General features: G+C 70.5%; 190 protein-coding genes, 6 tRNA genes and 4 pseudogenes (2 of these 200 only partly in view). 109 read left to right on the top strand and 91 right to left on the bottom strand.

Translation table 11 applies throughout. From position 1 onward, the window contains the following. The 3 genes from ACZ6MZ_RS19940 to ACZ6MZ_RS19930 form a co-directional block, all read right to left on the bottom strand. Positions 1–498: the 5' portion of an ATP-dependent Clp protease proteolytic subunit gene (locus ACZ6MZ_RS19940; protein WP_384188331.1), read on the bottom strand. Its footprint begins 108 nt before the window's first position; only the first 498 of its 606 coding nucleotides appear in the window; it begins with the start codon at positions 496–498; its stop codon lies off the left edge, out of view. Between the two features lie 317 nt (positions 499–815). Beyond that, positions 816–2234, bottom strand: a complete 1419-nt coding sequence (tig, locus tag ACZ6MZ_RS19935; RefSeq protein ID WP_469353311.1) for a trigger factor — start codon at positions 2232–2234, stop codon at positions 816–818. 164 nt (positions 2235–2398) lie between these two features. Then, positions 2399–2475, bottom strand: a tRNA-Pro gene (locus tag ACZ6MZ_RS19930). Between the two features lie 200 nt (positions 2476–2675). Between ACZ6MZ_RS19930 and ACZ6MZ_RS19925 the strand changes: the two genes are divergently transcribed. Continuing rightward, positions 2676–2749, top strand: a tRNA-Gly gene (locus tag ACZ6MZ_RS19925). 106 nt (positions 2750–2855) lie between these two features. Here the strand turns inward: ACZ6MZ_RS19925 and ACZ6MZ_RS19920 are convergent. Further along, positions 2856–3050 (bottom strand): hypothetical protein, encoded by a 195-nt coding sequence (locus ACZ6MZ_RS19920; protein ID WP_384188231.1) that lies wholly within the window; start codon positions 3048–3050, stop codon positions 2856–2858. Between the two features lie 469 nt (positions 3051–3519). Between ACZ6MZ_RS19920 and ACZ6MZ_RS19915 the strand changes: the two genes are divergently transcribed. After that, positions 3520–4833: an acyltransferase family protein gene (locus ACZ6MZ_RS19915; RefSeq protein WP_469353308.1), complete on the top strand. Its 1314-nt coding sequence runs from the start codon at positions 3520–3522 to the stop codon at positions 4831–4833. On the opposite strand, the gene ACZ6MZ_RS19910 is transcribed toward ACZ6MZ_RS19915, so the two are convergent. Then, on the bottom strand, positions 4754–5230 hold the full coding sequence (locus tag ACZ6MZ_RS19910) for an HD domain-containing protein (protein WP_469353306.1): 477 nt from the start codon (positions 5228–5230) through the stop codon (positions 4754–4756). The genes ACZ6MZ_RS19915 and ACZ6MZ_RS19910 overlap by 80 nt on opposite strands. Before the next feature lie 221 nt (positions 5231–5451). Here ACZ6MZ_RS19910 and ACZ6MZ_RS19905 point away from each other — a divergent pair, with 221 nt between their 5' ends. Continuing rightward, positions 5452–6687 (top strand): cation:proton antiporter, encoded by a 1236-nt coding sequence (locus tag ACZ6MZ_RS19905; RefSeq protein ID WP_469353304.1) that lies wholly within the window; start codon positions 5452–5454, stop codon positions 6685–6687. On the opposite strand, the gene ACZ6MZ_RS19900 is transcribed toward ACZ6MZ_RS19905, so the two are convergent. Beyond that, the gene (locus ACZ6MZ_RS19900) at positions 6673–7065 is read right to left on the bottom strand and encodes an ATP-binding protein (RefSeq protein WP_469353302.1); all 393 of its coding nucleotides are present in this window, start codon (positions 7063–7065) and stop codon (positions 6673–6675) included. The genes ACZ6MZ_RS19905 and ACZ6MZ_RS19900 overlap by 15 nt on opposite strands. Positions 7066–7217: 152 nt before the next feature. Between ACZ6MZ_RS19900 and ACZ6MZ_RS19895 the strand changes: the two genes are divergently transcribed. Together ACZ6MZ_RS19895 and ACZ6MZ_RS19890 are read left to right on the top strand one after the other, a co-directional pair. Further along, a complete protein-coding gene (locus ACZ6MZ_RS19895) occupies positions 7218–8066 on the top strand; it encodes a helix-turn-helix domain-containing protein (RefSeq protein WP_469353300.1) in 849 nt (282 codons plus the stop codon). After that, complete coding sequence (locus ACZ6MZ_RS19890; RefSeq protein ID WP_469353298.1) at positions 8026–8322, top strand: DUF397 domain-containing protein; 297 nt, start codon at positions 8026–8028, stop codon at positions 8320–8322. Before ACZ6MZ_RS19895 ends, ACZ6MZ_RS19890 begins: the two co-directional genes overlap by 41 nt. Before the next feature lie 474 nt (positions 8323–8796). On the opposite strand, the gene ACZ6MZ_RS19885 is transcribed toward ACZ6MZ_RS19890, so the two are convergent. Beyond that, a complete protein-coding gene (locus ACZ6MZ_RS19885; RefSeq protein WP_469353297.1) occupies positions 8797–9252 on the bottom strand; it encodes a GNAT family N-acetyltransferase in 456 nt (151 codons plus the stop codon). Between the two features lie 772 nt (positions 9253–10024). Between ACZ6MZ_RS19885 and ACZ6MZ_RS19880 the strand changes: the two genes are divergently transcribed. Together ACZ6MZ_RS19880 and ACZ6MZ_RS19875 are read left to right on the top strand one after the other, a co-directional pair. Continuing rightward, positions 10025–10651, top strand: a complete 627-nt coding sequence (locus tag ACZ6MZ_RS19880) for a DUF642 domain-containing protein (RefSeq protein WP_384332992.1) — start codon at positions 10025–10027, stop codon at positions 10649–10651. A gap of 75 nt (positions 10652–10726) precedes the next feature. Further along, positions 10727–10924 (top strand): annotated as a pseudogene (locus ACZ6MZ_RS19875) (VOC family protein); the annotation flags it as partial. Positions 10925–10929: 5 nt separating this feature from the next. Here the strand turns inward: ACZ6MZ_RS19875 and ACZ6MZ_RS19870 are convergent. Then, positions 10930–12105, bottom strand: coding sequence for a methyltransferase domain-containing protein (locus ACZ6MZ_RS19870; RefSeq protein ID WP_469353295.1), 1176 nt, complete (start codon positions 12103–12105; stop codon positions 10930–10932). 293 nt (positions 12106–12398) lie between these two features. Here ACZ6MZ_RS19870 and ACZ6MZ_RS19865 point away from each other — a divergent pair, with 293 nt between their 5' ends. Both ACZ6MZ_RS19865 and ACZ6MZ_RS19860 read left to right on the top strand, forming a co-directional pair. After that, on the top strand, positions 12399–13601 hold the full coding sequence (locus ACZ6MZ_RS19865; protein WP_469353293.1) for a helix-turn-helix transcriptional regulator: 1203 nt from the start codon (positions 12399–12401) through the stop codon (positions 13599–13601). Between the two features lie 124 nt (positions 13602–13725). Continuing rightward, entirely contained in the window at positions 13726–14160 is a 435-nt protein-coding gene (locus tag ACZ6MZ_RS19860; protein ID WP_469353292.1) for a VOC family protein, read from the top strand. A gap of 38 nt (positions 14161–14198) precedes the next feature. Here the strand turns inward: ACZ6MZ_RS19860 and ACZ6MZ_RS19855 are convergent, their stop codons facing one another. Both ACZ6MZ_RS19855 and ACZ6MZ_RS19850 read right to left on the bottom strand, forming a co-directional pair. Further along, positions 14199–14837, bottom strand: coding sequence for a DUF6518 family protein (locus ACZ6MZ_RS19855; RefSeq protein ID WP_469353291.1), 639 nt, complete (start codon positions 14835–14837; stop codon positions 14199–14201). 141 nt (positions 14838–14978) lie between these two features. Then, a complete protein-coding gene (locus ACZ6MZ_RS19850; RefSeq protein WP_389787906.1) occupies positions 14979–16124 on the bottom strand; it encodes a PP2C family protein-serine/threonine phosphatase in 1146 nt (381 codons plus the stop codon). A 107-nt stretch (positions 16125–16231) separates the two neighbouring features. On the opposite strand from ACZ6MZ_RS19850, the gene ACZ6MZ_RS19845 reads away from it, so the two are divergent. Beyond that, positions 16232–17467: a GNAT family N-acetyltransferase gene (locus ACZ6MZ_RS19845; protein ID WP_469353289.1), complete on the top strand. Its 1236-nt coding sequence runs from the start codon at positions 16232–16234 to the stop codon at positions 17465–17467. On the opposite strand, the gene ACZ6MZ_RS19840 is transcribed toward ACZ6MZ_RS19845, so the two are convergent. From ACZ6MZ_RS19840 to ACZ6MZ_RS19830, 3 genes are read right to left on the bottom strand one after another with little or no spacing between them, the layout of a single operon-like run. Beyond that, a complete protein-coding gene (locus tag ACZ6MZ_RS19840; protein ID WP_469353287.1) occupies positions 17464–18345 on the bottom strand; it encodes a citryl-CoA lyase in 882 nt (293 codons plus the stop codon). The two genes, ACZ6MZ_RS19845 and ACZ6MZ_RS19840, sit on opposite strands and share 4 nt — an antisense overlap. Further along, entirely contained in the window at positions 18342–19553 is a 1212-nt protein-coding gene (locus ACZ6MZ_RS19835; protein ID WP_469353285.1) for a CaiB/BaiF CoA transferase family protein, read from the bottom strand. Before ACZ6MZ_RS19835 ends, ACZ6MZ_RS19840 begins: the two co-directional genes overlap by 4 nt. Then, entirely contained in the window at positions 19550–20311 is a 762-nt protein-coding gene (locus ACZ6MZ_RS19830) for an IclR family transcriptional regulator (RefSeq protein WP_469353283.1), read from the bottom strand. The genes ACZ6MZ_RS19835 and ACZ6MZ_RS19830 overlap by 4 nt, the downstream gene beginning before the upstream one ends. A gap of 157 nt (positions 20312–20468) precedes the next feature. Here ACZ6MZ_RS19830 and ACZ6MZ_RS19825 point away from each other — a divergent pair, with 157 nt between their 5' ends. Continuing rightward, complete coding sequence (locus ACZ6MZ_RS19825) at positions 20469–21848, top strand: MFS transporter (protein ID WP_389787897.1); 1380 nt, start codon at positions 20469–20471, stop codon at positions 21846–21848. A gap of 33 nt (positions 21849–21881) precedes the next feature. Here the strand turns inward: ACZ6MZ_RS19825 and ACZ6MZ_RS19820 are convergent, their stop codons facing one another. Both ACZ6MZ_RS19820 and ACZ6MZ_RS19815 read right to left on the bottom strand, forming a co-directional pair. Further along, positions 21882–22691, bottom strand: a complete 810-nt coding sequence (locus ACZ6MZ_RS19820) for an Fpg/Nei family DNA glycosylase (protein WP_469353281.1) — start codon at positions 22689–22691, stop codon at positions 21882–21884. 73 nt (positions 22692–22764) lie between these two features. After that, a complete protein-coding gene (locus ACZ6MZ_RS19815) occupies positions 22765–23253 on the bottom strand; it encodes a ribose-5-phosphate isomerase (RefSeq protein ID WP_384333010.1) in 489 nt (162 codons plus the stop codon). Positions 23254–23425: 172 nt separating this feature from the next. On the opposite strand from ACZ6MZ_RS19815, the gene ACZ6MZ_RS19810 reads away from it, so the two are divergent. Further along, the gene (locus tag ACZ6MZ_RS19810) at positions 23426–24907 is read left to right on the top strand and encodes an amino acid permease (protein WP_469353279.1); all 1482 of its coding nucleotides are present in this window, start codon (positions 23426–23428) and stop codon (positions 24905–24907) included. Positions 24908–25032: 125 nt separating this feature from the next. Here the strand turns inward: ACZ6MZ_RS19810 and ACZ6MZ_RS19805 are convergent, their stop codons facing one another. After that, complete coding sequence (locus ACZ6MZ_RS19805; RefSeq protein ID WP_469353277.1) at positions 25033–25617, bottom strand: biotin transporter BioY; 585 nt, start codon at positions 25615–25617, stop codon at positions 25033–25035. Between the two features lie 212 nt (positions 25618–25829). Between ACZ6MZ_RS19805 and ACZ6MZ_RS19800 the strand changes: the two genes are divergently transcribed. Further along, positions 25830–26471, top strand: coding sequence for a superoxide dismutase (locus ACZ6MZ_RS19800; RefSeq protein ID WP_384188263.1), 642 nt, complete (start codon positions 25830–25832; stop codon positions 26469–26471). Between the two features lie 160 nt (positions 26472–26631). Here the strand turns inward: ACZ6MZ_RS19800 and ACZ6MZ_RS19795 are convergent, their stop codons facing one another. Continuing rightward, the gene (locus ACZ6MZ_RS19795; protein ID WP_384188264.1) at positions 26632–27264 is read right to left on the bottom strand and encodes a mycothiol-dependent nitroreductase Rv2466c family protein; all 633 of its coding nucleotides are present in this window, start codon (positions 27262–27264) and stop codon (positions 26632–26634) included. A gap of 160 nt (positions 27265–27424) precedes the next feature. Here ACZ6MZ_RS19795 and pepN (ACZ6MZ_RS19790) point away from each other — a divergent pair, with 160 nt between their 5' ends. Next, positions 27425–30001, top strand: coding sequence for an aminopeptidase N (gene pepN, locus ACZ6MZ_RS19790; protein ID WP_469353274.1), 2577 nt, complete (start codon positions 27425–27427; stop codon positions 29999–30001). 134 nt (positions 30002–30135) lie between these two features. Then, positions 30136–31296, top strand: coding sequence for a hypothetical protein (locus ACZ6MZ_RS19785; protein WP_469353272.1), 1161 nt, complete (start codon positions 30136–30138; stop codon positions 31294–31296). A gap of 7 nt (positions 31297–31303) precedes the next feature. Here the strand turns inward: ACZ6MZ_RS19785 and ACZ6MZ_RS19780 are convergent, their stop codons facing one another. Further along, positions 31304–32485, bottom strand: coding sequence for a serine hydrolase domain-containing protein (locus ACZ6MZ_RS19780; RefSeq protein ID WP_469353270.1), 1182 nt, complete (start codon positions 32483–32485; stop codon positions 31304–31306). Positions 32486–32786: 301 nt separating this feature from the next. On the opposite strand from ACZ6MZ_RS19780, the gene ACZ6MZ_RS19775 reads away from it, so the two are divergent. Then, the gene (locus ACZ6MZ_RS19775) at positions 32787–36095 is read left to right on the top strand and encodes a S8 family serine peptidase (RefSeq protein WP_469353269.1); all 3309 of its coding nucleotides are present in this window, start codon (positions 32787–32789) and stop codon (positions 36093–36095) included. A 177-nt stretch (positions 36096–36272) separates the two neighbouring features. Here ACZ6MZ_RS19775 and ACZ6MZ_RS19770 read toward each other — a convergent pair whose 3' ends face one another. Further along, entirely contained in the window at positions 36273–36443 is a 171-nt protein-coding gene (locus tag ACZ6MZ_RS19770) for a hypothetical protein (protein ID WP_389787879.1), read from the bottom strand. On the opposite strand from ACZ6MZ_RS19770, the gene ACZ6MZ_RS19765 reads away from it, so the two are divergent. The 4 genes from ACZ6MZ_RS19765 (at position 36442) to ACZ6MZ_RS19750 (ending at position 39236) form a co-directional block, all read left to right on the top strand. Next, the gene (locus ACZ6MZ_RS19765) at positions 36442–37116 is read left to right on the top strand and encodes a hypothetical protein (protein ID WP_389787876.1); all 675 of its coding nucleotides are present in this window, start codon (positions 36442–36444) and stop codon (positions 37114–37116) included. The genes ACZ6MZ_RS19770 and ACZ6MZ_RS19765 overlap by 2 nt on opposite strands. Next, positions 37106–37684, top strand: a complete 579-nt coding sequence (locus tag ACZ6MZ_RS19760) for a hypothetical protein (RefSeq protein WP_386877561.1) — start codon at positions 37106–37108, stop codon at positions 37682–37684. Before ACZ6MZ_RS19765 ends, ACZ6MZ_RS19760 begins: the two co-directional genes overlap by 11 nt. A gap of 23 nt (positions 37685–37707) precedes the next feature. Beyond that, positions 37708–38064: a hypothetical protein gene (locus ACZ6MZ_RS19755; protein WP_384188277.1), complete on the top strand. Its 357-nt coding sequence runs from the start codon at positions 37708–37710 to the stop codon at positions 38062–38064. A gap of 143 nt (positions 38065–38207) precedes the next feature. Next, the gene (locus ACZ6MZ_RS19750) at positions 38208–39236 is read left to right on the top strand and encodes an aspartate-semialdehyde dehydrogenase (protein ID WP_384333031.1); all 1029 of its coding nucleotides are present in this window, start codon (positions 38208–38210) and stop codon (positions 39234–39236) included. 58 nt (positions 39237–39294) lie between these two features. On the opposite strand, the gene ACZ6MZ_RS19745 is transcribed toward ACZ6MZ_RS19750, so the two are convergent. Beyond that, the gene (locus tag ACZ6MZ_RS19745) at positions 39295–39828 is read right to left on the bottom strand and encodes a DUF1203 domain-containing protein (RefSeq protein WP_469353267.1); all 534 of its coding nucleotides are present in this window, start codon (positions 39826–39828) and stop codon (positions 39295–39297) included. Positions 39829–39975: 147 nt separating this feature from the next. Here ACZ6MZ_RS19745 and pepN (ACZ6MZ_RS19740) point away from each other — a divergent pair, with 147 nt between their 5' ends. Continuing rightward, complete coding sequence (pepN, locus tag ACZ6MZ_RS19740; RefSeq protein ID WP_469353266.1) at positions 39976–42543, top strand: aminopeptidase N; 2568 nt, start codon at positions 39976–39978, stop codon at positions 42541–42543. Between the two features lie 946 nt (positions 42544–43489). Here pepN (ACZ6MZ_RS19740) and ACZ6MZ_RS19735 read toward each other — a convergent pair. From ACZ6MZ_RS19735 to ACZ6MZ_RS19725, 3 genes are read right to left on the bottom strand one after another with little or no spacing between them, the layout of a single operon-like run. Next, positions 43490–43720 carry a hypothetical protein gene (locus ACZ6MZ_RS19735; protein ID WP_469353264.1) on the bottom strand — a complete coding sequence of 77 codons (231 nt, stop codon included), beginning with the start codon at positions 43718–43720 and terminating at the stop codon, positions 43490–43492. 20 nt (positions 43721–43740) lie between these two features. Then, on the bottom strand, positions 43741–45945 hold the full coding sequence (gene malQ / locus ACZ6MZ_RS19730) for a 4-alpha-glucanotransferase (protein ID WP_469353263.1): 2205 nt from the start codon (positions 45943–45945) through the stop codon (positions 43741–43743). Then, entirely contained in the window at positions 45946–46179 is a 234-nt protein-coding gene (locus ACZ6MZ_RS19725; RefSeq protein ID WP_384188286.1) for a hypothetical protein, read from the bottom strand. Between the two features lie 279 nt (positions 46180–46458). Between ACZ6MZ_RS19725 and ACZ6MZ_RS19720 the strand changes: the two genes are divergently transcribed. Continuing rightward, on the top strand, positions 46459–49443 hold the full coding sequence (locus ACZ6MZ_RS19720) for a beta-N-acetylglucosaminidase domain-containing protein (protein ID WP_469353261.1): 2985 nt from the start codon (positions 46459–46461) through the stop codon (positions 49441–49443). An 83-nt stretch (positions 49444–49526) separates the two neighbouring features. On the opposite strand, the gene ACZ6MZ_RS19715 is transcribed toward ACZ6MZ_RS19720, so the two are convergent. Continuing rightward, a complete protein-coding gene (locus ACZ6MZ_RS19715) occupies positions 49527–50063 on the bottom strand; it encodes an HNH endonuclease (protein WP_384188289.1) in 537 nt (178 codons plus the stop codon). A 267-nt stretch (positions 50064–50330) separates the two neighbouring features. On the opposite strand from ACZ6MZ_RS19715, the gene ACZ6MZ_RS19710 reads away from it, so the two are divergent. The 9 genes from ACZ6MZ_RS19710 (at position 50331) to ACZ6MZ_RS19670 (ending at position 61243) form a co-directional block, all read left to right on the top strand. Beyond that, a complete protein-coding gene (locus tag ACZ6MZ_RS19710) occupies positions 50331–51395 on the top strand; it encodes a mechanosensitive ion channel family protein (protein ID WP_469353259.1) in 1065 nt (354 codons plus the stop codon). 286 nt (positions 51396–51681) lie between these two features. Beyond that, positions 51682–52800: an ROK family transcriptional regulator gene (locus ACZ6MZ_RS19705; protein WP_389787865.1), complete on the top strand. Its 1119-nt coding sequence runs from the start codon at positions 51682–51684 to the stop codon at positions 52798–52800. Between the two features lie 148 nt (positions 52801–52948). Further along, on the top strand, positions 52949–54289 hold the full coding sequence (locus ACZ6MZ_RS19700) for an ABC transporter substrate-binding protein (RefSeq protein WP_469353258.1): 1341 nt from the start codon (positions 52949–52951) through the stop codon (positions 54287–54289). Positions 54290–54300: 11 nt separating this feature from the next. Continuing rightward, the gene (locus ACZ6MZ_RS19695) at positions 54301–55299 is read left to right on the top strand and encodes a carbohydrate ABC transporter permease (RefSeq protein ID WP_389787861.1); all 999 of its coding nucleotides are present in this window, start codon (positions 54301–54303) and stop codon (positions 55297–55299) included. Position 55300: 1 nt separating this feature from the next. Next, complete coding sequence (locus ACZ6MZ_RS19690) at positions 55301–56203, top strand: carbohydrate ABC transporter permease (RefSeq protein WP_384333051.1); 903 nt, start codon at positions 55301–55303, stop codon at positions 56201–56203. Between the two features lie 5 nt (positions 56204–56208). Next, positions 56209–57474, top strand: a complete 1266-nt coding sequence (locus ACZ6MZ_RS19685; RefSeq protein WP_469353255.1) for a 6-phospho-beta-glucosidase — start codon at positions 56209–56211, stop codon at positions 57472–57474. Continuing rightward, a complete protein-coding gene (locus ACZ6MZ_RS19680) occupies positions 57465–58475 on the top strand; it encodes an N-acetylglucosamine kinase (protein ID WP_469353252.1) in 1011 nt (336 codons plus the stop codon). The genes ACZ6MZ_RS19685 and ACZ6MZ_RS19680 overlap by 10 nt, the downstream gene beginning before the upstream one ends. Before the next feature lie 297 nt (positions 58476–58772). After that, positions 58773–60176: a hypothetical protein gene (locus tag ACZ6MZ_RS19675; protein ID WP_389787857.1), complete on the top strand. Its 1404-nt coding sequence runs from the start codon at positions 58773–58775 to the stop codon at positions 60174–60176. A gap of 20 nt (positions 60177–60196) precedes the next feature. Beyond that, positions 60197–61243: a glutamate ABC transporter substrate-binding protein gene (locus ACZ6MZ_RS19670; protein ID WP_389787855.1), complete on the top strand. Its 1047-nt coding sequence runs from the start codon at positions 60197–60199 to the stop codon at positions 61241–61243. Here the strand turns inward: ACZ6MZ_RS19670 and ACZ6MZ_RS19665 are convergent. Then, positions 61240–61368, bottom strand: a complete 129-nt coding sequence (locus tag ACZ6MZ_RS19665; protein ID WP_389787853.1) for a hypothetical protein — start codon at positions 61366–61368, stop codon at positions 61240–61242. The genes ACZ6MZ_RS19670 and ACZ6MZ_RS19665 overlap by 4 nt on opposite strands. Between ACZ6MZ_RS19665 and ACZ6MZ_RS19660 the strand changes: the two genes are divergently transcribed. From ACZ6MZ_RS19660 to ACZ6MZ_RS19640, 5 genes are all read left to right on the top strand, one after another. Beyond that, complete coding sequence (locus ACZ6MZ_RS19660; protein ID WP_389787852.1) at positions 61358–62689, top strand: coiled-coil domain-containing protein; 1332 nt, start codon at positions 61358–61360, stop codon at positions 62687–62689. The two genes, ACZ6MZ_RS19665 and ACZ6MZ_RS19660, sit on opposite strands and share 11 nt — an antisense overlap. 52 nt (positions 62690–62741) lie before the next feature. Further along, positions 62742–65489, top strand: a complete 2748-nt coding sequence (locus ACZ6MZ_RS19655; RefSeq protein ID WP_469353250.1) for a serine/threonine-protein kinase — start codon at positions 62742–62744, stop codon at positions 65487–65489. Positions 65490–65492: 3 nt separating this feature from the next. Then, on the top strand, positions 65493–66956 hold the full coding sequence (locus ACZ6MZ_RS19650) for a PP2C family protein-serine/threonine phosphatase (RefSeq protein WP_469353248.1): 1464 nt from the start codon (positions 65493–65495) through the stop codon (positions 66954–66956). A gap of 94 nt (positions 66957–67050) precedes the next feature. After that, complete coding sequence (locus ACZ6MZ_RS19645) at positions 67051–68409, top strand: vWA domain-containing protein (RefSeq protein WP_384188310.1); 1359 nt, start codon at positions 67051–67053, stop codon at positions 68407–68409. Between the two features lie 49 nt (positions 68410–68458). Further along, a complete protein-coding gene (locus ACZ6MZ_RS19640; protein WP_469353246.1) occupies positions 68459–69625 on the top strand; it encodes an FHA domain-containing protein in 1167 nt (388 codons plus the stop codon). On the opposite strand, the gene ACZ6MZ_RS19635 is transcribed toward ACZ6MZ_RS19640, so the two are convergent. Further along, on the bottom strand, positions 69606–70628 hold the full coding sequence (locus ACZ6MZ_RS19635) for a methyltransferase domain-containing protein (protein WP_469353245.1): 1023 nt from the start codon (positions 70626–70628) through the stop codon (positions 69606–69608). The two genes, ACZ6MZ_RS19640 and ACZ6MZ_RS19635, sit on opposite strands and share 20 nt — an antisense overlap. Positions 70629–70776: 148 nt before the next feature. On the opposite strand from ACZ6MZ_RS19635, the gene ACZ6MZ_RS19630 reads away from it, so the two are divergent. Together ACZ6MZ_RS19630 and ACZ6MZ_RS19625 are read left to right on the top strand one after the other, a co-directional pair. Then, positions 70777–71181: a globin gene (locus ACZ6MZ_RS19630; RefSeq protein WP_384188315.1), complete on the top strand. Its 405-nt coding sequence runs from the start codon at positions 70777–70779 to the stop codon at positions 71179–71181. Positions 71182–71426: 245 nt separating this feature from the next. After that, a complete protein-coding gene (locus ACZ6MZ_RS19625) occupies positions 71427–72629 on the top strand; it encodes an IS110 family RNA-guided transposase (RefSeq protein WP_469353243.1) in 1203 nt (400 codons plus the stop codon). 26 nt (positions 72630–72655) lie between these two features. On the opposite strand, the gene ACZ6MZ_RS19620 is transcribed toward ACZ6MZ_RS19625, so the two are convergent. The 4 genes from ACZ6MZ_RS19620 to ettA are packed head-to-tail and all read right to left on the bottom strand — an operon-like array spanning position 72656 to position 75780. Then, entirely contained in the window at positions 72656–72934 is a 279-nt protein-coding gene (locus tag ACZ6MZ_RS19620; protein ID WP_469353242.1) for a hypothetical protein, read from the bottom strand. Positions 72935–72993: 59 nt separating this feature from the next. Continuing rightward, positions 72994–73689 (bottom strand): DUF8010 domain-containing protein, encoded by a 696-nt coding sequence (locus ACZ6MZ_RS19615; RefSeq protein WP_389787843.1) that lies wholly within the window; start codon positions 73687–73689, stop codon positions 72994–72996. Beyond that, positions 73686–74114: an acyl-CoA thioesterase gene (locus ACZ6MZ_RS19610; RefSeq protein ID WP_389787841.1), complete on the bottom strand. Its 429-nt coding sequence runs from the start codon at positions 74112–74114 to the stop codon at positions 73686–73688. Before ACZ6MZ_RS19610 ends, ACZ6MZ_RS19615 begins: the two co-directional genes overlap by 4 nt. A 1-nt stretch (position 74115) precedes the next feature. After that, positions 74116–75780 (bottom strand): energy-dependent translational throttle protein EttA, encoded by a 1665-nt coding sequence (gene ettA, locus ACZ6MZ_RS19605; protein WP_384188320.1) that lies wholly within the window; start codon positions 75778–75780, stop codon positions 74116–74118. A 231-nt stretch (positions 75781–76011) separates the two neighbouring features. Between ettA and ACZ6MZ_RS19600 the strand changes: the two genes are divergently transcribed. Continuing rightward, on the top strand, positions 76012–76434 hold the full coding sequence (locus ACZ6MZ_RS19600; protein WP_469353240.1) for a hypothetical protein: 423 nt from the start codon (positions 76012–76014) through the stop codon (positions 76432–76434). Positions 76435–76545: 111 nt separating this feature from the next. On the opposite strand, the gene ACZ6MZ_RS19595 is transcribed toward ACZ6MZ_RS19600, so the two are convergent. From ACZ6MZ_RS19595 to ACZ6MZ_RS19580, 4 genes are all read right to left on the bottom strand, one after another. Then, on the bottom strand, positions 76546–77961 hold the full coding sequence (locus ACZ6MZ_RS19595) for a Cys-Gln thioester bond-forming surface protein (protein WP_469353238.1): 1416 nt from the start codon (positions 77959–77961) through the stop codon (positions 76546–76548). Positions 77962–78211: 250 nt separating this feature from the next. After that, positions 78212–78766, bottom strand: coding sequence for a single-stranded DNA-binding protein (locus ACZ6MZ_RS19590; protein ID WP_469353237.1), 555 nt, complete (start codon positions 78764–78766; stop codon positions 78212–78214). Between the two features lie 136 nt (positions 78767–78902). Beyond that, positions 78903–80828: a YfjP family GTPase gene (locus ACZ6MZ_RS19585; protein WP_469353235.1), complete on the bottom strand. Its 1926-nt coding sequence runs from the start codon at positions 80826–80828 to the stop codon at positions 78903–78905. A 164-nt stretch (positions 80829–80992) separates the two neighbouring features. After that, the gene (locus tag ACZ6MZ_RS19580; protein ID WP_384188337.1) at positions 80993–82582 is read right to left on the bottom strand and encodes a dynamin family protein; all 1590 of its coding nucleotides are present in this window, start codon (positions 82580–82582) and stop codon (positions 80993–80995) included. Positions 82583–82909: 327 nt separating this feature from the next. Between ACZ6MZ_RS19580 and ACZ6MZ_RS19575 the strand changes: the two genes are divergently transcribed. Together ACZ6MZ_RS19575 and ACZ6MZ_RS19570 are read left to right on the top strand one after the other, a co-directional pair. Next, positions 82910–82982, top strand: a tRNA-Arg gene (locus tag ACZ6MZ_RS19575). A gap of 178 nt (positions 82983–83160) precedes the next feature. Further along, the gene (locus ACZ6MZ_RS19570; RefSeq protein WP_469353233.1) at positions 83161–84966 is read left to right on the top strand and encodes a TerD family protein; all 1806 of its coding nucleotides are present in this window, start codon (positions 83161–83163) and stop codon (positions 84964–84966) included. A gap of 142 nt (positions 84967–85108) precedes the next feature. Here ACZ6MZ_RS19570 and ACZ6MZ_RS19565 read toward each other — a convergent pair whose 3' ends face one another. Then, the gene (locus ACZ6MZ_RS19565) at positions 85109–85855 is read right to left on the bottom strand and encodes an IPT/TIG domain-containing protein (RefSeq protein WP_389790519.1); all 747 of its coding nucleotides are present in this window, start codon (positions 85853–85855) and stop codon (positions 85109–85111) included. Positions 85856–86439: 584 nt separating this feature from the next. Between ACZ6MZ_RS19565 and ACZ6MZ_RS19560 the strand changes: the two genes are divergently transcribed. The 4 genes from ACZ6MZ_RS19560 to ACZ6MZ_RS19545 all read left to right on the top strand — a co-directional run bounded on the left by ACZ6MZ_RS19560 (position 86440) and on the right by ACZ6MZ_RS19545 (position 90007). Beyond that, positions 86440–87240: an ArsR/SmtB family transcription factor gene (locus tag ACZ6MZ_RS19560; protein ID WP_469353348.1), complete on the top strand. Its 801-nt coding sequence runs from the start codon at positions 86440–86442 to the stop codon at positions 87238–87240. Between the two features lie 156 nt (positions 87241–87396). Next, positions 87397–87567 (top strand): hydrophobic protein, encoded by a 171-nt coding sequence (locus tag ACZ6MZ_RS19555; RefSeq protein WP_384188329.1) that lies wholly within the window; start codon positions 87397–87399, stop codon positions 87565–87567. Between the two features lie 674 nt (positions 87568–88241). Next, the gene (locus ACZ6MZ_RS19550; RefSeq protein ID WP_389790518.1) at positions 88242–89141 is read left to right on the top strand and encodes a phosphotransferase enzyme family protein; all 900 of its coding nucleotides are present in this window, start codon (positions 88242–88244) and stop codon (positions 89139–89141) included. Next, positions 89138–90007 carry a nucleotide triphosphate diphosphatase NUDT15 gene (locus ACZ6MZ_RS19545; RefSeq protein WP_389790517.1) on the top strand — a complete coding sequence of 290 codons (870 nt, stop codon included), beginning with the start codon at positions 89138–89140 and terminating at the stop codon, positions 90005–90007. Before ACZ6MZ_RS19550 ends, ACZ6MZ_RS19545 begins: the two co-directional genes overlap by 4 nt. Here the strand turns inward: ACZ6MZ_RS19545 and ACZ6MZ_RS19540 are convergent. The 3 genes from ACZ6MZ_RS19540 to ACZ6MZ_RS19530 all read right to left on the bottom strand — a co-directional run bounded on the left by ACZ6MZ_RS19540 (position 89980) and on the right by ACZ6MZ_RS19530 (position 92037). After that, a complete protein-coding gene (locus ACZ6MZ_RS19540; RefSeq protein ID WP_469353231.1) occupies positions 89980–90798 on the bottom strand; it encodes an SAM-dependent methyltransferase in 819 nt (272 codons plus the stop codon). The genes ACZ6MZ_RS19545 and ACZ6MZ_RS19540 overlap by 28 nt on opposite strands. A gap of 145 nt (positions 90799–90943) precedes the next feature. Then, the gene (locus ACZ6MZ_RS19535; protein WP_384191764.1) at positions 90944–91177 is read right to left on the bottom strand and encodes a DUF397 domain-containing protein; all 234 of its coding nucleotides are present in this window, start codon (positions 91175–91177) and stop codon (positions 90944–90946) included. After that, positions 91177–92037 (bottom strand): helix-turn-helix domain-containing protein, encoded by an 861-nt coding sequence (locus ACZ6MZ_RS19530; RefSeq protein ID WP_469353230.1) that lies wholly within the window; start codon positions 92035–92037, stop codon positions 91177–91179. The genes ACZ6MZ_RS19535 and ACZ6MZ_RS19530 overlap by 1 nt, the downstream gene beginning before the upstream one ends. A 201-nt stretch (positions 92038–92238) precedes the next feature. Between ACZ6MZ_RS19530 and ACZ6MZ_RS19525 the strand changes: the two genes are divergently transcribed. From ACZ6MZ_RS19525 to ACZ6MZ_RS19515, 3 genes are all read left to right on the top strand, one after another. Next, positions 92239–92751: an ATP-binding protein gene (locus ACZ6MZ_RS19525; RefSeq protein WP_469353228.1), complete on the top strand. Its 513-nt coding sequence runs from the start codon at positions 92239–92241 to the stop codon at positions 92749–92751. Between the two features lie 21 nt (positions 92752–92772). Next, positions 92773–93450 carry a DUF6624 domain-containing protein gene (locus ACZ6MZ_RS19520; protein WP_469353227.1) on the top strand — a complete coding sequence of 226 codons (678 nt, stop codon included), beginning with the start codon at positions 92773–92775 and terminating at the stop codon, positions 93448–93450. A gap of 425 nt (positions 93451–93875) precedes the next feature. After that, positions 93876–95330 carry a multicopper oxidase family protein gene (locus ACZ6MZ_RS19515; RefSeq protein ID WP_469353226.1) on the top strand — a complete coding sequence of 485 codons (1455 nt, stop codon included), beginning with the start codon at positions 93876–93878 and terminating at the stop codon, positions 95328–95330. 120 nt (positions 95331–95450) lie between these two features. Here ACZ6MZ_RS19515 and ACZ6MZ_RS19510 read toward each other — a convergent pair whose 3' ends face one another. Next, positions 95451–95912 (bottom strand): anthrone oxygenase family protein, encoded by a 462-nt coding sequence (locus tag ACZ6MZ_RS19510; RefSeq protein ID WP_384191778.1) that lies wholly within the window; start codon positions 95910–95912, stop codon positions 95451–95453. A 140-nt stretch (positions 95913–96052) separates the two neighbouring features. Next, complete coding sequence (locus ACZ6MZ_RS19505; RefSeq protein WP_384191782.1) at positions 96053–96385, bottom strand: hypothetical protein; 333 nt, start codon at positions 96383–96385, stop codon at positions 96053–96055. 215 nt (positions 96386–96600) lie between these two features. Between ACZ6MZ_RS19505 and ACZ6MZ_RS19500 the strand changes: the two genes are divergently transcribed. Continuing rightward, a complete protein-coding gene (locus tag ACZ6MZ_RS19500) occupies positions 96601–97383 on the top strand; it encodes a DNA-binding response regulator (protein ID WP_384191785.1) in 783 nt (260 codons plus the stop codon). Between the two features lie 31 nt (positions 97384–97414). Here the strand turns inward: ACZ6MZ_RS19500 and ACZ6MZ_RS19495 are convergent, their stop codons facing one another. Further along, positions 97415–98272 carry an ABC transporter permease gene (locus ACZ6MZ_RS19495; RefSeq protein WP_384191788.1) on the bottom strand — a complete coding sequence of 286 codons (858 nt, stop codon included), beginning with the start codon at positions 98270–98272 and terminating at the stop codon, positions 97415–97417. Then, positions 98269–100899 (bottom strand): alpha/beta fold hydrolase, encoded by a 2631-nt coding sequence (locus ACZ6MZ_RS19490; RefSeq protein WP_469353225.1) that lies wholly within the window; start codon positions 100897–100899, stop codon positions 98269–98271. The genes ACZ6MZ_RS19495 and ACZ6MZ_RS19490 overlap by 4 nt, the downstream gene beginning before the upstream one ends. A gap of 133 nt (positions 100900–101032) precedes the next feature. On the opposite strand from ACZ6MZ_RS19490, the gene ACZ6MZ_RS19485 reads away from it, so the two are divergent. Together ACZ6MZ_RS19485 and ACZ6MZ_RS19480 are read left to right on the top strand one after the other, a co-directional pair. Beyond that, the gene (locus ACZ6MZ_RS19485; RefSeq protein WP_469353224.1) at positions 101033–101467 is read left to right on the top strand and encodes a GNAT family N-acetyltransferase; all 435 of its coding nucleotides are present in this window, start codon (positions 101033–101035) and stop codon (positions 101465–101467) included. A 623-nt stretch (positions 101468–102090) separates the two neighbouring features. Beyond that, positions 102091–103197 (top strand): hypothetical protein, encoded by a 1107-nt coding sequence (locus tag ACZ6MZ_RS19480; protein WP_469353223.1) that lies wholly within the window; start codon positions 102091–102093, stop codon positions 103195–103197. 402 nt (positions 103198–103599) lie between these two features. Here ACZ6MZ_RS19480 and ACZ6MZ_RS19475 read toward each other — a convergent pair whose 3' ends face one another. Next, positions 103600–104307, bottom strand: a complete 708-nt coding sequence (locus tag ACZ6MZ_RS19475; protein WP_469353222.1) for a hypothetical protein — start codon at positions 104305–104307, stop codon at positions 103600–103602. Between the two features lie 842 nt (positions 104308–105149). On the opposite strand from ACZ6MZ_RS19475, the gene ACZ6MZ_RS19470 reads away from it, so the two are divergent. Further along, on the top strand, positions 105150–106286 hold the full coding sequence (locus ACZ6MZ_RS19470; RefSeq protein WP_469353220.1) for an IS256 family transposase: 1137 nt from the start codon (positions 105150–105152) through the stop codon (positions 106284–106286). A 50-nt stretch (positions 106287–106336) separates the two neighbouring features. Next, positions 106337–106567 carry a DNA-binding protein gene (locus tag ACZ6MZ_RS19465; RefSeq protein WP_469353218.1) on the top strand — a complete coding sequence of 77 codons (231 nt, stop codon included), beginning with the start codon at positions 106337–106339 and terminating at the stop codon, positions 106565–106567. A gap of 921 nt (positions 106568–107488) precedes the next feature. On the opposite strand, the gene ACZ6MZ_RS19460 is transcribed toward ACZ6MZ_RS19465, so the two are convergent. From ACZ6MZ_RS19460 to iolC, 7 genes are all read right to left on the bottom strand, one after another. Then, on the bottom strand, positions 107489–108091 hold the full coding sequence (locus ACZ6MZ_RS19460) for a DUF4291 domain-containing protein (RefSeq protein ID WP_469353216.1): 603 nt from the start codon (positions 108089–108091) through the stop codon (positions 107489–107491). A gap of 42 nt (positions 108092–108133) precedes the next feature. Then, a complete protein-coding gene (gene asnB / locus ACZ6MZ_RS19455) occupies positions 108134–109975 on the bottom strand; it encodes an asparagine synthase (glutamine-hydrolyzing) (RefSeq protein WP_469353215.1) in 1842 nt (613 codons plus the stop codon). 410 nt (positions 109976–110385) lie between these two features. Further along, positions 110386–111885, bottom strand: a complete 1500-nt coding sequence (gene mmsA / locus ACZ6MZ_RS19450; protein WP_469353213.1) for a CoA-acylating methylmalonate-semialdehyde dehydrogenase — start codon at positions 111883–111885, stop codon at positions 110386–110388. 11 nt (positions 111886–111896) lie between these two features. Next, positions 111897–113774: a 3D-(3,5/4)-trihydroxycyclohexane-1,2-dione acylhydrolase (decyclizing) gene (gene iolD, locus ACZ6MZ_RS19445; RefSeq protein ID WP_469353211.1), complete on the bottom strand. Its 1878-nt coding sequence runs from the start codon at positions 113772–113774 to the stop codon at positions 111897–111899. Further along, on the bottom strand, positions 113771–114697 hold the full coding sequence (iolB, locus tag ACZ6MZ_RS19440) for a 5-deoxy-glucuronate isomerase (RefSeq protein WP_469353210.1): 927 nt from the start codon (positions 114695–114697) through the stop codon (positions 113771–113773). Before iolB ends, iolD begins: the two co-directional genes overlap by 4 nt. Before the next feature lie 16 nt (positions 114698–114713). Beyond that, the gene (locus ACZ6MZ_RS19435; RefSeq protein ID WP_469353346.1) at positions 114714–115592 is read right to left on the bottom strand and encodes a Cgl0159 family (beta/alpha)8-fold protein; all 879 of its coding nucleotides are present in this window, start codon (positions 115590–115592) and stop codon (positions 114714–114716) included. Further along, positions 115592–116707, bottom strand: coding sequence for a 5-dehydro-2-deoxygluconokinase (gene iolC, locus ACZ6MZ_RS19430; RefSeq protein ID WP_469353208.1), 1116 nt, complete (start codon positions 116705–116707; stop codon positions 115592–115594). Before iolC ends, ACZ6MZ_RS19435 begins: the two co-directional genes overlap by 1 nt. A gap of 128 nt (positions 116708–116835) precedes the next feature. On the opposite strand from iolC, the gene ACZ6MZ_RS19425 reads away from it, so the two are divergent. Further along, positions 116836–117747: a sugar phosphate isomerase/epimerase family protein gene (locus tag ACZ6MZ_RS19425; protein WP_469353206.1), complete on the top strand. Its 912-nt coding sequence runs from the start codon at positions 116836–116838 to the stop codon at positions 117745–117747. 270 nt (positions 117748–118017) lie between these two features. Then, positions 118018–118215, top strand: coding sequence for a helix-turn-helix transcriptional regulator (locus ACZ6MZ_RS19420; protein ID WP_384191829.1), 198 nt, complete (start codon positions 118018–118020; stop codon positions 118213–118215). A 127-nt stretch (positions 118216–118342) separates the two neighbouring features. On the opposite strand, the gene ACZ6MZ_RS19415 is transcribed toward ACZ6MZ_RS19420, so the two are convergent. Further along, positions 118343–120586, bottom strand: coding sequence for an MMPL family transporter (locus ACZ6MZ_RS19415; protein WP_469353204.1), 2244 nt, complete (start codon positions 120584–120586; stop codon positions 118343–118345). 144 nt (positions 120587–120730) lie between these two features. Between ACZ6MZ_RS19415 and ACZ6MZ_RS19410 the strand changes: the two genes are divergently transcribed. Then, a complete protein-coding gene (locus ACZ6MZ_RS19410; RefSeq protein ID WP_389790492.1) occupies positions 120731–121459 on the top strand; it encodes a TetR family transcriptional regulator in 729 nt (242 codons plus the stop codon). Between the two features lie 148 nt (positions 121460–121607). Continuing rightward, complete coding sequence (locus tag ACZ6MZ_RS19405) at positions 121608–121919, top strand: heavy-metal-associated domain-containing protein (RefSeq protein ID WP_389790491.1); 312 nt, start codon at positions 121608–121610, stop codon at positions 121917–121919. Between the two features lie 502 nt (positions 121920–122421). Here ACZ6MZ_RS19405 and ACZ6MZ_RS19400 read toward each other — a convergent pair. From ACZ6MZ_RS19400 to ACZ6MZ_RS19390, 3 genes and pseudogenes are all read right to left on the bottom strand, one after another. Next, complete coding sequence (locus tag ACZ6MZ_RS19400) at positions 122422–123720, bottom strand: citrate synthase (RefSeq protein ID WP_469353202.1); 1299 nt, start codon at positions 123718–123720, stop codon at positions 122422–122424. Positions 123721–123967: 247 nt separating this feature from the next. Continuing rightward, positions 123968–126175, bottom strand: a complete 2208-nt coding sequence (gene recD2, locus ACZ6MZ_RS19395) for an SF1B family DNA helicase RecD2 (protein ID WP_389790490.1) — start codon at positions 126173–126175, stop codon at positions 123968–123970. A gap of 301 nt (positions 126176–126476) precedes the next feature. Next, positions 126477–126725, bottom strand: a pseudogene (locus tag ACZ6MZ_RS19390) (MFS transporter); the annotation flags it as partial. Between ACZ6MZ_RS19390 and ACZ6MZ_RS19385 the strand changes: the two are divergent. After that, a pseudogene (locus ACZ6MZ_RS19385) lies at positions 126713–126961 on the top strand (helix-turn-helix domain-containing protein); the annotation flags it as partial. The pseudogenes ACZ6MZ_RS19390 and ACZ6MZ_RS19385 sit on opposite strands and share 13 nt — an antisense overlap. A 24-nt stretch (positions 126962–126985) precedes the next feature. Here the strand turns inward: ACZ6MZ_RS19385 and ACZ6MZ_RS19380 are convergent. Genes ACZ6MZ_RS19380 through ACZ6MZ_RS19370 form a run of 3 tightly spaced genes read right to left on the bottom strand, consistent with a single transcriptional unit; the run spans position 126986 to position 130130 of the window. After that, positions 126986–127777, bottom strand: a complete 792-nt coding sequence (locus ACZ6MZ_RS19380) for a sugar phosphate isomerase/epimerase family protein (protein WP_469353343.1) — start codon at positions 127775–127777, stop codon at positions 126986–126988. Positions 127778–127821: 44 nt separating this feature from the next. Next, positions 127822–128982 (bottom strand): dihydrodipicolinate synthase family protein, encoded by a 1161-nt coding sequence (locus tag ACZ6MZ_RS19375; RefSeq protein ID WP_469353200.1) that lies wholly within the window; start codon positions 128980–128982, stop codon positions 127822–127824. Continuing rightward, the gene (locus ACZ6MZ_RS19370) at positions 128979–130130 is read right to left on the bottom strand and encodes a Gfo/Idh/MocA family protein (protein WP_469353199.1); all 1152 of its coding nucleotides are present in this window, start codon (positions 130128–130130) and stop codon (positions 128979–128981) included. The genes ACZ6MZ_RS19375 and ACZ6MZ_RS19370 overlap by 4 nt, the downstream gene beginning before the upstream one ends. 165 nt (positions 130131–130295) lie before the next feature. On the opposite strand from ACZ6MZ_RS19370, the gene ACZ6MZ_RS19365 reads away from it, so the two are divergent. The 3 genes from ACZ6MZ_RS19365 to ACZ6MZ_RS19355 all read left to right on the top strand — a co-directional run bounded on the left by ACZ6MZ_RS19365 (position 130296) and on the right by ACZ6MZ_RS19355 (position 133232). Then, positions 130296–131360: a LacI family DNA-binding transcriptional regulator gene (locus tag ACZ6MZ_RS19365; protein WP_469353197.1), complete on the top strand. Its 1065-nt coding sequence runs from the start codon at positions 130296–130298 to the stop codon at positions 131358–131360. A 70-nt stretch (positions 131361–131430) separates the two neighbouring features. Further along, on the top strand, positions 131431–132444 hold the full coding sequence (locus tag ACZ6MZ_RS19360; RefSeq protein ID WP_469353196.1) for a bifunctional helix-turn-helix transcriptional regulator/GNAT family N-acetyltransferase: 1014 nt from the start codon (positions 131431–131433) through the stop codon (positions 132442–132444). Continuing rightward, on the top strand, positions 132441–133232 hold the full coding sequence (locus ACZ6MZ_RS19355) for a sugar phosphate isomerase/epimerase family protein (protein WP_386877601.1): 792 nt from the start codon (positions 132441–132443) through the stop codon (positions 133230–133232). The genes ACZ6MZ_RS19360 and ACZ6MZ_RS19355 overlap by 4 nt, the downstream gene beginning before the upstream one ends. Positions 133233–133309: 77 nt before the next feature. On the opposite strand, the gene ACZ6MZ_RS19350 is transcribed toward ACZ6MZ_RS19355, so the two are convergent. Beyond that, positions 133310–133864 carry a hypothetical protein gene (locus ACZ6MZ_RS19350; RefSeq protein WP_469353193.1) on the bottom strand — a complete coding sequence of 185 codons (555 nt, stop codon included), beginning with the start codon at positions 133862–133864 and terminating at the stop codon, positions 133310–133312. Between the two features lie 15 nt (positions 133865–133879). Then, positions 133880–134647: a DJ-1/PfpI family protein gene (locus ACZ6MZ_RS19345; RefSeq protein ID WP_469353191.1), complete on the bottom strand. Its 768-nt coding sequence runs from the start codon at positions 134645–134647 to the stop codon at positions 133880–133882. A 225-nt stretch (positions 134648–134872) separates the two neighbouring features. Here ACZ6MZ_RS19345 and ACZ6MZ_RS19340 point away from each other — a divergent pair, with 225 nt between their 5' ends. Then, positions 134873–135901: a GlxA family transcriptional regulator gene (locus tag ACZ6MZ_RS19340; RefSeq protein WP_469353341.1), complete on the top strand. Its 1029-nt coding sequence runs from the start codon at positions 134873–134875 to the stop codon at positions 135899–135901. Between the two features lie 49 nt (positions 135902–135950). Here the strand turns inward: ACZ6MZ_RS19340 and ACZ6MZ_RS19335 are convergent, their stop codons facing one another. The 7 genes from ACZ6MZ_RS19335 to ACZ6MZ_RS19305 all read right to left on the bottom strand — a co-directional run bounded on the left by ACZ6MZ_RS19335 (position 135951) and on the right by ACZ6MZ_RS19305 (position 147164). After that, a complete protein-coding gene (locus tag ACZ6MZ_RS19335; RefSeq protein ID WP_469353189.1) occupies positions 135951–137393 on the bottom strand; it encodes a S28 family serine protease in 1443 nt (480 codons plus the stop codon). A gap of 73 nt (positions 137394–137466) precedes the next feature. Continuing rightward, positions 137467–137832: a hypothetical protein gene (locus ACZ6MZ_RS19330; protein ID WP_469353187.1), complete on the bottom strand. Its 366-nt coding sequence runs from the start codon at positions 137830–137832 to the stop codon at positions 137467–137469. Between the two features lie 176 nt (positions 137833–138008). After that, entirely contained in the window at positions 138009–141845 is a 3837-nt protein-coding gene (locus ACZ6MZ_RS19325) for an ABC transporter ATP-binding protein (protein WP_469353185.1), read from the bottom strand. Positions 141846–141951: 106 nt separating this feature from the next. Next, positions 141952–142821 carry a serine hydrolase gene (locus ACZ6MZ_RS19320; RefSeq protein ID WP_469353183.1) on the bottom strand — a complete coding sequence of 290 codons (870 nt, stop codon included), beginning with the start codon at positions 142819–142821 and terminating at the stop codon, positions 141952–141954. Positions 142822–142960: 139 nt separating this feature from the next. Continuing rightward, on the bottom strand, positions 142961–144634 hold the full coding sequence (locus ACZ6MZ_RS19315; protein ID WP_469353181.1) for a thiamine pyrophosphate-binding protein: 1674 nt from the start codon (positions 144632–144634) through the stop codon (positions 142961–142963). Beyond that, complete coding sequence (gene speB, locus ACZ6MZ_RS19310; RefSeq protein WP_384187239.1) at positions 144631–145629, bottom strand: agmatinase; 999 nt, start codon at positions 145627–145629, stop codon at positions 144631–144633. Before speB ends, ACZ6MZ_RS19315 begins: the two co-directional genes overlap by 4 nt. Further along, positions 145626–147164 carry a sodium:solute symporter family protein gene (locus ACZ6MZ_RS19305; RefSeq protein WP_469353179.1) on the bottom strand — a complete coding sequence of 513 codons (1539 nt, stop codon included), beginning with the start codon at positions 147162–147164 and terminating at the stop codon, positions 145626–145628. The genes speB and ACZ6MZ_RS19305 overlap by 4 nt, the downstream gene beginning before the upstream one ends. Before the next feature lie 133 nt (positions 147165–147297). Between ACZ6MZ_RS19305 and ACZ6MZ_RS19300 the strand changes: the two genes are divergently transcribed. The 3 genes from ACZ6MZ_RS19300 to ACZ6MZ_RS19290 all read left to right on the top strand — a co-directional run bounded on the left by ACZ6MZ_RS19300 (position 147298) and on the right by ACZ6MZ_RS19290 (position 151071). Then, positions 147298–148776, top strand: coding sequence for a PucR family transcriptional regulator ligand-binding domain-containing protein (locus tag ACZ6MZ_RS19300; protein WP_469353178.1), 1479 nt, complete (start codon positions 147298–147300; stop codon positions 148774–148776). 169 nt (positions 148777–148945) lie between these two features. Continuing rightward, complete coding sequence (locus ACZ6MZ_RS19295; RefSeq protein WP_469353176.1) at positions 148946–150103, top strand: acyl-CoA dehydrogenase family protein; 1158 nt, start codon at positions 148946–148948, stop codon at positions 150101–150103. 65 nt (positions 150104–150168) lie between these two features. After that, positions 150169–151071, top strand: a complete 903-nt coding sequence (locus ACZ6MZ_RS19290) for an acyl-CoA thioesterase (protein WP_469353175.1) — start codon at positions 150169–150171, stop codon at positions 151069–151071. A gap of 33 nt (positions 151072–151104) precedes the next feature. Here ACZ6MZ_RS19290 and ACZ6MZ_RS19285 read toward each other — a convergent pair whose 3' ends face one another. Both ACZ6MZ_RS19285 and ACZ6MZ_RS19280 read right to left on the bottom strand, forming a co-directional pair. Continuing rightward, a complete protein-coding gene (locus ACZ6MZ_RS19285) occupies positions 151105–151884 on the bottom strand; it encodes a phosphatase (protein WP_384187226.1) in 780 nt (259 codons plus the stop codon). Positions 151885–151946: 62 nt separating this feature from the next. Further along, entirely contained in the window at positions 151947–152606 is a 660-nt protein-coding gene (locus tag ACZ6MZ_RS19280) for an SACE_7040 family transcriptional regulator (protein ID WP_469353172.1), read from the bottom strand. A 99-nt stretch (positions 152607–152705) separates the two neighbouring features. Between ACZ6MZ_RS19280 and ACZ6MZ_RS19275 the strand changes: the two genes are divergently transcribed. The 15 genes from ACZ6MZ_RS19275 (at position 152706) to ACZ6MZ_RS19205 (ending at position 178321) form a co-directional block, all read left to right on the top strand. Continuing rightward, positions 152706–154322 (top strand): carboxyl transferase domain-containing protein, encoded by a 1617-nt coding sequence (locus ACZ6MZ_RS19275; RefSeq protein ID WP_384332912.1) that lies wholly within the window; start codon positions 152706–152708, stop codon positions 154320–154322. Positions 154323–154330: 8 nt separating this feature from the next. After that, positions 154331–156478 carry an acetyl/propionyl/methylcrotonyl-CoA carboxylase subunit alpha gene (locus ACZ6MZ_RS19270; RefSeq protein ID WP_469353170.1) on the top strand — a complete coding sequence of 716 codons (2148 nt, stop codon included), beginning with the start codon at positions 154331–154333 and terminating at the stop codon, positions 156476–156478. Next, positions 156475–157431, top strand: a complete 957-nt coding sequence (locus ACZ6MZ_RS19265; protein WP_469353168.1) for a hydroxymethylglutaryl-CoA lyase — start codon at positions 156475–156477, stop codon at positions 157429–157431. The genes ACZ6MZ_RS19270 and ACZ6MZ_RS19265 overlap by 4 nt, the downstream gene beginning before the upstream one ends. A 7-nt stretch (positions 157432–157438) precedes the next feature. Continuing rightward, on the top strand, positions 157439–158599 hold the full coding sequence (locus ACZ6MZ_RS19260) for an acyl-CoA dehydrogenase family protein (RefSeq protein ID WP_469353166.1): 1161 nt from the start codon (positions 157439–157441) through the stop codon (positions 158597–158599). A gap of 160 nt (positions 158600–158759) precedes the next feature. Then, on the top strand, positions 158760–160091 hold the full coding sequence (locus ACZ6MZ_RS19255) for a helix-turn-helix domain-containing protein (protein WP_384187210.1): 1332 nt from the start codon (positions 158760–158762) through the stop codon (positions 160089–160091). A gap of 161 nt (positions 160092–160252) precedes the next feature. Beyond that, on the top strand, positions 160253–161542 hold the full coding sequence (locus ACZ6MZ_RS19250; RefSeq protein ID WP_469353163.1) for an MFS transporter: 1290 nt from the start codon (positions 160253–160255) through the stop codon (positions 161540–161542). A gap of 83 nt (positions 161543–161625) precedes the next feature. Continuing rightward, a complete protein-coding gene (locus tag ACZ6MZ_RS19245; RefSeq protein WP_469353161.1) occupies positions 161626–163260 on the top strand; it encodes a condensation domain-containing protein in 1635 nt (544 codons plus the stop codon). Continuing rightward, complete coding sequence (locus tag ACZ6MZ_RS19240; protein WP_469353159.1) at positions 163257–164546, top strand: ATP-grasp domain-containing protein; 1290 nt, start codon at positions 163257–163259, stop codon at positions 164544–164546. The genes ACZ6MZ_RS19245 and ACZ6MZ_RS19240 overlap by 4 nt, the downstream gene beginning before the upstream one ends. A gap of 205 nt (positions 164547–164751) precedes the next feature. Continuing rightward, positions 164752–167169 (top strand): amino acid adenylation domain-containing protein, encoded by a 2418-nt coding sequence (locus ACZ6MZ_RS19235; RefSeq protein ID WP_469353157.1) that lies wholly within the window; start codon positions 164752–164754, stop codon positions 167167–167169. A 40-nt stretch (positions 167170–167209) separates the two neighbouring features. Further along, complete coding sequence (locus ACZ6MZ_RS19230) at positions 167210–171208, top strand: non-ribosomal peptide synthetase (RefSeq protein WP_469353155.1); 3999 nt, start codon at positions 167210–167212, stop codon at positions 171206–171208. 40 nt (positions 171209–171248) lie between these two features. Further along, positions 171249–172664 carry an FAD-binding oxidoreductase gene (locus ACZ6MZ_RS19225; RefSeq protein WP_469353153.1) on the top strand — a complete coding sequence of 472 codons (1416 nt, stop codon included), beginning with the start codon at positions 171249–171251 and terminating at the stop codon, positions 172662–172664. A 15-nt stretch (positions 172665–172679) separates the two neighbouring features. Next, a complete protein-coding gene (locus tag ACZ6MZ_RS19220) occupies positions 172680–173738 on the top strand; it encodes an amino acid--tRNA ligase-related protein (RefSeq protein WP_389783333.1) in 1059 nt (352 codons plus the stop codon). An 88-nt stretch (positions 173739–173826) separates the two neighbouring features. Beyond that, positions 173827–174603, top strand: coding sequence for a thioesterase II family protein (locus ACZ6MZ_RS19215; protein WP_469353150.1), 777 nt, complete (start codon positions 173827–173829; stop codon positions 174601–174603). Further along, the gene (locus tag ACZ6MZ_RS19210) at positions 174594–175418 is read left to right on the top strand and encodes an SDR family oxidoreductase (RefSeq protein WP_469353148.1); all 825 of its coding nucleotides are present in this window, start codon (positions 174594–174596) and stop codon (positions 175416–175418) included. The genes ACZ6MZ_RS19215 and ACZ6MZ_RS19210 overlap by 10 nt, the downstream gene beginning before the upstream one ends. A gap of 29 nt (positions 175419–175447) precedes the next feature. Continuing rightward, positions 175448–178321, top strand: coding sequence for an amino acid adenylation domain-containing protein (locus tag ACZ6MZ_RS19205; protein ID WP_469353146.1), 2874 nt, complete (start codon positions 175448–175450; stop codon positions 178319–178321). Here ACZ6MZ_RS19205 and ACZ6MZ_RS19200 read toward each other — a convergent pair. Next, entirely contained in the window at positions 178276–179103 is an 828-nt protein-coding gene (locus ACZ6MZ_RS19200) for a TIM barrel protein (RefSeq protein ID WP_384187178.1), read from the bottom strand. The genes ACZ6MZ_RS19205 and ACZ6MZ_RS19200 overlap by 46 nt on opposite strands. 178 nt (positions 179104–179281) lie before the next feature. Between ACZ6MZ_RS19200 and ACZ6MZ_RS19195 the strand changes: the two are divergent. After that, positions 179282–179410, top strand: a pseudogene (locus ACZ6MZ_RS19195) (MbtH family protein); the annotation flags it as partial. A 61-nt stretch (positions 179411–179471) separates the two neighbouring features. Then, entirely contained in the window at positions 179472–180497 is a 1026-nt protein-coding gene (locus ACZ6MZ_RS19190) for an ABC transporter substrate-binding protein (RefSeq protein WP_469353143.1), read from the top strand. Between the two features lie 5 nt (positions 180498–180502). Here the strand turns inward: ACZ6MZ_RS19190 and ACZ6MZ_RS19185 are convergent, their stop codons facing one another. Next, positions 180503–180739, bottom strand: coding sequence for a hypothetical protein (locus ACZ6MZ_RS19185; RefSeq protein WP_384187173.1), 237 nt, complete (start codon positions 180737–180739; stop codon positions 180503–180505). A 205-nt stretch (positions 180740–180944) separates the two neighbouring features. Between ACZ6MZ_RS19185 and ACZ6MZ_RS19180 the strand changes: the two genes are divergently transcribed. Then, positions 180945–181484, top strand: a complete 540-nt coding sequence (locus ACZ6MZ_RS19180) for a hypothetical protein (protein ID WP_469353141.1) — start codon at positions 180945–180947, stop codon at positions 181482–181484. A 32-nt stretch (positions 181485–181516) separates the two neighbouring features. On the opposite strand, the gene ACZ6MZ_RS19175 is transcribed toward ACZ6MZ_RS19180, so the two are convergent. Further along, positions 181517–183154 carry a beta-N-acetylhexosaminidase gene (locus ACZ6MZ_RS19175; RefSeq protein ID WP_469353139.1) on the bottom strand — a complete coding sequence of 546 codons (1638 nt, stop codon included), beginning with the start codon at positions 183152–183154 and terminating at the stop codon, positions 181517–181519. A gap of 261 nt (positions 183155–183415) precedes the next feature. Between ACZ6MZ_RS19175 and ACZ6MZ_RS19170 the strand changes: the two genes are divergently transcribed. Together ACZ6MZ_RS19170 and glmS are read left to right on the top strand one after the other, a co-directional pair. After that, positions 183416–183691, top strand: a complete 276-nt coding sequence (locus ACZ6MZ_RS19170) for a hypothetical protein (RefSeq protein WP_384187166.1) — start codon at positions 183416–183418, stop codon at positions 183689–183691. 59 nt (positions 183692–183750) lie between these two features. After that, the gene (glmS, locus tag ACZ6MZ_RS19165; RefSeq protein WP_384187163.1) at positions 183751–185580 is read left to right on the top strand and encodes a glutamine--fructose-6-phosphate transaminase (isomerizing); all 1830 of its coding nucleotides are present in this window, start codon (positions 183751–183753) and stop codon (positions 185578–185580) included. Positions 185581–185836: 256 nt separating this feature from the next. Here glmS and ACZ6MZ_RS19160 read toward each other — a convergent pair whose 3' ends face one another. Both ACZ6MZ_RS19160 and ACZ6MZ_RS19155 read right to left on the bottom strand, forming a co-directional pair. Further along, complete coding sequence (locus ACZ6MZ_RS19160) at positions 185837–186415, bottom strand: acetate uptake transporter (protein WP_469353136.1); 579 nt, start codon at positions 186413–186415, stop codon at positions 185837–185839. 164 nt (positions 186416–186579) lie between these two features. Beyond that, positions 186580–187101 carry a universal stress protein gene (locus tag ACZ6MZ_RS19155; RefSeq protein WP_384187157.1) on the bottom strand — a complete coding sequence of 174 codons (522 nt, stop codon included), beginning with the start codon at positions 187099–187101 and terminating at the stop codon, positions 186580–186582. A gap of 1143 nt (positions 187102–188244) precedes the next feature. Between ACZ6MZ_RS19155 and ACZ6MZ_RS19150 the strand changes: the two genes are divergently transcribed. The 3 genes from ACZ6MZ_RS19150 (at position 188245) to ACZ6MZ_RS19140 (ending at position 190253) form a co-directional block, all read left to right on the top strand. Then, entirely contained in the window at positions 188245–189462 is a 1218-nt protein-coding gene (locus ACZ6MZ_RS19150) for a GlxA family transcriptional regulator (RefSeq protein WP_469353134.1), read from the top strand. A 10-nt stretch (positions 189463–189472) separates the two neighbouring features. Then, positions 189473–190075, top strand: coding sequence for an oligoribonuclease (gene orn / locus ACZ6MZ_RS19145; protein WP_384187152.1), 603 nt, complete (start codon positions 189473–189475; stop codon positions 190073–190075). Between the two features lie 105 nt (positions 190076–190180). Then, a tRNA-His gene (locus ACZ6MZ_RS19140) sits at positions 190181–190253 on the top strand. A gap of 71 nt (positions 190254–190324) precedes the next feature. Here ACZ6MZ_RS19140 and ACZ6MZ_RS19135 read toward each other — a convergent pair. Next, entirely contained in the window at positions 190325–190924 is a 600-nt protein-coding gene (locus ACZ6MZ_RS19135; RefSeq protein ID WP_469353339.1) for a 2'-5' RNA ligase family protein, read from the bottom strand. 161 nt (positions 190925–191085) lie between these two features. Next, positions 191086–191406 (bottom strand): 4a-hydroxytetrahydrobiopterin dehydratase, encoded by a 321-nt coding sequence (locus ACZ6MZ_RS19130; RefSeq protein ID WP_384187147.1) that lies wholly within the window; start codon positions 191404–191406, stop codon positions 191086–191088. A 120-nt stretch (positions 191407–191526) separates the two neighbouring features. Here ACZ6MZ_RS19130 and ACZ6MZ_RS19125 point away from each other — a divergent pair, with 120 nt between their 5' ends. Both ACZ6MZ_RS19125 and ACZ6MZ_RS19120 read left to right on the top strand, forming a co-directional pair. Next, a complete protein-coding gene (locus ACZ6MZ_RS19125; RefSeq protein ID WP_469353131.1) occupies positions 191527–192780 on the top strand; it encodes a helix-turn-helix domain-containing protein in 1254 nt (417 codons plus the stop codon). Positions 192781–192873: 93 nt separating this feature from the next. Then, positions 192874–193281, top strand: a complete 408-nt coding sequence (locus ACZ6MZ_RS19120) for a DUF6415 family natural product biosynthesis protein (RefSeq protein ID WP_469353129.1) — start codon at positions 192874–192876, stop codon at positions 193279–193281. An 89-nt stretch (positions 193282–193370) separates the two neighbouring features. Here ACZ6MZ_RS19120 and ACZ6MZ_RS19115 read toward each other — a convergent pair whose 3' ends face one another. The 5 genes from ACZ6MZ_RS19115 to ACZ6MZ_RS19095 form a co-directional block, all read right to left on the bottom strand. Continuing rightward, the gene (locus ACZ6MZ_RS19115; protein WP_384332856.1) at positions 193371–193769 is read right to left on the bottom strand and encodes a DUF6221 family protein; all 399 of its coding nucleotides are present in this window, start codon (positions 193767–193769) and stop codon (positions 193371–193373) included. 207 nt (positions 193770–193976) lie between these two features. Continuing rightward, a complete protein-coding gene (locus tag ACZ6MZ_RS19110) occupies positions 193977–195161 on the bottom strand; it encodes an HTTM domain-containing protein (RefSeq protein WP_469353126.1) in 1185 nt (394 codons plus the stop codon). Further along, positions 195151–195867, bottom strand: coding sequence for a DUF5819 family protein (locus ACZ6MZ_RS19105; protein WP_469353124.1), 717 nt, complete (start codon positions 195865–195867; stop codon positions 195151–195153). Before ACZ6MZ_RS19105 ends, ACZ6MZ_RS19110 begins: the two co-directional genes overlap by 11 nt. Before the next feature lie 207 nt (positions 195868–196074). Further along, positions 196075–197490 carry a HAMP domain-containing sensor histidine kinase gene (locus tag ACZ6MZ_RS19100; protein ID WP_384332847.1) on the bottom strand — a complete coding sequence of 472 codons (1416 nt, stop codon included), beginning with the start codon at positions 197488–197490 and terminating at the stop codon, positions 196075–196077. Next, complete coding sequence (locus ACZ6MZ_RS19095; RefSeq protein ID WP_469353121.1) at positions 197487–198242, bottom strand: response regulator transcription factor; 756 nt, start codon at positions 198240–198242, stop codon at positions 197487–197489. Before ACZ6MZ_RS19095 ends, ACZ6MZ_RS19100 begins: the two co-directional genes overlap by 4 nt. A 162-nt stretch (positions 198243–198404) precedes the next feature. On the opposite strand from ACZ6MZ_RS19095, the gene ACZ6MZ_RS19090 reads away from it, so the two are divergent. Beyond that, positions 198405–198944 (top strand): hypothetical protein, encoded by a 540-nt coding sequence (locus ACZ6MZ_RS19090; RefSeq protein WP_469353119.1) that lies wholly within the window; start codon positions 198405–198407, stop codon positions 198942–198944. A gap of 57 nt (positions 198945–199001) precedes the next feature. Here the strand turns inward: ACZ6MZ_RS19090 and ACZ6MZ_RS19085 are convergent, their stop codons facing one another. Together ACZ6MZ_RS19085 and ACZ6MZ_RS19080 are read right to left on the bottom strand one after the other, a co-directional pair. Then, positions 199002–199871: a spermidine synthase gene (locus ACZ6MZ_RS19085; protein WP_386877632.1), complete on the bottom strand. Its 870-nt coding sequence runs from the start codon at positions 199869–199871 to the stop codon at positions 199002–199004. 354 nt (positions 199872–200225) lie between these two features. Next, on the bottom strand, positions 200226–200672 hold the full coding sequence (locus ACZ6MZ_RS19080; protein WP_389783303.1) for a hypothetical protein: 447 nt from the start codon (positions 200670–200672) through the stop codon (positions 200226–200228). A gap of 266 nt (positions 200673–200938) precedes the next feature. On the opposite strand from ACZ6MZ_RS19080, the gene ACZ6MZ_RS19075 reads away from it, so the two are divergent. Continuing rightward, the gene (locus tag ACZ6MZ_RS19075) at positions 200939–202399 is read left to right on the top strand and encodes a tetratricopeptide repeat protein (protein WP_469353117.1); all 1461 of its coding nucleotides are present in this window, start codon (positions 200939–200941) and stop codon (positions 202397–202399) included. 54 nt (positions 202400–202453) lie between these two features. Here the strand turns inward: ACZ6MZ_RS19075 and ACZ6MZ_RS19070 are convergent, their stop codons facing one another. Next, positions 202454–203050, bottom strand: a complete 597-nt coding sequence (locus ACZ6MZ_RS19070) for a histidine phosphatase family protein (RefSeq protein WP_469353115.1) — start codon at positions 203048–203050, stop codon at positions 202454–202456. Positions 203051–203269: 219 nt separating this feature from the next. On the opposite strand from ACZ6MZ_RS19070, the gene ACZ6MZ_RS19065 reads away from it, so the two are divergent. The 7 genes from ACZ6MZ_RS19065 (at position 203270) to ACZ6MZ_RS19035 (ending at position 210083) form a co-directional block, all read left to right on the top strand. Continuing rightward, the gene (locus tag ACZ6MZ_RS19065) at positions 203270–204190 is read left to right on the top strand and encodes a phosphatase PAP2 family protein (RefSeq protein ID WP_469353113.1); all 921 of its coding nucleotides are present in this window, start codon (positions 203270–203272) and stop codon (positions 204188–204190) included. Further along, complete coding sequence (locus tag ACZ6MZ_RS19060; protein WP_469353111.1) at positions 204117–205445, top strand: hypothetical protein; 1329 nt, start codon at positions 204117–204119, stop codon at positions 205443–205445. The genes ACZ6MZ_RS19065 and ACZ6MZ_RS19060 overlap by 74 nt, the downstream gene beginning before the upstream one ends. Beyond that, positions 205436–207082: a hypothetical protein gene (locus ACZ6MZ_RS19055; protein WP_469353109.1), complete on the top strand. Its 1647-nt coding sequence runs from the start codon at positions 205436–205438 to the stop codon at positions 207080–207082. Before ACZ6MZ_RS19060 ends, ACZ6MZ_RS19055 begins: the two co-directional genes overlap by 10 nt. Beyond that, entirely contained in the window at positions 207079–208419 is a 1341-nt protein-coding gene (locus ACZ6MZ_RS19050; protein ID WP_389783291.1) for an AAA domain-containing protein, read from the top strand. Before ACZ6MZ_RS19055 ends, ACZ6MZ_RS19050 begins: the two co-directional genes overlap by 4 nt. A gap of 190 nt (positions 208420–208609) precedes the next feature. After that, on the top strand, positions 208610–208957 hold the full coding sequence (locus tag ACZ6MZ_RS19045) for a hypothetical protein (protein WP_384332828.1): 348 nt from the start codon (positions 208610–208612) through the stop codon (positions 208955–208957). Positions 208958–209143: 186 nt separating this feature from the next. After that, positions 209144–209932: a hypothetical protein gene (locus ACZ6MZ_RS19040; protein WP_469353107.1), complete on the top strand. Its 789-nt coding sequence runs from the start codon at positions 209144–209146 to the stop codon at positions 209930–209932. A 77-nt stretch (positions 209933–210009) separates the two neighbouring features. Further along, positions 210010–210083: transfer RNA gene (locus ACZ6MZ_RS19035), tRNA-Lys, on the top strand. A 43-nt stretch (positions 210084–210126) separates the two neighbouring features. On the opposite strand, the gene ACZ6MZ_RS19030 is transcribed toward ACZ6MZ_RS19035, so the two are convergent. After that, positions 210127–211371, bottom strand: coding sequence for a M6 family metalloprotease domain-containing protein (locus tag ACZ6MZ_RS19030; protein WP_384187100.1), 1245 nt, complete (start codon positions 211369–211371; stop codon positions 210127–210129). Between the two features lie 410 nt (positions 211372–211781). On the opposite strand from ACZ6MZ_RS19030, the gene ACZ6MZ_RS19025 reads away from it, so the two are divergent. Next, a complete protein-coding gene (locus ACZ6MZ_RS19025) occupies positions 211782–213704 on the top strand; it encodes a putative bifunctional diguanylate cyclase/phosphodiesterase (RefSeq protein ID WP_469353105.1) in 1923 nt (640 codons plus the stop codon). 316 nt (positions 213705–214020) lie between these two features. Next, on the top strand, positions 214021–215577 hold the full coding sequence (locus ACZ6MZ_RS19020) for an FAD-binding oxidoreductase (RefSeq protein ID WP_469353103.1): 1557 nt from the start codon (positions 214021–214023) through the stop codon (positions 215575–215577). Between the two features lie 54 nt (positions 215578–215631). Here ACZ6MZ_RS19020 and ACZ6MZ_RS19015 read toward each other — a convergent pair whose 3' ends face one another. Continuing rightward, entirely contained in the window at positions 215632–216714 is a 1083-nt protein-coding gene (locus tag ACZ6MZ_RS19015) for an LLM class flavin-dependent oxidoreductase (protein ID WP_384184827.1), read from the bottom strand. 253 nt (positions 216715–216967) lie between these two features. Between ACZ6MZ_RS19015 and ACZ6MZ_RS19010 the strand changes: the two genes are divergently transcribed. Beyond that, the gene (locus ACZ6MZ_RS19010) at positions 216968–217714 is read left to right on the top strand and encodes a hypothetical protein (protein ID WP_469353102.1); all 747 of its coding nucleotides are present in this window, start codon (positions 216968–216970) and stop codon (positions 217712–217714) included. 143 nt (positions 217715–217857) lie between these two features. Here ACZ6MZ_RS19010 and ACZ6MZ_RS19005 read toward each other — a convergent pair whose 3' ends face one another. Together ACZ6MZ_RS19005 and ACZ6MZ_RS19000 are read right to left on the bottom strand one after the other, a co-directional pair. Next, complete coding sequence (locus tag ACZ6MZ_RS19005; RefSeq protein ID WP_384184832.1) at positions 217858–218577, bottom strand: maleate cis-trans isomerase family protein; 720 nt, start codon at positions 218575–218577, stop codon at positions 217858–217860. Then, positions 218574–219503 carry a maleate cis-trans isomerase family protein gene (locus tag ACZ6MZ_RS19000; RefSeq protein WP_469353100.1) on the bottom strand — a complete coding sequence of 310 codons (930 nt, stop codon included), beginning with the start codon at positions 219501–219503 and terminating at the stop codon, positions 218574–218576. Before ACZ6MZ_RS19000 ends, ACZ6MZ_RS19005 begins: the two co-directional genes overlap by 4 nt. 198 nt (positions 219504–219701) lie before the next feature. Here ACZ6MZ_RS19000 and ACZ6MZ_RS18995 point away from each other — a divergent pair, with 198 nt between their 5' ends. Together ACZ6MZ_RS18995 and ACZ6MZ_RS18990 are read left to right on the top strand one after the other, a co-directional pair. Further along, entirely contained in the window at positions 219702–220652 is a 951-nt protein-coding gene (locus ACZ6MZ_RS18995; RefSeq protein WP_389783280.1) for a D-2-hydroxyacid dehydrogenase, read from the top strand. Beyond that, a complete protein-coding gene (locus ACZ6MZ_RS18990) occupies positions 220645–222054 on the top strand; it encodes an amidase (RefSeq protein ID WP_469353097.1) in 1410 nt (469 codons plus the stop codon). Before ACZ6MZ_RS18995 ends, ACZ6MZ_RS18990 begins: the two co-directional genes overlap by 8 nt. A gap of 66 nt (positions 222055–222120) precedes the next feature. On the opposite strand, the gene ACZ6MZ_RS18985 is transcribed toward ACZ6MZ_RS18990, so the two are convergent. Beyond that, positions 222121–222618, bottom strand: a complete 498-nt coding sequence (locus ACZ6MZ_RS18985) for a DUF3830 family protein (protein WP_384184843.1) — start codon at positions 222616–222618, stop codon at positions 222121–222123. Between the two features lie 96 nt (positions 222619–222714). Here ACZ6MZ_RS18985 and ehuB point away from each other — a divergent pair, with 96 nt between their 5' ends. The 5 genes from ehuB to ACZ6MZ_RS18960 all read left to right on the top strand — a co-directional run bounded on the left by ehuB (position 222715) and on the right by ACZ6MZ_RS18960 (position 225875). Further along, positions 222715–223617, top strand: a complete 903-nt coding sequence (gene ehuB, locus ACZ6MZ_RS18980) for an ectoine/hydroxyectoine ABC transporter substrate-binding protein EhuB (RefSeq protein ID WP_469353095.1) — start codon at positions 222715–222717, stop codon at positions 223615–223617. Beyond that, positions 223614–224288 carry an ectoine/hydroxyectoine ABC transporter permease subunit EhuC gene (gene ehuC / locus ACZ6MZ_RS18975; protein ID WP_384184849.1) on the top strand — a complete coding sequence of 225 codons (675 nt, stop codon included), beginning with the start codon at positions 223614–223616 and terminating at the stop codon, positions 224286–224288. The genes ehuB and ehuC overlap by 4 nt, the downstream gene beginning before the upstream one ends. Further along, positions 224285–224938, top strand: a complete 654-nt coding sequence (gene ehuD, locus ACZ6MZ_RS18970; protein ID WP_384184852.1) for an ectoine/hydroxyectoine ABC transporter permease subunit EhuD — start codon at positions 224285–224287, stop codon at positions 224936–224938. Before ehuC ends, ehuD begins: the two co-directional genes overlap by 4 nt. A gap of 25 nt (positions 224939–224963) precedes the next feature. Then, complete coding sequence (gene ehuA / locus ACZ6MZ_RS18965; protein WP_384185063.1) at positions 224964–225731, top strand: ectoine/hydroxyectoine ABC transporter ATP-binding protein EhuA; 768 nt, start codon at positions 224964–224966, stop codon at positions 225729–225731. A gap of 70 nt (positions 225732–225801) precedes the next feature. Then, a tRNA-Lys gene (locus ACZ6MZ_RS18960) sits at positions 225802–225875 on the top strand. Positions 225876–225992: 117 nt separating this feature from the next. Here the strand turns inward: ACZ6MZ_RS18960 and ACZ6MZ_RS18955 are convergent. The 3 genes from ACZ6MZ_RS18955 to ACZ6MZ_RS18945 all read right to left on the bottom strand — a co-directional run. Next, the gene (locus tag ACZ6MZ_RS18955) at positions 225993–226481 is read right to left on the bottom strand and encodes a phospholipase (RefSeq protein WP_384184855.1); all 489 of its coding nucleotides are present in this window, start codon (positions 226479–226481) and stop codon (positions 225993–225995) included. Positions 226482–226936: 455 nt separating this feature from the next. Next, positions 226937–227524: a lytic polysaccharide monooxygenase auxiliary activity family 9 protein gene (locus tag ACZ6MZ_RS18950; protein ID WP_389783272.1), complete on the bottom strand. Its 588-nt coding sequence runs from the start codon at positions 227522–227524 to the stop codon at positions 226937–226939. Positions 227525–227659: 135 nt separating this feature from the next. After that, on the bottom strand, positions 227660–228976 hold the 3' portion of the coding sequence (locus tag ACZ6MZ_RS18945; RefSeq protein WP_469353091.1) for an SPFH domain-containing protein. 945 nt of this gene lie beyond the right edge of the window; only the last 1317 of its 2262 coding nucleotides appear in the window; its start codon lies beyond the right edge, outside the window; its stop codon occupies positions 227660–227662.

Here is a 228976-nt window from a genome sequence, read left to right as displayed (position 1 = left end):
ACCGTCGCGGATGATCGTCTCGACGGTCTGGCCGGAGTGGCGGGCGGTGATCTCCGCCATGCGCTTCTTCGTACGGAGCAGCTGCTCGGCCTGGATCTTGATGTCGGAGGCGGTGCCACCGAGGCCCGCGGACCCCTGGTGCATGAGGATGTCGGTGTGCGGCAGCGCGAAGCGCTTGCCCGCGGTGCCACCGGTCAGCAGGAACTGGCCCATCGAAGCCGCGAGGCCCATACCGATGGTGACCACGTCGTTCGGGATGTACTGCATGGTGTCGTAGACGGCCATGCCGGCCGTCACCGAGCCACCGGGGCTGTTGATGTAGAGGTAGATGTCCTTGTCGGGTTCGGCCGCGAGAAGGAGGAGCTGCGCCGTGATCTTGTTGGCGATGTCATCGTCCACCTGCTGGCCGAGGAAGATGATCCGCTCTCCGAGCAGTCGGCTGTAGACCTGGTCGCCGAGGCCACCACCGAGGGACGGCTCACCGGCGGCGTAAGGCATCAGATTCGTCACGTATACACCTGCTCGTCTCTGACGGCTGCGGCCGTCTCAGCGTCTTCGTACCGGGGACGGGATACTCCCCTGCCCTCGTATTCATGGACCCTAACGCGCTGGTCGGCGGGCGCCATCCCGCTTCCGTGGCTGTTCGCTGGGAGCGCAAGGTAGTTGAGGCTCTGTGCGGGCTCCAGAGGGCCTGTGGGCCCTGTCCCGACCCGGGGGACCGCCGGGGTCTTCCGGCGGGTTCTGCGGGCCGGACGGAACGGGCCCCGGGCGCGTCTCGCACCCGGGGCCCGTCCTCGTGCTCAGAACGAGACCGCTCAGGCCTCGGTCTTTCCGCCCTTGTCCTCGCCCTGCTCGGCGTCGGAGGCCGGAGCGGCGTCGCCGGCGTCGTCCGAGGAGGCCTCGACCGTCTCGGCGGTCTCGTCCTCGTCGTCCAGCTCGACCGGCTCACCGTTGGTGTCGACGACCTTGGCGGCCTCGACGACCACCGCGAGCGCCTTGCCGCGGGCGACCTCGCCGACGAGCATCGGCACCTGGCCGCCTTCGACGACCGCCTGGGCGAACTGGTCGGGGGACATGCCGGAGGACTGCGCGCGACGCATGAGGTGCTCGGTGAGCTCCTCCTGGTTCACGTTCAGCTTCTCCTTGGTCACCAGCTCGTCCAGGATGAACTGGGTCTTGATGCCCTTGACCGCCTGCTCCTTGGTCTCGGCGTCGAACTCTTCCTCGGTCTTGCCCTGGATCTCCAGGTACTTCGCGAGGTCGAGGCCCATCTGGCCGAGCTGGTGGTGCTCAAGGTTGTGCTTGCGGGTGTTGATCTCGTCCGCGAGGAGCTTCTCGGGGATCGGGACCTCGGCCAGCTTCAGCAGCTCGTCGAGGACGCGCTCCTGGGCCTGGGTGGCCTGGTCGTACTGCTTCATGTTCTCGAGGCGCTTGCGGCTGTCGGCCTTCAGCTCGTCGAGCGTGTCGAACTCGCTCGCCATCTGGGCGAACTCGTCGTCCAGCTCGGGGAGCTCGCGGGCGGCGACCTGGGTGACCTTGACGGTGACCTCGGCGGCCTTGCCCTCGGCGGTGCCGCCCTTCAGCTCGGAGGTGAAGGTGGCCTCGCCGCCGGCCTCCAGGCCGGTGACGGCCTCGTCGATGCCGTCGAGCAGCTCGCCGGAGCCGATGGTGTACTGCACGGCGCTGGCGACGCCGTCGGGCAGCACCTCACCGTCGACCTTGGCCTCCAGGTCGATCGTCACGACGTCGCCTTCGACGGCGGCGCGCTCGACCGGGTTGGTGGAGGCGAAGCGGTCACGGAGCTCCTCGACCGACTTCTCGATGTCCTCGTCGGTGACCTCGACGGAGTCGACGGTGACCTCGATACCGGAGTAGTCCGGGATCTCGATGACGGGGCGGATGTCGACCTCGGCGGTGAAGGCCAGCAGCTCGCCGTCCTTCAGCTCGGTGATGTCGACATCGGGCTGGCCGAGGACATTGAGCTCACCCTCGTTGACCGCTTCGGTGTAGAACTTCGGGAGGGCGTCGTTGACGGCCTCCTCCAGCACAGCACCACGCCCGAACCGCTGGTCGATGACTCGGGCCGGGATCTTGCCCTTACGGAAGCCCTTCACCGTGACCTGCTGGTTGATCTTCTTGTACGCCGCGTCGAGGCTGTCCTTGAGCTCCTCGAAGGGCACCTCGACAGTGAGCCGAACCCGAGTCGGGTTCAGGGTCTCCACGGCGCTCTTCACGGTTCGGTCTCCTTGGTGGCTGATTCTGGGGTTCTGCTGTGTCCGCCGCACTGCGGCGGCCCAGCGGATCGGCCCGGTTCTTCAGAGACTCTTCAGACACACGGGCACGCAGCTTGCATAGTAACCGCAAGCAGGAAGCGCCCCACAATGTGATCTTGACTGGCTGGTCGGGGTGGCCGGATTCGAACCGACGACCTTCCGCTCCCAAAGCGGACGCGCTACCAAGCTGCGCCACACCCCGTCGGTGCGACACGTAGGGTACATGCCCCCGGCCGCCGCGTCGGTATCTTCAGCGGGTGTGTGGCGAAGTCTTTGACGAGTGCGCGGCGAACGGTCTCGGCCGGTCTCGCGGGGTGGCGTCCTTACGGGTGTGCGGTGAACCGCCAGGACCCGCTACGATGCTGACCATGCCGCGGTCGCACGATCTGCGGCGCGCACTGTGCGGGCGTAGCTCAATGGTAGAGCCCTAGTCTTCCAAACTAGCTACGCGGGTTCGATTCCCGTCGCCCGCTCCACAGCCTCCGGCCCGATCAGGTGGACATGCCACCGGTCGGGCCGGCGGCGTTCGCGGCGCGGCCGTTCGGAGGCGTCAGACGCTGATCGGCTCAGACGCAGATCGGCTCAGAAGCTGATCTGGCTGACGGTGTCGGCTATCGAGTTGAGGAACCGGTTCACCGACGGAGCCATGTTGGTGGAGGCGAGGAAGAAGCCGAAGAGCACCGCGACGACCGCGGGTCCGGCCTTGAGGGAGCCACCGCGGATCAGCACCACGAGGATGACCGCCAACAGCACCACCACAGACAGTGAAATGGCCACAACTGATCACACCCTTGGTCGGTCCTGCCTTGCCCTGTACCCCTGCCAGGCGGGGGTACACGACGTCGTGCGCCCCGCTCGGACCATCGTGCCATCAACCTCCCTGCGGATGTTGCCGGGTGACGAATCGTCGCCGTAGGGATCACGCCAATCGCACGCCCGGCGCGTCGCGCCGGTACGGCTCCGGCGCGCGGGGGCGTCGGACGAATGCGGACGTGAATTCGAGCCGACCGTTTCATCGCACACACATTCCATTCACAGGCCATTCCCATGATGGGCGTCGCGGTAATTAACCGGGAGTCACGGCCATGGCCACAGCCCGGCCACGACCCGGTCAAGCCCGATGAAACGCACCATTTAACACGATTAATTGGGGCATAGCGCCCGGTTGTCGGTGGTTTCAGATTCGAATGGACTACCTGGGCAGGAGGTTTTACGAATTGCAATACGCGCGGCTAGGGTGCCTCAGATGTTCCAGGCGCCCCATGGATATACGAGGTCCCCGCTCCCCCGGGCAAGGCAGCAGGAGCCCACCCCCAGAACCCCGGCTCCGACGGTGGCCGACACGCCGGGACCGGCCGTTCGGCGGTCCGCCGAGCGGATGCCGAATCAGCACCCGGTGTCCACTGAACGAGACGCGTTCTTCGACAACGCCAAGTACCTGGCGATCGTGCTCGTGGCGGTGGCGCACTCCTGGGAACCGGTCATGGACGGCAGCCGCGCCACCAAGGCGCTCTACCTGCTCGTCTACAGCTTCCACATGCCGGCCTTCATCATCATTTCCGGCTACTTCTCGCGGAGTTTCGCCGCCCGCCCGCACCAGATCAAACGGCTCGTGACCGGCATCGCCGTGCCGTACGTGCTCTTCGAGCTGGCCTACTCGCTCTTCAAGCGGTACGCGGACGACTCCCCCGGCCACCCGATCAGCCTGCTCGACCCCTGGTATCTCACCTGGTTCCTGGCCGCGTTGTTCGTCTGGCGGCTGACCACCCCGATCTGGCGCGCGCTGCGCCACCCGCTGCCGGTCGCACTGGCCGTCGCCGCGCTCGCGTCACTCACCCCGGACATCGGAGACGACCTCAACCTCCAGCGCGTGCTGCAGTTCCTGCCGTACTTCGTCCTGGGACTGTGCCTCAAGGCCGAGCACTTCCAGCTGGTGCGGCGGCGCGAGGTCCGGCTGCTGGCGGTGCCGCTGTTCGTGGGCGCGGCGCTCGTCGCGTACTGGGCCGCGACCCGGATGCGGCCCGGCTGGCTCTACCACGGCTCCAGCGCCCAGCAGTTGGAGGCCCCGTGGTGGTCGGGGCCCGTGATGACCTTCGCGCTCTTCGGCTGCTCGCTGCTGCTCTCGGCCGGATTCCTGGCCTGGGTGCCGCGCCGCCGGATGTGGTTCACGGTGCTGGGTACGGGCACCATCTGCGGCTATCTGCTGCACGGATTCCTGGTCAAGGGCGCGGTGTTCGCGGGGCTCTTCGACACCTACCCGTGGCTGACGAGCGCCACCGGGAAGATCGCGCTGTCCGTCCTGGCCGCCGCGGCGGTGACGGTGCTGTGCACGCCTCCGGTGCGCCGGCTGTTCCGCTTCGCCACCGAGCCGGAGATGGCGTGGGCGTTCGGGCGCGATGGGCGCGACGGGAACGGTTCGCCGGGCGCGGCGGCGGGTCGGGCAACGGCGGCGCCTGCGGCTGGCCCCGCCAAGGCTGCGCCTATGCCTGCGTCTGCGTCCGTGTCTGACCGTCAGTCGGCAGGTCGAGCAGTCGGCGCATCCTCAGGTATTTCTCGGTAAGACGCTCCCGCGTCGGCTCGTCGAGCACGGCGAGCCGCGCGGGATCGGCATTGTGCGCGAGGTCGGACTCCTTGACCAGCAGCGCCCCCGGCGTGGCGAGTATCCGCCGGGCGTACGTACGGACGTCCTCGCCCTTCACCTTGGTGACGGCGAGGACCATCTCTTTCACCGGCTGCGGCAGTGCGGCCGTGTCGAGCCATTCCCTGGACAGCGCGTCGTCCTCGACCGCGTCATGCAGCCACGCCGCGGCGATCTGCTCGTCGGAGCCGCCCCGCGCCCGTACTCCCTCGGCGACCGCCGCCAGGTGCTCGGCGTAGGGACGTCCCGCCTTGTCGGTCTGGGCGGCGTGGGCCGCGCGGGCGAGGGACTCGACCTCGGACAGGGTCAGATACGGCATGGGGCGACTGTACGGGCACGGGCCGGGTGCGCGGCCCTGCTTGTACGAGCCACAGGAGCGCCCGCCGCGAGGCTGACCAGAACGCCGACCGCGACGCTGACCGGGATGCGACAGTTGCCCGATAAACCATTTGGTAAACTAATTACTGACGGTTCCTTGACGCACTCTTGACCTTACGACGGAGGAACGACCCCATCGGACACGCAGAGACCCTCATAGCCATGGGCGGCGCCTTCCTCGCCGCCGCCGTACTCGCCCGCCTCGGCAGCCGCATCGAGCTGCCCACCATTCCGCTGTTCATCCTGGCCGGGATCCTCCTCGGCCCGCACACCCCCGGCATCGTGCTGGTCTCCGACCCGCACGACCTGGAGATGCTCTCCGCTCTCGGCCTGGTCCTGCTGCTCTTCTACCTCGGCCTGGAATTCCATCTGGACGACCTCAAAGCGGGCGGCCGGAAGATGGCCCTCGCCGGCGGTGCGTACCTCGCCCTGAACGTCGGCGCCGGTCTCGGCTTCGGCTTCGCGCTGGGCTGGGGCACGTCCGAGGCGCTGGTGCTCGCGGGGGTCCTCGGCATCTCCTCGTCCGCGATCGTCACCAAGGTCCTGGTCGACCTGGGCCGTATCGGCAATCCGGAGACCAAGCCGATCCTCGGCATCATCGTGGTCGAGGACATCTTCCTGGCCCTCTACCTCGCCGCGCTCCAGCCGATCCTGTCCGGTGCGGACAGCCTCTCGGCGGCCGTGGTGGACGGTGGAAAGGCTTTCGGCTTCCTGCTGCTGCTCGCTCTCGCCGCCCGGTACGGGACGAAGGTCGTCGGACGCTTCATCGCCACCAAGGACGACGAACTGCTCGTCATCTCCTTCCTCGGCATCGCCGTCCTGGTGGCCGGCGTCTCCGAGTGGTTCGGTGTGGCGGACGCCATCGGCGCGTTCATGGTCGGCCTGATGCTCGGCGGTACGACCTCGGGCGACCGGATCCGCAAACTCGTCCACCCGCTGCGCGACGCGTTCGGCGCGATCTTCTTCTTCGCCTTCGGCCTGTCGATCAACCCGGGCGACCTCCCCACCGTGCTGTGGCCGGTGCTCGCCGCCGTCGCCGTGACGCTGGTGATGAACGTCCTCGCGGGACTCTCCGCAGCCAAGATCTTCGGCTTCGGCGCAGGACCGGCGGCGAACATCTCCACAACGCTGCTGGCGCGAGGCGAGTTCGCCCTGATCCTCGCCACGATGGCGGCGGGAGCGAGCCTCGACGCGCGGCTCGCCCCCTTCATCGCGGGCTACGTCCTGGTCCTGGCCGTCCTCGGCCCGCTGGCCGCCGGCCGGTCGCACTGGCTGGCCCGGATTTTGCCGGGTGGCCGGAGCGGGGGCGGCGGTGGTGACGGCGACAGCGGTGGCGGCCATGGCGGCACTCCGAGGGAGGGCGAACCGACACGGGAGCCACAGTCAGTCGTCAGCTGACTGCTGCCGTTTCGCCTCGCACTCGAACCACACGGTCTTGCCACCGCCGGGGCGTGGCGTCACACCCCACCGGTCGGTCACCGCGTCGATGAGAAGCAGGCCCCGGCCGTCCTCGGACAGTTCGCCGGGGTCCTGAAACTCCTTCACCGTGGGCAGCCGCGGCTCCTTGTCCGTCACTTCGACGCGCAGAGAGTCCGGCTGCCACATGAAGAGCACCGAACAGCCACGGCCCGGCACATGGCGCACCACATTGGCGAGCAGCTCGGTGAGGGCCAATTCCGCCGAGTCACACAGGTCTTCCAGGTCCCAGGCACAGAGATACGTATGCACGATGCGTCGCAAGTGCCGGGCGGAGTGCTCACCCACAGTGAAGCTCATGCTGTAACAACTCGGGGGAAACTCTGCGCTCTGCAGCACGCTAACTCCAGCTCGATGGGGTTGGGTTGTCGCATTCACCCCCCAACCGTGCGACGACATGGCTACGCTCGGCTACGGACTAGAAGAAACGCTCCGTAACGTTGGAGGCCGTCGTGTCAACCATCCGTGAGCTGGACCCCAGCGCGTCCCCGCTGGATTACTTCGGCGCCGAGCTGCGACGGCTACGCGAAGCCGCGAATCTCAACCAGAAGCAGCTGGGCGCGATCATCTACTGCACCGGCTCACTGATCGGGCAGATCGAGACGGCGAGGAAGGTTCCAACCAGGCCGTTCGCGGAGAGGGTTGACGCGGCGCTGGGTACGGGAGGGGCGCTGAGCCGACTGGTACCGCTGGTGCTGCGGAGCCAACTTCCGCCGTGGTTCCAGCAGTACGCGGAGATGGAGGCGCGGGCGTCGTACATCAGCACGTTTCAGGCGCAGTTGGTGCACGGACTGCTACAGACGGAGGAGTACGCGCGGGCGGTACTGGGCTCCCTGACGACGGACAAGCTCGACGAGCGAGTCGCAGCCAGGATTGAGCGGCAGCACATCCTCAAGCGGGAGCACCCCCCGCTGACCTGGGTGGTGCTGAGTGAGGCGGCACTGTTCCTGGAGATCGGCGGCCGGGGGGTAATGCGAAAGCAACTTGCCCACTTGTTGTCCTTCCGGAACGTGAAGTGGGTCCAAATCCAGGTGCTGCCGTTCACGGCAGGCGCGCATGCTGGGCTGATGGGCTCTTTCAACGTCATGCGCTTCGAAGACGACCCCGACATCGCCTACACCGAGGGGTACGAAGCTGGCCATCCGACGGCCAATCCAAAGGACGTAAGGAACCGATCGCTCCGTTACGATCATTTGCAGGCCGCCGCACTCTCCGTGGGGGACTCGGCGGAACTGATCGCCCGTCTAATGGAGGAGCGCTATGGAGAGCAGTCTGATCACGACGGGTGCACGCTGGCGTAAGTCGAGCTACAGCGGCGATACCAACGGCGACTGCGTGGAGTGCGCGCCGGTCGGCAACGTCACCTGGCACAAGTCGAGCTACAGCGGCAGCACCGGCGGCGACTGTGTCGAGGTCGCCACCTGCACCACCGCCGTCGCCGTCGCCGTCGCCGTGCGCGACTCGAAGAACCCCGACGGCCCGGTCTTCGCCGTCGCCCCGCACGCCTTCACCACTTTCGTCACCGCCGCCGCAAGCGGCGACCTCAACCGAAGCTGAACCTGTCGTCTGCGACTCAGAAACTGGTAGTCGGGGCGGACCAGGTCGCGTTGAGCACCGGAGGGCCGCCCCTTTCTCCTTGATTGTCGCGGTTCCGGGCCGGGCATCAAGGGCGCTCCTACGTCGCGTCGGCTGCGCCGATTCCGCTGCGCTCCACCCTTGACCCCCGTCCCTCCACCGCAAGTGAAGGCAGTGGGGGGCGGCCGGGGGGAGGGTTCCCGGGAAGCTCAGTTCTGGGCCCGGGCGCTTTGCCGTCCTGGGGTCGGTGGGTGGATTGCGCGGCAGTGGAATGGGGCGGCCCGGCTCGGCTCAGCGACCGACCACCGTCTGTGGCCGAGGCACAAGCTGGTGTCTGAGCTCCGCGACCGCATGACACCCCAGAAACGGGTACGAGAGGCGCTCGACGCCCTGATATGAACTCATTTGCCCGGCTGGTTGGGCTGCCCCTCGGTCGGTCCTGCGTCAGGGGGTGCGCTAGGAGCTTGTGAGACGCATATCCGGCCGTCGGACCATGTAGATGTCGATGGGGTCCTGACTCTCCACGATGAAGCCGTGGCGCTCATACAGTCGGCGGGCGGCGCTGCCCTGCAAGACATTCAGGCGGACGAGCACTCCGTCTGCATCGATTCGGTCCAGCAGTGTGCGCAGGACAGCGGAACCGAGCCCCCGGCCCTGCATGCCTGGAGCAAGGTAGAAATGCTCCAGCTGCTGCCCGTCCTCGGCCGGTCGGACGGTGACGCAGCCCGCGAAGGCGCCATCGGCCACGATGACCGACGTGTGTTGCGGCGAGAAGGAATCCCGCAGCCGTTGCCGGACCCGATGTTCATCGAATCGACCCAACCGCTCCAGGTCCGGGCGCATCACCGTCGCCCGCAGCTCCGCGATCACCTCGACGTCCGCCAGTTCTGCGGTACGCAGCGCCCATTCCATAGGACGGCCTGAACCCTGGCCCGGCCGTATCCCATCCACTCTCGTGCTCGTATCCACGGCGGGAGTATCTCAGTGCCCACCCAGCTCAGACACCTGCTTGTGCCTCGGCCAGCTGATGAGGGTTTGCCGCTGAGCCGGTGCCGGGCCGCCCCATTCCACTGCCGCGCAATCCACCCACGGGCCCGAGGACGGCAAAGCGCATCCGCCGCATCCTGGCTTCCCGGGAACCCCTCCCCCCGGCCGCCCCCCTCAAAGAGTCACTTGCGGTGGAGGGACGGGGGTCAAGGGTGGAGCGCAGCGGAATCGGCGCAGCCGACGCGACGAAGGAGCGCCCTTGATGCCCGGCCCGGAGCCGCGACAATCAAACAGAAAGGGGCGGCCCCACCCGACACCAAACGACCCGGCCCACCCCGAATACCCCTCGGCCCTCACCCGCAGACAACAACACCAGCTTGCACGGCCCACCCCGTGCTCCCCCTGGTGGTCGGAGCGCGCCGACGTTCGGGCGCCCCGGCGCGGACGCCCCCTGCGGCAGCGGGGCCACGGTGGACGGGGTACGCGGCATTCCCCGAGGTCGGGACATCCGTATGCCAGGGGGCGTACGGACGTTGTCCGCGCGCCGCTCGCACCCGAGGGCCGTCTCCAGCCTGCTCGTTCTGCTCCCGTGCGCGGCAGCGGGGCCCTTGGCCGGTTGCGAGGCGGCCCGCAGACTCCGAATGGGTCCTCGGCTGGGGGCCCCGTCGTATGGCGTCGCACCGACCGAAGGGGCCAGATGCGCCCAGTGCACCTGTCCGTCACCGCCCTGTCCGCCGCAGCTCTCCTGCTGTCCGCCACCCCCGCCACCGCCGCGCCGCGTGCGGAGGGCACAACCGACAGGGTGGCGGCCGCCGGCGCGTCCGCCGACGGCTTCGAAACCCCGCTCGTTCCGGCCCCGTACACCTTCACCGACTACCTCGGCGGACAGCCCATGGGCCCCTGGACGGTCGGCGGCGACAGCGTCGACCTCACCAACGACCGTCTGTGGGACGCCGCCGAGGGACACCAGTCCCTCGACCTCAACGGCAGTACGTCCGGCAGCGTCTCGCGGAAGATCTCAACGCTGCCGCTGACCTCGTACATCGTCAGCTTCAAGCTGGCGGGCAACCCGGAGTGGCTCCCCGCCCTCAAAACGGGCGAACTCAGAGTCAACGGCTCGCCTCTGAAGACCTTCAGCTTCGACATCACCGGCCACGGCCGCCGCAGCATGGGCTACGTCCAGCAGACCGCGGTCTTCACCACCCTGCTGAACACCTCCGTCACCCTGACCTTCGTCAGCACCAACCCCGGTTACGGAGGCCCCGTCATCGACGACGTCAAGATCCAGAGCTGCCTGCTCGTCCTCTGCCCACCCCACCACTGACACCACCATCTGACGGACACGGATTGTCAGAGGCGCGCAGTACGGTCCTGTCATGGCAGCCAGAATCGATCTGCGCCGCCCGCCCCCTTCGCGACCCGCGAGGAGTGGCACGCGAGTTTCGACCTGCCGGAGGACGACTCCGTGGACGACGGGGCGTGGCTCTGTGATCCGGACGGGGTCGGCCCCCGGCTCGGCATCCTCAAGGTCGCCGAGCCGAAGACGGCGAAGAACCGGCTTCACATCGACGTCCGGGTGCCGGGCCACGGCAGTCCGCCCTCTCAGACCGGCCAGCAATCCGCTGGGTCGTCCAGCCACGCCTGTTGCCCGTCGGCCGTGACGGAGAGTCCGAAGCGGTCGTGGTCCGGCTTTCCCTTCTCGTTCCACCACTGGTACGCCGCTTCGGCTTCGTCCCAGAGCCGGCGGGGGCCTGATTGCCACACGTCTGCGTCCTGGCCGTCGCGGAACTGCACGCACGCCCATGACCGGTCAGTGAGTCCGTAGAGCCACACAGGCCGCCTGCCCTCGCGCTTCTCGGCCACCACGTGAACGCAATCGCGGACCCGCAGTCCCACGGCGAACCGCTGGGGACTGAATCGCTCCCCCATGAACGCGTCCTCGCTGATCGTGGTGGACGACTTGTCGCGGACGGCCAAGGTGCCGTTGACGTACTCGGAGTGCACGACAGGTGAAAGACGCTGGGCTCGTGCCTTCATGAACTCCACCGGACCCGTGAACGCGCCCGTGGCACTGGCTCGGTCGTCTGCGACGACCAGGCGGGCCACGGCGTCCCCGTTGCCGTAATGCGTCCCCCACGGGACCACTATCACCGCGCCCGGTCGGCTCTGCTCCACCCAAGCGAACGGAATGGACCGGAAGCCGCAGGTGGCGATGATCCGGTCGTACGGCCCCCCTTCCGGGTATCCCGTGGCACCATCCCGGTTGATGACCCGGATGTTCATCCCGAATGCCTCAAGGACCGTACGCGCCTCGGCGGCGACCACGGAGTCCAATTCCAGCGTGACCACGTTCTCCGGCCCCAGCCGGTGAGCCAGTAGAGCGGCGTTCCAGCCGGTTCCCGCCCCGATCTCCATGACACGGTCGCCGGACCGTACGTCCAGGTCGTGGAGCATCCGGAACACGACGGAGGGCATAGAGGCGGAAGAGGTCGCGACTACGCCCGGAGCGGTGCCGTCGTGCCTGCCGTCATCCCACTGAGTGACAACGGGCGTGTCGGCATCCGCGTAGGCGTACCAGGAATCCGGTTCTTCCGAACGCGAGACGGGGACGCTCTGCCCCGACTCCATGTCGAACGGCCAGATGAGATCCGGCAGGAACGAGGACCGGGGAACAGCAGCGAACGAGGGGGCCCAGTCCGAGGAGAGCACGCCCCCGGCCATGAGGACGCGCCCCAGCTCGGTGCGGCCGGGGCGCTCCTGGTGTGCGTCAGAAGTCACTGAGTGAGAGCCTCACTTTTGGGCGGGTTGGGAACACCTGGCCCACCATCCGGGCTCGGCGGCTGGTGCGGTCCCGGGTAAGGCTCCCCGGGCAGGCGGTCTCCGCCGCCACTGGCCTTGTGCATCCTGATCACTCTTCTTCCTTCCGATTCGCCCGGCTGCCGACCGTCAAGCAGGACAACCAAGCCGGTTTTCACCCGACAGCAGGGTGGTGCGCGCTCCACACCCTCCCGCCCGAGGTCGGTCTACGGCTAGCGGCCACGTGTCGGCCAACTGTCGGCCAGACTTGGCCCATGGGGAGCAGCATCGGGGCCAACATCCGACGCGAGCGCGAACAGCGCGGGTGGAGCCAGACACGGCTGGCGCGGGAGGTCTGCCGGGCGGCGGGCATCGCTGGTGAGCCAGTCGGCCGCCAGGAGGTCAGCCGGTGGGAGACGGGGAAACGCACGCCGAGAGAATGGCTGCCTTCGCTCGCTGCTGCCCTCGGGGTTTCTGTGGCGGTACTCAAGGAGCCGCAGGCGGGCACCGCGCCCCCGTTGCCTGCACTGGCCGACTACCTGCCCGAGGGTGACCCGCTGGCGGCTCTCAGCGTCCGTGCAGGACGCCGCATCGGCATGGTCCAGGCGGACGACTTACAACGGCGCGTGCACGGCCTACGGCTGGCCGACGACGTGCTGGCCGGGGGAGACCTCATGCGCCCCGCCCTGCGGGAACTTCGCTCCGCCGTGAAACTGTTCCGGGAATCCACCCACACCGAGAAGGTGGGTCTTCAACTCCTGTTACAAATTGGCGAGTTGGCGCAGATCGTCGGTTGGATTGCCAGCGATGCCGGGCAGCATGAGGAAGCGGAACGCATCTACCGACTAGGGCTGTCAGCAGCACACCGGGCTGGAGATGCGACTTTGGCGGGCAACCTCCTCAGCTCACTGGCCTACCAGCAGACGAACACGGGCGACGTGCCCGGCGGCCTCGACATGGCACGGGCAGCCCTGGCCGGCGCTGAGGAAGCGCCACCACGCGCCCGCGCGTTGTACCTTGATCGCGTGGCGTGGGCACACGCCAAAGCCGGGGAAGTACAACCGGCCATGCGGGCGCTCGGGGAAGCCGCGGAAGCGCTCGGGCGACGAAGCGGGGAGGACGAACCCGCTTACCTGTACTGGGTGGACGTCGGCGAATTACAGGTCATGGAAGCGCGTGTCTACACCGAACTGCGTCGACCACTCCGAGCCGTACCCCTGTTGCGCGACGTCCTCGGCAGGTACGACGCGACTCACACGCGGGAATTGGCGCTGTACCTCTCGTGGCTTGCCGTCGCGCTGGCCGATGCCAATGAACCTGAAGAGGCCACAGCGGTGGCGGATCGCGCGATCTCCATCTCATCGGACGTAGCGTCAGCGAGAACGGCGGAACGGGTGCGGGTTGTCCTGATGCGGCTGCAGGACTACGCAGATACGCCGGAGGTTGCCGCGCTTCTCGCTGAACACCGCGAGGCTTGATGCTCAGCCGAAGCGCAGACGAATTGGCGGGCCGTCTTGTTGGGGCGGTCAGATCTCGTCCATGCCGAACGCGTCGTGGATCCGCCGGACACGGATTGTCAGAGGCGCGCAGTACGGTCCTGTCATGGCAGCCAGAATCGATCTGACCTTTGACTGTACGAACGCGCCGCTCCTCGCCGGGTTCTGGAAGACGGCGCTCGGGTATGTCGACGAGCCGCCGCCTGCTCCCTTCGCGACCCGCGAGGAGTGGCACGCGAGTTTCGATCTGCCGGAGGACGACTCCGTGGACGACGGGGCGTGGCTCTGTGATCCGGACGGGGTCGGCCCCCGGCTCGGCATCCTCAAGGTCGCCGAGCCGAAGACGGCGAAGAACCGGCTTCACATCGACGTCCGGGTGCCGGGCCACGGCAGTCCCGAGGAGCGGTGGGCGCGGATCGCGGCGGAGGCCGAGCGGCTGGTGACGGCGGGCGGGAGCGTCCTCGGGGAGTTCGAGGGGCACCACGTGGTGATGGCCGACCCCGAAGGCAATGAGTTCTGCGTCTGCGCGGCCTCAGCCTGACGGCCGGCGGTCTGTGGGCAGGCGGTCTGTGGGCCGGGTCAGCCCCCGAGTGACCCCAGGGAGCCCATGACCAGCACATACGCGAGGAGCGAGAACGAGAGCGCCGTCAGCAGGGTCAGCGCGCGCTCCCGGTGGGAGCGGGCCATGAGCAGCGGTACGAGCACCAGGACCGCGAGGCAGACCGACGCCTGGGTCATGTAGTGGAGGCTCCAGGCGTAGTGGATGCCTTCCATGCCGAAGACGCCCGCGAGCGCGGCCAGTCCCAGGACGCGTTGGCGGGTTGTCCCGCCCTGTCGCCACCAGCCGCCCGCGATACCGAAGACCGGTCCGGCGATACAGGCCATGGCCACCCAGACGAGCGGCCAGTAGAGGGCGCCCATGCCGTCGCGGCCGAATTCCGCGTAGCCGTAGTAGCCGACGACGAGGGCCAGCTCGGCCGCGAGCCCGGCGACGGCGAGACCCACCCGGGGCACCCGGCCGGCCAGCAGCGCGCCGGCCACGAACGCGGCGACGGACCAGACCGCGCCGGAGTTGGGTATCTGGTTCCAGGAACCGGGCAGCCAACCCTGGGCCAGGTTGGTCAGGACGCCGAAGGCCAGGCCGCCGACGAGCGCCCCCGCCGTCGCGTACGGCCGGCCGGCTCTCTTCGGGGGAACAGCGATCTCAGTGGTGGTCATGACGCTCGTGGCCGCCGCTTCCGTGCAATGGGTCTGATTGGGCGATTAGGTACCGATAACTCCATATGCATCATAAAGACGAACCGCAGCCGGGGAGCACGGCCCTCGGGTGGCGTTCGTCTCGTACCGCTTCGGGCCGCGTCAGGCCTCGCGGCAGATCAGCAACAGCGCCCGGTCGTCGTTGACGTCCTTGGCGATGGCTTCGATCAGGTGCCAGGCGGCGCCCTCGAAGCCCGTGCCGACATAGCGGTCGGCTTCTCCGGTGAGGCGGTCGATGCCTTCCGCGATATCGCGGCCGGGGGCCTCGACCAGGCCGTCGGTGAAGAGCATCAGGACATCCCCGGGGCGCAGATTGCCCTTGACGGGATCGAACTGGGCGCCGTCGTAGACGCCGAGCAGCGGGCCCTCGCCCGACATCTCGTCCCAGCGGCCGGTGCCCGCGTGGAGCTGGAGGGCGGGCAGATGGCCCGCGGAGAGCAGTTCGTAGTCGCCCGAGTCGAGGTCGAGGACGAGGTGGATGGAGGTGGCGAAGCCCTCCTCCCAGTCCTGGCGGAGCAGATAGCCGTTGGCCGCCGGCAGGAAGCCGTGGGGCGGGAGCGAGCCGAGCAGGCCGCCGAAGGCGCCCGACAGCAGCAGGGCGCGGGAGGCCGCGTCCATGCCCTTGCCCGAGACATCGGTGAGGACGACTTCGAGGCTGCGGCCGCCGTTCGTCCGTGCCGCCACCACGAAGTCGCCGGAGAAGGACTGGCCGCCCGCCGGGCGCAGCGCCATCTCGCGGTGCCAGCCCTCGGGCAGGCGGGGCAGGGCGCTCTGCACCCGGATGCGTTCGCGCAGGTCGAAGAGCATCGTCCCGCCGCGCCGCCACGGCACCCCGACCCGGGCCCGGAACTGGGCGATCAGCAGACCGAAGAGTCCGCAGGCCGCCACCACCAGCACCGTGCCGGGCGTGACCCGGCCGGGACCGTCCGTGTACGGGCCGAGGACCATGGACTCGATGATCAGGGCGGCGGCGCCGGCGGCGTACAGGCTGAGCAGGCTCGCGGGCCGCAGCAGCAGTCCGCCGGCCACGATCGGGAGGACGAGGGCGGAGGGCGCGCACCAGACGGGGATCGCCATCGTGGCGATGGCGATGGCCGGGATGGTGAGCAGCAGGCCGGCGAGCGCGATCCAGTCGGAGCCGTCGCCCCGGAAGTAGTCCACCCCGGATTTGCGCACGGCGTTGCGGACCCGGTGCAGCGTCATGCGCATCCGGGCCGAATACGACTCCGCTCCCGCGACACCGGCCATTGTGGTGGACCCTATCGATCCAGCCGCCCACCGTGCAGGGGGGACCCCCGTGACAATGCGTTCGAAATCGGGTCGCTTGCTCGACGCGGCCCTGGTACTCATGGCACATGACGACTGATCTACGGGTGCTGGACGCGTCCGAATGGGACCGCTGGTACGGGGCGTTGGAGCTCGCGTTCGGTGGTGTGGCCCAGTCGGACGGGGCGCACGCGCTGTGGCGGGAGCTGACCGAGTGCGAGCGCTCGGTCGGTGTCTGGGACGGGGACGAGTGCGTCGGCACCGCGGGGGCGTTCAGCTTCCGGCTGTCGGTGCCCGGTGGCGCGCTGGTGCCCACGGCCGGTGTGACGATGGTGAGCGTGGCGGCCACGCACCGGCGGCGCGGGATCCTCACGTCGATGATGCGGCGCCAGCTCGATGAGGTCCGGGCCCTGGGCGAACCGCTCGCCGTGCTGACGGCGTCCGAGCCGGTGATCTACGGACGGTTCGGTTACGGCATCGCGACCCAGCAGCTCTCGGCGGAGATCGACACGAGCCGGGTGCGGATCGCGGTGCCCGAGGGGGCCGACGATGTACGCATACGTCGGGTGACCCCGGATGACCGGGCTGTACGGGACGCGTGCGAGGCGGTGTACGCCAAGGACGTCGCGGGACGGCCGGGGATGGTCGCCCGCCCGCCGGGCTGGGAGCGGCTGCCCGTCGTCGACGCCGACCAGGAGAAGGACGGCATGTCGCCGCTCCAGTGTGTCCTGGCGGAGCGGCATGGCGAGGTCGTGGGATTCGCGCTCTTCCGCAACAAGCCGGAGTGGGACAGTTCGGGCCCCAAGGGCACGATCGAGCTGCTGGACGTGCACGCGCCCGACCCGGTGGCGTACGCGGCGCTCTGGCGTTTTCTCTTCGACATCGATCTGACCTCGACGGTCCGGGCGCGCAACCGGCCCGCCGACGATCCGTTCCAGTATCTGGTCTCCGACGTCCGGCGGTGCGGGATGCGGCTGCGGGACTCGCTGCATCTGCGGCCGGTGGAGGTGGGGGCCGCGCTCGCGGCGCGTACGTACCGGGCGCCGGTGGATGTGGCGTTCGAGGTCGAGGACACCTTCTGCCCCTGGAACGAGGGACGTTGGCGGCTCAGCGGCGACGCCAAGGGCGCGTCCTGCGAGCGCACCCGCGACACGCCCGATCTGGCGCTCTCCGTCAGGGAGTTGGGCGCCGCCTATCTGGGCGGGGTGTCCCTGGCCGCGCTGGCGCGCGCGGGCCGGGTCCGGGAGCTGCGCCCCGGGGCGCTGGCGGAGGCGTCGGTCGCCTTCGCGTCGGACGTCGCACCCTGGCTGCCGCACGGCTTCTAGGCAGGAGAGCCAGGGGAGTCCGGGGAGTCCGGGGACATATGGTCGCGCGCCGGTTTGCCGTGATATCCCGCGAGAAGCGGCTTCGGCAGCGGTCCCTTGATGCGCGCCCCGCCCTCGTACTCCTCCCACGCGTGCGCCAGGATTCCCACGCTCCGGGACAGGACGAACAGGCCCCTGCCCAGCTCGGCCGGGAAACCCAGCTCGGCGTAGACGATCGCGGTGGCGCCGTCGATGTTCATCGGAACCGGTTTCGTACGCCCACGGGCCAGCGATTCCTCCAGTGCGAGGCCGGCCGCCAGGGCGCGGCCGGGGACCTCGCCCGCGTCGACGGCTCCCCGCACCAGCGCCAGCAGGGGATCCCGGCGCGGATCGCGGGGATGGAAGCGGTGTCCGAAGCCGGGGACGTACGCCCCACGGGCTCGGCACCCGGCGACCACCGCGTCCGCGGACTCCCCCTCGACGATCCGGGCCAGTACCTCCATGCACTGCTGGCCCGCTCCCCCGTGGGTGTCGCCGAGCAGCCCCGTACCTGTCGCCACCGCGCTGTTGAGACCGACCCCGCAGGTCGCCGCCATCCGGGCCGCGGCGATGGACGGCGCCTGCGGGCCATGGTCGACGGCAGCGACGAGCGCCGCCTCAAGGAGCCGTCCTTGTCCTGGGGTCGGCAACTCTCCGCGCAGCATCAGCCAGATCTGCTCCGCGAATGTGATTCGCCCGACCAGCTGTTCGACGGGATAGCCGCGCAGCAGGATCTCTCCCGGTCGGATGCGGCTGACGGCCGTGGACCACCAGGCGGTCACCGCGTCCTCCGTCACCGTCGAACTCTCCGTCACCGCTGTACCCGTCCCGCCGTCGGCTGTCGCGTCCTTCAGGCTCATATCGCCCCGCGCTTCCTCAAGTCGTCGATCTCCCTTTTCCCGTAGCCGAGCTCGCCCAGTACCTCGTCGGTGTGCTGGCCGAGCAGCGGCGGTGGCGACGCCGGGCCGACCGCCTCGCCGTCCACCCGGACGGGACTACCCAGTACGGCCAGCGCCCGTTCCCGTCCACCGGGGAACGGCAGTCTGCGGATGAAATCCCGGGCCGCCAGCTGCTCCAGCTCCAGCGCGTCGGGCACCGAGAGCACCCGGGCCGCGGGGACACCCGCGTCGGAAAGGACGTCCTCCCACTCCTTGGCGGTCCGCAGCGCCAGCCCTTCTTCCACCTCGGCACGCAGCTGCTCGCGGTGCGCCTTGCGGTCGGCGGGATGACTGAAGCGCGCGTCCTCGATCAATTCCTCCCGGCCGATCAGACGGCACAGAGTGGCGAACTGCTGCTGCCGGTTGGCCGCGATGTTGAGGTGCCCGTCCGCGGTGCGGAAGGTTCCGGACGGGGCCGCGGTGAAGTTCTCGTTGCCCATCGGCTGCGGACTGCGGCCCGTGATGAGGTAGTTGGAGGTGACCCAGCCCATCGCGGTGAGAGCGGCCTCCAGCATCGACACGTCGAGGAACGCGCCCTCGCCGCTGCGGCCTCGGCGTACCAGCGCGGCCGCGATGGCGTAGGCGGCGGCCATGCCGCCGAGTGTGTCCGCGACCGGGAACCCGGCGCGCAGCGGTGCGGCCTCCGGTGTGCCGGTGACGCTCATCATGCCGCTCAGGCCCTGCACGATCTGGTCGTACGCGGGGCGGGCGCGCATCGGTCCGGTCTGCCCGAAGCCGGAGATGGCGCAGTAGACCAGCCCCGGGTTCTCGGTGCGCAGCACGTCCCAGCCGACGCCGAGGCGGTCCATCACTCCGGGCCGGAAATTCTCGACCAGTACGTCCGACGCGCGTACGGCACGCAACAGCGCCTCGCGGCCGGCCTGGTCCTTCAGATTCAGCGTGAGGGACCGCTTGCCCGCGTTCTGGGCGAGGAAGGACGCTCCGAGGAGGTTGTCACTCAGCTCCCGGTCGGCGCCCAGCTGCCGCGCCAGATCGCCCGATTCGGGTATCTCGATCTTGAGGACGTCCGCGCCCTGGAGGGCGAGTTGATAGCCGGCGAAGGGGCCCGCGAGCACGTTGGTCAGGTCGAGGACGCGTATGCCGTCGAGGAGGGGGCCGGGGGTGCTCAATGGGACGCACCCCCCACGCAGTCGAGCGCGGTGAGCGCGCGGGCCGCCTCGACAAGGGGCCCGGAGAACGCGGCGACAGCCTGCTCGGTGAAGCGGGCGGTGGGGCCGCCCAGCGCGATGGCGGCGGCCACCCGGCCGGCCCTGTCGAATACGGGCGCGGCCACGCCCGATACGCCCGCCTCACGCTCTCCGTGGCTGACGGACCAGCCGTTGACCGCCGCCCGCTGCGCCCGCTCCCAGAGAACGCGCGGCCAGTCCTCGTGCGGGGCCGCGGCCGCGACCGCCTCGACATCGGCGCGTTCGGCACGGGAGAGCAGGACATGGCTCGACGCGCCTGACCACAGGGGCATCTCCTCCCCCACACGCACCACGTGCCGCAGCGTGCGGGTGCCCTCGTGCCGGGCGACGCAGACACGGGCGCCCTGCTGGAGGACGTACAGGTGCACCGCCTCGCCACCGCTCACCACGCTCAGCTCCTTCAGCAGCGCGAGAGCGGACTCGGGCAGTTGCCAGGTGGTGCGGGCCAGTTCCGCCCAGCGGAGCAGGCCGGGCCCCGGGACCGTCCGGCCGTCGCTGCGGCTCCACAGCAGACCGCACTGCTCCAGGGTGTGGACGAGCCGTACGACGGTCGTTTTGGCGAGACCGGTCGCGTCGACCAGCTCGCGAACGGTACGGCTGGGGTGCTCGGCGTCGTACAGCGCGAGCAGCTCCACAGCGCGCTGCACACTGCGGACGCCGCCCGCGTCGGGCTCGGGCATGGGGTCCTCCTGCGGTCGAGAGTCATGAGAAAAGGTCGCCGCCGACCCCTTGCCAGGGGGTGGGCACCTCCATAACATCACCGAACCATTCTGCAGCACAAGAGAACCACCTGATGGTACTGGGTGGTTGGCCCGAAGGTGACGAAGGAGTCCCCCGATGAGTTCCGTGAGCGAAGTGCCAAGCAAAAGACCGCTGTTCCAGCCGAAGGTCGCTCTCGCGGCGGTCTTCGGCACCACCGTGGAGTGGTACGACTTCGCCCTCTACGGCACCGCGGCAGCCCTGGTCTTCAACAAGGTCTACTTCCCCGACAGCGATCCGCTGGTCGGCACGGTCCTGGCGTACGGCACCTTCGCCATCGGCTTTCTCGCACGGCCGCTCGGCGGCGCGTACTTCGGCGAGAAGGGCGACACGAAGGGACGCAAGCATGTCCTGGTCGTGACGCTGCTGCTGATGGGCCTGGCGACGACGGCGATCGGACTGCTGCCGACCTATGGCCAGATAGGTGTGGCCGCCCCCGTCCTGCTCACGGCGCTGCGCTTCGTGCAGGGCTTCGCGGCCGGCGGCGAGAAGACCGGTGCGCTGATCATTCTCTTCGAGAACGCGCCGCCCAAGTGGCGTGGCTTCCTCACGTCGCTGCCCGCGATCGGCACCGGTACGGGAACACTGCTGTCCACCGGGGCCTTCGCTCTCGCCACCGGCCTGCTGTCGGAGGACGCCTTCCTCTCGTGGGGGTGGCGGTTGCCCTTCCTGGCCAGCGCCGTGCTGACCTTCTTCGGACTGTGGGTGCGCCGCTCGCTCGAGGAGACCGCGGAGTTCAAGCGGGCGGGCGTCACGGTGAACGAAGAGCGCCGCTCACCGCGTGAACGGATCGCGCAGAGCCGCGTCGTGGAGGCGTGGCGCCGCTACCCGAAGCAGATGGTGATCGTCATCTGCGCCGGTGCGGGCGAGAACGCCGGGTACTACATCTTCGGCACCTTCTCGGTGACGTACGCCGAGGACCGCGGCCTGCCCACCTCGGCACTGCTCAGCGGCATCGCCCTCGCGGCGGCCGTGAAACTCGTGACGGTGCCGGCTTTCGGCGCCCTCTCCGACCGCGTCGGGCGCCGGCCCGTCTCGATCGGCGGGGCGCTGGTACTCCTCGCCTCCGCCTGGCCGTTCTTCAAACTGATCGACGGCGGACAGACCTGGGAGATCTGGCTGGCCCTGCTGGTCACGCTGGGCATCGGGCAGTCCGCGATCCTCGGCTCACAGCCCGCGTTCTTCGCGGAACTCTTCGACACCACCGTGCGATTCAGCGCGGTGGGCGTCGCGAACAACATCGGCACGGTCCTCACCGGGGGGCTCGCACCGCTCCTCGCCGCGTCACTGCTGCTCTGGTTCGACCACAGCGTCACCGGCGTCGTGGTCTTCATCGCCCTGATGAGCGGGCTCACGGCGGTCACGGTGGCCCTGGCCAAGGAGACTCGTCACATCGAACCCAAACCCGAACCCGCCCCCGCCGATCACATCCGTGTCAAGGAACTGTCGTCGGAGTGATCGTGCGCACCAACTGACCCCCGGGAAAGGGCCTTAGCGGCGCTGGCAGCCGGGGCACCAGAACAGGTTGCGGGCGGCGAGGGGCGCGGTGCGGATCTCGGCGCCGCACAGATGGCAGGGCATGGCGGCCCGGCGGTAGACATAGACCTCGCCGCCGTGGTCGTCGACGCGCGGCGGACGGCCCATCTCCTCGGGGGTGTGCTCGGGACGGACGGTGTCGATGCGGTTGTTCCGTACGCCCTCGCGCATCAGGGCCACCAGATCCGCCCAGATCGCGTCCCACTCGCGGCGGGTGAGGTCCTTGCCCGCGCGGTAGGGATCGATGCCGTGCCGGAAGAGGACTTCGGCGCGGTAGACATTGCCGACGCCCGCGATGACCTTCTGGTCCATGAGCAGCGCGGCGATGGTCGTACGGGAGCGGGAGATCCGCGCCCAGGCCTGCTCGCCGTCGTCCTCGGGGCGCAGCGGGTCCTGGCCCAGGCGCTCGTGTATCGCCTGCTTCTCCGGGTCGGTGATCAGGGCGCAGGTGGTGGGGCCGCGCAGATCCATGTACGCCGTGCCCGAGGCGAGCCGCAGCCGGACCGTGTCCGTGGGCGGCGGGGCCGGTGCGTCGCCGAAGCCGACCTTGCCGAAGAGGCCGAGGTGGATATGGATCCAGCCGGAGTCTCCGAAGCCGAGCAGGAGGTGCTTGCCGTGGGCCTCGGTCTCGGCCAGCACCCGTCCGTCGAGGAGGACGGCGCTGCCGGAGAACTTGCCCTGCGGGCTGCTGACCCGTACCGGCCGGCCGGCGAAGCGGTCGTGGTGGTCCGCGGCGAGGCGGTGGATCGTATGCCCCTCGGGCACGGTGTCTCCCTGAAATCACAGCTGTGCCGCCGGGCGGGCCCGGCGGCACGGACGTGCGGTGCGATCCGGTCGGTCAGTCCTGCTGCGGGTGGTGCGCCGGAATGGGCGGCAGCTCGTGGGTCGCCTCGTAGTCCGTGAGCATCTCGATACGGCGTGAGTGACGCTCCGCGCCGGAGTACGGCGTCTTCAGGAAGACCTCGATGAAGGAGACGGCCTCCTCGCGGGTGTGCATCCGGCCGCCGACGGAGATGACGTTCGCGTTGTTGTGCTCGCGGCCGAGCTCCGCCGTCTCCTCACTCCAGGCGAGGACGGCCCGTACACCCTTGACCTTGTTCGCGGCGATCTGCTCGCCGTTGCCGGAACCGCCGATCACGACGCCGAGGCTGCCGGGGTCCGCGGCCGTCCGCTCAGCGGCGCGGAGGCAGAACGGGGGGTAGTCGTCCTGGGCGTCATAGATGTGGGGCCCGCAGTCGACGGGCTCGTAGCCGTGGGCCGTGAGCCACTCGACCAGATGGTTCTTGAGTTCGAAGCCGGCATGGTCGGAACCGAGATACACGCGCATGGACCGAAGTGTGGCACGCGCGTCGCCGGGTAGCGGTCAGCGGGTCGGGGCTCCGCATCGGGGCCACCGGTGTTTCACCAGTATTCGAAGCAGGCCCTTCCGCCGTGGGCGGCCTGGCGTTTAAATGCGGGGGCTCATCAGCCGAGCTCGTCGCGGATGTAAGGATTCCTGCATGACCTCCCTTCCTACCCCCACTAAGGAAGGCGGAGACCCCGGCGTACCTGGGAATCCGCAGTCCCCCGACGGCCTTCAGGCCGGGCTCAAGAACCGCCATCTGTCCATGATCGCGATCGGTGGTGTGATCGGCGCCGGGCTGTTCGTCGGTTCCGGATCGGGCATCGCCGCCGCGGGCCCCGCCATCCTGCTGTCGTACGCACTGGTCGGCCTGATGGTCGTGCTCGTGATGCGGATGCTGGGCGAGATGGCCGCGGCGCAGCCCACGTCCGGGTCCTTCTCGGCCTACGCGGACCGTGCGCTGGGCCGATGGGCCGGATTCTCGATCGGCTGGCTCTACTGGTTCTTCTGGGTGGTCGTCCTCGCGGTCGAGGCGACCGCGGGCGCGGTGATCCTGGAGGGCTGGGTACCGGCCGTGCCGCAGTGGGCGTGGGCGCTGATCGTGATGGTCGTCCTGACCGCGACGAACCTCGCGTCCGTGGCGTCGTACGGCGAGTTCGAGTTCTGGTTCGCCGGCATCAAGGTGGTGGCCATCGCGGCGTTCGTCGTCATCGGCCTGCTCGCCGTCTTCGGCGTGCTGCCGGGCTCCGACAACCCGGGCGCCGGCTTCGCGCATCTCACCGACTCCGGCGGATTCCTGCCCAAGGGACCGGGCGCGATCCTGACCGGTGTGCTGATGGTTGTCTTCTCCTTCATGGGCAGCGAGATCGTCACGCTCGCCGCCGGGGAGTCCTCGAACCCGCAGCGGGCCGTCGCCAAGGCCACCAACAGTGTGATCTGGCGGATCGCCGTCTTCTACCTGGGCTCGATCTTCATCGTGCTGACGCTGCTCCCCTGGAACGACCCGTCGATCGCCAAGGACGGCTCGTACGTCGCGGCCCTGAACTCGATCGGGATCCCGCACGCCGGACAGATCATGAACGTCATCGTGCTGACGGCCGTCCTGTCCTGTCTGAACTCCGGCCTCTACACCGCGTCGCGGATGGCCTTCTCGCTCGGCCGGCGCGGGGACGCGCCCAGGGCCTTCGCGCGGACGAACGCGCGGGGTGTGCCGCGGGCCGCGATCCTGTCGTCCGTCCTCTTCGGCTTCGTCGCCGTCTTCTTCAACTACAAGTGGCCGGACACGGTCTTCGCGTTCCTGCTGAACTCGTCGGGCGCCGTGGCGCTGTTCGTCTGGCTGGTCATCTGCTTCACGCAGCTGCGGATGCGCGGGATCATCCTGCGCGAGGCGCCGGAGAAGCTGGTCGTACGGATGTGGCTCTTCCCGTATCTGACCTGGGCGACGATCGCGATGATCTCGTTCGTCCTGGTCTACATGCTCACCGATGACACCGGGCGGGAGCAGGTGCTGCTGTCGCTGCTGGTGGCGGCGGTCGTGATCGCCATCGCGCTGGTGCGCGAGGCGCGGCAGCGGCGGACGGCGAGCGACATCCCCGACGAGATCCCCGTAGGGGCGGCACGGGACGAGATCAATACCTGACCGAAGCCGTCAGGTGGCGCCGTGAGGCTCTCCGTACGCACCGGGTGGACCCCCACCGGGCGAAACGGGGAGCCTCACGCATGTCCGGCACGCATGTCCGGACGCTTTCACCAGGGACGACGGCATCAGCCGCGGCGGCCGACGAGCTTCCAGGCGGCGGGCAGTGCGCCCATCGCAAGGGCCGCCTTGAGGGCGTCGCCCAGGAGGAAGGGCACCAGGCCGGCGGTGACCGCGGCGCTCAGCGACATTCCGGTGGCCACCGCCAAGTAGGGGACGCCGACCGCGTAGATGACCACGGAGCCCAGCACCATCGTGCCCGCCGTGCGCGGTACGGAACGGTCGCCGCCGCGGCGGGCCAGCGCGCCCACCACCGTGGCGGCGAGCAGCATGCCGAGGACATAGCCGAAGGAGGCGCCGCCGGGTCCTGAGGATCCCGCGGAGAACCACGGCATCCCGACCATGCCGACCAGGGTGTAGACGGCGAGGGACAGGAAGCCGCGGCGGGCGCCGAGCGCGGTGCCGACGAGCAGCGCGGCGAAGGTCTGGCCGGTGACCGGCACCGGGGAGCCGGGGACGGGTACGGAGAGCTGCGCCGCGAGGCCGGTAAGCACGGCGCCGCCGACGACCAGGGCTATGTCCCGGGTGCGGGTGGCGGGCAGCAGATCGGCGAGGACCGCTCCGGTACGAGGGGCTGCGGCAGCAGTACTCATGGGGTCTCCGCGGGTAGAGAGGGCAATTCGGGACAGCCCGACGTTAGCCCACCACACCGGCCCGGATCACCGTCAGTCGCCCACAAACCGGAGGTCAGGGCGTTGTCGGGGGTGGCACATGGGGCGGGGTGTCATGAGGAGCACGGCCGCCCTCTTGCTGTTAGCGTGCACTTGCATAAGATGTGCAACAAGAGGCCGGAGGGCTCGGACACATGGCCACGTACACGCTTCCTGAACTTCCTTACGACTACGCGGCGCTCGAACCGGTTATCAACCCGCAGATCATCGAGCTGCACCACGACAAGCACCACGCGGCCTACGTCAAGGGCGCCAACGACACCCTCGACCAGCTCGCGGAAGCGCGCGACAAGGAGTCCTGGGGCGCGATCAACGGCCTGGAGAAGAGCCTCGCGTTCCATCTCTCCGGCCACATCCTGCACTCGATCTACTGGCACAACATGACCGGGGACGGGGGCGGCGAGCCGCTGGCTGCGGACGGTGTGGGCGAGCTGGCGGACGCCATCGCCGCGTCCTTCGGCTCCTTCACCGGCTTCAAGTCGCAGCTGACCAAGGCTGCCGCGACCACCCAGGGCTCGGGCTGGGGTGTCCTCGCGTACGAGCCGGTGAGCGCCCGGCTGATCGTCGAGCAGGTCTACGACCACCAGGGCAACGTCGGCCAGGGCTCGGTCCCGATCCTGGTCTTCGACGCCTGGGAGCACGCCTTCTATCTCCAGTACAAGAACCAGAAGGTGGACTTCATCGACGCGATGTGGGAGGTCGTCAACTGGCAGGACGTCGCCAAGCGCTACGCCTCCGCCAAGGAGCGGGCGAACAATCTGCTGCTCGCTCCGTAGGAAGGCACCGCTACAAGGGACCGCCACACGTCCTGCTCGTGATCGTCTTCTCACCCTTCACGTGCGGGCGGAATGACGAAGGACCCCCGCGAGGACATGACTCGCGGGGGTCCTTCTGTCAGCCACTCGAACTGTCAGCCACTCGAAGCCGGAGCCTCGGTCAGTCGAAGATGGGGCCCTGGGTGCGGGTCCGCTTGATCTCGTAGAAACCGGGTATCGACGCGACCATCAGCGTGCCGTCCCAGAGCTTCGCCGCCTCTTCGCCCTTGGGCGCCGGGGTGACGACCGGGCCGAAGAAGGCGATCTGCTCGCCGTCCGCGCCCGGGACGGCGATGACCGGGGTGCCGACCTCCTGGCCGACCTTGTCGATGCCCTCCTTGTGGGAGGCGCGCAGCTCGGTGTCGTACGCGTCGGAGTCGACGTAGTCGATCAGGTCCGCGGGCAGTCCGACCTCGTCCAGGGCGGCGGAGATCGCCTCGCGCGTCGGGCCCTCGCCCTGGTTGTGGAAGTGGGTGCCGAGCGCGGTGTACAGCTTGCCGACGACCTCGTCGCCGTACTTCTGCTGGGCGGCGATGACCACCCGGACCGGGCCCCAGGCCTTGTTCGCGAGCATGTCGCGGTATTCCTCGGGCAGCTCGTCGATCCGGGGCTCATTGAGGACGGCCAGGCTCATCACATGCCAGCGCACCTCGATGTCGCGGACCTTCTCCACTTCGAGGACCCAGCGGGACGTCATCCACGCCCAGGGGCACAGCGGGTCGAACCAGAAGTCGACGGGGGTCTTCTCGGACATGACTCTCCTCATTACGGGCTGCGGACGACGAGCTGCGGACGCACCTGCCCGGAGCAACGTCACGGACCGCCGACGGCATTCCCTGATGCCGTACGTCAGTGGCACATGCGAGGATCGTTCGGGTTTCGAACGAGCCACAAGGCAAGCCGAAGGAGTGACCGTGCCCGGTGAGAATCTGTCCCGTGACGAGGCGGGCGAGCGGGCGGGCCTGCTGTCCGTAGACAGGTACGAGATCGCCCTCGACCTGCGCTCGGCCGTGGGTGAGGCGCCGGACGGGCCGCGGACCTTCCGCTCGCTGACGACGATCCGGTTCCGCGCCACGGAGCCGGGGGCGGCCACCTTCGCCGACCTGATCGCGCCGAGCGTGACCGCGGTGACGCTGAACGGGCGGGAGCTGGACCCCGCCGCGGTGTTCGACGGCTCGCGAATCGCGCTGGACGGCCTCCAGGCGGAGAACGTGCTGGTCGTGGACGCGCAGTGCGCGTACAGCCGTACCGGCGAGGGCATGCACCGCTTCGTCGACCCGGAGGACGGCGAGGTCTACCTCTACACGCAGTACGAGCCGGCCGACGCCCGCCGCGTCTTCGCCAACTTCGAGCAGCCGGACCTCAAGGCCCCGTACACCTTCCAGGTGACCGCGCCGGAGGGCTGGCAGGCCTGGAGCAACGGCGTGGGCACGCTCACCGACGGGGTGTGGCACTTCGCGGAGACGAAGCCGATCTCGACGTACATCACGACCGTCCTGGCGGGGCCGTACCACTACGTGACGGACTCCTACCGCCGTACGTTCGACGACGGCACGGTGCTGGAGATCCCGCTCGGCGCGATGTGCCGCAAGGGGCTCGCCCGGCACTTCGACGCGGACGACGTCTTCCTGATCACCAAGCAGGGCCTGGACTTCTTCCACGACCACTTCGACTACCCGTACCCCTTCGGGAAGTACGACCAGGCCTTCGTGCCCGAGTACAACTTGGGCGCGATGGAGAACCCGGGCCTGGTGACCTTCCGCGAGGAGTACATCTTCCGCGGCAATGTGACGCAGGCGTCGTACGAGCGCCGGGCGAACGTCATCCTGCACGAGATGGCGCACATGTGGTTCGGCGACCTGGTCACCATGCAGTGGTGGGACGACCTGTGGCTGAAGGAGTCTTTCGCGGACTTCATGGGGTGCTTCTCGATGGTGGAGGCCACCCGCTTCACCAACGGCTGGATCACCTTCGCCAACAACCGCAAGGCCTGGGCCTACCGCGCCGACCAGCTGCCGTCCACCCACCCGATCACGGCCGACATCCGTGATTTGGAGGACGCCAAGCTGAACTTCGACGGCATCACGTACGCCAAGGGCGCGTCGGTGCTGAAGCAGCTCGTCGCGTACGTCGGCAGGGACGCCTTCCTGGAGGGCGCCCGGCGCTACTTCAAGCGGCACGCGTACGGGAACACCCGGCTGGGCGATCTGCTCTCCGTACTGGAGGAGACGTCCGGGCGGGACATGACGGGCTGGTCGCGGTCCTGGCTACAGACCGCCGGGGTCAACTCCCTCACCCCGCAGGTCCTCTACGACGCCCAGGACCGGATCACCGAGCTGGCCGTGGTGCAGGACGCGCCCGAGTCCCACCCGGAACTGCGCCCGCACCGGGTGGCCATCGGGCTGTACCGGCGCACGCCCGACGGCGCGCTGGAGCGGTTCGCGCGGGCCGAGACGGACGTCGCCGGGCCGCGTACGGTCGTGACGGAGCTGGCCGGGGCCGAACGGCCGGAGCTCGTACTCGTCAATGATGACGATCTGACGTACTGCAAGATCCGTTTCGACACGGGCTCGCTGGACACCCTGCGCGCGCGTCTCGGTGATCTCACCGACCCGCTCGCGCGCGCCCTGTGCTGGTCGGCGCTGTGGAACCTCACGCGGGACGCGCTCATGCCGGCCAGGGACTTCATCGCTCTGGTGCTCACCCACGCGGGCCGCGAGACGGACATCGGTGTGCTCCAGATGCTGCACGCCTGGGCGCGGTCGGCGCTCACCCACTACGCGGCGCCGCAGTGGCGCGAGGAGGGCGGGCGGCTGCTCGCCGAGGGTGCGCTGCGTGAGCTGCGGACCGCCGAGCCCGGCGGCCAGCACCAGCTGACGTGGGCCCGCTTCTTCGCGGCGGTCGCGTCGAGGGACGCCGACTTCCAGCTGCTGCACGGGCTGCTGGACGGTACGGCGAAGATCGACGGTCTTGAGGTCGACCAGGAGCTGCGCTGGGCCTTCCTGGAGCCGCTGGCCGCGCACGGCATCGCGGACGAGTCCGTGATCGGGGCGGAGCTGGCGCGTGACGACACGGCGTCGGGCAAGCGCCACCAGGTGCGCTGTCTGGCGGCCCGGCCGTCCGCCGCGGTCAAGGCGCAGGCCTGGGCGCAGGTCGTCGAGTCGGACGCGCTGTCGAACGCGCTGGTCGAGGCGACGATCTCGGGCTTCGTCCAGCCGGGTCAGCGGGGACTGCTCGCGCCGTACGCCGCCACCTACTTCGAGGTGATCGAGCGGGTGTGGGCGGACCGTTCGATCCAGATCGGCATGGTTGTGGTGCGGGGCCTGTTCCCGGGGCTCCAGGACGACCGGTCCACCCTGGAGGCGACGGAGTCCTGGCTCGGTACGCACCCGGACGCGGCTCCGGCGCTGCGCAGGCTCGTGCTGGAGGCGGGGGACGATCTGGCGCGGGCGCTGCGCGGGCAGGACTGCGACCGGGCGGCGGCCGGCTGAGCCATCCGGGCGACGGCCGAATGGCTGACTGATCGGCAGCCGAACGCCCATACTTTAGGGCGAGCTTGTCCGCTTTTGTCGACGAACGTGTAACAGAGGTTGAGAGCGGCCGGGGCAGGGGCAGACCCCGGGACATGAACAACAACACCCCGGTGTCCCCCCGCCCCCTCAGTCATCTCTCCGACGATGTGCAGCGCCGGGTGCTCTCGCTCGCGCAGCTGCGGGAGCACGGCGTACCGGCCGGCCGGGCGGCCGCCCAGTGCCGGGCCGGTGGCCCCTGGCAGCAACTGCTGCCGGGGGTCTTTCTGTTGCACGCGGAGCCGCCGACCAGCGAGGAGCGGCTGCACGCGGCGCTGCTGTACGCGGGGCGGCCGAGCGTGGAGGGCGGCGGGGAAATGCCGGAGCAGACCGGCCCTGCCACGTCCCGGTCCGTGCCGGCGCCGCCTGCGCAGCCGACGCCCCCGGCGGCTTCCCCGGCCGCCTCCCCGGCCCCGGTCGCGGGCCCGGTCGCGGCACCGGTCGCGGCCCCGGTCGCGTTCGGCGCGGTGATGATCACCGGTCTGGCGGCGCTGGCGCTGTACGGATTCTCGTCCACTCCCCCGCTGGCCACCCTGGAGCAGATCGATGTGCTCGTGCCGCGCACCCGCCGGCTGCGGTCCACGGGATGCGCCCGGCTGATCCGCGCCCACGCCCTGCCGCGGCCCGAGCAGATCACCGGCCTGCCGGTGGCGCCGGCGGCGCGTGCGGTGGCCGACGCGGTCGCCGAGCTGTCGGACGCGGCGCTCGTACGCGCGCTGCTGACCGAGGCGGTACGCGGCGGGCACTGCGAACCGGCCGCGGTGGTACGGGAGCTGAGCCAGGCCAGACTGCTGACCCGGCCGTTCGTGGTGGACGCGGTGGACGCGCTGCTCGCCGAGGGCCGGACGCTGTCCGAGGGACGGCTGTACGAGATGGTGCGGACGTACGGACTGGCCGAGCCGTTCTGGAACGTCGATCTGCGGCTGCCGGACGGACCGCATCTGGGCGGTGTGGACGCCTACTGGCCGGAGCAGGCGGTCGCCGTCGAGCTGGACACCCGGACGCCCCGGCAGGGCGGCCGGCCCGAGGACGACGAGCTGTGGTCGGAGTGCGCCCGCAAGCGGGAGCACCTGGAGCGGCTGGGCATCACGGTCGTCCACCTGACGCCCAGGAAACTGCGGGAGTCGATGGAGCAGCAGGCAGCGGTGGTCCGTACGGCCCTGATGGCGGCGGACGACCGTGATCCGGCGGCGTATGTGGCCGTCCTGCCCAGATGAGGCGCTGTCAGCCGCAGAACTCGGCTTCGACGACCTTCGCGGTGTCGCCCGCCGCGTCGGAGTTGAAGGTGAAGGTGAGCGAGTGGGCTCCGTCCGCGGTCGTCGCGGCGACCGACGCGGAACCGCGGATGCTGCCGCTGTGGCCCCAGATCTCCGTGCCACAGGGCAGTTTCTGCCACATCAGACCGAGGCCGTAGCCATAGCCGGGCAGCTGCGCGCCCAGCGGGACCGTGGTCATCATCTCCTTGAGCTGGCGCTCGGGCAGCAGCTCACCCGTGAGCAGCGCGCCGTAGAAGCGTTGCAGATCGGCGGAGTTGGAGATCATCGCGCCGGACGCGCCCGCGACCGTCGGATTGATCTCGGTGACGTCATGGAGCGCCGCCGCCGGATCCGGGTCGAGGAGTGTGGAGTAGGCGCGGCCGGAAGGCCGTGGCATCCGGGCATCGGTGCCCGGCACGCTGGTGGCCCGCAGGCGCAGCGGGCGCAGGATGCGGCGCTCGATCTCCGTGGCGTACGAGCGGCCGGTCACCTTCTCCACGATCATCCCGGCGAGCAGGTAGTTGGTGTTGGAGTAGTTCCAGCTCGCGCCGGGGGTGAAGTCGGGCCGGTGGCTCATGGCGAGCGCGACCAGCCGCTGGGGCCGCCAGGTGTCGTACCGGTGCTCGAAGAAGCCGTCGCCGGCGACCTGCTGCCGGAATTCCTGGTCCGCGGTGTAGTTGTAGATCCCGCTGGTGTGGTTCAGCAGTTGGCGGACGGTGACCGTGCGCCCGTCGTGGCCGTTGCCGCGCACCACCCCGGGCAGCCACGCGTCGACGGTGTCGTCCAGGCCGATACGGCCCTCGGCCGACAGCTGGAGGAGCACTGTGGCGACGAAGGTCTTGGTGAGGGAGCCGACGCGGTAGCGGTCCTGGGGCAGGCGCGCGCGGCCGGTGGTCAGGTCCGCGACCCCGGCGGCGCCGGTCCAGCCGCCGTCGCGGTCCCGCACCCGGGCCATCGCCCCGGGCACCCCCTCCTCGACGGCGGCGTCGAGCGCCCGCTGCGTGGCGCGGTGGCCGGTTCTTCCGTCTTCGCCCGCCGGGACGGCCCGGGCGGGGCTGACGAGCGCGGTGCTCGCGACGGCCGCCGCCGCGAGCGCTCCCGTCCACGCGACCAGGGCCGAGCGGGCCGAGCGAGTCGTACGTACTGCCATGTGAACTCCCCTGTCAGCTAATGCGGTCGCCGGACAGACGCCCGTAACGCGTCCGAAGTTCTCTCCCGGACCACACGATGCGGACGGCGTGGGCGGCCGCGTGCCGCTCCGAGAGGGCCCGCACGTGCCGGACTTCGCGGATATCGACCGATTGGTCCTCGGTGGCGCACCGGCCGCGCTGGCGGATGTCCGCCATGACCGAATCCCGACCCTGACAACCCTCCACAAACCCCTGCCACTTAGGCAAAGCTGAGCGGTCATCCGGTACCGAAATCCGGACTGTCTCTTTCACAACTCAGGGATGCTGATGACCTCCGAATCCGAGAGCTCCATATCCGGGCCGAGACGCGTGGCCAGGGTCGCGGCGGCAGCCGGCCTGGTGGCCGCGCTGATCGCCTCCGGTGCGGTGCCCGCGTTCTCCGCGACTGCCGCAGACGACCCGGCCGCCCCCGCCCCCATCAAGGCGTCCTCCGACAAGCTCGGGGCCGCCGATGCCGACCTGCTCACCAAGGCCAAGGCCGAGGGTGAGAAGAGCATCACCATGATGGTCGCCACCGCCCCCGGTGCGACCGAGCAGGTCGCCGGCCAGCTGGACGCCATCGAGGGCGCCACGGTCGGCAAGACGTACGACAAGGTCGGCTACGTACGGGCCACGCTCCCCACCGCCAAGGCGGATGCCGCGATCAACGCGGCCCAGAAACTCTCTTCCGTCCACGGCATCGATCTCAAGCAGGAGATCAAGCTGGACGACCCCACCCCGGCGGCCGACACCGTCGCTCACGCCAAGGGTTCGAAGGGCTCGGCCGCCGAGAAGTACCCGGCGCCGAGCAGCAGGACCCCGGCGAAGAACCCGTACAACCCGTCCTTCGAGACCGGTGCGGTCGACTTCGTCAAGCAGCACCCGAAGGCCGATGGCCGCGGGGTCACCATCGGCATCCTGGACTCGGGGGTCGACCTGGGCCACCCGGCGCTCCAGAAGACCACCACCGGCGAGCGCAAGATCACCGACTGGGTGACGGCCACGGACCCGGTCTCCGACGGCGACGGCACCTGGCTTCAGATGAGCGGCGCCGCGAGCGGCCCGACGTTCACGGCGGCCGGCCGGACCTGGACCGCCCCGGCGGGCGCGTTCAAATTCACCACCTTCGCCGAACGGGTCACCGCCGGCGGTGACATGGCCGGCGACCTGAACCGCGACGGCGACACCACCGACGCCTGGGGCGTGCTCTACGACCCGGCGAGCGGCACCGTCCGGGTCGACCTGAACAGCGACGGCGACTTCACGAACGACACCGCGATGAAGCCGTACAAGGACGGCTATCAGATCGGTTACTTCGGTACGGACAACCCGGCGACCGAGATCGTCGAGCGCATCCCGTTCGTCGTCGAGATCCGCAAGGACGTCGTCTACAACGCGGCCGGTGCGAAGTCCGACTACGTCAGCGTCGGTGTCATCGAGGGCGCGCACGGCACGCACGTCGCCGGCATCACCGCCGCCAACGGCCTCTTCGGCGGCAAGATGAACGGCGCCGCCCCCGGCGCCAAGCTGGTGTCCTCCCGCGCCTGCACCTGGAGCGGCGGCTGCACCAACATCGCGCTGACCGAGGGCATGATCGACCTGGTCGCCAACCGCGGCGTCGACATCGTCAACATGTCCATCGGCGGTCTGCCCGCGCTGAACGACGGCAACAACGCGCGCGCCGAGCTCTACACCCGGCTCATCGACACCTACGGTGTCCAGCTGGTGATCTCCGCGGGCAACGACGGCCCCGGCACCAACACCATCAGCGACCCCGCCGTGGCGGACAAGGTCATCTCCGTCGCCGCCTCCATCTCCAAGGAGACCTGGGCCGCCAACTACGGCTCCGGTGTGACGACGAAGTACGGCCTGCTGCCGTTCTCGGCCCGCGGCCCGCGTGAGGACGGCGGCTTCCAGCCGACCATCACCGCGCCCGGCGCGGCGATCAACAGCACCCAGACCTGGTACCCCGGCGGCCCGGTCGCCGAGGCGGGCTACACGCTGCCGCCCGGCTACTCCATGCTCCAGGGCACCTCGATGGCCTCCCCGCAGGCGACCGGCGCGAGCGCGCTGCTCCTCTCCGCCGCCAAGCAGAAGCGCATCGACCTCACCCCGGCGAATCTGCGGACGGCGCTCGCCAGCAGCGCCGACAAGATCCCCGGTCTCCAGGCACACGAGCAGGGCGCCGGTCTGATCGACGTCGTGGGCGCGTGGAAGGCCATCGAGCACGGCGCCACCGCGCACGAGTACGCGGTCAAGGCCCCGGTCGACACCGCGATCGAGGAGTTCCTGAAGACCCCCGGCTTCGGCACGGGTCTGTACGACCGTGAGGGCGGCCTCCAGGCCGGCAAGAGCAAGACGTACGACGTCACCATCACCCGGACCACCGGCCCCAAGGGCGCGGTGGAGCACCGGCTGGACTGGAAGTACAACGACGGCACGTTCCGGCTGCTCGGCAGTGACAAGGTCAAGCTGCCGCTGAACCAGCCGGTGACCGTCACGGTCCAGGCCAGGCCCCGCACGGCCGGCGTGCACAGCGCCATCCTGGAAGCGGACGACCGTCGTACGGAGGGTGTGGACAAGCAGATCCTCGCCACCGTGGTCGTCTCGAAGGAGCTCGCGAAGCCGTCGTACGCCTTCACGGCGTCCGACTCGGTGCAGCGCAACAGCTCGAAGTCGTACTTCCTCACGGTGCCGCCGGGTGCGAAGACCCTGGAGGTGGCGCTCGGCGGACTCGCCAAGGACAGCCAGACCAGGTTCATCTCCATCCACCCGTACGGTCTGCCGGTCGAGGACAGCTCGACCATCTTCTGCTACCCGAACTACTCGAACCCGAGCAACACCTGCCGCCCGGACCTGCGTTCGTACGTGGACCCGGCTCCCGGCGTCTGGGAGATCGAGGTCGAGTCGCGCCGTACGTCGCCGCTGCTCGACAACAAGTACACGCTGGACGTGTCGCTGCTCGGCGCGACCTTCGACCCGGCGGTCACCACGCTGCCCGAGGCGAAGATCGGTACGCCGACGCCGGTGACCTGGACGGTCACCAACCAGGCCGCCGCCATCGACGGCAAGCTCAGCGGTGGCTCGCTCGGCTCGGCCAAGATCGAACGGCAGACGATCGCCCACCGGCAGAAGCTCGTCTCGACGATCATTGTCGGTGCGGGCGTCGAGCGCCTGGACATCGCCATTGGCAACCCTTCGGACATCAGCGCCGACCTCGACCTCCTGGTCGCCAAGGACGGCGTGACCGTGGGGCAGTCCGCGGACGGTGACTCCGAGGAATCGGTCAGCCTCACCAATCCCGCCGCCGGTACGTACACGGTGACGGTGGACGGCTACTCGGTCCCGGCCGGGACGACGGAGTTCGACTACCGCGACGTCTACTTCTCGGCGTCGCTCGGCTCCATCAAGGTCGACGACACAAAGTCGGTGAAGCTCGCCAGCGGCGCGTCGGCGCAGGTCTCGGCCGATGTCGTGGTGAACAGCGCGGCCCCCGAGGGCCGGCAGTTCTTCGGCGATGTACGCCTGCTGAACGCGCGCGGCACAGCCGCGGGCACCGGCAGCGTCCAGATCAGCAAAACCAGCAACTGAACCAAAGTGATGCCCCGGTCCCCCACTGAGGGGGGCCGGGGCATCACTCTGTCTGGGAAAAAGAATGACACAAACATTACTTGGCCATGACCTACACCACTAACTGAAATGTCATCAGATGGTCGTTTAGTTCACTTTATATTCTTGCTGCGTCTACTCCTTTGATGCCAAAATTACTCAGCATTCACGCCCGCCTTCAAAGGAGAGTTCCTGAATGTCGCGAAGAAAATGGGCCGTCTGGGCCGTCTCGTCGACCGCCGTAATTGCCTTGACAAGCGGGGCGGCCCTGTCGATGGACAGCGAGCCGAGGGGCAGGGACACCCAGCCCGAAGGAATTGCCAATGCCATGGAGACCGTCGCATTCGAAGATGCCGGCCAAATGGCCGTCACTGCCGCCAAAGTGGTTCGCGCCACGGTGACCTCCGTCGCTCCCGGCCGTATCACCGGTGCGGACGAGCCCACGGACCCGGGAGAGGAGCCTCCCACCACTCAGGCCAGAGACGTGACACTGACGGTCACCGACGATCTCAAAAAGCCGGGTTCGCTGGCCGCGTGGCCCAATCCCATTGTCGTAGAAGAGTGGGGATGGGACAGCGAGGGCGAGGGCTACCAGGTCAATAACTACTCCTGGAGCGAAGTCGGTGAGGAGTACATCTTCTTCCTGAATTATGCGGAACCCATAGGCACGAATCGCTGGAGCGTGATCAATACGGAAGGGCGGGCGCACATCGGCCCGAACGAGGAGCTGACGTCTTCCGCCGAGGAGGGATCGGCACTGAGCTACAGCGTGGAGAGCTTTTCCGCCTGGGGACTGACGCAGTACCTGAATCGCCTCTTCGACAAGAACACCCCGCCGGAGGACAGGCCGGACGCGGCCGACATGCCCGTGCCGGCGCCGTCGGGCTACGGGGAAACCCCCGTTCCGGGCATCGATGACAGCCCCATTCCAGGGGTCTCCGAGGGCGTAGACCCGTTCCCCTCCGCCACCAAGCCCGACCTGGGAACCGAAGATGGCTCCTGACCCGCTCCGACCGAAGCCGTTCGCGAAACTGGAGATGATAATGGCAAGAAGACGGTGGGCTGCCGTAGCAGTCGCTTCTGGCGCCCTGCTTGCGTCGTCGTTGTGTTCGCCGGCTTACGCGGGTCACGATGACTCAGGATTTGACCCGGACAACAGGAACCAGGCAGTCAAGGGCTTTTCCCTGACCGCAAAAGGCAAGAGTGCCATGGAGTGGGGAAAGAGCCAGCTTGAACGCAGCGTAATCACCACCTCATGGGGCGGCGGGGACATCGAGGTGCACGACTACGCGACCAGGGGCGTCACCTGGGCAGGCCAGACGAGATGCAAGGACTGGAACGCGCTTTTCACGTCCTGCGACGTGCTCACCATCCAGTTCAACACGGCCAACAGTTACGACAACTGGACCTGGCTGGTCATAGGCTGCCATGAATTCGGCCATACGGGAGACCTGGGCCATCGGAGCGCGTCGAACGACACCGACAACAACTCCTGCATGCGCAGTAACACCGGAAGCGCGTACTACAAATTTGATTCGCATGACATAAGCGCCATTGCGGCAGGCACGTGATGTCCACGCGCACAAGAGTGCGAGTGGGCGTTGCGACGATCATCGTCGCGGCCGTCGTCGGCTTCACGGGCTTCCAGCTGGCAGCAGCGGATGAATTTCAGAACAAGGCCGACCAGGCAAAGTTCTGCGAAGAGGCCATGCCGCTGGACCTGCAGAACTCGCACGACCTGAGCAACGACAAGAAAGGACACATCCTCGAGGAGCTGAGCGAGCTGGCACCCGAAGGTGTCCATGACGAATTCACCTCCCTTCTCGACTGGTACGAGCACTACCGCGCCGAGGACAAAGAAGACGCCCGCGAAGCAAGCTTCGCCATAGGTGAGTTCATCGAAAAATCCTGCGATATCAACATAGGAGGAGTCAGGGCCTCGCGCGACTGAGACTCGTCACCCAGCACAGCCGTCCCGTCCGAACCATCCCGTCCGAACCGTCCCGTCCTTCGGACATCGGATTGGACAAGGCGGGCATGCTGGTACGCATCATGGAGCGGCAAGCGTGCCGCACGTACGTACGGAGGAGTCCCGTGAAGGTCGGAATCGTCGGAGCCACCGGTCAGGTCGGCACAGTCATGCTCAGGATCCTGGCCGAGCGGGACTTCCCCGTCACTGAGCTGCGGCTCTTCGCCTCCGCCCGGTCCGCGGGCTCCTCCATCGAGTGGCAGGGCACCCCGGTCACGGTGGAGGACGCGTCCACGGCCGACTACTCCGGACTCGACATCGCGCTCTTCTCCGCCGGCGGCGCCACCTCGAAGGCGCTCGCCGAGAAGGTCGCCGCGCAGGGCGCCGTCGTGATCGACAACTCCTCCGCCTGGCGTCGTGACCCCGAGGTCCCGCTGGTGGTCTCCGAGGTCAACGCGCACGCGATCAAGAACCGTCCCAAGGGCATCATCGCCAACCCGAACTGCACGACGATGGCCGCCATGCCCGTGCTGCGCCCGCTGCACGAGGAGGCCGGGCTGACCGCGCTGGTCGCCACCACCTACCAGGCCGTCTCGGGCTCGGGTCTCGCCGGCGTCGCCGAGCTGCACGGCCAGACGCAGAAGGTCGTCGCCGAGGCCGACAAGCTCACCCACGACGGCGGGGCCGTCGACTTCCCGGAGCCCGGCGTCTACCAGCGCCCCATCGCCTTCAATGTGGTGCCGCTCGCGGGCAATCTCGTGGACGACGGCTCGTTCGAGACCGACGAGGAGCAGAAGCTCCGCAACGAGTCCCGCAAGATCCTGGAGATCCCGGAGCTCAAGGTCTCCGGGACCTGCGTCCGGGTGCCGGTCTTCTCCGGCCACTCGCTCCAGGTCAACGCCCGTTTCACGCGTCCGATCAGCGTGGCGCGCGCGTACGAGCTACTGAAGGACGCGCCGGGCGTGGAGCTGTCCGAGATCCCGACCCCGCTCCAGGCCGCCGGCAAGGACGCCTCGTACGTGGGCCGGATCCGTAACGACGAGACCGTGGAGAACGGCCTCGCGCTGTTCCTCTCCAACGACAACCTCCGCAAGGGCGCCGCGCTCAACGCCGTCCAGATCGCGGAGCTGGTCGCGGCCGAGCTGAAGGGCTGAGCCGACCGCTCGACCGGCGGGGCGGGTTTCCTTACGGGAGTCCCGCCCCGCTGCCATGTCAGTCGCGGCGTACCTCGAAGTCACGGCGTACCTCGAACTGGAAGCAGCCGTACTCCACCGCCCGTACATGCACCAGCGCGACCCGGGGGTCGGCGAAGGCCTCCGCGAACGCCTCGTCGAAGCCCTGGTCGACGTCCTCCGGAAGCTCCGGGAGCTCCAGAAGCCGGCCGCCGAGGATGTGTCCTTCGGCGTTGTAGCGCCGTACGGTGCGCAGCGCGCCCGGCCTCGCGTACGGATAACCGGCCGCCGTCGCGTCCGGCGCCGGGCCCTCGCACTCCTCGGCGTGGATGAAGACCGGTCCCTGCTCGTCGTACGCGCCCGGCCTGGCCCAGGTCTCGGCGGCCCAGCGCCGCAGCGGGGCGTACGAGACGAGGAGCAGCAGCTCACCCGTGCGGCTCGGCCGCAGACAGCAGCGCAGCGGGGAGCCGCCTTCGGCCTCGGTGAACGGGGTGCGGGTGAAGCCGGCGTCGTCGGTGGCACGCAGCTCCTTGAGCGCGGCGGGGGTGATGGGGCGTGCGATGTGGTGCGTCATGGCTCAAGGCTCCCGCCGCGCCGCCGTCGTGACCGGCGGTTTCCGGACCTCGCGGTGGGGCGGGGCGTCGCCGGTTACTCACGGGCAGCGGGCGGGGTGCGCGTGGAAGGATGGCCCCAAACGTCACGAACCGAGGAGATGACCCGGGTGCCTGGCACTAATCTGACCCGCGAAGAGGCGCAGCAGCGTGCGCGCCTCCTCACCGTTGACTCGTACGGGATCGACCTCGATCTCAGCGGCGCGCAGGAGGGCGGCACCTACCGGTCCGTGACCACGGTGCGCTTCGAGAGCACGGAAGCCGGGGCGGAGACCTTTATCGACCTGGTGGCGCCCGCCGTGCACGAGGTCGTGCTGAACGGCACGTCGCTGGATGTCGCCGCCGTCTTCCGGGACTCGCGGATCGCGCTGCCGCATCTGCTCGAGGGCCCGAACGACCTGACGGTCGTCGCGGACTGCGCGTACACCAACACCGGCGAGGGGCTGCACCGCTTCGTCGACCCGGTCGACCAGCAGGCGTATCTGTACACGCAGTTCGAGGTGCCGGACGCGCGGCGCGTCTTCGCGTCCTTCGAGCAGCCGGACCTGAAGGCGACCTTCCAGTTCACCGTGAGGGCCCCCGAGGGCTGGACCGTCGTCTCCAACTCGCCGACGCCGGAGCCCAAGGACAACATCTGGAGCTTCGACCCGACCCCGCGCATCTCCTCGTACATCACCGCGCTGATCGTCGGCCCGTACCACTCGGTGCACAGCTCGTACGAGAAGGACGGGCAGTCGGTGCCGCTCGGCATCTACTGCCGTCCGTCGCTCGCGGAATACCTCGACTCGGACGCGATCTTCGAGGTCACGCGGCAGGGCTTCGACTGGTTCCAGGAGAAGTTCGACTACGACTACCCGTTCGCCAAGTACGACCAGCTGTTCGTACCGGAGTTCAACGCGGGCGCGATGGAGAACGCGGGCGCGGTGACCATCCGCGACCAGTACGTCTTCCGCTCGAAGGTGACGGACGCGGCGTACGAGACGCGGGCCGAGACGATCCTGCACGAGCTGGCGCACATGTGGTTCGGCGACCTGGTCACCATGGAGTGGTGGAACGACCTGTGGCTGAACGAGTCGTTCGCCACGTACACCTCGGTCGCGTGCCTGGCGTACGCGCCGGGCTCCCGGTGGCCGCACTCCTGGACCACGTTCGCCAACTCCATGAAGACGTGGGCGTACCGCCAGGACCAGCTTCCTTCGACGCACCCGATCATGGCCGAGATCCGTGACCTCGACGATGTGCTGGTCAACTTCGACGGCATCACGTACGCCAAGGGCGCGTCCGTGCTGAAGCAGCTGGTCGCGTATGTCGGGCAGGACGAGTTCTTCCGGGGCGTGCAGGCGTACTTCAAGGCGCACGCGTACGGGAACACGCGGCTGTCGGACCTGCTGGGGGCGCTGGAGGAGACCTCCGGGCGCGATCTGAAGACCTGGTCGAAGGCGTGGCTGGAGACGGCCGGCATCAATATCCTTCGTCCGGAGATCGAGCTGGACGAGTCGGGTCACGTGACCTCGTTCTCCGTACGGCAGGAGGCGCCGGCGCTGCCCGCGGGCGCGAAGGGTGAGCCCCTCCTGCGTCCGCACCGGATCGCGATCGGCTGCTACGACCTGGACGAGAACGGCAAGCTGGTCCGTACGAACCGGATCGAGCTCGACGTGGACGGGGAGAGCACCGAGGTGCCGTTCCCGCCGAACACGCCGCGGCCGGCCGTGATCCTGCTCAACGACGACGACCTGTCGTACGCGAAGGTCCGCCTCGACGGGGAGTCGCTGCGGGTCGTCACCGAGCACCTCGGGGACTTCACGGAGTCGCTGCCGCGCGCGCTGTGCTGGGCGTCGGCGTGGGACATGACGCGGGACGGCGAGCTGGCGACCCGGGACTATCTGGCGCTGGTGCTGTCCGGGATCACGAAGGAGTCGGACATCGGTGTGGTGCAGTCGCTGCACCGCCAGGTGAAGCTGGCGCTCGACCTGTACGCGGCGCCCGAGTGGCGCGAGGCGGGTCTGACCCGTTGGACGGACGCCACGCTGGCGCATCTGCGGGCGGCGGAGCCGGGCAGCGACCATCAGCTGGCGTGGGCGCGGGCCTTCGCCATGACCGCGCGTACGCCGCAACAGCTCGACCTGTTGCAGGGGCTGCTGGACGGTACGGACACGATCGAAGGCCTCGCCGTCGACACGGAGCTGCGCTGGGCGTTCGTCCAGCGGCTGGCCGCGGTCGGTCTGCACGACGAGGAGGAGATCGCGGCGGAGTACGAGCGCGACAAGACGGCGGCGGGCGAACGCCACGCGGGCGCGGCGCGCTCGGCCCGTCCGTCGGCGGAGGCCAAGGCGGAGGCGTGGGCCTCGGTGGTGGAGGGCGACAAGCTCCCGAACGCGCTCCAGGAAGCGGTGATCAGCGGCTTCGTCCAGACCGACCAGCGTGAACTGCTGGCTCCGTACGCGGAGAAGTACTTCGCGGCGGTGGCGGATGTCTGGGAGTCCCGCTCCCACGAGATGGCGCAGCAGGTCGCGATCGGCCTCTACCCGGCGCTCCAGGTCTCCCAGGCGACCCTGGACGCGACGGACGCGTGGCTGGCCTCGGCGGGCCCGAACGCGGCACTGCGCCGCCTGATCTCGGAGTCCCGCTCAGGCGTCGAACGCGCCCTGAAGGCCCAGGCGGCAGACGCGACGGCGTAACGGTCCGGGGGCGGGTGGGGCCCCTGCGGGGCTTGTTCCCCTACCCGCCCCTTCCCGCAACCGGGGACAAGCCCCCGGCCCCCCGCCGGCGCACCGCGCGCTTCGCGGCGCAGAGGGCCGGCCGGCCCGTGACGCACGAGCCGGCCGCTCGGCCCCAGCGGGGCCGAGCCCCCGCGCCCCGGCGGCGTACCTCGTGCTTGCCCGCGCGGTGCGCCGCGCGGCGGCCGGGACACGGGCCCGGCGGAGGCCGATCCCCCGCACCCCGACGGCGCACCCCGCGCTTCGCAGCGCGGGGGCCGGGCGGCCCATGACGCACCAGACAGCCCGTGCAAGCGCGGGCCACACGACCCCAGCGGGGTCGACCCCGCCCCCGTCGGCACACCGCGCACTCCCTGACGCATGGGCCGGCTACACGGCCCCAGCGGGGCCGGTCCCCCCGCACCCCGACGGCGTACCGCGCGCTTGGCAGCGCGGGTGCCAAGTCGGCTCGGTGCGCCGCGCGGCGGCCGGGGCACGCCCCCGGCGGCGTGCCGCGCGCTTCGTGCCGGGCGGCACGTGGCGTGGGGGGTCTGGGGGCCTGCCCCCAGTTACGGGAAGGGGCGGGGTGGGGAACAAGCCCCGCAGGGCACCCACCCCGGCTACACGGCCCCAGCGGGACCGGTCCCCCGCACCCCGGCGGCGTGCCCTGCCCCCGGCAGCACAGGTGTCAAGTCGGCTCGGTACGCCGGGTGGCGGACGGGGTGCGGGCCCGGCGGGGGGTCGATTCCTCGCAGCTTCGGCGGCGCGGCGCCGGGGCGGGGTGTGGGGGCTGGGGGCTTGCCACCAGTTACGGGAAGGGGCGGGGTGGGGAACAAGCCCCGCAGGGACGCCGCCCGCACACACAAGGGCGCCGCCGCGGCACGTCGTGCCGCGGCGGCGCCCTTGGAGCGCGTTCGTTCGGGTCGGGTCAGACCCGCTTGTCAGACTTGTCGAGCGCCATCACCAGGCCCGCGATGATCGCGAAGAGCACCAGCGGCGCCGCCACGTACAGGCCGAGCGTCTCGCCCACACTCAGGCCGGGGCCCGGGTCGTCGCCGTCGTCGCGGGTGAGCGCGAGCGCCGGGGACGTCATGAGCAGCATCATCAGCGTCGTACCGGCCGCCAGGGCGCCGGCGCGCAGAGCGTTCTTCTTGTCCACGGTGCAAACGTAGCGAACGCCTAGGCCGGCCGCGCGCGCGGGGGTGCCGTTCGCGGCCCGGGCGGCTCCATCAGCACCTCCATCAGACCGTGCAGCCGGGGCGACGCGGCCAGTTCCTCCAGCGTCATCGGGCGGCCCTCGGCGTCCGCGACGGGCAGTCGCCAGTTGGGGTACTGGTCCCAGGTGCCCGGCAGGTTCTGCGGCCTGCGGTCGCCCACCGCGTCCGGCAGCCAGACCCCGACCATCCGCGCCGGGGTGCGCAGCAGAAAGCGGTAGACCGCGCGGATCTCCTCCTCCTCGTCACCGTCCCCGCCCGCCAGCAGCCCGAGGCGCGCGAGGCAGTCGAGCCACTCGGCGACCTCCGCGTGCTCCTCCGACTGCTCCTCCTCCAGCGGCCGGGTGAGCAGCCCCAGCCGGTGGCGCAGCTCCACATGCTCACCGGTGAGCCGCGCCGCGGTGGACGGAAGGTCGTGGGTGGTGGCGGTGGCCACGCAGCCCTCGCGCCAGCTCTCCGGCGCCAGCGGCGCCCCCGTCCCCCGCCAGTCGCGCTCGAACCAGAGCACGGACGTACCGAGCACCCCGCGCCGTTCCAGCGTTTCCCGTACGCCGGGCTCGACCGTGCCCAGGTCCTCCCCTATGACGACGGTGTCCGTGCGGTGCGCCTCCAGGGCGAGTACGGCGAGCATCGCCTCCGCGTCGTATCGGACATACGTTCCCCGGGTGGGCGGCTGTCCCTCCGGTACCCACCAGAGCCGGAACAGCCCCATCACATGGTCGATCCGCAGCGCCCCGGCATGCCGCAGCAGCCCCCTGAGCAGTCCGCGGTACGGGGCGTAGCCGGACGCGGCCAGGACATCGGGGCGCCACGGCGGCAGGCCCCAGTCCTGGCCGAGCGCGTTGAAGGCGTCCGGTGGGGCGCCGACCGAGATACCGGCGGCGAAGGCGTCCTGCTGCGCCCAGGCGTCGGCGCCGTCGGGATGCACGCCAACGGCGAGGTCGTGGACGATCCCGACGGGCATTCCGGCGTCATCGGCCGCCCGGGACGCGGCGGCCAGCTGCTCGTCCGTCAGCCAGGCCAGCCGGGAGTGGAAGTCGACGCGGTCGAGCAGCTCACGCCGGGCCGCGGCCGTCTCGGCGGAGCGCGGGTCGCGCAGCCCGGCCGGCCAGTCGCGCCACCGCGGGCCGTACATCTCGGCCAGGGCGTACCAGGTGGCGTGGTCCTCCAGGGCCCGGCCCTGCTCGGCCAGGAAGTCCCAGTACTCGGCGCGGCGGCCGGGGCCGAGCGGAACCGCGTCGAGGATGTCCAGGGCCGCGCGCTTGAGCGCCCATACGGCGTCACGGTCGATCAGCGCGCCCTCCCCGAGGACGGATTCGCGCAGGACCGCGGCCTTCTCCACGAGCGCGTCCAGCCGCGCCCGGTCGGGTCCTGTGACATACGCGTACTCGGGCACCGCCTCGATCCGCAGATGCACCGGGTCGGGGAAGCGGCGCGAGGAGGGGCGGTACGGCGAGGGGTCGGTGGGGGTTCCCGGTACGGCGGCGTGCAACGGGTTGATCTGGACGAAGCCGGCCCCGAGGGACCGCCCCGACCAGGTGGCCAGCTCGGCGAGATCCCCGAGGTCGCCCATGCCCCAGGAGCGGGTGGAGAGCAGGGAGTAGAGCTGTACGAGAAAGCCGTGGGTACGGGCGGGCGGCCGCGGCAGCCGGCCGGGCGCGACGACGAACGTGACCCGGGCGGTGCGCCCGTCGGGGGCGCGGGCGGCCAACTGGTGTACGCCGAGGGGCAGCCGCGCCCACGCGGGGGCATACCTGCCGGGCGGGGCGGCCCCGGGGGGCGGGGTGGGCTCCGCGGGCGCGGACAGCTCGGCGGGCAGGTCGGACCGGTCCTGCACGGCGGGGCCGGCGGCCGGCAGGTCCAACGACTCGCCTTGTTCGGTCTCGACCCGGAGCGTCGTGCCGGGCGGGAGCGCGGCCAGCGGGGCCGGCAGTTCGGGTGCGCCGTCCCCGGCGGTCCACAGCACCACCGTCGGGGGCAGCAGGCGGCTCGCGGCGGCGGACTCGGCGCGGCCCAGCGCGTCGTCCACCGCCGGGGCGGTGGACGCGTCGACACCCAGCGCGGCCAGCACCGAGACGACCGTGTCGTCCGGGACCTGGACGGTGACGTCCGGGGCGGGTGAGTACGACGTCGCGACACCGTGCAGCTCGGCGAGCCTGGCCAGGCCCATTCAGACTCCTGGGGACTCCGTGCCGCCGGCCGTGCCGGGGGCGGTCGGCTCGCTGGTCAGCGGGGCGGTGTCGGCGAGCGGGGGCTCACTGGTCAGGGGGGCGGCGTCGGCGAGCGGCGGTTCGCTGGTCAGGGGGCCCGTACCGAGGTCGGCGAAGGGCGGCTCGCTCGTCAGCGGGGCGAGCTGCGCCTGTTTGGAGAGTGCGGAAAGCAGAAGCTGCGCGGATGCGGCCACGACGGCGCCTCCAAAGGACGGGGGACAGGACACAACAGCCCTACCCAGCGGGCGCGGCCGCAGACGCGTCCGTGCTGTAAACGTGCGTCGAGTCACGATCCGTTCCCCGTGCGGCAGTTGAAGGTCCCTGCCTATCACAACGGGCAAATGCGACACAAAGGCCACGCGCATTGACACCTTCACCACGCGAGTGGTGGGCTCAATGCCGCTCGGTGAGCCCACTTGGCGATAGTGCTTGGCGAGACTCCGCGGGACCAGGAAGCACGAGGGGAGCAAGACGTGCAGCTCGGGCGCAGAAGAGGGACCGCGACCGCCGTCGTCGTCGCCGTGATCGGTGGACTACTCGGCGCCGCACCGGCCGCGCTGGCCGCACCCAATGAGCCCGGTTCTCCCGCGGCCACCACACCGGACCGCGAGGGCGGCACGGCGGTCCCCGCCGTCTGGCCCCGGCCGCACACGATCCGGGCGGCCGGGCGGGCAGTCTCCCTGGGGGACGAGGTGACCGTCGTCGCGGGCGAGGGCGCCGACCCGTACGCCGTACAGGAACTGACGGCCCTGCTGCGCGCGGCCGGAGTCCGTACCGTGCACCCGTCCGCCGCACCCTCCGGAACGGCACCCTCCGGCACCGGGCCGGTCATACTGGCCGGCGGCACCGGCGCGCAGAACGCGCTGCGCGCCCTCGGCGCACCTCAACGCGCCGATCTCCCGCCCGGCGGCTACCGGATCGCCGTGGGCGCCGTCGCCGGCCGTGACACCATCGCCCTGGACGGCATCGGTACCGACGGCCTCTTCCACGCCGCGCAGACCCTGCGCCAGCTGATCGTCACGCCGAAGGACCGGCCCACCGTCCCCGGTGTTGTCGTACGCGACTGGCCCGGCACGGCCGTACGGGGCACGACCGAGGGCTTCTACGGACAGCCCTGGGACCATCAGGAGCGGCTCGCGCAGCTCGACTTCATGGGGCGCACCAAGCAGAACCGCTATCTGTACGCGCCCGGCGACGACCCGTACCGGCAGGCGCGCTGGCGCGACCCGTATCCCGCCGCGCAGCGCGCGGACTTCCGTGAGCTGGCCGAGCGCGCCCGCCGCAACCATGTGACCCTCGCCTGGGCCGTGGCCCCCGCCCAGGCCATGTGCATGACCTCGGACAAGGACCTGAAGGCGCTCACCCACAAGATCGACGCGATGTGGGCGCTGGGCGTGCGCGCCTTCCAGCTCCAGTTCCAGGACGTCAGCTACAGCGAGTGGCACTGCGCGGCGGACGCGGACACCTTCGGTTCAGGACCCGGGGCGGCGGCCGAGGCACAGGCCCGGGTCGCGAACGCGGTGGCGGCCCATCTGGCGGACCGGCACGCCGGCGCCGAGCCCCTCACCGTGATGCCGACCGAGTACTACCAGGACGGCTCGACCGACTACCGCGACGCGCTCGCGGGGGCGCTCGACGGGCGCGTACAGGTGGCGTGGACGGGCGTCGGGGTCGTACCGCGCACCATCACGGGCCGGGAGCTCGCGGGCGCGCGCGCCGCGTTCCGGCACCCGCTGGTCACGATGGACAACTACCCGGTCAACGACTACGAGCAGGGCCGGATCTTCCTCGGCCCGTACACCGGCCGGGAGCCGGCCGTCGCCACCGGCTCCGTCGCGCTGCTCGCCAACGCCATGGAGCAGGCGTCGGCGTCCCGTATCCCGCTGTTCACCGCGGCCGACTACGCCTGGAATCCGCGTGGATACCAGCCGCAGGAGTCCTGGCGGGCCGCCATAAACGATCTCGCGGGCGAGGACACCGCGGCGCGCGAGGCGCTGACCGCGCTGGCGGGCAATGACGCGTCCTCCATCCTCGATTCGTCGGAGTCGGCCTATCTGAAACCGCTGTTCGAGGCGTTCTGGCGGTCCCGTACGACCACGGACGCCAAGGCCAGGAGCGCCGCCGCCGACCGGCTCAGGGCCGCGTTCACGGTGATGCGCGAGGCCCCGCGGCGGCTCGCCGGGGCCGCCGACGGCCGGCTCGACGACGAGGTGCGGCCCTGGCTCGACCAGCTGGCGCGGTACGGCGGGGCGGGCGAGCTGGCCATCGACATGCTGCGGGCCCAGGAACGCGGTGACGGCGCGGCGGCCTGGCAGGCCTCACTGGATCTGGAGCCGCTGCGCGAGGCCGCGGCGGCGAGCCAGGTCACGGTCGGCAAGGGGGTGCTCGATCCCTTCCTCGACCGGGCCGTCACGGAATCGGCGACCTGGACGGGCGCGGACCGCGCCGCGGGCGCGGACGTCACCAAGGACGCGCAGGCGTACACCGTCGGCCTCGGCCGGGCCCGTCCCGTCGAGGCGGTGAACACGATGACCGAGCCCGGCACGGGCGCGGGCGCGACCGTCGAGGCCCATGTCCCCGGCGCGGGCTGGCGCCCCCTGGGCCCGCTCTCGATGTCCGGCTGGACCCAGTCGGACGCGCGGGGGCTGCGGATCGACGCGGTACGGCTCGTCTGGCCCGGCAGCGGCTCGGGGGTCGCGGGTCCTGGCGGGTCGGCGCCGTCTGTACGCCATGTCGTGCCCTGGTTCGCCGACGAACCGCGGGCCCGGCTCGATCTGACGCGGGGCGAGGCGGACGCCCAGATCGGCGGGAAGCCGCAGAAGGTCGAGGCGCGGCTGGCGGCCCAGCGGCCCGGTGAGGTGCGAGGCACACTCACCGCGAAGGCGCCTTCGGGCATCCGGGTGACGGTGCCCAAGGAGACGACCGTGCCGCGCGGTGCTCGTACGAATGTTCCCGTCGAGGTCAGTGTGCCCGCGGGCACCCCGGCCGGGACGTACGAGGTGCCGCTCGCCTTCGCCGGGGAGGAGCGGACCCTGACGGTCCGCGCCTCGCCGCGCACCGGCGGCCCGGACCTCGCCCGTACCGGCGTCGCGTCGTCCTCCGGTGACGAGACCCCCGACTTCCCGGCGTCCGCCGTGGTCGACGGCGATCCGGTCAGCCGGTGGTCCTCGCCGGTCGAGGACGGCGCCTGGTGGCAGCTGGAGCTGGCGCGGCCTGCCCGGGTCGGCCAGGTGGTGCTGCGCTGGCAGGACGCGTACGCGAGCCGCTACCGCATCCAGGTCTCCTCGGACGGGACCACGTGGCGCACGGCGGCGACGGTCAAGGACGGCAGGGGCGGGCGCGAGGCGATCGGGATGGACGCGAAGGACACCCGGTTCGTGCGGATCCAGGGCGAGGCGCGGGGCACGCGGTTCGGCTACTCGCTGTTCTCGGTGGAGGCGTACGCGGTCGCGGAGTGACGCGGGGCCGGGCGTACGGAGCGACACGGCAACCGGGATGCGGAGTGACGCGGGGCCGGGGGTGTGGGCACGCCCCCGCCCCCTCAGGCGGAAATGCCGTCGATCCGGGCCATCGCGTCGTCCGCGCCGTACGGCTGCAGATACGGCAGCCAGCGCGGATCCCGGTGTCCGGTTCCGATGATCCGCCAGGCGAGCCCGGACGGCGGGGCCGGCTGGTGGTTGAGCCGCCACCCCAGCTCCAGCAGATGGCGGTCGGCCTTGACGTGGTTGCAGCGGCGGCAGGCCGCCACCACGTTGTCCCACACGTGCTGTCCGCCGCGGCTGCGCGGAATGACGTGGTCGACGCTGGTTGCGACGCCACCGCAGTACATACAGCGGCCGCCATCTCGGGCGAAGAGCGCACGGCGGGTCAACGGAACGGGCCCCCGGTAGGGGACCCGTACGAAGCGCTTCAGCCGTACGACGCTGGGTGCTGGAACGACACGGGTTGCGCTGTGCATGAAGGCGCCGGATTCCTCGAGGCAGATGGCCTTGTTCTCGAGGACGAGGACGAGCGCGCGGCGGAGCGGTACGACGCCGAGCGGCTCGTACGACGCGTTGAGGACCAGGACATGCGGCACGGATGCCTCCTTGTACGCCGGCGGCGCGTGGCTCGCGCCGGGACGATCTGCTCCAGTCTCTCCTTATGCCTGGTCGAAACGCCACCACGTCCGGGTAACGGGCTCGGAGTGTTTTCAACCACAGAGCGCTCTCCCCCGCGTACAGGCCCCTGTGCGGCCGCCTGGGGCCCACGTGAGGATCGTCTCTCCCCCGAACGGAGCGCCGGAGCGTGCGCACTGCCCCGTTAGTGTGGTTGGTCCGCCCTGCCCTATCCGGAGGTTCCCGTCGTGTCCTGGTCCGCCCTGCCGGCCGCAGGCCCCCCGTCCGACCCCGTCACCCTCGACGAGGCGGCGGACCGGGCGACCGACGCCGCGGGCTGGGTGGAGCAGAACTGGTCCACCTGGCTGAGCGTCGGCCTGCGCATCGTGCTCATCATGGTGATCGCGCTGGTCCTGCGTCATGTGATCCGGCGTGCCCTGACCAAGCTGATCGAGCGGATGAACCGCAGCGTCCAGGCGGTGGAGGGCACCGCGCTCGGCGGTCTGCTGGTGAACGCCGAGCGGCGCCGTCAGCGCTCCGAGGCCATCGGCTCGGTGCTCCGCTCGGTCACGTCGTTCCTGATCCTGGGCACGGCGGCGCTGATGATGCTGGGGGCGCTGAACATCAACCTGGCCCCGCTGCTGGCCTCCGCGGGGGTCGCGGGGGTGGCGCTGGGCTTCGGCGCGCGCAACCTCGTCACCGATTTCCTCTCCGGTGTCTTCATGATCCTGGAGGACCAGTACGGCGTCGGCGACACCATCGACGCGGGGGTGGCCTCCGGCGAGGTGATCGAGGTCGGCCTGCGCGTCACCAAGCTGCGCGGTGACAACGGCGAGATCTGGTACGTGCGCAACGGCGAGGTGAAGCGGATCGGCAACCTCAGCCAGGGCTGGGCCACCGCCGGGGTCGATGTGATGGTCCGGCCGTCCGAGGACCTGGAGAAGGTCCGTGCGGTCATCACGCAGGTCACGGAGAAGCTGGCCAAGGACGACCCCTGGAGCGAGAAGCTGTGGGGCCCGGTCGAGGTGCTCGGCCTGGACTCCGTCCTGCTGGACTCGATGACCGTACGGCTCTCGGCGAAGACGATGCCGGGTCAGGCGCTGAGCGTGGAGCGCGAACTGCGCTGGCGGATCAAGGAGGCGTTCGACGAGGCGGGCATCCGGATCGTCGGCGGCCTCCTGCCCGCGACGGACGGGGCGCCCGTGGCGGACCCGGCGGCGGGCGTCTCAGCGCCGTCGGCCCTGGCGAGCCCCACCTCTCCGCAGTCCCTGGCGGCGTCGCCGCTGGCCCCGCCCCAGAATCTCTCGAAGTAACCGCCGGTACACCCCGGCAGGTACCCGCCGGCCCACCCCGGCAGGTAACAGCCACGGTCCTCTCCGTCGCCCCGCACACCCCCGCAGGTAACGCTTTGGTTGCCTCGGGGGTGTCGTGCGTCGGAGGGTATTGACGGCTTCCTGACGGCGGGCCTACTTTCCTCGAAACCCGATAGGAAACTTTCCTAACAGTGTCATCGGGAGAACGAGCAGTCGAAAGGCAGGCGTCCGAACCGTGACCGGATCATCCACTCCGTCGCCGGGGACACCGCGGGTACTGCGGGCCATGAACGACCGGGCCGCGCTCGATCTGCTCATCGCCCACGGTCCGCTCACCCGCACCAGGATCGGTGAGCTGACCGGCCTTTCCAAGCCCACCGCCTCCCAGCTGCTGACCCGGCTGGAGGCCGCGGGACTGGTCCGTACGACCGGCAGCCAGAGCGGCCGTCCAGGACCCAACGCCGTGCTGTACGAGGTGCACCCGGCCGCCGCCCATGTGGTGGCGCTCTCCGCGGGGCCCACCGGCATCGACGCCGTGGTCGCCGACATCACCGGCACGGTGGTCGGGACCTGCCGGGTCGAGGCGGAAGCCGTCGCGGAGGACGTGCGCCACCGTACCGCCCAGCTCGTCTCGGAAGCCGTGGACGGCGCCCTGCGGGAGGCCGGTCTCGGCCATGAGGACCTGCACTGCGCGGTGATCGGCACACCGGGCGCGATCGACCCGCACACGGGGCAGCTGCGCTACGCGCCGCATCTGCCGGGCTGGCACTCCCGCACCCTCCAGGCCGATCTGGCCCAGGTGCTCGGCACCCGGGTCTTCATCGAGAACGATGTGAACCTCGCCGCCATCGCCGAGCAGTACGAGGGCGCCGCGCAGGACCACGACGATTTCGTGCTCGCCTGGCTCGACGAGGGTGTCGGCGCCGCGATCGTGCTGAACGGCACCCTGCTGCGGGGCGCCACCGGCGGCGCCGGGGAGATCGGCTACATGCCGCTGCCCGGCGCACCGCTCGCCCGCGGCGGCGCGCGGGACTGGGCGGGGCCCGACGCGGGCGGCGGCTTCCAGAGCCAGGTCTCCTCCCCCGCCGTACGGGACCTGGCCGGCGGCCTGCCGCTGGCCAAGGCCCTCGCCGACGAGGCCGTACGCGACCAGGTCGCCCGCATGCTGGCCACCGGCCTCGCCGCCGTGGTCGCCGTGGTCGACCCCGAACTCGTCGTGCTCTCGGGAGCGGTGGCCGAGGCCGGCGGCGAGGCGCTGCGCGAGCGGGTCGAGGCCGAGCTGACCGGGCTCGCGCTGCCCCGGCCGCTGCTGCGGATCAGCGATCTGGACGGCGACCCGATCCTGACCGGAGCGCTGCGGACCGCCCTCACCCACGCCCGTGACGCGGTCTTCGACACCACCTGACCCCCGCACCCCACCCAGCACCTGACTCCCCGCCCGGCCCACAAGCCCACCCCCGACCCACCACCCACCCACTCATGCCCCTTTTATGCCACTTGCTTCCCCTCTCGCGACCCCCTCCCCCGTCCCCTCCCCGTAAAGGAAGTCCGCCATGGCGCGATGGCGTATACGCACCTGCGTGTCCGCGGCACTCGCCGCAGCCGCGCTGCTGTTGGCCGGCTGTGCCAATCCCAGCACCGGCAGCAACACCGACGACCCGACCGCGCCGGTGACGCTGAAGTTCTGGCACGGCTGGTCGGCGGCCGGCGAGGTGAAGGCGATCAACGCGAACATCGCCCGCTTCGAGAAACTCCACCCGAACATCAAGGTCGTCTCCACCGGCAATGTCGGCGACGAGACGATCAACCAGGCACTGCGCGCCGGTGGCAGCGGCGCGCCCGACGTGGTCACCTCCTTCACCACCAACAACGTCGGCCAGTACTGCTCGTCCGGCATGTGGGCCGATCTCGACCCCTTCCTGAAGAAGAGCGGGATCGAGAAGGCGAAGGTCTTCCCGAAGACCCTGCTGGACTACACCCAGTACGAGGGCGTCCAGTGCGCGATGCCGCTGCTCGCCGACGCGTTCGGCATGTACTACAACAAGGACGCCTTCGACGCGGCCGGGATCAGCCGGCCGCCGCGCACCATGTCCGAGATGAAGGCCGACGCGGTCAAGCTGACCGAGCGGAACAAGGACGGCTCGCTCAAGCGCGCCGGATTCATGCCGAACTTCCAGCTCTACCAGAACGCCCCGGACCGGATGTTCGCTCAGTGGGGCCCGAAGTACTTCACCGCCGACGGCAAGGCCCAGCTCGCCGACGAGCCCAAGACCGAGCAGTTCTTCTCGGCGATGAAGGACCTCTCCGACGCGCAGGGCGGCTACGGCGCCATGGAGAAGCTCCGCGGCACCTTCGGTGACGAGATGTCGTCGCAGAACGGCTTCCTGACCGGCAAGCTCGCCATGCATCTGGACGGTGAGTGGCGCGGGCTGATGCTCGACGACGCCAAGGCGAAATTCAACTGGGCCGTGGCGCCGCTGCCGGTCCCCGACGACCAGGCCGACACGTACGGCCGCGGCTATCTGACCGGCACCGTCGCCGGTATCGCGCACAGCAGCAAGCACCAGAACGCGGCGTGGGAGCTGATGAAGTTCCTGACGATCGACACCGGCTCGGTGGTGAGCTTCGCGAACGCGATCCACAACGTGCCGTCCACGTTCGCCGCGCTCGAGTCACCCGACCTGGACTCGGACCCGTCCTTCCGGCAGTTCCTCAAGATCGCGCAGAACCCCTACAGCCAGGCGGTCCCGCCGTCCAACAACGGCGGCCAGTACATCAACTCGTTCGGTGACTTCTCGCAGTCCGTCGAATCGGGCAGGACGCGCGACCTCCACAAGGCCCTGAAGGAACTCGACGACCAGATCGACGCCGACAACCTCCAGTCGGAAAACTGAGGAGCCGAGCCATGGCACTGTCACTCTCCACCTCGGCGGACACCGCCAGGGCCGGGGCCGAACCGGCCCCCGGCAACACCCCGCTGCGCCGCAAGCGCAACCGCCAGCGGCTGCGCACCCTGGGCTTCCTGTCCCCCTGGCTGGTCGGCTTCTCGGTCTTCTTCGCCTATCCGCTGCTCGCCACCGTCTACTTCTCGTTCATGCACTACAACCAGATCAAGGCGCCCACCTTCGTGGGCCTGCGGAACTGGAAGTACGTGCTGGAACAGATGCCGCTGTTCGGCCCCGCGCTGTGGAACACCCTGTGGCTGGTCGTCGTGATGGTCGCGCTGCGCGTGGTCTTCGGCCTCGGCATCGGCCTGCTGGTGACGAAGATCAAGTCGGGCGTCGGACTGTTCCGTACCGCCTTCTACATCCCGTATCTGGCGCCGCCGGTCGCCGCGACCGTCGCCTTCGTCTTCCTCCTCAACCCGTCCACGGGACCGGTCAACGAGGTGCTGGCCTGGATCGGCATCCACGGCCCGAACTGGTTCAACGACCCGAGCTGGTCGAAGCCCTCGCTGGTGCTGCTCTCCCTGTGGGGCATCGGCGACCTGATGGTCATCTTCATGGCCTCGCTGCTGGACGTGTCCAAGGAGCAGTACGAGGCCGCCGATCTGGACGGCGCGGGCGCCTGGTCGAAGTTCCGCTACGTCACCTGGCCGGCGATCACCCCGATCGTGCTGTTCGCCGTCGTCACCGGGGTCGTACAGACGATGCAGTACTACACCCAGGCCCTGGTCGCGGGAAAGCTCGCCTCCGGCGTCTCCATCGGCCCCGGCACGGTGATCCAGCCCGGCTACCCGGACCACTCCACCCTGACGGTCCCGCAGCTCGTCTACTCACTGGGCTTCCAGAACTTCAACACCGGCGCGGCATGCGTGCTCTCGCTCGTGCTCTTCGCCATCGCCATGGCCGTCACCCTGCTGCTGATGCGCAAGAGCGTCGGCCTCATCCCGGCGGAGGACTGAGATGACCACCACCACCCTGAATCCGCCGGCCACCGCGGCGCCGAGCCGCCCGAGCGGCCCCGAGGCCGCCAGACAGCGCCGCAAGCGCGCGCTGAACTGGATCGCCGTCCACTCCGTGGCCCTCGCGCTGGCCCTCTTCTTCGTCCTGCCGTTCGTGTTCGTCTTCCTCACCTCGGTGATGAGTGACGGGCAGGCGCTGAGCGGCGAGCTGTGGCCCTCCTCGTGGCACTGGTCGAACTACTCGACGGTGTTCCACACGCCCGGCTTCCTCACCTGGTGGCGCAACTCGCTGGTGTACGCGCTCCTGGGCACGGTCTTCACGGTGTGCTCGTCAGTGCCGGTGGCCTACGCGCTCGCCAAGTTCCGCTTCCGCGGCCGCCGGACGGCGATGCTCCTCGTCATCTCGACGATGATGCTGCCGCCGCAGGTCATCATCATCCCGATGTACCTGGTCTGGGCCCAGCAGTTCCACCTGTCGGGCTCGCTGTGGCCGCTGATCATCCCGATGGCGTTCGGCGACGCGTACTCGATCTTCCTGCTGCGGCAGTTCCTGCTCACCATTCCCTCGGAGTACATCGAGTCGGCGAAGGTCGACGGCTGTGGTGAGCTGCGCACCCTGCTCAAGATCGTGGTCCCGATGGCCAAGCCCGGCATCGCCGCCGTCGCGCTCTTCCAGTTCTTCTACTGCTGGAACGACTACTTCGGACCGCAGATCTACGCCGCGCAGAACCCCGGCGCCTGGACCCTGAGCTACGGCCTGGAATCCTTCAAGAGCGCGCACGCGGTCAACTGGAACCTGACCATGGCCGCGACGCTGCTGGTCATGGCGCCGGTCATCATCGTCTTCTTCTTCGCACAAAAGGCCTTCGTAGAAGGCGTCACGCTCACCGGAGTAAAGGGCTGAGAACCATGAAGCTCGCTGTCGTAGGCGGAGGATCCACCTACACACCCGAACTCATCGACGGATTCGCACGGTTGAGGGACACTCTGCCGATCGAGGAACTCGTACTGATCGACCCCGCGGCCGACCGGCTGGACCTGGTCGGCGGGCTGGCCCGGCGGATCTTCGCCAAGCAGGGACACCCCGGTCGTATCACCACCACCTCCGACGTGGACGCGGGCGTCGCGGGCGCCTCGGCGGTGCTGCTCCAGCTGCGGGTCGGCGGACAGGCCGCGCGCAACCAGGACGAGACCTGGCCGCTGGAGTGCGGCTGCGTCGGACAGGAGACGACGGGCGCCGGCGGCCTCGCCAAGGCGCTGCGTACGGTCCCGGTCGTCCTCGACATCGCGGAGCGGGTCCGGCGGGCCAACCCGGACGCCTGGATCATCGACTTCACCAACCCGGTGGGCATCGTGACCCGGGCGCTGCTGCAGGCCGGCCACAAGGCCGTCGGCCTGTGCAATGTGGCGATCGGCTTCCAGCGCAAGTTCGCGAAACTGCTGGAGGTCGCGCCCTCCGAGGTGTACCTGGAGCATGTGGGGCTGAACCACCTGACCTGGGAGCGCGGGGTGCGCCTCGGTGGTCCCGACGGCGCCGACGTGCTGCCCAAGCTGCTGGCCGAGCACGGCAACGCGCTCGCGGACGAGCTGCGTCTGCCGCGTTCGGTGCTCGACCGGCTCGGGGTCGTGCCCTCGTACTACCTGCGCTACTTCTACGCGCACGACGAGGTCGTACGGGAGCTGGGCACCAAGCCGTCCCGGGCCGCCGAGGTGGCCGAGATGGAGAAGCAGCTGCTGGCGATGTACGGCGACCCGGCGCTGGACGAGAAGCCGGAGCTGCTGTCCAAGCGCGGCGGCGCCTTCTACTCGGAGGCCGCGGTGGATCTGGCGGCGTCGCTGCTGCGCGGTGGCGGCAGCCCGGTCCAGGTCGTCAACACGTACAACAACGGCACCCTGCCGTTCCTGGCGGACGACGCGGTGATCGAGGTCCAGGCCCGGGTGGGCACGGAGGGTGCGGTGCCGCTCGCGGTGGACGCGCTGGACCCGCTGTACGCGGGCCTGATCGCGCATGTCACGGCGTACGAGGACCTGGCGCTGGAGGCCGCGCTGCACGGCGGCCGCGACCGCGTCTTCAAGGCGCTGCTGGCGCACCCGCTGATCGGCCAGCACGCGGACGCGGACGCGCTCACCGACCGGCTGATCTCGCACAACCGGGAGCATCTCGCGTGGGTGTGAGCACTGCCGGTACGGCGGCGGGGCGCGCGAGCGTCCTCGCCGTCGACGCCGGGAACAGCAAGACCGATGTGGCCGTGATCGGCGCCGACGGTTCGGTGCTCGGCACGGCCCGCGGGGGCGGCTTCCAGCCGCCGGTCGTAGGGATCGAGGCGGCGATCGACTCGCTGGCGCTGGCGGTCGCCGAGGCCGTCTCGGCCGCGGGGCTGCCGGAGCGGGACTTCGCGGATCATGTGTCGGCCTGTCTCGCCAACGCCGACCTCCCGGTGGAGGAGCGGGAGCTGGCCGAGGCCGTGCAGGCGCGCGGCTGGGGCCGTACCACCGAGGTACGCAACGACACCTTCGCGGTCCTGCGGGCCGGTCTGCCGAGCGGCGCGGAGCCGCGGGGCGTCGCCGTCGTCTGCGGCGCGGGGATCAACTGTGTGGGCATGCTGCCGGACGGCCGTACCGCCCGTTTCCCCGCGATCGGCCGGATCTCCGGTGACTGGGGCGGCGGTTCGGGTCTCGCGGAGGAGGCGCTGTGGTTCGCGGCGCGGGCGGAGGACGGCCGCGGTGAGCCGACGGAGCTGGTGCGGACCCTGCCGGGGCACTTCGGTCTCGCGTCGATGTACGAGCTGATAGAGGCGCTGCATCTGGGGCACATCCCGTTCCTCCGCCGGCACGAGCTGACGCCGGTGCTGTTCGCGACGAGTGCGGCGGGCGACGCGGTGGCCGGGTCGCTGGTGGACCGGCTGGCCGAGGAGGTCGTCGCGCTGGCGACGGTCGCGCTCGGCAAGCTGGATCTGCTCGACGAGGAGGCGCCGGTGCTGCTGGGCGGCAGTGTGCTGGCGGCCCGTCATCCGCGGCTCGACGACCGGATCGGGGAACTGCTCGCGGCCAGGGCGCCCAAGGCGGTCGCCAGGGTCGTGACGGCGCCGCCGGTGCTGGGCGCGGCTCTGCTGGGGCTGGACCGGGTACGGGCGAGCGCCGAGGCGCACGCCCGGCTGGGGGCGTCCTACGCCTGATCCGACCCCGGTGCCTCCAACACCGGTGCGTTCGCCCCCGGTGCCTCCGACCTTGGTGCCTCCCGCCGTCTGACGGCTCATCCGAACGCGTACGAAGACCCGTGATCGGGAACCGATCACGGGTCAGTGGCGTATTCATGGTGGGGAGAGCGGACGGCCGCGGCGGGCGCGACAGGAGGAAGATCCAGTCAAGCCTTGTGCAGTTGTCGGTCCCTGCGGCCATACTGCTGGCCTGGGACTCGTCCCCCACCCGCCGGGGGCGGGCCGCCGTCGTCAAATGACCGAGGGGGAGGTCACGTGACTTACCCGCCGAATGTGCGCCCCGCGCCACCATCGGCGCCCACGCACGCGCCGGCGCAACCGCCCGTACAGCCACCGGCTCCGCCGCCCGCGCGCCACAGCGCGTGGACCGAGACCACGGAGCGGCTGCGCGCGGCGGCGATGACCGAGCCCGGCCGGCTGAGGATCATCGGGGCCGCACTGGCGCTGCTGGTCGTGGCGTTCGGGGCGGTGACGGCATGGGAGGCCGCCGACCGGTTCTCCGCCGCCGACGACGTGGTGAGCCACAGTCAGCCGCTGAGCGCGGACGCGGCGGACATCTACCGCTCGCTGGCCGACGCCGACACGGCCGCGGCGAGCGGCTTCCTGGCGGGCGCGCAGGAGCCGCCGAAGGTGCAGCAGCGCTATCGGGACGACATCGAGAAGGCGTCCGGGCTGCTGGTCAAGGCCGCGGCCAACACGGACAGTTCCAGCGACTCGGCCCGGCAGATCGCCACGCTCAACGAGGGGCTCCCCCGCTACACCGGTCTGATCGAGCGCGCCCGTGCCAACAACCGGCAGGGACTGCCGCTGGGCGGCGCCTATCTGCGGTACGCGAACCAGCAGATGGCCAACGAACTGCTGCCCGCGGCCGAGAAGCTGTACGCGGCGGAGACGGACCGGCTCGCCCGGGACAACGACGACGCGCGGCTCTGGCCGTTCGTCTCCCTGGTGATGGGGGTGCTGGCGTTCGGCGGCCTCTTCTGGGCCCAGCGGCGCAACTACCTCCGGACGAACCGGGTGTTCAACCAGGGCCTGCTGGCCGCGACCGCCTCGGCCACGGTCCTGCTGCTGTGGCTGGCCGTCGGGCAGACCGTCGCGCGGGCCGAGCTGAATACCGCTCAGGTACACGGGCAGGAATCACTGAAGGTCCTCAACGACGCCCGGATCAACTCCCTCAAGGCCCGTGCCAACGAGAACCTGACACTGGTGGCGCGGGGCGCCGTCCTCACGGCGGACGGTAAGAACGACAAGTACGAGACGGACTACAACACGGGCATGGACAAGCTCAGCACCGCGCTCGGCGAGGCGAAGAAGCTCGCCGACGACAGCGCGGGCGGCAAGCCGGTGGACGACGCGATCTCCTCGGTCGCCCAGTGGCGGGAGCGCCACACGTCGGCCAGCAAGACCGACAAGGCCGGTGACTACGAGGGCGCGCTGAAGAAGGTCATCGGCAGCGAGGAATCCACCGGGCAGTCGTTCGACCAGGTGGACACGGCGCTGCGCAAGGCGCTCGTCCAGGAGCAGCGGGAGTTCACCCGGGCCGCCTCGGACGGCCGGGGTGCGCTGACCGGACTGGCGGTCGGAGCCGGGGTGCTGGCCCTGGTCGGTGCGGTGGGCGCCATCCTGGGCATCGGCCGCAGGCTTTCGGAGTACCGGTGAGAGGCGGAGGGATGACTTCCATGGACAGGCCCCGCCGGTCCCGCGGGCTCCGCCCGTTCGACAGGCTCCGGGGCTGGGGCGGTGTCTCCGCCATGGCCGCCGCCTGCGTGCTGACGGCGTCCCTCACCCTGCTGCCGCTGTCCCACTCGGTCGCCGAAGGGCCGGGGGAGTCAGGACAGCGGATCGCCACGGCCATGCCCGCCAAGGCCGACGAGTGCACGGAACCGGAGGCCAGCCTCCCGGCCTCCGGCGAGGACGGCGCCACCATAGAGAAGATCAAGGCCCGTACGAACAGGAAGCTGATCGTCGGTGTCGACCAGAACAGCTACCGCTGGGGTTACCGCGACCCGGCCACCGGCAGTCTGGAAGGCTTCGACATCGATCTGGCCCGGGCCATAGCGAAGGACATACTCGGCGATCCGGACGCCATCATCTTCCGCGCCATCCCCACCAATCAGCGGGTCGGGGCGCTGGAGAACGGCACGGTGGATCTCGTCGTCAGGACGATGACGATCAACTGCGCCCGGATCAAGCAGGTCGCCTTCTCCACCGCCTACTTCCAGGCGGGCCAGCAGGTGCTGGCCCCCAGGGACTCGACGGTCACCGGCTACGACCGGTCGCTCGCCGGGAAGCGGGTCTGCTCCGCCGAGGGCTCGACGGCGTACGAAGCCCTGGAGAAGCAGTCGTACGGCGCGGAGTTCAAGGACGAGCACGACGGACAGCCGGCCGACGAGGACCGGCTGACGGTGCCCAACCAGCTCGACTGTCTGGTCCGGCTCCAGCTGGGCGAGGTGGACGCGGTGGTGACGGACAACGCCCTCGCGGCAGGTCAGGCGGCCCAGGACCCGGCGGTCGAGCTGCAAGGAGAGCCGTTCACCGTCGAGTACTACGGCGTCGCCGCCAAGCTCGGCAACGACGACCTGATACGCCGGGTGAACAAGGTGCTGGAGGGGTATCGCGCAGGCGGGGCGAACAGTCCCTGGATGACGTCGTACCGGAAGTGGCTGGAGGCGGGCCTGCCCGGAATAACCGCACCGCCGGGCGCCAAGTACAAGGAGAACAGCTAGTTCCGCCGGACCTTCCGGTCCTGCGAGAGCTGCCGAAGCTTCCAGTGCTGCGGGACCTTCCAGTGCTTCCAGTCAGTCGTACGCGTCGTACGGACAAGAGCGGAGAGGTGATCGATGGGCGCCACGGGCTCCTTCCCCGACTCGACGGGGAGTCCGCCGGGACCGGTGATGGACCGGGACGAGGTGGACCGGGCTCTGGCACGCCTCGAAGCGGAGCACGAGGCGATCGAGACCTCGCTGCTCGCCCTGCAGGACCACGCGGGCCGCAGACTCCTCGAAGGGGCCGCGCTCACCGGGGTCACCAAGGACCGCTGGGCCGACGCCGAGCAGTCGATCACCCTGCTGTGGACGTACTTCGACCACTACGCCGCGGCGCTGAGCGGCGCCCGTGAGGCGCGCGCCAGACGGCGCTGGCCGAACCGCGACGATCTGGTGGAGCTGACCGAGACGCTGCGCGGCCGCGGTGTGACCATCGCGGGCACCGCCGAGCACCAGCCGCCGTCCCTCACCGGTCCTGCCAAGCTCTCCGAGCACTTCACGCTCGCGGAGCTGGTGTCCCGGATGAACGGGCTGTACGCGCGCTCGCTGGACATGGTCGTGGCCGCGGACTCGGTGTGGTCCGCGCTGCCCGCCCGGATCGATCTGCTCTCCGCGGAGCTGCAGCGCACGCGCTCGCTGGCGCACTCCGTCGGCGTACGGCCCGGGGAGCACCCGGCCGGCGACGACCTGGAGTCGATCACCCATGAGCTGAGCGCCCTGCGCGCCCAGGTGGTCTCCGATCCGCTGGCCTTCTGGCGTCCCGCGCCCGGCAGTTCGGCCCCGGGCGGCGGCCGTCCCGACACCGAGCGCTACGACCGGGCGGCCCGCGCCCTGGAGGACGTACGACGGGAGATCGAAGCGGTCCTCGCGGTGCGCCAGGACTCGGAGGAGCGGCTGATGCGGCTGCGCGACGTGCTGTCGCGCGCGGACCGTACCCTCGCCGAGGCGCGGTCGGCCCGCGGTGAGGTGCTGGCGAAGATCGCGGCGTCCGAGGTACCGGCCGTCAGCGGTCCGCCGACCGTGCTCCACGAGCGGCTCTCGACCGCGGCGGAGCACCGCAGGCATGCCCAGTGGCACCGGCTCTCACCGCTGCTGGAGTCGCTGGAGCGCGACGCCGAGGACGAACTGCTGCGTGCCCGCGAGTCCTTGACGGCGGTCACGGCGCCGCTCGCGGTCCGCGCGGAGCTGCGCGGCCGGCTGGACGCGTACAAGGCGAAGATCGCCCGGCACGGCATGGCCGAGGACCCGGTGCTGATCGAGCGGTACGACGCGGCCCGCAGGATGCTGTGGAGCGCGCCGTGCGATCTGCGCGTCGCCGAGCAGGCGGTGCTGCGCTACCAGCAGGCCGCGGCGGAGATCCTGGTCCCGCGCCGGCCGGAGCCCACCGACCGCAGGGGGGACGCGTGAGAGCGGCGACGGGACGTGCGGCGAAGAGAACAGAAGGCGAACGGGGGGACCGATGAGCGCGACGAACACATGCCAGCGCCCCGGCTGTGAGGGCTCGTACGAAGACATGGGCGGCGGTGAGCTGTACTGCGACACCTGCGGTCTGGCCCCCGTCGTCTCGCCCAACGGCGTGCTGTCGTCACCGCCCACCGGCATCACCGGCGGCGGCAGGGGCAGCGGCGGCTCGGGCAGGAGCGACTCCGCGCGCTCCTCCTCCCGGGCTTCCTCCCGGGCCTCCTCACGCTCGTCGACCTCACGGCGTTCGGTCTCCGGCCGGCTGTCGCGCGCACTGTCCGGGCGGCTGACCTCCCGGTCGGTGTCGGTGCGCAGCTCCGGTTCGTCCACGGCCGCGTCGGGGCGCAACCGGCTGGGCGCGGGACTGGTCTCCGTACCGGACGTGCCGCGTCCCGACCCGCGCTCCGCGGTGATGGCGAACCCGGAGGTGCCCGAGCGCAAGCGGTACTGCTCGCGTTCCGACTGCGGGGCGCCGGTGGGCCGTGCCCGCGGCGACCGGCCCGGCCGTACGGAAGGGTTCTGCACCAAGTGCGGGCACCCGTACTCCTTCGTGCCGAAGCTGCACGACGGCGACATCGTGCACGGGCAGTACGAAGTCGTGGGCTGTCTCGCCCACGGCGGGCTCGGCTGGGTCTATCTCGCCATCGACCGCGCCGTCTCGGACCGCTGGGTGGTCCTCAAGGGCCTGCTCGACACGGGCGACCAGGACGCCATGGAGGCGGCGATCTCCGAGCGCCGCTTCCTCGCGGAGATCGAGCACTCCAACATCGTCCGTATCTACAACTTCGTGGAACATCTCGACCAGCGCACCGGCTCCATGGACGGCTACATAGTCATGGAGTACGTCGGCGGGAAGTCGCTGAAGGAGATCGCCAACGAGCGGCGCACCGGTGCGGGAAAGCGTGATCCGCTGCCGGTCGAGCAGGCCTGCGCGTACGGCATCGAGGCGCTGGAGGCGCTCGGTCATCTGCACAGCCGGAATCTGCTCTACTGCGACTTCAAGGTCGACAACGCGATCCAGACCGAGGATCAGCTCAAGCTCATCGACATGGGCGCGGTCCGCAGGATGGACGACGACGAGTCGGCGATCTACGGAACCGTCGGGTACCAGGCGCCGGAGGTCGCGGAGACCGGTCCTTCCGTGGCCTCCGATCTGTACACGGTGGCCCGCACCCTGGCGGTGATGACCTTCGACTTCCAGGGCTATACGAATGTGTTCGTGGACTCGCTCCCGGACCCCGACAACATCGATGTCTTCCGGACGTACGAATCCTTCTACCGGCTGCTGGTGCGGGCGACGGACCCGGATCCGGCGCGGCGGTTCTCCTCGGCCCAGGAGATGGCTGAGCAGCTGACGGGCGTGTTGCGGGAGGTCGTCGCGCTGCAGACGGGCCGGCCGCGGCCCGCGCTGTCGACGCTGTTCGGCCCCGAGCTGCGGGTCACGGACACGGAGCTGTTCGCGGAGCTGATGGAGGACGTCTCGCGGCTGGGCGCGCGCGTGGAGCCGGCGCCGGGCGGCGGGAGGTTCGGCCGTCGTACGAAGGCGGTGGCCGCGGCCCCCCACGGCCTTCCTCCGGTGCCCGCCCTGCCGCCGGGCGTCGGCGCGGGCGCTCTGCCGGCGCCGGGAGCACGGCCCGGCGTTCCGGGGGCCGGCGGCCTCGACCCGGCGGCCCCTGCCCCTTCCCCGGGCGCGGCAGCGGTGCCGTACGCGCACGCGCAGCCCTTTGTCCCCGCTCCCCGCGCCGGAGGCACCACGGGTACGGCCGCACCGGTGAACGGCACGGGCGCGCCCCTGCTCGCGTCCCTCGACGCGCGGGCGACCGCGCTGGCGCTGCCCGTACCGCGCGTCGATCCGAACGATCCGAACGCCGGGTTCCTGGCCGGTCTGATGGCCTCGGCACCCGCCGAACTGATCTCCGCACTGGCCGCCGCCCCCACCGACTCGGTGGAGCGCAGACTGCGCGAGCTGCGGGCCCGGCTGGAGATGGGTGAACCGGCCACGGCCGCCGAGGCGCTGAGCGCCCTGGAGGCACGCCGCCCTGACGACTGGCGGGTCGTCTGGTACCGCGGCATCGCCTCGCTCGCCGCGGGCGACGACGAGATCGCGGCGCTCTCCTTCGACGCGATCTACGACGCGTTCCCCGGCGAGCCGGCCCCGAAGCTGGCGCTGGGCGTCTGCGCCGAGGTGCTCGGCCAGCTGGACAACGCCGCAGAGTATTACCGCCTCGTCTGGACGACCGACCCGAGCTATGTCAGCGCCGCGTTCGGCCTGGCCCGGGTGCAGCTGGCCGCCGGTGACCGGGTCGGTGCCGTACGGACGCTGGAGTCGGTGCCCGAGGCGTCGATCCATTACACGGCGGCGCGGGTCGCGGCCGTACGGGCCCGGCTGCGCCAGCGAGGCCCGCACGCGCCGGCCCCCGGCTCCGGCGCGCAGCCGCCGCTGATCGACGATCTGACAGCGGCTGCCCAACAGGTGTCCGCGCTGCAGCAGTTCGGTCTGGACGCGGTACGGCGTGAACAGTTGTCGACAGAGGTACTGGGCACGGCCCTGGACTGGGTACTCTCCGGTAGTCCCGGGTCCAGTCCCGTACAGGCCGTGCTGCTCGGCAGCGAACTGGACGAGCGCGGCCTGCGTTTCGGACTGGAACGCTCGTACCGGGTGCTCGCCCGGCTCGCTCAGCGCGGCGAGGAGAGGATCGAACTGGTGGAACGGGCCAACCGTTTCCGCCCCCGGACGTGGGTGTGATTGATGTCCCAGATGCCCCAGTCGGCCGGTCGGCCGACATGCCCCGGCTGCACGGAGCCGCTGGAGTCCGGCGACCTGTTCTGCGGCGCGTGCGGATACGACCTGTCGGCCGTACCTCCACGACCGGACGACCATCCCACCATCGTCATGACCGGCGCCGGGCAGACGCTGCCCGGCACCCCGGTCGCCGGTGTGGAGTGGCCCCCCGCCACCGGAAGGGACGGCTCGGACGCCCACGCGCCGGTGCATCTGCCCGGTGAGCTGCCGGGGGTGGACTCGGGCGGCTCAGAACTGCCTTCTCAGTCGGGCGACTTCGAGCTGCCCGCGCCAGGGACGCCGGTGCCGGAGACGTCCACCCCTGGGGCACCCGCTCCGGCGACGTCCGCTCCCGGGAACGCCGCTAACGCGTCGGGTTCCGTGGTCCGGGACGCCTCGGCCCGGGACACCGCTGGCCCGGTCCCGGCCGATCCGGCCTCGGCCGGCCCCTGCGCCGATCCGCGCACCGCGGATCCCGCCCACGCGTCCCACGCGGGCAGCAAGCTCTGTGTGGCCTGCCGCGCGGGCCGGGTCGACACGGACGGCTACTGCGAGAACTGCGGCCATGCCCAGCCGCGTGAGCGTGACCATGTGGAGCAGGAGCTCGGGGCGGTGGCCGCGGTCAGCGACCGCGGACTGCGCCACCACCGCAACGAGGACGCGTTCGCCGTGTCCTCCGCCGCCCTCCAGGACGGTTCACCCGCCGTGGTCGCGATCGTCTGCGACGGCGTGTCCTCGGCGACCCGGCCCGACGAGGCCTCGGCCGCGGCGGCCGCCTCGGCGAACGAGTCCCTGCTCGAAGCGCTGCCGCGCGGAACGCATCCGCAGCAGGCGATGCACGAGGCGATCGTCGTGGCCGCCGAGGCGGTCAACTGCCTCGCCACCCACCCGGGCGGCGCGACGGCGCGCGATCCGCACCCCCATCAGAACGCCCCCGCGTGCACGATCGTCGGCGCGGTGGTGGCGAGCGGCCTGCTGGTCGTCGGCTGGATCGGCGACAGCCGGGCGTACTGGGTGCCCGACGACCGCGGCGGCCCGCCCGCCCGGCTCACCGAGGACGACTCCTGGGCCGCGCAGATGGTCGCGGCCGGCCTGATGAACGAGGCGGAGGCGTACGCGGACGAGCGCGCCCACGCCATCACGGGCTGGCTCGGCGCCGACGCGTACGAACTGGAGCCGCACACGGCGTCCTTCAAGCCGGACCGCCCCGGTGTGGTGGTGGTCTGCACGGACGGTCTGTGGAACTACGCGGAGGGTGCGGACGAGATGGCCAGGGCGCTGCCGGCCGACGCCGCGGAACGCCCGCTGCACGCGGCTCAGGTGCTGGTCGGGCACGCGCTGGACGGCGGGGGCCACGACAACGTAACAGTGGCCGTACTGCCGTTCGCCGTGCCGCCGCAAGGGGCAGGATCCGCCTACAACACGGCGTGAGCACCACTCTGTCCGACCTCGACCCCCCATGCCCGTTTCGCTGACCCCTTTTTCACTTGTCTCTGCTGTGTGGAGCGTCAAGGAGCCGATACAGATGGCGAACTTCTCCAAGTCGAACGTGCCGCAGTTCTCCGTCGACGTGTACCAGAACGAATACCTGCCCGAGGGCGGGCGCGAGGTCAACGCGATCGTCACGGTCACGTCCACCGGGGGCGGCACCACCGGCGGAGTGCCACTGGCGGGATCCTCGTCCACTCCCTCGGCGCTGCCCGGCCACAGCCCGAACGCGGCCGTGGTGATCATGGTCGACTGTTCGGGCTCGATGGACTACCCGCCGACGAAGATGCGCAACGCGCGCGATGCCACGGCGGCGGCCGTCGACACCCTGCGCGACGGCGTCGCCTTCGCGATCGTCGGCGGTACGCATGTGGCGAAGGAGGTCTTCCCGGGCAACGGGAGGCTCGCCGTCGCCGACACGCAGACCAGGGCCCAGGCCAAGGAGGCGCTGCGCCGGCTCAGTGCGGGCGGTGGCACGGCGATCGGCACCTGGCTGCGGCTGGCCGACCGGCTGCTGGCCACGGCCGATGTCCCCATCCGGCACGGCATCCTGCTCACCGACGGCCGTAACGAGCACGAGTCCCCGGAGGACCTGAAGGCCGCGCTCGACACCTGCGCGGGCCGCTTCACCTGTGACGCCAGGGGCGTCGGTACGGACTGGGAGGTCAAGGAGGTCACCGGCATCGCCTCCGCACTGCTCGGGACCGCCGATATCGTCGCCGATCCGGCGGGCCTCGCCGCGGACTTCACCCAGATGATGGAGAACGCGATGGGCAAGGAGGTCGCGGATGTGGCGCTGCGGCTCTGGACGCCCGTCGGGGTGGAGATCGGCTTCGTCAAGCAAGTGGCGCCCACGGTCGAGGAGCTGACCGGCCGGCGCACCGAGGCGGGGCCGCGGGCCGGGGATTATCCGACCGGTTCCTGGGGCGACGAATCCCGCGACTACCACGTATGCGTGAAGGTCCCGGAGGCCGGCATCGGTCAGGAGATGCTGGCCGCGCGGGTCTCGCTGATACTTCCCGCGCCGGGCGGCGGCGCTCCCCAGGTGCTGTCACAGGGGCTGGTCCGCGCGGTGTGGACGGACGACATGGCGGCCTCCACCTCCATCAACCCCCAGGTCGCGCATTACACGGGCCAGGCCGAACTGGCACACGTCATCCAACAGGGCCTGGATGCCCGTAAGTCGGGTGATTTCGACGGCGCGACCGCGAAACTGGGGCGCGCGGTGCAGCTCGCCGCCTCGTCAGGGAACGCCGATACGGCGAAACTGCTTTCGAAGGTGGTGGACGTGGTCGACGCGGCGACAGGTACTGTGCGACTGAAAGCGAAGGTCGCCGATGCGGACGAGATGACCCTCGAAACGCGCTCGACCAAGACCGTACGCGTCAAGAAGTAGCAGCGAGCAGCGGCCTGCGGGCCGGACGAGGAGAGGGGGAAGCGCCGACATGCCGACCTGCCCGAACGGACACCAGTCGGGTTCCGACGACTGGTGCGAGGTCTGCGGCCATCGCATGGCCGGTCCTGGCGCTCCCACGGGCGCCGTGCCGCCCCCGCCGCCGCCCGCGCTCGGCTACGGCTATCCCCAGGGCCAGGGCCCTGACGCCACCGCCCAGGCCGAGCTGTGCCCGCAGTGCCGCACCCCGCGCGAGCCGATGGCTCCGTTCTGCGAGGAGTGCCGCTGGAACTTCCTGACGAACACGGCGACGTCGTACACCCCGCTGGCTCCGCAGCAGCCCGGTCCCGGCGGTCCCGGCGGCGGCCCTGGTCCGGGTATGGGCAGTCCCGTCCCCGGGCTGAATCTGCCGCCGGGCTTCCAGGCCCAGCAGCCGCCCCGGCCGCACGACCCGTACGAGTACCAGAGCTCGCGGCCCTCGCAGCTGAACCGGCCCGCCGAGCCGCTGACGCCCGACCGGCCCTCGCAGCAGGACCCGCACCGGCCCGACGCGCACCGGCAGGGCCCGCATCAGCAGGGCCCGCCGCCTCCGCCGCCGTACGTGCAGCAGGGTCCGCCGGCGCCGCCCGCCTTCCCGCAGCAGTCCTCCGCCCCGCCGGCCCCGCCGCAGCCCCGGCGGACCGGCGACGACGACTGGATGCTGCCGCCGCCCTCGTCGCACCAGACACCGCAGTTCCCGGCCCCGCAGACACCGCAGCACCAGACACCCCAGCACCAGACCGCGCAGCCCCCGGCGCCGCAGCCCCAGACCCCGGTGAGCTGGACGGCGGTCGTCGGCCCGGACCGTGAGTACTTCATGGCGATGATGCAGCGCAGCGGCCCCGAGGCCACCGGGCTGAATCTGCCGGCTTACTCCCCCGAGCAGCGCCTCCCGCTGGGCGGGAACCAGGTCACCATCGGCCGCCGCCGCCACTCCACCGGCGAGTCCCCCGACATCGACCTGTCCGTGCCGCCGGAGGACCCGGGCGTCTCGCACCAGCACGCGGTCCTGGTCCACCAGCCGGACGGCAGCTGGGCCGTGGTCGACCAGAACTCCACCAACGGCACCACGCTCAACGGCGCCGAGGACCCGATACAGCCCTATGTCCCCGTCCCGCTCAAGGACGGCGACCGGGTGCATGTCGGCGCCTGGACGACGATCACGATCCGCCGAGGCTGAACCCGCCGGGGCCCAGGGGCCAGAGGTACGGCCCCGAGGGGTCGTCCAGCCAGGCCCACTGGCGGTCTCCGGCGACGGTGACGCCGAACCGCTCGCGCTCCGGGCGCCGCTCGCGCTCCCACAGGGAGAGCGCCTCGTGCGGATCCAGGCTGCCCGAGGTCAGCGCGAGCAGGAAACGGAAGAGGTCGTTCTCGGCCGTGCGCCTCGGCAGTCCGCCGAGGGGCCGCCGCGCCGTAGGACCGCCCCCGGGGACGCCTCGTAGCGGTACGAAGAACGCCGGGGTGTGCAGAAAGCGTCCCTCCGCGCAGCGGCCGTCTGCGCCGTCGCCGACCCGTAGCGCGATCAGTCCGGTGGCGAGCGGCGCCAGGATCCGTGCCCCCGGCCGGCACTGCGCCAGCCAGCCGGCCGGCACCGACGGCAGGGTGCAGGTCGCGATGATCCGGTCGAACGGCGCGCGCTCCGGGACGCCGCGCGCTCCGTCGCCGGTGAAGACGGCGGGGCGGTAGCCGGCCGCCGCGAGATGTGTGCGGGCGGACTCCGTGATCTCCGGGTCCAGATCGATGGTGGTGACGAGCTTGTCGCCCAGCCGGTGGGCGAGCAGGGCCGCGTTGTAGCCGGATCCCGCGCCGATCTCCAGGACGCGGTCCCCGTCCCGTACATCCAGCTCCACCAGCATGCGGGCCATCAGGGAGGGCTGGCTGCTGGACGAGATCAGCTCACCGTCGCGGACCCGGGTCGCGAGCGGCCCGTCCGCGTACGCCCCCCTCAGCCAGCGCTGCCGCCGCGCCGCGTCGGGGTCGCCGCTCCACAGCCGGTCGTAGCCGCCGGGACGGCTGACGAAGTAGTACGGCACGAAGACATGGCGCGGCACCTCCTCGAACGCGGCCCGCCAGGCCGGATCGTCCAGCGCCCCGGATGCCGCGATCTCCTCCACCAGCACGGCGCGCGCCCGCGCCGCGGCCGCGTCGTCCGGCCCGTACGCCTCGTCACGGTGTGCGCCCATCCCTCCACTGTCCTGGGTGAGCGGTCCGGAAGCGAGTGGGCCCGGCGGGTGGCCCTGATGCACAGACCCGGCGCACGGGCACCCGGTCCTGGGTCGGACAGGACCTAGGACCGAGGTCCTCGGCCGGTGCGTCTGAGACCATGGACGGGTGAAAGAGATTCCGCACGGCACGCTTCAGGAGCAGACCTTCTACGAGCAGGTCGGCGGCGAGGAAACCTTCCGGCGCCTGGTTCACCGCTTCTACCAGGGGGTCGCGGAGGACCCGCTGCTGCGGGCGATGTACCCGGAAGAGGACCTGGGCCCCGCGGAGGAGCGCTTCACGCTCTTCCTGATGCAGTACTGGGGCGGTCCCCGCACCTACAGCGACAACCGCGGCCACCCCCGGCTGCGGATGCGCCATGTCCCGTTCGCCGTCGACAAGGCCGCGCACGACGCCTGGCTGAAGCACATGCGGGTGGCGGTCGACGAGCTGGGACTGTCCGAGGCGCACGAGCGGCAGTTGTGGGACTACCTCACCTATGCCGCCGCCTCGATGGTGAACACCCCGGGCTGAGCTGCCCCCCCATTACCTTTTTGGTGGCCCCGCAACGGGGCTCCCGGCCTCCGGGTCCGGCATGACTTCCCCCCTTGTTGACCATGATCCGGGGGGTGGTGTCACCGGGTCCGGAGGCACTGACTGACCGCTGATTAGGGGCATGACCACCGGCCTGTCCGGCAGGCCGGGAGGCTCTTCGTAACGTGGATGTGGCGGATCGGTGCCGTGGGTGAGGCCGGGCAGGGCACGACCAAAGGACGCACGTGATCGAAACCGGCGACATCGACGTCTATCTCGGCCTAGACGTCGGCAAGGGCGAACACCACGCCACCGCCGTCACTCCGGCCGGGAAGAAGGCGTTCGACAAACGCCTGCCCAACACCGAGCCGAAGCTGCGTGAGCTGTTCGCGAAACTCCAGGCCAAGCACGGAACGGTGTTGGTCGTGGTCGACCAGCCGGCCTCGATCGGCGCCCTGCCTCTGGCAGTGGCCCGGGACATGGGCTGCCCCGTCGCCTACCTGCCCGGCCTGACGATGCGGCGGATCGCTGACCTCTACCCCGGCGAGGTCAAGACCGACGCGAAGGACGCGTTCATCATCGCCGACGCCGCCCGCGCGATGCCCCACACCCTGCGCTCGGTCGACCTCGAAGACGAGACGATCGCCGAGCTGGAGATGATCGTCGGCTTCGACGACGACCTGACGGGCGAGGCCACCCGGGTCGCGAACCGGCTCCACGGTCTGCTGACCCAGATCCACCCGTCCCTGGAACGGGTCTTGGGGCCGCGGTTGCAGCACCCGGCCGTCCTGGCCCTGCTGGAACGGTTCGGGTCACCGGCCCAGATCCGCAAGGCAGGCCGGCGCCGGCTGGTCACGCTGCTGCCGCCGAAGGCACCAAGGATGGCCGAGCGACTGGCCGACGACATATTCACCGCGCTGGACGAGCAGACCGTGGTGGTGCCCGGCACCGAGGCGGCCGCGCTGATCGTCCCGAGCCTGGCCGCCTCACTCACCGCCGTCCTCGACCAGCGCAAGCTCCTGGCCGGGCGGATCGAGGAACTGCTGGAAGCCCACCCTCTTTCCAAGGTCCTGATCTCGATGCCGGGCGTCGGTATCAGGACCGGAGCAAGGATCCTCATCGAAGTCGGCGACGGCAGCAGCTTCCCCTCCGCCGCCCACCTCGCCGCCTACGCCGGCCTCGCCCCGGCGACCCGCAACTCGGGCTCCTCAATCCGCGGCGAGCAACCCTCCCGCAGAGGGAACAAGCAGCTCAAACGGGCCTTCTTCCTCTCCGCGTTCGCCGCCCTCGGCCACCCGGCATCCCGGGCCTACTACGACAAGAAAATCGCCCAGGGCAAGCACCACACCCAAGCACTCCTCTGCCTCGCGAGACGACGAGCCGACGTCCTCTTCGCCATGCTCCGCGACGGCACCTTCTACGAAGCCCGGCCAGCCACAGCGACATGAGCCATCTACGGATCCTCGCCAGTCGCTCAGGGCCGGGCCAGACCGACCACGACGTTCACGCCCGAAGCGGTGGCCAGAACACCACAGGTGAACCTGACCATCGCCGGTGTCAGGAGCCGATTGATCCCCACTGTGTTCGCCATGAAGCCGTGGATCCGCCACGCAACATCGCGATAGTTGAACGCCACCATCAAAGTGGCGACACCAAAGACCACACCCCACGCAACCTCTGCCCACGCATACATCGGTTCCCCCACAGAGACAGTCGATGCCCAGTATCGGTCCTGGCGCTTGACCAAACCCATAGGGGCACCCCCCCGGACCCGGGCGCGCGGGCGCGCGCTCAGGCCGGGGTGGGTGTGTCTCAGGCCGGGGTGACCGTGAGGCTGCCGAGTCCCGCGCGGCGTACCGCGATCGAGCCGTACCGCGTACGGAGCCGGAGCCAGCCGCCGGACGCCAGCAGCGCCAACGGCTCCTCGGGCGCCGGGCCGGCCGCCACCATGACCCGGACCGGGCGCAGGAAGCCCAGCGACTGGGCGGCGTGCACGGCCCGCAGCGGGAGACGGGTGTCGCCGAGCGTCCTGGACCATATCTCGCGGCCGATCCGGTCGCGTTCGGCGCGGGTCCGGCTGTCGGGCGTCAACTGCTCGTCCCGGGAGCGGAATTCGGCGACCGCGGCGGTCAGCGCGGCCCGGATCGCGTCCTCGTCCGGCAGTCCTGGCACCTGTTGCCAGCCGCCGCGCGGCGGCAGCACTCCGGCCCACGGCGGACCGGTGACAGCTGCGGGGACGGCCGCGGCGCTCTCGGTCTCGTCGATGGATTCGAGGAGTTCACCGGCGGAGACGGTGACATCCAGTTCGTACGGTGCGGCCAGCCTGGCGGTACGGATGGCCAGCACCTCGAAGGACGCCGGTCGGCCGAACACGGCGAGCGCGCCGCCGCCGGCCTGGAGCCGGACAGCGGCGGCGCGGTCGTAGTGGATCAGCCGGGCGAGGAAGGCGCCGAGATCGGCCGCCTCCCGCGCGTCGGCGAACTCCAGTGCCGTCACGGGCGTGGTCATGCCGCGAGAGCACCCTCGTCCGCGTCCAGGTACTTCAGGAGGTGGGACTTCTCCTCCTCGGTGATCCGTCGCGGCCGCCCGGCCGCCAGGTCGTACGGCACGACGACCGTCGAGGCCCGTACGTACACCTGGTCCGCGTCCTTGATCTCGTACGCGATCGTCAGCGACGCGGCGTTGATCTTCGTCACCCAGGACTCGATGGTCACCGGCTCGTGCCGGTGGACCAGCGGCCGCTTGTAGTCGATCTCGTGGCGGGCCACGACGGACCCGCCGGAGAAGGACGGGGAGCCGTCGCCCGGCGCGAGCCGGAACATGAAGTCGATGCGGGCCTCTTCGAGATAGCTGATGAAGACCGCGTTGTTGACGTGCCCGAAGGCGTCCATGTCCGACCAGCGCAGGGGGCAGCTGTAGATGTGGCGGCCCATGTCAGCCCCGCGTGAGCTTCTTGTAGGTGGCGCGGTGCGGGCGGGCGGCGTCCGCGCCGAGCCGCTCGACCTTGTTCTTCTCGTACGAGTCGAAGTTGCCCTCGAACCAGAACCACCTGGAGTCGCCCTCGTACGCCAGGATGTGCGTGGCGACGCGGTCCAGGAACCACCGGTCGTGGGAGACGACCACGGCCGCGCCGGGGAACTCCAGCAGCGCGTTCTCCAGCGACGACAGGGTCTCGACGTCGAGGTCGTTGGTCGGCTCGTCGAGGAGCAGCAGGTTGCCGCCCTGCTTGAGGGTCAGCGCCAGGTTGAGGCGGTTGCGCTCACCACCGGAGAGCACCCCGGCCGGCTTCTGCTGGTCCGGGCCCTTGAAGCCGAAGGCGGAGACGTAGGCCCGCGAGGGCACCTCGACCTGGCCGACGTTGATGTAGTCCAGCTCGTCGGAGACGACGGCCCACAGCGTCTTCTTCGGGTCGATGTTCCCGCGGGTCTGGTCGACATAGCTGATCTTGACGGTGTCGCCGACCTTGATGATGCCGGAGTCCGGCTCCTCGAAGCCCTGGATCATCTTGAACAGCGTGGTCTTGCCCGCACCGTTCGGGCCGATGACACCGACGATGCCGTTGCGCGGGAGGCTGAACGACAGGTCGTCGATCAGGACCTTGTCGCCGAAGGCCTTGGTGAGGTGCTCGACCTCGACGACGACACTGCCGAGCCGCGGGCCCGGCGGGATCTGGATCTCCTCGAAGTCCAGCTTCCGCATCTTGTCGGCCTCGGCGGCCATCTCCTCGTAACGGGCCAGGCGGGCCTTGGACTTGGCCTGCCGCCCCTTCGCGTTGGAGCGGACCCACTCGAGCTCTTCCTTGAGCCGCTTGGCGCGCTTGGCGTCCTTCTGGCCCTCGACCTTCAGACGCGACTGCTTGCTCTCCAGGTACGTGGAGTAGTTGCCCTCGTAGCCGATGGCGCGGCCGCGGTCGAGCTCCAGGATCCAGCCGGCGACATTGTCGAGGAAGTACCGGTCGTGGGTGACGGCGACGACGGTGCCGGGGTACTTGGCGAGGTGCTGCTCCAGCCACTGCACGGACTCGGCGTCCAGGTGGTTGGTGGGCTCGTCGAGGAGCAGCAGGTCGGGGGCTTCGAGCAGCAGCTTGCAGAGCGCGACGCGACGGCGCTCGCCACCGGAGAGGTTGGTGACGGGCCAGTCGCCGGGCGGGCAGCCGAGCGCGTCCATGGCCTGTTCGAGCTGGGTGTCCAGGTCCCACGCGTTGGCGTGGTCGAGGTCCTCCTGGAGCTTGCCCATCTCCTCCATGAGCGCGTCGGAGTAGTCCGTCGCCATCAGCTCGGCCACTTCGTTGAAGCGGTTGAGCTTGCCCATGATCTCGGACGCGCCGTCCTGGACGTTCTGCAGGACGGTCTTGGACTCGTCGAGCGGCGGCTCCTGGAGGAGCATGCCGACGGTGTAGCCCGGGGACAGGAACGCGTCGCCGTTGGAGGGCTGCTCCAGGCCGGCCATGATCTTCAGCACGGTGGACTTACCGGCGCCGTTCGGACCCACCACACCGATCTTCGCGCCCGGCAGGAAGCTCAGCGTCACATCATCGAGGATGACCTTGTCGCCGTGCGCCTTACGCGTCTTGCGCATCGTGTAGATGTACTCAGCCAAGAGAAACCGTCCGGCAATCGAGAAGGGCCAATGTGCGGCTCCGCCGCGTGAGGGCAGATACACCCCATCTTGCCTGACGTCCATCCCCCGGGGGAAACCAGTACCGCTCCGTGGTCCCTGACCTGGACATCGGCCGACCGCTTACGTCAGTGATCTGTCACCGGTGCGGCGCGCACGCGGGCGGAACCGGTTTGTTCGGGGTCGCGTCCCACGGCCAGGGAGGGGTGTGACGTGATACGTCAGAGCAGGGCCCGTGTTTCGGGCCGCGTGCGGTTCTTCGCGTTAGTGGCCACGGTCTTGGTGGCCGCCGGTTGCGGCGGGCTGAACGATCCGGTGAAGGAACGCTGGGAGTCCAGAGCCGAGTCTCCACGGTGTGGCGCGGTGAGCCTGGATCAGGGTGAGGAGATGCGGAAGAAGGGGGTGCGGGAGATCGGCTGCCTCCAGCGAGCCCTGAAGAGCGGCGAGAGCGCGGAACTGAAGGTGACCCGGCCCACCGTGGAGGGTGACCCGATTCGTGAGTACTACCGCTTGACGCCGCAAGGCGGGCTCGAGGTGTACACCGACAGCACGGACGACCGCTACTCGGACCAGAAGTGGTCGTTCGACGAGTGCTACGCCCCGGAATGGCTGGCTGAGATCTCCTGCGGTCAGTGACCGGGCCGACGGCGCCGTGTCCGGCCCGTCGCCGCACACCAGTGGCCCCCGGCACGCTGTCGCGTACCGGGGGCCACGGTCGGCGCCGAATCACTCAGCGCCAGGGGTCATTTACTCTCCGGTGGCTGCCGCGTTCTTCTTGCGGAGGAAGAAGACCGCTCCGCCGCCGAGCACGACGAGCGCGATGGCGATGCCCGCGATCATCGGGGTGGCGCTGGAGGAGCCGGTCTCGGCCAGGTCGCCCGTGCTGCCCGCGGTGGAGCCGCCGGCCGAGGCCGCGCTGGGCTGCGAGGAGGGCTGCTCGGGCGCCGGGCCCTCGCTGCCGGTGGTCTTGCAGTCCAGGACGCCCTTGAAGGTCTGCGTGAACCCGCCGGGCCCGGTGATGGTGAAGTCGTACGCCTCGTCCTCGCCGACCGGAACGGTGATGGTCTGGGACTCACCGGCGGCGACCGAGTGCTCGGTGCCCTTCAGATCGAAGGTGAACGGCTCGTCACCGCTGTTGGTGGCGGTGACGTCGATGCCGCCCTTGGCGCAGTTCTTCTCCGCCGTGAGCGCCGGGATCGCACCCTGCTTGGCCCAGTTCGCGGTGGCCGTCGCGGCGACGGTGGAGTCGCTGGAGCCGGCCAGGATCTGCGTCTGGCTCTTGGTCACACCGGCGAAGGCGCGGCCGACCGGCACGGAGGTGGTGGCCTGCACACCGAGCGACGCGGTGCCGTCCGAGGCACCGGCCGGCACGTCGAAGTACAGCTCCGTGCCGTTGACGGCGGTGGTGACGGCCTTGCCGTCCTTGTCGGTGACCTTGACACCGCTGGCGGCGGCGTCGGCGGGCGGCGTCACCGTGACGCTCGCGGCGTCGGTACGGACGGTGACGGGACCGAGCTTCTCGCCTGCCTTGCCGGAGACCGCGCCGGGCTCCAGGGTGAGCGAGGCCTTGGGCTCCGCGGCGTCCTGCGCGTTCTGCTGCAGCCAGTCGGCGAGCTTCTCGGCCTGCGGGTCACTCGCGTCGACGTCGGCGTTGTCCGAGTAGCGCCAGATCGCGACCTGGGTGCCGGCCGCCGCGGTCTTCTCGGTGAGCGGTCCGGTGCCCGCGGTGCCCGCCAGCGCGGCGAGGTCGTCGATCTGCGGGTAGGAGTGCTCCAGGATCCAGCGGATCTTGCCCGCGTTCTGGTTGGCACCCAGCGAGGTCTGGTCCCAGGGGGTCTCCAGGTACTTCGCCTGGTCCTGCGTCGGGTTGTGGATGTCGATGCAGTACGTCTTGAGCTTGCCGCCACCGTCGACGGTCATCTCGAACAGCCCGGCGGGCAGCTGCTGGTCCTTGCCGTCCGTGTGGAGGACGGCGCCGTCGTAGGTCTTCAGCCCGTCCAGGGTGGCGGCCGCGCCGCCCTGGTGCTGAGGCGCCTCATCGGCGGTGGCCGCGCCGGCGCCGGCCAGGGAGCCCATCGCCACCAGGCCCGAGACCAGGACCGCGGCGGCGAGACGGGCGGCGCCTCGACTCCGTACGGATGACGCAGATATCGCAGAAAACACAGAATTCCCTTCGGGCGAGGTTCTTCCGCGTGTGAACGCGTGGGGGGTATGCCTCGCCGGCAGACTCAAGTGCCCCGTGAGTACTGGGGAATCCTATGGACGACGGGAAGCCCCGGTGCCCGCCCAAGGATCAGATAACCGTTCCGAATCGGAATCGTTATCGAGTACCCGGCGCACTCGCGGAATACGGCTGGGTATATCGACAAATCTCCACAGTCGACGGCCGGTCCGCCGCCGTTGGCGCCGCCGCTCACACCGTGGTCCCCACCGGCGCCGGATCCGGACGCTCGAACGGAATCGTGCCCTGACCCGGCGCCCGGACCGGTACTTGACCCGGCGTCTGCCCCGGTGTCCGACCCGGCACGTGACCCGCTGCCTGCCCCGGCGTCCGGCGTGGCATCTGGCCCTGAGTCGCGTCCTCGTGACGTTCCGTCAGGGAAGGAACCGCCCTGACCACGCGTCTGAACGCCGAGGTCCCGCGCGTCAGATCGTGTCCCACCGCCACCGCGTCGATGTCCACGAACGTCCTGCGCTGTCCCTCCCCTTCCTCGTCCCGCACCCGCAGCCTGCCGTGCACCACGAGCGGCTCACCGACGGAGACCGACGCGGCCAGATTCGCTCCCAGCGTCCGCCACGCCCACACCGTGTAGAAGCTCGTCGGCCCGTCCGCCCAGACCTCCTTCTGCCGGTCCCAGCGGCGCCCGGTGACCGCGAATCTGAACCGCGCCACCCCGCCCGTGGCCGACTCCCTGAATTCCACACCTGTTGCGACATTCCCCACCACCGTCACCACGGTGTCGTTCATAACGGCCCCTCCCATCCGGCTGCATTGACTGATCCCATGCTGGACCGGACGGAAAGAATGCGCTGGAGCCTGTGGATTACCTGTCAGTTGTGGAAAACCGGGTCACCCGCCCGCCCGGGTGCCCGCCATTACTCCGTCACCGCGAGACAGTCACGTACTGCTCCCGCACCTCCCGGTACCGCATCAGCTCCGCCGAGACCGGGTCCAGCACCCTCGCCCGTCCGCAGCCCGCCGCCGCCTCGCGCAGCCGCCGCTCGGCGTCCTGCCCGTACCGCCGCGCCGGCCCCTTGGCCGCCGCCCCGCAGGCCCACTCCACGAGCGGACCGCCGATGATCCCGGCGAGCATGACCAGCACGGGCGGGAGCAGCCCCGGTTCCAGTACGCCGATGATCTGGCCCACCAGCCAGAGCGCCCCGTAGATCTGAAGCAGCGTCATCGCGGCCTGCGCCAGCACGGCGGCGGGCCACCAGGCCGGCCGCGGCGGCCGGCCGCTCGGCGTCCCCGCCGTCACCGCCAGCTCGTCCAGCGCCTCGGGGAGCCCCTCCGCGCCCCGTACCGCCGCCTCGCGTACGGCGTGCGCCCACGGCGCGGGCAGTCCGGCGGACGCCTCCTCCCCCACCGTACGTACGGCCTGTTCCACCCGCTGTCTGGCCGTCAGCTCCTCCTCCACGACTGCCGGGGCCTGCGGGGTGCCGCCGCCTGGCGTCCGGGTGCTCTCGTACCACCGCCAGAGCCGCAGCCACGGCGTCCCGCAGGCCCGCCCGGCGTTCCTTCGCCACTCGCGCTCCGCCGCCTCGCCCGCCGCCACCGCGCCGACCGCCCAGGCCAGCCGGTCCGCGAACTGCTCGCGGGAGCGCTCACCGAGTCCCGTACGCCCCTCCGCGACATACGCCGACCGCAGCCGCCGGGCCGCCGCGTCGACATCGGCCGACAGCCGGCGCGCCGGCGCGTTCCGCTCCCGTACGAACCGTCCGAGCAGCTCGCGCAACTCACCCACGCCCTGCCCACTGAGCGCGGAGAGCGCGAGCACGGTGGCGCCCGGCTCGCCGTGTTCGCCCAGGGCCATGCCGTCCTCGTCGAGCAGCCGGCGCAGATCGTCGAGCACTTGGTGGGCGGCCTCGCCGGGCAGCCGGTCGATCTGGTTGAGCACTACGAAGGTGACCTCCGCGTGCCCGGCGAGTGGCCGCAGATAGCGCTCGTGGAGCGCGGCGTCCGCGTACTTCTCGGGATCGACGACCCAGATCACCGCGTCCACGAGTGCGATGACCCGGTCCACCTGGTCGCGGTGGCGGATGACGGCCGAGTCGTGATCGGGGAGATCGACGAGGACGAGGCCGTGCAGCTCGTCGTCGCCGTCGCCGCCCGCCAGCGGCCTGCGCCGCAGCCGCCCCGGGATGGCGAGCCGGTCGAGCAGCCCCGCCGCGCCGTCCGACCACATGCACGCGATGGGGGCGGAGGTGGTGGGCCTGCGCAGCCCGGTCTCCGAGATCGGTACCCCGGCCAGGGCGTTGAACAGGGTCGACTTGCCGCTGCCCGTCGCTCCCGCGATGGCGACGACGGTGTGGCGCGAGGACAGCCGCTGGCGTGCGGACGCCTCGTCCAGTACGCGTCCCGCCTCGGCGAGGATGGACCCTTCGAGCCGGGCCCGCGACAGCCCGACCAGCTCGCCCAGGGCGTCGAGACGTACCCGCAGCGCGCCTCCGAACGGGCCGCCGATGGGCGTGTGCGCGTCGGTCTCGTCCTGGGCGGCCGCCGAGCGGTCCCGCGCGCCGGTGAGGCCCTCGACGCCGTTGAGGTCGTCCGCCCGGCTGAGCCCGCCGGTCCCGGTCCCGGTCCCGTCCGGCCGTTCCGGATAGGCAGGACGCTCCTTGGCGCCCCTCTCGTCGGCCTTGGCTCCCCTCTCGTCGGCCTTGGCTCCCCTCTCGTCGGCCTTGGCTCCCCTCTCGTCGGCGCGCCGGGCGATCAGCCCGTCGTCCCAGCCGGCGCCGGACTCGCCGGAACCCTGCGACGTGCCTGTCCTCTCCGCCGTGCCTGTCCTCTCCGCCGCGCCTGCCCTCTCCACCGTGTCGCGCCTGGTTCCTGTCTTCTCTCCCGCTCCTGACTTCTCCGCCGCTCCTGACTTCTTTCTCCTGCCGGTTCTTCTGGACTGTCCGGCGGCTGCGGCCGCTCCTGGCTTCTCAGCCTTCGCGGACTCCCCGGATTCATCCGTCACAGCGGTCACCTCGGTCACCTTTCCCTCTGCAGTACGGACAGCGCGGCGATCAGCTCGGCCTGCGGCTCCGGGGTCACCCCGAGGGCGTCGAGTGGCGCCAGCCGCCGGTCGCGCTCCCCGTGCAGTACGCGATCGATGTACGTCGTCACGAGCGCGCCGCCCCGGTCACGCAGCCGCAGCGCGCCCTGCGCCCCGATCCGCTCCGCGAGCCGCTCCCCCGCGATCCGGGCCCGCCGCCCGCCGAGCAGGGCCGCGGCGAGCAGCGCCGCCACGGTCTCGGCGTCGGGCGCGGCGCTCCGGTCCAGCTTCCGCACCTCTTCCTCGGCCAGTTCCTCCAGGACCCGTTGCCAGCGGCGTACGGCCATCCCGACCCGTTCCGTCACTTCCCTGTCCGGGCCCGGCACAGGGAGGGCGCCGGCCGCCGGTTCGCGCTGCCAGGCCTCCTGCACCCGCTCGTCGGCGGCGGCCACGGCGCACTGGAGCAGCGCGCCGAGGCTCTCCGTCAGCGAATCGAGCAGCTCCCGGGCCGAGCTGTACCGCGGATAGCCGCGCCAGCGGGTCCGCGCGTCCCCGGCGAGTACGGCGCCGCGCTGGAGCTGCCTGCGCACCCGTTCCCCCTCGGCCCCGTAGGCGTCCTCCACCGCGCTCGTCAGCCGTACGGCGGCGGCGTACTGCGTGGCCACCGCTCCGGCCAGCTCCGGCATCCGCACGTTCAGCGAGTTGATGACGCCCGCCGCGGTGCGGACCACGGCCTGCTGGCGGGCGGCGGGGTCCTGCACCCGGTGCGCGAGCCAGGCGAGCAGCGGCGCGACGGCGGTGGTGGGCAGCAGCCCGCTCCCGCCACCGGCCGACTCGGGCAGTTCGGGGATGGTGAACCGGGGTACGTCACCGAGTCCCGCCTTGGTCATCAGCGCGCCGTACTGCCGTGACACCTCGTCGAGCACCTGATGCGGCACCCGGTCGAGCACGGTCACCAGCGAGGCGTCGTACTGCTTGGCGGTACGCAGCAGATGCCACGGCACGGCGTCCGCGTAACGGGAGGCGGTGGTCACCATCACCCACACATCGGCGGCGCAGATCAACTCGGCGGCCAGCAGCCGGTTGACCACCACGAGTGAATCGATGTCGGGGGCGTCGAGCAGCGCGAGTCCACGGGGCAGGGAGGCGGCGGTGTCGATACGGAGCGCGTTCTCCTCCATGGCCCCGGCGCCCGTCCTGCCGTCCTCCTCCTGCTGCGGCAGCCACACGCGGGTGAGGTGCGGCAGCACCCGCATCCCGGCGAACCAGTGGTGGTCCTCGGGATGGCACACCAGTACGGGGGTCCGTGTGGTGGGCCGCAACACCCCTGCCTCACTGACCCGCCGCCCCACAAGGGAGTTGACGAGCGTGGACTTCCCGGCACCGGTGGATCCGCCGACGACCGCGAGCAGCGGTGCTTCAGGATCCCGGAGCCTGGGAAGCAGATAGTCGTCGAGCTGCGCGAGCAGCTCGGCCCTCGTCTGCCGGGCGCGCGGCGCCCCGGGAAGAGGCAGTGGAAGACGCACGGAAGCGACACGGTCGCGCAGTGCGGAAAGTGCGTCGATCAGCTGGGGCCGTACGTCCAAGGTCACCACATGCGAAGAATGCCCAATTTTGGAGCCTTTTTGAAGCGTATAGCCCCCTCTGCGCGCCGATAAAACAGTCGGGGCAGACTTAGGACAGACGGGACGAGTGGGGCAACGGCATAACGAGTGCACAACACCCGGGGCGCGGGGGGTGAAAAGCGATGCACGAATCGCACCTGCCTGCGATTATCGGTTCGCTTCACTGAACCTCCACATCGTGCCACGCACGTGAAGCAACCGGGTCAAGGCGATCGGAGCCCTATCCTTGTCCCGGCAAGGCCGCGGAACCACCCAAGCGGGGCTCCAGGTCACCGAGGCCACCAACCGGCCCCCGTAGCTCAGTGGATAGAGCAGGTGCCTTCTAAGCACTTGGCCGCAGGTTCGAGTCCTGCCGGGGGCACTCTTCTACGCGCGGTGCGAAGCCCTCCGTGAAGGAGGGCTTTTCCGCTGGTCAGGGACATCGCACCAGGCTCGGCGCCACAGGCTCGGCTGATCGGGTATGGTCTCTCGCCGGTTGATCACAGGACATATCGGCATTCAGGTTGAAGATGGGCGATTGTCGGATCATCCTTGCCGTCATGACTCTTGCCCCCACCGCTCCGGATGTGTCGGACCCGCGCGATGACGCCTTCGACTGGGCGCTGGTCGACGTGGAGACCTCTGGGCTCATACCCCGTCAGCACCGGGTGTTATCGATCGCGGTGGTGACCCTCGGCCCGGACGGGGAGCAGACCGGGGAGTTCTCGACCCTGCTGAACCCGGGCTGCGATCCGGGCCCCGTGCACATACACGGCCTGACTCCGGAACGGTTGCGCGGGGCACCGACCTTCGAGCAGGTCGCGGGGCAGATCGCGGCGCTGCTGCGGGACCGCGTTCTGGTGGCCCACAACGCCCAGTTCGACTACGACTTCCTGACGCACGAGTTCGCGCGGGCGGGGCTGCGGCTGCCGGTGTCGCGGCGGCTGTGCACCCTGGCGCTGAACCGTCGGGTGGACCCGCCGACCGCGGACCTGCGTCTGGGGACGCTGGCCGCCCACTACGGCGTAGCGCAGTCGAAGGCGCACGACGCACTGGACGACACCCGCGTCCTGGCCGGGATCCTGCGCGCCACCCTGAGGGAGGCCGCCCTCCTCGACCTGCCGCTGCCGCTGGTGGCCTGTCCGCCGCGGCAGGACCCGCGGTTCGCGCCGAAACCGCCCAAGACGCCGTGCGCGTTCCGCAATCCCGGGAGGCTCGCACCGGGCGGTCCACTCACGCAGGGTATGAAGATCGCCATCACAGGTGACACCGAGACGGTGCGAACGGAGTTGGTCGCACGGTCCGCCGCCGCCGGGCTGAACATGGTGAGCTCGGTCAGCCGGCACACCAGCGCTCTGGTCACCAACGACTCCGCCTCGGGGTCGTCGAAGGCCCGTCGGGCTGTCGCCGAGGGCGTTCCGGTCCTCGACGAACAAGCCTTCCTCAAGCTGCTGGACGACGTGAGTCCCGGCACGCCGCACGAGAACCCGACGACGACGGAGCCGGCGGAGCCGGTTGCCGTGACGGTGCCCGTCCCGGCCGCGCGCCGGCATGAGCCCGCCGCCGAGGGCACGTCGCTGGCCGGGCGACGCGTCCTCGTAGTGGGCGGTGTCCACCAGGACGCGGCCGAAGCTCGCACCCGTGTCGTCGAACTGGGCGGATCCGCGGCCGTCAACCTCTCCGCGAGCGTCACGGACGTCGTGCTCCTCCCCGGCGGCGAGCGCGACAGGCGTCTGCCCCGGATCACTTCCCTCCGCCTTCCGACCCACGACGCCGACTGGCTCACCGCGCCCACCTCGGCGGCACCTTCGTACGGGAGCGAGCGCGCACGGTTCCCGCACGTCCTGCCCCGAGGCGGGGTGATCGATCTTCCCGGTACGGCCGCGGAGACCCGCTGGGACGTGAGCGCCTCCTGGGCACAGCGGACAAGCTGCGAGATCGACGTCGTGGCCTTCATCGTCGACGAGGACGAACAGGTCTCCTGCGACGAGGACTTCGTCTTCTACAGCGCCCCGGAAAGCCCCAACGGCTCCGTACGGCTCCTCAGCGACGGGCCGACCGAGCAGACGATCACCGTCGACCTCACCGCGATGCCGCCGGCAGCCCGCAAGGTGGTCGTCTGCGCTGCCATCGACGGCGTGCCCACCTTCGGTGATGTCGGCGCGGTGCAGATCGCCACGGCACCGGGCAGCAGTGCGACGCCACTGGCGCAGGTGACCGTGGACGCCGCGACCACCGAGCGCACCATGCTCCTCGCCGAGATCTACCGCCGCGGCCCGCTCTGGCGCTTCCGCGCCGTCGGCCAGGGCTACGACCACGGCCTGGCCGCGCTCGCCCGTACCTACGGCGTCAACATCACGGACTGAGCGATGCGGCAAGCAGTCCGCCTCTGCGAGCCGCCTTACAAATGGGCCCTCCTTTCGGAGGGCCCATTTGTGGACCGGCGGCTAGGGGGCCGCGCGGAGGGTTGAGGGGGGCCGGGCGATGGTGCCCGGCCCCCCGGTGGGATCAGATGCCGGGGCCGTTGACGTAGGTGAAGTCGCCCGTGGCGGTGCCGCCAGTGGTGGTCACGACCACCTCCGCGGGGCCCGGAGAGCCGTCGCCCGTGGGCGGGGTGACGACGGAAAGGGTGGTGTCGTTGATGACCGTGAACGGCGCGGGAATGCCGTCGAAGGTGACCGACTGGGTGGTGGTGAGCCCGGTGCCGGGGATGGTCACCGCGGTTCCGCCGGTGGGCGGGCCGGAGTCGGGAGTCAGCGTGCCGATGGTGGGTCCGTCCACGTAGGTGTAGGTGAAGCCGTTGTTCGTGCCGCCCGCGGTGGTGACGCTGACGCTGACCGGTCCTGCCGTGCCTGCCGGTACGACGGCGGTCAGTTGACTGTCGCTGACCACAGTCGGGGTCACCGTGCCCGCGCCGAAGTGCACGGCGGTGGCGGTGGACAGGCCGGTGCCGTTGATGGTGACGGTGTCACCGCCCGCGGTGACACCGGAGGTGGGGCTCAGGCTGGACTTGAACGGCGCGCCGACGTAGAAGAACGAAATCGGGTTGCTGGTTCCGCCCGGGGTGGCCACCGTCACGCCGACCGTGCCGGAGCCCGACGGGGAGACGGCGGTGACCTGCGTCGGCGAGACGTTGGTGACGGCGGTGGCCGGCTTGGAGCCGAACTTCACCGCGGTGGTACCGCTGAGGTTGGTACCGGTGATGGTGACCGTGGTCCCGCCGCCGGACGATCCCTGGTTGGGGGAAATAGGCATGACTGCTCCTTCATTGAAACGCTGTTGGCTGAGGAATGAAGAGCTGATGCCGGAGGGCAGTCAGCGCAGCCGGGCCAGCTGCTCGACGAGGCGTTGTTGTCCGGACACACCACTGGCATCTGGGTATGCGTGGTAGCCGGGACAGGGGCCATCCCTGCGGAAATGGCACAGACGTCGAACATGGACCGAAGAGCGCGGACCGTTCACGTCGTTACCGGAGGAGCCCCACTGGGGCTGCGCGGCCGCCTGGCCGGCTGTGCGTCCAGGCGGGTCGGCGGAGAAGCCGACTGTTCATCCCCCGGGGGAAGGGCGCCCACCGATTGGATGTGGCCAGTAACACATCGGGGTGAATCAGCCCGCAATGGCGTTGACGCCGGTTCACCCGAATGGCAGAGCGTGGGAGTGATTGCGGTGCGGCACGTACCACCGCGCCACGCCCCCACCAAGCCGCACGCTCCCGGCGCACCGGACTCGACCGGGACTGGACCCGGACTCGACCCGGACTCGCGCTGGAGTCGTGCCGGGCTCGACAGGCAACCGTTTGGTTGCCTATCTTGGGTCGGAGCGTGAGGCCAGAGATGACGATGGACGCGGTGTTCAAGGCGCTCGCCGATCCGAGCCGCAGACAGCTGCTCGACCGGCTCAACGCGCGCAACGGACAGACCCTGCGGGAGCTGAGCGAGGGGCTGGCCATGAGCAGACAGGCGGTGAGCAAGCACCTGGCCGTACTGGAGTCGGCCCTGCTGGTGGCCGTCGTGCGGCAGGGCCGGGAGAAGCTGCATTACCTCAATCCCGTGCCCATCCACGAGATCGCGGACCGCTGGATCGGCCGGTACGAACGCGGCCGGCTGACCGCGCTGTCCCATCTGAAACAGACCCTGGAAGGACCACCCATGAGCAAGCCCGAGTTCGTGTACGTCACCTATATCCAGACCACCGCGGAAAAGCTCTATCAGGCCCTGACCGACCCGCAGTTCATCAAGATCTATATGGGCGGCACCGGGCCGGAGTCGACCTGGGAGGTGGGCGCTCCCGTTCGCTGGAAGATGGACCCGAGCGGGGAGTTCGAGGAGCTCGGCCAGCGAGTCCTGGAGGCGGAGCCCGGCAAGCGGCTCTCGTACTCCTGGCACACGCTGCAGCCCATGCACCGCGCCCTGTTCGATTCGGACGAGGAGTTCGCGAAGGCTTGCGAGGAACGCTCCAGGGTCACCTTCGACATCGAGCCCGCCGAGGTGCCCATGCTGGGCATCAAGCTGACCATCACCCACGACGAGTTCGACGCCCCGGACAGCAAGATGATGGAAGGCACCAGCGGCGGCTGGATCATGATCCTTTCCGCGCTCAAGACCGTGCTGGAGGGCGGAAAGTTCGTCTCCGAGCAGTAGGGCGGCAGGGCGGTTCCGAGCAGTGCGGCGGGGCAACCGCCGGGGCAACCTCTCGACGTGCCCCGAAAAGGGCCGGAGAAACGAACAAAAACACATGTGTTTCTCGCGCATAGCCGGAATTACCGGGGGCACACGGCTGCTCGGAGGTTGATAACTATGGTTCCCCTGATACTCGTTCTTCTGCTCGCCCTGATCCTCTTCGGTGCCGGTTTCGCACTCAAGGCACTGTGGTGGATCGCCATTATCGTGCTGGTCGTCTGGCTGCTCGGATTCGTGGTACGTCCGGCCGCCAGCGGTGGCAAGCGTGGCCGCTGGTACCGGTGGTAGACCCACAGCACAGCGCTGAACAGCAGTGATGTGGGCGGGGCCCGGACGATGTCGTCCGGGCCCCGCCCATGTGTGCGACGGCCCGATATCCCGTTAGTTTCCATAGGGAAATAGATCTCGGTACGACAACGGCGGGGTTACGGAATGGCCGCCCCGGGATTCTTTCTCGGCCGCCGGGGCCGGACCGCAGGCGGGCAGCGGGCACGGTCGGCGATGTGATGCATATCGAGCTGAATCTCGCCGAGATCCAGCCAGACCGGCCGCCGGACCGGTATCGCCGACAGGAGCCCGTACCCTCGCCTCACCGCCCCCTTCGTCGCCCCCGCGCAATCCCCCGATCGAGTGGCCACCCACCTCACGGGTGATTCGAACGGAGCACGAAGGCCGGTCGTGCCCACCCCGCACGGCCCTCGCTCCAGGCTCGAACATCTGTTCTATGATTCCCCCCGCGTGCCCCGTTACAGGCCCTTGATCAGGTCCGTTGTCCGGGCGCCCACCCCAACCGCAGTGCACTCCGGAGGAATCATGCGACCTGTTCCCGCTCCCGTTGGCGTCGCCGCCGGACATCCCGCGTTCGAGAACGGTGCGGTGCCCCTCCAGCCCGCCGCGCACCGGGTTGACGCCGCCTGCCGCCGCGCCGACCTGTCATCTCGACCGTCACCGAGGTGGGACGCATGAGTCACACCAAAACCAGTCACGCCGCCATCCTCCCGCCGTTGCTGCGGGCCTGGGCCGAGCGCCTCCTCGGGCCCCTCTCCGCCGTACACGACGCGTCACAGCCACGCGAGAACTCGCGGGTGTGGGAGGTCACCGGCAGCCACGGCCGGCGCTTCTTCCTCAAGCAGTCGCCGAGTCCGAAGTCCTACGAACGCGAGACCTTCGGGTACCAGTCCGCCGTCCCCGCCCTGGGATTCGGACGCGCCCCGCAGCTCGTGGAGAGCGACGCCAGGCACCTGACGCTGCTGCTGACCGCCGTACCCGGCACGCCCCTGTCGCAGCTCGCCCTCACCCCCTCGGAACACCGCGCCGCGCATCGGCAGTTCGGCGCGTTGCTGCGCCGCCTGCACGGCGCGGACAAAATGCCCGCACAGGGCCGCAGGGAAGCCGAAGCGGCCGCCGAGCGCGCGGCCGCCGACGTCGAGGAACACCTCGCGCGCGCCGGTGACCTGCTGACCGAGGACCGGCGCACGCTCGTCCGCCGCTCGGCCGACCACGTACGCGGCCTCACCGAACGGCTCACGCCGGCGCACATCCACGGCGACGCCCAGGAGCGCAACGCCCTGTGGTCCGGGCAGCTGGCCGTCATCGACTTCGAGCGGTCCCGGTACGCCCCCGCCGTGCAGGATTTCGTCCGGCTGGCCTGCGGCCCGTGGCAGGACCGCGGCGAACTGCGCACCGCGTTCTTCCAGGGGTACGGCCGCCCGCTGACCGAGGCGGAGCGTTACGCGCTGCCGTGCCTGGCGGCGCTCGATGCCGCGAGCTGTCTGGCCTACGGCCCGGCCCATGGCGACGACGAGGTCACCGACCGCGGGCTGCGCACGATGGCCCGGCTGGAGAGGGGGGCCTTCGTATGAGCGAGCACTGCACGTACGCCGCCGAGAGCGACACCGCGAACGTCACCGAGGGGCCCGGCGACAGCGCTGCGCCCCGCGCCCTGGACCTCAGGAGCCCGACCGGCCACCGCGCCGCCGACGCCGGCCCGCACCGCCTGCTGGCCGCCCTCGCTCAGGAGGTGCGGCCGGGCGAGCGGCTCGAACTCACCGTAGGGATGGGGGATCTCACCCCGGAGCTGTGGGAGGACCTGCTCGTGGAGGCGGGTTTCACCGTCGACGAGATCGTTCCTCTCGGCGGCCCGACCGTTCCCCTCGGCGGCCGGGACGCGGAAGGGCCGCTTCCCGGCCGGCTGATCCGGGCCCGGCGACGCGAGAGCCCCTCGTACCCTCGCGTCACCAGCCGCCCGCGCGCCGCCGCGCCGCCCACCGCTCACGCCACGCTCGGCGTCGGCGTGATCGTGCGGGACCGGGCGGGACGTGTCCTGCTCGGCCTGCACCACGGCGGGACCTGGGAGCTGCCCGGCGGCAAGGTCGAACCGGACGAGTCCGTCGCCACCGCGGCCGTACGCGAACTCCGCGAGGAGACCGGCCTTCGCGCCCACGAGCAGGACGTGACCGTGTTCGCGATGCTGCACGACGAGATCGCCGGTTTCGCGCGCGTGACCATGGCCGCCGTCCTCACCGTGTACGAGGGCGACCCCGTGGCGGCGGAGCCGCAGCTGATCAGCCATTGGCGCTGGGCACGCACCGAGGAACTGCCGAGTCCGCTGTTCGTGCCCTCCGCGCAGGTGCTGACCGCCTGGCGGCCGGGTCTCGACATCGCCCATCCACCGGCGCACCGCCTGCCCATCGCCGGGAGTCACGGCTTGCGGGCGACCCCCGCGTAGATGGAGACCGCCGCATCGGTGACGCCGTCGAGCGGTTCGCCGTCCGGGCGCCAGCGGTGCGGCACCGCGAGCCCGGGATCGACGAACTCCAGTCCGTCGAAGAAACGGAGGACGTCGTCCCGCGACCGCACCTGGGCCGGGATGCCACCACGGTGGTAGACGTCGATGACCCCCTCCCACATCTCCGGCGCGAAGTCCTGCGTGCAGTGGGAGAGGACCAGGTAGCTGCCGGAGGGCAGGGCGTCGAGGAGGTACTGAACGGTCTCGTACGGGCGGAACTCGTCCGGGACGAAGTGCAGCAGCGCGTTGAGCGACAGCGCGACCGGGCGGGTCAGGTCGATCGTCTGGTGCAGTTGCTCCGACGCGATGATGGTCTTCGGTTCCCGGACGTCCGCCTGTATGTACGCGGTACGGCCCTCGGGTGAGCTGCGCATCAGGGCCTCGGCGTGGCGCAGGACGATCGGGTCGTTGTCGACGTAGACGACATGGGACTCCGGGGCGGCCCCCTGGGCGACCTGGTGGAGGTTGGGGCGCGTGGGGATGCCCGTACCGATGTCCAGGAACTGGCGGACACCGGCTTCGGCCGCGAGCCAGCGGGTCGCCCGGTGCATGAAGAGCCGGTTGGTCCGCGCGCAGGTCTTGGCGGTCGGGAAGACCGACTCGACCTTGGCTGCGGCCTCCTTGTCGACTTCGTAGTAGTCCTTGCCCTGAAGGTAGAAGTCGTACATGCGCGCGGGGTGGGGCTTGCTGGTATCGATCTCGTGGATCGACGGCTGGTCGAGGTCCGTCATACTGATCCGTCCATTTCTGGGTGTGGGGGGGTGGGTGCCGACACCACAGCGCCCGGCACCACAACAGCTGGCACCACAACAGCTGGCGCCACAGCGGCCAGCGCCACAGCGCCCGGCGCCACAGCAGCCAGCCACTTGCCGCCGACTACAGCAGGAAGTCGGCGAGGCCGTTCTTCGCGCCTTCGACGAAGCCCGCCATGGCCTCCGTGGTGCAGATGAGGGCCGGACCCGACGGGTCCGCGGACTGACGGACCGCGATGTGCTCGCCGTCCACCTTCTTGGTCTCGACGCAGCTGCCGCCGTTGGGGCCGCTCCACGGCTTTACCCAGCCGTCGGCTCCCAGCTCGTCGGCCGGCATTCCGTTGAATATGTCCCGCATTAGAGCTCCTTGCGTATTTCTCGGAGAAAAGCTCTCGATCCGTCAACGAGCGCCGCCCGGGCGGACATGTTGTCCAGGACTTCCAGGTAGGCAGCGACATCGGGGCGCTGATCCATATAGACGGCGCCGGTGAGGTTCTCGGTGTAGACGACGTCCGGCAGTTCGGTGAGGTCGAACCGGAAAAGATGGAAGGGTCCGAACGCCCCGAGATGCGGGCCGACCGCGAACGGCATGATCTGCAAGGTCACGTTCGGCATGGCCGTGGCTTCGAGCAGCCGGTCGATCTGCGCCCGCATGACCTCCGCGTCACCGATGGGTCTGCGCAGAACCGCCTCCTCCAGGAGGATCCACAGAATCGGCGCGTCCGGCTTCAAGAGCAATTGCTGCCGCTTGATCCGCAGCGCGACGCGCCGCTCCAGCTCGTCCGCGTTGCGGTGGGCGCCCGCGCGCAGCACCCCGCGGGCATAGTCCTCGGTCTGCAACAGGCCGGGGACATAGTGGGGTTCGTACGTCCTGATCAGGGCGGCCTCGTCCTCAAGGCTGACATAGGCGCTGAACCACCCCGGCAGGGCGTCGCGGTAACGGTGCCACCAGCCGGGCTTGTTGGCCGCCTTGGCCAGCTGGACGAATTCGTCGGCCTCGCTCCCCGCGACTCCATATGCCTGAAGAAGAAGCCGGACATAGGGGAGTTTGAGGCTGACTTCGGAATTCTCCATCCGCCGAATCGTCAGCGGGGTCACATCCAGGACTTTGGCGGCCGCCTCGCGGGACACGCGCGCCTTCGCACGCAGTGCGCCGAGCCGCTTGCCGAGGACTATTCGCAGGACTGTGGGTGCGGTTCCCGTACGGGCCTCACTCACGTGGTACCTCCTGACACCTACTCATTCCGCGCAGTCTGACAGCTGGTTGACGACCCAGCCAGAGAGCATGTGTGGACATTCTGAAATTATCAGATCGATCAGTTGCGACCTGAGAGCGCCAGCCCGCATAGTGAACGCGTGGCTCATATCACGGATCACCGTGCACACCAGCAACCCCCGTCGGCTGCCAAGGAGTTACAGGTGCGCGCCCGGCACCCCTGGGGTGTCTGGTGCGCCTCGGTCCGCAGAACGGGCGAGGGAAACAGCTCCGGCCTCCGTGTCCGTACATACGGGCACGAGGCACGCAAACACCAGGCGCACGGGCACGAGTGTTTCTTCACTCTCCCCGGCAGGCGGGATTCCGTCGCCCGGGCGCGGCACCGGGTACGGGCCGAGCTTCAGCGGCGAAGACTGCCCGCGGATCTGTGCGATGTCGCCGTCCTGGTGATCTCCGAACTGGTCACCAACGCCGTGCTCCACACGGGCGGCGCGCTGGTCGGCTGTGAGGTGCGCGTCATGACCGACCATGTACGCCTCGACGTGCACGACCAGGGCATCCAGGACGGGGCACTCGGCCCCCGATGCCCCGACTCCGACGCGGAGAGCGGGCGCGGACTGCTCCTGGTCGACAGCCTGGCCGACTCCTGGGGTGTCGTGTCCCGCGAGGGCGGCATCGGCCGCACCGTATGGGCGACGCTCCCCTTCCCCGCTTGAGAGACACGCGAGACGTACGAGGTGAGCGCCGCGCTTCCCCCCACAGACAACGCCCCCACTGAGAAAACCCTCACGGACAACACCCTCACGGACAACACCCCCACCGAGAACACCCGCAGCGGGAACACCCTGGCCGGGAACGCCTCAGCGGAAGCCGAGGAAGCCGAAGAGGCTGAGGAACACGACAGCGGCGATCTGGCGCGGGACCTGCTGCGCCGGATCGCCGAGGACAGCAGGCTGACGGCGGCGGCGCAGCGACTGCCCGCGAGTCATCTGCGCCGGCTCCTGACGAGATGCCACGCCGAGAACGCCGAGGCGCTGCGGCACATCGTCACCGCGCACGGCTGGCCGACGGCCGCCCTGGTCGGCGAGGACGCGTCAACGGCCGCTCTGATGATCCTGCTGCACTCGGACGACCTCGGTTTCCAGCTGGCATGCCGGGACCTGATCGCCGCGGCGGTCGCCCTGGGCGACTGCCCGCCGATCCACGGCGCCTATGTCACGGACCGCTGCGCGGTGTCGATGGGACGCCCGCAGGTGTACGGAACCCGCTACACGCCCTTGGGCCGTCCCTACCCGGTCGTCGACCCCGAGGGTGTCGACGACCGGCGGCGGGCGGTCGGCCTGCGCACCATGGCCGACGAGCAACAGGCACTGCGGGAACTGCGGTTGCGCCGGATGAACCGCGCCTCGGCGTAAGAGCCCCGGCGTAAGAGACGACGGGTTCCGGCCGGCAGTACAGGGGTCTGCCGGTCAACGGGCCCGGTCGGGGGAGGCTGCGGGGGGCCGGGAAGGACACAGGGGTGCGGGCCGGTCACGGCGGCTCCGGTGCCCATTCCGGCGCCCCGGCCGCCGCGCCGGGCTCGCAGCCGCGGCGGCCGAACTGCCCGGGACCGGCGCTTCGCACGGGGCTTCATAAAAAGCTTTACCAAGAAACAGAAAGGGATTACTAGAGGCCCCATTGAGGAACGCTAGATTCCGAATCGACGCCAGACGGCATAAATGTCATGACCGATGACAGTGCGGATCCAATTTCCTCTTGCGTGTGCCCCGGGTGGATAGCATGCCCGCGATCGGAACAGGGACAGACTCCCTTTTCCCTGGCATCCCGGAAAGGAATCCCAGTGCTTTCTCGTCGTCATGCGATACAGCTCGGGCTCACCGCAGGAGCCCTCGGCGTCACCGGTGCCACCGGCTATACGGCACAGGCACTCGGCGCCCGCGACAAGCCGGGTCCTGCCACCAGACCCGCCGGGCCCGTGACAAAGTTCAGTGTGCCCCTCACCCGGCCCCCGGTGCTCGCGCCGGTGCGCAGAACGGCGGCCGCGGACTACTACTCGGTCGTGATGACCAGGTCGCGCCGCGAGATCCTGCCGGGCACCAGCACCGAGGTACTGACGTACAACGGCTCCTTCCCAGGACCGACGATCCGGGCCCGTTCGGGGCGGACCGTGGTGGTCAAGCAGGTCAACGCGCTGGACATGCCGACGTCGGTGCATCTGCACGGCGGCGCCAACCCCGTCGCCGACGACGGCGGCATGATGGACACGATCGCGCCGCGCGGCACCAGGACGTACACCTACGCCAACGCCCAGCCGGCCGCCACGCTGTGGATGCACGACCACGCGCACCACATGGAGTCCGAGCACGTGTACCGCGGGCTGTCCAACCTCTATCTGCTGGGTGACGACAGGGAGGATGCCCTCGGGCTGCCCTCCAGTGAGTTCGAGGTGCCGCTCGTCCTGCGGGACGCGCGGTTCGACGCGAACGCGCAGATGGTCTACGAGATGGACGACGCCTTCAACCGGACGACCATCCTGGTGAACGGCAGGCCGTGGCCGTACCTGAAGGTCAAGGCGCGCAAGTACCGCTTCCGGCTGGTCAATTCATCCAATCTGCGGATCTTCGTGCTACAGCTGTCCGACGGCAGTGAGATGACGCAGATAGGCTCCGACGGCGGCTTGCTGGAGAAGCCGGCCACGTCGCCGACGCTGACGCTCTCCCCCGGCGAACGCGCCGACGTCGTCATCGACTTCTCGCAGTACAAGCCCGGCACGCAGCTGGTGCTGAAGAACCTGCTCGGCCCGGGGCCTGTCGAGGAGGTCGGCCAGATAATACGGTTCGACGTCGGCGAGCGGGTGCGCGACACGAGCAGGGTGCCCGGCACGCTCACCACGCTGGCGGCGCTGCGTACGCCGACCGTCCAGCGGAGCTTCGAGCTGAACATGGACGAGCCGGGGACCGGCGAGCAGGGGTACATCAACGGGAAGTCCTTCGACCCGAACCGGATCGACACGACCGTCAACTGGGGCACCACCGAGGTGTGGACCGTCACCAACGCCAGCACGCTCATCCCGCACAACTTCCATATGCACCTGGTGCAGTTCCGCGTCCTCGAACGCGACGGGGAGCCGGTGAGCGCGTCGGAGGCGGGGCGCAAGGACACCGTGCTGCTCCTGCCCGGTCAGAGCGTGAAACTGCAGGTCACCTTCGACAGCCATCGCGGGGTCTTCCCCTACCACTGCCATCTGATCGACCACGGCGGGATGGGCATGATGGCCAACCTGAAGATCGTGTGATCCGGACGCACCCGGTATGACGCGTGTGACGCGCGTCGTGACGCATATCAGGGCACGTCGGGCTGCGGGCCGGCCAGAACGAAAGACTCCGACCCGCTGCCCCGGCCGGGGCCGACGCCGTCAGGACAGGGTGGCGCTGACCACCAGGACGAACGCGGCCACCGAGAACAGGGTGCGGACCCGGTGGCAGGCGTTCCAGCGGGACTCGAAGGCCGCGCGCGCCACACTGTCGGGAGAGGACGTGGACGCGGCCAGCGCGTTGTTGAGAGGGACATTGCCCCCGATGGTGACCAGATGGTTGATGATCGCGCAGACCAGTCCGGCCACCAGGAGCAGCCGCTGAGTCTCCGAGCGGCCGTCGACCGGAACGGCGAGGGCAGCGGACGGGAACCCCACGATGGCGAAGAAGGTCAGCAGGAAGACCGGGCGCGGCACGAGCTCATTTATCCGGCGCATGGCCGGGACGAACTGCGCGTCCGTGAGCCGCGCCAGGGCGGGCATGATGCCGGTCTGGAAGATCAGGAAGAACCCCGCGTACAGACCCGTGGAGATCGCGGCGAGAGCGAGCAGCAAAGTGGCCATGACGACCATCATGGCGCACGAAAAGGCCAGCGTGGCACCGTTCTTGAGCGTATTTCGATCACGTCGCCGGTTCATGGTCACGCGCCCGGGGAGTTACCCGGCATGACGGGGCAACTCCCCTACTGCGAAGGGCCCGCGGGTCAGCCTTCCTGCCATCCCACACTGCCGACGCCGGAGCCGCCGCCACAGGTCGCCGAGGACCATCCGGAGGCGCCCGGCCGCAGCGTGATCCAGGCGCCGTAGGCGTCCGGCCACCATCCGCAGACGACGACCGCACGGAAGGCGACCACCTGACTGCTGTAGTTGGTGCAATCCGCCCTGCCGGTCCAGCCGTCGGTGCTGGTCGAGCAGTTGAGGAGCGCGGCGGGGCCCGCCCGGTCCGCCGCCTGGACGGATCCCACGGCGGGGGACAGTACGACCAGGGGCAGTGCCGCCGCGGCGGCCAGGAGCTTGCCGGTCAATCGCTGGGACATCGTGGTCTTCCCTTCGTCTCGCGTTGGTTCGCGTTGTCTCGCGGTGCCTCGGCTCGTCTCATGCCGAGCGATCACCAGCGTGCGGGAGAAAAGACCGATTACTGAGCCACTGGCATGGAGTCGCCACACTCCGAACTGGCACTTGTCACGGTGTGCAGTCATATGCGTACATGGAGTGGCGTACGGCTCCGAGGGGATGGCGGGGGTGGTCAGCCGTGGCGGATGTTCCAGGTTCTGTGCTCAACAGGTCGGCGCTGTCGATGGGCGTGGTGCGGGAGGACGTGGTGGACTCGCTCCATCCGCCCGGCCGGCCCATCCGCGGGGTGCGGCAGGTGATGGCGACGCTGACCGCCCTGGTCCGCTCGGCCCGCCGTGAGCTGCTCGTCTTCGACGACCCCGGCAGCTGTCTGGGCCAGGGCATTCCGGAGCAGTTCCTTGAGTTCGCGGGCTCCTGCGTGCGCGCGGCGGGTGAGCGGGCCGGGCCGGACGGCGAGGGCGCCGGCGGCAGGGCGCGGGGGCGCCCGCCCGTGGTCAGCGTCCGCAGGATCGTGCCCCGGCACGGGCTGGCCGGGCTTCCGTACCCACTGCCCCGCCGGCTCCCCGGCCGGGCGAGACAGACGGACTCCATCCCGTTCAAGATGATCCTGGTGGACCGCGCGGTCGCCGCGGTCCCGCTCGATCTCCAACTCCACTACCACGGGGTGCTGCTGATCCGTGATCCGGTGGCCGTCCAGGCCCTGGTCCGTACCCACCAGATGTGGTGGGAGACGGGCGAGGAGCTGCCCACGGCCGCCGTCCCCTCCCCCGGAGTCCTGCCGGGGCAGCTGCGGCCCGTGCTGGAGGCCCTGTTGGCCGGGCTCACCGACGAGACGGCAGCGACGCGACTGGGCATGTCCAGCAGGACGTACAGCCGCCGGGTGGGTGACCTGCTCACCGCCCTCGGCACGACGAGCCGCTTCCGGGCGGGTGCGGAAGCGGCTCGACGGGGGTGGGTCTGAGGGCTGCCCGGCGGATCTTCGCGGGCCCGCCCTACGAAACGATGTCCTTGCGGGAGAAGCCCCGGAAGGCCAGGGCGAACAGCACCACGGCATACGTCACCGAGACCGCCGCGCCCTTCACCATGCCACCCCACTCCAGCTGCGGCTGGAGCGCGTCCGCCCAGGCGAACTGCCAGTGCGCGGGCAGGAACTCCCGCCATGAGCCGAGCGCCGTCACGGCGTCCAGCACATTGCCGATGATCGTCAGTCCGACCGCGCCACCGACCGCGCCCAGCGGGGCGTCCGTCTTGGTCGACAACCAGAAAGCGAGGCCGGCCGTGACCAGTTGGGAGACAAAGATGAACGCGACGATCAGCGCGAGCCGCGGCACGGTGTCGGCGGCGGCCAGAGAGCCGCCCGTCGGTAGTTCGAGCGGTCCCCAGCCATAGGCCGCCGTGCCCGCCGTCAGCGCGACCAGCGGCAGCAGCACCATCGCCGCCGCGCTCATCCCGAGCGCCACCGCCAGCTTGCTCCAGAGCAGCCTGACCCGTGGCACGGGCGCGGCGAGAAGGTAGCGCAGCGAGGACCAGCTCGCCTCGGAGGCCACCGTGTCCCCGCAGAACAGCGCGACGGGCACCACCAGCAGGAAACCCGCCGAGACAAAGAGACAGGTGGCGGCGAAGTTGGCGCCGGAGGCGGTCGCGGTGTCCATGAGGCTCAGCCGGTCGTCCGGCTCACCCCCTGGCGTTCCACCGATCGCGAAGGCCACGATCAGCACGAAGGGCAGGATGCCCAGCACGGCGCCCATCGCCACCGTCCGCCTGCGCTTCAGCTGCCGCATCGCCTCGACCCGCAGGGGCAGGGTGTGCCGTGCCCGGTAGCCGGGCGCCGAATCGATCAGCGCGCTCATGCGGAGCCTCCTGAGATCAGAGTGAGGAACGCGTCCTCCAGGCGGCGGTGCGGTCCGACACCCGTCAGCGGAACGTCGAGCCGGACCAACTCGGTGATCAGGGTGCTGGTGCTCGCACCGTCGAGCTGGACGAGCAGTCCGTTGTCCGTACGGACGGCGGAACCGATCCCCGCCAGCGCGGCGATCTTCTCGACGACGGGCTCGGGCACCTCCTCGGCGCTGGTGATGAGCAGGGTGTCGCCCGAGCCGGTGATCTCCGCGACCGGTCCTGCCTGGACGAGCTGCCCGCGGTGCATGACCACCAGATGCGTACAGGACTGCTCGACCTCGGAGAGAAGATGGCTGGAGACGATGACGGTCCTGCCGCCGGCCGCGTACCTGATCATCACGTCCCGCATCTCGCGGATCTGTGGCGGGTCGAGGCCGTTCGTCGGTTCGTCGAGGATCAACAGATCCGGCATACCGAGCATGGCCTGGGCGATGGCGAGCCGCTGCCGCATGCCCTGCGAGTAGGTGCGTACGGCCCGCGCGAGCGCGTCACCGAGCCCGGCGATCTCCAAGGCCTCCTCGATATGGGAGTCCTCGGCGGGTCGGCCGGTGGCCTGCCAGTACAGCTCCAGGTTGGCGCGTCCCGACAGATGCGGCAGGAAGCCCGCTCCCTCGACGAACGAACCGACCCGGGAGAGCACCGGCGCGCCCGGCCGGATCGCGTGCCCGAAGACCCGGATCTCACCGGCGTCGGGGCTGATCAGCCCCATCAGCATGCGCAGGGTGGTGGTCTTGCCTGCGCCGTTCGGGCCGAGCAGACCGAGCACCTGCCCCTTCTCGACCCGGAAGGAGAGATCGCGGACGGCATAGCGGTCGGCGGACTTGCTGTAGCGCTTCGACAGATCGGTGATCTGCAGCGGTACGTCGGCGAGCGCGGGGTCCGGGGCCGGTGCGATGGTGCGGCGCCGGGCGGTGAGCAGCAGCGCGGCCGCGATCAGCACGCCGGCGGCCGGAAGCCCCCAGGTCCACCAGGGCAGCCCGGTGGTCCCGGCGGTGAGCACGGGCACGGTGGGTACGGTCAGCGCGCCGTCCACGGCGACCCGGTAGGTGGCCGGGGCGAGCGGCGACGCGTAGGCGAGATCGGTGGCGGCGAGGACGACCCGGAGCCGGTGCCCGGCCTCCACCTGATGGTCCACGGCGGGCATGGTCAGCTCGACGGTCCTGCCCTGCCGTGCGTCCTCGACCCGGACGGGCGCGACAAGCTGGGAGGGCAGCACCTGCTGGCGGCCATCGGGGCCGACGTCGTACACCTTGCCGAAGAGCACCGCGTCACCGCTGCTGGACGTGACCGTGACCCGGACGGTCGGCGAGCCGGTGATCCGCAGCGACCGGTCGAGCGGCCGGGAGTCGAAGCGCGCGTTCTGCCCCGGGAAGTCGAGGGAGAGTCCGACGCCGAGCGTCGACAGCTGGGAGAGCCCGCCGCCGAGGCCGGGTACGGCGGAGATCCCGGGCGGGCTGGCACCCGCGGGGTTGCCGAAGGTCTGCGTGCCGCCGCTGAGCGGGACGGTGGTGGAGCCGCTCTCCAGCCCCGGGTAGCGGTCGCTGCTCGCGCCGCGCAGCAGGGGCCGGCCGTCGGTGGAGTCCACGCCTCCGGTCCGGCTGACGCGGAACGCCGGACCGGTGTCCGCGCCCTTGTCGTCCTTGAGATAGCGGTCGAACCAGGACGAGATCCTGCTCTCGACCCGGCCGGTCTCCTGGTTTCCGCCGTCGTGCCCGCCGGCCATCCAGTCGACGTCGACGGGTGCGCCGTTGCCGCTGATCGCCTTCGCCATGGCGTCGGCCTGGCCGAGCGGGAAGAGCGAGTCGGACTGGCCCTGGACGATCAGCGCCGGCACATCGATCCGGTCGCCGACGGCGGCGGGACTGCGCTGTTCCAGTAGCTCACGGGCTGCCGCGTCGGGTTTCCCGGCGACGGCAACCCGCTGGTACATCTCGCACAGCTGCTTCTCGAAGGTCGTGCAGCCACCACCGGTGGAGAAGAAGATCCCGGCCCAGAGCTTCTTGAAGACTCCGTTGGGAAAGAGCGCGTCGGCGAGGTTCCAGTACGTGATCTGAGGGGCGATGGCGTCGACCCGCTTGTCGTATCCGGCGGCGAGCAGCGAGACGGCCCCGCCGTACGAGGCGCCGGTGACGCCCACGCGCGGATCGCCGTCCGCGTCGAGCCGTACCTCGGGCCGCTTCGCCAGCCAGTCGATGATCCGGGACACGTCCTTGACCTCGTGATCCGGGTCGTTCAGCCCGATCTCACCGGTGGACTTCCCGAAGCCGCGCGCCGACCAGGTCAGCACCGCGTATCCGTCGCGCGCGAGCTTCTCGGCCTGGGCCCGTACATCGTTCTTACTGCCGCCGAAGCCGTGCCCGATCAGCACGGCGGGCCTGCGTCCGCTGCCCGCGGTGAAGTACGAGGTGTCGATCCGGGCGCCCGGCATCTCCAGCACCTGGTCCTCGCGGTGCACGGTGGGCGCGCCGTCCGAGGCGACGGCGGTCCATGTACCGGCTCCTACGAGCACCAGCGCCGCGGCCGCGCCCGCGAGCCATCGCGCGCGCGGCCGCAACCGGCGGGGGGTTCGGGTCTCCATGATTGAACCCTAAACGGCCCCGGAACCCGGCAGCGCTGACACCGGTCGGAACTCGGGGGCCTCCTCGAGTAGTACGGGGTAGCGTCGCCGTACACCAGACGCGGTACGCACGCCCTGCTCAGGAGGCACCCCCATGGAGATCCGCCGGGCGACGACCGTCGCCGAACTGACCGCCGCGGAGCACCTCTACGACGGCCCGGCCCGCCCCGAATGGGCGGAGCGCTTCCTCGCCGCTCCCGGCCACCTGATGCTGATCGCCTACCTCGACGGCGCCCCCGCCGGAATGATCTCCGGCATCGAGATGCTCCACCCCGACAAGGGCACCGAAATGTGCCTGTACGAGCTCTCGGTGCACGAGCCACACCGCCGACGCGGCATCGGCCGCGCACTGACCGACGCACTGGCGACGGTCGCACGCGAGCGCGGCTGCTACGACATGTGGGTCGGCGTAGACACGGACAACGCCCCGGCCCTGTCCACCTACCGCGCGGCCGGAGCCCTGAACGACGGCGAATTCACCACGCTGACCTGGAACTTCACCACCCCAGCCACCCCCGCCCTCGCATAACGAGCCGGCTTCAGTTGTGAGGCGGTGGCCATAGCGGCCGCATCTGGCACGTTTGGGCGGGCGTTGGCGGCTGGTGCGAGGGTGTTGTCAGTGGCGGATGTTAGCTTCCGGACCAGGTATGAGCCGGTTCGTCGTTCTCGCTGAGAACGCGGCGGCCAAGGGGGGTGGCCGGATAGGGATCCCCGGATCTGTGTGGTCCCGGGACACCGAATGGCTCCGCACCCACCCCCTCTCCACCTTCCGATCCGTAGCTCTACACAGATCGGTCATTGAAGGTCATTCAGGCTGCCGGGAAGCTCATGAGGGCCGGTGCTAGGCGCTGCCGACTGCTGAGGTTGCTGTTGGAGGACGATGCCGAGCTCATCGGTGCCGAGGTCACCTGGCTATGTTCAGGAGAATGGTCAGCAGATGTTCGCCACTTCGAGAGGCGCCGCAGCACGCCGAGAATTCGAACACTGAGTAAACCGCTTGCCGCCGTCAGAGACGGCGGCGGCTGGCGCTCGCCCGCGCTGCGTTGACGCTCCACGACGATGGCAGGTCCCGTTCCCACACGGACGAGAAAACACGTTGGCCGACGGCCCCCGAGCTGCGACGATGCAGCTGTTTCCCATGCGGAGGGGCCTTTGTTCGTTTTCGTTTGCGCGAGGTGCAATGCCGAGCTGACCGTCCCCTTGTCCCAGGTCTCCCTTCCGGCCCACGCCCGTCAGACTTACGGGAACGGCGTCCAGCTTCCGGTGCTCATGGAGTCAGAGACGTTTGCCGTGGACCCGGACCCCTGGGGAGGGCCGTGGCGGATGTGGGACGAGATCGATCCGGGCGAGGCGGAGGCACGCGGCATCTACGCGCCGGTCTACGCCCTGTCCGACAGCCCGCCCGGGGCGATCGTCATCGCGCCCGGTGATATCCGCGGAACCAGGCTGATCCCCGAGAAGCGAGGCGATGCCTGCTGTGGCCTCGACGGGGCCGACGGGCCCAACATGGCCTGCGAAGCGTGCGACCTGCCCGTAGCCACCAGGGTCGACGACTGCTCGCTCTGGCAGGCAGTGCGGCTCAGCTCAGACGCCGTGCGCCGCGTCCTCGTCGACGATGTCTACGCTGCGCCGCTCTCCTGGGCGGAGCTGGCAGAGAAGGGGGAGAGCACGCCCCCGTTCGAGCCGATCGCCACGTGGGGAGGACGGTTTGGGTCGAGCCACTACTGGTCGTGGAGTCCGCAATGGGAGGCGGCAGCGGGCCAGGCGCTCGCCCACCTGCTGGTGGCCTCCAATGGGCAGCCGGTGAAGGTCCCCGACGGTCTGACCGCGGATGTGTTCCAACGTGCGCTCGACGCCCTGCTGCCCGCGGGCAGGCCAACGCGGCGCGCCGTCCTGGCTGGACCGGGACGGCCCTCCCCCGATGCGAACGTCGACATCCTCCTCGTACCGGTCCATCCCCAGACGGGTCAGACCTGGGCCCCCGCCGGCCCGGCTGCGTCGGCATACCTGGTGCCCCTGCCGCTGGGGGTGTGGCTGTGGCTGGTCTCTCCCTCGCCGTACTTGCCGCTTCCCGCGTCGGGCGGCCTACCCCAGGACGTCCTCCGCGACGACCCGCTCCCGCCGCGCCCCAACTACCTGTTCCGGGCCGACCGGGGAACGTTCCAGCACACCCTGGTCCGGCTACCAGCCGTGCGCAGCCCGTGGCTCCGCACGATCCTCGAGAACCTCACGCACGACAGGTCGGCCGGCCCCTTCTAGCCGTCCGGCAATCGAACAGCGCCAGACTCTCGTGCCTCCCGAAGTGGCGAACATCTGCTGTCCATTCTCGTGAACATAGCCAGTCACCGTACTGCGAGCACCTGATGGCTCCGTCCAATCCCCGCGCGCTCACGTAGTCGCCGAACTGGTCAGTCAGCTTCGAGGGGACCTACCCCACGAGACGCAGCGCGCTCAAGGTGACCTGGAGGCCCTGACGGGCCTCGATGGCAACGCAGGCGAGGTTTCCAGATGCTGAGAAGTAGGTCGCCAGCGCTTGACCATGGCCGCTGAAAGATGGAACACCGCCCACTTGCCAATCACTTCCGCGCTGGGAAGATCACCGTCCAGCGCGGCAACCACTTGGTCTCCGTGCTTGGCTGCTGGCGACCATGTCGACAGGAATCAGCTGCCGTCGGCTGGGTCTTGCCAGTGCCAGGGCACATTTGGTGGCAGCCAGGCGGTGCTGTCGTTTCGCTCAAGTGCAGGAGGTTCGCAGCCATCCGGCATGGGGCTGGCATCGATCACGGCTTCCAGACTGAGTTGGACGTAGCGCAGGTACCCGCTTACGTCCCGAATCTGACGCTCCCGGTTCTGCTGACCGATGCTCCGCCACGCGACGTCGTAACACAGTCGCACCAGAATCCTGAAGCGCGCACGGACTCGATCGTCCGCTATGGAGAGAAGGTCTGTTTGCATGCCATGGCGGATCGACTCGAGTGCCGACGCGCAACGCTCGCGGGCCTGCACGCTCAAGCGAGGCTCGTCCAACGCCACATCCGGCAATGAGGGAAGCCATGCGTAAAGCGTTGCGAGGTGCTCTAAGAGTCGTTGGGCAGCCTCGGCGGAGCGCTGTCGGGTCCACTGATTACGTGCGAGCGCCACGTTGGCAGCCTCTTGTGAGGCAGCAAGTTGGGATTGAGCCTCGATCGTCCTTGTCGTTTGCCAGCGCGCCACGTGCACAGTGATGGCCCCGCCGGCCAATGTCCCCACCAGCGCGCTAGCTGCTTGGCTCGCCAGATCTCCCCAGCTGCTCATGCACTGATCCTGGCGCGCAACACCAAAATAAAACCCGGTACGAAAACTGGCCGAGAATTGATCAATCACCACCATCCCACCAGGAGAGCCCTGAGCTTGGGAAGCACCGCGCTTCCACAACCCAACCAGGCCTCTGAGCGGGTTCAATGGGCACTGGAGCACTGCCTGGAGGCGTCGCCCCGGACTCACCATTGACCGTGGCACGGCAGCCTGCCGACCTATAGCACTAGCTGGTATGGGGCGGCGAAGCTGACCTCTCCCCGCATCATCTTGGGTCCGAGCATCCGACCGATGGCGATCCAGTTGCCGAACTGGACAAGATCATCCATGACCTCGCCGGTTGCGGGACGGCCACTGCGCCACCGCTGGATGAGGGTGCGTGGTCGCGTCTGCGTGACAATCCCACAACCGCCGCGCAAGTAAGCGGCCCCTGACCAGGCAAATCGGCGGGGGTCGTTCTCATCTGCGCTGTCCGCCAATCACCGTGGTTTCCCGCTAGTTGCCCGCCGATCGCACATCAGGGGCACGCACTTCCGACCCGTAGTCGCAGCGGGAACTCACAGCGCTGTGAGAGTTTCGGCCAACTGAGCATGCAGCGGACGCGCATAAGGCACGCTTATGTTCGGTTGCTGGCTCTCTTTGCAGGCGGATTCCTTCGGTGAAGCTACAAGAGATTGTCCCCATATTCGTAGCGTTCATCACGCTGGCTGGAGTCCTTGCCCAGCTGAGGCGTAGACGCCCCAAAATGAGGGAGAGCGTAAGGCAAGACGCGTAACTGCTTGCGAGCAATGCTCAAGACCTGTGGATCGGCCTCGGGAGGGGTGCCTCGCGGAACGTGGAGGGCGTACCTTCCCGAGTGATCGATTGATGGTCACCGAGTAGACCCGCGTTGCACCGCGGGTCGGCAAGGCATGCCCGTGCTCAGCGTAGTCAACGACGAGGGAACCACCGAGACCGGATCCCTGATGGACGACATTGTCCGTGAGGGTGCCCGGCGGATGCTCGCCGCGGCCCTGGAGGCCGAAGTCAACCAGTACATAGCCGAGTTGGCCGGTGGGCGGGACGAGGCCGGTCGCCGTCTGGTGGTCCGTAACCGTCATCATCCCGAACGGAAGGTGACCACCGCTGCCGGGTCGGTCGCGGTGAAGGTGCCTCGCGTGAATGACAAGCGTGTCGACGTGGAGACGGGTGAGCGCAAGCGGTTCTCGTCGAAGATCCTTGCGCCGTGGTGCCGGAAGTCTCCGAAGGTCAACGAGGTCCTGCCCCTGCTCTACCTTCACGGACTGTCCTCCGGGGATTTCGTGCCCGCGATGGAGCAGTTCCTGGGCTCCTCGACCGGCCTCACGCCGGCGACGGTGACCCGGCTGACGAAGCAGTGGGTCGAGGACCACACCGCCTTCCAGGCCCGCGACCTGTCGGATTCCGACTACGTCTACGTGTGGGCCGACGGCGTTCACCCCAAGGTCCGCCTCGGCCAGGCCCACTCCTGCGTCCTGGTCCTGATGAGCGTGCGCCCCAACGGCCGCAAGGAACTCGTCGCGCTGGCCGAGGGGCTGCGTGAATCGACCGAGTCGTGGGCGGATCTGCTGCGCGACTGCCGCCGACGCGGCATGCGCGATCCCGAACTCGTCGTCGGGGATGGTGCTATGGGCCCATGGCGGGCGCTGGCGGAGGTATTTCCGCAGGCCAGGCACCAGAGGTGCTGGGTTCACAAGGTCCGCAATGTCATGAACGCGCTGCCGAAGTCGGCCAAGAAGGTCACCGACGAGACCGACGAGCTCCTCGCGTTCTACGACTTCCCCGCCGAGCATTGGGTGCACCTGCGCACGACAAACCCCATCGAAAGCACTTTCAGCACCGTGAAGCTGCGGACCAAGGTCACCCGCGGGGCCGGCAGCCCGGTCGCGGCCCTGGCGATGGTGTTCAAGTTCGTCGAGTCCGCCCAGGCCCGCTGGCGCGCGATCACCGCACCTCACCTCGTTGCCCTCGTCCGCAACGGCGCCCGCTTCAAGAACGGTCACCTCGTCGAACGCTCCGAAGCGGGGGCCGCCTGATGACACCGCCAGACGAGCACCGCTACCCCAAACTCCTGCGGGTTCCCCAGGTGGCAGACGATGTCTGGCTGTCCCAGCCCGAGGCCGCCCGCCAACTGGGCATCGCTCTCTTTCGCATCGGCGCACTCATCGCCTGCGGCCACCTGACGCCCGCGGAGAACTCGGCCGGGAGGGCGGGCGTCACGATCACAAGCGTGCAGGCAGAGAAGACCTGGCGCGACAGCGCCACATACCGCGCAAAAGCCCTTCGCCTTCTCAAGCACACGATCGGCTTCTTCTAACTAACCAGTCCACAGGTCTTGACGATTGCTCACTGCTTGCCCTTCTTCCTGAAGAGGGAAAAGAAGGCGGCTCCTCCAGGGGCACATCGACAGCGCGATCCGGGTAATGGTCCAGGCCGAGGATCACAAGACCACTAACTCCGGTGGAGCCATTGGGAGTGCGTTTCTGGCCACGATCGGTACCGGGGCTTTGGTTGCCCTGTACCTCTGGACACCCTTCGATGCTTGGTGGTGGTGGGTGATCGTTTGGCAGTCCGGTGGGGCTGTCATCTTTGTCGTCGTAGAGTGCGTTGGCGATTTGACCCCGAAGTACCGTGACGTCAGGGGTCGCCGCTAGTAACTCTGGGACTGTGAGCAACAACCACTCACCCCAGCTCCCATCCCGTCTGCCGTCGACCCACACACCGTGGAGCAGGCGTGGTCCATGTCGTCCAGATAGAGCGCACCACTGTACAAACGGCCTGGACGCCAGGGGCCGCGTTTGCTCGGCTCTGCCTGGGTCGAGGGCGGACGGGATGGGAGCTCCCGCGCACGCCCCAACATGCCCGCAGTCGGGAACGGCGCCCCTCCATCCCAGTGCCGACCAATCCCCCGCCGGAGGCATTGCCTTGACCCGCTCGCGCTCGACGGTGATCGACTCACACCGACCGGCGCTTCCCGCATATGGGCGCGCGTCGGCACAGCGCGGGCGGAGCGGGGCGCAGCCAGTACGCGGGTCGGAGAGCAGCCTGTCGACTGTGAACAGTGCTGCGCCTTGGGCGAGTCGGTAGCCAGGCGGGGCCTCGGCCTGGCTCCGCTCATGGTGGCCGGTACGGAGGGTTTGGCGCTGCGAGTGACGGTCCGCGATACGCAGGAAGAACCGGTCATCGTGGTTCTCAAGACGTGCGGTTGACGCATGCCATGCTCCGTGATGCGTTGGCTTTATGGGCCTGCGGGTCGTAGGTGGGCGAGCAGGGGGTCTTCCGGCGGGTAGGGGGGTTCTTCTGGGAGTAGTTGGGTGGCGGTGGTTAGGTCGCCCTGACGCACCAGGGCGTGGATTCGGTGCGCTAGGGGCGTTACGTCGGTGACGGAGACTGTCCACTCGTCCGCGTACTGCCGCGACGCCTCTCCTGAAAGGCCGAGCTGGAGGGAGCGGTAGGGCAGCGGCCTCAGGTGCAAGTCCCGCTCCGGATCCCACTGGACCCGGGTCGGGGACCGTTTCAGCTCGCGTTTCCAGGAGGGCTGGTCGGGGTGTAGGGCACGGTCGTAGTGCGACAAACAGGCGTTCCGCAGCGCCCAGTCAAAGCCGTGCCTGGTGATCTCCACGGCAAGGATGGTCTCCTGCCCTTCCTTGCCGGCCCAGCCGGAGCGGTACATCATCCAGCGGAACGATGGCTTGATCCAGGTCATCCGGTCGCGTTTCCAGGTGGAGGGGAAGCGGCCGTCGCGGGCTGTGGGGAGGCCTATGGGTGGGGGGTAGGCCTGGTAGACGGTGATCGTGGTCGGTGTGTGCAGGGCGCGGATGCGGTGCTTCGGTTCTGGCATGGGACCAGGGTGGTGTGGCTCGTGGCGGCCGGCCACCGGTTATCAGGGAAGTGTGATCTCCGGGTTGTAGAGGTCGAGCCAGAGCGCGAGGTCCAGGGTGCGTTCCAGGCCGCGGCGTGAGGCCATGGTGATCTGCGGGGTGTCGTGCTCCGCCGCGCGGCGGACCGTGGCCGGGTCGACCAGGTCGAAGACGCGGTGGGCGGGGTCGGCGAGCAGGTCCTTGGCCTGTTCCTGGAGGGCGATGGCGTACTTGGGGTCCTGGGTGGAGGGGTAGGGGCTCTTCACCCGGTCGTAGACGGACTTCGGGAGCACGTCGGCCGTCGCCTCCCTCAGCAGGCTCTTCTCCCTGCCGTCGAAGGACTTCAGGGACCAGGGGGTGTTGTAGACGTACTCGACGAGCCGGTGGTCGCAGAAGGGCACCCGGACCTCCAGGCCGACCGCCATGCTCGTGCGGTCCTTGCGGTCGAGCAGCAGCCGGACGAAGCGGGTCAGGTGCAGGTAGCAGATCCTGCGCATCCGGTACTCGAAGTCGCTTTCGCCAGGGAGGCGTTCGATGTCGGCCACGGCCGTGGCGTAGCTGTCCTGGAGGAATCCGGGGATGTTCAGGGCCGTGTGCACCTCGGGCCGCAGCACATCGGCGTCGTCGCCGAAGTGCCGGGCGAACTGCACCAGCCAGGGGAACATGTCGGACCGCCTGGCCTCCTCGTCGAAGAACTGGAGGTAGCCGCCGAAGACCTCGTCGGCCGACTCGCCGGAGAGCGCGACGGTCGAGTGGTCCCGGATGGACTTGAAGAGCAGATACAGCGAGGCGTCCATGTCGCCGAGACCCATGGGCAGGTCACGGGCCCTGATCACCCGGGCCCGCACCGCGGGGTCGGCGAGTGCGTGGGTGTCGAGCACGATGTCCTGGTGGACGGTGCCCGAGGCGCGCGCGACGTCGTGCACGAAGGGGGTGTCCGGGGTGGCGCGGAGTTCGTCGGCGACGAAGTTCTCCGTCTGGCCGACGAAGTCGACGGCGAAGCTGCGGACCTTCTCGCCGGACTCGGCCAGCTGCTGGGCGGCCAGCGCGGTCATGGCGGAGGAGTCGAGGCCCCCGGAGAGCAGGGTGCAGAGCGGCACGTCAGAGATGAGCTGGCGCCGGACGATGTCGTCGAGGAGCGTGCGCACCTTCGCCACGGAGGTCGCCTGGTTGTCGGTGTGGGGCCGCGTCTTCAGGGACCAGTAGACGTGCCGGCGCAGACCGCTCCGGTCCACGGTCACGACGGTGCCGGGCTCGACCTCGTGCATGCCGTCCCATACCGCGTGGCCGGGCGTTTTGACGAAGGCGAACAGTTCGCGCAGCCCGTCGAGACCGACGCGGGCACGGGCGAGCGGGTTGGCGAGGATCGCCTTGGGCTCGGAACCGAACAGCACCCCGTCGGGGGTCGGGTAGTAGTAGAAGGGCTTGATGCCCATCCGGTCGCGGATCATCACGAGCTTCTGGTGCCGGCCGTCCCAGAGAGCGAAGGCGTACATCCCGTTGAGGCGTTCCGCCACGGCCTCGCCCCACTCCAGATATCCGCGCAGGACGACTTCCGTGTCGGATTCGGTGGTGAACCGGTGGCCGCGGCCGGTCAGCTCCCGGCGCAGCTCGGTGAAGTTGTAGGTCTCGCCCGAGTAGACGAGTGCGAGGGGGCCCTGCGGTGTCTCGACAGTCATCGGCTGCCGCCCGCCGGGCAGGTCGATGATCGCCAGTCGGCGGTGTCCGAGGCCCGCGGGGCCGCTGATCCAGGTGCCTCGGTCGTCGGGGCCCCGGCAGGCCATCGTCTCCGTCATCGCATCCAATGTCGTGGACGCGTCCCGCAGATCACGGTCGAAGGAGACCCAGCCGGTGATTCCACACATGTGTGTCCTCCTGCTTCCGATCGGTCCGGTGCGCAGGTCAGAGTGGAGATGACCAGAGAGTCCACAGCACGACAGCAGGCCGGGCCGGATCAGTTGTATCCAGCACCTATATTACGAGCGTGTGTCATACGACTCGCTCGGTCAACGCTGCCGTCACACCGCCGGTCGCCCGACCCCGGTGAATTCAGCCGTCCGCCGTACGCGATGGCCGCCCACGACCGGCCCCGGTCCCGGGCGCCCCAAGGCCGGTGGATCCGTTGGACACGGCCGGGCGTCACGATCAGGCCATGGGCAAAGACTTCCCCAATCCGCACCGGGCCGGAACAGGCCGTGGCCCGTACGGACGCGGGACGCCGTACGGGCCACGGTCGGCCGGGGGCCGGAGAGGGGTTAGTGGATCCGTAGAGGGGTCAGTGGTTACGGGGGAACCCGAGGTCCACGCCCGCCGGGGCGTCCGACGGGTCCGGCCAGCGGGTGGTGACCACCTTGCCGCGCGTGTAGAAGTGCACGCCGTCGTTGCCGTAGATGTGGTGGTCGCCGAAGAGCGAGTCCTTCCAGCCGCCGAAGGAGTGGTAGCCCACCGGCACCGGGATCGGCACGTTCACCCCGACCATGCCGGCCTCGATCTCCAGCTGGAAGCGGCGGGCGGCGCCGCCGTCGCGGGTGAAGATGGCCGTGCCGTTGCCGTACGGCGAGGCGTTGATCAGGTCGACGCCCTCCTCGTACGTCTCCGTACGCAGCACGCACAGCACCGGGCCGAAGATCTCGTCCCGGTACGCGTCGGAGTCGGTGGAGACCTTGTCGAGGAGGGACAGGCCGATCCAGTGCCCGTCCTCGAAGCCGTCGACGCTGTAGCCCGTGCCGTCCAGGACGACCTCGGCGCCCTGGGCCGCCGCGCCCGTGACATACGTGGCGACCTTGTCGCGGTGGGCCTTGGTGATCAGCGGGCCCATCTCGGAGGCCGGGTCCTGGCCGGGGCCGATCTTGATCTTCTCGGCGCGCTCGCGGATCTTGGCGACCAGCTCGTCGCCGATCGCGCCCACCGCCACGACCGCCGAGATCGCCATGCAGCGCTCACCGGCGGAGCCGTACGCCGCCGAGACCGCCGCGTCCGCGGCGGCGTCGAGGTCGGCGTCCGGCAGGACGAGCATGTGGTTCTTGGCGCCGCCGAGCGCCTGGACACGCTTGCCGTTGGCGGAGGCCGTCGTGTGGATGTAGCGGGCGATCGGGGTGGAGCCGACGAAGGAGACCGCCGCCACGTCCGGGTGCGCGAGGAGGGCGTCCACCGCGACCTTGTCGCCGTGCACGACGTTCAGCACGCCGTCGGGCAGGCCGGCCTCGGCGGCCAGCTCGGCCAGGAGATTCGCGGCCGACGGGTCCTTCTCGCTGGGCTTGAGTACGAAGGTGTTGCCGCAGGCCACCGCCAGCGGGAACATCCACATCGGCACCATCGCCGGGAAGTTGAAGGGCGTGATGCCCGCGACGACCCCCAGCGACTGGCGGATCGCGGCCACATCCACCCGCTGGGAGACCTGGGTGGACAGCTCGCCCTTGAGCTGTGTGGTGATCCCGCAGGCCAGCTCGACGATCTCCAGCCCGCGCGCGACCTCGCCGAGCGCGTCCGTGTGCACCTTGCCGTGCTCGGCGGTGATCAGCGCGGCGATGTCGTCACGGCGCGCGTCGAGCAGCGCCCGGTAGCGGAAGAGGATGCCGGTGCGCTGGGCGAGGGACGAGGTGCCCCACGTGGCGTACGCGGCCTTCGCGGCGGCGACCGCCGTGTCCACCTCTTCGGCGGAGGCCAGCGCGACCTGCGTGGTGACGGCGCCGGTCGCGGGGTCCGTGACCGGTCCCCAGTTGCCCGACGCGCCCTCGACGGTCTTGCCACCGATCCAGTGGTTGACGGTCTTCATTGCGTGCTCCTTCACAGATGGCGGCGGCGGGCTGCTGCGTGGCGGTCGTACTCCTCGCGTGCCGTGACCGCGGACGCACGGGTCGCGGTCTCCGCCACGGGCACATCCCACCATGCCTGGGCCGGGGGCACGCCGGACACAGTGTCTGCCGTTCCGGTCTCCACGTAGACACATGTGGGGGTGTCGGCGGCGCGCGCCTCGGCCAGGGCTTCGTGCAGGTCACGAATGGTCTTGGGGCGGATCACCCGCAGACCGAGCGAGGCCGCGTTGGCGGCGAGGTCGACCGGCAGCGGGGCTCCGGTGTACGTGCCGTCGGCGGCCCGGAAGCGGTAGGCCGTACCGAACCGCTCCGCGCCGACCGACTCGGAGAGTCCGCCGATGGAGGCATAGCCGTGGTTCTGGAGGATCACGACCTTGAGGGGCAGCCGCTCCTGGACCGCCGTGACGATTTCGGTGGGGTTCATCAGATACGTACCGTCGCCGACGAGCGCCCAGACGGGTTGTCCGGGGGCCGCGAGCATGACACCGATGGCGGCGGGGATCTCGTAGCCCATGCAGGAGTAGCCGTACTCGACGTGGTACTGGTGGCGCGAGCGGGCCCGCCACAGCTTGTGCAGATCGCCGGGGAGCGAGCCGGCCGCGTTGATGACGATGTCCTCGTCGGTGACGAGCGCGTCGAGCACGCCGAGGACCTGCGCCTGGGTGGGCCGTACGAGATCGTCGTCGTCACCCGTGAACGCGGCGTCGACGCGGTACTCCCAGCGCTCCTTGTCCTCGCCGTACTCGGCCGCGTAGGCGGGCTCGACCCGATGGCCGTCGAGCCCCGCGGTGAGTCCTTTCAACGCGGTACGGGCGTCCGCCACCAGCGGGCGGGCCGCGAGCTTGTGGGCGTCGAAGCCGGTGACATTGAGATTGAGGAAGCGGACGGCCGGATTGGAGAAGAGCGTGGCGGACGCGGTGGAGAAGTCCGACCAGCGGGTGCCGACGCCGATGACCAGATCGGCGGTCCTGGCCAGTTCATCGGCGGTGGCGGTGCCGGTATGGCCGATGCCGCCGACATCGCACGGGTGGTCGTACCGCAGCGAGCCCTTGCCGGCCTGCGTGGAGGCGACCGGGATGCCGGTGGCGTCCGCGAGCGCGGCGAGCGCCTCCTCGGCCGCGCTGTGGTGGACACCGCCGCCCGCCACGATCAGGGGGCGGCGGGCTTCCCGCACCAGCCGGACCGCCTCGGTGAGTTCATCCGGATCCGGCGCCTGACGGCGGACACGCCAGACGCGCTCGGCGAAGAACTCCTCCGGCCAGTCGTACGCCTCCGCCTGCACATCCTGCGGCAGCGCGAGGGTGACGGCTCCGGTCTCGGCCGGGTCGGTGAGCACCCGCATCGCGGCGAGCGCGGCCGGAATCAGCGCCTCGGGGCGGGTGACGCGGTCGAAGTACTTCGAGACGGGCCGCAGGGCGTCGTTGACGGAGACATCGCCCGCGGAGGGGACTTCGAGTTGTTGGAGGACGGGGTCGGCGGGACGGGTGGCGAAGGTGTCCCCGGGCAGCAGCAGTACGGGCAGGCGGTTGATGGTGGCGAGAGCCGCGCCGGTGACGAGATTGGTGGCGCCGGGGCCGATGGAGCTGGTCACGGCGTGGGCGGAGAGGCGGTTGCTCTGGCGGGCGTAGCCGACGGCGGCATGCACCATGGCTTGTTCGTTGCGTCCCTGCAAGTACCTCATCTCGCCGCCGGACTCGACAAGGGCCTGGCCGATGCCCGCCACATTGCCATGGCCGAAGATGCCCCAGGTGGCGTCGATCAGCCGCTGCCTGCGGCCGTCCCGCTCGGTGTACTGCCGGGACAGGAAGGTGATCAGTGCCTGGGCGACGGTGAGGCGGCGCGTGGTCATCGGGGGCCCTCCTCGGTTCCGGACCGGGTTCCGTACAGCGGCAGTCGGGGGTCGACGGCGAGCGCCGGCCAGGTGTCCCGGATCCAGCCGTGGTCGGGGTGGTCGCGGATCAGCCACTCCCGGGACTCACCGGGTCCTGCCATCACATTGAGGTAGTACATGTCGCGTCCGGGCGCGGCGATGGACGGGCCGTGCCAGCCGTCGGGGATCAGGACGGTGTCGCCGGTACGGACCTCGGCGAGGACGTCCGTACCGCCGGGGCGGGAGGGCGAGACCCGGTGGTAGCCGAGGCCGTCGCCGTCGATCTCGAAGTAGTAGATCTCTTCGAGCTCGGACTCGACGCCCGGATGGTGCTCGTCGTGTTTGTGCGGGGGGTACGACGACCAGTTGCCGCCGGGGGTGAGCACTTCGACCGCGATGAGCCGGTCGCACTCGAAGACGCCGGCCGCGGCGAAGTTGTTGACCTGGCGGGAGCAGTTGCCCGCGCCGCGCAGCTCGACCGGAACCTCCGGCGCGGGGCCGTAGCGAGCGGGGAGTCGTCGCTCGCACTTCGCTCCTGCCAGGGCGAAGCGGCCTCCCGCACCGGAGGCGATCTGTGCATGGGCGTCGCGCGGTAGGTACGCGAAGTCGGTGACCCCGCTGAACACGCTTTCCCTGCCCAGCAGTTCGAAAAACTCGCCGTGCGTGTGCACCGTACAACCGCCGGTGAGCGGGAGCACGATCCACTCACTGTCCCCGGTGGCCAGCGTGTGCGAGCCGCCGGGTGGGAGCTCCAGGACGCGCAGAGCGGAATGGGACCAGCCGGCCCGCCGGGGGTCGATGTCGAGGGCGTACGGTCCGGCCGCGGCGCTGCCCGCGGGCACATGACGCTCGTACGGCTCGTCCGGGCCGTAGGGCTCACGCGGCTCACTATCGATTGTCATGAAATCTCCCTACCCTCTACAGCAGACCCACGGCGGTATCGACGGCCCCCGCCACATCGCCGTCGACCGGATAGAGCAGCGAGCGGCCCACCACCAGGCCCTGGACGGTGGGCAGTTGCAGCGCCTTGCGCCATTTCTCGTACGCGCCCTCCTGGTCACCGCCGATCTCGCCGCCCAGCAGGACGGCCGGCAGCGTCGAGGTCTCCATCACCCTGGCCATATCGTCGGGGTCCTGGGTAACGGGAACCTTCAGCCAGGTGTACGCCGAGGTACCGGCCAGCCCCGAGGCGATGGCGATCGAGCGGGTCACGGCTTCCGCGCTCAGATCCGTACGGAGCCGTCCCTCGTCGCGGTGGCATATGAACGGCTCGACGAAGACCGGGAGCCGGTGCTCGGCCATGGCGTCGATGGCGCGGGCGGCGGAGTACAGGGTGTCGAGGGAGCCCGGGTCCTCGTAGTCGATACGGAGCAGCAGCTTGCCGGCGTCGAAGCCGCGGCGGGCGAGGTCCTCGGGGCGGAGTCCGGTGAAGCGGTCGTCGAGTTCGAAGGCGGCGCCCGCCAGTCCGCCGCGGTTCATCGAGCCCATGACGACGCGGTCCTCCAGGGCGCCGAGGAGCAGCAGGTCGTCGAGGATGTCGGCGGTGGCCAGGACGCCGTCCACGCCGGGGCGCGAGAGGGCCAGACAGAGCCGCTTCAGCAGATCGAGGCGGTTGGCCATGGCGAGTCGGCGGTCCCCGACGGCGAGGGCGCCGCGGGCCGGATGGTCGGCGGCGATGATCATCAGCCGTCCGGTGGACCTCAGCAGGGGCCTGCGGACGCGGCGCGCGGCGGCCTCGGCGATGGCCTCGGGGTGGTGCGCGCGCAGCCGGACCAGCTCGGACACATCGACGGGGATCACGAGACGGCCCCGGCGGGCGGCACGGGAGCGGGCGAGGCGGGGTCCTGCGCGGGGAAGGAGCCGCCCGCGAGGACCTGGCCGACCTCGGTGTCGTACGGCATCGCGGAGGAGCAGGCGAGGCGTCCCGCGACGATGGCGCCCGCGGCGTTGGCGTACCGCATGACGCGCTCCAGGTCCCAGCCGGCGAGCAGTCCGTGACAGAGGGCGCCGCCGAACGCGTCCCCGGCGCCGAGGCCGTTGACGACCTCGACGGGCACGGGCGGCACTTCGGCCCGGGTGCCGTCGCGATGGACGGCGAGCACGCCCTTGGGGCCTTGTTTGACCACGGCCAGTTCGACGCCGGCGGCGAGCAGGGCCCGCGCGGCGGCCTCGGGCTCACGCTCCCCGACGGCCACCTCGCACTCGTCGAGATTGCCGACGGCGACGGTGGCCTGGCGCAGGGCGCGCGCGTACAGCTCGCGCGGGTCGTCGGTGGACGGAGGAGAGCCGGTGGACGGGGTGGCGGTGGCGGGGGTGGCGGCGGACGGGGCATGGGTGGCAGGGGCGTCGATGGCGGGGGTGTCGGTGGCGGTGCCGTAGGGCGTCGGCCAGAACATCGGCCGCCAGTCGAGGTCGAAGACGGTGATTCCGGAGCGGCCGCGCGCCTCCAGCGCCGTCAGCGTCGCCGAGCGGCTGGGCTCCGCGCAGAGGCCCGTACCGGTCATCCAGAAGATCCGGGCCGACCGGATCGCGTCCAGGTCCAGTTCGTGTCCGTGGATCTCCAGGTCGGGTGCCTTCGGAAGCCGGTAGAAGTAGAGCGGGAAGTCGTCCGGCGGGAAGATCTCGCAGAAGGTGACCGGGGTCGGATAGCGCTCGACCGCCGTCACCCAGCGGTCGTCGACCTCGAACTCGCGCAGCGCCTGGTGAAGATAGTCGCCGAAGGCATCCCGGCCGGTACGGGTGATGACCGCGGCGCGGCGGCCCAGCCTGGCCGCCGCCACCGCGACATTGGTCGCGGAGCCGCCGAGGAACTTCCCGAAGGCGTCGACCTGTGCCAGCGGAACCCCGGTCCGCAGCGGATAGAGGTCCACTCCGATCCGGCCCATGGTGATCACGTCGTACGGCGCAGGCATACATGTCCCCCTTCGGTTCGACGGCCATGCCCAGGTTTAATGCTCCTCCTGGAGCCCTGTCAACGTTTTGTCCTGACATTCGGACGAAGTCTTGACACTCTTTCCCGGCGGCCGGAAAGCTGACCGGTATGAGCTCTTCCGTACCCACACTGAACCGCATCCGGGTCGGGTCGGCCCCTGACTCCTGGGGGGTGTGGTTTCCCGACGACCCGCGACAGGTCCCTTGGCGGCGCTTCCTCGACGAGGTCACCGAGGCCGGCTACGAGTGGATCGAACTCGGCCCCTACGGCTACCTCCCGACCGATCCCGAACGGCTGGCCGAGGAGACCGCGCGGCGCGGGCTGAAGGTCTCGGCCGGGACCGTCTTCACCGGGCTGCACCACGGGCCCGCCGTCTGGGAGAAGACCTGGGCGCATGTCGCGGACATCGCCGCCCTCACGCGGGCGATGGGCGCGGACCATCTGGTCGTCATCCCGTCCTTCTGGCGCGACGACAAGACCGGCGAGGTGCTGGAGGACCGCACGCTCACCGCCGCCCAGTGGCGCGATCTGACCGCCCAGACCGAGCGGCTGGGCCGGGAGGTGCGGGACCGTTACGGACTGCGGATCGTCGTACACCCGCACGCCGACACGCATATCGACAGCGAGGAGAACGTCAGCCGCTTCCTCGACGCCACCGACCCGGCGCTGGTCTCGCTCTGCCTGGACACCGGGCACTACGCCTACTGCGGCGGCGACAGCGTCCAGCTGATCGAGACCTACGGCGAACGGATCGGCTATCTCCATCTCAAGCAGGTGGACCCGGAGATCCTCGCCGAGGTCGTCGCGGCCGAGGTGCCGTTCGGACCGGCCGTCGCGCGCGGGGTGATGTGCGAGCCGCCGGCCGGGGTGCCCGCGCTGGAACCGGTCCTGGCGGCGGCGCAGCGGCTGGACGTCGATCTCTTCGCCATCGTCGAGCAGGACATGTACCCGTGTCCCCCCGACAAGCCGTTCCCGATCGCCACGCGCACCCGTCGTTTCCTGCGGAGCTGCGGAGCCTGACGCGCGGGCCGTTCGACCAGGTGGGTGCGGCCAGAACCGGCCCGACTTGATGTACATGCGTCACATGTGCCGCTTGTGTCACAGAGATCCCTCTACTGTCACACATGTCTTTATTACGCGGGTCTTCCGTCACGGGGAGGCGACAACCCCGCTCTCTCCATCACTCTCCGTCGCCCGACGGGCACAGGCTGGGTGATCACCAGCGCTTTGCCGCAGCTCCCTCGACGGCCCACCGGCCGCTCCTGCGGCGGGCGCAGGGAGGTGCTACTGATGACGGACAAAAGGCTCTGGTCGTACAAGGAGATCGCCGCGCACATCCGGGTGCAGCCGGACACCGTCCGCTCGTACCGCAAGCACGGTCTGCTCCCACCCCCGGACCATGTGGAGAACGGCAAGCCCTACTGGTACGCGGACACCGTCCGCGCGTGGGTGGCCAAGCGCCCCGGCAACAGAGGCAACAGAGGCTGATCGCCGGGCGATGAAGGGAAGTTGACGCAGGGACCATGAGCGGGGCCCCGTACCGATCCGGGTACGGGGCCCCGCCGTGTTTACCGTGTTCGGCCGTGCCCGCCGTGCCCGTCGTGCTTGCCGACCGTCAGACGCCCACCGTGTCCCGGTCCCGGGCAGGGGGCTCCGCGTGGCCAGCGGCGGCCGGCTTCGACTCGCCCTCGCTCAGCCCGAACCGTTCGTGGAAGCGGCGCAGCGGAGCCGGGGCCCACCAGGTCGCCTTCCCCGTCAGCTTCATCACCGCGGGGACCAGCAGACTGCGCACCACCATCGCGTCCATGATCACGGCGAGCGCGATACCGAGGCCCAGCATCTTGGTGTTGGTCACCCGCGAGGTGCCGATGCCCACCATGACCACCGCCAGGATCACGGCGGCGGCGGTGATCAGCCCTCCCGTGCGCCGCAGACCGAATGCCACCGCCTGCTCATGGTCACCGCCGCGGTCGTACTCCTCCTTGATCCGGGAGAGCAGAAAGACGCCGTAGTCCATGGAGAGCCCGAAGGCGACACAGAACATCAGGACCGGCAGGGTCGTCTCGATATCGCCGGTGGCCGTGAAGGAGAGCAGTCCGGAGAGATGGCCGTCCTGGAAGACCCAGACCACCGCACCGAACATCGCCGTGAGACTCAGCGCGTTGAGCACGACCGCCTGGACCGGTATCAGCACGCTCCCGGTGAGCAGGAAGACCAGCAGCAGGGTCACCACCACAATGATGGCCGCCGCCCAGGGCAGCCGGTCCGCGATGGAGTCCTTGGAGTCGACCAGCACGGCTGCGGCGCCGGTCACCGACGTGTCGAACGAGGCCGGTTCCGCGCGGATCTCCCGGACGACCCGCTGGGCGTCCTCTCCGACCGCCTCTCCCTTGGCCAGCACGGTGAAGTAGGCGTGCTCTCCGGAGGTGACAGGGCCGTCGACCCTCAGCACCCCGGGAAGGCCGGATATCCGGCTGCGGTAGTCGGCGTACTCGGCGGGCGTGGCGGCAGTCTCCGCGAACACCTCGAGGCCGCCGCTGGGGCTGCCGGGGAAGCTGTCCCGTATGTTCTCCTGGACCACGCGGGACTCAGCGCTCGACGGCAGCTGGCGGTGGTCGGCCGTGCCGAACTGGGCCCCCAGGAACGGCAGCCCGAGCAGCACGAGCCCGGCTGTCGTGGCGAACGCGAAGAGCGGGGCCCGGCGCATTACCAGCGCCGCCGTCCGCCCCCAGCCGGCCCCCTGCTCCGCGGACGCGCCGGCCGCCGTGGACCGGTCCGCCCCACCGGACGTACGCCGCCGGCGCAGCAGGCGCCGCAGGTCCAGCGCGTTGACCCGGTGGCCCAGCAGCATCAGCGCGGCCGGCAGCAGAATCAGTGCGGCGGCCGCGGCCAGCAGCACCACCGCGATCCCGGCATAGGCGAAGGACCGCAGGAAGTACTGCGGGAAGACCAGCATCGCGGCCAGCGACACCGCCACGGTCAGCGCGGAGAACAGCACCGTCCGCCCGGCGGTGCGCAGCGTGACTCCCACGGCGTCCCGCACCTCGGCGCCTTCGGCCAGCTCCTCGCGGAATCTGCGCACGATGAACAGGGCGTAGTCGACGGCCAGTCCGAGCCCGAGCGCCGTGGTGAGGTTCTGCGCGAAGACCGAGACATCGGTGAGCTCGGTGATCCCGCGCAACACGGCGTTGGTCCCCAGGATGGCGACGATCCCTAGGCCCAGGGGCAGCAGGGCGGCGACCGCACTGCCGAACACCATCACCAGCAGCACCAGCGTCACCGGCAGGGCGATCAGCTCGGCCCGCAGCAGGTCCTCCTGGATGATGCTCTGCATCTCGTGCCGCACGGCGATGGGCCCGCCGACCGAGACCTCCACCGGCCCCTGGGCTCCGCGGAATTCGGGCGCTATCCGGTCCAGGACCTCGGCGGCGGTCTTCTCGTCGCCCTCGATCCTCGCCGCGATCAGCGCCTCGCGTCCGTCCTCGGCGCGCAGCGCGGGCGCCTTCGTCTGCCAGTACGACCCGACGCCCGTGACCCCCTTCTCGGCCATGAGCCGGTCGCTGAGCCGCCCGGCCTCGGCGGCCACGGCCGGGTCGTCCACGCTCAGCCGCCCGCTGTCGACGAGCAGCAGCAGATTCGGCTGGGAGGCGGGGAACTCCCGCTCCAGGGCCTTCGTCGCATACGTCGACTCGGCGTCCGGATCCTCCCAGCCACCGCTGCCCATGCGGTCGGCGACACCGCTCCCCGCGAACACGGCGAGCGCCGTGATCACCAGTGCGACCAGCAGAGAAAGCCTCGGGCGCGCGGTGACGAACCGGGTCCATCCCCCGACGCGCGGTCCAGTATTGACTTCGGACATGGTGCGGTGTCCCCTTCACCGAGACCCGTGGCATGGGTCGGCCATCGCCATAGAATGGCAAACGCGAGTCATCGCTCGCATAACTCAAGAATGCGAGCGACCTCTCGCATTTGTCAACCGATCCAGGAAAGCCGGGGGATTCATATGCCGGACGCGAAGCGCGACAGCGGCGAGGTCACGGAGAGCGGCACCCCGGTCTCCGCCCCCGCCCCGGCGCCGGCGGCGCCGAAGCCGCGCCGCCGCCAGGCCCGCGGCGAGCGCCGCATCGCCCAGCTCCTCGAAGCGGCGGCCCATGTCTTCTGCACCACCGGCTACACCGGCGCGAGCACCAACTCCATCGCCAAGGAGGCCGGCGTCTCCCCCGGCACGCTCTACCAGTTCTTCCCGAACAAGGAGGCCATCGCCGTCGAGCTGGGCGACCAGCTCCTGCGGCGCTGGCGCGACACCTACGGCCAGGCATTCCTGCCGACCCATCTCGCACTGCCGCTGGACCAGCTGCTGGACGCCGTCCTCGACCCGCTGATCGAGTTCAACTGCGAGAATCCGGCCTTCGCCGTCCTGATGCACGGCTCCGAGATCCCCGGCCAGGTCACCCAGGAGCATGACGCCCTGTACTCCTCCATGCTCACCCGCGTGGAGGACATACTCGGCAGCTACCTCCCCGCGGCGCCGCAGGCCGATCTCACCCGGATCGCCAGCACGGTCTTCACCGTGTTCAAGGCCGGCCTGGACCTCATCCTCACCCGCGAGGGCGCCGAGCAGGCCGCGTACACCGCCGAGCTGAAGACCGTCATCTACCGCTATCTGCAGCCCCTCGTCGGGGACACGGAACGGTGCGCCGACCACACCGGCGCGGACAGTCCGGCCGGCTGAGCGACGCGCGGCCCGGGACGCGCGGCCCGGGACGTTCTTTTCATACCCCCTAGGGGTATAATCTGAAGCTGTCAGGCGGTCGCGGCGTCCTCGCGACCCCTGGCGCATCGTGGATTCTTATGCCGAAGCGCCCGAAGAGGAGAACGCCATGACCACCGAGACGAAGACCCAGCCCGCCGAGGCCACCGGCTCCTGCTGCTCACCCACCGGCTCCTGCCACGATGGCGCGAGCGACGTCCAGGTGGGCCAGGTCACCACCGTCTACCAGGTCACCGGCATGACCTGTGGGCACTGCGAGGGCGCCGTCTCCAGCGAGATCTCCGGGATCGAGGGCGTCACCTCGGTACAGGCCGTGGCCGCCACCGGACAGGTGACCGTCGTCTCCCGGGCCCCGCTGGACGAGACCGCCGTACGCGCCGCCGTCGACGAGGCGGGGTACGAACTGACCGGCCAGGCCTGACCGAGCCGATCCGCAGCGGTCCGGGCGATCCCGAGGCAGGTCAGAGGCGGTCCGGCGGCCGTTACCAATTCTTTGCGCCCGCGGTCCTTCACATGAGCCACAAGTCCTTCACAAAGAGATCTAGATCACATAGATTGAGGGGTAACCATCCGGGCAGCTCGCGTGTCTAAGAGGACGATGCCAGAGAACGTCTTGGGGGACGTTCATGAGATGTCTTGGGGGACATCTCAGGCAAGCGATTGGCCGGGGCACGTGCACCGGGGAGCTTTGAGCGGCCCTCCCGTACGTACCCCGGTCAGACCGCGCGAGGAGCTTCTGCTGGTAACGGCAGGTGCCCGCCCAGACGCCCGGCCCGGATCCCGTGGGGGGAATCCGCTCCGGGGATATGGAAAGCGCCCCGTTCGTCAACCCGTGGGGGGATTGGCGGCGGGGCGCTTTTCGGCTCTGTACGGGCGTTGTGCGAGCCGTACAAGCAGTCCTGCGGGCGCGGATGCGCGAAGGGTCAGCGGGACTCGACCGGGACGAAGTCGCGCAGGACCTCGCCGGTGTAGATCTGGCGCGGACGGCCGATGCGGGAACCGGGCTCCTTGATCATCTCGTGCCACTGCGCGATCCAGCCGGGCAGCCGGCCGATGGCGAACAGCACGGTGAACATCTCGGTCGGGAAGCCCATGGCCCGGTAGATCAGACCGGTGTAGAAGTCCACGTTCGGGTAGAGCTTGCGCTCGACGAAGTAGTCGTCGGCCAGCGCGTGCTCTTCGAGCTTGAGCGCGATGTCGAGCAGCTCGTCGGACTTGCCGAGCGCCGAGAGGACGTCGTGCGCCGCCGCCTTGATGATCTTCGCCCGGGGGTCGAAGTTCTTGTAGACGCGGTGCCCGAAGCCCATGAGCTTCACGCCGTCTTCCTTGTTCTTCACCTTGCGGATGAAGGTGTCGACATCGCCGCTGGAGGCCTGGATGCCTTCGAGCATCTCCAGCACCGACTGGTTGGCGCCACCGTGCAGCGGGCCCCACAGGGCGCTGATGCCGGCGGAGATCGAGGCGAACATGTTCGCCTGCGAGGAGCCGACCAGACGCACGGTGGAGGTCGAGCAGTTCTGCTCGTGGTCCGCGTGCAGGATCAGCAGCTTGTCGAGCGCGGAGACCACGACCGGGTCCGGCACGTACTCCTGCGCCGGCACCGAGAAGGTCATGCGCAGGAAGTTCTCGACGTACCCGAGGTCGTTGCGCGGGTAGACGAAGGGGTGGCCGATCGACTTCTTGTAGGCGTACGCCGCGATCGTCGGCAGCTTGGCGAGCAGCCGGATCGTGGAGAGATGGCGCTGCTTCTCGTCGAACGGGTTGTGGCTGTCCTGGTAGAACGTGGACAGCGCGCTCACCACGGAGGACAGCATCGCCATCGGGTGCGCGTCGCGCGGGAAGCCGTCATAGAAGCGCTTGACGTCCTCGTGCAGCAGCGTGTGCTGCGTGATCTCGTTCTTGAACGAGGCGAGTTCGTCGACCGTCGGCAGCTCGCCGTTGATCAGCAGATACGCCACCTCGACAAAGCTGGACCGCTCGGCCAGCTGTTCGATCGGATAGCCGCGGTAGCGCAGGATGCCCTGCTCGCCGTCGAGGTAGGTGATCGCGGACTTGTAGGCGGCGGTATTGCCGTAGCCACTGTCCAGGGTCACCAGACCGGTCTGAGAACGGAGCTTCCCGATGTCGAAGCCCGTATCGCCGACGGTGCTGTCGATCACCGGGTAGGTGTACTCGCCGTCGCCGTACCGCAGTACTACCGCGTTGTCGCGTTTCTCGCTCACGTCATCCCTCACCGACGTAGTGCCTCTTCTTCGAGGTGCCCTGACTGTCTCTACCATCCCCCATTTGGCTCAGGAGAGTGCACTCGGGGTCGGCCATTAGGCCGATTCGCGGCACTCAGTGCCGCCAACCTGCTCATCCTGCCCCCTTCGCCCCGGTTAAGAAAGTCCCCGGCGCCGTTTCGCGGCCGTCCCCGGGTCCAGCACCGCGCTCCCCCGCGCCCTCATCCGCCGCCCTCACCTGTCACCCTCACCCTCCGGATGTGAGCCGGTGGTCGACGGCGGTGAAGCGTCTGCCGGCGGAAACCGTACGGACCGCCTGGCCTATGGCCTTGCGGGAGCCGACCAGCACCACAAGCTTCTTGGCGCGCGTGACGGCCGTGTACAGCAGATTCCGCTGGAGCATCATCCAGGCACCGGTGGTGACCGGAATGACCACGGCCGGATACTCACTGCCCTGGGAGCGGTGGATGGTCACGGCGTACGCGTGCGCCAGCTCGTCCAGCTCGTCGAAGTCGTACGGCACTTCTTCGTCCTCGTCCGTCAGCACCGTCAGCCGTTGGTCGTCCAGGTTGAGCGAGGTGACCACCCCGACCGTGCCGTTGAAGACTCCATTCTCCCCCTTCTCGTAGTTGTTGCGGATCTGGGTGACCTTGTCCCCCACCCGGAAGACCCGGCCGCCGAGCCGCTTCTCGGGAAGCTCGGGCCTGGCGGGCGTGATGGCCTCCTGGAGCAGGCCGTTCAGCGCGCCCGCGCCCGCCGGGCCGCGGTGCATCGGTGCCAGGACCTGCACGTCCCGCCGCGGGTCCAGACCGAATCTGGCGGGAATCCGCCGGGCCGCGACATCGACCGTGACCCGGCCGGCGTCCTCCGTCTCCTCCTCGACGAAGAGAAAGAAGTCGGCGAGGCCCTGCGTAATGGGCTGCACCCCGGAGTTGATGCGGTGGGCGTTGGTGACCACACCCGACTGCTGGGCCTGCCGGAAGATCCGGGTGAGCCGGACCCTCGGCACGGGACCGCCCTCGGCGAGCAGATCACGCAGCACCTCGCCCGCCCCGACCGAGGGGAGCTGGTCCACATCCCCCACCAGCAGCAGATGCGCGCCCGGCGCGACCGCCTTCACCAGCTTGTTGGCCAGCAGCAGATCCAGCATCGACGCCTCGTCCACCACCACCAGATCGGCGTCCAGCGGCCGGTCCCGGTCGTACGCCGCGTCCCCGCCCGGTCTCAGCTCCAGCAGCCGGTGCACGGTGGACGCCTCGGCGCCGGTCAGCTCGGCGAGCCGCTTGGCCGCCCGCCCGGTGGGGGCCGCCAGCACCACCTTGGCCTTCTTGGCCCGCGCCAGCTCCACGATCGAGCGGACCGTGAAGGACTTTCCACAGCCGGGGCCGCCGGTCAGGACGGCGACCTTCTCGGTGAGCGCGAGCCGGACCGCCTGCTGCTGCTCGGGGGCCAGCTCGGCGCCCGTACGCCCGGCCAGCCAGGTCAGCGCCTTGTCCCAGGCCACGTCCCGGAAGGCCGGCATCCGGTCCTCCCCCGTGCGCAGCAGCCGCAGGAGCTGGGCGGAGAGGGACAGCTCGGCGCGGTGGAAGGGCACCAGATAGACCGCGGTGACCGGCTCGCCGCCGTCCGGTCCTGGCACCTTCTCCCGGACGACCCCTTCGTCGTCGCCGGCCAACTCGGCGAGGCACTCGATGACCAGCCCCGTGTCGACCTGGAGCAGCTTCACGGCGTCCGCGATGAGCTGCTCCTCGGGCAGGTAGCAATGGCCCTGGTCGGTGGACTGGGACAGGGCGTACTGGATTCCCGCCTTGACCCGCTCAGGGCTGTCGTGCGGGATGCCGACGGCCTGGGCGATGCGGTCGGCGGTGAGAAAGCCGATGCCCCAGACGTCGGCCGCCAGGCGGTACGGCTCGTTCCTGACGACCGAGATCGAGGCGTCCCCGTACTTCTTGTAGATGCGGACGGCGATGGAGGTGGAGACGCCCACGCCCTGCAGGAAGACCATGACCTCCTTGATGGCCTTCTGCTCCTCCCAGGCGGCGGCGATGAGCTTCGTCCGCTTGGGGCCGAGGCCCGGGACCTCGACCAGTCTCTTGGGCTCCTCCTCGATGACGTCGAGGGTGTCGAGGCCGAAGTGCTCGACGATCCGGTCGGCGATCCTGGGGCCGATGCCCTTGATCAGTCCGGAGCCGAGATAGCGGCGGATGCCCTGGATCGTGGCCGGCAGGACCGTGGTGTAGTTCTCCACCGTGAACTGCTTGCCGTACTGGGGGTGCGAGGCCCAGCGGCCCTCCATGCGCAGTGACTCGCCCGGCTGCGCGCCGAGCAACGAGCCGACCACGGTGAGGAGATCGGCGCCGCGGCCGGTGTCAACCCGGGCGACCGTGTAGCCGTTCTCCTCGTTGGCGTACGTGATCCGCTCGAGAACGGCTTCGAGCACTGCTGGATTGGACATGCCCCGACGCTACCGCCGGGCTCGGACATCACGGCGCCCCTGTGGACAACTCCGGCTTCGCGCTGAGCCCGACGCCACTTTCGCCGACCCACCGACGGCGCACCACCGACGCACCGACGGCGCCGTCGGAAAGCCGTCGGCGGTGCGCCGGAAACGACATAGGGGCCCGGTCCGATGGACCGGGCCCCGCGCGCTCCCCCCTCCAGCAGAGCCTTCCGAATCCCCCCGGATCGTTCCCCCGAAGGCCCTGGTGACGTATACGACTCGCGTCACCGCGGAAGGGTTGCACGCTTCCGCTGAGTTATTTTCTCGCGGCCCCGGACGGACGCCCCCGGACGACCAGAGCCATCAGCGCGGCCGTCGCGCAGAGCGCGCCGGAGGCCACCCAGACCGGGTCGTACGTCCCGAAGGTGTCCCGTACGGCGCCGCCCAGACCGGCCATCAACCCGGCGCCCAGCTGGTGGCCGGCGTTGACCCAGCCGAAGACGATCGCGCCGTCCGCGCCGTGGAACTCCCGGCAGAGCGCGATCACCGGCGGCACGGTCGCCACGTCCAGCAGCGCGCCGCTTCCGTGAGGAGGTCGGGCTCTCCCCCAATGGCTGATCCGCTGGCGCGTCGAGCGTGCCTGCCAGCTGCTGGAGGAGAGCGACCTTCCGGTCGACCGGGTGGCGGCCAACGCGGGTTTCGCTGCGGCACCACCTCCAGGCGGCCACGGGGGTGACGCCGACCGCGTACCGCAGGACGTTCCGCGGCCCCGCCCCCGGTGCCGGGGCCGCTCAGCCGTAAGTCGTACGAGCGGCCCCCGGCCTCCTAGAGCGCGTGCCTCACATACCGTTCCGCGACCTCCGCGAGCAGTTCCACGCCGTCCCTCGCCCACAGTTCGTCGTTGAACAGCTCCACCTCGATCGGGCCCGGGTAGCCCGCCGCGTCCACCCGTTCCCGCCAGGCACGCAGGTCGATCGCGCCGTCCCCGAGCTGGCCCCGGCCGTTCAGTACCCCGGCCGGCAGGGGTGTCGTCCAGTCGGCCAGCTGGAAGGAGAAGATCCTTCCGGCCGCGCGGGCCGCGGCGGCGGGCGCGCGGTCGTCCCACCAGATGTGGTACGTGTCGACGACCACCCCGACCTGCTCGGCGGGGAAGCGTTCCGCCAGTTCGAGGGCCTGGTCGAGGGTGGAGACCACACAGCGGTCCGCCGCGAACATCGGGTGCAGCGGCTCGATCGCCAGGCGTACGCCCCGCTCCGCCGCGTACGGCGCGAGGTCGGCCAGCGCGTCGGCGACGCGTTCGCGTGCGGCGTGCAGATCCCGGCTGCCCGGCGGGAGTCCGCCGGACACCAGAACCAGGGTGTCCGTGCCCAGCGCCGCCGCCTCGTCGATCGCCGCGCGGTTGTCGGCCAGTGCCTCGGCCCGCGCGCCGGGGTCGACGGCGGTGAGGAAGCCGCCGCGGCAGAGCGTGGTGACGGCGAGCCCGGCGTCCCGTACGAGCTTGGCCGCGGCCTCTACTCCGTACGCCTGGACGGGTTCGCGCCACAGGCCCACGCCCCGGACCCCGAGACGTACGCAGGCCTCGGTCAGCTCGGGCAGGGTCAGCTGCTTGACCGTCATCTGGTTGATGCTGAAGCGCGCCAGATCGGTCGCGGATCGGTCGGTCACTGGTCGACTCCGTACACGCTGAGCAGGGATGCCATCCGGGCCTCGGCCACCGCCGGGTCGGGGAACAGACCGAGGCCGTCGGCCAGTTCGTACGCCTTCGCCAGATGCGGCAGTGAGCGGGCCGACTGGAGCCCGCCGACCATCGTGAAGTGGTCCTGGTGACCGGCCAGCCAGGCGAGGAGGACCACGCCTGTCTTGTAGAAGCGGGTGGGCGCCTGGAAGAGATGGCGGGAGAGTTCGACGGTGGGGTCGAGCAGTTCCCTGAAGCCCTTCACATCACCGGTGTCCAGGACGCGTACGGCGTTCGCCGCCGACGGCCCCAGCGGGTCGAAGATGCCGAGCAGCGCGTGGCTGAAGCCCTGTTCGTCGCCCGCGATCAGCTCGGGGTAGTTGAAGTCGTCGCCGGTGTAGCAGCGCACGCCGTCCGGCAGCCGGCGGCGCAGCTCGATCTCGCGCCGGGCGTCGAGCAGGGAGACCTTGATCCCGTCGACCTTGTCCGGGTGTGCGGAGATGACCTGGAGGAAGGTCTCGGTGGCCGCGTCGAGATCCGTACTGCCCCAGTAGCCGTCCAGCGCGGGGTCGAACATCGGGCCGAGCCAGTGCAGCACGACCGGTCCCGCTGCCTGCCGCAGGAGGTGGCCGTAGACGCCGAGGTAGTCGTCGGGGGTCGTGGCGGCCGCCACGAGGGCGCGGGAGGCCATCAGGATGGCCTGCGAGCCGGTCTCCTCGACGAGCGCCAGCTGTTCTTCATAGGCCGCGCGGACCTCGGCCAGGGAGTGCGTGCCCGCCGCGAGTTGGTCGGTGCCCACCCCGCACGCGATCCGTCCGCCGACCGCTTTCGCCTCGGCGCCGGAGCGGCGGATCAGCTCGGCCGCGCCCGCCCAGTCCAGGCCCATGCCACGCTGCGCGGTGTCCATGGCCTCCGCGACGCCGAGGCCGTGCGACCACAGGTGCCGGCGGAAGGCGAGGGTGGCGTCCCAGTCGACGGCGGCCGGCGCGTCGGGGCTGGTGTCGGCGTACGGGTCGGCGACGACATGGGCGGCGGAGAAGACCGTACGGGAGACCAGGGGAGGTCCTCCCTCGCCGAAGCCGACGGGCTCGGAGCGGGGCGTGTACGGACGCACTCCGCCGCCCGGGGAAGGGAGCCGGAGCGTCACAGCGTCAGCTCCGGTACGTCGAAGCGGCGGCCCTCCGCCGAGGACCGCAGACCCAGCTCGGCCAGCTGCACACCGCGCGCGCCCGCGAGCAGATCCCACTGGTACGGCTCGTCCAGCGCGACATGGCGCAGGAACAGCTCCCACTGCGCCTTGAAGCCGTTCTCGAACTCGGTGTTGTCCGGCACCTCCTGCCACTGGTCGCGGAAGGACTCGGTGGCGGGCAGATCGGGGTTCCAGACCGGCTTGGGCGTGGCGCTGCGGTGCTGCACCCGGCAGCGGCGCAGGCCCGCGACGGCCGAGCCGTGCGTGCCGTCGACCTGGAATTCGACCAGCTCGTCGCGGTTGACCCGGACCGTCCAGGAGGAGTTGATCTGGGCGACCGTGCCGCCGGCCAGCTCGAAGATGCCGTACGCGGCGTCGTCCGCGGTCGCGGCGTACGGCTTGCCCTGCTCGTCCCAGCGCTGCGGGACGTGGGTGGTGATGTGCGCCTGGACGCTGGTGACCCGCCCGAACAGCTCGTGCAGGACGTACTCCCAGTGCGGGAACATGTCGACGGTGATGCCGCCGCCGTCCTCGGCGCGGTAGTTCCAGGAGGGGCGCTGCGGCTCCTGCCAGTCGCCCTCGAAGACCCAGTAGCCGAACTCTCCCCGTACGGAGAGGATCTCGCCGAAGAAGCCGCCGTCGATGAGGCGCTTCAGCTTCAGCAGGCCCGGCAGGAAGATCTTGTCCTGGACGACGCCGTGCTTGATCCCGGCGCTCGTGGCGAGGCGGGCCAGGTCGAGGGCGCCGTCGAGATCGGTCGCGGTCGGCTTCTCCGTGTAGATGTGCTTGCCGGCGGCGATGGCCTTCTTGATGGCTTCGACGCGGGCGGAGGTCACCTGGGCGTCGAAGTAGATGTCGACCGTGTCGTCCGCCAGCACGGCGTCGAGGTCGGTCGACCACTCGGTGAGGTCGTGCCGTTCCGCGATCGACCTGAGGGCGTGGTCGCGGCGGCCGACGAGAACGGGCTCGGGCCACAGCACCTCGCCGTCCCCGAGATCCAGTCCGCCCTGTTCGCGGATCGCGAGGACGGAACGCAGCAGATGCTGCCGGTACCCCATCCGCCCCGTGACGCCGTTCATGGCGATCCGCACTGTCCTGCGTGTCACGAAGTTCCCTCCATACAGCCGTAGCAAGCGCTTTCTATGCGGTATGAAGCTAGCCTGCGAACAGCGGCCCGGACAAGAGCCCCGGACAAGAGCCCGGACAAGAGCAGGGGCCGCGATCCCGCGATCTCCCTCGCAGATCCCCCTCGTACTCCTCGGAGGAAAGCGATGACAGTCACCCTGGCGGATGTGGCGGCCCGCGCCCGGGTGTCACCCGCCACCGTCTCCCGCGTGCTGAACGGCAACTACCCGGTCGCCACCTCCACCCGGGAACGTGTGCTGCGGGCGGTGGACGAGCTGGACTACGTACTGAACGGGCCCGCCAGCTCACTCGCCGCTGCCACCTCGGATCTGGTCGGCATCCTTGTCAACGACATCGCGGACCCGTTCTTCGGGATCATGGCCGGGGCGGCGCAGACCGAGATCGGCGGGCAGGAGGGCAGCGGCCGGGCGGGCGGCGAGAAGCTCGCCGTCGTCTGCAACACGGGCGGCTCGCCCGAGCGGGAGCTGACCTACCTCACCCTGCTCCAGCGCCAGCGGGCGGCGGCGGTCGTGCTGACCGGCGGGGCGCTCGAAGACCCGGCCCATATCGCCGCGATGGGCGCCAAGCTGGCGAAACTCGCGGACGCGGGAACCCGGGTGGTGCTGTGCGGGCGTCCGCCGCTGCCGGACAGTGAGGCGATCGTGGCCGCGCTGGCCTTCGACAACCGCGGTGGGGCGCGGCGGCTGACGGAGCATCTGCTCGCGCTCGGACACCGCGGGATCGGCTATGTCGCGGGGCCGGTGGAGCGGACGACGACCCGGCACCGGCTGGAGGGGCACCGGGCGGCGCTGAAGGCCGCCGGGCTGTCCAAGGGCCAGGAGCTGCTGACGGTGCACGGCCCGTACACCCGCCGCTCCGGGTACGAGGCGACGCTGGAGCTGCTGCGCCGCGCGCCGGATCTGACGGCCGTGGTCGCCGCCAACGACACGGTGGCGCTGGGGGCCTGCGCCGCGGTACGCGACCAGGGGCTGCGCATTCCGCAGGACATCTCGGTGGCGGGCTTCGACGATCTGCCGTTCTCGGTGGACGCGGTGCCGGCGCTGACGACCGTACGGCTGCCGCTGTACGAGGCGGGGGCGCGGGCGGGCCGGCTGGCGATGGGCACGGAGGCGCCGCCGCCGGGCGGGATCGCCACGATCGCGGCGGAACTGATGGCGCGGGCGTCGACGGCGCCGCCGCGGGCGGATTGACCCTTGCCCGATGTCAGTACCCCGACGTACCGTTGACTCAGTCAAAGGAAAGCCCGGGGGGTGGGTCGTCATGGCTGTTCAGGAAATCCGTGCGTTCAACCGCTTCTACACGAATCTCATCGGGGCGCTCGACTACAGCAAGCACCTCTACACGCCGTACACCCTGACCGAGTCGCGGGTGCTGTACGAACTGGCCCACGCGCCGCGCACCGACGCCGCCGATCTGCGGGTCGAGCTGTCCCTCGACGCCGGATATCTGAGCAGGCTGCTGACCAGGTTCGAGCGTGACGGACTGGTCGGCCGCGCGCCGTCGGAGCGGGATGCGCGACGCCAGCGGATAACGCTCACGCCGCTCGGCCGCGAGGCGGCCGCGCTGCTCGACGAGCGGTCGCGGGAGGCCGTGGGCTCGCTGCTCGCCGGGGTCGAGCCGGAGCGGCAGCCGCAGCTCACGGACGCGATGCGGACGGTCAGGGAGATCCTCGGCGCCGGGCGTCCCGGGACGGCGCACCGCGACGGGCCCGTCCTGCGCGATCCCGTCCCCGGCGAGCTGGGCTGGATCGTGCAGCGCCACGGCGCCGTGTACGCGGCGGAGTACGGGTGGAACAGCGAGTTCGAGGGGCTGGTGGCCCGGATCGTCGCGGACTTCGCCCAGCGCCACGACCCCCGGCTGGAGCGGGTCTGGATAGCCGAGCTGGACGGCAGACCGGTGGGCACGGTGATGTGTGTGCGGGACGCCGAGGGGGACGCGGGGGGCGCAGAAGGGACGGCGGGGGACGACGGAGGGACGGCGGGGGGCGTACGGGACGGGGCGCCGGGTACGGCCCGGCTGCGGCTGCTGCTGGTCGAGCCCGGGGCCCGGGGGCACGGCCTCGGGGAGCGGCTGATCGGCGAGGTGGTGGATTTCGCGCGCGAGGCGGGGTACCGGGAACTGGTGTTGTGGACCAACGACGTCCTCGCCGCCGCCCGCACCCTCTACCTACGCACCGGATTCACCCTCGTCGCAGAAAAGCCGCACCGCTCCTACGGAGCGGACCTGGTCGGCCAGGACTGGCGGCTCCCCCTTCAGGAAGGATCAGCCATATGAAGTTCGCCTTCTCGACCCTCGGAGTGCCGGGCATGCCCATCTCCGAGGTGGTCACACTCGCCTCCGCGACGGGCTACCAGGGGGTGGAGCTGCGCGCCCACCCGGAGGAGCCCGTACACCCCGGGATCAATACGGCCGAACGGGCCGAGGTGGTCGACGACTTCAAGCGCGCCGGCATCGAGCTCCTGACGGTCGCCGGGTACGCGCGCGTGGCGAGCGCGGAGGTGGACGAGGACGAGCTGCGGCAGGAGCTGGACGGACTGCTCTGGCTGGCCCGGGATCTGGGCGCGTCGTTCGTCCGTGTCTTCCCTGGCGGCGGCGACCAGGACCCGGCCGACGCCGACGCGACGGCGGCGCGACGGCTGGGCGCGGCGGCGGAGCTCGCGGCGGACTTCGGCGTACGGATCCTGCTGGAGACGCACGACTCGCACCGCACGGGCGCGGACGCGGCCCGGGTGCTGGGCCCGGTGGGGCACCCGCAGGTGGGAGCGCTGTGGGATGTGATGCACACCTGGCTGGGCGGCGAGGACCCGGCGACCAGCCACGCGGTGCTCGCCCCGCAGCTCGGCTACGTCCAGGTGAAGGACATCGCCTCGGCGCAGGACACGACCCCGCTGGCGCTGGGGGCGGGGGTGCTGCCGCTGGGCGAGTGCCTGGCGCTGCTCGACGACGACAGCTGGGTCTGCTGGGAGTACGAGAAGCGCTGGTACCCGCAGGCGGACGAACTGCCGGGGCTGCTGGAGGCGGGACGGGGCTATCTGGAGGGGCTGATCGCGAGGGGCCGCTGAGGAGAACGGCGAACCCCCGGTGCGGTGGGGGCGCGAGCCAGTGGGGCACGACCGGTGTCCGAACCGGGGGCGGCGGGTCAGGCGCCGGTCGTCGAGCCCGGGCGCACGATCATCAGGACGGTGACGGTGGCCCAGAGGATGTTGAAGAGGCCGGTGTACATGGCGAGTTGAGCCGTCGCCGCACGCTCCACCGCGCTCGGCACCGCGCCGGACGCCGCGGCCGCGCCCGCGGTCTCGATCAGGGCGTTCTGGCGTGGCAGGACCAGCGCCGCCAGTATCGCCGCCGCTGCCGCTGTCAGGGCGATGGAGACGATCAGCCAGGGGTCGCCCAGGACCCCCATGTTGCTCGCCGTGGCGAAGCCGAAGACCGGGACCGATACGCCGACCACGGCGTAGACCCGGCAGATGCGATGCAGGAGACCGACGCTCGCCCAGGCGCCCGCGCCCGCGTCGACGTCTGCGCCCGCGTCGACGTCTGCGCCCGCGTCGGCGTCCGCGCCCGCGTCGGCGTGCTCCGGCGCGGCGGCGGAGGCGCGGCGGACCGCCGCCGGGAACATGCTGGCCGCCACCGTCACCGGGCCGATGGCGATGATGGCCGCGATGACATGAACGGCGAGAAGGAACTTCGTCATGGCAGTAGCCGCCCGTCAGACGTGGGACGCCGGCGCCAGGCCGGTGTGGTGCCAGACGGTTCCCCTGCGTTCGTGCGCGAAGAGCCGTTCGATGCCGAGCGCGATACGGGGGCCGAGCTCGCGCTCCAGCAGATACAGGCCCAGATCCAGCCCCGATGTGACGCCCGCGCCGGTGACCAGGTTGCCGTCGTCGACCACGCGCGCGTCCACCGCGACGGCCCCGGCAGCGGTCAGTCCGTCCAGCCCCAGGTGGTGGGTGGTGGCGTGCCGGCCGGCCAGCAGCCCGGCCATCGCGAGGATCATGGACCCGCCACAGACGGTGGACACGGTCAGCCCGGGCCTCGCGCAGGCCTCCTTCAGCAGCGACGGCAGCCCCGTCTCCAACGTGCGGGCGAGGATGGCCGGAATGGTGTCGGAGGAAGCGGGGTCGCGCAAGGCCGAGTCGACACCGAAGGCCGAGTCGACGCCCAAGGCTGAGTCGACGCCCAAGGCTGAGTCGACACCGGTGCTCGCGCCGTCACCGGTGCCCGCGCCGTCCCATGCGCCCAGCCGCCCCGACGCTCCCGGCACCACGATCAGGTCCGCCCTGGCCGGGTCCAGCACCCCCGTGGCCCGTAGCGACAGCGGACCCGTGCCGCTGGGCACGTCGCGTGCTCCCTCGGCCGAGACCAGTTCGACGGTGAGCGCTCCGTCCGTCAGCACACCGCCGGCGAACAGCACCTCGTACGGGGCGACAACGTCCAGCGGGTCGAAGCCGTCGAACAACACGATCTGGGCGAGCACGCGGCACCAGTCCTTCACTGCGCGGGGGGCGAGTGCGCCCGGTCGGGGCGCCGGACCCGACGCTAGTAAGCCCCTGAGGCCCGGAGCAGTGGCTGAACTGCCACACCCCAACGGATTCCCGCCACCCGGCTCCCCATCGCTCCGACCTGCACGGTCGAACCCGCCCACGACTTCACGCGCACCCGCTCCCCCTGGCGGAAATCCGTGGACCGCTACCTTGTCGCCATGCACACCCTCGCCGTCCTCGCCCTCGACGGAGTCATCCCCTTCGACCTCTCCACCCCCATCGAGGTGTTCTCCCGCACCCGTCTCCCCGACGGCCGCACCCCCTACCGGGTCCGGATCTGCGCCCCGACCGAGGAGGTCGACGCCGGGGCGTTCGTCCTGCGGGCGCCCTGGGGTCTTGAGGCGCTCGCCGAGGCCGACACGATCGTGCTCCCCGGCCTCGCGGATCCGGCCGTCCCCGTCCCTGCCGATGTCCTCGACGCGCTGCGCCGGGCCGCCGCCGACGGCACCCGTATCGCCTCGATCTGCTCCGGAGCCTTCACCTTCGCCGCCACGGGCCTGCTGGACGGCCTGCGGGCCACCACGCACTGGGTCGCCGCCCAGGCGCTGGCCGAGATGTACCCGGCCGTCGAGGTGGACCCCGATGTGCTCTACGTGGACAACGGACAGTTCCTGACCTCCGCCGGAGCCGCCGCCGGGCTCGATCTCTGTCTGCACATGATCCGGCGCGATCATGGCTCCGCGGTGGCCGCCGACGCGGCCCGGCTGTCCGTGATGCCGCTCGAACGCGAGGGCGGACAGGCCCAGTTCATCGTCCATCAGCAGCCGCCCGCGCCCCGAGGGTCACTCATGGAGCCCCTGCTGCGCTGGCTGGAGGACAACGCCGCCCGCGATCTGACGCTGGACGACATCGCGGGACGCGCCGGCATGAGCACCCGTACCCTCAACCGCCGCTTCCGCGAGCAGACCGGCACCACACCCCTCCAGTGGCTGCACCGGGCCCGGATCCGCCAGGCGCAGCATCTGCTGGAGACCACCGCGCACCCCGTCGAGCGGATCGCCGCGCGGGTCGGTTTCGGCTCCCCCACCGCTTTCCGCGACCGCTTCAAGCGGCTCGTGGGGACCAGCCCGCACGCCTACCGGCACGCGTTCCGGGGGAAGTCGGCGGCGGTGACGGACCCCGTCCCGCGCGTACACGCGCGCGCCCAAGACCCTCCACACGCCGTGGGCCGGTCCCGCCGTTCATGAACGGCGGGACCGGCCCACGGTGCCTGTCAGAGCGGTATGGCTGAGGACATTACGGCCTCAGCGCCTGCTCCCGCTCCACCTTCTTCTGGTCGAGCTCGGCGTCGAACTTCGCCAGCGGCTTCGCCTTCGCCGCGTCCTGCTGGACGGCGGCCGGGGCGACGCCCGCCCAGGCCAGGATCCGGGCCGTGGCCTTCGCCGACTGCTCCGGGGTCAGACCCGCGACATTGGCGCCGTGGTTGGCGCCCGGCGCGACGTACACATAGCTGTCGCGCGCGCCGTGGCCGAGCCGGAAGGGCTCCGCACCCCACGGGTCGTTCTGCCCGTACACGAACAGCATCTGGTTCGCGTTCTCACGGACCCAGCTGTCGACGTCCGGCATCTTCGAGGGGTTGAACGTCATGGGGATGGCACGCGGCACGAAGTTCCGCGGCGGCTGGTAGCCGTAGCGGCTCAGGTTGCCCAGGTGCGGCTGCTTGATGTCGGGAGAGCCCAGCTCGGTGCCCGCCTGGTAGTAGTACGGGGTGTAGGTCTCCAGGCCCTGGTCCGTGTAGGCCGAGAAGCCGGAGATCGCGTCGACCGTGTCGTAGATCTCCTGGTCGGTGGCGGTGGCCGCCACCGGGAGGAACTCGCAGTCCGACACCAGGCTGTACTGCCAGAACGCCCAGACGAAGTCCATCACCACGGCCTCGTACGCCTTGTCGAGCGTGCCGACCGTCGTGAAGGTCGCGCCGTTGGCGTCGGCCCACTCCTGGTACGTCTTCTCCAGCGGCTCGCGCCGGATCAACGCCTCGCGCTGCACACCGTTGAGCTTGTCGCGGCACTCCTTGGTGCCGACGCGCTCGAAGAACCGGTCGTAGGCCGAGTCTTCCTTGTTCACCACGTCGTTGGGGGCGACGTACGCGACGACGCCGTCCATGTCACGCGGGTAGAAACGCTCGAAGTACGTGGCGGTCATGCCGCCCTTCGAACCGCCCGTGGAGAGCCACTTCTTGGCGTAGATCTTCTTCAGCGCGGTGAAGATCCGGTGCTGGTCGCTGGCCGCCTGCCAGATGTCCAGCTTCGACCAGTCGGCCGGGTCGGGACGCGACGGGTTGAAGAAGCGGTACTCCATCGAGACCTGGTTGCCGTCGATGATCCGGGTCGGCTCACTGCGGCTCGGGTTGGTGGAGACGTTGTAGCCGCCCGTGAAGAAGACCGTGGGCCGGCTGGTGTCCTTGTGCAGCAGCGTGATGCGCTGCTGGAAGGTGCCCTTCGACGGATGCCGGTGATCGACCGGCTGCGTGTAGTTGAGGACGAAGTAGCGGTATCCCTCGTACGGCTTCTCCTGGATCAGGCTCATCCCGGGGATCGCGAGGATACGGTCCTTGATGTCGGTGGTCCCGGTCGCGGTCTTGTGGTCCGCACTCCGGTCGGCGGCGGTGGCCGCACCGGCTGTGGCTACGGTGCCTATGACCAGCACGAGCGACAACAGCCATCTAAGCGCCTTGCGCATTCACACTCCCTGCGTTCATGACAGACGCCGTGAACCTAGCGGGGCAACACCCGCACCGCCAGACCCGGTTCCGTCAGCAGAGAATCCAACCGGTCGACACCGTCTCTCCGGAGAGGGTGCCGGAGGCCCGTACACAGCGGTTGAGGGCATGGACCGTGACCGGGCCCGCCTGCCCCGTGAAGGTTCGCCCGTCCACCACCGGATGCCCGCCGCGCGGCTGGAGGCTGACGGACATGGCACGCCACGCCCCGGGAATCCTGACGACGGTGAGCGCGCAGGCGTAGTCGCGGGTCTTGTAGATCCGCAGCTCGCCGGCGGCCAGGCTCACCGTCTTCTGCGGACGTCCGGAGCAGACGGACGCCGCCTCCGCCCTCGGCGCGGCGGGACCGGTCAGGATGAGGGCGCCCGCGGTGGTCAGCACCGCGAGACCGTGCAGCACCGTTCTTCCGACGCCGGTACCGGTCCCGGTCCCGGGCCCCGTAGTCCCTGTGCCGAACCCGGTGCCGGTCCAACCGAACACATGCGCCCCCTATGGCCACTCGGGTGTACATGCGTACGACGCGCGGAGCACCGGGGACGGTTGCGCTGCTGCCGCTGCCCCGCGCCGTCGGCCCCTCACACCGTGGCGGGTTCCTCCTCGCCGATGAAGCTCCGCCACAGCCGGGTGTACCGGCCGTCCAGCGCCAGCAGTTCGTCGTGCGTGCCGTCCTCCACGACCCGGCCGTGGTCCATCACGATCACCCGGTCCGCGCGCGCCGCGGTGGTCAGCCGGTGCGCGACCACGAGGGTCGTACGGCGGCCCGCGAGCCGGTCGGTGGCCTGGTTCACCAGTGCCTCGCTCGCCAGGTCCAGGGCCGCGGTCGCCTCGTCGAGCAACAGGATGTCCGGGTCGACCAGTTCGGCACGGGCCAGGGCGATCAGCTGGCGCTGGCCCGCGGAGAGATTACGGCCGCGCTCGGCGACCTCGTGCAGATAGCCGCCGTCCAGGGTGGCGATCATCTCGTGCGCGCCGACCGTCCGCGCCGCGGCCTCGACCTCCGCGTCGCTCGCCTCGGGACGCCCGTACGCGATGGCGTCACGGACCGTACCGGCGAAGAGATACGCCTCCTGCGGTACGACTCCGAGCCGGTGCCGGTACGCCGTCAGATCCAGCTCCCGCAGATCCGTGCCGTCCGCGGTGACCCGGCCGCCGGTCGGGTCGTAGAACCGCGCGACCAGCTTGACCAGGGTGGACTTGCCCGCTCCCGTCTCGCCGACGAAGGCGACGGTCTGGCCGGCCGGGATCCGCAGGTCGACGCCGGTGAGGGCGGATTCCTCCGCGCCGGCGCCGTCGCCGCCGTACGCGAAGTGCACGTCCTCGAAGGCGATCTCCCCGCGCAGCGACAGCACGTCCAGCGGCTCCTTCGGGGCGGCCGTCGAGGTCGGCTCCCGCAGCAGCTCCTGGATCCGGCCGAGCGAGACGGTCGCCTGCTGGTAGCCGTCGAAGACCTGGGAGAGCTGCTGCACGGGCGCGAAGAACAGGTCGATGTAGAGGAGATACGCGACCAGCGCGCCGGTCGTCAGTGTCCCGGCCTCCACCCGCCCGGCGCCGACGATCAGCACGGCCGCGGCCGCCACCGAGGACAACAGCTGGACGAAGGGGAAGTAGACCGAGATCAACCACTGGCCGCGCACCCGCGCCGACCGGTAGTGGTCACTGCGGGCGGCGAAGCGCGCGGCGCCGTCCTTCTCCCGCCGGAACGCCTGGACGATCCGCAGCCCGGACACGGACTCCTGGAGGTCGGCGTTGACGACGCTGATGCGCTCGCGGGCCAGCTCGTAGGCCCGCACGCTCTTCCGGCGGAAGAAGAACGTACCGATGATCAGCACGGGCAGGGTCGCGAAGACCACCAGCGCCAGCTGGACGTCGATCACCACGAGCACGACGAGGATGCCGAAGAAGGTGACGACGGAGACGAACGCGGTGACGAGCCCGGTCTGCAGGAAGGTCGACAACGCGTCGACGTCGGTCGTCATCCGGGTCATGATGCGGCCGGTCAGCTCACGCTCGTAGTAGTCGAGCCCGAGCCGCTGGAGCTGCGCGAAGATCTTCAGCCGCAGTGCGTAGAGGATGCGTTCGCCGGTACGTCCGGTCTTCCGGGTCTCGCCGATCTGCGCCGCCCACTGGACGACCACGACGAGCAGTCCCAGCGCGGCGGCCACCCAGACCGCGCCGAGCGCCAGCCGCTCGACGCCGTTGTCGATGCCGTGCCGGATGAGGACCGGCAGCAGCAGGCCCATACCCGCGTCGACGGCCACGAGCGCCAGGCTGACCAGCAGCGGCAGCCCGAAGCCGCGCAGCAGCCGGCGCAGTCCGTACGACTCCTCGGCGGCGACGGCGCGCGCCTCGTCCACCTCGGGGAGGTCGGTGGCCGGCGGGAGCGCCTCCACCTGGGCGAGCAGTTCGGCGGTGGCGCCGGGTGCGGCGGAGTCGTCGGTGACCGCCTCGTCACGTATCCACAGGGCGGGGGTGATGCCGCGCTCGGCGTCGAACTCGGCGTCGATCTCCTCCTGGACGGTACGGTCGTCCGCCAGGGCCAGCGATTCGGTGGACGATTCGGCCGGCGAGTCGGTCAGCGACTCAGCAGGCGGCCCACCCGGCGAGTCGGCGACGGCCGACGCGGCGACCGGGGCGCCGGCCGGGGTGTGGCCGGCGGCGACGGCGTCCGGTCCCGGCGAGCCGCCGCCCAGTTCGTCCGGGTCGGTGAGCAGCCGCCGGTAGAGGGCGGAGCGCCGCTGAAGCTCCTCGTGGGTGCCGATGTCGGCGAGCCGTCCGCCGTCCAGTACGGCGATACGGTCGGCCAGCCCGAGGGTGGAGCGGCGGTGGGCGATGAGCAGGGTCGTACGCCCGGCCATCACCCCGCGCAGCGCCTCATGGATCTCGTGCTCCACGCGTGCGTCGACGGCCGAGGTGGCGTCGTCGAGGAGGAGCAGCCGGGGGTCGGTGAGGATCGCCCGGGCCAGCGCGATGCGCTGGCGCTGGCCGCCGGAGAGGGTGAGGCCCTGCTCGCCCACGGTGGTGTCGTAGCCGGCGGGCAGTTCGCTGATGAAGCCGTGCGCCTGGGCGGCGCGGGTGGCCCGGAGGATCTCCTCCTCGGTGGCGTCCGGCTTTCCGTAGGCGATATTGGCGCGGACGGTGTCGGAGAAGAGGAAGCTGTCTTCCGGTACGAGCCCGATGGCGGCCCGCAGCGAGTCGAGGGTCAGCTCGCGGACGTCATGGCCGCCGACAAGGACCGCGCCGTGCGACACGTCGTAGAAGCGGGGCAGCAGGAGCGAGAGAGTGGACTTGCCGCTGCCGGAGGAGCCGACGACGGCGACGGTCTCGCCGGGGCGCATCTCCAGTGAGAAGCGGTCGAGGACGGTCCGCCCGTCGTCGTACGCGAAGGACACGTCGTCGAACTCGACCGACGCCTCGGCGTCCGCCGGCAGCTCCTTCGTACCGTCCTGCAAGGTCGGTTCGGTGTCGATCAGCTCCAGCACCCGTTCGACACCGGCCCGCGCCTGCTGCCCGATGGTCAGCACCATGGCGAGCATCCTGACCGGTCCGACGAGCTGGGCGAGATAGGTGGAGAAGGCGACGAACGTGCCGAGGGTGATCTGACCGCGGGTGGCCAGCCAGCCGCCGAGCGCCAGCATCGCGACCTGCCCGAGCGCGGGGACGGCCTGGAGCGCGGGGGTGTAGCGGGCATTGAGCCTGATGGTGCGCAGCCGCCCGGCGAACAGCTTCCTGCCGACCTCCCGGAGCTTTCCGGTCTCCTGGTCCTCCTGCCCGAAGCCCTTGACGACGCGGACGCCGGACACGGCTCCGTCGACCACCCCGGCGACGGCGGCGGCCTGCGACTGGGCGTACCAGGTGGCCGGGTGCAGCCGGGTGCGGCTGCGGCGGGCGATGAACCAGACGGCGGGGGCGACGGCCAGGGCGACAAGGGTCAGGGGCGGCGACAGCCACGCCATGATCCCCAGGGAGATCAGGAACAGCAGGATGTTGCCGATGGTCATCGGCAGCATGAAGAGCAGGCCCTGTATGAGCTGGAGGTCGCTGGTGGCGCGGCCGATGACCTGTCCGGTGGACAGGGTGTCCTGGCGCCGCCCGTCGAGGCGCGCGATGGTGCCGTACATCTCGGTACGGAGGTCGTGCTGGACGTCGAGGGCGAGCCGCCCGCCGTAGTAGCGGCGGATGAACGTCATGACGTAGACGGCGAGCGCCGCGAGGAGCAGCAGGCCGGTCCAGACGGTGAGGGAGCGGTCGCCGCCCCCTATGACGTCGTCGATGACGACCTTGGTGATCAGCGGAACGAGAGCCATGACCGCCATACCGGCGAGCGAGGACCCGAGCGCGAGCAGCACATTGCGCCGGTACCGCCACGCGTACCCGGACAGCCGTCGTGCCCAGCCCTGTTCTGCCGCCGCCACGTGATGCCTCCCGATCGTCCTGATCTGCCGGAAGGCACCAACGCGGGCCGTCGCGGATTTCATCCCTCCGCAACAAAGACCGGTCTCTGGACCTAGGTCCCGCGCCTCAGGTGGTGGCGGCGGTCCGGGTCAGGTTCTTGTGGACGGCCTCGGCGACCGCCTGGATGGTGTTGACGCCGTCGGCCATCGTCTTGTTGTCGTGGGTGAGCACGGTGATCAGATAGTCGTGGCCCTTGCCGGTGAACGCGCCGATGCTGTGCACGCGCCAGCCGTGGGTGGACCGCTCCAGCCAGCCGTTCTTGAGCTGGACGGTGGCGGTGGCCGGGGCGCCGGCCGGCACACCCCAGCGCTGGGACGGTACGACCTTGCTCATCCGGTCCAGGATGAAGGCCCGCGCGTTGTCGCTGAGCACGGTGTTCCTGGCGGTCACCAGGGCCAGCAGCTGCTTCTCGTCCTGGGCGGTGACCTGGGTGAGCCCCCAGGCGCCCGCCGGGCCCGGAACGGTCCGTGTCATGCCCGCGGCCCTGAGGAAGCCCTTGATCTTCGCCGGGCCGAGCTGCTTCCACAGCGCGTTGGTGGCCTCATTGTCCGATTTGGTGATCATCGACGTGGAGAGGTCGGTCTCGCGCTGGGTGAGCTTGCGGTCCGCCCTCTTCAGGTCCCAGAGGAGGGTCGCGAGGACGGTGACCTTGACCACGCTGGCGGAGTCGAAGTACTGGGTGGCGTGCAGGGTGCAGCGCGTGTCGGTCGTGCGGTCGTGGACGGCCAGGGCGGTGGTGGACTTCCTGCCCTTGAGCGCCGCGGTGATGTCCTTGGACAGCTTGGCGGCGAGACCCGCCCGGCCCGAGGTGCAGACGACGGCAGGAGCCGCGGCCACGGCCGGCGCCGCGGCCGCGCCCACCGGCAGGAGTACGCCGCCGATCAGGGCGACGGAGAGCGCGCCCCGGGCACGCCGGGATATTCGCTGGTGAGTCATGAAGCTTTCCCGCCCCTGGAGCGTCAGCGAGCACGCCCTCTGCGGCGTGCCCGCTGACATGATGCACAGATCCGGCCATATGGGCGTATGGCCTGCGCCACAGTCCCGCCCGCCCGCCGAGTGAGGGGGCGGACAGGACCTAGAGATGCGTCGGGGCGAACATCCGGAGCAGGGCCGGGAGCACGACGACCGACGGGCCCGGGGCGGCCAGGGCCTTCGACAGGTCCTCACGCAGGGACTCCGGGGTCGTACGGACCGCCGGGACGCCGAAGGATTCGGCGAGGGCCACGAAGTCCGGCCGGGCCAGCTCCGTACCGGTGGCCTCGCCGAAGGCGTCCGTCATGTACTCGCGCAGGATGCCGTAGCCGCCGTCGTCGACGATCAGCCAGGTGACCGAAAGGCCGTACTGCCGGGCGGTGGCCAGCTCCGCGATCGAGTACATCGCGCCGCCGTCGCCCGAGACGGCCAGGACGGGCTTCGTACGATCGGCGGCCGCGGCGCCGATCGCGGCGGGGAAGCCGTAGCCGAGCCCGCCCGCCCCCTGGCCCGAGTGCATCGGGCCCGGCCAGGCCGACCAGGCCCAGTAGGCGAGGATCGTCATGTCCCAGAAGCTGGGGGACGAGGCGGGCAGGGCCTCGCGGACGGAGGCCAGCACCCGCTGTTCCAGGGTGAGGTCCTGGGCCGCGATCCTGGCCCGTACCTTCTCCAGCACCGTACGGACCGACTCGGCCGCCGCCGGGTCCTGACGCGCGCTCACCGACTCCAGCAGCGCGGACAGCGCGTTCCTGGCGTCGGCGTGGATGCCCAGCGCGGGGTGGTTGGACTCCAGCTTGCCGAGGTCCGCCTCGATCTGGATCACCCGGCCACGGGGCCGGAACGTGTGGTAGTTCGAGGAGAGTTCACCGAGCCCCGAGCCGACCACCAGCAGGACGTCCGCGTCCTCCAGGAAGTCGGTGGTGTGCCGGTCCTCCAGCCAGGACTGGAGCGACAGCCGGTGGTCCCAGGGGAAGGCGCCCTTGCCGCCGAAGGTGGTGACGACCGGCGCGTCCAGCTTCTCGGCGAGCGCGCGCAGCTTGCCGGACGCGTCCGCCCGTACGACCCCGCCGCCCGCGATGATCGCCGGGCGGGAGGCGTGCGACAGCGCGTGCGCCGCCACGGCGGTCAGTTCGGGGCGCGGCAGCAGCTCGCGCGGGGTCGCGTCCATCGCCGTGACGACCGGCAGGGAGGTCTCCGCGAGCAGCACGTCCTGCGGGATCTCCACCCAGACCGGGCCGTGCGGGGCGGTGAGCGCGGACTCCCAGGCGGCGGCGATGGCGGACGGGATCTGCGAGGCGGTACGCACGGGGTGCACGGACTTCACGATGTCGCGGAACGACGCCTGCTGGTCGCGCAGTTCGTGCAGAAAGCCGTGCCGCCCGCCGCCGAGGCCCGCCGTCGGCACCTGGCTGGAGACGGCCAGCACCGGCGCGGACGCCGCGGCGGCCTCCTGGAGCGCGGCGAGGGAGGTGAGCGCGCCGGGCCCGGTGGAGAGCAGCAGCGGGGCGACCTCGCCGGTGACCCGGCCGTACGCGTCGGCGGCGAACCCGGCGTTGTTCTCGACGCGCAGCCCGATGTAGGTCAGGCCGGACCGGCGCAGGGCGTCGAACATGCCGAGCGCGTGCTGTCCCGGCAGCCCGAAGACCGTCGTGGCGCCGAGGCCGTGCAGCGTCTCGACGACGAGATCACCTCCGCTCCGCCCGGCGGGCGGAGCGAGGGCGGCCGCGGTCTGCTCCGCCGTGAACGGCGGCGTCTCGTGGTGGTGCTCGTGCGTCACTTGGCCCTGGCCTCCGCGATCTGGCGGGACATGATCGTCGTCAGCTCGTACGCCGTGTGGGAGGCGGCGACCGAGGTGATCTCCGCGTGGTCGTACGCGGGCGCGACCTCGACGACATCCGCCGAGACCAGCCGGCAGGAGGCCAGTCCCCGCACTATTTCGAGGAGTTCGCGGGAGGTCAGGCCGCCGGCCTCGGGGGTGCCGGTGCCGGGCGCGTGCGCCGGGTCGAGCACATCGATGTCGATGGAGATGTACAGCGGGCGGTCCCCGATGCGCTGCCGCAGCTGGTCGGTGATCTCGTCCACACCCCGGCGCATCACATCGGCGGAGGTGACGATGCCGAAGCCCATCTTGGCGTCGTCGTCCAGGTCCCGCTTGCCGTACAGCGGGCCGCGGGTACCGACGTGGGAGAGCGCCTCCGTGTCGAGGATGCCCTCCTCGACGGCCCGGCGGAACGGCGTGCCATGGGTGTACGCGGCGCCGAAGTAGGTGTCCCAGGTGTCCAGATGGGCGTCGAAGTGGAGCAGCGCCACCGGCCCGTGCCGCTTCGCCACGGACCGCAGCAGCGGCAGCGCGATCGTGTGGTCGCCGCCGAGGGTCATCAGACGGGCGCCGGTCCCGAGCAGCTCGTCGGCCGCGGCCTCGATCGTGTCGACGGCCTCGTCGATGTTGAACGGGTTGGCGGCGATGTCCCCCGCGTCGGCGACCTGCGCCAGCGCGAACGGCGAGGCGTCCTGGGCCGGGTTGTAGGGTCGCAGCAGGCGCGACGCCTCGCGGATCGCGTTGCCGCCGAAGCGGGCGCCCGGCCGGTAGGAGACCCCGGCATCGAAGGGGACGCCGACGACAGCGACATCGGTGGTGCCCACTTCGTCGAGCCGGGGCAGCCGGGCGAACGTGGCCGGCCCCGCGTACCGCGGGACGCGGGACGAGTCGACGGGGCCGCGCGGGCCGCCGCCCTGGCCGGTGACCGGTGCTTCGTGTCCGTTGCCGCTCATCGTCGGGCCTCTCCGGTAATGGATCCGCGGCTCGGCGTCGCGCCGGCCGGTTCTGTCATGCCACTCTGCCCGGCTTCCCCGGTCGCCTCCTGGGTCTCCCCGGTCTCCTCGGTCGCCTCCCCGGCGAGGCGAAGGCGCCACGCGGCGAGCACCGCCTCGTCCGTGGGCTTCGTCAGCAGGCTGACGATCAGATAGACCGCGAGCGAGGCGAGCAGCCCGTAGAAGATCGGCTCGTTGGCGAGGATGCCGTACTTCCCCATCAGTCCGATGACCGCCAGGCCGCCCACGATCACCGAGGCCAGCGCGCCGTACACCGTGCCGCGCTTCCACAGCAGACCGCCGAGGATCGGTACGAGCAGTCCGCCGACGAGCAGGTTGTACGCGACCGTCAGCGCCTCGACGACATTGTTCAGCGCGATGGCGATGGCGATGACGCCGACCCCCATGATCAGGATGAACAGGCGGTTGCCCCTGACCTCGTCGTGGTCCTCGCCGCTCCGGCCGCTCGCCCCCCGCAGCCGCGCCCAGATGTCGTTGTTGGCGACGGTCGCGCAGGCGATCAGCGCGCCGGACGAGGTCGACATCACGGCCGCGAGGGCGGCGGCCAGGACAAGCCCCCGTACGCCCATGGGCAGTTCGTCCTTGACGATCGTCGCGAACGCGTCGTCCGCGCTCGACAGATCCGGGTAGAGCACCTTGGCCGCCGTCCCGATGACCGCGCCGGCCAGGGCGTACACCAGACAGTACGTACCGGCGACGGTGCCGCCCCAGCGCGCCACCTTGTCACCGCGCGCGGTGAACACCCGCTGCCAGATGTCCTGCCCGATCAGCATGCCGAAGGTGTAGATCAGCACATAGGTGAAGATCGTCTCGCCGCCGATGCCGAGCGGCGCGAAGTAGTCGTTCGGCAGCTGCGCCTTCATCTCGCTGAAGCCACCCGCCTTGACCACCGCGATCGGCAGCAGGAGCAGCAGCACGCCGATGGTCTTGACGACGAACTGCACCATGTCCGTGAGCGTGATCGACCACATGCCGCCGAGCGTCGAGTAGGCGACGACGATCGCCCCGCCCAGGATGATCGCGACCGTGCGGTGCAGATCGAAGAGGACATCGAAGATCGTGGCGTACGCGATGGTCGAGGTGACCGCGAGCATCAGCGTGTACGCCCACATCACGATGCCCGAGATGACCCCGGCCCGGCCGCCGTACCGCAGATCGAGCATCTCGGAGACGGTGTAGACCTTCAGCCTGGCGATGCGCGCGGAGAAGAAGACCGAGAGCGCGAGCAGCCCGAGGCCGATGGTGAAGACCATCCAGGCGCCGGACAGTCCGTGCGTGTAGCCGAGGCCGACACCGCCGATGGTGGAGGCGCCGCCGAGGACGATGGCGGCCATCGTGCCGGAGTACATCCAGGGGCCGAGCCTCCGGCCCGCGACCAGGAACTCGCTCTTGGACTTGGCGCGGCGCATGCCCCACCAGCCCATGGCGAGCATGCCGGCCAGATAGACAACGATCACCGCGTAGTCCACAGCCATGGGCTTCCTCCGTCTCGTCTCGTATCCCGCGCCGTGTGCCGGGCCCGTGTGGGAGTCGACGGTAGGTGGCTGGAAAGCAACGCTGAAGTGTACGTTTCATCCATTCTTCTCGCCGCAGATGGATGGATCGTCCATGCCGGACCCCGCCGCTTCCCCCTCCCCGCCCACTCCGCCGATCCCGCTGGCCGCGCTGCTCGCGGACCGGAATCTCGGTCTGCGCCGGATCGCCGGGCCGCCGGACGACGGATCCAGGGTGGTCCACTGGGTGCACACCTCGGAGATGGCGGACCCGTATCCGTATCTGCTCGGCGGCGAACTGCTGCTGACCGCAGGCGTCCAGCTCACCGCCGCGTACGCGGACGACTACGCGGCGCGGGTGGTCGAGGCGGGCGCGGCGGCGCTCGGGTTCGGGGTGACGCCGGTGTACGACACCGTGCCGCGCGCCCTGGTCGAGGCGTGCGACCGGCACGGTCTGCCACTGCTGGAGGTACCGCCGCGCACGCCGTTCACGGCGGTGGCGCGCGGGGTGTGGCGGCTGATGGCGGAGGCACGCCACCGCGAGCTGCGCCGGGTGACGCAGGCCCAGCAGGGGCTGGCCGCAGCCGCGGCCCGGCAGGATCCGGTCCCCGCGGTGCTGCACCAGCTGGCGGCGCGGCTGGGCGGCCGCGCGGTCCTGTTCGCCCCGGACGGCACGGAACTCCACACGACGGGCCGCGCGCCGTCCCCGGCGGCGCGCACGGCGCTCGCGCGCCTGGCCCGGGTGGTGAACCCGGCGCTAGGGGCGCCGAATGTCCCACCGAAGACCGCGCCCGCCCCCTCCTCCGCGACCGACACGGCCGACGGCACCCGTCTCGCCGCCTACGCGCTCGGCGGCGGCCAGGGCCTGGTCCTCGGGGTCGCCGCCGAGGGGCGGGAGGCCGGGGACCACACCATCACCGGCGTCGCCGTCGTCCTCCTGTCCCTGCTGACCGCGCCCCACCAGGGCGCGGCCGAGGCGGGCCGCTCGGCCGCGCTCGTACGGCTGCTGCTCGGGGCCTCACCCGCCGAGGCCGCGCCGCTGCTCGGTCCAGGGCCCTGGACCGTGGTCCACGCGCGCGGCGGTGACACCCCCTTCGCCGCCGGCGCGCTCGGGGTGGCGCTGGGCAGCGCGCTGGTCGAGACGGACGGCGCGGCCGTCCGCGTCCTGACCGACCGCGAGGTCTCCGCCCAGCCCGGCTGGACCCTGGGCGTCAGCGGACCGGTCGGCCCGGCGGACCTGGCCGCCGCCGACACCCGCGCGGAGCGGGCGCTGCGCCGCGCGGAGGCCACCCGCGCCGCCCTCGTACAGCACCGCGAGCCGGCGGGGACGGGGTTCACCGGCCTGCTCGACCCGGAGGAGGCGGCTTCCCACGCCCGGGCCAGGCTGGCGCCCCTCGCCGACTCCCCGGACCTGGTCGAGACGTTGCGCGCCTGGCTCTCGCTGCACGGCGGCTGGGACCGTACGGCGGTGGCGCTGACCGTCCACCGCAATACGGTCCGCCAGCGGATCGCCCGCTGCGCGGCCCTGCTGGACACCGACCTGGACGACGCCGACGTACGGATGGAGCTGTGGTTCGCCCTGCGCTGGATGTGACGCGCGCCGGAGGTGACATGCACCGGATGCGATCCGCGCCGGATGTGACGCGCGCGACCGTTCCGCGCGCGACCGGCCCCTGGACACCCTTGTGACCGCCGGGTAACTTTGACCTGAGCAAGCGCTTAATCGAATGCTCCAGCCCGCCCGCAAAGAGGAGGCCTCCGCCGTGCGCCGTACCGTTTACAACGAGGACCACGAGGCGTTCCGGGAGACCATCCGCGCCTTCATCGAGGCCGAGGTCGTCCCCGTCTACGACGAGTGGTACGCGGCGGGCCAGGCACCCCGCGAGTTCTACCACACCCTTGGTGAGCTGGGCATATTCGGGATCGAGGTCCCGGAGGAGTACGGCGGCGCGGGCGAGGAGTCGTTCAAGTTCCAGGCGATCATCTCCGAGGAGTCCGCCCGCGCGGGCGTCTCCTTCGGCGGCTCCGGCGTGCATGTCGCGCTCTGCCTGCCGTATCTGAAGGCGTACGCCACCGACGAGCAGAAGAAGCGCTGGCTGCCGGACTTCGTCAGCGGGCAGACCATGTACGCCATCGCCATGACCGAGCCGGGCACCGGCTCCGACCTGGCCGGCATGAAGACCACCGCCAAGCTCTCCGAGGACGGCACGCACTACGTCCTCAACGGCGCCAAGACCTTCATCACCGGCGGCGTCCACGCGGACCGGGTCATCGTCTGCGCCCGCACCGCCGCCCCGACCGCCGAGGACCGCCGCTTCGGCATCTCCCTGCTGGTCGTGGACACGAAGGCGGAGGGGTACGCGGTCGGCCGCAAGCTCGACAAGCTGGGCCTGAAGACCTCCGACACCGCCGAGCTGTCCTTCAGCGACGTCAAGGTCCCGGTCGAGGACCTGCTCGGCGAGGAGAACAAGGGCTTCTCCTACCTCGGCCAGAATCTGCCGCAGGAGCGCCTGGGCATCGCGGTCGGCGCCTACGCGCAGGCCGCCGCCGCGGTCCGGTTCGCGCAGAACTACGTCCAGGAGCGGACCGTCTTCGGCAAGACCGTCGCGTCCTTCCAGAACACCAAGTTCGAACTGGCCGCGTGCAAGGCCGAGGTGGACGCGGCGCAGGCCGTCGTCGACCGCGCGCTGGAGGCCCACGACCTGGGCGAGCTGTCCGCCGCCGAGGCCGCCTCGGCGAAGCTCTTCACCACCGAGGTCGCGCACCGCGTCATCGACACCTGCCTCCAGCTGCACGGCGGCTACGGCTATATGAACGAGTACCCGATCGCCCGGCTGTACGCCGACAACCGGGTCAACCGGATCTACGGCGGCACCAGCGAGGTCATGAAGATGATCATCGCCAAGTCGATGGGCCTGTAGGAGGCCCCGGCGCGTACGGGACCTACAGGACCTACAGGATCAACGGGACCGACGGGACCTCAGCGATGACCGACGCCCTCGACGCCCTGCTCGGTCTGCTCGACCTGGAGCGGATCGAGCAGGACATCTTCCGGGGCCGGAGCCGCTCCTCGGTCGTTCCGCGCGTCTTCGGCGGCCAGGTCGCGGCGCAGGCCCTGATGGCCGCGGGCCGTACGGTCCCCGAGGACCGCGCGGCGCACTCCCTGCACGCGTACTTCCTGCGTCCGGGCGACCCCGGGGCGCCGATCGTCTTCACCGTCGACCGCATCCGCGACGGGCGCTCGTTCACCACGCGCCGGGTCGTCGCGGTCCAGCACGGCCGGCCGATCTTCCATCTCTCGGCCTCCTTCCAGACGTACGAGGAGGGCCTGGAGCACCAGACAGAGATGCCGTCGGCGCCGGCGCCCGAGACGCTCCCGACGGCCGCGGAGATGCTGCCGCGCCATGCCGGCCGGTTCGTCGACCCGGGCGTCGTGGACCGGCTGCTGGAGGCACGGGCCGCGGTCGATCTGCGCTATGTGGACGCCCCGCCGTATGCCACCGCGGGGGAACCGCGCGAGCCGCGCTCCCAGGTGTGGTTCCGCACCGCGGGCAAGCTGGCGGACGACCCTCCCCCGGACTCGGTCTGGGGTGACCCGCTGCTGCACGTCTGCCTGGCCACGTACGTCTCCGACATGACACTGCTCGACTCGGTGCTGCTGGCGCACGGGCGGGGCGGCTGGACGGTGGGCGATGTGGTGGGCGCGAGCCTGGACCACGCGATGTGGTTCCACCGGCCGTTCCGCGTGGACGAGTGGCTGCTGTACGACCAGCGGTCCCCGTCGTCGTCCGGCGGCCGCGGCCTCGGCCAGGCGCGCATCTACACCCAGGACGGCCGGCTGGCGATCTCGGTGATCCAGGAGGGCCTGATCCGCGTACCGCGCGACTGAATCCCTCGTGGCCGGCCGATGGCCGGCGCGGGGTCAGAACAGACCGGCCTCGTTCAGCAGATACGCCGTCATCGGGTCGTAGAAGCGCGGGTCCGTGACATGGTCGTCCAGCGGGACCGTGACCTGTAGCGTGCCCTCCGCCTCGGCGAGGAACAGCGCGGGGTCGTTGGAGTCCGCGTACCCCACGGAGTCCAGTCCGCGCTGGCCGGCGCAGCCCGCCCAGCCGTGGTCCGCGACCACCAGATCGGGCTGCGGCCTGCCCTCGCGCTCCAGACCGTCCAGGATCGCCCGCATCGGCTCGGGCGAGTGCGTGTGCCAGAGGGTCGCGTGCCGCTCCAGCATCGCGACGTCGGCGAACTGGAAGACCATGCCCTCGTCCGCGGTGAGCCCGCCGGGAATCCGTACGATCTCGCAGCCCGCGGCCCGCAGGGCGTCCGCGGTCTGCCGGTGGACGTCCAGCAGCCCGCCGGGGTGACCGGTCGCGAACAGCACGCGCTCGCGCCCCGAGGCGGCCTTGCGCAGCCGGGCGGCCAGCCGCTCCAGGCCGGCGACGGTCAGCTCGGGGTCGATGGTGTCCTGACCGGCCCGGTGCTGGGGATCGTCGCTGACGCCGCACCGCTCGGCCATGACGGCGAGCACGTCCTGCTCGTCGGTCCAGCGGTCGCCCAGCTCCAGGCCCAGCCAGTAGTGGCGGTCACCGTTGGCGAGACTGCGGTAGTGGGAGAGGTTGTTGTCGCGGGGGGTGGCGACGTCTCCGGCGATCCGCGTACGGACGAGATGGTCGACAAGAGCGGCGCGGCTGGGTATCGGCATAAGCCCATTGTGCCGTCAGGAGCACACGCTGTGCCGCTCATCCCACGCTCCGAGCGGTCCGGCTACGCGTGGGCCGCGCCGTCGGCCCGCTCGTCCGTCTCGCCTGCCCCATCCGTCCCGTCCGTCTCGCCCAGCGAGGCGAAGGCGCCGTGCGCCAGCCTGCGGAGCAGGGACTCCGTCGCCGCGCGCCCCGGCAGGCCACTGCCGTACGAGCCGAGGTGCGGCGTCGAGTTCAGCAGGCCGAAGACGGCGTGGACGGCGCCGCGCACCTGTGACTCCGGTACGTCCGGGTACAGCTCCCGTACGACCCCGACCCACAGCTCCACGTACTGCCGCTGGAGCTGGCGCACCAGCTTGCGGTCGCTCTCCCTGAGACGGTCCAGCTCCCGGTCGTGGAGCGTGATCAGCGGGCGGTCGTCGAGGGCGAAGTCGATATGCCCGTCGATCAGCGAGGCGAGCACGGCCGCCGGGTCGCCGGCCGTCCCGGCGCCCCGTACCCGCAGCTTCCCGCCGTCCAGCAGCCGGCCGCTGATGCCGACCAGCAACTCGGCGAGCATCGCGTCCTTGCCCGCGAAGTGGCGGTACAGACCGGGCCCGCTGATACCGACGGCGGCCCCTATCTCATCGACGCCGACCCCATGGAAACCGCGCTCGGCGAAGAGGCGCGCGGCCTCGCTGAGGATCTGCTCGCGGCGGGTCGGGGCCGCGGTCCTGGTGCTCATGGGAAATCATTCTAGACAGGGCCGTTAGCGATCGTTAACCTTGGAGCGACAACGTTAACGGCCATTAACCCGGCAGGCCCGGCGAAGGAGCTACGAGCGATGCAGCAGGCACCCGTGCTGGCGAGCGCCGCTGATCCGGCGTCCGAGGCCTGGCGGGCCAACGAGACGGCCCATGAGCAGCTCGCCGACGGCCTGCGCGCCCGGCTGGCCGCGGCCCGTCTCGGCGGCGGCGAGAAGGCCCGCGCCCGGCACACGGCGCGCGGCAAGCTGCTGCCCCGCGACCGGGTGGACACCCTCCTGGATCCCGGCTCGCCCTTCCTGGAGCTGGCACCGCTGGCGGCCGAGGGGATGTACGGAGGGGCGGCCCCCGCCGCCGGGGTGATCGCCGGGATCGGCCGGGTCAGCGGCCGCGAGGTGGTGATCGTCGCCAATGACGCCACGGTCAAGGGCGGCACGTATTACCCGATGACGGTGAAGAAACACCTCCGCGCCCAGGAAGTGGCCCTGGAGAACCGGCTGCCCTGTCTGTATCTCGTGGACTCCGGCGGCGCCTTCCTGCCGATGCAGGACGAGGTCTTCCCCGACCGGGAGCACTTCGGGCGGATCTTCTACAACCAGGCCCGCATGTCCGGCGCCGGCATCCCCCAGATCGCGGCGGTGCTCGGATCCTGCACGGCGGGCGGGGCCTATGTCCCGGCGATGAGCGACGAGGCCGTGATCGTCCGCGGTCAGGGCACGATCTTCCTGGGCGGACCGCCGCTGGTGAAGGCCGCGACCGGCGAGGTCGTCACGGCCGAGGAGCTGGGCGGCGGCGAGGTCCATTCCCGTACGTCGGGGGTCACCGACCATCTCGCGGAGGACGACGCGCACGCGCTGCGGATCGTCAGGACCATCGTCTCCACCCTCCCCGGGCGGGGCGCGCTCCCCTGGTCCGTCGAGCCGGCCGAGGAGCCCAAGGTCGATCCCGCCGGGCTGTACGGCGCGGTGCCGGTGGATTCCCGCACCCCGTACGACGTCCGCGAGGTCATCGCGCGGGTGGTCGACGGCTCCCGGTTCGCGGAGTTCAAGGCCGAGTTCGGTACGACCTTGGTCACCGGCTTCGCCCGGATCCACGGCCATCCGGTCGGGATCATCGCCAACAACGGCATCCTGTTCTCCGAATCCGCCCAGAAGGGCGCGCACTTCATCGAGCTGTGCGACCAGCGCGGCATCCCGCTGCTCTTCCTGCAGAACATCTCCGGCTTCATGGTCGGCCGGGACTACGAGGCGGGCGGGATCGCCAAGCACGGCGCCAAGATGGTGACGGCCGTGGCGTGCGCCCGGGTGCCGAAGCTGACGGTGGTGGTCGGCGGCTCGTACGGCGCGGGCAACTACTCGATGTGCGGCCGGGCCTACTCCCCCCGCTTCCTGTGGATGTGGCCCAACGCCAAGATCTCGGTGATGGGCGGCGAGCAGGCCGCCTCCGTACTGGCGACCGTCAAGCGCGACCAGATCGAGGGGCGCGGCGAGGAGTGGGCGGCCGAGGACGAGGAGTCCTTCAAGGACCCGATCCGCGCCCAGTACGAGACCCAGGGCAGCGCCTACTACGCGACCGCGCGGCTGTGGGACGACGGCGTGATCGACCCGCTGGAGACCCGCCAGGTGGTGGGTCTGGCCCTGACCGCGTGTGCCAACGCCCCGCTGGGTGACCCCGGCTTCGGCGTCTTCCGGATGTGAGGGTGGGAATGTTCGACACGGTTCTGATCGCCAACCGCGGCGAGATCGCGGTGCGCGTCATCCGCACGCTGCGCGGTCTCGGGGTGCGCTCGGTCGCGGTCTTCAGCGACGCGGACGCGGACGCCCGGCATGTACGGGAAGCCGACACCGCGGTACGGATCGGGCCCGCGGCGGCCGCGGAGAGCTATCTCTCCGTCGACCGGCTGCTGGAGGCGGCCGCCCGCACCGGCGCGCAGGCCGTGCACCCGGGCTACGGCTTCCTCGCGGAGAACGCGCGCTTCGCGCGTGCCTGCGCGGACGCCGGGCTGGTCTTCATCGGCCCGCCCGCCGCCGCCATCGATCTGATGGGCGACAAGATCCGCGCCAAGGAGACGGTGCGGGCGGCGGGCGTTCCGGTCGTCCCCGGCTCCTCGGGCAGCGGACTGAGCGACGCCCAACTGGCCGACGCGGCAAGGGGGATCGGGATGCCGGTGCTGCTGAAGCCCTCGGCGGGCGGCGGCGGCAAGGGCATGCGGCTGGTGCGGTCGGAGGCGGTGCTGGCCGAGGAGATCGCGGCGGCGCGGCGCGAGGCGCGGTCCTCCTTCGGGGACGACACCCTGCTGGTCGAGCGGTGGGTGGACCGCCCCCGCCATATCGAGATCCAGATCCTGGCGGACGGCCACGGGAACGTGGTGCATCTGGGCGAGCGCGAGTGCTCGCTCCAGCGCCGCCACCAGAAGATCATCGAGGAGGCCCCCTCGGTCCTGCTGGACGAGGCGACCCGCGCGGCGATGGGCGAGGCCGCGGTCCAGGCGGCGCGCTCCTGCGACTACGCGGGCGCGGGGACGGTCGAGTTCATCGTCCCGGGCCGCGACCCCGCGTCGTACTTCTTCATGGAGATGAACACCCGGCTCCAGGTCGAGCACCCGGTGACCGAGCTGGCCGTGTCGGTCGCGGGGACGGGCGGCCTGGACCTGGTGGAGTGGCAGCTGCGGGTGGCCTCCGGCGAGAAACTCCCCTTCGGCCAGGACGACATCACGCTCACCGGACACGCGGTGGAGGCCCGGATCTGCGCGGAGGACCCGAGCCGCGGCTTCCTGCCCTCCGGCGGTACGGTGCTGGCGCTGAGCGAGCCGCAGGGCGACGGCGTACGGACCGACTCGGGCCTCTCCGAGGGCACGGAGATCGGCAGCGCGTACGACCCGATGCTCTCCAAGGTCATCGCCTACGGCCCCGACCGCGCCACGGCCCTGCGCAAGCTCCGCGCGGCCCTGTCGGAGACGGTCACGCTGGGCGTCCCGACGAACGCCGGCTTCCTGCGCCGTCTCCTGGCCCACCCGGCGGTGGCGTCGGGCGACCTGGACACGGGCCTGGTCGAACGCGAGGCGGCGGGGCTGGTGGACGACGGCGTCCCGCCCGAGGTCTACGCGGCGGCGGCGCTGCTGCGCCACGACGCGCTGGCACCCGAACCGCTCCGAGCGGGGACGACGGGCGGCGCGGGCTCGGGCTCGGCGCCGGGTGCGGGCGCGGGTGCGGGCGGGGAAACCTCCGCCCACCGCTGGACCGATCCGTTCTCCGTGCCCAGCGGCTGGCGCCTCGGCGGCGAGGCCGCCTGGGCCGTCCACCAGGTGCGCGTACCGGGCCAGGACCCGATGGCCGTCCGCGTCCGGGGAACGGCCGCCGGGGCGGAGCTGCTGCTCGGCGACGGCGCCCCGGTCCGCGCCCGGCTGCTCGACGTGACCGCGACGCGCCTCTCCGTCGAGTGCGACGGCCTCATCCACACCTTCGCCCACGCCTCGGGACCGGAGGGCAGCTGGCTCGGCAGGGACGGGGACAGCTGGCACGCCCAGGTCCACGACCCCGTCGAGGCCGCGTTGCTCGGGGCCGGGCGGGCGGGCGGGGTGGACTCGCTGACCGCGCCCATGCCCGGGACCGTCACCGTCGTGAAGGTGGCCGTCGGGGACGAGGTCGTGGCGGGGCAGAGTCTGCTCGTCGTCGAGGCGATGAAGATGGAGCACGTCATCTCCGCGCCGCACGACGGCACCGTCACCGAGCTGGATGTGACCCCGGGCTCCACGGTCGCCATGGACCAGGTGCTGGCCGTCGTCGCCCCGGCCCCCACCCCGCAGGAGACCCGGCAGGGGACCTCGCCGGAGACCCCGCAGGAGGAGTCATGACCGAAGGACTGCCCATGGCGGTCGCCTCGCAGGGCCTGCCGCCCCGGGTCCGTATCCATGAGGTGGGCGCGCGCGACGGCCTGCAGAACGAGAAGGCCGTCGTACCGACCGAGGTCAAGGCGGAGTTCATCCACCGGCTCGCCGGGGCCGGACTGACCACCATCGAGGCGACCAGCTTCGTGCACCCCAAGTGGGTGCCCCAACTGGCCGACGCCGAGCAGCTGTTCCCGATGCTCGACGACCTCCGCGGCTCCGGCGCCGGCGCCCCGGTCGCGCTCCCCGTCCTCGTGCCGAACGCGCGCGGACTCGACCGCGCGCTCGCCCTCGGCGCCCGCGACATCGCCGTGTTCGCCAGCGCCACCGAGTCGTTCGCCAAGGCCAACCTCAACCGGACCGTGGACGAGTCGCTGGCCATGTTCGCGCCGGTCGTCGCCCGGGCCCGCGAGGACAAGATGCGGGTCCGCGGCTATCTCTCCATGTGCTTCGGCGACCCCTGGGAGGGCCCGGTCCCGGTCCATCAGGTCGTCCGGGTCGCCAAGGCCCTCATGGACCTGGGCTGTGACGAGCTGAGCCTCGGCGACACGATCGGCGTCGCCACCCCCGGCCATGTGCAGACCCTGCTCGCCGAGCTGAACGAGGAGGGCGTGCCGACCAATGCCATCGGTGTGCATTTCCACGACACCTACGGCCAGGCCCTCGCCAACACCTTCGCCGCGCTCCAGCACGGTGTGACCACCGTGGACGCCTCGGCGGGCGGCCTCGGCGGCTGCCCGTACGCGAAGAGCGCCACCGGAAACCTCGCCACCGAAGACCTCGTGTGGATGCTCAACGGCCTCGGTGTCGAAACCGGCGTCGATCTCGGCCTGCTCACCGCCACCAGCGTCTGGCTGGCCGAACGGCTGGGCCGCCCCAGCCCCTCCCGTACCGTCCGAGCCCTCTCCCACAAGGAGTGACCGCACGATGTCCCTGGACCACAGGCTGTCCGCCGAGCACGAAGAACTGCGCCGCACCGTCGAGGAGTTCGCCCGCGAGGTCGTCGCGCCCAAGATCGGCGACTTCTACGAGCGGCACGAGTTCCCGTACGAGATCGTCCGCGAGATGGGCCGGATGGGCCTGTTCGGGCTGCCCTTCCCCGAGGAGTACGGCGGCATGGGCGGCGACTATCTCGCCCTCGGTATCGCCCTTGAGGAGCTGGCCCGCGTCGACTCCTCCGTCGCGATCACCCTGGAGGCGGGCGTCTCCCTGGGCGCCATGCCGGTCTACCGCTTCGGTACGGAGGAGCAGAAGCAGGAGTGGCTCCCCCGCCTCTGCTCGGGCGAACTGCTCGGCGCGTTCGGCCTGACCGAGCCGGACTGCGGCTCCGACGCCGGCGGCACCCGCACCACCGCCGTGCGGGACGGCGACGCGTGGGTGATCAACGGCTCCAAGTGCTTCATCACCAACTCGGGTACGGACATCACGGGCCTGGTCACGGTCACCGCGGTGACCGGCCGCAAGGAGAACGGCCGCCCGGAGATCTCCTCGATCATCGTGCCGTCCGGCACCCCCGGCTTCACGGTCGCCGCCCCGTACTCGAAGGTCGGCTGGAACGCCTCGGACACCCGTGAGCTGTCCTTCTCCGACGTACGGGTGCCGCTGGCGAACCTGCTCGGCCAGGAGGGCCGCGGCTACGCCCAGTTCCTGCGCATCCTCGACGAGGGCCGGATCGCGATCTCCGCACTGGCGACGGGCCTCGCCCAGGGCTGTGTGGACGAGTCGGTGACGTACGCCAAGGAGCGGCACGCCTTCGGCCGGCCGATCGGCGACAACCAGGCCATCCAGTTCAAGATCGCCGACATGGAGATGCGCGCGCACATGGCGCGGATCGGCTGGCGCGACGCGGCCTCCCGCCTCACCCACGGCGAGCCGTTCAAGAAGGAAGCCGCGCTGGCGAAGCTGTACTCCTCGACGGTCGCCGTCGACAACGCCCGCGAGGCCACCCAGATCCACGGCGGCTACGGCTTCATGAACGAGTACCCGGTGGCCAGGATGTGGCGCGACTCCAAGATCCTGGAGATCGGCGAGGGCACCAGCGAGGTCCAGCGCATGCTGATCGCCCGCGAGCTGGGCCTGACGGGCTGACGCCCGCCGACCGGATCCGCCGGCGGCCGTACGCGGGGTGCGTCCGCCGGCGCAGCATCAACGCCTCGCAAGAGGGGTAGCAACTTTAGATTCCCGAGCCCGCCGCACAACCAGGTCGGCGGGCTCGCACCTATGAGCTACCACTCATGGAGCTATCGCAGTGATTGTTGCAGCCAACAGTGAAGACTTCGCCCAGCAGTTACGCAAGTACCGGGAACGCGGTCGGCTGACGCAGACCGAACTGGCCGGCCTCGCCACGATGAGCGTGCGGGCCGTCCGCAATCTGGAACAGGGGCAGGTGGCGGTCCCGCGCCGCGACACGGTGCGCCTGCTCGCGGACGCGTTACAGCTGTCCGCGCGGGAGCGGGTCTCCTTCGAACTGGCTTCGGGACGCGAAGCGGGGGACGCGCTGTTCGACACGCTCACCATGTCGCCCACCGAGGTGGGCCAGCCGCTGCGGGGACGCGAGCGGGAGCTCGACGCGATACTCAAGCGCGTACTGGGCGAACACGGACGGATCACGGCCATCACGGGCTTCGGGGGCGTGGGCAAGACCCGGCTGGCCCACGCGGTGGCGCAAGAGCTCGCCGCACTGCACGGCATGCCCACCCTGTGGGTGTCCCTGCGGCAGGGGACCGGAGACGGCGGGCCGGACGCCGAGGGGTATTTCCGGCCCGACAGGAACCAGAAGGCCTGGTATCACAGCGTGGACGAGCTGGTGGCGTTCAGCGACGACGGTATCGACCAGCTGGTCCGGCTGATCGGGGACCGGGCCGTGCTCCTTGTCCTGGACGGCAATGACCCGGGTCAGGTGCAGCACGCCGCCAAGTGGAAAATGATCAGGAACTGCCGAAACTTACGCATACTCGAAACGGCCCGCACACCGGAGGGGCTACCCGAGGAACACCGGCTGGCCCTGGCCCCGCTCCCCGTCGCCGCGAGGTCCGCCGGCCGGGACGAGGTGACCGCGTCGCCGGCCGTGGCTCTGCTGCTCGCGCTGATCACGGACGCGCAGTCGGATTTCGAGCCGGACGAGACCGTGCTGACGGTCTGCGCGGAGGTCTGCCGGCGGCTCGACGGCCTGCCGGGCGCCCTGGAGGCGGCCGCCTCCTGGTTCATGATCGTTTCAGCGGAGGAGATCGGGCGGATGGCCCGTGACGAACCGCATCTGCTGGCCACCCACCCCGGCGACCGGGTCGACCTCGCGACGACGGTGCACGAGGCAATCGCCGCGCAGCCACCGCGCTATCGCGAGCTGCTGCTCCGGCTCGCGGACTGGTCCGGCTCCTGGACCGTGGCCATGGTCGTGGCGCGTATCGGTATCCCGTGGGCGCAGGTCGCCCGCGCCGTGCATGTCTTCCTCCAGTGCGGTCTCATAGCGAAGGTCACGCCGGGTGGCGACAACCTTGTCAAATTCACCGTCCTCAACGTCATTCGCGCCTATCTGACCAGGGCCCCCGAAGCCGTTGCCTCCTTGAGACCTGTCCCGTGACCGCTCACCGCCGACCCGGGGGGCGGGGCGGCGGAAGGGGCAATCGGATCGGCAGTTGATCGGTAGTTCCCCCTGCCTCTCTGTGGCAGGCTGCGGTTGCTGGGCACTATGGGACGCACGGGCGAGGCGACTGCCCCGCCGACCGGGGGAGGACGAACCGCATGACGCAGACGGCGTCGAAGCAGGACGCCGCGGCAGGTGAGGAGAGCTCGCTCTGGCGCAACCGGAACTTCATGCTGCTGTGGTTCGGGCAGGGGGCGGGGACGCTCGGTCCGCGCATCGCGCTGATCGCCCTGCCGATCCTCGCCCTCGACATCCTGCACGCCAGCGCGTTGCAGGTATCCCTGCTGACCTCCCTCAGCTGGCTTCCCTACCTGCTGTTCTCACTGCCGGCGGGCGTGCTCGCCGATCGGCTGGACCAGCAGAAGATCATGGTCTTCTGCGACGCGGCCCGCATGCTGCTGATCCTCTCGGTTCCGCTGGTCGCGCTGGGCGGCCATCTGAGCCTGTGGTACCTGTACGTGATCGTCGGTGTCTCCGGTGTGCTCACGGTGCTGTTCACGGTCGCCTACCGGAGCCAGCTGCCGAAACTGGTGCGCACCGCCCAACTGGTCGACGGCAACGGCAAACTCGCCATGAGCGAATCGCTCGCGGAGCTGAGCGGGCCGGGCCTGGGCGGCGCGCTGATCGGGCTGGCGGGCGCCTCCCGCACGCTGTACGCCAACGTGCTCACGTACGCGCTCAGCGCCGTGACCCTGGGCCTGATGCGCGTACCCAAGTCCGAACAGGGTGAACCTGCCGGTTCGAACCGGGTGTCCTTCAAGGCCGCCATCGGGGAAGGGCTCACGTTCGTGCGCCGTCACCCCATCCTGCGCCATCTGCTCGTGTGCACCAGTGTGTCCAACTTCTTCGTGACGGCCGCCAATTCGATCGCGGTCACCTTCATGCTCCGCGATCTGCATGCCAGTGCGGGGGCCGTCGGGGTGGTGTTCACGCTGGGTTCCGTGGGCGGCCTGATCACCGGAGCCTTCGCCCGTCGTATCTCCGCCCGGGTGGGCAGCGCCCGGATCATCTGGGTCTCCATGCTGGTGCCCGGCCCGCTGTATTTCCTGATGCCGCTGTCGCTGCCGGGCTGGGGCATCGCCCTGTACGCCATCGGCCTGGCCGCCCTGTCGGCCAACAGCACCATGTTCAACACCGCCTCCCTCTCCTACCGGCAGCTCGTCTGCCCGCCCGAGGTGCTCAGCCGGGTGAGCGCGGTCTACCTCTGGATCGCCTACGGCGTCATCCCGCTCGGTTCCCTGTTCGGTGGCCTGCTCGCCACCTATGCCGGACTGAGGCCGGCGCTCTGGGTCTGCGCGGCGGGCATGTGGAGTGCCTCGCTGTTCGTCGTGTTCTCGCCTCTTCGGAAGACACGTGACATCCCGGCTGCGGAAATGTCGCTCAGCTAGCGGACGTCCGGAAAAAACGCCCCGGTCACACTTCTTCTTCGTGTCGCCGATTCACTGTCACACAATGAAGGGAACAGCTGGGCATGGAGGAATTACGGAAAGACCCGGCCGACGTTCTCCTGGCCGTCCTCCGGGAAAATCTGTCGGTCCAGGACATCGACATGGACAGCAAGTTCTATGCGCTCGGCGGAGACTCACTGACCGCGGTACGCGTCGTCAATGACGCGCGCGCGAAGGGTATTCCGATCACCCTCCGCGATCTGATGGTGCGGCAATCGGTGCGCGGCATGATGGGCGTTCCCTCGGTCCTCGAAGCGCTGGCCGGCGACGGATCAGGGGCGCCGGGCGGCGGGACACCGGAAGCCGCCGCCTTCTCCCTCCTCGATCCGCGGGACCGCGCCCTGGTCCCCGAGGGAGTGGCGGACGCGCTGCCCGCGTCGGCGCTACAGATCGGCATGCTCTACCTCTGCGAGACCAGCCAGGACCCGCTGCTCTACCACAGCATGGACGGCTGGGAGGTGTGCGCGCCTTTCGACGAGAAGGGTTTCCGCTCCGCCCTGACCGCGCTCTGCCGTCGCCATCCCGCCCTGCGCACCGCCTTCGACTTCGGCGGTCTCTCGGTTCCCGCGCAGCTGGTCTGGGCCGACATCGAGCCCGAGCTGAGCGTCGACCGGGCGGCCGGCGCCGACGAGGCCGAGGAGTTGGTACGGGACTGGTGCGACCGCCGGCTCGCCTCGCCGATCGACTGGCGGACCCCGTCCCTGGTCCGCTGCCATGTGGTGGTGCTGCCGGACTCCTTCCATCTGGTGCTGGCCGCCCACCATGCCGTGCTCGACGGCTGGAGCCTGAGCAGGCTGGCCGTGGAACTGATGACTCTCTATTCCGCCGAGTGCGGTGGCCAGGAGGCCGGACTCCCCGCGCTGTCCGCCTCCGTACAGAACGACTTCATCGCCGCCGAGCAGTCGGCCGCGGCCTCACCCGCCGCGGCCGAGCACTGGTTCGGCCAGGCGGACGTGGAGCCCCTGCTCTTCGACGGTTCGAAGCACGACGAGATCCCCAACGCCGACCAGCGCTGCGAACTCGGCCTCGACGCCGGCCTCGTACGGTCCCTGAACGGCGTGGCCCGCATGCTCGGCGTCTCCGTGAAGTCCATCGCGCTCGCCGCGCATGTGCGGGCCCTGGGCACCTGGACCCGGCGCGAGCAGGACATCGTCACCGGCGTCGTGTTCAACACCCGCCCGGTGAGCGCCGGTTCCGACCTCGCGACCGGACTCTTCCTGAACACGCTGCCGGTGCGCTTCCCGACGGTGAACGACACCTGGGCGGGTCTCATCAGGGCGGCGGCGGACGCCGAGAGCAAGAGCGCCCCCCATCAGGCCTTCCCGCAGGCGCTGGTCGTCGAGCGGCTCGGCCGGCCGGCGTTCGACGTCACCTTCAACTTCATGAACTTCCACGCCTACGAGGAGCTGGACCGGCTGACGTCGGTGCCCACCCGGGGCCGGTGGCGCAGGGGCAAGCCCAGCTTCCCGTTCCACGTCAATGTCGAGATCTCCGGCACCGAGGGCCAGATCCGCATCGGCTTCGACTCGGCCTATGTGGCCCGCCCCACCGTGGAGGCCCACGCCAGTTCGCTGCGGCAGGCGCTGGTGGCGCTGGTGGCGAATCCGGTCAGCCCGGCCGGGCGGTCCACTCAGGACGAACGGGGAATCCGCTCATGACCGACCGTTCCCGGCCGCTGTTCGCCGTCCTGTACGACGCGGGCGCGGCGCCCGCCGGCGAGATCGGAGCGGGCCTCGCCGACCTGGGTGACATCGTCTTCCTCGTCCCGCGCGCATCCGCGCATGTGGACCAGCTGCTGCCGGTCATGGAACTGCTCGGCGAGATCCGGACGCTCACCGGGCACGCCGACGCGGACGCGGAGCTCATCCGGGAGATCGCACCCGACGGCGTCCTCACCTTCTGCGAGGACATGATCCGTCCGGCCGCCGAACTCGCGGCCGCGGCGGGCCTTCCCGGCCTGTCCCCGCACACGGCCCGGCTCTACACCGACAAGGGCATGCAGCGCCGCGTGCTGCGCGAGGCGGGCGTCGACCGGACGCGCACCCGCGTGCTGGACTCGCTGAGCGACTGGGACGAGGCACTGCGGACGGTGGGCCTGCCCTCGGTCGTCAAGCCGGTGACGGGGTCGCGCAGCAAGGACGCCTACGCCATGCGGTCCGAGGCGGACGCCCGCGCCGTCCACGCGCGGCTCGACGCCATCGCCGCGGCCGGCGCCTGGGCCCCCTTCATCCTGGAGGAGTTCCTCGAGGGCCGGCCGAGCGAACCGTTCGGCGACTATGTCTCCGTCGAGAGCGCCTGCACGCCGTCGGGCATCACGCACTTGGTGCTCACCGGCAAATCCCCGGTCATGCCCCCGTTCCGGGGGACAGGGCGGATCTGGCCCAGCCATCTGCCGCGCGACGAGGAGCAGGAGATCTTCGACCTCGTCACCCGGGCCCTGGAAGCGGTGGGCGCCGACAGCGGATACGCCCACACCGAGCTGAAGCTCACCCCCGAAGGACCGCGCCTCATCGAGCTCAACGGAAGACTCTCCGGCCATGTGAACATGATGGCCCGTGAGGCGTGCGGCCTGGATCTTGTGCGTGTCGCCGGTCTCATGGCCCTGGGCGAGCAGCCTTATCTGCCGACGTTCGACTTCGGCGGAAAAGTCCACTTCCAGTACAACAACCTCGCGCCGCTGGCCCCCTCCACCCTGCTGGCCGTCCAGGGGGCCGAGGCAGTCCGCGAGATACCGGGCGTGACCGCCTACCGGAATTTCGTCCGCGCGGGCGACCCGCTTCCCGGCGGTACCACCACCTTGACCCTGGACACCATTTCCGGGGTGTGCGAGGGCCATGAAGCGGTTATGCGCACCATTGACGAGGCGCGCGCCGCACTCACCTTCGAGTTCCGCTTCCAGGACGGCGTCCGGAGCGTCAACGGGCTGAAACTGCCGCAGCACTGACAGGCGAATCCGTCCAGGATTCGCTTTCGTTTCCGCCGGCTATGGCTTCCGCTAACTGCCGGTCTCCTGCCGAAACATCTGCCGCTGGGACTCGGCGGCAGAACCTAGCATTGATCCCACGGCTTCTCGCGTGCGCTTTTCCGGGCGGATGCGCGTCATTTTCCGCGTGGAACGATAAAGGGATCGGAAGTGGTGACAGATGATCGTGGGAGACGTTCCCCCCGAAGAAGCCGATGTCCCGTCCTGGCTCCCGTTCGGCGGCTCGTGCTCGCTCGCCGGACCCTGCGGGACGGTGCGGCGGTCGACGCCGCTCCCCACCGAGGTGGTCAGGGAACTCGGCGGTAGCGGAGACGAGTTCGTCCTCTCGGCCGCTCTGATCCTCTTCCGCAAGTACAGCAACGGACTCGCGTTCCGCATCGGGGTCCGCCGGGCGTCCTGGCCGGCGGCCGGGGCCGCCGCGTCGGTCGTCAGCCACATGCCGTCCGCCCTGACCGCGGCGGAGCACCGCCACGCCGTGGCCGCCGGCCTGGCCGGGATCGCCGAAGCGCCGCGCACGGCGGACGCCGTACCGCCGAAGGTGATCTGTGTCGTGGACGGGTCCGCCGCCGGCGGGCCCGGCGCCGAACTCGTCCTCTCCACCGAGGCCACGGCCGACGACGGCGTCACGCTCCACCTGGACTGCCACGAGCATGTCCTTCCTTCGGTGTTCGCCGATCGCATGCTGGGCCATCTGGTCACCCTCCTGCGCCGGATCGCCGAGCACCCGGACCTGCCCATAGGCGAACTCCAGCTGCTGACCGACGCCGAGTACGAGCGACTGCGCGGGTTCACCGACACCCAGCGGCCCTATCCGCGCGACGCCTCGATCTACCAGCTCTTCGCCGGCCAGGCGGCGAGCCGTCCCGATCAGGAAGCCGTCCGTGACCGGGACACCTCCCTGACGTACGGGCAACTGGAGCGAGAAGCACTGCGGTTGGCGGACGTCCTGCACGCCAGGGGGGTCCGTCGGCACAGCCGGGTCGCGTTCATGCTGGAGCGCTCGCCCCGCCTGATCGCCGCCGTACTCGCCATTCTCCGCCTCGGCGCCGCGTATGTGCCCGTCGACTCAGCCCTTCCGGCGGGCCGCAGGGACTTCGTGCTCTCCGACAGCGGCGCGGAACTGCTCCTGACGGACAGCCCGGCGGTCACCGCGGACCTCCCCGTTCTCGACCTCACCCAGCCGTACCCCGCTCCGGCCGGCGTCCCGCTGCCGGAGCTCGCCGTCGGGCCGCAGGACGCCGCGTACGTGATGTACACCTCGGGCACCACGAGCGGGCCGAAGGGCGTCCTGGTCAGCCAGCGCGCCGTCGTCCGGCTGGTCCGGGACACCGACTACGTACACCTCTCCGACACCACGAGGATCCTGCAGACCGGCGCAATCGCCTTCGACGCCACCACGTTCGAGTTCTGGGGCGCGCTGCTCAACGGCGGCGCCCTCGTGCTCGTGCCGAACGACACCGTCCTGAACCCGGTGGACCTCGGCGCCGCGATCTCGCGGCACGGGGTGAACACGATCTGGCTCACCTCCACCCTGTTCAACCAGCTCGTCGAAGAGGACCCTTCGGTGCTGGCCGGCTGTCAGGTCCTGGTCGGCGGTGAGGCGGTGTCGGCGCGGCACATCGCCGAGGCGATGAGCGCCTGCCCGGACAGCGTGTTCATCAACGGCTACGGCCCCACCGAGAACACCACCTTCTCCGTCACGCACCGCGTCACCCGGCGCTACCACGGCAGGGTTCCGATCGGCCGCCCCGTCGCCAACTCCACCGCCTGGGTGCTCGACCGGGACGGAAACCCCCAGCCCATCGGTGTACCCGGCGAGCTGCATGTGGGCGGCGACGGACTCAGCGACGGCTATGTCAACCGGCCGGAGCTGGAGGCCGCCGCGTTCGTCAGCGGTGGCGCGAGCGTCCCCGGGCGGCTGTACCGCACCGGCGACATCGCGCTCTGGACCGACGACGGGCTCCTCGACTGTCTCGGCCGCGCGGACAACCAGGTCAAGATCCGTGGTTTCCGGGTGGAACTCGGCGAGATCGAGGGCCGGCTGTCCCAGCTGCCCGCCGTGCGCGACGCCGTGGTGCTGCTGCTCCCGCGCGCTGCCGGCCTGTCCGTCCTGTGCGCCTACTTCACGTCCGAGACCCCGCTCGACCCGGACAACCTGCGGGCCGCGCTGGCCGGGGAACTCCCCGACTACATGGTCCCGTCCGCGTTCCTGCGGCTCGACGAGATGCCGCGGAACCACAACCACAAGATCGACCGAGCGGCGCTCGCCGCCCTCGATCCCGTGACGGCCACGGCGCCCGCAGGGCAGGGGCGGGCTCCGGACACCCCGCTGGAAATCACCGTGGCGGGCATCTTCGCTGAGGTCCTGGGGCTGCCCTCGGTCTCCATGGACGACGACTTCTTCCGGCTCGGCGGGCACTCGCTGCGCCTGATGCGGCTGTGGAACCAGATCCGGTCGGCCACCGGCCGGGGAATCGAACTGAAGCAGATCCTCGACCACCCGACGGTGCACGGCGTCGTGGCCGCCCTGGAGCACAGCCCGGCGTCCACGGCCCCCCGTCCCAAACTGACCCGCCGGTCGTGACGGCGGCCGTGGTCCGTCCGCCGGCCCGGTACGGGGAGGAATGAACGTGTTTCCGTTGTCGTTCGCGCAGCAGGGCCTGTGGTTCCTGAACCGGCTCGAAGGGCCGAGTTCGACGTACAACGTGCCTGTGATCGTACGGCTGCGCGGCGCCCTGGACGTCCCGGCGCTCGACGCGGCCCTCGGCGATGTGGTGGAGCGGCACGAGAGCCTGCGGACGGTGTTCGGCGAGAGCGACGGCGAGCCGTACCAGCGGGTGCTTCCCCTGCGGGAGACCGGTTTCGCCCTCCAGGTGGCCGACAGCGGCCCGGAGCGGCTCGACGCCGACCTGCTCGCGGCGGTGCGGCGTCCGTTCGACCTGACCGCCGACCTGCCGACCCGGGCCTGGCTGCTGCGGGTCGCGGCCGACGACCACGTACTCGCCCTGGTCCTGCACCACGTCGTCTGCGACGGCTGGTCCCTGACACCGCTGCTGCGTGACGTCAGCGCCGCCTACGGCGCCCGGTACGAGGGCCGGGCGCCGGCCTGGGAGCCGCTGCCGGTGCAGTACAGCGACTACACGCTGTGGCAGCGCGAGCTGCTCGGCAGTGACGAGGATCCCGGCAGCCTGCTCACCACGCAGCTGCGGCACTGGCGTGACGCTCTCGCGGGGCTGCCGGAGGAACTGCCGCTGCCCTGCGACCGGGTGCGGCTGCCGGCGCGGGACGGCGCGGCAGGGGCCGGCGCCTTTCGGGGCGAGACCGTCGAGCTCACGGTCGGACCCGAGCTGCACGGCCGGCTGCTCGACGTGGCACACCAGCACGGCTGCACCCTGTTCATGCTGCTCCAGGCGGCCGTCGCGGTGCTCCTGACCCGTTCCGGCGCCGGTACGGACATCCCGTTCGGCACCCCGGTGGCCGGCCGCGCCGACGACGCGCTGGACGACCTGGTCGGCTTCTTCGTCAATACGGTCGTGCTGCGCACCGACACCTCGGGCAACCCCTCCTTCGGGGAGCTGCTGCGCCGCGTCCGCACGACGGACCTCGACGCCTACGCCCACCAGGAGGTGCCGTTCGACCGGCTCGTCGAGGCCCTCAATCCGCCGCGTTCACCGGACCGGCATCCGCTGTTCCAGGTCATGCTGGCGCTCAACGAAGGGCGGCCGGGCGACGCTCTGAGCCTGCCCGGTCTCGAGAGCACGGTGCTGCGCCGGACCACCGACACCGCGAAGTTCAGCCTCTCCGTCGACTTCGACGACCGGCGTGACGAGCACGGCGGCCCGGCCGGGCTGCGCGCCTCCCTCGAATACGCCACCGACCTCTTCGACGAAGCGACCGTGCGCACCATGGGCGAGCGCCTGGTGCGGCTGCTGTCGGCGGTCGCCGACGGTCCGGCGGTGCGCATCCGCGAGGTGTCCGTCCTGTCGGAGGCCGAGCGGCACCGGCAACTGACCCGGTGGAACGGCCCCGTCAGGACCGAGACCGCCGTCGATCTCGGCCGGCGGATCCGCGAGTGGGCCGAGCGGCGGCCGGACGCCGTCGCCGTCTCCGACGCGAGCGTTCGCTACACCTACCGGGAGCTGGCCGACGCGGCCGACCGGGTCTCCCGCGCCCTGGCGCGAGCAGGCGCGGGCCCCGACGCCCTCACCGCGATCCTCTCCGACCGCAGCGCCTGGTTCGTCGCCACCGCGCTCGGGGTGCTCGGCTCGGGCGGCGGCTACCTGGCACTGGACGGCACACTGCCGACGGAGCGGGCCCGGCAGATGATCGCGGACAGCTCCTCCCGCTATCTGGTGGCGGCGTCCGGGCTGCGTGAGCGGGCCGGGCCGCTGACCGCCGGGGGGCTCGACGGCGTGACGGTGGTCGAGGTGGACGGCGTACCGGACGAGACGCGGGACTGGCGGCGGCCGGACCTCGGCGCGTCCCCCGGCCTGCTCGCGTACGCCGTGTTCACCTCGGGCTCCACCGGCCGGCCCAAGGGCGTACTGGTCCCGCACCGGGGCCTGTCGAACCATCTGCACGCGGTGGCCGAGCTCTATCGCCTCGACGAACGCGACACGATGGCCTTCAACGCGCCCCTGACCTTCGACGTCTCGGTGTGGCAGGCGCTGACCATGCCGTTCACCGGCGGACGGGTGCATGTCCTGGACGAGGACACCACCCGCGATCCGCTGGCGCTGGCCCGGTGCATCGCCGACGAGTCCATCACGGTGGTGCAGATCGTGCCGCAGGTGCTGCGGGCGGTCCTGGACATGTGGGATCTCGACGACGCGTCCGTCGGCCTGCTCAAAGGGCTGCGGTGGATGCTGGTACACGGCGAGGAACTCCCGCCCGACCTCGTCGACCGCTGGTTCGCCCGGCACCCCGGGATCCCGCTCGCCAATGTGTACGGCCCCGCCGAGTGCTCCGACGACGTGTCGATCTCGGTGATCGACGCGAGCGAGGACTTCCGCGCCGACCGGGCGCCGATCGGCCGGCTCCTGCGCAATATGCAGGCGTACGTACTGGACGAGTATCTGCAGCTGCTTCCGGCCGGCGCGGTGGGCGAGCTGTATGTCGGCGGAGCCGGGCTCGCGCGGGGTTACGCGGGCCGCCCCGAGCTCACCGCGCAGCGGTTCGTGGCCAGTCCGTTCGGCGCTCCCGGTGAGCGGATGTACCGCACCGGCGACCTGGTGCGCTGGAACGCCGGCGGCGAACTGGAGTTCATGGGCCGCGTCGACCACCAGGTGAAGATCCGCGGCTTCCGGATCGAACCGGGAGAGGTCCAGGCCGTCGTAGAACGGGATCCGCGGGTGCGCCAGGCCATGGTCCTCGCCCGCGAGGACCGGCCCGGCGACAAGCGCCTGGTGGCCTATGTCGTGCCGGCGGACGGCGCGGCGCTCGATGTCGCCTCGGTACGGCGGCACACGGCGCGGGCGCTGCCCGAGTACATGGTGCCGACGTTCTTCGTGGCGCTGGACGAACTGCCGGTGACCCCCAACGGCAAGCTGGACCGGCACGCCCTGCCGGTCCCCGAGGCGCCGTCGACGGCCGAGGGCGTTCCGCCGCGCACCCCGCAGGAGACCATCCTGTGCACGCTGTTCGCCGAGGCGCTCGGTCTGCCCCGGGTCGGCGTGGAGGACAGCTTCTTCGACCTCGGCGGGCACTCGATGCTCGCGATGCGGATGCTCAGCCGTATCCGGTCGGTGCTGGGCCTGCGGGTGACGGTCCGCACGCTGTTCGAGGCCCCCACCGTCGCCGGCCTGCTCGCGGCCGTCGGGTCGGGCGAGCCGCAGGACGACCACGAGGTGCTGCTGCCGCTGCGCGCCGGCAGCGATCCGCGCCCGCTGTTCTGCGTCCACCCCGCGACCGGACTCGCCTGGAGCTACGCGGGACTCGCCGCCCATCTGCCCAAGGACTGCGCGCTGTACGGCCTGCAGGCGCCCGGCCTGGTGGCGGGCAGTGCGCTGCCCGCCGGCCTGGACGAGATGCTCGACCGGATGCTGGCGGAGATACGCCGCGTCCAGCCCGAGGGGCCGTACCGGCTGCTCGGCTGGTCGCTCGGCGGCAATATCGCCCACGCGCTGGCCGGACGGCTGCAGGACGACGGCTCCCGCGTCGACCTGCTCGCCCTCGTCGACGCGTATCCGGGCGAGGTCTGGCCCTACCCGCCCTGGGCGACGGCGGCGCAATGGGACGAGTACGGCCTGCTGGCCACCCTCGTACCGGCGACCGCCGCCGAGGACATACCGGCCGTCGGCATCGAGTCGGTGCTGACCGGCCTCCGGGCCACCGCACGGGAGCGGCTCGGCATGGACGCCGGCACGTTCGAACGACTGCTCACCGTCGGCGTCAACAGCAGCCGGCTGGTGGCCGGTCACCGGCCCGCCCGGGTCCGCGGCCGGACCCTCTACTTCACCGCGACGCACAGCAGGGGCGCGGCCCGTCCCGACCCGGCGGCCTGGGCGCCCTATGTGGAGACGCTCGTCGGCCACGACCTGGCGTGCCGCCACGAAGAGGCCATGGACGCCGAGCCGCGCAAGTTCATCGCCGAGATTGTCACAACCGAACTGCTCGGCCACTGACGGCCACTGCACCTGATGAACCGGAAGGCGGCAAACCCCGATGACCGACGTGCTGGAACCGGTGTCCCCAGTGAACGCCGAACCGTTCCTGCGGAACCACTTCAAGGGCTCTCTCCTGGGCCCCGGCGACGCGGCGTATGACGAGGTACGCGCCGTGTGGAACGGCATGCACGACCGCCGGCCGAGCCTGATCGCCCGCTGTACCGGCGCCGCCGATGTCAGCGTCGCGCTGCGCTACGCCACCGCGGCCGGCCGCGCCGTCACCGTGCGCGGCGGCGGCCACAATGTCGCCGGCACCTCCGTCGCCGACGACGCCGTCATGATCGATCTGTCGCTGATGAACGGGGTCGACGTCGACCCCGGGACGGAGACCGCCCGGGCGCAGGGCGGCTGTCTGCTGCGGGACGTCGACGCCGCCACGCTCGCGCACGGCCTGGCGTGCCCGGCGGGCGTCGTCTCGCACACCGGCCTGGGCGGCCTCGCCCTCGGTGGCGGATACGGCTGGCTGGCCCGCAAGTGGGGCCTGACCTGTGATCACCTCCTGGCCGCCGAAGTGGTGCTGGCCGACGGCACGGTCGTCGAGGCCACCGAGGACGACCATGCCGACCTGCTGTGGGGGCTGCGGGGCGGCGGCGGAAACCTCGGGGTCGTCACCCGTTTCACCCTGCGGCTGAGGCCGGTCGGTCCCGTACACCACCACACGGGCGTCTTCCCCCTCGACACGGCGGTGGCCGCGCTGGCCGGCTACCGGGAGTTCGCCGAGAAACAGGGCCTCGACCTGCACGCCGTCGCCACGCTGAAGCGAGCCGGCCACCATGACTGGATCCCGCGGCGGCTGCGCGGTCTCCCCGCGCTGTTCCTGACCGCCACCTGGTTCGGCGACCCCGCCGAGGGGCCGGCCAGGACCGCTCCGCTGTTCGCCGCGGCGGCGCCCGATGCCACCGTGAGCCGGGTGATGTCGTTCGCCGAACTGCAGGCCCTGGGGGACCACGGGGAGCCGCACGGCAACCGCTACTACACCAAGTCCTGCTACCTCACCGACCTGACCGAGGGTCCGATCGCCCAACTCCTCGATTCCACCCGGGAGATCGAGTCGCCCCTGTCGGCGATCGACTTCGAGTACCTGCGCGGCGCCATCAGCGACGTCGCCGACGAGGACTCCGCGTTCCCCCGGCGGGACGCCCCGTACATCTGCACCGTCTCGGCCCAGTGGACCGATCCGGCCGAGGACCCGGCGCACGCCGACTGGAGCCGGCGGGGCGTCGCGCGGCTCGCCGAGTGGCACTACGGCGGCGCCTATGTGAACTACCTGCAGGACGAGCGGCCCGGCAAGGTCGCCGAGGTGTACGGCACGGCCCGCTACGAGCGGCTCGCGGCTCTCAAGCACCGCTACGACCCGGACAACGTCCTGGCCGGCAATCAGAACATCCCGCCCGCAGCTCATCCGCACGGCTAGGAGAGAAAGTCCATCATGTCGCTACCCCTGACCCCCCGGCCGCGCGTCGTCCCGCCGGCCACCTTCGACAGCAACGACCCCGCCGCCTTCGCGACAGCCCTGCGCTCCCCGTGGTACACGCTCATCGCCGATCTGCAGGACACCGTGCAGTGGGCCACCATGGACTACGCCCGTTCCCAAGGGCTGAAAAGCCTGTGGCTTCCGCAGACCACTCGCACCATCACCTGCCCCACCGGATTCGGCAGTGACACCGAAGCGGTGAAGGTCCAGGTCAACGGGGTGGACACCTACTTACAGGACTCGATGCAGTTCCTGCTGGAATACGGCTGCCGCCTCGCGCCGGGCGGCTGCTACACCATCATGCCGTCGTTCCGTGTCGAGACCCCCGACGCGACGCACCTCAACCAGTTCACCCACAGCGAGGGCGAGATACCCGGCGGTCTCGACGACCTCATCCGGTACGTCAACGGCTATGTGAAGGCCCTGGCCCGCGCCCTTCTCGACCGGCACGGCGACCAGCTGGCCGAGGCCCGCGGCGACGTCTCCCACCTGGAGCGCATGGCCGGGCACAGCGCGCCGTTCGCGCGGGTCACCTTCGACGAGGCGGTGACCATCCTCGGCGATGTCGAGGGCTGTGTGCGCGACGAGGGCGACTGGCGGACGCTGACCCGCAAGGGCGAGCGCCTGCTGATGTCCCGGGTGAGCGAGTTCGTGTGGATGACCCACTTCGACACCCTGTCGGTGCCGTTCTACCAGGCCTTCGGAAACGACGAGGCGCACACGGCCCTCGCGGCCGACCTGCTCTTCGGCATGGGCGAGGTCGTCGGCTCCGGCGAGCGGCACGACGACCCGGACCAGCTGCGCAAGTCGATCGCCCTGCACAACGTCCGCGAGGAGGAGTACGACTGGTACGTCCGGATGCGCCAGGAGGCGCCGATGCGGACCTCCGGTTTCGGCATGGGCATCGAGCGGTTCCTCATGTGGGTGCTCGACCACGACGACATCCGTGACCTCCCGCTGGTGTCCCGGGTCAACGAACCCGGCGCGTGGCCCGACGCCATCGTCCGCCCGTAAGACGCCATCCGTCCGCCCGTCACCCGGTGCCGCACCCCGGCCGCGCTCCCGCCGGGCCGGGGTGCGGCCCGACACGAATTGAGGTGCCATGAGCTCAGAACCCGTACCAGAACCCGTACCTGTCCTGTGCCTTCCGTACGCCGGTGCGGGCGCCGGCCTGTTCTGGAAGTGGCAGCGGCTGACGCCGGCCGGTCTCCGGTTGGCGCCCCTGCAGCTGCCCGGCCGTGAGGAGCGCACCGACGAGGAGCCGCACCGCGATGTGGCCCGTGCGCTGCACACCCTGCTGCCCGAGGCGCTCGACGCCGTGCGGGGGCACTCCCGGGTCGCCGTGTTCGGCCACAGCCTCGGCGCTGTCCTCGCCTACGAGCTGGCCCGCGCCCTCGAAGAGCGTACGGAGCTGCCCGTCGCGCATGTCTTCGTGAGCGGATCCCCCGCGCCGGACCGGGGGCGCGTTCAGCAGGAGGCCGACCTGACCGACGACGAGTTCGTCGCGCGGGTGGAGGAGCTCGCCGGCTACCGCCACCCCGCCTTCGACTCCCCCGAGTTCAGGGAGCTGATGCTGCCCACGCTGCGCGCGGACGTGGCGATGCACGAGGCGTACCGCCCCGCGTCGGACTGCCCCATCCAGGCACCGGTCACCAGCCTGCGCGGCAGCGACGACGCCCTGGTGACCGAGGAGGACGCACAGCGGTGGCGGACGGCCACCAGCGGCTCCTTCAGCTACGCCGAGCTGCCGGGGGGCCATATGTACTTGGCCGACTCCGCCGCTCAGGTGATCGGTCTCATGGAAGCGACGCTGGACAAAGCCGCCCGGCGGACCGTGCTCGCGGACCGCCCGTCGGGTTCCGGTGCGGCATGCGGCTAGCGGGCAGGACGGCCGTGGTGACCGGCGCCGGCCGGGGTCTCGGCCGGATGTGCGCGGTGCGTTTCGCCGAGGAGGGCGCGGATCTGGTCCTCGTCGACGCCGGCGGGGACATCGGGGGCGTGCCCTACCCGCTGGCCACCGAATCCCAGCTGGAGCGCACCGCGCACCTGTGCCGGAAGGCCGGTGCGACCACGCTGAGCGTGCTCGCCGATGTGCGCGACACCGAGGCCGTGACCGTGGCGGTGGACACCGCGCTGCGGCGCTTCGACCGGATCGACGTCCTGGTCAACAACGCCGGGATCGCCGCGCCTTCGGGCACACCCGTGCACGAGATCACGGACGACGCATGGCAGTTGATGCTGGACGTCGACCTGTCCGGCGCGTGGCGCATGATCAGGGCGGTCGCCCCCGACATGCTGCGCCGGCGCGAGGGCAGCATCATCAACATCGCGTCCACCGCCGGGCTGGTGGGCTACCGGAACTTCGCGGCCTATGTCGCCGCCAAGCACGCCCTGGTCGGCCTCACGAAAGCGGCGGCGCTGGACTTCGCCCCGCTGCGGGTCCGGGTCAACGCCGTCTGCCCCGGCTCGGTGCGCGACGCCTCGCACGTCGAGGGCCGGATGCTGTCGGAGATCGCCCGCAGCCTCGATGTCGGCGCCGACGAGTACGAACAGGCCTTCGTCACCGCGCAGCCCATGAACACGCTGGTGGAGCCGGAGGACGTGGCGGGCGCCGTCCTGTGGCTGGCCGGCGACGACTCCCGTCAGGTGACGGGCACCACGGTCACCGTCGACGGCGGATTCACCGCGCGATGAGCGACACCCGGACACGACGAGGAGGAGACATGACCGACAGGCCCCGCCCCCGGTCCGGGGGTTCCACCGTCCTCGGCGACAGCGCCGAACACGGCATCGCCGTACGGCTCACCGACGCGGCCCTGATCCGTACCGCGCGGGCGAACATCGAGCGGGCCGCGGCGTCGGCCGACGCCACCCGGGTGGGCAGCTTCTGGGTCCAGGACGCCGGGACACCGGCCGGGGCGGCGCACGCCGTCCGGGCGCGGCAGCGGGAGGTGCGGCGCCCGCTGAGCCACGGCGGCCTCGGGCTGCGCGTGGTCCTCACCCGGTACCCCGACGGGGCCGCCGATGTCGTGGCGGTCGCCCGCCGCGGCGCTCTCGATCACGCCGGGCTGCGCGCCCTTGTCCATGGGCTGGCGGCGGCGGAGTGCGACGCGGCGGCGCTCGTACGCGAGCCTGCCCCGTCCGCGCGCGGCGGCGCCGGATGGTCGCCGGCGACGGCGCCGCGGTGGGGCCTCGCGGACGACGACCCGCTGCCGCCTCTCCAGGCGCTGCCCGCGGGTGAGTTCACCCCCGAGGTGGCAACGGCCGCCGCGGCCGTGGCGCTCTCCCGGTACGAACGCGGCGGCGCGGTACGGCTCGCCGTCGTCACCACGGAACCGGCCGGTCCGGCGGCGGGCGTCAGGGAGATCCGGCTGTCCGCCGGGGACGACCTGCCGCTCAGCGACCTTCTCGTACAGGTCCGGGCGGCGCTGACCGGCCCGTGCGGCCCGGTGGCGGACGACGTCCCCGCGCTGTGCCTCGTACTGACCCGGCAGGAACCCAGCGAGGAGTACGTCCCCCTCCCGCCGGACGCCGTGCCCCTCGTGCTGACCTGGCGGAACGTGGCGGGGCGGGACGGGAAGGTGTCCCTGGCGGAGCACGCCCACGACGCGGCCGCCGTCCATCCCTCCGTCGCGCGGGACTTCGCGCGGCACACGGTGCACCTGGCGGCGCAGCTGGCCGAGGACCCGGCCGGCCGGACCGTCGGTGACCTCGCCCTGCTGGACGGCGCCGACACCGCCGCAGCCGTCGGTACGGGACGTACCCCGCGCACCGCCCCGCCCCGCGCCACCGCGCTCCACGAGGTGGTGGCCCGGCTGGCCGCCGAACAGCCCGACGCCGTCGCGGTCTGCGACGCGACCCGGCGGCTGACCTACCGCGAACTCGACGAGCGGGCGACCGCGTGGGCGCGGGTGCTCGTGGACCGGGGCGCCGCGCCAGGACGGTTCGTCGGGGTGTGTCTGAAGCGCACGGTCGACCTGGTGGCGGCGCTGCTGGCGGTCCTCAAGACGGGGGCGGCGTATGTCCCGCTGGACCCGCAGGCCCCCGACGAGCGGCTCCGCCACATCGCCGAGGACGCGGACCTCGCCGTCGTCGTCACGTCCCTGTCGGGCTTTCCGGCCGGCCGGGGCGCCGTGGTGCTCAGGCCGGAGGCGCTCACGGCGGCCGCCGATGACTCAGCGGGCGCCAAGCTTCCGGTGGTCGGTCCCGACGACGCGGCGTACGTCATCTACACCTCGGGGACGACCGGCCGCCCGAAGGGGGTGGTCGTCGCCCACGGCAATGTCCTCGCGCTGCTGGACGCGACCACCGACGACATGGCCCTCGGCCCGGATGACGTATGGACGTTCTTCCACTCGGCCGCCTTCGACTTCTCGGTGTGGGAGATCTGGGGCTGTCTGCTCACCGGCGGGCGGCTGGCCGTGGTGCCGTATCTGGTGACCCGGTCCCCCGAGGACTTTCACGCGCTGCTGGTCCGCGAAGGTGTCACGGTGCTCAGCCAGACGCCGTCGGCCTTCGCGGGGCTGCTCGAAATGGACGCGCGGACGCAGGACGCCCGGACGCAGACGGCGTACGCCCCCCGGCTGATCGTCCTCGGCGGCGAGGCGTTCGATCCCCGTACGGTCGGCGGTTGGTTCAGCCGCCACCCGGACGGCGAGTGCCGCCTGGTCAACATGTACGGGATCACGGAGACGACCGTCCATGTGACGGCCCAGGACGTGCGGTCGTGGGACGCGCACCGGCGGATCCACGGCATCGGCCGCCCGATCCCCGGCTGGTCCCTGTCGGTACGCGACAGCCGGGGGCGGCCGCTGCCGCCGGGCGCCGTGGGCGAGATGTATGTCGGCGGCGCGGGGCTCGCCCTCGGCTATCTCAACCGGCCGGAACTGAGCGCGGAACGCTTCGTGTCCGACCCCTTCAGCGGCGAACGGCTGTACCGCAGCGGTGACCTGGCGCGGCTCCGGCTCGACGGGACGCTGGACTATGTGGGCCGGCTCGACGAACAGGTGAAGATCCGGGGCTTCCGCATCGAGCTGGGTGAGGTGCGGTCAGTGCTGCTCAACGACCCCGGAACGGCGGACGCCGCCGTCCTGGTCGCGGGGCAGGAGGCCGGTCCCGCGCACGCCCGCCTGGTCGGTTACGTGGTGCTCAAGGAGGGCTCGACCACCGCCGACGTACGCCGCAGGATCGCGACGGTCCTGCCGGACTACATGGTCCCGGCGGACCTGGTCGACCTCCCGGCACTGCCCCTCACCCTCAATGGAAAACTGGACCAAGCGGCTCTGCCGTCCCGTCGGCGCCCGCCGGCCGCGGCGATCGACCGGCCGCCGCGGCCGGCCGTGGACCGTACGGACCCGGTCTCGGCGATGCTGGAGGTCTGGCGTGCGGTGATCGCCGCCGACATGGGCCCGGAGGATCACTTCTTCGAGCTGGGCGGCAACTCGCTGCTGGCCGTACGGCTGCTGGCCGCGCTGCGTAAAGCCGGCTTCGGTGCGGTGAGCATGCGCGACTTGTACAGCCGTCCCACGCCGAGGGGGCTGGCGGAGGGACTTCAGGCGGCGGATCCGGGAGCGGACTCCCAGATCCCGGTGAGGTAGTCGATGCCGGCCTCGACGCTCTGGTTGCGGGTCTCGAAGGCGATGATTCCCCGCCACTCCTGTGCCCGGATGGCGTGGGTGATGTCCCGGATCGAGAGGGTGCCGTCGTCGAGGGCGAGATGCGCGTCCTGGTCACCGGCGTTGTTGCTCAGCGACAGGGCCGCGATCGACGACGAGAACTTCTCGAACACGGGCGCGGCGGCCGACTGGTTCACGTTGGCGTGACCGACATCCAGAATGAACTTGATATCCGGAATCGCGTCCATCGCCGCCGCGAAGTCCATGTCCCGCGTGAAGACATACGAGAAGGGCCGGTACTTCGGGTAGTAGGAGAGGTTCTCCAGCCAGACGTCGACCCCCTTCTCGGTCGCTTCCCGTACCACCTCGGAAAGGACGGAGAAGAATCTTTCGAGCGCCGCGTCCCGGTGCGCCTTCGTCGGCCGGGGCTCGACGAAGGCACCGCCGTGTATGACGAGCGAGGTGGCTTCGATACGGGCGGCCAACTCGATCTCGCTGCGCACGTATTGCAGGGACGCCGCCCGGACCTCCGGTATCTCGGAGGCCAGCGGCGCCCGGAAGTTGCCGTGCAGGATGGGGGAAAGTCCCTGGTCAGCGGCGGCTGCCGCGAGGCTGCGACGGCGCTCCGCGGACCAGCAGTGCGGCATGTCCGACATCAGGCTCGCATCGACGTACCAGTGGCTGCACCCCTCCGCCCTGGCTGCGGTCAGCCCCTCTTCCGCGCTCAGGTATCGCTGGACGGCGACACCGGTAGCAAATGACAAGGACCGGGTGTAATGCGAACTGTTCAAAGCCCACCTACTTCGCCGAATACCTGATCGCCGTACGCATCCATTGATGCGCACAGAATAGGAAAATCTGTCGGCAGTCTATGGGCGCCGGTCTTCGGGTATGCGGCAGAAGTAGCGGTAGATGAGGGGCAGTTAAGGCGCTCGTTTTGTCGTCCTCAGCAGCGTAGAGAATCAGCATTCGCTGTGGCCGCACATGATCGAAGTCCCGGGCTGCCGGGAGGTGGCGTACGAGGAGAGGCACGGGGCCGACGGGCCGGGATCAGTCGCCAAGCAAGGTTAGGCTAACCTTCCTTTGGATTGCCCACCGGCCGGACCCCGGCTCGTACGAAAGCGGACATGCCATGCCCCTCCCCCGAGTTTCCCCTCTCACCCGCCGCGGTCTGCTCGCCGCCGGTGGCGCCGTCGGACTGGGCGCCGCGCTCGCCGCCTGCGGGGGCGGCGACGCGAAGGACAGCTCGGGTACGGGCGCCGGCACACCGGGTCCGTGGTCCTTCAGGGACGACCGCGGCCAGACCGTGAAGGCCGACAGCACCCCCAAGAACATCGTCGCCTTCACCGGCACGGCCGCCGCGCTGCACGACTACGGCATCGAGGTGAAGGGCGTCTTCGGGCCGACGAAGACGAAGGACGGCACGCCCGACGTCCAGGCGGGCGATCTCGACATCGGCAAGGTCGAGATACTCGGCAATGTCTGGGGCGAGTTCAACGTCGAGAAGTACGCGGCGCTCAGCCCGGATCTGCTGATCACCGCGCAGTGGCTGAAGGGCGAACTCTGGTACGTGCCGGACCAGTCCAAGGACAAGATCCTCAAGCTGGCCCCGAGCGTGGCCCTGTGGGCGGCGGAGACCACCATCCCCCAGGCGATCCAGCGCCACGCGGAGCTGGCCGAGTCGCTCGGCGCCGACCTCAAGGCCCCGAAGGTCACGGACGCCAAGGCCCGTTTCGAGAAGGCCGCCGAGCGGCTGCGCCAGGCCGCCAAGTCGAAGCCGGACCTCACGGTGCTGGTCGGCTCGGCCAGCCAGGACCTCTTCTATGTCTCGCGCGCGAAGATGTCCGCCGACACGCTCTACTTCCAGCAGCTGGGCGTGAAGTTCGTCGAGCCGAAGGTGAACGCGCAGGGCTTCTTCGAGGAGCTGAGCTGGGAGAACGTCGGCAAGTACGACGCCGACATCATCATGATGGACAACCGCTCCTCGGCCCTCCAGCCATCGGCGCTGACGTCCAAGCCGACCTGGGCGCAGCTGCCGGCCGTCAAGGCGGGCCAGGTCGTTCCGCGGGTCACCGAGCCCATCTTCTCGTACGACAAGTGCGCCCCGATCCTGGACGGCCTGGCCGAGGCCATCGAGAACGCGAAGAAGGCCGGCTGACCCGCTCACGAATGGGGCTGGATCGACCCGTCGCCGTGCACGCTCTCCCAGGCCGAAGGGCTGTAGACGATCTCGGTGGCCGTTTCCTCGTCACGGTGCGTCCGCCGCACGACCAGAGCTCCGCTGTCGTGCAGGAGGTACCGGTAGCACGCCCCGTCCCGGTCCTCGTACGAGACGATGCGGCTGGACGGCTCAAGGCCCGGGGGGATGGCTGTCGGCAGCAAGGCGACGTGGACTGTCATATATCGACTGTACGTCCGGCATCCGCTCACGATCCGTATGTGAGCCCCTCGGGAGCCGGCGTCGGCCGCCGCGGTCCGCCGTCCGGGCTGCGGCGGCCGACGCGTGGTGGGAAAATTTCTGGTGGGGCAGGGAGGACGCGGCGCTGGAGGAGCAGGGGGACACGGCGGCGGAGACGAGGAGACCCACGCAGACGAGGAGATTCCCATGTCAGACGTCCGGTCCGATCTGGTCCTGTCCCAGTCGGTCCACAGCCACGTTATCAACGCCCCCCTCGGGAAGGTCGACCTCGCGAAGTGGCTGCTCAGCCTGCCCGACGCCGAGTACCAGCGCTGCGCCCCGCCGGACCATGTCGCCGCCGGGGCCACCACGACCGACGACGGCCGGCCGATGTCGATCAATGTCGAGATGATCGGCACCGGCCTCATGATCCAGCATTACGTGGGCGACATCACCGGGCGGGACCACTGCCGGATGGTGTCCCTGTCCGATGTCTTCACCCCCACCGGGCGCACCAGAGTGCAGGTGATCTGGGAGCTCAGCGCGAAGCGGATCGACGACGATCACTGTGAGTACACCAACTCCGTGACCGCGCATCCGACGGAGGAGTTCCTCGCCTTCCTCAAGGAACACGACACCTCGTTCGAGCAGGCCGCCCAGGACCGGCAGGCCGCGTCCTCGGACCACAACAGCCGTGAGACCCCTCTCTTCGCGGGAAGCATCGAACGCGCGGCACTCGCGGCATGACGCGCGGCACTCGCGGGGTGACCGGACACGGCCTACTCGGTCGGCCAGGGCACCAGCGGTGAGCGGTAGTAGTCGATTCCGAGCGCCGCCATCCGCGGCCCCTGCGCCGCGAGCCGCGTCTTGTAGGTGTCCCAGTCGTGCGTGGCCGCCGGTGACCAGCCGAGTTCCGCGACACCGGGCAGCCGCGGGAAGGCCATGACTTCGAGCTGGTCGTTGGTCGCGAGGGTCTCGGTCCAGAGCGGCGCCTCGACGCCGAGCACCGCGTCCTCGGGCACCCCGGCGGCGGCGAGATAGGTCGCCGGGTTCCAGTCGTACGAGCGGTCCACCTCGGTGTAGCCGGCCCAGGACTGGCCCAGCGCGGTGTTCTTGTCGTACTTCATATCGAGGTAGACCCGGTCCGCCGGGGAGAGGATCAGCCGGGTGCCCTTCCGCGCCGCGGCCGCGACCTGCGCGCGCTCGGCCGCGCCGGTGGCGTCGTAGCCCCAATACTGGGCGACGGCTCCCGGCACGGGCGTGGCCCCGGTCAGCTGATGCCAGCCGACCACGGTCTTCCCGTACTTCTGGACGGCGGCCTGCGCCCGGTCCATGAAGGCCACGTAGTCGGCATGGCTGGTGGAGTGCGCCTCGTCACCGCCGATGTGGAGGTACTTCCCGGGGGTGAGCGCGGCCAGCTCACGGACCACGTCGTCCACGAAGTCGTACGTGATCTCCTTCGGCGCGCACAGCGAGCTGAAGCCGACGCTCGTGCCGGTGTAGAGCGGGGGCGCGACGCCGTCGCAGTTCAGCTCGGCGTACGAGGCGAGGGCGGCGTTGGTGTGGCCCGGCATGTCGATCTCCGGGATGACCTCCAGCTGCCGCGAGGCGGCGTAGCTCACGAGGTCGCGGTACTGGGCCTTGGTGTAGTAGCCACCCGGTCCGCCGCCGACCTGGGTGGAGCCGCCGTAGCCGGCCAGCCGCGGCCAGGAGTCGATGGCGATCCGCCATCCCTGGTCGTCGGAGAGGTGCAGATGCAGCTTGTTGATCTTGTAGAGCGCCAACTGATCGATATAGAGCTTGACCTGATCCGGCGTCAGGAAGTGCCGCGAGACATCGAGCATCGCGCCCCGGTAGGCGTAGCGCGGGGTGTCGGTGATGGTGCCGCCCGCGATCGTCCACGGACCGCGCTGTCTGCTGTCCTTCTCCACCGAGACGGGCAGCAGCTGGCGCAGGGTCTGGACGCCGTGGAAGAGCCCGGCCGGCTTATGGGCGGTGAGGGTGATGCCGCCGCGCCCGGACTCCAGCCGGTAGCCCTCCTCGCCCAGGCTCCGGTCGCCCGCACCGAGCCGCAGCAGGATGCCGGCCGCGCCGCGATCGTCGGTGACCGGCAGGGCGTAGCCGGTGGCGGGCCTCAGCAGCCCGGCCAGATAGGAGCCGATCCGCCGCGCCTCGCGCGCGTCCCGGCGCGGTCCTTCGTCGACCAGGATGCGGGTCCTCGCGGTGATGGCGTACGGCGATCCGCCCGGCCTCACCCGCGCCGGCGCCGGCACGACCTGCCCGAGCGGGGTGGTGACGGGGGTGCGGGCGGGGGCCGGACCGCCACGCTCCGGCGCTGCCGCGACGCTGGAGATACCGGCCGCCACGACGAGCAGCAGCGAACCGAACAGACGGGGTAACGTCCCGCGCTCTCGCACAGGCCGCCTCACAGGGTTTCTCACAAGGGTGTCCCTTCGACGGGGTGCTCACTTGTGGTGCCACGCGACCGAACACCCCCATGGGAACCGCGCGCCCCACTCGCGTCAAGGTGTAGACCAATTTCCGGCCCTTCTGACGGAAGAATCCCCGAACGGCTCCGAACGGAACCGTTCCCCCTTTCAGACCCCGATCAGGGTGAGTCCTGCCCGATTCCGGGCAGATTTGTTGCGAAGAGTCGCGCGCACACGCAATATCAACGAGTGCTCGAACGCCGCTCTTCGTACGACGACCTCATCGATCATCTGGTCCGCAGCACCGCGCTCCAGCGCGGCGAGGCGGCCCGGGTGGTACTCGACGTGCTGGCGTACTTCGACGAGACGACGGAGGAATTCGTACGCCGCCGCCACCGCGAGATGCAGTCGGGTGGCAGCACGAACGCGGAGATCTTCGAGCGGATCGCGGCCGAGCTGCCGCACCGCGCGGTGGCACCTCCGGAGCTCTCGCTCCGGCAGCTGCGCCGCATCGTCTACGGCTGACATCGTTCACGGCCGCACCCGGCCGGCACACACCGTAAAACAGGAGGGTCGGAGACCGTATGTGCGGAATCGTGGGATATATCGGAAAGCGTGATGTAGCTCCACTGCTGCTGGAGGGCTTGCAGCGGCTGGAGTATCGGGGGTACGACTCCGCCGGTCTGGTCATCACCGGCAAGCCGGCCGCGGGCAAGGCGGCCACGCTGAAGATGGTCAAGGCCAAGGGCCGGGTCCGCGAGCTGGAGGCCCGTGTCCCCAAGCGCTTCGCCGGCACCACCGGCATCGCGCACACCCGCTGGGCCACCCACGGCGCCCCGAGCGACGAGAACGCGCACCCTCACATGGACCCCGAGGGCAAGGTCGCGATCGTCCACAACGGCATCATCGACAACGCCTCCGAGCTGCGCGTCAAGCTGGAGGCGGACGGCGTGGTGTTCCTCTCCGAGACCGACACGGAGGTGGTGACCCATCTGATCGCCCGCTCCCAGGCCTCGACCCTGGAGGAGAAGGTCCGCCAGGCGCTCCAGCTGATCGAGGGCACGTACGGCATCGCCGTCCTGCACGCCGACTTCGCGGACCGTATCGTCGTCGCCCGCAACGGCTCGCCGGTCGTCCTCGGCATCGGCGAGAAGGAGATGTTCGTCGCCTCCGACGTCGCCGCGCTGGTCTCCCACACCCGCCAGGTCGTCACGCTCGAAGACGGCGAGATGGCCACGCTCAAGGCCGACGACTTCCGTACGTACACCACCGAGGGCTCCCGCACCTCGGCCACGCCGACCACCGTGGAGTGGGAGGCCGAGTCGTACGACATGGGCGGCCACGACACGTACATGCACAAGGAGATCTCGGAGCAGCCCGACGCGGTGGACCGGGTGCTGCGCGGCCGGATCGACGACCGGTTCTCCACCGTGCACCTGGGCGGCCTCAACCTGGACGCCCGCGAGGCGCGCGGGGTGCGCCGGATCAAGATCCTCGGCTGTGGCACCTCGTACCACGCGGGCATGATCGGCGCGCAGCTGATCGAGGAGCTGGCGCGGATCCCCGCGGACGCGGAGCCCGCCTCCGAGTTCCGCTACCGCAATCCGGTCGTGGACCCCGACACCCTCTATGTCGCGGTGTCCCAGTCCGGCGAGACGTACGACGTACTGGCCGCCGTGCAGGAGCTGAAGCGCAAGGGCGCGCGCGTGCTGGGCGTGGTGAACGTCGTCGGCTCGGCCATCGCCAGGGAGACCGACGGCGGGGTGTACGTGCACGCGGGCCCGGAGGTCTGTGTCGTCTCCACCAAGTGCTTCACCAACACCGTGGTCTCCTTCGCACTGCTCGCGCTGCATCTGGGCCGGATCCGCGATCTGTCCGTCGCCGACGGCAAGCGGATCATCGGCGGGCTGCGCAAGCTGCCCGCCCAGATCGCCGAGATCCTGGCGACCGAGGACGACATCGCGAAGCTGGCCGCGGAGTACGCGCAGGCCAAGTCGATGATGTTCATCGGCCGGGTGCGCGGCTATCCGGTCGCCCGCGAGGCGTCGCTGAAGCTCAAGGAGGTCTCGTACATCCATGCCGAGGCCTATCCGGCCTCCGAGCTCAAGCACGGCCCGCTCGCGCTGATCGAGCCCGCGATGCCGACGGTCGCGATCGTCCCCGACGACGATCTGCTGGAGAAGAACCGCGCCGCGCTGGAGGAGATCAAGGCCCGCAGCGGACCGATCCTGGCGGTGGCGCACCAGCCGCAGGAGAAGGCCGACCACACCATCGTCGTACCGAAGAACGAGACCGAGCTGGACGCGATCCTGCTGGGCATCCCGCTCCAGCTGCTGGCGTACCACACGGCGCTGGCGCTGGGCCGGGACATCGACAAGCCCCGGAACCTCGCGAAGTCCGTCACGGTCGAGTAGTCGGCGGACCGGACCCGCGTGCGCCGGGCGGGGCCGTCGAGCCGGCCCGCGTACGTCGAGCCGGCCCGCGTACGTCGGGCTGTCCCCCGTACGCCGGGCCCGGCCCCTGACGTACGGCGAGAGCGCCCCCAGTGCGTGCCACCCATCGCACTGGAGGCGCTCTCCGGAGGGGCCGGCGCTGCCCGGGCGCCGGCCCGCAGCTGCCTCAGAGCCTGTCGGGCGACCTCTGATCGGGCGAAGGTCACCCGGCACACTCTCAGCCGGTGGCCGTCACTCCCCGGCCGGCAGCACGGCGGCGCGGCAGTGCGGTCGGCCATTTGGCGAGCGCGGCCGTCGCTCCGTACCAGGAGGCGAGGCCGGCGAGGGCGGCGATCCAGCCGCCGGTCTTGGCGATGCCCGCGCTGTCGGCGAACTGGCCGACGGCGAGCAGCAGCAGCGCGACGAAGAACAGCCCGTAGGTGCCCTGGACGATCGGCCCCGAGCCCGCCGCACCGATGGTCAGGCTGAGCGCCAGCAGCGCCCACAGGATCAGGAAGAGTCCGGCCGCGTCCGCGGAGACAGGGTGGCCGGCTCCGGTCCCCCAGGTGAACCAGAAGGCGCCGAGGCCCGCGAAGGCCGTACCGGTGAACGAGTTGCCCGCGCGGAATTCGAGCAGGCCCGCGACGAAGAGCGCGACGCCGCCGACGTACAGCGCGAGGGTGACGGCATCGGCCGCCGTCACCCCGTCGATGACGCCGGTGCTGCCGACGCCGAAGGCCAACAGGGTGAGTCCGAGGGCGAGATGACCGAGAACCGAAGTTGAGGTAACGCTTCCCGCAGAGACGTCGTTGTCCACGGCGGGCTCCCTTCACGATGGGCGTTTATGCTGTGTCCCAGCGACCGTTATGTACCCTTCACAAGCGCGCAATCCACCTCTACGCGTGAGTAAATTCACGCTGGGTGCAAGGAAGTTGACACCGGCTCAACTGAGTGGCGGTGGAATGCGGGTGGCTCGCGGGGCTACGGAATCACCACGACGGGCCGCTGCGCGCGCCGCGCCAGCCGCCCCGCCACCGAGCCGAAGATCCGCCCGACGATGCCGTGCGTGGACCCGACGACGATCGCGTCGGCGGAGTACTCCTGGCCGACCTCTTCGAGTTCGTGACAGATGTCGCCGCCGCGCTCGACCAGGATCCACGGCACCTCGGCGAGGTAGTCCGCGCAGGCCAGTTCGAGACCGAGCACCTCGGTGCGGTGGTCGGGCACGTCCACGAAGACCGGGGGCTCACAGCCCGCCCAGACCGTGGTGGGCAGCCGGTTGGCGACATGGACGATGATCAGGCCGGAGCCCAGCCGCCTGGCCATGCCGATGGCGTACGCGAGCGCCCGCTCACTGGAGGTGGAGCCGTCGAAGCCGACCACCACTCCGTGCCGGAAGACCGGATCGCAGGAGGCGCGCGTCTGTTCCGCCGCTTGCAGGTCCGACAGCGGGTCGGCTACCTGCTTGCGGTCAGCGGGTTCGGGAATTTCGTGACCGGCCATTGGCGTCTCGGCGAAGGAGATCCTCTTGGGAAGGAACAACAATGGGCAGGGCGGGCGGAGCTGAGCTGTGTCCGGGAATCATCTTCCCAACCCCATACCCCCAAGGGTACGGCCACACTCCTCTCATTCCCAGAGTTGGCCGCCCCACACGCGGGGGTTCCAGGGAGCATGCACGAGGCCGCCCAGGATCGCAACGCCGGATGGCCTCTACAGCCGTCCTGGGCGTGGCCGGACAACTCCGCTCCCCCCGACGCCCCTCGCCCGCTCCGCGGCCTCCTGGAGCGCTCCCACGCCCGCGCCGTCGAGCACGCGGACCTCTGTCGCCACTTCGCGACGAGGGCGGCCGGGAGGCGGCTGGGGAGCGACCGGGCCGCGTCTCGCTGGCTTTCCTGGGCGTCCGACGCGCCCGCCGTGCGGCCGCCGGCGGAGTCGGCGGGGACGACGGCCGCGCGGGCCACGGCCGACCGTCCGCTGGTCCGTGCGGTTCTCCCGGCGTACGGCGGGCCCTTCGGCGGCCGGGTCGCGGCCACCCTCGGTCCGCCCGCCACGACCCGTCCCGCCGGCCGCCGTCGCGTCGGTCCGAGCGCGTCGCCGCACCACCGCGTCCGGGGGAGGCTTCGGGGGAGCTTCGGGGGAGGCTTCCGAGGAGGCGATGATGTGCGGAACGTACCGAACGTCCGGAAGCCGGCGTTCCCGAAGGCGCCGGGGGCGCTCCGCGGCGCACGCGCGCGTGAAGGTAGTGCGCCGGGAGATTTGCGCTCTTCGCACAGACGCACCCATCGCTTTTCAGCCAACTTCACAGTTGGATGGCATCCTTGCCGAAATGGCCTGCCAACCCCCTTGCCACCAGGGAAGAAAGGACCGCACCTGTCCTCCGCACCCTACGGGGACGGGCCATGCACGCGAGGCCCACTTCCACTCGCGGCCCGTGAGTGGAACGCTTCGTGATCGAATGCTTCGCGCCAAGTTGCCTTGTCGACATAACGCCGGATGGAGAACTTGTCACGCCGGCACCACGGGACACAGTAGATTCGATCATGAGTATCGAAGGCTGGGGACCCGTGCAAAACCGAGGGGAATCGTGCAGGAGCGAGAGGCCCGACAAGAACGGGGAGACGCGAACACCGAGGGGGGCTTAGCACCATGAGCCAGGACTCCACTGCCGCACCGGAGTCAGCACGGAAGCTTTCCGGGCGCCGACGCCGGGAAGTCGTCGCCGTGCTGCTGTTCAGCGGCGGCCCCATCTTCGAGAGCTCCATCCCGCTCTCCGTGTTCGGAATCGACCGCCAGGACGCCGGGGTTCCCCGCTATCGCCTGCTCGTCTGCGGTGGGGAGGACGGACCGCTGCGCACCACCGGCGGGCTCGAACTCAGCGCGCCGTACGGCCTGGAGGCGATCAGCAGGGCCGGCACGGTGGTCGTACCGGCCTGGCGGTCGATCACCTCGCCGCCACCACCGGAGGCACTGGACGCGCTGCGCCGCGCCCACGAGGAGGGCGCGAGAATCGTCGGTCTGTGCACCGGCGCGTTCGTGCTCGCCGCGGCGGGTCTGCTGGACGGCCGCCCGGCGACCACGCACTGGATGTACGCGCCGACGCTCGCCAAGCGCTATCCGTCCGTCCATGTGGACCCGCGGGAGCTGTTCGTCGACGACGGCGACGTGCTCACCTCCGCGGGCACGGCGGCCGGAATCGACCTGTGCCTGCACATAGTCCGGACCGACCACGGTGCGGAGGCCGCCGGGGCGCTCGCCCGCAGGCTGGTCGTACCGCCGCGGCGCAGTGGCGGCCAGGAGCGCTATCTGGACAGGTCTTTACCAGAAGAAATCGGCTCCGACCCGCTCGCCGAGGTCGTCGCCTGGGCGCTGGAGCATCTGCACGAGCAGTTCGACGTGGAGACGCTCGCGGCCCGTGCGTACATGAGCCGCCGCACCTTTGACCGGCGGTTCCGCTCGCTCACCGGGAGCGCTCCGCTGCAGTGGCTGATCACCCAGCGGGTGCTGCAGGCGCAGCGGCTGCTGGAGACCTCCGACTATTCGGTGGACGAGGTCGCGGGCCGCTGCGGCTTCCGCTCCCCGGTGGCGCTGCGCGGCCACTTCCGGCGTCAGCTGGGCTCCTCCCCCGCGGCCTACCGGTCCGCCTACCGGGCCCGGCGCCCGCAGGGCGAGTCCATGCAGTCGGGGGCCATGGAGCCGGTCGTACCGGCCCAGGCGTCCCCGCAGTCCCGGCGGACGGCGGCGGCCGGCACCCACGGTCAGGCGTCGGCCTCGTCGGCGATGCCCGAGCACCTCAAGCCCGGTTCCGACGTGTACGCAACAGGTCCGGGCCGTCCGAGTCTGCCCGGCCAGCGGAGCGCCCCGTAGGGTAAGGCGCATGAACGATCGCATGGTGTGGATCGACTGCGAGATGACCGGGCTCTCGTTGGCGGACGACGCACTCATCGAGGTGGCCGCGCTGGTCACCGACTCGGAACTGAACGTGCTCGGCGACGGGGTGGACATCGTGATCCGCCCGCCGGACGCGGCGCTGGAGACCATGCCCGAGGTGGTGCGGCAGATGCACACCGCCTCGGGTCTCCTCGACGAGCTGGCGGGCGGCACCACGATGGCCGCCGCCGAGGAACAGGTCCTGGCGTACGTACGCCAGCACGTCAAGGAGCCCGGCAAGGCGCCGCTGTGCGGGAACTCGGTCGGCACCGACCGCGGCTTCCTGTTCCGCGACATGCCGACGCTGGAGGGATACCTCCACTACCGCATCGTCGACGTCTCCTCGGTCAAGGAACTGGCCCGCCGCTGGTACCCGCGGGCCTACTTCAACAGCCCGGAGAAGAGCGGCAACCACCGCGCGCTCGCCGACATCCGCGAATCCATCGCGGAGCTGCGCTACTACCGTGAGGCGGTCTTCGTCCCCCAGCCGGGCCCGGACTCCGACACGGCCAAACAGATCGCCGCGAAGCACGTGCTCAAGGCGGAATGAGACCAGTACAGGGCCGCTGTCGCCCCCCGCACAAATACGGGCGCGAGCACCCTCGCGGACCCTGTACACTTTTTCTCGGCTGGTCGGGAAGATGACCGGCACATGGTGGGTATAGCTCAGCTGGCAGAGCACCTGGTTGTGGTCCAGGATGTCGCGGGTTCAAGTCCCGTTACTCACCCTTAGCGATCAAGGGCTGACCCTGCGGTATCGGGTCGGCCCTTTTTCATGCCCCGGTCCCTGTCCATGGAGTCAGCCGAGCGGCACCCTGGCGTACGGCTGCCACTCGTACATGCGGTTGTCCCTGTGCAGCACGATGAGCTCGGCCGACTCGATCCGCGCGACGGCCGGTGCGACGTCGACCGCCTCCAGCGCCCCGGCCAAGGGCGCGACCGGCCCGTCTCCGCTGCTGTACGCCACCGACACGTGCGGCCGGAACCCCGCGGCGTCCTCCGGCACGTCCGGAAGCACATCACCGATGGCCGCCCGGATCGCATCACGGACCGCACGCACCGGCTCGTCGGGCTTCACGGGCACGAGGACGGCCTCAAGGTCGATGACCGGCGCGAAGAGCGTGACATCGAAGGCCGGCACCGCCGCGAGCCGACTGCGGGCCGCCTCGACGATCGCGTCCACGTCCGCCTGCTCGACCTCGTCGACGAAGTCGATGCCCTGCATGGTCAGGTGCAGCCACTGATCAGGAATCGGATCCAGCCCACCGACCCCGGCCAGCGCGGCACGGTACTGCCCGGCAAAGCGATGCACGTCCGCCTGCCCACCGAACGTGAGATGCCAGGTAGAGAAGCGCCGCCCCACACTCCATCCGGGCCGCCACCACCAGTGGTTACGCATGTGCACGGGTCGAGTCGTCATAACGCGAGATCCAACCAGCGCGAAGGCCAGCCTGACGAGAGGGCAAGGTGCTCACCGGACGCGCGAGCGGCCCGGATCCCGCATCCGTTCGCTCCGACTGCCGCAGCTGGATCCAAGCGGCTGCCCCAGCGGACAATCCCCTAGCCCTCGCGGAGCGGCTCCGCCCCGTGCGCCTGCGCAATCGCGTCGATGCGCCGCGCGAGATCGAAGTCCGCGGCCGTCAGCTTGTGGCCGGCATCGTGCGTGGTGATCCCGAACCTCACCCGATCCCAGCGGAGATCGATGTCCGCGTGATGGCCGATCAGCCGCTCCACGTCGGCGACGTGCACGATCATCGCCACGCCACCGTGATACCGGATCCCGAACGTCCGGGTGATCTCGTCGCCCGACCTCACCCATCCCGGCGCGGTCCCCAACGCCGCGGCGATCTCTTCCTCCGACAGCGGTCCCGGACTCGGCATCGTCAGCTCCCCTCGGTCACGGGCGCCAGCACCTCCGCGAGGTCGTGCGCCGTGGCTCACGTGAGAATCGTCCTGCCCCATACCCTGAACGTGACGAGCTGTTCAGAGAGGGGCAAAGCCGTGCCATCTGACGCTACCCCGGACCCCTATGTCGATCCGCTGGTGTTCGGCCAGCGTCTGCAACTGCTGCGCACCCGAAAGGGCCTGACCCGAGATCAACTTGGCGGCCTGATGGGCCGCACCGGGTCCTGGGTGAAGGCCGTCGAAACCGGCCGGTTGAAGACGCCCAAGCTCCAAGTGATCCTGGGCTTCGCCGAATTGCTCCGGGTCGGAAACCTGTCAGAGCTCACCGGAGACCGGTCCGCGCACATCGATCTTTTCACCGGCCCCGGCCACCCCCGGCTCGGCGCTGTGCGGGCCGCCGTCAACAGCTTCCCGCTCACCACCACCGCCCGCCAGGCGCCGCCGACGGCTCACCTCCGGGCTCGTCTCGCCCGCGCGTGGTCGGCCCGGCACAGCGCTCCGAATCACCGGGAGGTCGTCGGCGAACTCCTGCCCGACCTGATCCACGACGCCCAGCTCGCCGCCCGGGAGGCGGACTCCGCACCTGACCGTCGTGCCGCCCAGGCCGCGCTGTCCGAGGTGTACAGCCTCAGCCAGTTCTTCATCGCCTACCAGCCCGACGCACCCCTTCTCTGGCGCGTCGCCGAGCGCGGCATGATCGCAGCGCAGGAGTCCGAGGACCCGCACACCATCGGCGTCGCCGCCTGGCTGACAGCCCAGGCGCACCGGGACTCCGGCCCCGGGCACTACGACGCGGCCGACGAGGTCACCGTGTCAGCCATCGAGTTCCTTGAGCCGCTGCTGCCTGACGCGTCGGACGACGTCCGCGCCATCGCCGGGGCGCTGACGTTCGAGGCGGGGTACACGGCGGCTCGCCGGGCGGAGACCGGCACCGCGTGGCGGTACTGGGACCGGGCTCACACCATGGCGATGAAGCTGCCTGCTGACTACTACCATCCGGTCACCTCGTTCTCCCGCGCCATCATGGGCGCGCACGCCGTGACCGTGGCCGTGGAGCTTCACGCCGGCGGCGAGTCGGTCCGGCAGTCCGCCGCCTCGGACGCCCTGACGATTCCGTCCCGGCCGCGCCGCGCTCGGCATCGGATCGAGGAAGCACGCGGCTACCAGTTGGACGGGCAGCCGGACGTGGCCCTCGACACCCTGTCGCGGGCTCACGAGTCCGCCCCGGAGACGATCAAGTACAACGGGTACGCCAAGCGCATCGTCCTTGAGGAAGCGGAGTCGAAGAACCCCGCTCGGCGTCAGCGCGCGTCCGCGCTGGCCGTCAAGCTCGGGCTGTTGGCCGCGTGAACGAGGGGGCACAAACTGTGCCCCCTCCGTCGAGCAGGCGCCCCTACGGTCGGCATCAGTGAACGATTACTGACTGCGACAGGAGCGTCACCCGTGACGACCAAGGGGCAACCGGCCGGCCCGGCGCCCAGAGCGCCCGAGCCCGCCGCAACCGCCGCGCCTGCCGGGGCCGACACCATCCAGGCCGTCATCGACCAGGCCCACTCGGTCGGCCGGGGCATCGGCGACCGCGCCGATCTGGCCGACCTGGCCGGGCGGCTCCGTACCCACATCACCGCCCTGCTCCCCGCCGCACAGGCACACGCCGATCAGCTGTGGCGCGGCGGGACCGCCTGGTACACCCTCGTCTCGCGCCTCGACAGCATCCGGCACGACACCGCGGAGAGTCTCGCCGCGGCGCCGCTGGCCGCGCACGTCCAGGTACGGCAGCTCAGCCTCGACTGCGAGTGGCTGCTGACACGCTACGGAGCGGATCTCGCCAGAGCGGAGCCGACGCCATGAGGAGCGGCGACTACGTCACGTACGAGCCGTACGGGTACGGCACGGGGATCACCCCTGAACAGGTTCGCGCGCGGGTCGGCCGCGGTTGGTTACTGGGCGAAGCGGGGTAGCCATTTCACCTGGTAGTCGGGGTGGCCGGCGTGTTCTGCGGCTAGTTGGCGGACGACGAATCCCAGGCCGACCGCGCGGCCGGCCGGGAAGTCGTGGGCCGGGCGGTCGGTGTCCATGGGGGCCACTTCCGCGTACTCGTCCAGGAGGACCCGGCTCGTCTCGATGCGGCGGAGGGTGTGCGCCGGGTCCTGGCGGGCGATGTGCTGGTCGTAGCCCTCCGTCTTGACGCTGTACGAGATGCCGCCGGTGCGGTCGTGGACCTCGCCCGGCAGCTCGGGCGGGCAGCGCCAGGTGTCGCCGCCGGCCGCCTTCGCGATCTGTTCCTCCTCGTCGAGGCGTGCCCGGACGAACGCCACCAGGGCGTTGTGGTCTGTCATGAGGTTTCGGTCCTTTGCTCTCACGGGTGCGGGCCGGGGCGCGCCATCGTCCCGGGCCGTCTGCTCGTCCAGCAGAGGATGCCCGACAATCGGACCCGGCATGGCCGCGCGGCGTCCTCCGGCCACATCGGATCGACACAGTGATCCCCTGACCTGGGACAACGGGTCAGGGGATCATTCCTTTCCGGGACGGTGCGTCAGGTCCTGTCAGGTCCTGGTCGCGAGTCTGCCGGGCTGGGCCTGTGGGGGCACCGCCACGGCCTCAGGACCTTGCCGCGGCTCCGGCCGCCAGATACCCGTACGCCGCGCCGCGCGCCGCCACAGGCGGGCCAGGGCCCGGAAGAAGCGGTCCGGGAGGAACACCGCGTCGGCAACGATCATCGCGCCGGAGAAGAGCGGCAGGCCCAGCATCACCGCGATACCCAGGTGCATGCCGAACAGCAGGGTGAGGACCGGGTATTTGAGCTTGCCGAACAGGACGAACGGGAAGGCGACCTGAATCAGCACCGTCAGATAGCCGACGACCGCGAGCAGCACCGCGTGCTCGTCCGCCAGGAGGGAGAGCGCGGGCCAGGGCCGGAACAGGTCGAGGTTCAGGACGTAGTGGAGAGCTGTCCCGTTGCCCCAGGTGCCGCCCTGGACCTTGAACAGCCCGGCGGATCCGTAGAGGAAGCAGACCTGGGCCGCGATGACAAACATGGCGCAGTTGTGCATCACCGCGGTCAGCACGGTCCGGGCGTCCCGGAGTTGGGCCACCAGGCCCACCAGGCCCCCCGGGCCCGCCACGCCCACCAGGCCCACCGGCGTGGCCGCGCCCTGCCCCGCAGGCGAAGACGCCGCCCGGAGCCGGGCCCTGCGCGCGTCGAGGGACCAGCGCCGCCCGCACGCGGTGAAGACGAGGTAGAGGGCCATCAGAAGGATGAGGTTGTCTCCCCCGTCCGTCATGAAGATCGACCTGGCGTGGAACGACGCCACCATGACGGCGAAGAGGACGGACACGGCCCTGGTCCGCCAGCCCACCATGAACAGCGCGGCCACCACGAGAGCCAGGACGTAACAGAGTTCGAAGTACGCGCGGCTCTCGGACAGCGTGAGAAGGCTGGCCCAGCCCGTCTGGTCGAAGAGCTGCTTCGCCAGCTCGGGTGTCCACGCCGAACCGGGGCCCCAGATCTCGTCGCGGTACGGGAACTCCCGCAGCAGGAAGCCGAGATAGAGAAGTCCGTAGCCGATGCGCAGTACGGCCGCGGCGTACAGGGACACCGGCCGTTCGGTCAGGGTGGCGAGGAACCCGCTGATCCGGGCGAGCGCTCGCCGCGCTGTGCTCGCGTACGTCCGCCGGCCGGTGGGTCGTCGCGATGCGGGTGCCTCGATCGGCGCCTGCTCAGTTCCCATGGGAGGTCACCTTCCACCAGGGCAGATAGCGGGTATCGACCGGCGCGGGAGCGGCCGTGGCCGGGCCGGCGCCGGGCGGGGCGATGGGCAGCGTGAGCACCCGGAGCTGGATGGACTCGAAGGGGCCGGTGCGATGGGCGGCGACGCGGTTCACCGCGATATTGCGCAGATACCGCTGGAGCATCAGGGCGCGCGCCGACCGTGGCTGGTCCTCGCCGCCGTGCAATTCGAGGTAGGAGGTCCAGGCCCGCCGCAGCATGTTCTGCGACGTATGACTCGGGAACACGTCGTGCTCGACCGCGGAATCGTCCACGGCGGTCAGATCGAACCAGCTGCTCACCTGTTCATCGCCGTCCGGCGTGATGTGCAGGGTTCTCGCCGAAATCTGCCGGTTGACCGACTCAGGATCCGGGGCGAAGAGCCGCCAATTCTGCTCGAACAGCGGATAGACCCACGCACTGATCTGTTGGCTGTACCGCTGCGAGACGGCATTCGAGGGGGCCACGTGCAGAAAGACCAGAATCACATGGACCAGGGACGTTGCCAGACACAGGACCACGGCGACCGCCAGTCCCGCCCGCAGCGGTCCCGACAGTCCGGAAAGCCCGCCGGGCGCGCGCGATTCCTCATACCGTTCCCGCGCGGCCGGCTCATCTCCGGCGCGCTCCCATTCCTTCACATCCGTCGACTCAACGCCGCTCGGCACAGCCCCACCCGGCCTTTCCCGTCACAACTGCTCGCATCCGCTTTTCTCGTTCCCGCACGGCGGTACCGCCGATTCCGTGCTGGCATATTACGCATAAAAGCGCGCCGGAGCGGCAATGCATTCAGGTGAATGAGAGGGGCTCTGTATTCAATTGCAGAATATAAATTCAAATACTTTCATCGAGCCCGACGGTGGGTTCGGACGCGTTCAGACCTCCGCGGCTCTGCGGCCGGCCGCCCCGCGCTTGCGGCGGCGGGGCCGGTGGCCCCGCGAGGTGCCCGGAGAGCGCCACCCGTCGAGCCCGATCCAGATCCGCACCTCGGTGCCGCCGAGCACCGAGCGCCCGATCCGTACATCCCCGCCCGTCGACTCCGCGACCCTCCGCACGATGTCGAGGCCCAGCCCGGTCGAGCCTTCGGTGCCCCCGCTGTTGCCCCGGGCGAGCGCGGCCCGCGGGTCCGCGATACCGGGGCCCGCGTCGGAGACCAGGACGATCACCGCGTCCTCGCCGTTGTGCACATCGACGGAGAAGGCCGTGCCCTCCGTGGTGTGGCGGAAGACATTGCCGAGCAAGGCGTCGAGCGCGGCCACCATTTCGGTCCTGGCCACCGGGATGCGTACCGGCCGTCCTACGCCCGCGAGCCGTACCGTACGGCCCTCGTCCTCGGCCAGCGCGGACCAGAAGTCCATGCGCTCCCTGACGACTTCCGAGACGTCGCAGCCCCCGGCCGCTCCCGCCGCCGTCGTCGGCGGCTTGGCCTCGCGTGCGGTACGGATGATCGTGTCGACCTCCCGTTCCAGCTGGGCGACCGCGGCCCTGGTCTGGTCGGCGGCCGGTCCTTCCCCGAGCGAGGCGGCGTTGAGGCGCAGCACGGTGAGCGGGGTGCGCAGCCGGTGCGAGAGGTCGGCCGCCAACTCCCGTTCGTTGGACAGGAGCTGGACGACCTGGTCGGCCATGGAGTTGAAGGCGACCGCGGCGGAGCGCAGCTCGGGCGGCCCCTCCTCCGGGACGCGCACCCCGAGCTTTCCCTCGCCCAGGGCCTGCGCGGCGCCCGCGAGCCGCTGCGCGGGCTCGACCATCCGCAGCCCGAGCCGGTCGGCGACGGCGACCGAGCCGACGATCAGCGCGACGCCCACAGCGGCGAGCATCAGCCAGGCGGTGGTGACCCCGTTGGAGACCTCCTTCTCGGGGACGTACACCTCGACGATCGCGATCGGCGCCGAGCCGAGGGAAGAGCCGATGGCGGTCGGCTGGAGCAGCGCGGAGCCGCCGGCTACCTCGGTGATGGAGGCGCGGCCGAGCCGCCGTACGGTCCGCAGGTCCTTCTCGGCGGCCCGGCGCGTACCGATCTCCAGCGGCAGGCTGCCCGGCTCCTCGGTGGCCGGGACATGCACGGCCATCCGCCCGTCGGCACCGGCCTGGGTGGAGGCGACGGCCCGTTCAAGATTGTCGCGGTCGGTGGTGATGGAGAGGGTGGGGCCGATGGCGGCGGCCTGCCGCTCGGCGTTGGAGAAGGCCCGGTCGCCGGCCATCTCCTTGATGACCAGGCCCAGGGGTACGGCGAAGGCCACGACGACCATGACCGTGACGGCCACGGCGACCTTGACCAGGGCCCATCTCATACGGGCGGCTCCGGCACGGGCGGATGCGGGGGCGGCTCCGGTACGAGTGGCTGTACGGGCGGCTGTACGGGCGGCTCCAGCTTCACCCCGACGCCGCGCAGGGTGTGCAGATAGCGCGGCCTGGCCGCCGTCTCCCCCAACTTGCGCCGCAGCCAGGACAGATGGACGTCGATGGTCTGGTCGTCGCCGTACGACTGCTGCCACACCTCGGCGAGCAGCTCCTTGCGCGGTACGACCACCCCGGGGCGCCCGGCGAGGAACGTCAGCAGGTCGAACTCCCGCCGGGTCAGGTCCAGCTGCGTCCCGTTCAGCTCGGCCTGGCGGCGCAGCGGATCGATGGACAGCCCGCCCACCCGGATCACGCGCGGCGGCGGGGCCTCGCCCGTGGTGGCGCGCGAGCGGCGCAGGACGGCCGCCATCCTGGCCGACAGGTGTTCCACGGAGAACGGCTTGGTGAGGTAGTCGTCCGCGCCATCGTTGAGCAGCCGGACGATCTCCGTCTCGTCGTCCCGCGCGGTAGCGATGATCACCGGTACGTCGGTGATGCCACGCAGCATCTTCAGCGCCTCGGAACCGTCGAGATCGGGCAGACCGAGGTCGAGGATGACCACGTCGAACCGGAAGTGGGCCACCTCGCGCAGCGCCTCCAGGGCCGTACCGACGCTCCGTACGGTGTGGGAAGCCTCGGTCAAGTGCCTGATGAGGGCGGAGCGCACGAACTGGTCGTCCTCGACCACGAGCACACTGGGCATGGGCGGCACCGTACGCCATTCGGGGGACGGGGGAAGGCGACTCCGTACGGTCCGTGGAGAACGCCGCGCGCCGAACTCCCAGCCCCCGGATGCCGGACCCCGAAAGCCGGACTCGCGGGACAGCGGAGGCGCGGGTCGTGCACTATGGCCAGGATGCTCCGGATGCGCAGAGGACTCCTGCACGCCCTGGCGTGGCTGCTCTCCACCGGCGCGGCGGTCACGCTGTCGTGGTGGGGCGTCCACACGGTCATGGCCGGGACGGCGTACGACCCGCCGCGCGCGCTCCCGCTCCCCGCGGGCAGCGCGGCGGAGCAGCGCGCCAGTCCCGTCGCCGCCTCGACCCGGCGGCCCGCGAGCCCGTCCGCGAAGCCGACGCGGCCGGTGACGGCGACGCCGGGCAGGAGCCACCGGCCCTCGACGAGCCCGCCCGCCGCGAAACCGGAGCAGAGCCCGGCCCGGAGCGCGGAACCGCCGCCATCCGGCCAGGTGAAGAGCTATACGGTCGACGGCGGCCGGGTCGTCTTCGACATCGGCGCGGAAACGGCGGAGTTGGTCTCGGCGACGCCGGCCGCGGGCTGGCAGATGCAGGTCTGGACGCAACCGGCCTGGATCCGCGTGACGTTCACCCGGAACGGCCGGGAGGTCTCGGTGTTCTGCACCTGGAACGACCATCCGCCGATGGTGGAGTTCGACGACCGCTGAGGTGCGCGTCGGATCGCTCAGCCGCGCCGGCCCGACCGCTCACAGCGGCGCCGGCCGTCAGACCTCGTGGAACGCACCGGCCGGGGGCGGCGGTGAGGGCCTGGCACTCTCGTCGGTGACCGAAGGCGCCCCGCCGGTGAAGTCGGCCAGCGCCCGGCCGTGTTCCACCCGCCCCGGATGCGGATCGCTCGCGACGCGGCGGGTCAGCTCGGCGATGGGCAGTTCACGGTCCGAGGCGAGCAGTACGGCGTTGCCGAAGCGGCGGCCGCGCAGCACGGTCGGATCGGCGGCGAGGGCGAGCTGCCCGAAGACCCCGGCGGCGGTGGCGATCTGGCCGCGCAGATGGCTGAGCGGCGGGCCGTCGGCGAGGTTGGCGGCGTAGCAGCCGTCCGGCTTCAGCACGCGCCGTACGTCCATCAGGAACTCGGAGCTGGTGAGATGCGCGGGGGTGCGGGCACCGGCGAACACATCGGCGATCACCAGATCCGCCCAGCCCTCCGGCACCTTGCCGAGCCCGCTGCGGGCATCGGTGGAGCGGACCCGTATCCGCGCGTTGGGATCCAACGGGAGCTGTTTGCGGACGAATTGGACGAGGGCCGCGTCCAACTCGACGATCTGCTGGGTGGAGCGGGGCCGGGTGGCGGCGACATAGCGGGCGAGGGTGAAGGCCCCGCCGCCGAGATGGACGACGTGCAGGGGCTGGTTCGCGGGGGCTACGAGATCGGCGACATGGCCGAGTCTGCGCTGGTACTCGAAGGACAGATACGTGGGGTCGTCGAGATCGACATGCGACTGGGGGGCGCGGTCGATCAGCAGCGTCCAGGCGCGGGACCGCTCACGGTCGGGTATCAGCTCGGCGATCCCGCCGTCGACGGTCTCGACCACGGGCTCTGCCGTGGGCCGCGCACGGCCTTTGTTCTTTGCCACCCCTCCAGTATCGGGGTGTTTTTTAAGGGCTCGGTTCGCCTCCGGGCGCTTTATGCCACTGTCGACAGTCGATCGTGCTCGGTTCGCTCGTTCCTCACGAACCTGTGCGCGTTCTCCCTTTCGACAGCGGCGCGCCCCTTCGGCTCACTCGCCGGCAGTCGTGGAGACGGGCGGCCGGGCGCTCCCACGGTCACTCGCCAGGGGCACGCTGCTAGCTGCAGCGGTCGGCCGCCTCGATAGGCTCACTCGCCGGCAGTCGTGGAGACGGGGCGCCGACGCCCCTTCGGCTCGCTCGCCGGCGGTCGTGGGGACGGGCGGCCGGGCGCTCATACGGTCACTCGCCGGGGGCGTCCGCTAGCTGCAGCGGTCGGCGGCCTCGATCAGTCTTGCCGCCTCGCCCAGCGCCTCCCGCAGTACCTCCGGGTCCGTGACCGGGCCCGTCGCGTCGGGGGGCAGGAGCCAGCCCGAGCCGGTGACCGGCGGCTCGGCGGGAATGCGCAGGCCGCGGCCGTTCGTCCGGGTACAGGCGCTGCCCGGCATGTCCCAGGCCGCCGCCGTACCCGGCGGCACCAGAAAGCCGAGGGTGTCGCAGGGCCCGTCGTGCAGTACAGGCCCCACCACCGGCGTGGCCCCGCGCCGCAGGATGTCGACCGCTTCGAGCCCTTGCCGGGCCGGAACGGTCACCAGATCACAGGCTTCCCCGGTATCACCGGGAGGCGAGTCGTCCCCCTGGCCGGTCGTGTGCTGAGCAGTCGTCCGTGCGCCATCGCTGGCCTCCACACCGACCTCCGACTCCACCACGGGAACCCCTCCTCACCGAGCGCAGACGCGTTGGGCGTCTCCACATGGTTCAACGCGGCGCGGCGTCAACAGCTACGGCGGCGCACCGCCGCAAAGGGTGGCAGTTCATGGCAGATCGTGGGTGAGATATCCCCTTTGTAGGCAAACCCTGTGTATGCGACCCGTCACAGCGGGTACCTTCTTGCCCGCCGGAAGAACCGGAGTTGGCCACCACCGTGCGCCGGGCGGCCGGCAGCACCACCGGCTGTACCAGGAGAGGGCTCGGCATGGCGTCGTCTCGGGCAGTTCCCAACCTCGCCTTCCGCCGGCTGCGCGCCCAGCGCTCGCCGGGGGAGTTCGCCGCCGCCGTACGCAGGGCGGCGCGGGAGATCGGTGAACAGGTCGCCTGCGACGCGCGTTATATCGGACGGGTGGAGGCGGGCGAGATCCGCTGCCCCAACTACGCGTACGAACGGGTCTTCCTGCATATGTTCCCCGGGCTGACCCTGACGGACCTGGGCTTCTCGGCACGTGAACAGGTACGCGGCCGGGCGGCGCGGCCCCTCCCCGGCGCACCCCCCACCCCGATCTCGAATCCGACTCCGATTTCCCTCCCGGCCCCGATGTCCATTCCGACCCCGATCTCCGTCCCGACCCCGGCTCCCACTCCGACTCCGACTCACTTCACGGACGTCAGCGACGTCAGCGACATCAGCGAGGAGAGCGACGTGCTGCGTCGCGCATTCATGACCGGCGGCCCCCTCACGATGGCGGCCGCGTCCCTCGGTCTCGGCGGCACGCCCGCCGCGGCCGTACCCCGACCGCGGCGGGTCGGCGAGGCCGAGGTGAGCGCCGTCGAAGAGGCGGTCCGGCGGATCAGACTCCTCGACGACCGGCACGGCGCCGACGGGCTCTACCGGCGGGCCGCCCAGCCGCTGCGTGCCGCGCACGCGCTGCTCGACGCGGGGACGGCGACCCACCGCTCCACCGCGGACCGGCTGCACTCCGGCGCCGGCGAGCTGTCGATCTCGGTGGGCTGGCTCGCGCACGACTCCGGCCGTTACGACGACGCGCGCTCCCACTACGCGGAGGCGCTGGCGACCGCGCGGGTGGCGGGCGATCCCGCGCTGGAGGCGCACGCCTTCTGTAATACATCGTTCCTGGCCGGGGATTCCGGCCGGCACCGGGAAGCGGTGCGCGCCGCGCAGGCGGGCCGGCGCGCGGCCCGGCATCTGTCGTCGCCGCGGCTGCTGTCGCTGCTCGCCCTGCGGGAGGCGGGCGGCTGGGCCGGGCTCGGCGACCGTACGAACTGCGAGCAGGCCCTGTCCCAGGCCCAGGGCCTCTTCGACCAAGGACCCTCGGACGCCGACCCCGAGTGGATGTCCTTCTTCGGCGAACCCGAGCTCGAAGCGCTGGAGTCGCTGTGCCACGCGGCGCTCGGCGACTGGTCGCGGGCGGCCCGCCACGCCTACCGCGCGACGGTCCTCCAGGATCCGCACTTCACCCGCAATCTCGCCCTCTACCGCGCTGAGCTGGCCACCGACCTGGCCCACGCGGGCTCACCCGACGAGGCCGCGGCGGCCGGCCATCAGGTGCTCGACCTGCTGGACCAGGTCCAGTCGTCCCGTATCCACGCGCGGCTCGCGGCCACGGTCCGGGTCCTGCTGCCCCAGCGGCGGCAGCCGGACGTGCGCGCGTTCCTGGACCGCCACGCCTCGACGAACCCCCGGACGAACCCCGGTAAGTGAGCGCCGGTCCCCGCCCGCGAACCGCCGGAGCCAGGTCAGGGACCGTGAGCCCGGTCAGGACGCCAGGTGCGCCGTGTCGTTCCAGACCTGGATCGCCGGGAGGTCGTACGCCCAGCTGAGCACCGAGACCGACGTCGGGTCGAGCCGGATACGGGCCGCGAAGGAGATGTCCTCGCCCAGCCAGCGCGCCCCGATCGCGCGCAGGATGTGGCCGTGCGCGAAGACCAGTACGTCACGGTCGGCCGAGCGCGCCCACGCGACGACCTCGTCGGCCCGCGCGGAGACCTGCGCCAGGCTCTCGCCCTCCGGGACGCCGTCGCGCCAGATGAACCAGTCGGGGCGCGCCGCCTTGATCTCGGCCGGGGTCATGCCCTCGTACGCGCCGTAGTCGAACTCCATGAGCGCGTCCCACGGCTCGGCCCTGTCGCCGAAGCCCGCCAGTTCGCAGGTCTCGCTCGCGCGGGCCAGCGGGCTGGTGCGTATCTCCGCGCCGGCCAGCCCCGACCAGGGCGCGCGATGCAGCCGCTCGCCCAGCAGCTTGGCGCCGCGACGGCCCTCGTCGAGCAGGGGGATGTCCGTCCTGCCGGTGTGCTGACCGGACAGCGACCAGGCCGTCTGGCCATGCCGGGCGAGGAGCATGCGCGGTGCCATGGAGGCTCTCCCTGAAGTTCACAACGGGTGCCGTCCCATCATCGCTCACCTGAACGAAGGGCAACCCCCAGGGGGATCTCGGCGTCCCACTCTCCGTCAGGGGGGTGAGGTTGTCGAACGTGACTTCGGGGGTACACCCGGCCGAAGGATCCGACCGCGAACACCGTACGGTTGAACGTCGGCCGAAAGCCGCATGAAAACATGATGGAGATCGTCCGAATGCCGAACAGCGCCAGCGAGACGTACCGGCCGCGACCCCGGCCTCGCTGGTGGGCTGAGCTGATAGTCATAGTGGCGGTCTACGCCGCCTATTCGGCGGGCCGGCTGCTGGCCCGCGGCGATGTGTCGACGGCCGTCGACCACGGACTGGCGATCCTGCGCATAGAGAAGGCGCTCTTCCTCAACGCCGAGCACCCGCTCAACCGGCTCTTCACCAGCACCCCGGCCCTCGGCATACCCGCCGACTTCGCCTATGCCTCGCTCCACTATCTCGTCACCCCGGCCATTCTCGTCTGGATCTTCCGCCGCCGCTCCGTCCAGTACCGGGCCGCCCGCACCTGGCTGATGCTCTCCACCCTCCTCGGTCTGGTCGGCTTCACGCTTCTGCCCACCTGCCCGCCCCGGCTGCTGGACGCCGGGCAGGGCTTCGTCGACACGATGGCGCAGTACAGCATGTACGGCTGGTGGGGCACGGAGGCGAGCGCGCCGCGCGGTCTGGGCGGGATGACCAACCAGTACGCGGCGATGCCGAGCCTGCATGTCGGCTGGGCCCTGTGGTGCGGGGTGCTGCTGTGGCGGCACGCCCGTACCCCGCTGGTGAGGTGGCTGGGCGTCGCCTATCCGCTGGTGATCACCGTGGTGGTGATGGGGACCGCGAACCACTACTTCCTCGACGCGGTCGCGGGCGCCGCGGTGATGGCCGCCGGGGCGCTGCTGACCGGGCCCACGATGCGGGCCGCCGACCGGATACGGGCCGCGGCCCGCTTCCAGGCCGAGCGCGTGCCCGGTACGTCCCCGTCACCCCGCACATCCCCGATTGTCAGCAGCGGATGCGAGACTTCCGCGGGTGAGCGATTCCCTGGGCAGCGGACCCGCACCAGCACCTCCTCCGCAGACGACACTCCGGCGACGGCTCGCTGAGCTGCGCGGCCCGGCCGTCGCGCCGCATCCGCTCGATGCCCGCGCGCTGGCCGCCCTCGCGGCGAACCCCGGCTGCCGACGGCGCGCTCTGCTGGACGGCGCCGGGGTCGACAAGGCGGCGCTCGCGACGGCGCTCGGCTCGCCCGCCCCGTTCGGCCAGTCGCAGTTCGCGTTCATGCGGGGGAACGCGTTCGAGGTCAAGGTCAAGGCCGACGGCGGTACGGAGCTGATGCGGCTGGTCTCCGAGCGGCTCGGCGGGCAGGCACCGGCGCCCGCCCCCGGTGAGGTCCTCGTCCCCGATCTGTCGGCGGCCGGCCCCGAGGGACGCACGGCGCGTACGGCGCTGGCCCTGCGCGAGGCCACCGAGGCGGGGGCCTGGGCGCTGCTGGACCATCCGTTGCTCGCCCTTGAGGTGGCGGGCTCGCCCGCCTATCTGGAGCCGGACGCGGTGGTGGTGCACCCGGACGGCCGGTGGACGGTCGTGGAGATCAAGTCCTTCCCGATGATCGACGGTTCCGCGGACGCGGCGAAGGTGGGCGCGGCGGCGCGGCAGGCCGCGGTGTATGTGCTGGCGCTGGAGCGGGTCGCCGTCCGCACGGCGGGCGCGGAGGTGGGCCATCGCGTCCTGCTGGTCTGCCCCAAGGACTTCTCCAATCTGCCGGCCGCCTCGGTCGTCGACGTACGCAAGCAGCTGTCGGTGACGCGCCGTCAGCTGACCAGGCTGACCCGGATCGAGGACATCGCGGCGGCGCTGCCCGAGGGCACGACCTTCGATGTGGACCACTGCTCGGGCGAGCAGCTGACGGCCGCCGTGGAGTCGGTCTCCGCGGCCTACGCCCCCGAGTGCCTGGCCGCCTGCGAGCTGGCGTTCCACTGCCGCGCCCGGGCCCGCACCGCGGAGGCGGTGGAGGCGCTGGGCCGGAGCGTACGGGGCGAACTGGGCGGGCTGACCACGGTCACCGCCGTCCTGGCGGCGGCCCACGGCGAAGCGGGTGACCCGGCGGACCCGACGGTCGCGGCCCTGCGGAGGGCGGCGGAGCTGCGGGCGGAGGCACTGGCGAGCGCGCGGCCGCCCGACGGCGAACGGGTGCTGGGCGGCGAGCGGGTGCCGGACGGAGCGCGGGTGCCTGACGGCGAGCGGGTGCACGTGCCTGACGGCGAGCGGGGCATGGGGAGCGCGGGGGCGGCCGGTGCTTCGGCGCGGGGCGGCGTGCCGGGACAGGTCCGGACGGAGGGCGGGGGCGTATGTCGCTGATCAGTACGCTCGCGCGGCTGGAGGCCGTGGCGAGCGGGCAGGCCCAGCCGCTGGCCACCGTCAGGCACCGGCGGATCTCCGACCAGCCGCTCGTGCTCGTCCCGCTCACCACCGCGGGCGAGGCCGGCGCCCCGCTCGGCGCGCTCGTCGGCACGGACCGGGACGCGCCCCGGCTGCTGACCGTCGCGCAGCCGCGCGACCGCGATCTGCGGTTCGCGTTCCTCGGCGAGCTGGCCGAGGCCGTGCTGCCGTATCTGGACGCGTACGCCGACGTGATCGAACCGGCCGAGCGCAACGAGACCGACCCGGAGACCGGAAAGCGGGTCAAGGTCGAGGTCGAGCTGTGTGTGGACGCGCCGCAGCTGATCGTGCCGAGCCGGCCCGGCATCGAGTTCGTCCGGCTGCTGGGGCGGTCGATGCGGTTCCGGCGTACCGCCGAGGAAGACCCGGACACGCCCTATCCGGCGCCCCCGCGCGTGCCGTTGCTCGGCCGCTGGCTGACGCACTACGGCGAGCGCGCCCGGGTGCCCGGCTCCTCGCTGCTGCTCGCGACGACCGATCTGCTGAATCGTCACTGGGCGACGGGGCAGTCCAGCCTGGAGGACCAGCACCTCGGCGCGCTGCTCGCCTGGACCGATCCGCCGGACAGCCTCTCCGGCGCCGAGGCCGCGCTCCGGGCGGAGCTGGAGCGCGACCGGGGCGGGCAGCTGGTGTGCCCGCCGGCCGGTCCCGCCACGGACCCGGCGTTCGACAACAGGCTGCTGGCGCCCGCGATCGAGCGGTACGACCGGGCCCGCCAGGCGCTCGCGGCGGCCGAGGACGGTCCGGGCGCGGAGGAGCAGCTGGCCAGGCTGACCGCCGCCGAGCGGGAGATCCGCCGGCTGCTCGCGGGCGTCATGCGGCCGACCTGGGACGCGGTGTGGCGCGGCCTGGATCTGCTGCGGGAGCTGCCGGAGGGGGCGCGGGTCACCGACCGCTGGACGCGCGACCGCTGGTCGTTCACCGGCCATCGCGACCGGGTGCGCGCCGGGGAGCCGCCGCAGCCGCGCAGGGACGACGCGGTAACCGCCGCGCAGAAGCTCGCCTCGCGCGAGACGGCGCAGGCGCAGCTGGAGGCGCAGGAGGCGCTGGACGACCCGCTGGTGCTCGCCGGGCGCAGGCTGTCCGGGGAGGCATTCCTGAGTGAGGTGACGGAGGTGGTGATGGCGTACAGCGAGAGCAAGCGCCCGTCGCCGCGTCCGCTGGTCACCGTCCGCACCGACGACCTGCCGCATCTGGGCGAGCGCACGAAGGTGTACCGCTCGCTGGACGGCAAGCCACAGTCGGCGGAGTTCGTGCGGTACGAGGAGTCGGGCGACGGCGCCGTGCTGGTGCTGCGGCTGACCGACCGCATGGGCAGGAGCAAGGAGCCCGCGCCCGGCTCCGTGCCGGAGAAGGGTGAGCGGATCGCCTGGACGCTCTTCGAGCACGACCAGCGCGGCGGCCCGAAACTGCCCGACCCGGAAGAGACGCCCTGGACCCACGGCGGGCCCCCGGGTGCGGAAGGTGCGGTTCCGGATGCGCTTCCGGGCCCGTACGCCACCGGCGAGAACGCGGGCACCGGCCCGGACCCCGTGACCGAGGAGGACTTCCTGTGACCGCGCCCGCCGTCTTCGATCCCGGCGCCGCCGCCACCCGCGCCACCGACGCGATCCTGCGCGACACCCTGCACGGCGCGCACCGCGGTGTCGTCGTCGACTCGCCGCCCGGGGCGGGCAAGTCGACCCTCGTCGTGCGGGCCGCCCGGGAACTGGCCGCGGCGGGGCGGCCGCTGATGGTCGTCGCGCAGACCAACGCCCAGGTGGACGACCTGGTCGCGCGGCTCGCGGAGAAGGATCCCGGGCTGCCGGTCGGCCGGCTGCACAGCAACGACCCCGACCCGTACGACAAGGCGCTGGACGACCTGCCGAACGTCCGCAAGTCCGCGAAGGCGGCGGACCTGGCGGGCCTCGACGTCGTCATCTCGACGGCCGCGAAATGGGCGCATGTGCAGGGCGTCGAGCCCTGGCGGCACGCCATCGTGGACGAGGCCTACCAGATGCGCTCCGACGCGCTGCTCGCCGTCGCGGGCCTCTTCGAACACGCGCTGTTCGTCGGTGACCCCGGCCAGCTGGACCCGTTCAGCGTGGTGGGCGCGGACCAGTGGGCGGGGCTGTCGTACGACCCGTCCGCGAGCGCGGTCTCCACGCTCCTCGCGCACAACCCCGAGCTGCCCCAGCACCGGCTGCCCGTCTCCTGGCGGCTGCCGGCGTCCGCCGCGCCTCTCGTGTCGGACGCGTTCTACCCGTACACCCCGTTCCGCAGCGGTACGGGCCCCGGCGACCGGCGGCTCACATTCGGGGTCGCGTCCGACGGCTCGGGCCCCGACCGGGTGCTCGACGAAGCGGCCGAGTCGGGCTGGGGGCTGCTGGAGCTGCCCGCCCGCCGTACGCCGCGTACGGACCCCGAGGCGGTACGGGCCGTGGCCCTGGTGGTCCGCAGGCTGCTGGACCGCGGGGGCGTGGCGACGAGCGAGCGCTCCCCCGACCCGGCGCCGGTGACCGCCGACCGGGTCGCGGTCGGCACGGCCCACCGGGACCAGGCGGCGGCGGTCCGCGCGGCCCTCGCGGAGCTGGGCGTGAGCGGGGTCGCCGTGGACACGGCGAACCGGCTTCAGGGCCGTGAGTTCGATGTCACCGTGGTGCTGCACCCGCTCTCCGGCCGGCCCGACGCGACGGCGTTCCATCTGGAGACGGGCCGGCTGTGCGTGCTCGCCTCCCGCCATCGGCACGCCTGTGTCGTGGTGTGCCGCGCGGGTGTGGCGGAGCTGCTCGACGAGCACCCGTCGACGGAGCCGGTCCAGCTGGGGGTCACGGTGAAGTTCCCGGACGGCTGGGAGGCGAACCACGCGGTCCTGGCGCGGCTGTCGGAGCACCGGGTGAGCTGGCGGCCATGAGCAACGGGTGGTGAGCTTGCAGCCGTGAGCGGCGGGGGCCGCACGCGGGGCAGCTGGACGCCGGGGTTCCCGCCCCGCGTGCGGCCCCCGCGCACGCGGGGCGTCGCACGCCCCCGGAGGCCCACTTGCGGTGGGCGGGACAATGGACGGTGGCCCAGGGGCCTGTACACGCACGAGCAGGAGGAATCAGATGCCGGATCCCGAGCGGAGCGAGCGGCGGCTTCGGCCCGCACCGCTGCTCTTCGAGCCCTCGGAGGCGGTCGCCGACCCCGAGCACTTCTTCGACCTCGAATCCCTCGACGACCCCGCGGAGCTGCTGGCCAGAGCCACCGAGCTGACGCTCGCGTTCCGTGCCGCGACCGACCGGGCCGTCGAGTTCCAAGCGGTCGCCGCCGCCCAGCTCGCCGATCCGCGCCGCTTCGACCGGCTCACGGTCGCGGACATCGCGCGGCGCGCGGAGTGGACCGAGGACTATGCCAAGAAGATGGTCGAGTTCGGACGGGACCTGCTGCGCGGCGACGGCCTGTCCGGGAAGTAATGCCTCATCAGGGGGTGGCCGGTCCCGGCCCGAGCGCCGGGACTGCTCCCGAATATCCCGCTGAGGGGTAGAGCGCCAGGCATATGGCATATGCCGGGGCGAAGGTTACGCCTCTCCGCCCTGCCCTGTCCCGGTTTCTGCGAACTCTCCGAAACAGAACCGTTACTGCCAGTAGACCTGAGTGTCATGAGCGTATGGCTACGAGATGAATCCCCGCTGACCCCCGGCACGAGCGACGACGAGCGCCGCACCGACATCTTCAGCCTCCTCCGTGACGAGGGGCGCCATCACACCGCGCAGGTCACCGCGGCCGGCGCCGACTGGCTCGCCTCCGCAGGACCGTATCCCCGTTCCACGCTCTCCCTCTGGGCCGCGCACCCGACCGCTCCCGGCGTACTCCCCTGCGGCTCCACCTTCGACGTGGTGAACGTCCCGGCGATCTTCGGCCGCCGCATGCTGAACCGGCTGTGGTCCGAAGGACCGGGCTCCGGGCCGGTCGCCGCGCACCACGGCCGCATGCTGCTCTTCGCCGCGCCCGGCACCGCCCAGCGGTTACCGGCCCTGCTCTCCTGGGAGGAGTGGGGCACCCCGGGGGCCGATGGCTCAGGGCCCGGTGGCTCAGAACCCGGCGACTCAGGGCCCGGCGACTCAGGGCCCGCTGCCTCCGGACCTGTCGATTCGGGGCCCGGCGACTCAGGACCTGTCGACTCAGGACCCGGCGGGCGGGCCGGCGCCGTACCGCCCCTGCTCTGTCACGGCACCGGCGACGCGGTGACCGTACCGGCGCTCGCCGCCGGCGCCTCGTCGGGGCCGCGCTGGGTGGTCGCCCCCGACACCCGCCATCCGTGGCTGCCGGGGCCCGACGTGCTGCTCTGGGCCTGTGTGCGGGTGGCCCGCGCGACGGCACGTACCCCCCGCCCCCGGGCCGGAGCCGTACCCCGCGCCAGGGCCGCGGTCACGCTCCTGACCACCTGAAACGGCCCCGGACCCGGCCTCCGTATATCGATTTTTCCTCGCGCCGATCCGGGTGCTAAGGTCTACGACGTCAGCAGGCGCCGCTAGCTCAGTTGGTTAGAGCAGCTGACTCTTAATCAGCGGGTCCGGGGTTCGAGTCCCTGGCGGCGCACAGACGGGAAAAGCCCCTCGCTCTCGCGAGGGGCTTTTTCGTGTCACGCCCCCGGGGTGATCTTGACCGTCCAGGCGCCCGCGGGTGTGCGGTCCGCCACCTCCACCCTCGTCCGCTCCCCCGGGACCGTAAAGGTCTCGCCGACCTCCAGCGGCGCGTCCGCCAGCGGCGGGTACACCGACTGGTCCCAGCAGGCCTCACTGCGCGGATGGGCGTCCACCACCTCGACCGGCCCGCCACCCGACGCCGTCCGGCTCCGCACCCGGTAGATCAGCACGCCCTCGGTGCAGGTGTGGGCGTCATTGCCGGTCGCGGCGCGCGCCTCGATGGCGAGGGCGGTGTCCTCGCCGGTCCTGACGACCGCCAGCCTCGTCCCGCTGCTCCCGCCCACGGCCGGTGCGGCGGCGATCGGCTCCAGGGTGAGCAGACTCGTACCCGACGGGTCCACACAGCGCACCTGCCGCCGGTCCAGCCACCCCAGCTTCCACTTGTGCCAGCCGAAGAGATCGGGCGCGAGACCGAACTGGCTGCCCATCACGTCCCAGTCCCCGACATAGGTGTCCCAGTCGCCCTTGCCGTCCGCCGGCCGGTGGTAGAGGTCCGGCAGGTCGAAGACATGCCCGCTCTCGTGGGCCAGGACATTGCGGTCCGGCGGATGCCGCTCGAAGACGGTGACGATGCGCTTGATGTCCGTCCCGTCGGCTCTCATCGGCCGTTCGAAATTCACCACCTTCGTGGCGTCGGAGTCGACGCCCGGCGCGTCCGGGTCGGCGACCAGATAGACGACGTCGTAGCGGGAGAAGTCGACCAGCGGATCGGCGGCCTTCACCGCGTCACGCAGATAGGCGGTGCGCCGCTTGGGGTTCCAGTCACGCCGCATCCCGTACGAGGTGGAGGTGCGCGGCATCCGCAGCCACTGGAGCTCGGGGTGCGCCCGCAGCGTGAACTTCCCGTACGAGGCCCGCTCGTAGAAGCGGCTGGTGGCCGGGAAGTGATCGGCCGCCAGCTCCCGCGGATCGGTCAGCGGCTTGGAGTCCGGGAAGGAGAGAAAGACCATGACCGCGTCGAGGTCACGGTCCGGGCGCGGGTAGGCGGTGTTCCAGGTGTCGAGGCCGAGCGAGTGATGGGCGGGGGTACGGGGCAGGGCGCAGGGTCCTTCGGAGGCCGTGGCCAGCGTGGGCCCCGCGACCAGGGACGTGGCGGCGAGCGCCACGAGGGAGGTGAGGGCGGCGGCGCCGCTGCGCAGGCGCGGCCGGTCCACTCCCCCGGGTGGCTGCTGACGCTCCACATGGACCTCCGGCTGCGGTTGGGGGACACCTCACCCACCTTGTGCTGGTTTGTGGTGAGACGCCCTGTTCCGCTGCCCCACACGGGTGAGGAGCCCGGATATCCCCGAGAAGCCCGGCACCCGCCCGTCACCCGCCGGTCACCCGCGACATCCCCGGCCCGCGGTGACCGCGTCCGCCGCGCTGCGACACCCCGGTGGATCACGGAAAGTCACAACCGATCACGAGGGGCTCGCCCAGGGCCACAGGCAGGCATAAACGATCGTCCGGCGACATTCCCGCGGCTTTTCGCGGTCCCGTTCCGTGCGCGGAGCTGGAATGGCCGCCCGGCCTCCCTCTATGATCGGCACACTTTCCCTGGCCGACCGTTCCGACCACCCTGTACGACAACACTGCACCGCGGGAGCGAGCCGTGAGCGGAACCCCCGAAGGGCCGCACTCCGCGACAGTCGCGGCGCCAGGCACCGTACGGCCACCGGTCACGGAGCGTCATACCCTCGGCAGAACCGCCGCCGAGCTGCGCGACTACGGCGCCGCGTTCCGGGCCGCCCATCTGGCGATGGCCGTTCTCGACCGCGAGGGCCTGGTCATCAGCGCCAACGACGCGCTCGCCGCGCTCCTCGGCATCGAGCCCGCCGCGCTCTCCGCACAGGCCGCGGCCGATCTCGTCGACCTCGAATCCGACCCCCGCACCTGGCACGCCTACCGCGAGGTGCTGGACAGCCGGCGCTCCCGGTTCCGCTGCACCCGCCGCCTCAAGCACTCCAGCGGGCACGCCCTTTGGGCCGAGATCACCGTCTCGCCCGTGCCGGAGAGCCCGACCGTGCTGTTGTCGATCGCGGACATCAGCGACCGGCGCGAGCTGCAGGCACGGCTGCGCCATCTCCAGATGCACGATCCGGTGACCCGGCTGCCGAACCGCACGCTGTTCTTCGAGCGGCTCGCCTCGGCGCTGGAGGCTTCGGCGCAGGTCAAGGGTGCCTCGTACGTGGAGGGCGGACTGTACGTGGAAGGCGCGTCCCACCGCGACGACACCGGCACCGGCGACAGCCCCGGCACCGGCGATGGCAATGGCGATGGCGGAACAGGGCGGATCGGCCTGTGCTACCTCGACCTCGACGGGTTCAAGGCCGTCAACGACACCCTCGGCCACCGCACCGGCGACCGGCTGCTGGCCGCCGTCGCGAGCCGGCTCACCGAATGCGCCGACCACGACGGGTACACGCGCAGCGGCGGCCATCTGGTCGCCCGGCTCGGCGGTGACGAGTTCGCGATCCTCGTCGAGGACTCCACCGGTACGGAGCAACTCGCCGACCTCGCCCGCTCCGTGCTCAGCGCGCTCCAGCGCCCCTTCGATCTGGGCGGGCAGCGGCTCTCGGTCTCGGCGTCGATCGGGGTCGTGGAGCGGAGCACGGCGGGCACCACCCCGACCGGTCTGATGCAGGCCGCCGACACCACGCTGTACTGGGCGAAGGCCGACGGCAAGGCCCGCTGGACCCTCTTCGACCCGGAGCGCAACGCGCACCGGATGACCCGGCAGGCGCTCACCTCGTCACTGCGCCCGGCCATCGAACGCGACGAGTTCGTGCTCCAGTACCAGCCGCTGGTGGGGATGGCCGACGGGATCGTGGGGGGCGTGGAGGCGCTGGTCCGCTGGAACCACCCGCAGTTCGGCACCCTCGCGCCGAATCGGTTCATCGGGATCGCCGAGGAGGACGGCTCGATCGTGCAGCTCGGCCGGTGGGTGCTGCGTACGGCCTGCCGCCAGGCCCGGCAGTGGCAGAAGGACCATCCGCGCGTCCGGCCGCTCTTCGTCAGCGTCAATGTCGCCGTACGCCAGGTCTGGGACTCCGATCTGGTCGCGGATGTGGCCGAGATCCTCGCGGAGACCGGTCTCGCGCCGCAGCTGCTGCAACTGGAGCTGACGGAGTCCGCGGTGATGGGCTCGGCGGGCCGGCCCCTCCAGGCGCTCCAGGCCCTGAGCGACATGGGCGTACGGATCGCGATCGACGACTTCGGGACCGGCTACTCGAACCTCGCGTATCTCAGCAGACTGCCCGTCTCGGTCCTCAAGCTGGACGGCTCGTTCGTCCGCGGCTTCCGGTACGACGAAGGGGTCCATCCGAGCCCGGCCGACGAGACGATCGTCGAGGCCATGGTCCAGCTCGCGCACCGGCTGGGGCTGACGGTCACCGCGGAGTGCGTGGAGACCTCGGGCCAGGCGGCGCGGCTTCAGCGGATCGGCTGCGACACCGGGCAGGGCTGGCTGTTCTCGCGCCCGGTGGCACCGGAGCGGATCGCGGAGATGATCGCCGTCAGCCCGCTGGAAGCCTGAGAGCCTGTCGGATGACCTCTGATCGGGCGGCCACGCCCTGGCACGCACGCTTCCCGCGTTGCCGAAATGCCCTAGTAGCTCCGCTACGAGGACATCCCGGCGCCTTGGAATCGCACGCACCAGACCGCGTCCGCTCTCCGATCGAAGGCCACCCGACAGGCTCTGAGCCGACGGATCCGCACCGGCCCGGTGTGCCGGTGACCTTGTGTCACCCGAATTCGCCATGATGGTCACGCTGCGTAGCAGATTCCTGGCTGACGTGGTACTCCCGGAGAAGACCCCGGACGTACGGGTGACTCAAGAAAGGCTTCCGACTGTGACCAGTCGACGTGATGTGCTGCGCCTGGGTACGCGAGCGACAGCGACGGGACTGACGGCCGGGCTGGTGGCCGCGCCCGCCACGGCCCAGGCCGCACCCCCCTTCACACCCCCCGCCTCACCCCCCTTCTCCCCTCCCGCTGCCGGTTCCGCTGTCGCCGCGCGGGGGCCGGAGCGGGCCGCCTGGCGCGAACTGCGCCGGCTCCTCAGCCCGGCGGCCGGTCTCTACCGGCCGGGCGAGGGCGAGTACGGACGGCTGGCCCCGCCCGACAATCTGCGGTACGCGGACATCCGGCCCGCCGGAATCGTGGCCTGCGTCACCGAGCGGGACGTACAGACCGCGGTCCGCTGGGCGGCCGCGCACGGCATCCCGCTGGTGCCCCGTTCGGGCGGCCACAACTACGCGGGCTACTCCACGACCCGGGGCCTGCTGATCGAGCTGCGCCGGATGCGTCAGGTACAGGTGACCGGCAGCCGCACGCTCCGGGTGGGCGGCGGGGCCACCAACTCGGACGTGTACGCGGCCAGAGCCGCGAACCTGTACTTCCCCGGGGGCCGCTGCCCAGGGGTGGGGGTGGCCGGGCTCACGCTCGGCGGCGGCTTGGGCTTCAACGACCGCAAATGGGGCCTGACCTGCGACCGGCTGCAGGCTACCGATGTGGTGCTGGCCAACGGTGAGCTGGTGCGGGCGAGCGCCGAGGAAAACGCCGATCTGTTCTGGGCCTGCCGGGGCGGCGCGGGCGGCAACTTCGGTATCAACACCGGCTTCGTCTTCCACGCCGTCCCCATCGGCGGCCGGCGGGCCACGGTCTTCGACCTGACCTTCCGTCTCGACGCCGGCGTCCGCGTGATGGCGGCGCTTCAGGAGACCCTCGACCACGACCGGGCAGGCGACTTCGACGTCCGGGTCGGCTTCTCCCGCCCCGGAAGCGGACAGGGCACCCTCAATGTCCTGGGACAGCGACTGGGCACGGCGGACCAGCTGAGGAAGTCCCTGGCCGGTGTGCTGGAGCTGAAAGCCGTCAAGAAGTTCATCGAGCAGCGCCAGTTCTGGGCGGCCCAGGACTATCTGATGTCCGCGGCCGAAGTGGGCGCCATGGCGTCGAAGTCGCTGGTCCCCAACCGGTGGCTGCCGAGGCACTCGGTCGAGAGCATCGTCGAGTGGGTACGGAACTGGTGTCCCGGCCCGGCCCGCGGCACCGGCTACGTCACCCTGTTCGCCATGGGCGCGCACAACGACAGCCCGGGCCCGCGCGAGACCGCCTACCCCCACCGGGACGCCACGTATGTCATCGACATCGGCGCCCGCTGGACGGCGGACACCCCGGCCGCCGAGTCGAACGAGCTGGTGAACCAGACACGCGCGATCCACCACACCCTGAGCCGCCAGCTGCAGACCTCGGCCGCCTACGTGAACTTCCCCGACCCCGACCTGCGGCGCTGGCAGAACGCCTACTACGGCGCCAACTACACCCGCCTGACCGACATCAAACGCCGCTACGACCCGACCGCCCTCTTCCACTACCCCCAGGCCATCCCCACCACCCACCCCTGACACCCCCCGGCCCGCCCACCCCGGGCGGGCCGGCGGCCGTACGCGTCGGACGCGTCAGGCCGGGAAGCCGTAGGCGTCGGCGATCAGGTCGTAGCTGTGGAGGCGGGCCTCGCCGCCGTGGGCGTTGGCGGTGATCATCAGCTCGTCGGCGCCCGTGCGCTTCTGGAGGTCGTTGAGGCCGTCGCGGACCGCGTCCGGGGTGCCGTGGACGATGTTGGTGAGCCAGGTGTTCACGAACTCCTGCTCCAGTGAGCTGAAGCGGTAGGCCTCGGCCTCCTCCGGCGTCGGGACCAGGCCGGGGCGGCCGGTGCGGAGGCGGACCATGGAGAGGGCGCCGGACAGCACCTGGCGGCGGGCTTCGCGTTCGTCGTCGCTGGCCAGGGCCGCCACGCCGATGACGGAGTAGGGGGCGTCGAGGACCGCGGAGGGGCGGAAGGAGTCGCGGTAGAGGTCGAGCGCCGGGATGGTGTTCTGCGCCGAGAAGTGGTGGGCGAAGGCGAAGGGCAGTCCGAGCACGCCGGCCAGCCGGGCGCTGAAGCCGGAGGAGCCGAGCAGCCAGATCGGCGGGCGGGCGGCGGGGCCCTGGACCGGTCCCGGGACCGCGTGGATACGGGAGTACGGATGCCCGTCCGGGAAGTCGTCGTCCAGGAAGCGGGTCAGCTCGGCGAGCTGCTCGGGGAAGTCGTCGGCACCTTCGTTCAGCCGGTCCGAGCGGCGCAGCGCCGCGGCCGTCGCCCCGTCGGTGCCGGGCGCGCGGCCCAGGCCCAGGTCGATACGGCCCGGGGCGAGCGCCTCCAGGGTGCCGAACTGCTCGGCGATCACCAGGGGCGCGTGGTTGGGCAGCATCACGCCGCCGGAGCCGAGGCGGATGCGCTCGGTGTGGGCGGCGAGATGGGCGAGGATCACCGCCGGCGAGGACGAGGCGACGCCCGGCATGGAGTGGTGTTCGGCGACCCAGTGCCGGTGGTAGCCCCTGCGCTCGGCGAGCCGCGCCAGCTCCACGCTGGTCCGCAAGGACCGGGTGGCGGTGGAGCCGGTGCCCACCGTGACCAGGTCCAGTACGGACAGCGGTACGGGAGCGGTTCCGTTCGCCGTGCCTCGAATCGCGTCCGTCGTGCCTCGACTCGCGTCGTCCACCGGTCAGACCCTCCTGCGCATGAAGACAGTACGAACCGGCTTCAACAGGAGGGCCTCTCCGGTTATTCCCCAAGGGCTGCCCGCAGCCCTCCCGTGTGCTTCTGGATGGTCACAGCGGAACGGCCCCCTGTAACAGATACCACCGGTTCACCTCGGCTGTGCAACAGAGGTGGGCGCTGACCAACAGGCTTGATGCGTACGGCGTTTGGCGGGCTAAGGTCACAAGAAATCGACGCCGAAAGGGCACTCTGAAATGTCTCTCAACCGCACCCGTCCCCGTACGCTCGCCGCCGTCGGTTTCCTGGCCGCTACCGGTCTGTTTCTCACCGCGTGCGGCCCCGAAGATTCCGCTGCCGACTCCAGTGCGAGCGCTTCCTCCAGTGCGGGCGCTTCGTCCGGTGCGGACGCCCCCGCCGATGCGGGCGCCCCCGCCGATGCTGCCGGCGACACGGAAGCCAGTGCCGAGAACCGTGAGGACGGTACGGTCACCGGCACGCTGACCTATCTGGCACCCGGCAAGCTGGAGGTGGACGGCCGTCCCTTCTACCTCGCCGAGGACACAGAGATCCAGGGCGGCGAGATCTGCGGTGATCCCGAGACTCCGGCGGTGGAGAGCTGCACCCCCGCCGAGGCCGAGGAGGCGGCCCAGACCGGGACGGTCAAGGCCGAGGTAGAGATCAAGAAGGGCATAGCGACCAAGATTATCGGCGGAGCGGGCGGGGGCGCCGGCGACTCGGAAGCCAGTGCCAAGAACCGTAAGGACGGTACGGTCACCGGCACGCTGACCTATCTGGCACCCGGCAAGCTGGAGGTGGACGGCCGCCCCTTCTACCTCGCCGAGGACACGCAGATCCAGGGCGGCGAGATCTGCGGTGATCCCGAGACTCCGGCGTTGGAGAGCTGCACCGCCGACGAGCTGGAGATGGCCGCAAAGGACGGCGGCATGAAGGTTGAAGTGACGATCAAGAAGGGTATCGCCGAGCGGGTCGTCCAGGCCTAGGCCCTGTCCGGTCGTGGCAGAGGCATGAAGGCGTCTGACATCTCCCTCCACGCCTCCTCCCGACCCGCCTTGCCGGGAGGAGGCGTGGACAGTAACGGAGAGCCGCCGCCACCGCCGGCCAGGCGCTACTTTGCGGACACGGCCTAGACCCGGGTCGCGAACAGCGTGCCCAGCTTCGGCGCCCAGGCCCGGCGGTCCGCCAGCCGCAGGCCCTCCCAGACCGTCACCTGGTTCGCCGTGAGCACCGGCTTGCCGAGCGCTTCCTCCAGCTCGGTCAGATACCCCGCCGTATGCAGCGCCGTATCCGGCATCAGCACGACGTCCGCGTCCGGGTGGTCGCCCGCGCGGGCCAGTTCGAGCACCTGCTCCCAGCCCCAGGTGCCGACCTCGGCCGCCGTGATGATCCCGCTGGCCCGGTCCGCGACCACGTCGAACCCCGCCGCCTTCAGGAAGGCGGTGAAATACCCGGTGACATCGTCGGGATAGGTCGCCGCGACGGCGACCCGCCGCGCGCCCAGCTCCCGTGCGGCGTGGACGAAGGCGAACGACGTGCTCGACGCCGGGAGCCCGGCCGCCGAGGCCAGGGCGCGCGTCTGCTCGTGCGCGCCCTCCCATCCGTACACGAAGCTTCCGCTCGTGCAGGCCCACACCACGGACTGGGCCCCTGCCAGCCGGATCTCCTCCACGCCCTCCGCGAGCCGCTCCGGCGCGCCCATCCGCAGGAGTGCCTCCACGCGGTGGGCGTCCTCACCGATGTCGGTGTGGACGACGGCCAGTCTGAAGCCGCTGCCGAGCAGCATCTCCATGCGCGGGTATTCGTCCTCGGCGGAGTGCCCGGGATAGAGGAGTCCGACGGTGGTCATGTCCAGCCTTCCTGTTCATCCGGCTTCGGTTCCGGCGGCAGTTCCAGCGCCGGTCCGACCGGCGCGGGCCCGACCGGCGCCATCGGTGCCATCGGCGCCATGGGAGCCATGGGAGCCATCGGAGCGACCGGCGGCAGGTCCTCCACCGACGGCAACACCTCCACCGGAGGGATCGGCAGGATCGTCTGCGCCGGCCGGTCGAGCAGCAGCCCCTGGTACGGACCGACGGCATGCGCGCCGAGCCTGCGGAGCGCCGCCCACATGGTGACCTGGTTGGCGGACAGCACCGGCATCCTCAGCTCGGCCTCCAGCTGCGGAATCGCGTCGTACGTGGCGAGATTCGTGCAGCTGATGAAGAGCGCGTCGGCCGCCCCTACGACGGCCTGCCGCGCCATGTCCACGACTGAGCGGTACGGCACCTTCCAGATGTGCCGGGTCAGTCCCAGAAAAGCGCGACCCGTGACCGTTACCCCGACCTCGCCGAGATAGTCCTCCAGCGACTGGGTGACCGACTCCGTATAGGGCGTGACCAGCGCGATACGGCCGGCACCCAGCTCCTCCAGCGCCTCGACCAGCGCGCCGGAGGTGGTCAGCGAGGGCACCTCGCCGGCCCGGGTCATCGCCTCGCACATGGCCCGCTCACCGGCCGGACCGCCGACGAAACTGCCCGAGGCGCAGGCATACGCGATCACCTCGGGCTCGGACGCGCCGAGCGCCCTGACCGCCTCACCGAGCGTTTCGTGCTCGCTGACCAGCCGGGCGAGGTCAAGGGAGACCTCGACCGGAACGTAGGGCGTTCTGGTCACGCGCAGCGAGATCTCGTCGGGCACCCAACGCCACAACTCGCGATCCAGCGCGAAATCGAATGGGGCGACCACACCGACACCACGCTGCGGCTGCGGTCCACCGAGAAAGGAGACTTGCAAGTCTGGCCCCCTTAGCCTGTTATTGACGACGGTAGGAGCCAGGTGCGAGCTTGGTCAATCCGCGCATCTCAGACGTTGCACGGATTTTTCCCGGGCGAAATGCCCCGGGCACCGCCGAACCGGCGGATTCACCCCGTCCGACCAGTGTATTCGCACTGGCAAACCGGCAGAACCGTACCGGCAGAAGGGCTCTTCCCCATGCCAGCACCCACCCTGCTCGTCCTGGAGGCGGACCCGCCGCCGCGGCTCGGCCGACTCACCGGACGGGCCCGGATCCAGTATGCCGACGAGGACAGCCTCGCGGCTCAGCTCCCACTCGCCGATGTACTGCTGGCGTGGGATTTCACCTCCGACGCGGTACGGAACGCCTGGCCCGGCGAGGGCCCGCGGCCCCGCTGGGTACACACCGCCAGCGCGGGGGTGGACCGGCTGCTCTGCCCCGAACTGATCGACTCCGAGACAATCGTCACCAACGCCCGGGGCATATTCGAGGAACCCATCGCCGAATATGTGGCAGGGCTCGTCCTCGCGATGGCGAAGGACATTCCCGGGACGCTGGAGCTCCAGCGTCAGCGCCGCTGGCGCCATCGCGAGGGGCTGCGGGTCGCGGGCAGCAAGGCGGTCGTGGTCGGCGCGGGCCCGATCGGCCGCGCCATCGCCGCCACGCTGCGGGCGCTGGGGGTGACGGTGGCCGTCACCGGCCGTACGGCGCGTCCCGGCGTCCATGGAGCCGACCAGCTGGACCGGCTGCTCACCGGGGCCGACTGGGTCATCTGCGCGGCGCCGCTCACCGACGCGACGCGCGGGATGTTCGACGCGCGGCTCTTCGGTCTGATGCAGCCCTCCGCGCACTTCATCAATGTGGGCCGCGGCCAGCTCGTCGCCGAGGACGATCTCGTCGCCGCGGTGTCCAAGCGGTGGATCGCGGGCGCGGCGCTCGATGTCTTCGAGCAGGAGCCGCTGGCAGCGCAGAGTCCGCTGTGGGACGTCCCCGGCCTGATCGTGTCCCCGCACATGAGCGGCGACACGGTCGGCTGGCGCGACCGGCTGGCCCAGCAATTCGTTGACTTGTATGAACTTTGGGCCGCCGGAAAGCCGCTCCCGAACGTGGTGGACAAGAAACGTGGGTACGTCCCCATGCATGACTGATCACGCGTTCCTGACCGACCTGACCGCACGGCAGCTCCTGTCCGGCTACGAGAAGGGCGATTTCTCGCCCGTCGACGCGACCCGCGCGGTGCTGGAACGGATCGAGACGGTGCAGCCGCTGGTCAATGCCTTCGTCCGGGTGGACGCCGAGGCGGCGCTCGCCCAGGCGGAGGCGGCGGCCGGGCGGTGGCGCGGTAAGGAGCCACAGGGACTGCTCGACGGGGTGCCGGTCTCGGTGAAGGACATCTTCCTGCAGCGCGGCGGCCCCACCCTGCGCGGTTCCAGGGCCGTATCGGCCGAGGGCGCCTGGGACGAGGACTCGCCGGCCGTGGCGCGGCTGCGCGAGCACGGCGCGGTGCTCGTCGGCAAGACGACCACTCCGGAGTTCGGCTGGAAGGGCGTCACGGACTCCCCGCTCAACGGGGTGACGCGCAATCCGTACGACCTGTCCAGGACCTCGGGCGGATCCAGCGGCGGCAGCGCGGCGGCGGTGGCGCTGGGCGCGGGCCCGCTGTCCATCGGTACGGACGGCGGCGGCTCGGTCCGTATTCCGGCGTCCTTCTGCGGGATCTTCGCGCTCAAGCCGACGTACGGCCGGGTGCCGCTCTATCCGTCCAGCCCCTTCGGCACGCTCGCGCACGCCGGGCCGATGACCCGGGACGCGGCGGACGCCGCGCTGCTGCTGGATGTGATCAGCGGCGCGGACTGGCGGGACTGGTCGCAGCTGGCCCCGGCGGCGACCATGAGCGGCGCGCTGACGGACGGCGTGAAGGGGCTGCGGATCGCGTACTCCCCGTCCTTCGGCGGGCAGGTCGCGGTGCGCCCCGAGGTGGCCGCGGCCGTGCGGGGCGCGGTGAGCCGGCTGGCTGATCTGGGGGCGTACATCGAGGAGGCCGACCCGGACATCCATGACCCGGTGGAGGCCTTCCACACGCTCTGGTTCAGCGGCGCGGCCCGGCTGGTGCAGTCGTTCGGCACGGAGCAGCGTGAGCTGCTCGACCCGGGGCTGCGGGAGATCATCGAGGAGGGCACGCGCTACAGCGCGCTGGACTATCTGGCGGCGGTGGACGCGCGGATGGAGCTGGGCCGGCGCCTCGGCCGGTTCCACGCGTCGTACGACCTGCTGGTCACCCCGACCCTGCCGATCACCGCGTTCGAGGCGGGGCGGGAGACTCCCAGCGGCTCGGGCCAGCGCCGCTGGACGGCGTGGACGCCGTTCACGTACCCGTTCAACCTGACTCAGCAGCCCGCCGCCACCGTGCCGTGCGGGGTCGACGGGGACGGGCTGCCGATCGGGCTTCAGCTGGTCGGCGCCCGGCACGCGGACGCGCTGGTGATGCGCGCCGCGCACGCGCTGTACGAGTCGGGCGCGGCGCGCATCCCGGCGCCGGCCGCCAACTGAGCGGCGGGAGGGCGGGCCGGCGGGCGAGCGAGGGGCGAGGAAGCGGTCCGGCGGGCCGACGGGCCTTTACGCCCGGCGGAAGCTGAGCGTCTCGCCGATGGCGCCCGCCCGCCACAGGTCCTGACAGGCCTCGGCCATCCGGTCGAGGCCGTCGACCACCGTGCCCCAGACGATGCCGGGGATCCAGCCCATGTCGCCGTTGATCAGGAGATTGTTGCGCTCGTAGAAGAGGGCGAGGTCCACGACGGTGCGGCGGCCGCTGACGGCCTTCTCGTCATAGCCGTAGGACGAGGTGCCCAGCTCCGTGTCGGAGAAGGTGAAGTAACAGAGATCCCCCGGAATGGGGGTCACGGTCGGATTCTCCAGCGGTGGTTCCTCGGCGGCGAAGGCCGGAAACAGCGCGTAGATCTCATTGCGCGCGTACTTCGCGTGGTACACGTCCGAGCCCAGTGGCAGCGCCTCCCACACTGCCTGGCAGGTGACCGGAGCCCGGTCATCCAGGAGTTTCGCGGTGCACTGCACCCCGCGCTTGTCCAGCGACACAGTCACAAATCGGTCGGTCATCTCCTCATCGTCCTCATCTGATCCGTTGAGTCAAGGGCACATGATCGGCTCAAACCGATGTGCATAACCCGAATGGAGCCGGGTAGCCGCGCGCCCATGGCTCCACCACCAGAGCACGACACGGAAAGAACCACAAAACGACTCATAGGCCGCCGATCGGTGCTGCTGGGCACGGCGGTGCTGGGCGCCGCGGGGGCCCTCGGCGCCGCCGGCTGCGGCCGAGTTCCCTCCGGTGACACGCTCGCCCGGCTGAAGTCGCAACGTACGGTGCGGCTCGGCATCGCCGGTGAGGCGCCGTACGGATTCATCAACGAGCAGGGCGACTTCACCGGCGAGGCGGTGGAGCTGGCGAAAGTGATCTTCAAGCGGCTGGGCATCGGCGGCGTACAGCCCGTGGCCACCGACTTCTCCTCGCTGATCCCCGGCCTCAACTCACAGCAGTTCGATGTCGTCTCGGCCGGGATGTACATCAACAAAGAGCGCTGTGATCAGGTCATCTTCGCCGATCCCGAGTATCAGATGCTCGACTCGTTCATCGTGCGCAAGGGCAACCCCAAGAGGCTCAACTCGTACCAGGACGTGGTGCGGGCCAAGGCGAAGATCGCCACGGGCACCGGCTACGCGGAGATCGACTACGCGATATCCGCGGGCATCCCCGAGAAGGAGATCATCATTCTCCAGGACCCTGTCGCGGGGCTGAACGCCGTCGAGTCCGGCCGGGTCGACGTATTCGCCGGCACCGCGCTCACCGGGCGTGAAGTGGTGAAGAAGAGCCGGAAGGCCGAGGCGACCAAGCCGTTCGCGCCACTCGTGGACGGCAAGAAGAAGATCGACGGCGGCGGATTCGCCTTCCGCCCCACCGACACCGGTCTGCGGGACGCCTTCAACACCGAGATCCACAAGATGAAGAAGAGCGGCGAGCTGTTCCGCATCCTGAAGCCGTTCGGCTTCACCGAGTCGGAGATGACCACACTGACCGCAGAGGAGCTGTGCGCATGACAGCCGGCCTCTGGACCAACTGGGTACTCCCCGGCATCTGGATCACCCTTCAGCTCACCCTGTACAGCGCCGCCCTGGCCACCGCCGTGGCCTTCGGAGTGGGCATGGCCCGCACCCACCGCTCGCGCTTCGTCCGCTTCCTCGCGGGCTTCTACACGGAGATCTTCCGTGGCACGTCGGCACTGGTGCTGATGTTCTGGCTGTTCTTCGTCATGCCGGGCCTGTTCGGCTGGGCCCTCGTCCCGATGTGGGCGGCCGTGCTGGCGCTGGGGCTGTCGTACGGAGCGTACGGAGCGGAAGTCGTGCGCGGCGCGCTGAACTCCGTGGCACCGGCGCAGCGTGAGGCCGGCATCGCGCTGAACTTCACGCCCTGGCAGCGTATGCGGCTGATCATGCTGCCGCAGGCGGTGCCCGAGATGATCCCGCCGTTCAGCAATCTGCTCATCGAGCTGCTGAAGGGCACGGCGCTGGTCTCCCTGCTGGGCGTGGCCGATGTGTCGTTCGCCGCCTATCTGGTGCGCCTGGCCACCCAGGAGAGCGCCCAGATCTACTCGGTGACGCTGGTGATCTACTTCGTGATCGCGTTCGTCCTCGCCCGCGGTATGCGGTCCCTCGAACGCAGGACCAAGGCCGGGATCGGCATCGCCACGACGCCGGGAGGCGCCCGATGAACGGCTGGGACTGGTCCGCGGTGGCGGACTTCATGCCACGCTTCTGGGACGGCCTGCTCCTCACCCTGCAGGTCCTGGTGCTCGGCTCGCTGCTCTCCTTCACGCTCGGCCTGGTCTGGGCGATCGGATTCCGGGCCCCGACACGCTTCGTCCGCTGGCCGGTGAACGTCATCACCGAGTTCATCAGGAACACCCCGCTGCTGGTGCAGCTGTTCTTCTTCTTCTTCGTCCTGCCCGAGTGGGGTGTGCAGTTCTCCGGGCTGACCACCGGCACGATCGCGATCGGCCTGCACTACTCGACGTACACCGCACAGGTCTACCGGGCCGGCATCGACGCGGTGCCCGCGGGACAGTGGGAGGCGGCCACGGCGCTCAGCCTGCCGGTCGGCCGGACCTGGGTGTCGGTGATCCTTCCGCAGGCGATCCGGCGGATCGTGCCGGCGCTGGGCAACTACGTCATTTCGATGCTGAAGGACACCCCGCTGCTCGCCGGGATCAGCGTGCTGGAGATCCTCCAGCAGTCCCGGCTGGAGAGCGCGACCACCTTCCAGTACACCGAGCCGCTGACCGTGGTCGGTGTGGCCTTCATCCTCATCGCCTACCCGGCTTCTCTTCTCATGCGAGCCCTGGAGCGTCGTCTTGTCCGCTGACACCCCTACCGCCAAGAGCGCCGGTATATCCGCCGCGTCCCCCGCACCCGATCCGGCCGCCGAGCTGATCCGCTTCGACAATGTGACCAAGCGGTTCGGCGGGAACACCGTCCTGGACGACCTGTGCTTCTCGGTGCGGCCGGGCAAGCACGTCACCCTGATCGGCCCGTCCGGCTCCGGCAAGACGACGATCCTGCGGCTGCTGATGACCTTGGTGAAGCCGGACGAGGGCACCATCACGGTCAACGGCGACCGGCTGTTTCCCGCCGACGAGAAGCATGTCCGCGAGGTGCGCAAGAACATCGGCATGGTCTTCCAGCAGTTCAACCTCTTCCCCAACATGAACGTGCTGCGCAATGTCACGGAGGCCCCGGTCCGGGTGCTCGGCCTGAGCAGGGACGAGGCCGAGCAGCGCGGCCGTGAGCTGCTCGACCTGGTCGGCCTCGGCGACCGGTGCCAGGCGAAGCCGACACAGCTCTCGGGCGGGCAGCAGCAGCGCGTGGCCATCGCCCGCGCGCTGGCGATGCGCCCGCAGGTCCTGCTGCTGGACGAGGTCACCTCCGCGCTCGACCCCGAGCTCGTCGCCGGCGTGCTGGACGTACTGCGGGACATCGCCCGCACCACGGACATCACGATGCTCTGTGTCACACACGAGATGAACTTCGCCCGGGACATCTCCGACGACGTCATGATGTTCGACTCCGGCAAGGTCATCGAGTCCGGATCACCGGAGAAGATGTTCACCGATCCGGAGCACGACCGTACGCGCGAGTTCCTCGGCGCGGTGCTCTGACCACCGGCCCCGTCAAGGAAGCGTGGTCCGTAGCACCCTGGAGCACCGGGTATTATTTTCGAGTCAGCAGGCGCCGCTAGCTCAGTTGGTTAGAGCAGCTGACTCTTAATCAGCGGGTCCGGGGTTCGAGTCCCTGGCGGCGCACAGACAGGGCAAGGGCCCCTCGCGAGAGCGAGGGGCCCTTACTCGTGCGTCCGTGTGTGCGTCCGCGTGTCTGTGTGTCGGCGTGTCTGTGTGTCGGCGTGTCTGTGTGTCGGTGTCTCAGACGACGGACTTGTTGCCGTCCACCATCGGCGTCACGCCGAAGATGTCGACCGCGTGGTAGTACGTCCACGCCGTGGCGTCACAGGAGGCCTTCGTCGCGCCGGAGTACCCCGAGCACACGCGCTTCAGGTCCGAGTAGAAGGCGGAGTCGATCCGCCCCTTGTTGGCGTCGAACGAACCGGCCGCCTTGTAGTTGCGGTAGCCGAAGTCGTGGCGGGCGCACGCGGTCTGGAAGGGGAAGCCGAAGGGGTTGTCGGGCGAGCTCGAGCAGTAGTCCGTGGACCAGTCGAAGCCGTACGCCGACCAGGCACCCTGGTTGCCGCGGGCCGCGACCCACGAGTTGTAGCTGCCGGCCGTGCCCTGGGTGAAGTTGCTGAGGACCTGCGGCTTGTCGGCCGGCGCGGCCACAGCCTGACTGGCCGTCAGCAGGGCGGCAGGAAGGGCGAGTATGGCCGCGGCGAGCGGCAGAGCCAGAAGTCGGCGCATGGCGGAAATCCTCCGGAAGGGAAATGGGGGGAGATGCTCCCTGCCCGGCGGCATGGAGCGCCCTAAGGCTGAACGGCACGGCTGTCGCACGGGTCTACGCGCGATGACCGCCGCGGGAATGGTCCCCCAAATCGCGGCTTCAGGAAACCCCTTCGTACGCTGAACACATCATCAGACGGCACTACTTGATGGGTCCGTCCCTAGTTGACCGATGTGTTCCCGGTCGACGGGGCCGGTGATCTCGCGGGGAATCACGCGGAGGATCACGGCGGTGGAGCCGGCCGGGGTACGGGAGTGAGGTGCGCCTCGGGAAGCGCGGACCGCGCGGCAGCGGACCGGCGGAACCACGCTCCCCGAGGGGTCTTACGGTCGGTGACCGACTACGCGTCGGCCACCTGGTCGGAACTCAGCGCTCAGAACTCAGCGCTCAGTGATCCGTACTCAGTGCTCCGTGCTCAGAACTGGACGTCGGAGCACGAGTAGAACGCGTTCGCCGTGTCAGCGATGGTCCAGACGGCCACGATCATGTGCCGGCCGGACTTCGACGGCAACGTGCCCGAGTGCGAGAGCGTTGCCGGCGGCTGCTGGTTGTTGTACGGCACGGTCAGGAACGGCTGGGAGTCCAGGGCCGCCCGGGTGAGCGGCTGAGACGGGTTCCATCCGCTCTTGGTGATGTAGTACTTGAAGTCGGTCGTGGAGTGCCTGGCGGTGAACTGCCAACGGAAGTTGTAGCTCTGACCTCCGGAGACCTTGGTGGTGGGCCAAGTGCCGCCGCGCGGGTCGTCGAGCTGCGCGAACTGACCGTTGCCGCCCGAGCAGATCTTGCCGTCGGCGGGGCCGCCGGCCGGGAAGCCCTTGGGCCCCTCGACGCTCTGCGGCTCCCACTGGATGTTGCCGCAGTTCGTCACCGTGCCGTTGGCACAGAGCTTCTGACGGCTGAGGGGGTTGTCGGTGTAGCCATGGCTGCTTGCGCTGCCGGTGGCGAGCAGGGAAACGCCCGCGACCGCGAGGCCGACCACGGCCGCGCCAATCTTCTTTCGCATGCTTCGCTCCAGAGAACGTGGGGAGTTCGGTGAGCCGTACTGCACGCGTGCAGGGAGAGCAATCTGCGGTCTAGACCAAGCCCTAGAGTATTAACGGAACTTGACCGTGTCCATAACAAGCGCGGTCCAGACCAATCACAATCTCTCGTTGTTCCCCTGCCGACCTGTGTAGAAGGCGACAGTGAGGTCCTTGACCAGCGCTTTACGCTCGTAGTCGTCCAGTTCGACGAGTCCGCGGGACGTCAGACGGTGCACCGTGTCGTCCACGGCGTCCACCACCGCGGTCAGCACGGTGTCCCGGTGCTTGGCGTCGAGGGCCGCGATCCGGCTGCGCTGCATCGCCGTGGCGATCTCCGGCGCGTACTCGATCCGCGTCGGCTGCGCGGAGAAGATGTCGACGCCGATGGGCAGACACTCCGCCGACAGCATCCGGGTCAGCGCGTCACCGACCGCCTCGGCGTTGCGCAGCGTCGGCGCCTCGTCGTGGAACGCGTCGGCGGGCAGTTGCGAAAGCACCCGCGCCATCGCCGCCTCCACCTGCTCCCGCAGATACTCCTCGTAGTCCTGGATACCGAGGGCCGCGCGCACGGTGTCCTTCACACGCCAGACCACCAGGACGACGACCCGCAGCGCGGTGCCGTTCGAGTCGACCGCGGGCAGCGGCTCGCTGCGCCAGTGCCGCAGCCGTACGTCCACCCGGTGGCGCAGCAGCAGCGGGCTCACCCAGAGCAGTCCGGTACGGCGCACGCTCCCCCGGTAGTCACCGAAGAGCGTCAGTACCCAAGCCTGGCCGACCCGCCCACGGCCGAGCCCGCCGAAGGCGAAGAGCATGACAGTCACGCCGAACATGAGCAGCGCCCACTGTCCGATCCCGATGCCGTGGTACGGATTCGAGGGCAGCCGGAACGTCTTCGTCACCGCGTCGGGCACGGCCCCGGCCCAGGACACCACCGCCAGACACACGAGCAGCGCCGCGAACCCGACGAGCGCCGCGGCCCAGCCGGGCAGCACGGGGCCGGGCCGCTCGGCGAGCCTGGGATCCACGGGCGGCGCGGCGCGCGGCGGCGCGGCGGGCACGGGAGCGGGGGCGGACCCGCGCCGGATCCGGGGCTGCTCCCCGGTGCCCCATCGCCGGGTGGCGGCGGGCGGTCTGGTGGGGCCCCCGGCCGCTTCTAGGGCGTTGGCCTCGTCACGGAAGAGGAGGTGTACGGGGATCTCCTGGGTGGTCTCCCCCACGATGAGCGGACTCCACCGGGGGGTCTCCCCGCCACCGGCCGTACGGACAGGGCCACCGGTGTTCGGCTTGACGAACGCCTCCCGGGCCGCCGCCGGCGCGGGGCCGCCGCTCGTCGGCGACGGTCCTGACCGGGCGTGGGCATCGGGCTCGGGGCGAGCTTCGGGCTCGACGTGTGCTTCGGGTTTGGGATGCGCTTCGGGCTCGGGACGTACTTC

The organism is Streptomyces sp. NPDC042201, from assembly GCF_055582185.1.
The sequence above is the reverse complement of the archived record's forward strand: the minus strand, read 5'-3'. Positions and strand labels throughout refer to the sequence as shown.

Excerpts from the sequence above, each read along its gene's own strand:
- ACZ6MZ_RS19915 (WP_469353308.1), top strand. The coding sequence starts at position 3,520 with ATGTTCCAGGCGCCCCATGGATATACGAGGTCCCCGCTCCCCCGGGCA.
- ACZ6MZ_RS19910 (WP_469353306.1), bottom strand. The coding sequence starts at position 5,230 with ATGCCGTATCTGACCCTGTCCGAGGTCGAGTCCCTCGCCCGCGCGGCC.
- ACZ6MZ_RS19905 (WP_469353304.1), top strand. The coding sequence starts at position 5,452 with ATGGGCGGCGCCTTCCTCGCCGCCGCCGTACTCGCCCGCCTCGGCAGC.
- ACZ6MZ_RS19900 (WP_469353302.1), bottom strand. The coding sequence starts at position 7,065 with ATGAGCTTCACTGTGGGTGAGCACTCCGCCCGGCACTTGCGACGCATC.
- ACZ6MZ_RS19890 (WP_469353298.1), top strand. The coding sequence starts at position 8,026 with ATGGAGAGCAGTCTGATCACGACGGGTGCACGCTGGCGTAAGTCGAGC.
- ACZ6MZ_RS19885 (WP_469353297.1), bottom strand. The coding sequence starts at position 9,252 with ATGGAATGGGCGCTGCGTACCGCAGAACTGGCGGACGTCGAGGTGATC.
- ACZ6MZ_RS19880 (WP_384332992.1), top strand. The coding sequence starts at position 10,025 with ATGCGCCCAGTGCACCTGTCCGTCACCGCCCTGTCCGCCGCAGCTCTC.
- ACZ6MZ_RS19865 (WP_469353293.1), top strand. The coding sequence starts at position 12,399 with ATGGGGAGCAGCATCGGGGCCAACATCCGACGCGAGCGCGAACAGCGC.
- ACZ6MZ_RS19860 (WP_469353292.1), top strand. The coding sequence starts at position 13,726 with ATGGCAGCCAGAATCGATCTGACCTTTGACTGTACGAACGCGCCGCTC.
- ACZ6MZ_RS19855 (WP_469353291.1), bottom strand. The coding sequence starts at position 14,837 with ATGACCACCACTGAGATCGCTGTTCCCCCGAAGAGAGCCGGCCGGCCG.
- ACZ6MZ_RS19850 (WP_389787906.1), bottom strand. The coding sequence starts at position 16,124 with ATGGCCGGTGTCGCGGGAGCGGAGTCGTATTCGGCCCGGATGCGCATG.
- ACZ6MZ_RS19845 (WP_469353289.1), top strand. The coding sequence starts at position 16,232 with ATGACGACTGATCTACGGGTGCTGGACGCGTCCGAATGGGACCGCTGG.
- ACZ6MZ_RS19840 (WP_469353287.1), bottom strand. The coding sequence starts at position 18,345 with ATGAGCCTGAAGGACGCGACAGCCGACGGCGGGACGGGTACAGCGGTG.
- ACZ6MZ_RS19830 (WP_469353283.1), bottom strand. The coding sequence starts at position 20,311 with ATGCCCGAGCCCGACGCGGGCGGCGTCCGCAGTGTGCAGCGCGCTGTG.
- ACZ6MZ_RS19825 (WP_389787897.1), top strand. The coding sequence starts at position 20,469 with ATGAGTTCCGTGAGCGAAGTGCCAAGCAAAAGACCGCTGTTCCAGCCG.
- ACZ6MZ_RS19815 (WP_384333010.1), bottom strand. The coding sequence starts at position 23,253 with ATGCGCGTGTATCTCGGTTCCGACCATGCCGGCTTCGAACTCAAGAAC.
- ACZ6MZ_RS19810 (WP_469353279.1), top strand. The coding sequence starts at position 23,426 with ATGACCTCCCTTCCTACCCCCACTAAGGAAGGCGGAGACCCCGGCGTA.
- ACZ6MZ_RS19805 (WP_469353277.1), bottom strand. The coding sequence starts at position 25,617 with ATGAGTACTGCTGCCGCAGCCCCTCGTACCGGAGCGGTCCTCGCCGAT.
- ACZ6MZ_RS19800 (WP_384188263.1), top strand. The coding sequence starts at position 25,830 with ATGGCCACGTACACGCTTCCTGAACTTCCTTACGACTACGCGGCGCTC.
- ACZ6MZ_RS19795 (WP_384188264.1), bottom strand. The coding sequence starts at position 27,264 with ATGTCCGAGAAGACCCCCGTCGACTTCTGGTTCGACCCGCTGTGCCCC.
- ACZ6MZ_RS19785 (WP_469353272.1), top strand. The coding sequence starts at position 30,136 with ATGAACAACAACACCCCGGTGTCCCCCCGCCCCCTCAGTCATCTCTCC.
- ACZ6MZ_RS19780 (WP_469353270.1), bottom strand. The coding sequence starts at position 32,485 with ATGGCAGTACGTACGACTCGCTCGGCCCGCTCGGCCCTGGTCGCGTGG.
- ACZ6MZ_RS19775 (WP_469353269.1), top strand. The coding sequence starts at position 32,787 with ATGCTGATGACCTCCGAATCCGAGAGCTCCATATCCGGGCCGAGACGC.
- ACZ6MZ_RS19765 (WP_389787876.1), top strand. The coding sequence starts at position 36,442 with ATGGAGACCGTCGCATTCGAAGATGCCGGCCAAATGGCCGTCACTGCC.
- ACZ6MZ_RS19770 (WP_389787879.1), bottom strand. The coding sequence starts at position 36,443 with ATGGCATTGGCAATTCCTTCGGGCTGGGTGTCCCTGCCCCTCGGCTCG.
- ACZ6MZ_RS19760 (WP_386877561.1), top strand. The coding sequence starts at position 37,106 with ATGGCTCCTGACCCGCTCCGACCGAAGCCGTTCGCGAAACTGGAGATG.
- ACZ6MZ_RS19745 (WP_469353267.1), bottom strand. The coding sequence starts at position 39,828 with ATGACGCACCACATCGCACGCCCCATCACCCCCGCCGCGCTCAAGGAG.
- malQ (WP_469353263.1), bottom strand. The coding sequence starts at position 45,945 with ATGGGCCTGGCCAGGCTCGCCGAGCTGCACGGTGTCGCGACGTCGTAC.
- ACZ6MZ_RS19705 (WP_389787865.1), top strand. The coding sequence starts at position 51,682 with ATGAACGACCGGGCCGCGCTCGATCTGCTCATCGCCCACGGTCCGCTC.
- ACZ6MZ_RS19700 (WP_469353258.1), top strand. The coding sequence starts at position 52,949 with ATGGCGCGATGGCGTATACGCACCTGCGTGTCCGCGGCACTCGCCGCA.
- ACZ6MZ_RS19695 (WP_389787861.1), top strand. The coding sequence starts at position 54,301 with ATGGCACTGTCACTCTCCACCTCGGCGGACACCGCCAGGGCCGGGGCC.
- ACZ6MZ_RS19690 (WP_384333051.1), top strand. The coding sequence starts at position 55,301 with ATGACCACCACCACCCTGAATCCGCCGGCCACCGCGGCGCCGAGCCGC.
- ACZ6MZ_RS19685 (WP_469353255.1), top strand. The coding sequence starts at position 56,209 with ATGAAGCTCGCTGTCGTAGGCGGAGGATCCACCTACACACCCGAACTC.
- ACZ6MZ_RS19670 (WP_389787855.1), top strand. The coding sequence starts at position 60,197 with ATGGACAGGCCCCGCCGGTCCCGCGGGCTCCGCCCGTTCGACAGGCTC.
- ACZ6MZ_RS19660 (WP_389787852.1), top strand. The coding sequence starts at position 61,358 with ATGGGCGCCACGGGCTCCTTCCCCGACTCGACGGGGAGTCCGCCGGGA.
- ACZ6MZ_RS19655 (WP_469353250.1), top strand. The coding sequence starts at position 62,742 with ATGAGCGCGACGAACACATGCCAGCGCCCCGGCTGTGAGGGCTCGTAC.
- ACZ6MZ_RS19650 (WP_469353248.1), top strand. The coding sequence starts at position 65,493 with ATGTCCCAGATGCCCCAGTCGGCCGGTCGGCCGACATGCCCCGGCTGC.
- ACZ6MZ_RS19645 (WP_384188310.1), top strand. The coding sequence starts at position 67,051 with ATGGCGAACTTCTCCAAGTCGAACGTGCCGCAGTTCTCCGTCGACGTG.
- ACZ6MZ_RS19640 (WP_469353246.1), top strand. The coding sequence starts at position 68,459 with ATGCCGACCTGCCCGAACGGACACCAGTCGGGTTCCGACGACTGGTGC.
- ACZ6MZ_RS19635 (WP_469353245.1), bottom strand. The coding sequence starts at position 70,628 with ATGGGCGCACACCGTGACGAGGCGTACGGGCCGGACGACGCGGCCGCG.
- ACZ6MZ_RS19620 (WP_469353242.1), bottom strand. The coding sequence starts at position 72,934 with ATGGGTTTGGTCAAGCGCCAGGACCGATACTGGGCATCGACTGTCTCT.
- ACZ6MZ_RS19615 (WP_389787843.1), bottom strand. The coding sequence starts at position 73,689 with ATGACCACGCCCGTGACGGCACTGGAGTTCGCCGACGCGCGGGAGGCG.
- ACZ6MZ_RS19610 (WP_389787841.1), bottom strand. The coding sequence starts at position 74,114 with ATGGGCCGCCACATCTACAGCTGCCCCCTGCGCTGGTCGGACATGGAC.
- ACZ6MZ_RS19590 (WP_469353237.1), bottom strand. The coding sequence starts at position 78,766 with ATGAACGACACCGTGGTGACGGTGGTGGGGAATGTCGCAACAGGTGTG.
- ACZ6MZ_RS19570 (WP_469353233.1), top strand. The coding sequence starts at position 83,161 with ATGACTCTTGCCCCCACCGCTCCGGATGTGTCGGACCCGCGCGATGAC.
- ACZ6MZ_RS19565 (WP_389790519.1), bottom strand. The coding sequence starts at position 85,855 with ATGCCTATTTCCCCCAACCAGGGATCGTCCGGCGGCGGGACCACGGTC.
- ACZ6MZ_RS19560 (WP_469353348.1), top strand. The coding sequence starts at position 86,440 with ATGGACGCGGTGTTCAAGGCGCTCGCCGATCCGAGCCGCAGACAGCTG.
- ACZ6MZ_RS19555 (WP_384188329.1), top strand. The coding sequence starts at position 87,397 with ATGGTTCCCCTGATACTCGTTCTTCTGCTCGCCCTGATCCTCTTCGGT.
- ACZ6MZ_RS19550 (WP_389790518.1), top strand. The coding sequence starts at position 88,242 with ATGAGTCACACCAAAACCAGTCACGCCGCCATCCTCCCGCCGTTGCTG.
- ACZ6MZ_RS19545 (WP_389790517.1), top strand. The coding sequence starts at position 89,138 with ATGAGCGAGCACTGCACGTACGCCGCCGAGAGCGACACCGCGAACGTC.
- ACZ6MZ_RS19540 (WP_469353231.1), bottom strand. The coding sequence starts at position 90,798 with ATGACGGACCTCGACCAGCCGTCGATCCACGAGATCGATACCAGCAAG.
- ACZ6MZ_RS19535 (WP_384191764.1), bottom strand. The coding sequence starts at position 91,177 with ATGCGGGACATATTCAACGGAATGCCGGCCGACGAGCTGGGAGCCGAC.
- ACZ6MZ_RS19510 (WP_384191778.1), bottom strand. The coding sequence starts at position 95,912 with ATGGCCACTTTGCTGCTCGCTCTCGCCGCGATCTCCACGGGTCTGTAC.
- ACZ6MZ_RS19505 (WP_384191782.1), bottom strand. The coding sequence starts at position 96,385 with ATGTCCCAGCGATTGACCGGCAAGCTCCTGGCCGCCGCGGCGGCACTG.
- ACZ6MZ_RS19495 (WP_384191788.1), bottom strand. The coding sequence starts at position 98,272 with ATGAGCGCGCTGATCGATTCGGCGCCCGGCTACCGGGCACGGCACACC.
- ACZ6MZ_RS19490 (WP_469353225.1), bottom strand. The coding sequence starts at position 100,899 with ATGGAGACCCGAACCCCCCGCCGGTTGCGGCCGCGCGCGCGATGGCTC.
- ACZ6MZ_RS19485 (WP_469353224.1), top strand. The coding sequence starts at position 101,033 with ATGGAGATCCGCCGGGCGACGACCGTCGCCGAACTGACCGCCGCGGAG.
- ACZ6MZ_RS19475 (WP_469353222.1), bottom strand. The coding sequence starts at position 104,307 with ATGGTGGTGATTGATCAATTCTCGGCCAGTTTTCGTACCGGGTTTTAT.
- ACZ6MZ_RS19460 (WP_469353216.1), bottom strand. The coding sequence starts at position 108,091 with ATGCCAGAACCGAAGCACCGCATCCGCGCCCTGCACACACCGACCACG.
- asnB (WP_469353215.1), bottom strand. The coding sequence starts at position 109,975 with ATGTGTGGAATCACCGGCTGGGTCTCCTTCGACCGTGATCTGCGGGAC.
- mmsA (WP_469353213.1), bottom strand. The coding sequence starts at position 111,885 with ATGAAGACCGTCAACCACTGGATCGGTGGCAAGACCGTCGAGGGCGCG.
- iolD (WP_469353211.1), bottom strand. The coding sequence starts at position 113,774 with ATGACCACGCGCCGCCTCACCGTCGCCCAGGCACTGATCACCTTCCTG.
- iolB (WP_469353210.1), bottom strand. The coding sequence starts at position 114,697 with ATGACAATCGATAGTGAGCCGCGTGAGCCCTACGGCCCGGACGAGCCG.
- iolC (WP_469353208.1), bottom strand. The coding sequence starts at position 116,707 with ATGCCTGCGCCGTACGACGTGATCACCATGGGCCGGATCGGAGTGGAC.
- ACZ6MZ_RS19425 (WP_469353206.1), top strand. The coding sequence starts at position 116,836 with ATGAGCTCTTCCGTACCCACACTGAACCGCATCCGGGTCGGGTCGGCC.
- ACZ6MZ_RS19420 (WP_384191829.1), top strand. The coding sequence starts at position 118,018 with ATGACGGACAAAAGGCTCTGGTCGTACAAGGAGATCGCCGCGCACATC.
- ACZ6MZ_RS19415 (WP_469353204.1), bottom strand. The coding sequence starts at position 120,586 with ATGTCCGAAGTCAATACTGGACCGCGCGTCGGGGGATGGACCCGGTTC.
- ACZ6MZ_RS19410 (WP_389790492.1), top strand. The coding sequence starts at position 120,731 with ATGCCGGACGCGAAGCGCGACAGCGGCGAGGTCACGGAGAGCGGCACC.
- ACZ6MZ_RS19405 (WP_389790491.1), top strand. The coding sequence starts at position 121,608 with ATGACCACCGAGACGAAGACCCAGCCCGCCGAGGCCACCGGCTCCTGC.
- recD2 (WP_389790490.1), bottom strand. The coding sequence starts at position 126,175 with ATGTCCAATCCAGCAGTGCTCGAAGCCGTTCTCGAGCGGATCACGTAC.
- ACZ6MZ_RS19380 (WP_469353343.1), bottom strand. The coding sequence starts at position 127,777 with ATGACGGTCAAGCAGCTGACCCTGCCCGAGCTGACCGAGGCCTGCGTA.
- ACZ6MZ_RS19365 (WP_469353197.1), top strand. The coding sequence starts at position 130,296 with ATGACAGTCACCCTGGCGGATGTGGCGGCCCGCGCCCGGGTGTCACCC.
- ACZ6MZ_RS19360 (WP_469353196.1), top strand. The coding sequence starts at position 131,431 with ATGGCTGTTCAGGAAATCCGTGCGTTCAACCGCTTCTACACGAATCTC.
- ACZ6MZ_RS19355 (WP_386877601.1), top strand. The coding sequence starts at position 132,441 with ATGAAGTTCGCCTTCTCGACCCTCGGAGTGCCGGGCATGCCCATCTCC.
- ACZ6MZ_RS19350 (WP_469353193.1), bottom strand. The coding sequence starts at position 133,864 with ATGACGAAGTTCCTTCTCGCCGTTCATGTCATCGCGGCCATCATCGCC.
- ACZ6MZ_RS19340 (WP_469353341.1), top strand. The coding sequence starts at position 134,873 with ATGCACACCCTCGCCGTCCTCGCCCTCGACGGAGTCATCCCCTTCGAC.
- ACZ6MZ_RS19335 (WP_469353189.1), bottom strand. The coding sequence starts at position 137,393 with ATGCGCAAGGCGCTTAGATGGCTGTTGTCGCTCGTGCTGGTCATAGGC.
- ACZ6MZ_RS19320 (WP_469353183.1), bottom strand. The coding sequence starts at position 142,821 with ATGACTCACCAGCGAATATCCCGGCGTGCCCGGGGCGCGCTCTCCGTC.
- speB (WP_384187239.1), bottom strand. The coding sequence starts at position 145,629 with ATGAGCGGCAACGGACACGAAGCACCGGTCACCGGCCAGGGCGGCGGC.
- ACZ6MZ_RS19305 (WP_469353179.1), bottom strand. The coding sequence starts at position 147,164 with ATGGCTGTGGACTACGCGGTGATCGTTGTCTATCTGGCCGGCATGCTC.
- ACZ6MZ_RS19300 (WP_469353178.1), top strand. The coding sequence starts at position 147,298 with ATGCCGGACCCCGCCGCTTCCCCCTCCCCGCCCACTCCGCCGATCCCG.
- ACZ6MZ_RS19290 (WP_469353175.1), top strand. The coding sequence starts at position 150,169 with ATGACCGACGCCCTCGACGCCCTGCTCGGTCTGCTCGACCTGGAGCGG.
- ACZ6MZ_RS19285 (WP_384187226.1), bottom strand. The coding sequence starts at position 151,884 with ATGCCGATACCCAGCCGCGCCGCTCTTGTCGACCATCTCGTCCGTACG.
- ACZ6MZ_RS19280 (WP_469353172.1), bottom strand. The coding sequence starts at position 152,606 with ATGAGCACCAGGACCGCGGCCCCGACCCGCCGCGAGCAGATCCTCAGC.
- ACZ6MZ_RS19275 (WP_384332912.1), top strand. The coding sequence starts at position 152,706 with ATGCAGCAGGCACCCGTGCTGGCGAGCGCCGCTGATCCGGCGTCCGAG.
- ACZ6MZ_RS19270 (WP_469353170.1), top strand. The coding sequence starts at position 154,331 with ATGTTCGACACGGTTCTGATCGCCAACCGCGGCGAGATCGCGGTGCGC.
- ACZ6MZ_RS19265 (WP_469353168.1), top strand. The coding sequence starts at position 156,475 with ATGACCGAAGGACTGCCCATGGCGGTCGCCTCGCAGGGCCTGCCGCCC.
- ACZ6MZ_RS19260 (WP_469353166.1), top strand. The coding sequence starts at position 157,439 with ATGTCCCTGGACCACAGGCTGTCCGCCGAGCACGAAGAACTGCGCCGC.
- ACZ6MZ_RS19250 (WP_469353163.1), top strand. The coding sequence starts at position 160,253 with ATGACGCAGACGGCGTCGAAGCAGGACGCCGCGGCAGGTGAGGAGAGC.
- ACZ6MZ_RS19245 (WP_469353161.1), top strand. The coding sequence starts at position 161,626 with ATGGAGGAATTACGGAAAGACCCGGCCGACGTTCTCCTGGCCGTCCTC.
- ACZ6MZ_RS19240 (WP_469353159.1), top strand. The coding sequence starts at position 163,257 with ATGACCGACCGTTCCCGGCCGCTGTTCGCCGTCCTGTACGACGCGGGC.
- ACZ6MZ_RS19230 (WP_469353155.1), top strand. The coding sequence starts at position 167,210 with ATGAACGTGTTTCCGTTGTCGTTCGCGCAGCAGGGCCTGTGGTTCCTG.
- ACZ6MZ_RS19225 (WP_469353153.1), top strand. The coding sequence starts at position 171,249 with ATGACCGACGTGCTGGAACCGGTGTCCCCAGTGAACGCCGAACCGTTC.
- ACZ6MZ_RS19220 (WP_389783333.1), top strand. The coding sequence starts at position 172,680 with ATGTCGCTACCCCTGACCCCCCGGCCGCGCGTCGTCCCGCCGGCCACC.
- ACZ6MZ_RS19215 (WP_469353150.1), top strand. The coding sequence starts at position 173,827 with ATGAGCTCAGAACCCGTACCAGAACCCGTACCTGTCCTGTGCCTTCCG.
- ACZ6MZ_RS19210 (WP_469353148.1), top strand. The coding sequence starts at position 174,594 with ATGCGGCTAGCGGGCAGGACGGCCGTGGTGACCGGCGCCGGCCGGGGT.
- ACZ6MZ_RS19205 (WP_469353146.1), top strand. The coding sequence starts at position 175,448 with ATGACCGACAGGCCCCGCCCCCGGTCCGGGGGTTCCACCGTCCTCGGC.
- ACZ6MZ_RS19190 (WP_469353143.1), top strand. The coding sequence starts at position 179,472 with ATGCCCCTCCCCCGAGTTTCCCCTCTCACCCGCCGCGGTCTGCTCGCC.
- ACZ6MZ_RS19185 (WP_384187173.1), bottom strand. The coding sequence starts at position 180,739 with ATGACAGTCCACGTCGCCTTGCTGCCGACAGCCATCCCCCCGGGCCTT.
- ACZ6MZ_RS19180 (WP_469353141.1), top strand. The coding sequence starts at position 180,945 with ATGTCAGACGTCCGGTCCGATCTGGTCCTGTCCCAGTCGGTCCACAGC.
- glmS (WP_384187163.1), top strand. The coding sequence starts at position 183,751 with ATGTGCGGAATCGTGGGATATATCGGAAAGCGTGATGTAGCTCCACTG.
- ACZ6MZ_RS19155 (WP_384187157.1), bottom strand. The coding sequence starts at position 187,101 with ATGGCCGGTCACGAAATTCCCGAACCCGCTGACCGCAAGCAGGTAGCC.
- ACZ6MZ_RS19150 (WP_469353134.1), top strand. The coding sequence starts at position 188,245 with ATGAGCCAGGACTCCACTGCCGCACCGGAGTCAGCACGGAAGCTTTCC.
- orn (WP_384187152.1), top strand. The coding sequence starts at position 189,473 with ATGAACGATCGCATGGTGTGGATCGACTGCGAGATGACCGGGCTCTCG.
- ACZ6MZ_RS19135 (WP_469353339.1), bottom strand. The coding sequence starts at position 190,924 with ATGCGTAACCACTGGTGGTGGCGGCCCGGATGGAGTGTGGGGCGGCGC.
- ACZ6MZ_RS19130 (WP_384187147.1), bottom strand. The coding sequence starts at position 191,406 with ATGCCGAGTCCGGGACCGCTGTCGGAGGAAGAGATCGCCGCGGCGTTG.
- ACZ6MZ_RS19115 (WP_384332856.1), bottom strand. The coding sequence starts at position 193,769 with ATGACAGACCACAACGCCCTGGTGGCGTTCGTCCGGGCACGCCTCGAC.
- ACZ6MZ_RS19110 (WP_469353126.1), bottom strand. The coding sequence starts at position 195,161 with ATGGGAACTGAGCAGGCGCCGATCGAGGCACCCGCATCGCGACGACCC.
- ACZ6MZ_RS19100 (WP_384332847.1), bottom strand. The coding sequence starts at position 197,490 with ATGAGATGGGCCCTGGTCAAGGTCGCCGTGGCCGTCACGGTCATGGTC.
- ACZ6MZ_RS19095 (WP_469353121.1), bottom strand. The coding sequence starts at position 198,242 with ATGCCCAGTGTGCTCGTGGTCGAGGACGACCAGTTCGTGCGCTCCGCC.
- ACZ6MZ_RS19090 (WP_469353119.1), top strand. The coding sequence starts at position 198,405 with ATGCGCAGAGGACTCCTGCACGCCCTGGCGTGGCTGCTCTCCACCGGC.
- ACZ6MZ_RS19075 (WP_469353117.1), top strand. The coding sequence starts at position 200,939 with ATGGCGTCGTCTCGGGCAGTTCCCAACCTCGCCTTCCGCCGGCTGCGC.
- ACZ6MZ_RS19070 (WP_469353115.1), bottom strand. The coding sequence starts at position 203,050 with ATGGCACCGCGCATGCTCCTCGCCCGGCATGGCCAGACGGCCTGGTCG.
- ACZ6MZ_RS19065 (WP_469353113.1), top strand. The coding sequence starts at position 203,270 with ATGCCGAACAGCGCCAGCGAGACGTACCGGCCGCGACCCCGGCCTCGC.
- ACZ6MZ_RS19055 (WP_469353109.1), top strand. The coding sequence starts at position 205,436 with ATGTCGCTGATCAGTACGCTCGCGCGGCTGGAGGCCGTGGCGAGCGGG.
- ACZ6MZ_RS19045 (WP_384332828.1), top strand. The coding sequence starts at position 208,610 with ATGCCGGATCCCGAGCGGAGCGAGCGGCGGCTTCGGCCCGCACCGCTG.
- ACZ6MZ_RS19040 (WP_469353107.1), top strand. The coding sequence starts at position 209,144 with ATGAGCGTATGGCTACGAGATGAATCCCCGCTGACCCCCGGCACGAGC.
- ACZ6MZ_RS19010 (WP_469353102.1), top strand. The coding sequence starts at position 216,968 with ATGTCTCTCAACCGCACCCGTCCCCGTACGCTCGCCGCCGTCGGTTTC.
- ACZ6MZ_RS19005 (WP_384184832.1), bottom strand. The coding sequence starts at position 218,577 with ATGACCACCGTCGGACTCCTCTATCCCGGGCACTCCGCCGAGGACGAA.
- ACZ6MZ_RS18995 (WP_389783280.1), top strand. The coding sequence starts at position 219,702 with ATGCCAGCACCCACCCTGCTCGTCCTGGAGGCGGACCCGCCGCCGCGG.
- ACZ6MZ_RS18990 (WP_469353097.1), top strand. The coding sequence starts at position 220,645 with ATGACTGATCACGCGTTCCTGACCGACCTGACCGCACGGCAGCTCCTG.
- ACZ6MZ_RS18985 (WP_384184843.1), bottom strand. The coding sequence starts at position 222,618 with ATGACCGACCGATTTGTGACTGTGTCGCTGGACAAGCGCGGGGTGCAG.
- ehuB (WP_469353095.1), top strand. The coding sequence starts at position 222,715 with ATGGCTCCACCACCAGAGCACGACACGGAAAGAACCACAAAACGACTC.
- ehuC (WP_384184849.1), top strand. The coding sequence starts at position 223,614 with ATGACAGCCGGCCTCTGGACCAACTGGGTACTCCCCGGCATCTGGATC.
- ehuD (WP_384184852.1), top strand. The coding sequence starts at position 224,285 with ATGAACGGCTGGGACTGGTCCGCGGTGGCGGACTTCATGCCACGCTTC.
- ACZ6MZ_RS18955 (WP_384184855.1), bottom strand. The coding sequence starts at position 226,481 with ATGCGCCGACTTCTGGCTCTGCCGCTCGCCGCGGCCATACTCGCCCTT.
- ACZ6MZ_RS18950 (WP_389783272.1), bottom strand. The coding sequence starts at position 227,524 with ATGCGAAAGAAGATTGGCGCGGCCGTGGTCGGCCTCGCGGTCGCGGGC.